The 225824-nt window shown below is 72.3% G+C and carries 196 protein-coding genes, 4 tRNA genes, 1 other RNA gene, 2 pseudogenes and 1 riboswitch (2 of these 204 cut by a window edge); of the genes and pseudogenes, 113 read left to right on the top strand and 90 right to left on the bottom strand.

Annotation, left to right across the window (positions count from 1 at the left end):
- Window positions 1–4 carry the 5' portion of a nuclear transport factor 2 family protein gene (locus ACGF3J_RS03725; protein WP_122620575.1) on the bottom strand. 323 nt of this gene lie to the left of the window's left edge, so 4 of the gene's 327 nt are visible here — the first part of the coding sequence; the start codon lies at window positions 2–4; its stop codon lies beyond the left edge, outside the window.
- Between the two features lie 141 nt (window positions 5–145).
- Here ACGF3J_RS03725 and ACGF3J_RS03720 point away from each other — a divergent pair, with 141 nt between their 5' ends.
- Window positions 146–688, top strand: coding sequence for a DoxX family protein (locus tag ACGF3J_RS03720; protein ID WP_393853444.1), 543 nt, complete (start codon window positions 146–148; stop codon window positions 686–688).
- A 45-nt stretch (window positions 689–733) separates the two neighbouring features.
- Window positions 734–1081, top strand: a complete 348-nt coding sequence (locus tag ACGF3J_RS03715; protein ID WP_161331304.1) for a MazG-like family protein — start codon at window positions 734–736, stop codon at window positions 1079–1081.
- An 84-nt stretch (window positions 1082–1165) separates the two neighbouring features.
- Here the strand turns inward: ACGF3J_RS03715 and ACGF3J_RS03710 are convergent, their stop codons facing one another.
- From ACGF3J_RS03710 to ACGF3J_RS03700, 3 genes are all read right to left on the bottom strand, one after another.
- Window positions 1166–2155 (bottom strand): polysaccharide deacetylase family protein, encoded by a 990-nt coding sequence (locus tag ACGF3J_RS03710; protein WP_161331305.1) that lies wholly within the window; start codon window positions 2153–2155, stop codon window positions 1166–1168.
- A 37-nt stretch (window positions 2156–2192) separates the two neighbouring features.
- Window positions 2193–3140: a glycoside hydrolase family 11 protein gene (locus tag ACGF3J_RS03705; protein ID WP_161331306.1), complete on the bottom strand. Its 948-nt coding sequence runs from the start codon at window positions 3138–3140 to the stop codon at window positions 2193–2195.
- Window positions 3141–3401: 261 nt separating this feature from the next.
- Window positions 3402–5009 (bottom strand): serine/threonine-protein kinase, encoded by a 1608-nt coding sequence (locus tag ACGF3J_RS03700; RefSeq protein WP_393853443.1) that lies wholly within the window; start codon window positions 5007–5009, stop codon window positions 3402–3404.
- A 164-nt stretch (window positions 5010–5173) separates the two neighbouring features.
- On the opposite strand from ACGF3J_RS03700, the gene ACGF3J_RS03695 reads away from it, so the two are divergent.
- Window positions 5174–5812: a LysE family translocator gene (locus ACGF3J_RS03695; RefSeq protein WP_161328335.1), complete on the top strand. Its 639-nt coding sequence runs from the start codon at window positions 5174–5176 to the stop codon at window positions 5810–5812.
- A gap of 19 nt (window positions 5813–5831) precedes the next feature.
- Here the strand turns inward: ACGF3J_RS03695 and rnpB are convergent.
- An RNA gene (gene rnpB / locus ACGF3J_RS03690) (RNase P RNA component class A) lies at window positions 5832–6235 on the bottom strand.
- 133 nt (window positions 6236–6368) lie between these two features.
- Here rnpB and ACGF3J_RS03685 point away from each other — a divergent pair.
- From ACGF3J_RS03685 to eda, 4 genes are all read left to right on the top strand, one after another.
- Window positions 6369–7130, top strand: a complete 762-nt coding sequence (locus ACGF3J_RS03685; RefSeq protein WP_393853442.1) for a MerR family transcriptional regulator — start codon at window positions 6369–6371, stop codon at window positions 7128–7130.
- Window positions 7127–7741 carry a hypothetical protein gene (locus ACGF3J_RS03680; RefSeq protein ID WP_161328326.1) on the top strand — a complete coding sequence of 205 codons (615 nt, stop codon included), beginning with the start codon at window positions 7127–7129 and terminating at the stop codon, window positions 7739–7741. Before ACGF3J_RS03685 ends, ACGF3J_RS03680 begins: the two co-directional genes overlap by 4 nt.
- A 27-nt stretch (window positions 7742–7768) precedes the next feature.
- The gene (gene yaaA, locus ACGF3J_RS03675; RefSeq protein WP_161328327.1) at window positions 7769–8551 is read left to right on the top strand and encodes a peroxide stress protein YaaA; all 783 of its coding nucleotides are present in this window, start codon (window positions 7769–7771) and stop codon (window positions 8549–8551) included.
- A gap of 84 nt (window positions 8552–8635) precedes the next feature.
- A complete protein-coding gene (gene eda / locus ACGF3J_RS03670; protein ID WP_161328328.1) occupies window positions 8636–9295 on the top strand; it encodes a bifunctional 4-hydroxy-2-oxoglutarate aldolase/2-dehydro-3-deoxy-phosphogluconate aldolase in 660 nt (219 codons plus the stop codon).
- Here the strand turns inward: eda and ACGF3J_RS03665 are convergent.
- From ACGF3J_RS03665 to ACGF3J_RS03655, 3 genes are read right to left on the bottom strand one after another with little or no spacing between them, the layout of a single operon-like run.
- Window positions 9270–10592, bottom strand: coding sequence for a bifunctional RNase H/acid phosphatase (locus ACGF3J_RS03665; RefSeq protein ID WP_346346082.1), 1323 nt, complete (start codon window positions 10590–10592; stop codon window positions 9270–9272). The two genes, eda and ACGF3J_RS03665, sit on opposite strands and share 26 nt — an antisense overlap.
- A gap of 11 nt (window positions 10593–10603) precedes the next feature.
- The gene (locus tag ACGF3J_RS03660) at window positions 10604–11347 is read right to left on the bottom strand and encodes a zinc ribbon domain-containing protein (protein ID WP_161328337.1); all 744 of its coding nucleotides are present in this window, start codon (window positions 11345–11347) and stop codon (window positions 10604–10606) included.
- Window positions 11344–12201: a Nif3-like dinuclear metal center hexameric protein gene (locus tag ACGF3J_RS03655; protein WP_161328329.1), complete on the bottom strand. Its 858-nt coding sequence runs from the start codon at window positions 12199–12201 to the stop codon at window positions 11344–11346. The genes ACGF3J_RS03660 and ACGF3J_RS03655 overlap by 4 nt, the downstream gene beginning before the upstream one ends.
- A gap of 210 nt (window positions 12202–12411) precedes the next feature.
- Here ACGF3J_RS03655 and ACGF3J_RS03650 point away from each other — a divergent pair, with 210 nt between their 5' ends.
- Complete coding sequence (locus ACGF3J_RS03650) at window positions 12412–13614, top strand: hypothetical protein (RefSeq protein WP_161328330.1); 1203 nt, start codon at window positions 12412–12414, stop codon at window positions 13612–13614.
- Between the two features lie 97 nt (window positions 13615–13711).
- Window positions 13712–13879, top strand: coding sequence for a hypothetical protein (locus ACGF3J_RS03645; protein ID WP_202557972.1), 168 nt, complete (start codon window positions 13712–13714; stop codon window positions 13877–13879).
- Window positions 13880–13995: 116 nt separating this feature from the next.
- On the opposite strand, the gene ACGF3J_RS03640 is transcribed toward ACGF3J_RS03645, so the two are convergent.
- Window positions 13996–14871, bottom strand: a complete 876-nt coding sequence (locus ACGF3J_RS03640; protein WP_161328331.1) for a MaoC/PaaZ C-terminal domain-containing protein — start codon at window positions 14869–14871, stop codon at window positions 13996–13998.
- A 152-nt stretch (window positions 14872–15023) separates the two neighbouring features.
- Here ACGF3J_RS03640 and ACGF3J_RS03635 point away from each other — a divergent pair.
- The 5 genes and pseudogenes from ACGF3J_RS03635 to ACGF3J_RS03615 all read left to right on the top strand — a co-directional run.
- Window positions 15024–15587: pseudogene (locus ACGF3J_RS03635) on the top strand (ABC transporter ATP-binding protein); the annotation flags it as partial.
- Between the two features lie 15 nt (window positions 15588–15602).
- A pseudogene (locus ACGF3J_RS03630) lies at window positions 15603–15701 on the top strand (ABC transporter ATP-binding protein); the annotation flags it as partial.
- A 275-nt stretch (window positions 15702–15976) separates the two neighbouring features.
- Complete coding sequence (locus tag ACGF3J_RS03625; protein ID WP_161328333.1) at window positions 15977–16696, top strand: ABC transporter permease; 720 nt, start codon at window positions 15977–15979, stop codon at window positions 16694–16696.
- 34 nt (window positions 16697–16730) lie between these two features.
- Window positions 16731–17957, top strand: a complete 1227-nt coding sequence (locus tag ACGF3J_RS03620; protein WP_161328334.1) for a sensor histidine kinase — start codon at window positions 16731–16733, stop codon at window positions 17955–17957.
- Window positions 17958–17987: 30 nt separating this feature from the next.
- Window positions 17988–18620, top strand: a complete 633-nt coding sequence (locus tag ACGF3J_RS03615; protein ID WP_161328338.1) for a response regulator transcription factor — start codon at window positions 17988–17990, stop codon at window positions 18618–18620.
- A 99-nt stretch (window positions 18621–18719) separates the two neighbouring features.
- On the opposite strand, the gene ACGF3J_RS03610 is transcribed toward ACGF3J_RS03615, so the two are convergent.
- On the bottom strand, window positions 18720–20177 hold the full coding sequence (locus ACGF3J_RS03610; RefSeq protein ID WP_393853441.1) for an MFS transporter: 1458 nt from the start codon (window positions 20175–20177) through the stop codon (window positions 18720–18722).
- Between the two features lie 283 nt (window positions 20178–20460).
- Between ACGF3J_RS03610 and ACGF3J_RS03605 the strand changes: the two genes are divergently transcribed.
- From ACGF3J_RS03605 to ACGF3J_RS03585, 5 genes are all read left to right on the top strand, one after another.
- Entirely contained in the window at window positions 20461–22227 is a 1767-nt protein-coding gene (locus tag ACGF3J_RS03605) for an MFS transporter (RefSeq protein ID WP_161328872.1), read from the top strand.
- 507 nt (window positions 22228–22734) lie between these two features.
- A complete protein-coding gene (locus ACGF3J_RS03600) occupies window positions 22735–23385 on the top strand; it encodes a class I SAM-dependent methyltransferase (RefSeq protein WP_161328008.1) in 651 nt (216 codons plus the stop codon).
- Between the two features lie 22 nt (window positions 23386–23407).
- Window positions 23408–24388, top strand: a complete 981-nt coding sequence (locus ACGF3J_RS03595; protein WP_161328007.1) for an N-acetylmuramoyl-L-alanine amidase — start codon at window positions 23408–23410, stop codon at window positions 24386–24388.
- 158 nt (window positions 24389–24546) lie between these two features.
- Window positions 24547–25410 (top strand): hypothetical protein, encoded by an 864-nt coding sequence (locus ACGF3J_RS03590; protein WP_393853440.1) that lies wholly within the window; start codon window positions 24547–24549, stop codon window positions 25408–25410.
- A 106-nt stretch (window positions 25411–25516) separates the two neighbouring features.
- Window positions 25517–25804, top strand: coding sequence for a hypothetical protein (locus tag ACGF3J_RS03585; protein ID WP_122620370.1), 288 nt, complete (start codon window positions 25517–25519; stop codon window positions 25802–25804).
- Between the two features lie 236 nt (window positions 25805–26040).
- Here ACGF3J_RS03585 and ACGF3J_RS03580 read toward each other — a convergent pair whose 3' ends face one another.
- From ACGF3J_RS03580 to ACGF3J_RS03570, 3 genes are read right to left on the bottom strand one after another with little or no spacing between them, the layout of a single operon-like run.
- Window positions 26041–27129 (bottom strand): prenyltransferase/squalene oxidase repeat-containing protein, encoded by a 1089-nt coding sequence (locus ACGF3J_RS03580; RefSeq protein ID WP_161328184.1) that lies wholly within the window; start codon window positions 27127–27129, stop codon window positions 26041–26043.
- On the bottom strand, window positions 27126–27860 hold the full coding sequence (locus ACGF3J_RS03575; protein ID WP_161328183.1) for a class I SAM-dependent methyltransferase: 735 nt from the start codon (window positions 27858–27860) through the stop codon (window positions 27126–27128). Before ACGF3J_RS03575 ends, ACGF3J_RS03580 begins: the two co-directional genes overlap by 4 nt.
- On the bottom strand, window positions 27854–29245 hold the full coding sequence (locus tag ACGF3J_RS03570; RefSeq protein ID WP_393853439.1) for a glycosyltransferase family 4 protein: 1392 nt from the start codon (window positions 29243–29245) through the stop codon (window positions 27854–27856). Before ACGF3J_RS03570 ends, ACGF3J_RS03575 begins: the two co-directional genes overlap by 7 nt.
- A 194-nt stretch (window positions 29246–29439) precedes the next feature.
- Between ACGF3J_RS03570 and ACGF3J_RS03565 the strand changes: the two genes are divergently transcribed.
- From ACGF3J_RS03565 to ACGF3J_RS03540, 6 genes are all read left to right on the top strand, one after another.
- Window positions 29440–30114, top strand: a complete 675-nt coding sequence (locus ACGF3J_RS03565) for a TetR family transcriptional regulator (protein ID WP_393853438.1) — start codon at window positions 29440–29442, stop codon at window positions 30112–30114.
- Between the two features lie 69 nt (window positions 30115–30183).
- Window positions 30184–30273, top strand: a riboswitch (cobalamin riboswitch).
- Window positions 30274–30402: 129 nt separating this feature from the next.
- Window positions 30403–31641: a prenyltransferase/squalene oxidase repeat-containing protein gene (locus ACGF3J_RS03560; protein WP_161332201.1), complete on the top strand. Its 1239-nt coding sequence runs from the start codon at window positions 30403–30405 to the stop codon at window positions 31639–31641.
- Window positions 31638–32297 carry an SCO2322 family protein gene (locus ACGF3J_RS03555; RefSeq protein WP_161332200.1) on the top strand — a complete coding sequence of 220 codons (660 nt, stop codon included), beginning with the start codon at window positions 31638–31640 and terminating at the stop codon, window positions 32295–32297. Before ACGF3J_RS03560 ends, ACGF3J_RS03555 begins: the two co-directional genes overlap by 4 nt.
- Complete coding sequence (locus ACGF3J_RS03550) at window positions 32287–33489, top strand: energy-coupling factor transporter transmembrane component T (protein WP_237552821.1); 1203 nt, start codon at window positions 32287–32289, stop codon at window positions 33487–33489. Before ACGF3J_RS03555 ends, ACGF3J_RS03550 begins: the two co-directional genes overlap by 11 nt.
- A complete protein-coding gene (locus tag ACGF3J_RS03545; RefSeq protein WP_161332199.1) occupies window positions 33486–35177 on the top strand; it encodes an ABC transporter ATP-binding protein in 1692 nt (563 codons plus the stop codon). The genes ACGF3J_RS03550 and ACGF3J_RS03545 overlap by 4 nt, the downstream gene beginning before the upstream one ends.
- Window positions 35174–36031, top strand: coding sequence for an ECF transporter S component (locus ACGF3J_RS03540; RefSeq protein ID WP_161332198.1), 858 nt, complete (start codon window positions 35174–35176; stop codon window positions 36029–36031). The genes ACGF3J_RS03545 and ACGF3J_RS03540 overlap by 4 nt, the downstream gene beginning before the upstream one ends.
- A 47-nt stretch (window positions 36032–36078) precedes the next feature.
- On the opposite strand, the gene ACGF3J_RS03535 is transcribed toward ACGF3J_RS03540, so the two are convergent.
- Window positions 36079–37083, bottom strand: a complete 1005-nt coding sequence (locus tag ACGF3J_RS03535) for a DJ-1/PfpI family protein (protein ID WP_161332197.1) — start codon at window positions 37081–37083, stop codon at window positions 36079–36081.
- 148 nt (window positions 37084–37231) lie between these two features.
- On the opposite strand from ACGF3J_RS03535, the gene ACGF3J_RS03530 reads away from it, so the two are divergent.
- From ACGF3J_RS03530 to ACGF3J_RS03515, 4 genes are all read left to right on the top strand, one after another.
- Window positions 37232–37822, top strand: coding sequence for a cysteine hydrolase family protein (locus ACGF3J_RS03530; protein WP_161332196.1), 591 nt, complete (start codon window positions 37232–37234; stop codon window positions 37820–37822).
- Complete coding sequence (locus ACGF3J_RS03525) at window positions 37822–38541, top strand: cysteine hydrolase family protein (protein ID WP_393853437.1); 720 nt, start codon at window positions 37822–37824, stop codon at window positions 38539–38541. Before ACGF3J_RS03530 ends, ACGF3J_RS03525 begins: the two co-directional genes overlap by 1 nt.
- Window positions 38542–38669: 128 nt before the next feature.
- A complete protein-coding gene (locus ACGF3J_RS03520; protein WP_237552820.1) occupies window positions 38670–39809 on the top strand; it encodes a hypothetical protein in 1140 nt (379 codons plus the stop codon).
- 130 nt (window positions 39810–39939) lie between these two features.
- Window positions 39940–41604, top strand: a complete 1665-nt coding sequence (locus ACGF3J_RS03515) for a hypothetical protein (protein WP_161332195.1) — start codon at window positions 39940–39942, stop codon at window positions 41602–41604.
- Here the strand turns inward: ACGF3J_RS03515 and ACGF3J_RS03510 are convergent.
- Window positions 41558–43657, bottom strand: a complete 2100-nt coding sequence (locus ACGF3J_RS03510) for a bifunctional glycosyltransferase 87/phosphatase PAP2 family protein (RefSeq protein ID WP_161332194.1) — start codon at window positions 43655–43657, stop codon at window positions 41558–41560. The two genes, ACGF3J_RS03515 and ACGF3J_RS03510, sit on opposite strands and share 47 nt — an antisense overlap.
- Window positions 43658–44066: 409 nt before the next feature.
- Here ACGF3J_RS03510 and proP point away from each other — a divergent pair, with 409 nt between their 5' ends.
- Both proP and ACGF3J_RS03500 read left to right on the top strand, forming a co-directional pair.
- Window positions 44067–45455 (top strand): glycine betaine/L-proline transporter ProP, encoded by a 1389-nt coding sequence (proP, locus tag ACGF3J_RS03505; protein ID WP_161332193.1) that lies wholly within the window; start codon window positions 44067–44069, stop codon window positions 45453–45455.
- Between the two features lie 276 nt (window positions 45456–45731).
- Window positions 45732–46403, top strand: a complete 672-nt coding sequence (locus ACGF3J_RS03500) for an O-methyltransferase (protein ID WP_161332192.1) — start codon at window positions 45732–45734, stop codon at window positions 46401–46403.
- A 16-nt stretch (window positions 46404–46419) separates the two neighbouring features.
- On the opposite strand, the gene ACGF3J_RS03495 is transcribed toward ACGF3J_RS03500, so the two are convergent.
- Complete coding sequence (locus tag ACGF3J_RS03495) at window positions 46420–46812, bottom strand: FHA domain-containing protein (RefSeq protein WP_161332191.1); 393 nt, start codon at window positions 46810–46812, stop codon at window positions 46420–46422.
- 95 nt (window positions 46813–46907) lie between these two features.
- Here ACGF3J_RS03495 and ACGF3J_RS03490 point away from each other — a divergent pair, with 95 nt between their 5' ends.
- The gene (locus tag ACGF3J_RS03490) at window positions 46908–47315 is read left to right on the top strand and encodes a DUF1992 domain-containing protein (protein ID WP_161332190.1); all 408 of its coding nucleotides are present in this window, start codon (window positions 46908–46910) and stop codon (window positions 47313–47315) included.
- Window positions 47316–47325: 10 nt separating this feature from the next.
- Here ACGF3J_RS03490 and ACGF3J_RS03485 read toward each other — a convergent pair whose 3' ends face one another.
- Window positions 47326–47949 (bottom strand): hypothetical protein, encoded by a 624-nt coding sequence (locus ACGF3J_RS03485; RefSeq protein WP_393853436.1) that lies wholly within the window; start codon window positions 47947–47949, stop codon window positions 47326–47328.
- A 3-nt stretch (window positions 47950–47952) separates the two neighbouring features.
- On the bottom strand, window positions 47953–48621 hold the full coding sequence (locus tag ACGF3J_RS03480; protein ID WP_161332189.1) for a hypothetical protein: 669 nt from the start codon (window positions 48619–48621) through the stop codon (window positions 47953–47955).
- Window positions 48622–48794: 173 nt separating this feature from the next.
- Here ACGF3J_RS03480 and ACGF3J_RS03475 point away from each other — a divergent pair, with 173 nt between their 5' ends.
- Window positions 48795–49295, top strand: a complete 501-nt coding sequence (locus ACGF3J_RS03475) for a GNAT family N-acetyltransferase (RefSeq protein WP_161332188.1) — start codon at window positions 48795–48797, stop codon at window positions 49293–49295.
- 684 nt (window positions 49296–49979) lie between these two features.
- On the top strand, window positions 49980–50792 hold the full coding sequence (locus ACGF3J_RS03470) for a peptidoglycan-binding protein (RefSeq protein ID WP_393853435.1): 813 nt from the start codon (window positions 49980–49982) through the stop codon (window positions 50790–50792).
- A gap of 15 nt (window positions 50793–50807) precedes the next feature.
- On the opposite strand, the gene ACGF3J_RS03465 is transcribed toward ACGF3J_RS03470, so the two are convergent.
- Together ACGF3J_RS03465 and ACGF3J_RS03460 are read right to left on the bottom strand one after the other, a co-directional pair.
- Window positions 50808–51473, bottom strand: coding sequence for an HAD-IA family hydrolase (locus ACGF3J_RS03465; RefSeq protein ID WP_161330717.1), 666 nt, complete (start codon window positions 51471–51473; stop codon window positions 50808–50810).
- A 202-nt stretch (window positions 51474–51675) separates the two neighbouring features.
- Window positions 51676–52257 carry a TMEM165/GDT1 family protein gene (locus ACGF3J_RS03460; RefSeq protein ID WP_161330718.1) on the bottom strand — a complete coding sequence of 194 codons (582 nt, stop codon included), beginning with the start codon at window positions 52255–52257 and terminating at the stop codon, window positions 51676–51678.
- A gap of 420 nt (window positions 52258–52677) precedes the next feature.
- Between ACGF3J_RS03460 and ACGF3J_RS03455 the strand changes: the two genes are divergently transcribed.
- The 4 genes from ACGF3J_RS03455 (at window position 52678) to ACGF3J_RS03440 (ending at window position 56606) form a co-directional block, all read left to right on the top strand.
- Complete coding sequence (locus tag ACGF3J_RS03455) at window positions 52678–53322, top strand: HNH endonuclease family protein (RefSeq protein WP_161330719.1); 645 nt, start codon at window positions 52678–52680, stop codon at window positions 53320–53322.
- A gap of 88 nt (window positions 53323–53410) precedes the next feature.
- Window positions 53411–55051, top strand: coding sequence for an alkaline phosphatase D family protein (locus ACGF3J_RS03450; protein ID WP_161330720.1), 1641 nt, complete (start codon window positions 53411–53413; stop codon window positions 55049–55051).
- A gap of 251 nt (window positions 55052–55302) precedes the next feature.
- Window positions 55303–55758, top strand: coding sequence for a DoxX family protein (locus tag ACGF3J_RS03445; RefSeq protein ID WP_161330721.1), 456 nt, complete (start codon window positions 55303–55305; stop codon window positions 55756–55758).
- Window positions 55759–55967: 209 nt separating this feature from the next.
- Window positions 55968–56606, top strand: coding sequence for a VTT domain-containing protein (locus ACGF3J_RS03440; protein ID WP_161330722.1), 639 nt, complete (start codon window positions 55968–55970; stop codon window positions 56604–56606).
- 310 nt (window positions 56607–56916) lie between these two features.
- On the opposite strand, the gene ACGF3J_RS03435 is transcribed toward ACGF3J_RS03440, so the two are convergent.
- Complete coding sequence (locus ACGF3J_RS03435) at window positions 56917–57150, bottom strand: DUF2277 domain-containing protein (protein ID WP_161327246.1); 234 nt, start codon at window positions 57148–57150, stop codon at window positions 56917–56919.
- Between the two features lie 4 nt (window positions 57151–57154).
- On the bottom strand, window positions 57155–57688 hold the full coding sequence (locus ACGF3J_RS03430; RefSeq protein ID WP_161327245.1) for a GNAT family N-acetyltransferase: 534 nt from the start codon (window positions 57686–57688) through the stop codon (window positions 57155–57157).
- Window positions 57689–57860: 172 nt separating this feature from the next.
- Between ACGF3J_RS03430 and ACGF3J_RS03425 the strand changes: the two genes are divergently transcribed.
- Window positions 57861–58217, top strand: coding sequence for a hypothetical protein (locus ACGF3J_RS03425; protein WP_161327244.1), 357 nt, complete (start codon window positions 57861–57863; stop codon window positions 58215–58217).
- Window positions 58218–58250: 33 nt separating this feature from the next.
- Here ACGF3J_RS03425 and ACGF3J_RS03420 read toward each other — a convergent pair whose 3' ends face one another.
- The 3 genes from ACGF3J_RS03420 to ACGF3J_RS03410 all read right to left on the bottom strand — a co-directional run bounded on the left by ACGF3J_RS03420 (window position 58251) and on the right by ACGF3J_RS03410 (window position 59584).
- Complete coding sequence (locus ACGF3J_RS03420) at window positions 58251–58925, bottom strand: DUF305 domain-containing protein (protein ID WP_161327243.1); 675 nt, start codon at window positions 58923–58925, stop codon at window positions 58251–58253.
- A gap of 84 nt (window positions 58926–59009) precedes the next feature.
- The gene (locus ACGF3J_RS03415; protein WP_161327241.1) at window positions 59010–59426 is read right to left on the bottom strand and encodes a DUF6153 family protein; all 417 of its coding nucleotides are present in this window, start codon (window positions 59424–59426) and stop codon (window positions 59010–59012) included.
- A gap of 83 nt (window positions 59427–59509) precedes the next feature.
- Window positions 59510–59584 (bottom strand) — tRNA-Val (locus ACGF3J_RS03410).
- A gap of 182 nt (window positions 59585–59766) precedes the next feature.
- Here ACGF3J_RS03410 and ACGF3J_RS03405 point away from each other — a divergent pair.
- The 3 genes from ACGF3J_RS03405 (at window position 59767) to ACGF3J_RS03395 (ending at window position 62306) form a co-directional block, all read left to right on the top strand.
- A complete protein-coding gene (locus ACGF3J_RS03405; protein WP_161327239.1) occupies window positions 59767–60537 on the top strand; it encodes a DUF4097 family beta strand repeat-containing protein in 771 nt (256 codons plus the stop codon).
- A 71-nt stretch (window positions 60538–60608) separates the two neighbouring features.
- Window positions 60609–62012, top strand: a complete 1404-nt coding sequence (locus tag ACGF3J_RS03400; protein WP_161327238.1) for a hypothetical protein — start codon at window positions 60609–60611, stop codon at window positions 62010–62012.
- Between the two features lie 72 nt (window positions 62013–62084).
- The gene (locus ACGF3J_RS03395) at window positions 62085–62306 is read left to right on the top strand and encodes a zinc ribbon domain-containing protein (RefSeq protein WP_161327237.1); all 222 of its coding nucleotides are present in this window, start codon (window positions 62085–62087) and stop codon (window positions 62304–62306) included.
- Between the two features lie 19 nt (window positions 62307–62325).
- Here ACGF3J_RS03395 and ACGF3J_RS03390 read toward each other — a convergent pair whose 3' ends face one another.
- Together ACGF3J_RS03390 and ACGF3J_RS03385 are read right to left on the bottom strand one after the other, a co-directional pair.
- Window positions 62326–62970, bottom strand: a complete 645-nt coding sequence (locus ACGF3J_RS03390; protein WP_161327235.1) for a response regulator transcription factor — start codon at window positions 62968–62970, stop codon at window positions 62326–62328.
- Complete coding sequence (locus ACGF3J_RS03385) at window positions 62961–64103, bottom strand: sensor histidine kinase (RefSeq protein WP_202557685.1); 1143 nt, start codon at window positions 64101–64103, stop codon at window positions 62961–62963. Before ACGF3J_RS03385 ends, ACGF3J_RS03390 begins: the two co-directional genes overlap by 10 nt.
- A 132-nt stretch (window positions 64104–64235) precedes the next feature.
- Between ACGF3J_RS03385 and ACGF3J_RS03380 the strand changes: the two genes are divergently transcribed.
- Window positions 64236–65042 carry a DedA family protein gene (locus ACGF3J_RS03380; RefSeq protein WP_393853434.1) on the top strand — a complete coding sequence of 269 codons (807 nt, stop codon included), beginning with the start codon at window positions 64236–64238 and terminating at the stop codon, window positions 65040–65042.
- Here ACGF3J_RS03380 and ACGF3J_RS03375 read toward each other — a convergent pair.
- The 3 genes from ACGF3J_RS03375 to ACGF3J_RS03365 form a co-directional block, all read right to left on the bottom strand.
- Entirely contained in the window at window positions 64960–65772 is an 813-nt protein-coding gene (locus ACGF3J_RS03375) for an HAD family hydrolase (RefSeq protein WP_122620336.1), read from the bottom strand. The genes ACGF3J_RS03380 and ACGF3J_RS03375 overlap by 83 nt on opposite strands.
- Entirely contained in the window at window positions 65772–68246 is a 2475-nt protein-coding gene (locus tag ACGF3J_RS03370) for a phosphoribosyltransferase (RefSeq protein ID WP_161327233.1), read from the bottom strand. The genes ACGF3J_RS03375 and ACGF3J_RS03370 overlap by 1 nt, the downstream gene beginning before the upstream one ends.
- A gap of 63 nt (window positions 68247–68309) precedes the next feature.
- A complete protein-coding gene (locus ACGF3J_RS03365; protein WP_161327231.1) occupies window positions 68310–69476 on the bottom strand; it encodes an HpcH/HpaI aldolase/citrate lyase family protein in 1167 nt (388 codons plus the stop codon).
- Between the two features lie 207 nt (window positions 69477–69683).
- Here ACGF3J_RS03365 and ACGF3J_RS03360 point away from each other — a divergent pair, with 207 nt between their 5' ends.
- Window positions 69684–70646 (top strand): TerD family protein, encoded by a 963-nt coding sequence (locus tag ACGF3J_RS03360; protein ID WP_161327230.1) that lies wholly within the window; start codon window positions 69684–69686, stop codon window positions 70644–70646.
- A 40-nt stretch (window positions 70647–70686) separates the two neighbouring features.
- On the opposite strand, the gene ACGF3J_RS03355 is transcribed toward ACGF3J_RS03360, so the two are convergent.
- The 6 genes from ACGF3J_RS03355 to ACGF3J_RS03330 all read right to left on the bottom strand — a co-directional run bounded on the left by ACGF3J_RS03355 (window position 70687) and on the right by ACGF3J_RS03330 (window position 75216).
- Window positions 70687–71424 carry a Tellurium resistance gene (locus tag ACGF3J_RS03355; protein ID WP_161327229.1) on the bottom strand — a complete coding sequence of 246 codons (738 nt, stop codon included), beginning with the start codon at window positions 71422–71424 and terminating at the stop codon, window positions 70687–70689.
- Window positions 71425–71576: 152 nt separating this feature from the next.
- On the bottom strand, window positions 71577–72716 hold the full coding sequence (locus ACGF3J_RS03350) for a DUF475 domain-containing protein (protein WP_393853433.1): 1140 nt from the start codon (window positions 72714–72716) through the stop codon (window positions 71577–71579).
- Window positions 72717–72792: 76 nt separating this feature from the next.
- Window positions 72793–73368 carry a TerD family protein gene (locus tag ACGF3J_RS03345; RefSeq protein ID WP_161325844.1) on the bottom strand — a complete coding sequence of 192 codons (576 nt, stop codon included), beginning with the start codon at window positions 73366–73368 and terminating at the stop codon, window positions 72793–72795.
- Between the two features lie 112 nt (window positions 73369–73480).
- Entirely contained in the window at window positions 73481–74056 is a 576-nt protein-coding gene (locus tag ACGF3J_RS03340; RefSeq protein WP_161325843.1) for a calcium homeostasis/redox stress adaptation protein, read from the bottom strand.
- A gap of 139 nt (window positions 74057–74195) precedes the next feature.
- Complete coding sequence (locus ACGF3J_RS03335; protein WP_161325842.1) at window positions 74196–74654, bottom strand: peroxiredoxin; 459 nt, start codon at window positions 74652–74654, stop codon at window positions 74196–74198.
- 124 nt (window positions 74655–74778) lie between these two features.
- Window positions 74779–75216 carry a DUF3052 domain-containing protein gene (locus ACGF3J_RS03330; protein ID WP_166661640.1) on the bottom strand — a complete coding sequence of 146 codons (438 nt, stop codon included), beginning with the start codon at window positions 75214–75216 and terminating at the stop codon, window positions 74779–74781.
- Window positions 75217–75602: 386 nt separating this feature from the next.
- Here ACGF3J_RS03330 and aceE point away from each other — a divergent pair, with 386 nt between their 5' ends.
- Window positions 75603–78350, top strand: coding sequence for a pyruvate dehydrogenase (acetyl-transferring), homodimeric type (gene aceE / locus ACGF3J_RS03325; protein WP_161325841.1), 2748 nt, complete (start codon window positions 75603–75605; stop codon window positions 78348–78350).
- A gap of 90 nt (window positions 78351–78440) precedes the next feature.
- Here the strand turns inward: aceE and ACGF3J_RS03320 are convergent, their stop codons facing one another.
- Window positions 78441–78749: a small hydrophobic protein gene (locus tag ACGF3J_RS03320; protein ID WP_161325840.1), complete on the bottom strand. Its 309-nt coding sequence runs from the start codon at window positions 78747–78749 to the stop codon at window positions 78441–78443.
- A gap of 207 nt (window positions 78750–78956) precedes the next feature.
- Window positions 78957–80567: an MFS transporter gene (locus ACGF3J_RS03315; protein WP_161325839.1), complete on the bottom strand. Its 1611-nt coding sequence runs from the start codon at window positions 80565–80567 to the stop codon at window positions 78957–78959.
- Between the two features lie 126 nt (window positions 80568–80693).
- Between ACGF3J_RS03315 and ACGF3J_RS03310 the strand changes: the two genes are divergently transcribed.
- From ACGF3J_RS03310 to ACGF3J_RS03300, 3 genes are all read left to right on the top strand, one after another.
- Window positions 80694–81365: a TetR family transcriptional regulator gene (locus ACGF3J_RS03310; protein ID WP_202557336.1), complete on the top strand. Its 672-nt coding sequence runs from the start codon at window positions 80694–80696 to the stop codon at window positions 81363–81365.
- A gap of 54 nt (window positions 81366–81419) precedes the next feature.
- Window positions 81420–82637 carry an alpha/beta hydrolase gene (locus ACGF3J_RS03305; protein ID WP_161325838.1) on the top strand — a complete coding sequence of 406 codons (1218 nt, stop codon included), beginning with the start codon at window positions 81420–81422 and terminating at the stop codon, window positions 82635–82637.
- Between the two features lie 66 nt (window positions 82638–82703).
- Window positions 82704–83567 (top strand): DUF4429 domain-containing protein, encoded by an 864-nt coding sequence (locus ACGF3J_RS03300; RefSeq protein WP_161325836.1) that lies wholly within the window; start codon window positions 82704–82706, stop codon window positions 83565–83567.
- A gap of 108 nt (window positions 83568–83675) precedes the next feature.
- On the opposite strand, the gene ACGF3J_RS03295 is transcribed toward ACGF3J_RS03300, so the two are convergent.
- Complete coding sequence (locus ACGF3J_RS03295; protein WP_161325834.1) at window positions 83676–84692, bottom strand: aldo/keto reductase; 1017 nt, start codon at window positions 84690–84692, stop codon at window positions 83676–83678.
- Entirely contained in the window at window positions 84689–85174 is a 486-nt protein-coding gene (locus ACGF3J_RS03290) for a MerR family transcriptional regulator (protein ID WP_161325832.1), read from the bottom strand. The genes ACGF3J_RS03295 and ACGF3J_RS03290 overlap by 4 nt, the downstream gene beginning before the upstream one ends.
- A gap of 105 nt (window positions 85175–85279) precedes the next feature.
- Here ACGF3J_RS03290 and ACGF3J_RS03285 point away from each other — a divergent pair, with 105 nt between their 5' ends.
- Together ACGF3J_RS03285 and ACGF3J_RS03280 are read left to right on the top strand one after the other, a co-directional pair.
- Complete coding sequence (locus ACGF3J_RS03285) at window positions 85280–85750, top strand: GNAT family N-acetyltransferase (protein ID WP_161325830.1); 471 nt, start codon at window positions 85280–85282, stop codon at window positions 85748–85750.
- Window positions 85751–85769: 19 nt separating this feature from the next.
- Window positions 85770–86585, top strand: a complete 816-nt coding sequence (locus tag ACGF3J_RS03280; RefSeq protein ID WP_122620317.1) for a serine hydrolase — start codon at window positions 85770–85772, stop codon at window positions 86583–86585.
- On the opposite strand, the gene ACGF3J_RS03275 is transcribed toward ACGF3J_RS03280, so the two are convergent.
- Entirely contained in the window at window positions 86582–87235 is a 654-nt protein-coding gene (locus tag ACGF3J_RS03275; RefSeq protein WP_161325828.1) for a pirin family protein, read from the bottom strand. The two genes, ACGF3J_RS03280 and ACGF3J_RS03275, sit on opposite strands and share 4 nt — an antisense overlap.
- 58 nt (window positions 87236–87293) lie before the next feature.
- Here ACGF3J_RS03275 and fasR point away from each other — a divergent pair, with 58 nt between their 5' ends.
- The 5 genes from fasR to ACGF3J_RS03250 all read left to right on the top strand — a co-directional run bounded on the left by fasR (window position 87294) and on the right by ACGF3J_RS03250 (window position 92295).
- Window positions 87294–88499, top strand: a complete 1206-nt coding sequence (gene fasR, locus ACGF3J_RS03270; RefSeq protein ID WP_161325826.1) for a fatty acid biosynthesis transcriptional regulator FasR — start codon at window positions 87294–87296, stop codon at window positions 88497–88499.
- Between the two features lie 89 nt (window positions 88500–88588).
- Complete coding sequence (locus tag ACGF3J_RS03265) at window positions 88589–89518, top strand: ACP S-malonyltransferase (RefSeq protein WP_161325824.1); 930 nt, start codon at window positions 88589–88591, stop codon at window positions 89516–89518.
- Window positions 89519–89534: 16 nt separating this feature from the next.
- Window positions 89535–90566, top strand: a complete 1032-nt coding sequence (locus tag ACGF3J_RS03260) for a ketoacyl-ACP synthase III (protein WP_161325823.1) — start codon at window positions 89535–89537, stop codon at window positions 90564–90566.
- 102 nt (window positions 90567–90668) lie between these two features.
- Window positions 90669–90917 (top strand): acyl carrier protein, encoded by a 249-nt coding sequence (locus tag ACGF3J_RS03255; protein ID WP_052842858.1) that lies wholly within the window; start codon window positions 90669–90671, stop codon window positions 90915–90917.
- Between the two features lie 100 nt (window positions 90918–91017).
- Window positions 91018–92295 carry a beta-ketoacyl-[acyl-carrier-protein] synthase II gene (locus ACGF3J_RS03250; protein WP_161325821.1) on the top strand — a complete coding sequence of 426 codons (1278 nt, stop codon included), beginning with the start codon at window positions 91018–91020 and terminating at the stop codon, window positions 92293–92295.
- 140 nt (window positions 92296–92435) lie between these two features.
- On the opposite strand, the gene ACGF3J_RS03245 is transcribed toward ACGF3J_RS03250, so the two are convergent.
- The gene (locus ACGF3J_RS03245; RefSeq protein WP_122620312.1) at window positions 92436–92930 is read right to left on the bottom strand and encodes a DUF3145 domain-containing protein; all 495 of its coding nucleotides are present in this window, start codon (window positions 92928–92930) and stop codon (window positions 92436–92438) included.
- Window positions 92931–93186: 256 nt separating this feature from the next.
- Here ACGF3J_RS03245 and ACGF3J_RS03240 point away from each other — a divergent pair, with 256 nt between their 5' ends.
- Together ACGF3J_RS03240 and ACGF3J_RS03235 are read left to right on the top strand one after the other, a co-directional pair.
- Window positions 93187–94098 carry an SGNH/GDSL hydrolase family protein gene (locus tag ACGF3J_RS03240; protein WP_161325819.1) on the top strand — a complete coding sequence of 304 codons (912 nt, stop codon included), beginning with the start codon at window positions 93187–93189 and terminating at the stop codon, window positions 94096–94098.
- 25 nt (window positions 94099–94123) lie between these two features.
- Window positions 94124–95104, top strand: coding sequence for an aldose epimerase family protein (locus ACGF3J_RS03235; protein WP_161325817.1), 981 nt, complete (start codon window positions 94124–94126; stop codon window positions 95102–95104).
- 90 nt (window positions 95105–95194) lie between these two features.
- On the opposite strand, the gene ACGF3J_RS03230 is transcribed toward ACGF3J_RS03235, so the two are convergent.
- Window positions 95195–97645 (bottom strand): glycoside hydrolase family 3 protein, encoded by a 2451-nt coding sequence (locus tag ACGF3J_RS03230; protein WP_161325815.1) that lies wholly within the window; start codon window positions 97643–97645, stop codon window positions 95195–95197.
- Window positions 97646–97804: 159 nt separating this feature from the next.
- Here ACGF3J_RS03230 and ACGF3J_RS03225 point away from each other — a divergent pair, with 159 nt between their 5' ends.
- Complete coding sequence (locus tag ACGF3J_RS03225) at window positions 97805–99097, top strand: pyroglutamyl peptidase (RefSeq protein ID WP_393853432.1); 1293 nt, start codon at window positions 97805–97807, stop codon at window positions 99095–99097.
- On the opposite strand, the gene ACGF3J_RS03220 is transcribed toward ACGF3J_RS03225, so the two are convergent.
- The gene (locus ACGF3J_RS03220) at window positions 99069–99893 is read right to left on the bottom strand and encodes an EI24 domain-containing protein (RefSeq protein ID WP_161329638.1); all 825 of its coding nucleotides are present in this window, start codon (window positions 99891–99893) and stop codon (window positions 99069–99071) included. The genes ACGF3J_RS03225 and ACGF3J_RS03220 overlap by 29 nt on opposite strands.
- Before the next feature lie 150 nt (window positions 99894–100043).
- On the opposite strand from ACGF3J_RS03220, the gene ACGF3J_RS03215 reads away from it, so the two are divergent.
- Window positions 100044–101192, top strand: coding sequence for a serine hydrolase domain-containing protein (locus ACGF3J_RS03215; RefSeq protein WP_393853431.1), 1149 nt, complete (start codon window positions 100044–100046; stop codon window positions 101190–101192).
- Between the two features lie 38 nt (window positions 101193–101230).
- On the opposite strand, the gene ACGF3J_RS03210 is transcribed toward ACGF3J_RS03215, so the two are convergent.
- The gene (locus ACGF3J_RS03210; RefSeq protein ID WP_161328161.1) at window positions 101231–101650 is read right to left on the bottom strand and encodes an organic hydroperoxide resistance protein; all 420 of its coding nucleotides are present in this window, start codon (window positions 101648–101650) and stop codon (window positions 101231–101233) included.
- 91 nt (window positions 101651–101741) lie between these two features.
- The gene (locus tag ACGF3J_RS03205; RefSeq protein ID WP_161328162.1) at window positions 101742–102764 is read right to left on the bottom strand and encodes an NADP-dependent oxidoreductase; all 1023 of its coding nucleotides are present in this window, start codon (window positions 102762–102764) and stop codon (window positions 101742–101744) included.
- 106 nt (window positions 102765–102870) lie between these two features.
- Here ACGF3J_RS03205 and ACGF3J_RS03200 point away from each other — a divergent pair, with 106 nt between their 5' ends.
- Window positions 102871–103311, top strand: coding sequence for a MarR family winged helix-turn-helix transcriptional regulator (locus ACGF3J_RS03200; RefSeq protein WP_064731734.1), 441 nt, complete (start codon window positions 102871–102873; stop codon window positions 103309–103311).
- Window positions 103312–103340: 29 nt separating this feature from the next.
- Here ACGF3J_RS03200 and ACGF3J_RS03195 read toward each other — a convergent pair whose 3' ends face one another.
- Entirely contained in the window at window positions 103341–104072 is a 732-nt protein-coding gene (locus ACGF3J_RS03195) for a hypothetical protein (RefSeq protein WP_393853430.1), read from the bottom strand.
- A gap of 213 nt (window positions 104073–104285) precedes the next feature.
- Here ACGF3J_RS03195 and ACGF3J_RS03190 point away from each other — a divergent pair, with 213 nt between their 5' ends.
- The 8 genes from ACGF3J_RS03190 to ACGF3J_RS03155 all read left to right on the top strand — a co-directional run bounded on the left by ACGF3J_RS03190 (window position 104286) and on the right by ACGF3J_RS03155 (window position 114646).
- Window positions 104286–105452, top strand: a complete 1167-nt coding sequence (locus tag ACGF3J_RS03190; protein WP_161331658.1) for a mandelate racemase/muconate lactonizing enzyme family protein — start codon at window positions 104286–104288, stop codon at window positions 105450–105452.
- Entirely contained in the window at window positions 105449–106459 is a 1011-nt protein-coding gene (locus ACGF3J_RS03185) for a zinc-binding dehydrogenase (protein WP_161331660.1), read from the top strand. The genes ACGF3J_RS03190 and ACGF3J_RS03185 overlap by 4 nt, the downstream gene beginning before the upstream one ends.
- 146 nt (window positions 106460–106605) lie before the next feature.
- Complete coding sequence (locus ACGF3J_RS03180) at window positions 106606–107577, top strand: hypothetical protein (protein WP_161331662.1); 972 nt, start codon at window positions 106606–106608, stop codon at window positions 107575–107577.
- Window positions 107578–107675: 98 nt separating this feature from the next.
- Window positions 107676–108785 (top strand): multiple monosaccharide ABC transporter substrate-binding protein, encoded by a 1110-nt coding sequence (gene chvE / locus ACGF3J_RS03175; RefSeq protein WP_161331663.1) that lies wholly within the window; start codon window positions 107676–107678, stop codon window positions 108783–108785.
- Between the two features lie 32 nt (window positions 108786–108817).
- Window positions 108818–110377: a multiple monosaccharide ABC transporter ATP-binding protein gene (gene mmsA, locus ACGF3J_RS03170; RefSeq protein ID WP_161331664.1), complete on the top strand. Its 1560-nt coding sequence runs from the start codon at window positions 108818–108820 to the stop codon at window positions 110375–110377.
- Window positions 110374–111618 carry a multiple monosaccharide ABC transporter permease gene (gene mmsB / locus ACGF3J_RS03165; RefSeq protein ID WP_161331666.1) on the top strand — a complete coding sequence of 415 codons (1245 nt, stop codon included), beginning with the start codon at window positions 110374–110376 and terminating at the stop codon, window positions 111616–111618. The genes mmsA and mmsB overlap by 4 nt, the downstream gene beginning before the upstream one ends.
- 136 nt (window positions 111619–111754) lie before the next feature.
- Entirely contained in the window at window positions 111755–112903 is a 1149-nt protein-coding gene (locus ACGF3J_RS03160; protein ID WP_161331667.1) for an aldose epimerase family protein, read from the top strand.
- A 102-nt stretch (window positions 112904–113005) separates the two neighbouring features.
- Window positions 113006–114646 carry a pyridoxal phosphate-dependent aminotransferase gene (locus ACGF3J_RS03155; protein ID WP_393853429.1) on the top strand — a complete coding sequence of 547 codons (1641 nt, stop codon included), beginning with the start codon at window positions 113006–113008 and terminating at the stop codon, window positions 114644–114646.
- 37 nt (window positions 114647–114683) lie between these two features.
- Here ACGF3J_RS03155 and ACGF3J_RS03150 read toward each other — a convergent pair whose 3' ends face one another.
- Genes ACGF3J_RS03150 through ACGF3J_RS03085 form a run of 14 tightly spaced genes read right to left on the bottom strand, consistent with a single transcriptional unit; the run spans window position 114684 to window position 127894 of the window.
- On the bottom strand, window positions 114684–115925 hold the full coding sequence (locus ACGF3J_RS03150) for a lytic transglycosylase domain-containing protein (protein ID WP_161332349.1): 1242 nt from the start codon (window positions 115923–115925) through the stop codon (window positions 114684–114686).
- A gap of 46 nt (window positions 115926–115971) precedes the next feature.
- On the bottom strand, window positions 115972–116751 hold the full coding sequence (locus tag ACGF3J_RS03145) for a hypothetical protein (protein WP_161332348.1): 780 nt from the start codon (window positions 116749–116751) through the stop codon (window positions 115972–115974).
- Window positions 116752–116799: 48 nt separating this feature from the next.
- Window positions 116800–117348: a nuclear transport factor 2 family protein gene (locus ACGF3J_RS03140; RefSeq protein WP_161332347.1), complete on the bottom strand. Its 549-nt coding sequence runs from the start codon at window positions 117346–117348 to the stop codon at window positions 116800–116802.
- Between the two features lie 23 nt (window positions 117349–117371).
- Window positions 117372–117971: a nuclear transport factor 2 family protein gene (locus ACGF3J_RS03135; protein WP_202559024.1), complete on the bottom strand. Its 600-nt coding sequence runs from the start codon at window positions 117969–117971 to the stop codon at window positions 117372–117374.
- On the bottom strand, window positions 117968–118483 hold the full coding sequence (locus ACGF3J_RS03130) for a hypothetical protein (RefSeq protein WP_161332345.1): 516 nt from the start codon (window positions 118481–118483) through the stop codon (window positions 117968–117970). Before ACGF3J_RS03130 ends, ACGF3J_RS03135 begins: the two co-directional genes overlap by 4 nt.
- Complete coding sequence (locus ACGF3J_RS03125) at window positions 118480–119760, bottom strand: MlaD family protein (RefSeq protein WP_161332344.1); 1281 nt, start codon at window positions 119758–119760, stop codon at window positions 118480–118482. Before ACGF3J_RS03125 ends, ACGF3J_RS03130 begins: the two co-directional genes overlap by 4 nt.
- Window positions 119757–120923, bottom strand: coding sequence for an MCE family protein (locus ACGF3J_RS03120; RefSeq protein ID WP_161332343.1), 1167 nt, complete (start codon window positions 120921–120923; stop codon window positions 119757–119759). The genes ACGF3J_RS03125 and ACGF3J_RS03120 overlap by 4 nt, the downstream gene beginning before the upstream one ends.
- The gene (locus tag ACGF3J_RS03115; protein WP_161332342.1) at window positions 120920–121957 is read right to left on the bottom strand and encodes an MCE family protein; all 1038 of its coding nucleotides are present in this window, start codon (window positions 121955–121957) and stop codon (window positions 120920–120922) included. The genes ACGF3J_RS03120 and ACGF3J_RS03115 overlap by 4 nt, the downstream gene beginning before the upstream one ends.
- A complete protein-coding gene (locus tag ACGF3J_RS03110; protein ID WP_161332341.1) occupies window positions 121957–122997 on the bottom strand; it encodes an MCE family protein in 1041 nt (346 codons plus the stop codon). Before ACGF3J_RS03110 ends, ACGF3J_RS03115 begins: the two co-directional genes overlap by 1 nt.
- Window positions 122994–124058, bottom strand: coding sequence for an MCE family protein (locus ACGF3J_RS03105; protein ID WP_161332340.1), 1065 nt, complete (start codon window positions 124056–124058; stop codon window positions 122994–122996). The genes ACGF3J_RS03110 and ACGF3J_RS03105 overlap by 4 nt, the downstream gene beginning before the upstream one ends.
- A complete protein-coding gene (locus tag ACGF3J_RS03100) occupies window positions 124055–125311 on the bottom strand; it encodes an MCE family protein (RefSeq protein ID WP_161332339.1) in 1257 nt (418 codons plus the stop codon). The genes ACGF3J_RS03105 and ACGF3J_RS03100 overlap by 4 nt, the downstream gene beginning before the upstream one ends.
- A 1-nt stretch (window position 125312) precedes the next feature.
- The gene (locus ACGF3J_RS03095) at window positions 125313–126119 is read right to left on the bottom strand and encodes an ABC transporter permease (RefSeq protein WP_161332338.1); all 807 of its coding nucleotides are present in this window, start codon (window positions 126117–126119) and stop codon (window positions 125313–125315) included.
- 3 nt (window positions 126120–126122) lie between these two features.
- The gene (locus ACGF3J_RS03090; RefSeq protein WP_064727728.1) at window positions 126123–126887 is read right to left on the bottom strand and encodes an ABC transporter permease; all 765 of its coding nucleotides are present in this window, start codon (window positions 126885–126887) and stop codon (window positions 126123–126125) included.
- Window positions 126884–127894: an ABC transporter ATP-binding protein gene (locus ACGF3J_RS03085; RefSeq protein WP_161332337.1), complete on the bottom strand. Its 1011-nt coding sequence runs from the start codon at window positions 127892–127894 to the stop codon at window positions 126884–126886. Before ACGF3J_RS03085 ends, ACGF3J_RS03090 begins: the two co-directional genes overlap by 4 nt.
- 652 nt (window positions 127895–128546) lie before the next feature.
- On the opposite strand from ACGF3J_RS03085, the gene ACGF3J_RS03080 reads away from it, so the two are divergent.
- The 6 genes from ACGF3J_RS03080 (at window position 128547) to ACGF3J_RS03055 (ending at window position 135773) form a co-directional block, all read left to right on the top strand.
- Complete coding sequence (locus ACGF3J_RS03080) at window positions 128547–129188, top strand: hypothetical protein (protein ID WP_161332336.1); 642 nt, start codon at window positions 128547–128549, stop codon at window positions 129186–129188.
- 126 nt (window positions 129189–129314) lie between these two features.
- Window positions 129315–130967: a DUF6801 domain-containing protein gene (locus ACGF3J_RS03075; protein ID WP_161332335.1), complete on the top strand. Its 1653-nt coding sequence runs from the start codon at window positions 129315–129317 to the stop codon at window positions 130965–130967.
- A 47-nt stretch (window positions 130968–131014) separates the two neighbouring features.
- Window positions 131015–131956 carry a hypothetical protein gene (locus tag ACGF3J_RS03070; protein WP_161332334.1) on the top strand — a complete coding sequence of 314 codons (942 nt, stop codon included), beginning with the start codon at window positions 131015–131017 and terminating at the stop codon, window positions 131954–131956.
- A 183-nt stretch (window positions 131957–132139) separates the two neighbouring features.
- Window positions 132140–133351 carry a helix-turn-helix domain-containing protein gene (locus ACGF3J_RS03065; RefSeq protein WP_161332333.1) on the top strand — a complete coding sequence of 404 codons (1212 nt, stop codon included), beginning with the start codon at window positions 132140–132142 and terminating at the stop codon, window positions 133349–133351.
- A gap of 140 nt (window positions 133352–133491) precedes the next feature.
- On the top strand, window positions 133492–135048 hold the full coding sequence (locus ACGF3J_RS03060; protein WP_161332332.1) for a substrate-binding domain-containing protein: 1557 nt from the start codon (window positions 133492–133494) through the stop codon (window positions 135046–135048).
- A gap of 56 nt (window positions 135049–135104) precedes the next feature.
- A complete protein-coding gene (locus tag ACGF3J_RS03055; RefSeq protein ID WP_393853428.1) occupies window positions 135105–135773 on the top strand; it encodes a histidine phosphatase family protein in 669 nt (222 codons plus the stop codon).
- A gap of 29 nt (window positions 135774–135802) precedes the next feature.
- Here the strand turns inward: ACGF3J_RS03055 and ACGF3J_RS03050 are convergent, their stop codons facing one another.
- Together ACGF3J_RS03050 and ACGF3J_RS03045 are read right to left on the bottom strand one after the other, a co-directional pair.
- Complete coding sequence (locus ACGF3J_RS03050; protein ID WP_161331244.1) at window positions 135803–136456, bottom strand: DUF4360 domain-containing protein; 654 nt, start codon at window positions 136454–136456, stop codon at window positions 135803–135805.
- Between the two features lie 171 nt (window positions 136457–136627).
- Window positions 136628–137086, bottom strand: coding sequence for an RrF2 family transcriptional regulator (locus ACGF3J_RS03045; RefSeq protein ID WP_393853427.1), 459 nt, complete (start codon window positions 137084–137086; stop codon window positions 136628–136630).
- Between the two features lie 94 nt (window positions 137087–137180).
- On the opposite strand from ACGF3J_RS03045, the gene ACGF3J_RS03040 reads away from it, so the two are divergent.
- Complete coding sequence (locus tag ACGF3J_RS03040) at window positions 137181–139925, top strand: beta-galactosidase (protein ID WP_161331242.1); 2745 nt, start codon at window positions 137181–137183, stop codon at window positions 139923–139925.
- An 11-nt stretch (window positions 139926–139936) separates the two neighbouring features.
- On the opposite strand, the gene ACGF3J_RS03035 is transcribed toward ACGF3J_RS03040, so the two are convergent.
- Genes ACGF3J_RS03035 through ACGF3J_RS03020 form a run of 4 tightly spaced genes read right to left on the bottom strand, consistent with a single transcriptional unit; the run spans window position 139937 to window position 144618 of the window.
- Entirely contained in the window at window positions 139937–141442 is a 1506-nt protein-coding gene (locus ACGF3J_RS03035) for an alpha-N-arabinofuranosidase (protein WP_393853426.1), read from the bottom strand.
- 25 nt (window positions 141443–141467) lie between these two features.
- Complete coding sequence (locus ACGF3J_RS03030) at window positions 141468–142331, bottom strand: carbohydrate ABC transporter permease (RefSeq protein WP_161331240.1); 864 nt, start codon at window positions 142329–142331, stop codon at window positions 141468–141470.
- On the bottom strand, window positions 142328–143269 hold the full coding sequence (locus tag ACGF3J_RS03025; RefSeq protein WP_161331239.1) for a carbohydrate ABC transporter permease: 942 nt from the start codon (window positions 143267–143269) through the stop codon (window positions 142328–142330). Before ACGF3J_RS03025 ends, ACGF3J_RS03030 begins: the two co-directional genes overlap by 4 nt.
- Window positions 143266–144618, bottom strand: a complete 1353-nt coding sequence (locus ACGF3J_RS03020; protein ID WP_161331238.1) for an extracellular solute-binding protein — start codon at window positions 144616–144618, stop codon at window positions 143266–143268. Before ACGF3J_RS03020 ends, ACGF3J_RS03025 begins: the two co-directional genes overlap by 4 nt.
- A gap of 243 nt (window positions 144619–144861) precedes the next feature.
- On the opposite strand from ACGF3J_RS03020, the gene ACGF3J_RS03015 reads away from it, so the two are divergent.
- The 5 genes from ACGF3J_RS03015 to ACGF3J_RS02995 all read left to right on the top strand — a co-directional run bounded on the left by ACGF3J_RS03015 (window position 144862) and on the right by ACGF3J_RS02995 (window position 150593).
- On the top strand, window positions 144862–146118 hold the full coding sequence (locus ACGF3J_RS03015) for an MAB_1171c family putative transporter (RefSeq protein WP_161331237.1): 1257 nt from the start codon (window positions 144862–144864) through the stop codon (window positions 146116–146118).
- A gap of 109 nt (window positions 146119–146227) precedes the next feature.
- Window positions 146228–146737 carry a toxin gene (locus tag ACGF3J_RS03010; RefSeq protein WP_202558755.1) on the top strand — a complete coding sequence of 170 codons (510 nt, stop codon included), beginning with the start codon at window positions 146228–146230 and terminating at the stop codon, window positions 146735–146737.
- Window positions 146734–147957 carry an MAB_1171c family putative transporter gene (locus ACGF3J_RS03005; RefSeq protein WP_393853425.1) on the top strand — a complete coding sequence of 408 codons (1224 nt, stop codon included), beginning with the start codon at window positions 146734–146736 and terminating at the stop codon, window positions 147955–147957. Before ACGF3J_RS03010 ends, ACGF3J_RS03005 begins: the two co-directional genes overlap by 4 nt.
- A gap of 31 nt (window positions 147958–147988) precedes the next feature.
- The gene (locus ACGF3J_RS03000; RefSeq protein WP_161330884.1) at window positions 147989–149200 is read left to right on the top strand and encodes an MAB_1171c family putative transporter; all 1212 of its coding nucleotides are present in this window, start codon (window positions 147989–147991) and stop codon (window positions 149198–149200) included.
- On the top strand, window positions 149190–150593 hold the full coding sequence (locus ACGF3J_RS02995) for an NAD(P)/FAD-dependent oxidoreductase (protein ID WP_161330885.1): 1404 nt from the start codon (window positions 149190–149192) through the stop codon (window positions 150591–150593). Before ACGF3J_RS03000 ends, ACGF3J_RS02995 begins: the two co-directional genes overlap by 11 nt.
- Window positions 150594–150626: 33 nt before the next feature.
- Here ACGF3J_RS02995 and ACGF3J_RS02990 read toward each other — a convergent pair whose 3' ends face one another.
- Together ACGF3J_RS02990 and ACGF3J_RS02985 are read right to left on the bottom strand one after the other, a co-directional pair.
- Window positions 150627–151490, bottom strand: coding sequence for an SMP-30/gluconolactonase/LRE family protein (locus ACGF3J_RS02990; protein ID WP_393853424.1), 864 nt, complete (start codon window positions 151488–151490; stop codon window positions 150627–150629).
- Entirely contained in the window at window positions 151487–152260 is a 774-nt protein-coding gene (locus ACGF3J_RS02985) for an IclR family transcriptional regulator (RefSeq protein WP_161326497.1), read from the bottom strand. The genes ACGF3J_RS02990 and ACGF3J_RS02985 overlap by 4 nt, the downstream gene beginning before the upstream one ends.
- Window positions 152261–152420: 160 nt before the next feature.
- Between ACGF3J_RS02985 and ACGF3J_RS02980 the strand changes: the two genes are divergently transcribed.
- Entirely contained in the window at window positions 152421–153026 is a 606-nt protein-coding gene (locus ACGF3J_RS02980; protein ID WP_202557522.1) for a hypothetical protein, read from the top strand.
- A 203-nt stretch (window positions 153027–153229) separates the two neighbouring features.
- Here the strand turns inward: ACGF3J_RS02980 and ACGF3J_RS02975 are convergent, their stop codons facing one another.
- Complete coding sequence (locus ACGF3J_RS02975; RefSeq protein ID WP_161326496.1) at window positions 153230–153937, bottom strand: FadR/GntR family transcriptional regulator; 708 nt, start codon at window positions 153935–153937, stop codon at window positions 153230–153232.
- 187 nt (window positions 153938–154124) lie between these two features.
- Between ACGF3J_RS02975 and ACGF3J_RS02970 the strand changes: the two genes are divergently transcribed.
- From ACGF3J_RS02970 to ACGF3J_RS02960, 3 genes are read left to right on the top strand one after another with little or no spacing between them, the layout of a single operon-like run.
- Complete coding sequence (locus ACGF3J_RS02970; protein ID WP_393853423.1) at window positions 154125–155501, top strand: SLC13 family permease; 1377 nt, start codon at window positions 154125–154127, stop codon at window positions 155499–155501.
- A gap of 49 nt (window positions 155502–155550) precedes the next feature.
- Window positions 155551–156996 (top strand): acyl-CoA synthetase, encoded by a 1446-nt coding sequence (locus ACGF3J_RS02965; RefSeq protein ID WP_161328160.1) that lies wholly within the window; start codon window positions 155551–155553, stop codon window positions 156994–156996.
- Complete coding sequence (locus ACGF3J_RS02960) at window positions 156989–158359, top strand: carboxyl transferase domain-containing protein (RefSeq protein ID WP_393853422.1); 1371 nt, start codon at window positions 156989–156991, stop codon at window positions 158357–158359. Before ACGF3J_RS02965 ends, ACGF3J_RS02960 begins: the two co-directional genes overlap by 8 nt.
- 230 nt (window positions 158360–158589) lie before the next feature.
- Here the strand turns inward: ACGF3J_RS02960 and ACGF3J_RS02955 are convergent, their stop codons facing one another.
- Entirely contained in the window at window positions 158590–162231 is a 3642-nt protein-coding gene (locus ACGF3J_RS02955; protein WP_161326684.1) for a S8 family serine peptidase, read from the bottom strand.
- A gap of 238 nt (window positions 162232–162469) precedes the next feature.
- Between ACGF3J_RS02955 and ACGF3J_RS02950 the strand changes: the two genes are divergently transcribed.
- The 7 genes from ACGF3J_RS02950 to ACGF3J_RS02920 all read left to right on the top strand — a co-directional run bounded on the left by ACGF3J_RS02950 (window position 162470) and on the right by ACGF3J_RS02920 (window position 174153).
- Window positions 162470–162829 (top strand): CU044_2847 family protein, encoded by a 360-nt coding sequence (locus tag ACGF3J_RS02950; protein WP_161326686.1) that lies wholly within the window; start codon window positions 162470–162472, stop codon window positions 162827–162829.
- Window positions 162826–164478: a trypsin-like peptidase domain-containing protein gene (locus tag ACGF3J_RS02945; protein ID WP_161326683.1), complete on the top strand. Its 1653-nt coding sequence runs from the start codon at window positions 162826–162828 to the stop codon at window positions 164476–164478. Before ACGF3J_RS02950 ends, ACGF3J_RS02945 begins: the two co-directional genes overlap by 4 nt.
- A 198-nt stretch (window positions 164479–164676) precedes the next feature.
- Window positions 164677–165702 carry a MoxR family ATPase gene (locus tag ACGF3J_RS02940; protein ID WP_161326685.1) on the top strand — a complete coding sequence of 342 codons (1026 nt, stop codon included), beginning with the start codon at window positions 164677–164679 and terminating at the stop codon, window positions 165700–165702.
- Entirely contained in the window at window positions 165702–170666 is a 4965-nt protein-coding gene (locus tag ACGF3J_RS02935; RefSeq protein WP_393853421.1) for an SAV_2336 N-terminal domain-related protein, read from the top strand. The genes ACGF3J_RS02940 and ACGF3J_RS02935 overlap by 1 nt, the downstream gene beginning before the upstream one ends.
- A gap of 149 nt (window positions 170667–170815) precedes the next feature.
- Entirely contained in the window at window positions 170816–171865 is a 1050-nt protein-coding gene (locus ACGF3J_RS02930; RefSeq protein WP_161327219.1) for a rod shape-determining protein, read from the top strand.
- Between the two features lie 43 nt (window positions 171866–171908).
- Window positions 171909–173345 carry a GAF domain-containing sensor histidine kinase gene (locus ACGF3J_RS02925; RefSeq protein WP_161327218.1) on the top strand — a complete coding sequence of 479 codons (1437 nt, stop codon included), beginning with the start codon at window positions 171909–171911 and terminating at the stop codon, window positions 173343–173345.
- A 175-nt stretch (window positions 173346–173520) separates the two neighbouring features.
- Window positions 173521–174153 carry an ANTAR domain-containing protein gene (locus ACGF3J_RS02920; protein ID WP_161327217.1) on the top strand — a complete coding sequence of 211 codons (633 nt, stop codon included), beginning with the start codon at window positions 173521–173523 and terminating at the stop codon, window positions 174151–174153.
- Between the two features lie 51 nt (window positions 174154–174204).
- Here the strand turns inward: ACGF3J_RS02920 and ACGF3J_RS02915 are convergent, their stop codons facing one another.
- Window positions 174205–175047, bottom strand: coding sequence for an RNA polymerase sigma factor SigF (locus ACGF3J_RS02915; RefSeq protein ID WP_161327216.1), 843 nt, complete (start codon window positions 175045–175047; stop codon window positions 174205–174207).
- Between the two features lie 231 nt (window positions 175048–175278).
- Between ACGF3J_RS02915 and ACGF3J_RS02910 the strand changes: the two genes are divergently transcribed.
- Entirely contained in the window at window positions 175279–175857 is a 579-nt protein-coding gene (locus ACGF3J_RS02910; RefSeq protein WP_237552365.1) for a DUF6328 family protein, read from the top strand.
- A 209-nt stretch (window positions 175858–176066) separates the two neighbouring features.
- Here ACGF3J_RS02910 and ACGF3J_RS02905 read toward each other — a convergent pair.
- From ACGF3J_RS02905 to ACGF3J_RS02895, 3 genes are all read right to left on the bottom strand, one after another.
- Window positions 176067–176140: transfer RNA gene (locus ACGF3J_RS02905), tRNA-Ile, on the bottom strand.
- 189 nt (window positions 176141–176329) lie between these two features.
- A tRNA-Asn gene (locus tag ACGF3J_RS02900) sits at window positions 176330–176402 on the bottom strand.
- A gap of 5 nt (window positions 176403–176407) precedes the next feature.
- A tRNA-Asn gene (locus tag ACGF3J_RS02895) sits at window positions 176408–176480 on the bottom strand.
- Window positions 176481–176629: 149 nt separating this feature from the next.
- Here ACGF3J_RS02895 and ACGF3J_RS02890 point away from each other — a divergent pair.
- The 6 genes from ACGF3J_RS02890 to ACGF3J_RS02865 all read left to right on the top strand — a co-directional run bounded on the left by ACGF3J_RS02890 (window position 176630) and on the right by ACGF3J_RS02865 (window position 184296).
- Entirely contained in the window at window positions 176630–176935 is a 306-nt protein-coding gene (locus ACGF3J_RS02890) for a YtxH domain-containing protein (protein ID WP_161327215.1), read from the top strand.
- Between the two features lie 55 nt (window positions 176936–176990).
- Window positions 176991–178445 carry an FGGY-family carbohydrate kinase gene (locus tag ACGF3J_RS02885; RefSeq protein WP_161327214.1) on the top strand — a complete coding sequence of 485 codons (1455 nt, stop codon included), beginning with the start codon at window positions 176991–176993 and terminating at the stop codon, window positions 178443–178445.
- A gap of 138 nt (window positions 178446–178583) precedes the next feature.
- Entirely contained in the window at window positions 178584–180317 is a 1734-nt protein-coding gene (locus tag ACGF3J_RS02880) for an ABC transporter ATP-binding protein (RefSeq protein ID WP_393853420.1), read from the top strand.
- Complete coding sequence (locus ACGF3J_RS02875; protein ID WP_161327212.1) at window positions 180317–182245, top strand: ABC transporter ATP-binding protein; 1929 nt, start codon at window positions 180317–180319, stop codon at window positions 182243–182245. The genes ACGF3J_RS02880 and ACGF3J_RS02875 overlap by 1 nt, the downstream gene beginning before the upstream one ends.
- A 127-nt stretch (window positions 182246–182372) precedes the next feature.
- Window positions 182373–183878, top strand: coding sequence for an APC family permease (locus ACGF3J_RS02870; protein ID WP_161327211.1), 1506 nt, complete (start codon window positions 182373–182375; stop codon window positions 183876–183878).
- 1 nt (window position 183879) lies between these two features.
- Complete coding sequence (locus tag ACGF3J_RS02865; protein WP_161327210.1) at window positions 183880–184296, top strand: universal stress protein; 417 nt, start codon at window positions 183880–183882, stop codon at window positions 184294–184296.
- 21 nt (window positions 184297–184317) lie between these two features.
- Here the strand turns inward: ACGF3J_RS02865 and ACGF3J_RS02860 are convergent, their stop codons facing one another.
- From ACGF3J_RS02860 to ACGF3J_RS02840, 5 genes are all read right to left on the bottom strand, one after another.
- Window positions 184318–185535, bottom strand: a complete 1218-nt coding sequence (locus tag ACGF3J_RS02860) for an RNA polymerase sigma factor (RefSeq protein ID WP_161327222.1) — start codon at window positions 185533–185535, stop codon at window positions 184318–184320.
- A gap of 122 nt (window positions 185536–185657) precedes the next feature.
- Window positions 185658–187583 carry a DNA primase gene (gene dnaG, locus ACGF3J_RS02855; protein WP_161327209.1) on the bottom strand — a complete coding sequence of 642 codons (1926 nt, stop codon included), beginning with the start codon at window positions 187581–187583 and terminating at the stop codon, window positions 185658–185660.
- A 163-nt stretch (window positions 187584–187746) separates the two neighbouring features.
- Window positions 187747–189012: an FAD-dependent oxidoreductase gene (locus ACGF3J_RS02850; protein WP_161327208.1), complete on the bottom strand. Its 1266-nt coding sequence runs from the start codon at window positions 189010–189012 to the stop codon at window positions 187747–187749.
- Between the two features lie 144 nt (window positions 189013–189156).
- The gene (locus ACGF3J_RS02845) at window positions 189157–190431 is read right to left on the bottom strand and encodes a deoxyguanosinetriphosphate triphosphohydrolase (RefSeq protein ID WP_161327207.1); all 1275 of its coding nucleotides are present in this window, start codon (window positions 190429–190431) and stop codon (window positions 189157–189159) included.
- 122 nt (window positions 190432–190553) lie between these two features.
- Window positions 190554–191333, bottom strand: a complete 780-nt coding sequence (locus ACGF3J_RS02840; protein ID WP_161327206.1) for a sirohydrochlorin chelatase — start codon at window positions 191331–191333, stop codon at window positions 190554–190556.
- 163 nt (window positions 191334–191496) lie between these two features.
- Here ACGF3J_RS02840 and ACGF3J_RS02835 point away from each other — a divergent pair, with 163 nt between their 5' ends.
- Both ACGF3J_RS02835 and ACGF3J_RS02830 read left to right on the top strand, forming a co-directional pair.
- On the top strand, window positions 191497–192198 hold the full coding sequence (locus tag ACGF3J_RS02835) for a vancomycin high temperature exclusion protein (RefSeq protein WP_161327205.1): 702 nt from the start codon (window positions 191497–191499) through the stop codon (window positions 192196–192198).
- Between the two features lie 118 nt (window positions 192199–192316).
- A complete protein-coding gene (locus ACGF3J_RS02830; RefSeq protein ID WP_161327204.1) occupies window positions 192317–194404 on the top strand; it encodes a molybdopterin oxidoreductase family protein in 2088 nt (695 codons plus the stop codon).
- A gap of 22 nt (window positions 194405–194426) precedes the next feature.
- Here ACGF3J_RS02830 and ACGF3J_RS02825 read toward each other — a convergent pair whose 3' ends face one another.
- Window positions 194427–194846: a gamma-glutamylcyclotransferase family protein gene (locus ACGF3J_RS02825; RefSeq protein ID WP_161327203.1), complete on the bottom strand. Its 420-nt coding sequence runs from the start codon at window positions 194844–194846 to the stop codon at window positions 194427–194429.
- Between the two features lie 173 nt (window positions 194847–195019).
- Between ACGF3J_RS02825 and ACGF3J_RS02820 the strand changes: the two genes are divergently transcribed.
- Window positions 195020–196663 carry a M4 family metallopeptidase gene (locus ACGF3J_RS02820; RefSeq protein ID WP_161327202.1) on the top strand — a complete coding sequence of 548 codons (1644 nt, stop codon included), beginning with the start codon at window positions 195020–195022 and terminating at the stop codon, window positions 196661–196663.
- A gap of 67 nt (window positions 196664–196730) precedes the next feature.
- Here the strand turns inward: ACGF3J_RS02820 and ACGF3J_RS02815 are convergent, their stop codons facing one another.
- Entirely contained in the window at window positions 196731–197318 is a 588-nt protein-coding gene (locus tag ACGF3J_RS02815; RefSeq protein WP_161327201.1) for an NADPH-dependent FMN reductase, read from the bottom strand.
- Window positions 197319–197611: 293 nt separating this feature from the next.
- Here ACGF3J_RS02815 and ACGF3J_RS02810 point away from each other — a divergent pair, with 293 nt between their 5' ends.
- Both ACGF3J_RS02810 and ACGF3J_RS02805 read left to right on the top strand, forming a co-directional pair.
- A complete protein-coding gene (locus tag ACGF3J_RS02810) occupies window positions 197612–198145 on the top strand; it encodes a hypothetical protein (RefSeq protein ID WP_161327200.1) in 534 nt (177 codons plus the stop codon).
- Between the two features lie 124 nt (window positions 198146–198269).
- Window positions 198270–198896, top strand: a complete 627-nt coding sequence (locus ACGF3J_RS02805; protein WP_161327199.1) for a class F sortase — start codon at window positions 198270–198272, stop codon at window positions 198894–198896.
- Here ACGF3J_RS02805 and ACGF3J_RS02800 read toward each other — a convergent pair.
- Complete coding sequence (locus ACGF3J_RS02800) at window positions 198834–199226, bottom strand: helix-turn-helix domain-containing protein (RefSeq protein ID WP_161327198.1); 393 nt, start codon at window positions 199224–199226, stop codon at window positions 198834–198836. The two genes, ACGF3J_RS02805 and ACGF3J_RS02800, sit on opposite strands and share 63 nt — an antisense overlap.
- A 105-nt stretch (window positions 199227–199331) precedes the next feature.
- Between ACGF3J_RS02800 and ACGF3J_RS02795 the strand changes: the two genes are divergently transcribed.
- From ACGF3J_RS02795 to ACGF3J_RS02785, 3 genes are all read left to right on the top strand, one after another.
- On the top strand, window positions 199332–200255 hold the full coding sequence (locus ACGF3J_RS02795) for an NAD(P)-dependent oxidoreductase (protein WP_161327197.1): 924 nt from the start codon (window positions 199332–199334) through the stop codon (window positions 200253–200255).
- Window positions 200256–200431: 176 nt separating this feature from the next.
- Window positions 200432–200605 carry a hypothetical protein gene (locus tag ACGF3J_RS02790; protein ID WP_237552364.1) on the top strand — a complete coding sequence of 58 codons (174 nt, stop codon included), beginning with the start codon at window positions 200432–200434 and terminating at the stop codon, window positions 200603–200605.
- A gap of 73 nt (window positions 200606–200678) precedes the next feature.
- Entirely contained in the window at window positions 200679–201536 is an 858-nt protein-coding gene (locus ACGF3J_RS02785; protein ID WP_237552363.1) for an XRE family transcriptional regulator, read from the top strand.
- 410 nt (window positions 201537–201946) lie between these two features.
- Here ACGF3J_RS02785 and ACGF3J_RS02780 read toward each other — a convergent pair whose 3' ends face one another.
- The 4 genes from ACGF3J_RS02780 to ACGF3J_RS02765 all read right to left on the bottom strand — a co-directional run bounded on the left by ACGF3J_RS02780 (window position 201947) and on the right by ACGF3J_RS02765 (window position 214735).
- Window positions 201947–202357: a hypothetical protein gene (locus ACGF3J_RS02780; RefSeq protein WP_161327196.1), complete on the bottom strand. Its 411-nt coding sequence runs from the start codon at window positions 202355–202357 to the stop codon at window positions 201947–201949.
- Between the two features lie 4 nt (window positions 202358–202361).
- The gene (locus ACGF3J_RS02775) at window positions 202362–209279 is read right to left on the bottom strand and encodes an RHS repeat-associated core domain-containing protein (RefSeq protein WP_237552366.1); all 6918 of its coding nucleotides are present in this window, start codon (window positions 209277–209279) and stop codon (window positions 202362–202364) included.
- Window positions 209280–209431: 152 nt separating this feature from the next.
- Window positions 209432–213649, bottom strand: a complete 4218-nt coding sequence (locus ACGF3J_RS02770; protein ID WP_161327194.1) for a LamG-like jellyroll fold domain-containing protein — start codon at window positions 213647–213649, stop codon at window positions 209432–209434.
- Between the two features lie 303 nt (window positions 213650–213952).
- The gene (locus ACGF3J_RS02765; RefSeq protein ID WP_064727774.1) at window positions 213953–214735 is read right to left on the bottom strand and encodes a sulfite exporter TauE/SafE family protein; all 783 of its coding nucleotides are present in this window, start codon (window positions 214733–214735) and stop codon (window positions 213953–213955) included.
- A 210-nt stretch (window positions 214736–214945) separates the two neighbouring features.
- Here ACGF3J_RS02765 and ACGF3J_RS02760 point away from each other — a divergent pair, with 210 nt between their 5' ends.
- The 6 genes from ACGF3J_RS02760 (at window position 214946) to ACGF3J_RS02735 (ending at window position 221979) form a co-directional block, all read left to right on the top strand.
- Window positions 214946–216229 (top strand): NAD(P)/FAD-dependent oxidoreductase, encoded by a 1284-nt coding sequence (locus ACGF3J_RS02760; RefSeq protein WP_161327193.1) that lies wholly within the window; start codon window positions 214946–214948, stop codon window positions 216227–216229.
- A complete protein-coding gene (gene nirB, locus ACGF3J_RS02755; protein ID WP_161327192.1) occupies window positions 216226–218835 on the top strand; it encodes a nitrite reductase large subunit NirB in 2610 nt (869 codons plus the stop codon). Before ACGF3J_RS02760 ends, nirB begins: the two co-directional genes overlap by 4 nt.
- Window positions 218832–219182, top strand: a complete 351-nt coding sequence (nirD, locus tag ACGF3J_RS02750; RefSeq protein ID WP_161327191.1) for a nitrite reductase small subunit NirD — start codon at window positions 218832–218834, stop codon at window positions 219180–219182. Before nirB ends, nirD begins: the two co-directional genes overlap by 4 nt.
- Before the next feature lie 57 nt (window positions 219183–219239).
- Window positions 219240–219824 carry a TetR/AcrR family transcriptional regulator gene (locus ACGF3J_RS02745; RefSeq protein WP_161327190.1) on the top strand — a complete coding sequence of 195 codons (585 nt, stop codon included), beginning with the start codon at window positions 219240–219242 and terminating at the stop codon, window positions 219822–219824.
- Between the two features lie 95 nt (window positions 219825–219919).
- A complete protein-coding gene (locus ACGF3J_RS02740) occupies window positions 219920–220696 on the top strand; it encodes an SDR family NAD(P)-dependent oxidoreductase (RefSeq protein ID WP_161327189.1) in 777 nt (258 codons plus the stop codon).
- 128 nt (window positions 220697–220824) lie between these two features.
- Window positions 220825–221979, top strand: a complete 1155-nt coding sequence (locus tag ACGF3J_RS02735) for an alkaline phosphatase PhoX (protein ID WP_161327188.1) — start codon at window positions 220825–220827, stop codon at window positions 221977–221979.
- Here ACGF3J_RS02735 and ACGF3J_RS02730 read toward each other — a convergent pair.
- A complete protein-coding gene (locus ACGF3J_RS02730; RefSeq protein WP_161327187.1) occupies window positions 221976–222914 on the bottom strand; it encodes an oxidoreductase in 939 nt (312 codons plus the stop codon). The genes ACGF3J_RS02735 and ACGF3J_RS02730 overlap by 4 nt on opposite strands.
- Before the next feature lie 211 nt (window positions 222915–223125).
- Between ACGF3J_RS02730 and ACGF3J_RS02725 the strand changes: the two genes are divergently transcribed.
- Window positions 223126–223593, top strand: a complete 468-nt coding sequence (locus ACGF3J_RS02725; RefSeq protein ID WP_161327186.1) for an excalibur calcium-binding domain-containing protein — start codon at window positions 223126–223128, stop codon at window positions 223591–223593.
- Window positions 223594–223624: 31 nt separating this feature from the next.
- Here the strand turns inward: ACGF3J_RS02725 and ACGF3J_RS02720 are convergent, their stop codons facing one another.
- Window positions 223625–224833: an acyltransferase gene (locus ACGF3J_RS02720; protein ID WP_161327185.1), complete on the bottom strand. Its 1209-nt coding sequence runs from the start codon at window positions 224831–224833 to the stop codon at window positions 223625–223627.
- Between the two features lie 337 nt (window positions 224834–225170).
- A protein-coding gene (ppdK, locus tag ACGF3J_RS02715; protein WP_161327184.1) for a pyruvate, phosphate dikinase crosses the window boundary here: on the bottom strand, window positions 225171–225824 show its 3' end. 2076 nt of this gene lie beyond the right edge of the window; 654 of the gene's 2730 nt are visible here — the last part of the coding sequence; its start codon lies beyond the right edge, outside the window; the stop codon is at window positions 225171–225173.

Raw genomic sequence — 225824 nt, 5'->3', positions numbered from 1 at the left:
TCATGCCGGCCAGCGTCACACCGGCCCGCCACCCCCGCCACCGGTCCGCCACCCGAACGGCGCCCGCGACGGGCCCGCGCGAGACACCCGGGAGACGGTGTCGGGGTGAGCCGCCGCCGTCTGCGAGGGATGCGAGGGAGTCGACGTGAACTGTTACGACCGGCGCGATCTGGGCCTGCTGCTGCTCCGACTGGGTACCGGCGGCGTACTGGCCGCACACGGGGCGCAGAAGCTGCTCGGCTGGTTCGGCGGTGGCGGCATCGAGGGGACCGGCCGGGCCATGGAGGCCATGGGCTACGAGCCCGGCACGACCAGCGCGGTCATGGCCGGCCTGGCGGAGGCGGGCGGCGGGACGCTGCTCGCGCTGGGCCTGGCCACCCCGGCCGCGGGTGCCGCGGCGGCCGGCGCGATGGTGGGCGCCGCGGCGGTGCACGCCCCGAACGGCTTCTTCGCCCAGGCCGGCGGCTACGAGTACGCCGCGTCCCTCGCCCTGACCGCCACCGGCCTCGCGGTCACCGGCCCCGGCCGCCTCTCCCTCGACCACGCGCTGGGCCACGCGGTCAACCGCAACTGGATGGTCCCGGCCGCCTTCGCGGCGACGGCGGCGGCCACGGCGGTGGTCGTCGGCGCCCGCAACAAGCGGGTACGGAAGGCGGCCGAGGGCGAGCAGGAACCCCTGTTCGACTGACGTCTCGTTGCGGGAGGCAGCGGAGTACGTGGCAGGCTGCCCCGCATGAGTGACGACCGCGGCGGCGCCCCCGCCGACCCCTGGGACACCATCGACGACCTGTGCAAGTGGCTGGAGGCGGACCAGCCCGTCGGCGGCCGGGAGGGCCTGCTGCTGCGCATGCTGAAGCTGTCGGAGGAGGTCGGGGAGGTCGCCGAGGCGGTGATCGGCGCGACCGGCCAGAACCCGCGCAAGGGCACCACCCACACCTGGCAGGACGTGGAGGCGGAGCTGTGTGACGTCGTGATCACGGCGATGGTGGCGCTGCGGACGCTGACCCCCGAGGCACGGGACGTGTTCGGCCGCCATCTGGCCCGGGTGGCGGGGCGGTCGCTGGGGACACCGGGCGCCTGAGCGTGGGACGCGCCCTGCGCCACCCGATCGCGCGACGGCCCCGCGGCACGGTGTCGAGCGCCCGCGCCGCGGGGTCGCGCCGGTTCAGCCCGCGGCGCAGGAGACCGACGGCCAGGTCCAGTTGCCGTTGGCCTGGATGGTGGCGCCCCAGTTGCTGCCGCTGCCGTTGGACTTGGCGGTCAGCACCTGAGCGCTCGGGTAGTTGGCGTTCACGTTCCAGGTGGTCAGGACCTTGGCCGGGGACGGCACGTTCATCGTCACCGTCCAGGCACTGCTCCCGCTGACGGACACGTTGAGGTTGTACCGGTCCCCCCACCGCTGCCCGGCGGACAGGGTGGCGGTGCACGTACCGCCGCCACCACCCCCGCCACCACCACCGCCGCTGCCGTCGGGGGCGACCGCCCGTCCGGTCTGCGGCGAGATCATGCCGGCGCACAGGCCCTTGGCGGCCAGGGTCTGCGCGATGCGCGGAATCGCCGCGAGGGTGTTGGCGGGCCAGTCGTGCATGAGGACGACCTGGCCGTTGCCCAGCCGTGAGACGGCCTGCACGATCGCGTCGGTGCTCGCGTTGTTCCAGTCCTGGGTGTCGACGTCCCAGATCACCTCGGTCAGACCGTACTTGGCCTCGACCGCCCGCAGCGTGGCGTTGGTCTCGCCGTACGGTGGACGGAACAGCTTCGGCGTCCCGCCACCCGCGTTGGCGATGGCCGCTTGGGTCCGGTAGATCTCGGAGTCCATCTGGGCCTGACTCAGCTGGGTCATGTGCGGGTGGGTGTAGCTGTGGTTGGCGACCCACATGCCGGCATCGACCTGGGCCCGGACCAGGGCCGGGTTCTGGGCCGCGTACTGGCCCTGGTTGAACATGGTGGCCCGCAGGCCGTTCTGCCTGAGCGCGTTGAGCAGGGCCTGAGTGGTGCCGGAGGGGCCGTCGTCGAAGGTGAGCCCGACGTAGCCGTTGCAGGCTGCGGCCCGCGCCGGGGCCGCGTCGGCGGCGGCGGTGCCCGCGACGGCCAGGGCGGTGACGGACACCGCGGTGACCAGGGAGCGCCATGAGGGGCGGGGTCTGCTGCGCATGGGAAGGGGGTCCTCCTCTCTCTCCTCGTCCCCGGGGTCAGCCCGCGGCGCAGGAGACGGACGGCCAGGTCCAGTTGCCGTTGGCCTGGATGGTGGCGCCCCAGTTGTTGCCGCTGCCGTTGGACTTGGCGGTCAGGGTCTGGGCGCTCGGGTAGCTGGCGCTGGTGTTCCAGGTGGACAGGACCTTCGCCGGGGACGGCACGTTCATGGTCACGGTCCAGTTGCTGGCCCCGCTGACCGAGACGTTGAGGTTGTACCGGTCGTCCCACTTCTGCCCGGCCGACACCGTCGCGGTGCAGCCGCCACCACCACCGCCACCGCCACCACCGCCGGAACCGGTGCCGCCGACCGTGATGTTGGAGCTGCCGCTGCTCTGGTAGCCCTCGGTGGCCATGATCATGTAGTAGTTGAAGCTGCCGAGCGGCATTCCGGCCCGCGACCACGCGTCGAAGTGGTTGCCGGTGGTGATGGTGCCGCCGGTCCGCTTCGACTGCCGCACGCTCCAGTACTGGTCGAAGGTGCGGGTTCCCTCGACGGAGGGGGCGTTGTAGCGGGTGGTCTTGTAGATGTCGTAGGTGCCCCCGTCGGTGGTCACGGTGCCCTTGAACTCGCCCGTGGGCCGGTAGGTGCCCCAGTTGTCGACGATGTAGTACTCGACGAGCGGGTTCGCCGTCCACCCGTAGAGGGTCAGGTACGCGTTGCCGGACGGGTTGAAGGTGCCCGAGTACTGCACGGTCCGCCGCCCGCCGTTGCTCCAGCCCTTGCCCGCGACGAAGTTGCCGGTGTTGCGCCACGAGGTGCTGTACTGACCGCCCGACCCCATGTTCATGGAGACGGTGCCCTGGCTGTCGGTCCAGAACGAGTAGTAGTAGCCGTTGTTGGTGCCCTCCTGGTTGGTGGTGACGACCGTGTCGGCCCGGGCGGTGCCCGGCAGCAACACCGCGACCAGCGCGACCAGCGCGACGACCCACGCTCTTCTCTGCATGACGGTGCTTCCTCTCCTGGAGTTCCTGGTCCTGGAGGTTCCACGACGGCGCCAGTGTTGGCCTGCACGCGTCAAGCGTCAATAGTTTCGGTAATTATTTCGAAAGCTTCGAGAGCCGGATTGGCTCGATCCAAGGGACGTATGAGCAGCTCAACCGCGACCGGAACCCCACATCGGACAGCAGCCGATTACTGAAGCACCGGCTCCGTCAGCATCCGAGTCGAAACTTTCGAACCGCCGTCCCGCGCGAGCCTCGGACGGTCAGGGCTCGTGACTCACCTCCACGACCACAGCGACCTCCCCCGCGTTGTCGTCCACACACCCCTCGCCGTCGTTGATCCGGAGCTGGACGACGCCGTCCCCGCCCGCCCGGAAGGTCTTCGCCTCCCCGATCGCGAGGACCGGCGCGTCGTCCGTGTCCGACAGGCGGGTCACCAGCGTGCCGAAGGGGGCGTCCGGTACGACTTTGCAGTCGTCGGCGAAGTCCAGGTCCCGGTCGCTGTCCGGGGCGTATCCGGCCGGGCCGGTCATCGGCATGCGCGCGCGGTCGACCGTCCACTCACCCTGCCGGGACCGCACCGTCACGGTGTCGCCCGCGCGGACCACCGCGTCGACGACCGGCTGCCAGCCCCCGTCGGCGCTCACGACCCCTTCGTACGAGGTGACCTGGGGTGCCCCGACCGGCGAGGCGCGGGAGGTCGGCGCCGGAACGGGCACTTCGGCCGCGCCCCGGTCCGCGCCCGGGTCGTCGTCCTGGAAGGGCGCAACCCCCGCGAGGAGCAGCCCGCCGCTCACGACCGCGACGAGCGCGGCAGCTCCGGCGAGTGTCCCCGCCAGCCAGCGGCCGGCGCCGCCCGTGCGTGCCGGAAGCGGTGCGGAGGTGGTTCCGGCGGTGCGTCCCGCCGTACCGCCGAGAGTCAACGGGGGCGCCGTCAGGGTGTCCCCCGCCCGTGCCGAGAACGCGGGGACGGGGCTGACGGGCACGGTGACGGCCTCGGACGGGACCGTGCCGCCCGCCGCCTCCCCCTCCGCGACGCTCCGCAGCGCCACCGCCAGCTCGTCGGCGGTGGGGCGCTCGCGCGGGTCCCTGTGCAGCAGGGCCTCGACGACGGGGCGGAGCGGGCCGAGCCTCTCGGGCAGCCGCGGCTTCCCGTACACGACGGCGTGCAGAGTCGCGGCGTGCGCGGGTCTGCGGAAGGGGGACTCCCCACCGCAGACGGTGACCAGCGTCGCCCCGAGCGACCACAGGTCGGACGCGGGGCCCGCCTCCTGCGCCGTGGCCCGCTCCGGCGCCATGTACTCGACGGAGCCCATGAGTTGAACGGCCGACGTGACGGGCTCGCCGTCCTCGTCGAGCGCGGCGATGCCGAAGTCGGTCAGCACCGCGCTCCCGTCGGGGCGCAGCAGCACGTTGGCGGGCTTGACGTCGCGGTGCAGCGCGCCGGCCAGATGGACCGCCCGGAGGGCGTCCAGCAGCTGGAGCCCGAGGCGGGCGGTGTGCTCCGGGGTGAGCGGCCCGGAACGGCTCAGGTGGGCCGCGAGCGACGGGCCGCGCACCAGCTCCATCACGATCCAGAGCCGGTCCTCGAACTCGACCAGGTCGTGCACCCCGACCACGTGGGGATGCGGCACCCGCGCGACGGCCCGCGCCTCACGGACGGCCCGGCGCATCCGGGTCCGGCGGTCCTCGTCGCCGCCGGCGGCGATGTGCAGTTCCTTTGCGGCCACCGGCCGGTCCAGCAGCTGGTCGTGGGCGCGCCAGACAACGCCCATGCCGCCCCTGCCCAGGACTTCGTGCAGCAGATAGCGGCCGGCGATCAGTCGCCCGGGCCCCCCGCCCACCTGCTGATCAGGAACGCCGGTCAGCACCGGTCCTCACATCCCTCTCGCTGAGAACGGGGGCAACAATACCGACCCCAGGGGACGGCTTTTCCTCAACCGCCCTTGTTCCACGCGCCGTTGCCCGGACATCCGCCGCCGAGGGGGCGAAAAGAGGCTGAGGGGCCCCGGCCGACCGTGCTTCGATGGGCGGCATGATGTCCGCCGACCGTCTGTCCGCCTTCGCGGCCGTGTCGTTCCTGCTGATCGTGGTCCCCGGGCCCAGCGTCCTGTTCGTGATCGGCCGGGCGCTGGCCCAGGGCCGCCGCGCCGCGCTGACCACGGTCGTGGGCAACACGCTGGGCGCGTATCTGCTCGTCGTGGCCGTCGCCCTGGGAGTCGGGTCGGTCGTGGAGCGCTCCGTCCTCGTCTTCACCGCCCTGAAGCTGGCAGGCGCCGCCTACCTGGTGTACCTGGGGGTCAGGGCGTGGCGGCAACGCGGTGCCCTGCGGGCGGCGTTCGCGGGGGACGAGCCTGCGCGGGGCGGGCTGCGCACGCTGTGGGAGGGGTTCGCGGTGGGGGTCGCCAACCCCAAGACCATCGTCTTCTTCGCCGCCGTGCTGCCGCAGTTCGTCGACCGCGCGCAGGGACACGTCGTGGTCCAGATGCTGCTGCTCGGGCTGGTCTTCAACGTCCTCGCGCTGGCCTGCGACAGCCTGTGGGGCCTCGCCGCGTCGACCGGCCGCGACTGGTTCGCCCGCTCACCCCGGCGGCTCTCCCTGGTGGGCGGAGCCGGGGGGCTCACGATGATCGGCCTCGGCGTGAGCGTGGCGGCGACGGGGCGGGAGGGCTGATCCCGCGACGCGGGGGCGGCAGACGAGTCGGGCTGTACGCCGGGTTCTGTTCCGGAGGCTCCTCGCGGGGCCTCCGGCGACGGCCATCCATCTAGGGCCGGTGTTGCCACCGGCCTCCAGCGGTCTACCCGCGGACTCGGGCGGGCAGCCCTCGAACGTCCGCGCAGAGCGCTTTTCACGGCGCTCCTCTTGACCTTGCTCCGGGTGGGGTTTACCTAGCTGCCCAGGTCGCCCTGGGCACTGGTGGTCTCTTACACCACCGTTTCACCCTTACCGGGGGCCGAAGCCTCCGGCGGTCTGCTTTCTGTGGCACTGTCCCGCGGGTCACCCCGGGTGGCCGTTAGCCATCACCCTGCCCTGTGGAGCCCGGACGTTCCTCGGGAAGTCCCGTGAGGGACTCCACGCGGCCGCCCGCCCGGCTCGTCTGCCGTGTCGACCATGGTACCGGGCGGCTGCGGCGGCTCGCTCCAGTGGTCGTCGCGGCCAGGACCGGTCCGGCGCGGCCGTTCGCGCCGCCGCTTGACCCTGTCGCAACGTCAACGTTTCTACTGGGGGCATGCGGATCGGAGAACTCGCCGACGCCGTCGGCGTCACCACGCGGACCGTGCGGCACTACCACCACCAGGGGCTGCTGCCCGAGCCGGACCGGCTGGCCAACGGGTACCGGTCGTACACGCTGCGGCACGTCGTCGTGCTGGCCCGGATCCGGCGGCTGACCGAGCTGGGGCTCGGGCTCGCCGAGGTGCGGGACGTGCTCGCGGACGAGGCCGGGAAGGAGCTGGCCGAGGTGCTGGCGGAACTGGACGCGGACCTGGCGCGGCAGGAGGCCGCGATCCGGGAACGCCGGGCGCGGCTGCGGGCCCTGCTGGAGTCGGAGGGCGGGCTGCCGCCCGAGGGGCCGGTCTCGCCGGAGCTGGCCGAGCTGTTCGCGGGGATGGGGGACGTCTCCGGTTCCCCCATGGCCGTACGGGAGCGCGAGATGCTGGCGACCCTGGAGAGCACGGTGCCCCCGGAGGAGCGGGCCGGGCTGCTGGCCTCGCTGCGCGGCGCGCTGGGCTCGCCGGATGCGGTGGCGCGGGCCCACAGGGCGTACGCGCTGCTCGACGAGCTGGTGGACGCCGGCGCCGACGATCCGCGGGTGGCGGAGGCGGCCGGGGTGCTCGCCGAGTCCATGCCGGCGGACCTGGTGCCCGAGGATGGCGTCGGCATCGACTTCGACCACGGCATCCTGCGCGCCCTGTACGCGGACTTCGCGCCGGGGCAGGCGGAGGCGATCCGGCAGGCCATGGAGATCGTGGCGAGCGGGCGGCGGCCATGACGGGCTCCTCCCTCACCTCGGTCCCGTACCTGCTGGTCCGGCACGAGCTGCGGCTGCTGGCGAGCCTGTGGCTGTGGGCGGCCCGGCGGACCCACGGGACGGCGGACGGCTCGGCCGCCTTCGGGTACGCGCGGGGGCAGGGCGCGATGATGTTCGGCTTCGCGTTCGTCTGCGTGGTCGAGTCCGTGGGGATGTCCGTGCTGCTGCGCGACTGGCCCACCGTGCACCACGTGGTGCTCGTCCTGGACGTGTACACCGTCGTCTTCGTCATCGGGCTGCACGCCGCGTCCGTGGTCCGCCCGCACGTCCTGGACCCGGGCGCCGGCACGCTGCGGATCCGCCGGGCCGTGCACGTCGACGTACGGATACCGCTGGAGCGGATCGCGTCGGTCCGCCGCGAACTGCGCGCGACGCACGAGCCGAGGGACGGCGAGCTGAACCTCGCCGTGGGCGCGCAGACGTCGGTGACCGTCGAACTCGCCGAGCCCGTCACCCACGTCACCTTCTTCGGGCGGCGGCACGAGGTCCGCGTGGTGCGCTGTCACGCCGACGACGCCGGCGGCCTCGTACGGGCCGTCAACCGGGCGCGGGAGGGGCACGCCGTACCCTGACCGGGAGCTTGGATCGAAGGAGTGCCTGTGCTTGTCCTGCTGCCGCCGTCCGAGGGGAAGGCCGCGTCCGGCCGGGGCGCCCCGCTGAAGACCGACGCGTTGTCCCTGCCGGGGCTGACCCCGGCCCGCGAGACCGTCCTCGGCGAACTCGTCGACCTGTGCGCCGGCGACGAGGAGAAGGCGCGCGAGGTGCTGGGACTGAGCGAGGGGCTGCGCGGCGAGGTCGCCAAGAACGTGGAGCTGCTGACGGCGGGGGCCCGGCCGGCCGGGGAGATCTACACCGGTGTGCTGTACGACGCGCTGGACCTGGCCTCGCTCGACGCGGCGGCCAAGCGGCGGGCGGCCCGTTCGCTGATGGTGTTCTCCGGGTTGTGGGGTGCCGTGCGGGTGACCGACCGGATCCCCTCCTACCGGTGCTCGATGGGCGTCAAGCTGCCGGGGATCGGCGCGCTGGGCGCGTACTGGCGGGCGCCGATGGCCGAGGTGCTGCCCGAGGCGGCCGGGGAGCGGCTGGTCCTGGACCTGCGCTCGTCGGCGTACACGGCGGCCTGGAAGCCGAAGGGCGAGGTCGCCGGACGGACGGCGACCGTACGGGTGCTGCACGCGCCGACCCGGAAGGTGGTCAGCCACTTCAACAAGGCGACCAAGGGGCGGATCGTCCGGAGCCTGCTGACCGCCGGGATCGCGCCGGGCGGCCCGGCGGAGCTGGTGGAGGCGCTGCGGGACCTGGGGTACGAGGTGGAGGCCGAGGCGCCCGCGAAGGCGGGGCGGCCGTGGTCGCTGGACGTGCTGGTGGACGAGATCCACTGACGTTCCGGTGGCACGACCTCCGCCTGCGTTGCGCATACCGCAACGCGCGTTGCGTGTCTTGCGTTGCGGCGGCACGATGAGCGCATGAGTTCTCCGTTGCCCTCCTCCCCCGCCACCTCGGTGCTGGACCTCGCCCCCGTCGTGCCCGTCGTGGTCGTCGACGATCTCGCCGACGCCGTACCGCTCGCCCGGGCGCTCGTCGCGGGCGGGCTGCCCGCGGTCGAGGTGACGCTGCGGACGCCGGTGGCGGTGGACGCAATCCGCGCCATCGCCGACGAGGTGCCGGGTGCCGTGGTCGGCGCGGGCACCGTCATCACGCCGGACCAGGTCGGCGACGTCGTCGCGGCGGGGGCGCGGTTCCTGGTCAGCCCCGGGTGGACGGACCTCCTGCTGGACGCGATGCGGGCGTCCGGGGTGCCCTTCCTGCCGGGGGTGTCGACCACGTCCGAGGTGGTGGCGCTGCTGGAGCGCGGGGTGCGGGAGATGAAGTTCTTCCCGGCCGAGGCCGCGGGCGGCACCGCCTACCTGAAGGCGCTCGCCGCGCCCCTGCCGCAGGCCCGTTTCTGCCCGACCGGCGGCATCGGCCCCGACTCCGCCCCGGAGTACCTGGCGCTCCCCAACGTCGGCTGTGTCGGGGGCAGTTGGATGCTACCGAAGGACGCCGTTTCCGGCCGTGACTGGGGGCGCGTGGAGGCGCTGGCCCGTGCGGCGGCGGCGCTCAGCGCAGGTGGGACGTCTCGTTGAACAGGCGGACGCTCGCGCCGCCGTCGGCGTAGTACGCGACCGCCGACAGCGAGGCCGCGGACAGCTCCATCCGGAACAGCGACTCCGGCGGGGCGCCCAGGGCGAGCCGGAGGAACGTCTTGATCGGCGTCACGTGCGAGACCAGCAGCACGGTGCGGCCCGCGTACGCCGCGACCAGCCTGTCGCGGGTGGCGGCGACGCGCTCGCCGGTCGCCGCGAAGCTCTCGCCGCCGCCGGTCGGCCGGGCGTCCGGGGAGGACAGCCAGGCGTCCAGGTCGGCGGGGTACCGCTCGCGCACCTCGCCGAAGGTGAGCCCTTCCCAGGCGCCGAAGTCGGTCTCCCGCAGGCCCTCCTCGATGGTCACGTCCAGGCCGAGGCGGTCGGCCACGATGCCGGCGGTCTCGCGGGTGCGGGCCAGCGGCGAGGCGACGATCGCCTGGACCGTGCCGCGCCGGGCCAGGCTCGCGGCCACCCTCTCGGCCTGCTCCCGGCCGACGGACGACAGGGAGGGGTCGCTGCCACCACTGCCGGAGAACCGCTTCTGCGGGGTCAGGGGCGTCTCGCCGTGCCGCAGCAGTACGAAGGTGGCGGGGGCGCCCATGTCGGGCGGTCCCCAGCCGGGGGACGCGACCGTCTTGGCCGCGCGCACGTCGGCGGCTGCGCCGGTTTCGGTGTCGGCATCGGTATCGGTGTCGGTATCGGTATCGGTATCGGCCTCGCCACCGGTGCGGGCGGCCTGGGCGACCCGCTCGCCGACGGCGGCACCGGCCGTACGGGCGGCCCCCGACCGGCGTCCGGCGGCGCCTCCCGCGTCCAGTTCCGCCGTCGACCCGGCCGGTGACCACTGCTCGCCGCGCGCGCCCGCGTCCATCGCCTCGTTGGCCAGGCGGTCGGCGTGCTTGTTGTCCGCGCGCGGGATCCACTCGTACGTCACGCGGCCCGGCGGGAAGACCCGCGCCGCCTCGGCCGCCAGCGGCTTCATGTCCGGGTGCTTGATCTTCCAGCGGCCCGACATCTGCTCCACGACGAGCTTGGAGTCCATCCGTACGTGCACGCGCGCGTCGGGGTCCAGCTCCCTCGCCGCGCGCAGTCCGGCCAGCAGCCCCCGGTACTCGGCCACGTTGTTCGTGACGACGCCCAGGTACTCGGCGGCCTCCGAGAGGGACTCCCCGGTCGCCGCGTCCAGCACCACTGCCCCGTAGCCCGCGGGCCCCGGGTTGCCCCGCGACCCGCCGTCGGCCTCGACGACGAACTCCCGCCCCCGGCCGACCGCCGGAGCATCCACCGAAGCCGCCACCGAACCGGCCCCTACAGCCCGGAGTCGGCCGTGCGCACCAGGATGCGACGGCAGTTCTCGCAGCGTACGACGGTGTCGGGCGCCGTCGAGCGGATCTCGCTCAGCTCGGTGATCGCCAGCTCCTGGCGGCACCCCTGGCAGCTGCGCTGGTACAGCTTGGCCGCGCCGACGCCGCCCTGCTGCTCGCGCAGCTTGTCGTAGAGCTTCAGCAGGTCGTCGGGGACCGAGCCGGCGATGACCTCGCGCTCCTTGGTGACCGAGGCCGCCTCGCCGTCCAGTTCCTCGACGGCCGCGTCCCGGCGCGCGGTGGCGTCGTCGATCTTCCCCTGGACCGCGCCGACCCGCTCGGTCAGCTCGGCGACCCGCTCCTGCGCGGACTCGCGGCGCTCCATCACCTCCAGGACGACGTCCTCCAGGTCGCCCTGGCGCTTGGCGAGCGAGGCGATCTCACGCTGGAGGTTCTCCAGGTCCTTCGGGGAGGTGACGGCGCCGGAGTCCAGGCGCTGCTGGTCGCGGGAGGCGCGCTGGCGCACCTGGTCCACGTCCTGCTCGGCCTTGGTCTGCTCGCGGGCGCAGTCGCTCTCCTCGGTCTGCGCGGCGACGAGCAGGTCGCGCAGCTGGGTGAGGTCCTTGGTCAGCGACTCGATCTCGGCGTGCTCGGGCAGCGACCGGCGCTTGTGCGCGAGCTGCTGGAGCCGGACGTCGAGGCCCTGGACGTCGAGGAGTCGGATCTGGTCGGCGGGCTCGGCTTTCAGTTGGGGGCTCCCATTGTGTTGGAGGTCGGGGCGGACGCCGCGTGGGCGGTCCAGGGGTCGGTGACCGTCTTCGAGACGTGGACCCTGAGGTCCCAGCCGTTGCGGTCGGAGATCTCGTCGAGCTGGGCCGCGCCCAGCTCGCACCAGGGCCACTCGGTGGCCCAGTGCGCCGCGTCGAGCAGCGCGAGGGGACTTTGGGCGCGGGCCTCGGACACGGGGTGGTGGCGGAGGTCCGCGGTGAGGAAGGCGTCGACGCCGGCCGCCCGGACGTGGTCGAAGAGGCTGTCGCCGGAGCCGCCGCTGACGGCGACCGTGCGGACGGTCGCCTCCGGGTCACCGGCGACGCGCAGGCCCTGCGCGGTGGCGGGCAGCCGCTCGGCGGCGCGGGCGGCGAACTCGCGCACGGTCAGCGGATGCTCCAGCTCGCACACCCTGCCCAGGCCGCGGCGCCCCTCGGGGTCGGCCGGGTCCGGCACCAGGGGCCGTACGACGCGCAGGTCGAGCGCGCCGGCCAGCGCGTCGGAGACGCCCGGGTCGGCGGTGTCGGCGTTGGTGTGGGCGACGTGCAGGGCGATGTCGTTCTTGATGAGCGTGTGCACCACGCGGCCCTTGAAGGTGGAGGCGGCGACCGTCGTCGTCCCCCGCAGATAGAGCGGGTGGTGGGTGACGAGCAGGTCGGCGCCGAGCTTCACGGCCTCGTCGACGATCTCCTGGACCGGGTCGACAGCGAACAGGACCCGGGAGACCTCCTGGCCGGGCTCGCCCACGACGGTCCCGACCGCGTCCCAGGACTCGGCCCGCTCGGCGGGCCACAGGTTCTCCAGCGCGGCGATGACTTCTGACAGACGGGGCACGAAGCCAAGGCTACCTGGAGGTTCTGCGCCCTTGTACCCGTCGCCGGTACCCGCCGAGGCCCCTGCCGCCGGCCCGGTCCGGCACAGCACACACGCCTCCCTCCCCTCAGGCGAATCGTTCCTGTGACACACGTACGTGTGATGGGGACGGCGGCCGGTCCCCCGCCCGCGCGTGCGAAAACTAGCTTCGTCGCCGGAGGTGACCGAACGATGACGGCCTGTGCGATCGAGCCTTCGGCGGAGTCCGGGAACAGCGGTGCCCCGCCGGCGGGCTGCACCATCACCGCGGAGGGCGCCTACGCCGCGCGCCTCGCCCGGCGCGGGGACTCCTGGTACCCGGAGCGCTGGACCCTGGACGGCCCCGAGCCGTACGCGGTGCCGCTGCCCGGCAACCAGCCCGAGGAGGCCGGCACGGAGGTGCAGCCGATGGCCGACGGGCGGGTCCTGGTGCACCGCGTCGCGGCCGGACGGCACCTCTTCTCGCTGCTGTACCCGACCGGCCCGGGCACCGGTGAGCTGCCGCTCGGCGCGGTGGAGTGCCCGCCGGACACCACCGGGCTGCGGCTGCTCCCTCCGGTGCCGGGCGGCGAGCGGGCCTACGCGCTCGCCGTCGGTCCGCGGGCGACGGTGCTGTGGCAGGTCGTGGGCGGCGCCTTCGGGCCGGAGCGGCTGGCCGAGATCCCGGGCCGCTGCTCGGGCGGGGCCTGGCTGGACCGCGCGGGCCGGATACTCGCCCTGGACCGGGAGACCGGCGGGCGGGTGAAGGCGGTCGCGGTGGACCTGGAGCGGGACGCGGAGGTGTCGCCGCTGCTGCAGATCGCCCCCGAGAGCGACGACCGCATACTGCTGGCCGACCCCGACAGCGGGCTGGTGCTGATCCGCTCGGACGCGCCCTCGCCGGGGCGGGACCGGCTCGGCTGGGGAGTGCTCGGCAGCACGCTGCCGGTGCGCTTCCCGGAGTGCCTGCGGCTGCCGGACTGCGTGGTGACGCCGGTCGCGATCCAGCCGGGGCAGGCGCTGACGCCGGAGCGGTGCGCGGTGGCGCTGCGTGTGGACGGCCCGTTCGGCAGCTGGGTCGGCGTGTGGCGGCCCGCCGAGCGGCGGGTGCGTCATCTTCCGGCGCCCGAGGGGTGGTTGACGGGGGCCGGACTGTGGACGCCGGACGGGGAGCTGCGGCTCCCGTACTCCACCCCGGAACTGCCGTGCGGGGTGGCGCGGCTGGCCCCGGGGGAAGCAGGGGACGCCGGCGACGCGGGAGGCGCCGACGATACGGAGGACACGGCTCCGGACCGGCCCGCCGAGCCGGACGGAAGGCCGGGCGGAAAGCCGGACGAAAAGGGCGAAGAGGCACCCCCTCCACCCCGCCCCGTACCCCTTCAACAGGCCCCGCTGGCGCGGCTTGTAACGAAGTAGTGCCGGTTGGCGTGGCCGCCTGGATTCGGGTCGAGGGGGGCCGGTTACACTCGCCCGGCTGTAAGAAAGATCATGTTGACGGGGTGAGTTCCTTCCGATGAACGACGCCAGCACGACCCAGCCGATGCAGGCCGACGGTGCCGACGTTTCCGAGACCGACACCGGCCACGGCAAGCACCGCGGACCGGTCGCCAGCCAGGAGGCCGCGGCGACCCCGCGGGGCCGTCACCGCAAGCCGTCCGAGGAGTCCGGGACGGCGGCCTGACGGCACGCCGAGGCACGACACACACGCATCACACGCATCACTCGCATCACACGCAGTAAGAAGCAGGCAAGCGGCCACGGCCCCGTACGTCACTCCGACGGACGGGGCCGTCGTCGTCACCCGTACCGGACGACGGTGTCGGCGAGGACCGGGGCGTCGTCCCGCTCGTCGGCGCTCACCGCCACGCGCACCGAGCCGCCGCCGTCCGGCACCACCGGCCGCCACATCCGCACCCGCAGCGTCTCCCCCGGGTACGCCACCCCGGCGAACCGCGTCCGGTACTCGCGCACCCGGGTCACGTCACCGTCCAGCAGCGTGTCGACCACCGACTTGAGCGTGGCGCCGTAGGTGCACAGCCCGTGCAGGACGGGCCGTTCGAAGCCGGCGCGCGCGGCGAACTCCGGGTCGGCGTGCAGCGGGTTCCAGTCGCCGCAGAGGCGGTAGAGCAGGGCCTGGTCCTCGCGGACCGGCAGTTCGGCGACCCGATCGGGTTCCGTGTCCGGCGGCGGTGCGGGGCGCCCGGACGGCCCCCGCTCACCGCCCCAGCCGCCTTCCCCGCGTACGAAGATCTCGGCCTCGTCGGTCCACAGCGGCCCGTCCGCGTCGGTGACGTCGGTGCGCAGCACGAGGACGGCCGCCGTGCCCTTGTCGTACACGGCGACGACGCGCGAGGCCGCGCTCGCCCGGCCGCGCACCGGGACGGGCCGGTGGGTCAGCAGGCGCTGCCCGCCGTGCAGGACGCGGGCGAGGTCGACGTCGACACCGGGCCTGGACAGCGCGCCGATCACGCCAGGGGCTCCGCCGCCCGCCACCGTCGCGAAGCTCGGCAGCACGTGCAGCCGGGACTCCAGGGTGTAGCGCAGCTCGCGGGGGTCGGTGGCGGGCAGGCCCGCTCCGATCCCGAGGTGGTAGAGCTGGACGTCCTTGTGGTCCCAGGCCAGTTCGCGGACGTGGGGCGGTGCGGCGAGTGCCGTGGCCGCGTCGATGGGCATGGCTGTCCCCTTCTCCCAGGTCCCCCCAGGCACGTGGACGGTGACCGGCAGCCACGACCGTACGGGACGCCGGCGGCCGGGACATTTGTCCTCCCGGACTCCGGACAACCGCATCTGCCGCCCACCGCCGCCGGCTCCGTAGCGTCACCGGCATGAGAACGACAGAAGGCACCGCTTCCGCCGTCTCCTTCACGCGAGCGGGCAAGGCGTACGGCGATGTGCGCGCGGTGGACGGCGTGGACCTGGAGATCACGCGCGGTGAGACGGTCGCCCTGCTCGGCCGCAACGGTGCGGGCAAGTCCACGGCGATCGCGCTGCTGCTGGGCCTGTGCCCGCCCGACGCGGGCACGGTGACGCTGTTCGGCGGGGAGCCGGAGCGGGCGGTGCGCGCGGGCCGGGTGGGGGCCATGCTCCAGGAGGCGCGGGCGGTACCCCGGGTCACCGTAGGCGAGCTCGTCGCCTTCGTGGCCGGCCGCTACCCGGCGCCGATGCCGGTCGGGCAGGCCTTGGAGCTGGCCGGGATCGAGCGGCTGGCCGGGCGTCGCGTGGACCGGCTGTCCGGCGGGCAGACCCAGCGGGTGCGGTTCGCGGTCGCGCTGGCCGGCAACCCCGACCTGCTGGTCCTCGACGAACCCACGGCGGCCCTGGACGTGGAGGCCCGGCACGCCTTCTGGCAGTCGATGCGGGCCTACGCGCGGCGCGGCAGCACCGTCCTCTTCTCCACCCACTACCTGGAGGAGGCCGAGGCGCACGCCGACCGCATCCTGGTCCTCGACCGGGGGCGGATCGTCGCGGACGGCACCGGTGACGAACTGCGCCGGGCGGCGGGCGGCAGCCGCGTCTCCTTCGACCTGGCCGGCCGGGCTACCGGCGACCTGGCGCTGCTGCCCGGCGTGCGCGCGCTGGAGATCCGCGGGGACCGGGCGCTGCTGCGCACGGAGGACTCCGACGCGACCGTGATCGCCCTCGCCGAGCGGGGCGCCATCCGCGGCCTGGAGGTCGCCCCGGCGTCCCTGGACGACGCCTTCCTGGCCCTGACGACGACGGCCGCGGAGTCCGCTGCGAAGACCTCCGCGCAGACCACCAAGGAGACGGAGCCGGTGCGATGAGGGACTACCTGCGGCTGGAGACGCGCCGCACGCTGCGCGACCCCGGCTTCGTGATCGGCGGCATCGCCATGCCGGTCCTCATGTACCTCCTCTTCACCAACCTCGGAGGCGGCGACGCGGGCGGCTGGAAGACCGGGGCGATGGTCGGCATGGCGGCGTACGGTGCGGTCGGCTCGGCCCTGAACACCGGCGGCGGGGTCGCCGAGGACCGTGCGATCGGCTGGCTGCGGCAGCTGCGGGTGACGCCGATGCCGCCGCACCAGGTGGTGGTGGGGCGCGCGCTGACGGCCTCGGTCACGGTGCTGCCCGCGATCACGGCCGTCCTCGCCGCGGGCGGCCTGGTCAACGGCGTACGGCTGGAGGCGTGGCAGTGGGCGGCGCTGGCGCTGCTGCTGTGGCTGGGGTCGGTCCCCTTCACGCTGCTGGGCCTCGGCAACGGCTACCGGCTGACCGGGCAGACCACCGGCGTGGCGAACATGGTGGCCAACCTGGGGCTCGCGGTCCTCGGCGGGCTGTGGTTCCCGTTGGCGCTGTTCCCGGAGTGGCTGCGCTCGGTGTCGGCGTACACCCCGACCAACCGCTTCGCCGAGCTGGGCACCTCGGTCGCCACGGGGCAGGCGCCCCCGGCGGGTGCGATTCTCGTACTGACGGCATGGCTGCTGGCGTTCGGGGCGTACGCCGTCCTGTCCTACCGGCGCGGCGCGGAACGCGGCTGAGCACGTGAACGACCGAGGAGAGGAGCCGAGGGCGATGAGCGGGTCCGGAAGGTGGCTGCGCAGGGTCTCGTGCCGTCTGGACGCGTGGCAGCTGGCGCGGCAGTCCGAGCCGGTGGAGGCGGCGAAGGCGGGCGAGCTGCCGGAGCGGGTCGGTCCGCCGCCCACCGGTTTCGCGCTCCTGCCCTGGCTGCTGATGGGCCTGGGCAGCCTGGCCAACATCTTCCAGGGACGGACGTCGAACCCCTGGATCGGCGGCCTGGGACTGCTGGTCTTCAACTCCCTCTACATCTACGTGGCCTTCCGCTCCTTCGACAAGGAGCGGCGCGAGTCGCCGTCGACCCGGCTGGCCCTGGCCGGCATGGCGCTGGTGACCTGCGCCCTGTCCCTGGCCTACGGCGGCAGCTGGCTGCTGTTCTTCCCGCTGCTCGGCCTCGCGGCGGGCGCGGCGCTGCGCGGCCGGTGGCTGGGCCGGTGGGGCTGGACGCTGGCCGCCGTGGCCGGGATCGTGGCGGGCGTCAAGGACGGCTGGACCGGCCTGAACATCGCCTACGGGACCTTCCTGTCCACGATGGTGACGGCCGCGATCCTGGGCCTGTCCGACGCCGTACGGGAACTGCGCGCGGCCCGGGAGGAACTGGCGACGCGGGCGGTGGCGGAGGAGCGGCTGCGGTTCTCCCGGGACCTGCACGATCTGCTCGGGCACACCCTGTCCGTGATCGTGGTCAAGTCGGAGGCGGCCCGGCGGCTGGCACACCGCGACCTGGACGCCGCGCTGACCCAGATCGGCGACATCGAGGCGGTCGGGCGTCAGGCGCTGACGGAGGTCCGGGAGGCGGTCACCGGATACCGGGAGGGCAGCCTGGGGACCGAGCTGGACCGGGCCCGTTCGGCGCTGGCCGCGGCGGACGTGGAGCCGGTGGTCCTCCGCTCGGGACCGCCGCTGCCTCCGCAGGCCGAGGCGCTGCTGGGGTGGGTGGTGCGGGAGGCGGTCACCAACGTCGTACGGCACAGCGGGGCGAGCCGGTGCGAGATCGCGGTGTCGGGCGGCGCGGACCGGGTCCGGCTCACCGTCACGGACAACGGCACGGGCGCCGCCGGCCCCACCCAGGGTCCGGGCACCGGTCTGACGGGCCTGACGGAACGCCTCCACACGGCCGGCGGCTCGCTGACCGCGGGCGTGGAGCCGCGGGGCGGCTTCGCGGTGACGGCGGAACTTCCGGTTCCGCAGAAGGAGAGGCCGGTGGGGGCGTCGGCGCCCTAACCTGGCCCTGTGACCGACGAGTCTTCCCCCGTGACCGACACTCCTCCCCGCCCCCGCCCCATCCGCGTCCTCCTCGCCGAGGACCAGGGCATGATGCGCGGCGCGCTCGCGCTGCTGCTCGGGATGGAGGAGGACATCGAGGTGGTCGCGCAGGTGTCGGCCGGCGATGAGATCGTCTCCGCCGCGCTCGCGCACCGGCCGGACGTCGCCCTGCTCGACATCGAACTGCCGGGCCGCAGCGGCCTGGACGCCGCCGCCGAACTGAGGGAGCGGGTGCCCGGCTGCCGGGTGCTGATCCTGACCACGTTCGGCCGTCCCGGGTACCTGCGGCGGGCCATGGAGGCGGGCGCCGCCGGTTTCCTGGTGAAGGACGGCCCGGTGGAGGAACTGGCCGGTGCCGTCCGCCGGGTGCTGGGCGGTGAGACGGTCGTGGACCCCGTACTCGCCGCCGCCGCGCTCAGCGCGGGGCCCAGTCCGCTCACGGCCCGGGAGTGCGACGTGCTGCGGGCCTCGGCGGACGGGGCGACCGTCGCCGACGTGGCCGGGGTGCTGCATCTCTCCGAGTCGACGGTGCGCAACTATCTCTCGGCGGCCATCGGCAAGACGGCTACGCGCAACCGGGCGGAGGCGCTGCGCGAGGCTCGGCGGCAGGGGTGGGTCTGAGGAGGCCTCGTGGGTGGTGGGCCGGCTCTTCGGGTGCGGGCCGGTGGGGGTTGTTCGCGCAGTTCCCCGCGCCCCTTCGGGGCGCTCACTCCGAGGCGCTCATGCCGTGGTGGGCTTTGGCTTTCCGGCCGGTAGCCAGGCCCACATGAGGAGGGCGGCGGCGGTCAGGACCGCCGTTCCCGTGCGGAAGACCAGGGCGTAGCCGTCGGTCAGGGCCACCGGGCCGGCGTGCTCTCCGCCGGACCTCGCCGCCGCGATCGTGGACATCACCGCGAGGCCCAGTGAACCGCCCATCGTGCGGGAGGTGTTGACCAGGCCGGAGACCAGCCCCGCGTCGCCGGGTGCCGCGCCGGAGATGGCCAGGGAGGCCAACGGCGTCGCCGCCATGCCCGCGCCCAGCATCATCAGCACGCCGGGGATCATGATCGCCGTGAGGAAGCCCCCGTCCGCGGTCATCGTCGACTGCCAGCCGAAGCCCGCCGCCGCCACGAGCGTGCCCAGCACGGCCACGTTCCGCGCCCCGAGCACCGGCATGAAACGCGGCGCCGCCTTGGACCCGAGGATCACCGCCAGCGAGCTGGGCACCAGCGCCAGACCGGCCTCCAGCGGGGTGTAGCCCAGCACGTTCTGCGCGTACAGGGTCATGAAGAACCACATCGAGAACATCGACGAGCCGGACACCAGCATCGCCACGTTCGCCGACGCCACCGACCGCAGCCGCAGCAGCCCGAGCGGCATCAGCGGCGCCGCCGTCCGCGCCTCGACGAGGAGGAACAGCCCGAGCAGCGCGAGCCCGGCGAGCAGGGGCACCAGCGTCGCCGTCGCCGTCCAGCCCTCGGACTCGGTCTGCGAGATGCCGTAGGCGAGCGTGGCCAGGCCGACGGTCACCAGCAGCGCGCCCGGCAGGTCGAGGCGCCGCCGCGCCGCGCCCCGGCTCTCGGTCAGCCACAGCACGGCGCCGGCCAGCACGACCGCGCCCACCGGCACGTTGATCAGCAGCACCCAGCGCCAGGACAGCCCGTCCACCAGGGCGCCGCCCACCAGTCCGCCCGCGGCGCCGCCCCCGGCGCCCACGGCGGTCCAGGTCGCGATCGCGCGGGCCCGCGCGGCGCCCTCCGGCACCGCCGCCGTCAGGATCGTCAGCGTCGAGGGCGCGAGCACCGCCGCGCCCAGGCCCTGCACGGCCCGCGCGGCCAGCAACTGCCAGCCCTCCTGCGCCAGGCCGCCGCCCAGTGAGGCCAGGGTGAACAGCCCGAGCCCGACGAGGAACATCCGCTTGCGCCCGTACAGGTCACCGGCCCGTCCACCGAGCAGCATGAACCCGGCGAAGGCGATGGCGTAGGCGTTGACCACCCACTGGAGGCCCTGCGCGCTCAGCCCGAGGTCGGTGCGCATGGACGGCAGGGCGACGTTGACGACGGACACGTCGAGCACGACCAGGAACTGTCCGGCACAGGCCAGGGCGACGACCAGCCAGGTCGGGGGCGTGCGGCGGGTGGAGGTCCGGGCGGTGGCGGCGGAGACGGGGGAACTGGTTGCTTCGGGCATGGGTGTCATGGTCTCAACGGCAGCCCGGTCCGTACATCGGAATTTGGTCCCGGACCGGCCGGGGTGCCGGGCCTAGGTCCTCGGACCCAGGCGCCGCGGACCCGGACGAGACCAAGAGAAGGTCAAGAATTCATTAGGGACCCGAAGCAACGGAATAGTTGCCCCGGCTGACGAGGTTCATCCTGCAGTCATCCCGCACGCACCGGCATCACGCACAGTCGTACGGCACCGCCATCACGCACACCCGTACCGAACCGCATTTCGACGCCCCCCGGCCTGGAGGCCCCACCCCATGTCCCACACGACGACCGACGAACCCACCCGGAGTGCGAGCGGGGCCACCGTCCCGGTACTCGCCTTCGCGGGCATCGTCGTCGCGGTGATGCAGACCCTGCTCGTCCCCGTCATCAAGGACCTGCCCGCGCTCCTGGACACCAGCCCCAGCAACGCCACCTGGGTCCTGACCTCGACGCTCCTGTCCGGCGCCGTGGCCACGCCGATCATGGGACGTCTCGGCGACCTGTTCGGCAAGCGCCGGATGCTGATCGTCAGCCTCTCGGTGATGGTGGTGGGCGCGCTGATCAGCGCGTTCACCGACGCGCTGATCCCGATGATCGTCGGCCGCACGCTCCAGGGCGTCGCGATGGGCGCGATACCCCTCGGCATCGGCCTGATGCGCGACATCCTGCCCCGCGAGCGGCTCGGCTCGGCGATGGCGCTGATGAGCTCCTCGATCGGCGTCGGCGGCGGTCTCGCGCTGCCCGCCGCGGCCCTGGTCGCCCAGCACACCGACTGGCACACCCTGTTCTACGGCGCCGCCGGCCTCGGAGTGCTCTCCATCGCCCTGACCCTGCTGGTCGTACCGGAGTCCCCGCTGCGCGCCAAGGGCTCCTTCGACCTGCCGGGCGCGGCCGGTCTGACCGCCGGTCTGATCCTCTTCCTCCTGCCGATCACCAAGGGCAGCGACTGGGGCTGGTCGTCGCCCACCACGCTCGGCCTGTTCGCCGCCGCCGTCGTGGTCCTGTTGCTCTGGGGCCTGATGGAGCTGCGCGTCGCCGCCCCGCTGGTCGACCTGCGCACCACGGCCCGCCGCGAGGTCCTGCTCACCAACCTCGCCTCGATCATGGTCGGCGTCTCCTTCTTCGTCATCTCCCTGGTCCTGCCGCAGCTCCTCCAGCTGCCCGCCGAGACGGGCTACGGCCTCGGGCAGTCGATGGTCGTCGCGGGCCTGTGCGTGGCGCCGCTGGGCCTGACGATGATGTTCACGGCGCCGGTGTACGCCCGGCTGTCCGCCCGCTACGGCCCCCGGACCACCCTGATCATCGGCCTGCTGATCATCGGGATCGGCTACGCCGGCGGCCTCGGTCTGATGAACGCCGCCTGGCAGACCGTCATCACCTCGGTGCTGATCGGCGCTGGCATCGGCCTCGCCTACTCCTCGCTGCCGGCGCTGATCATCGGCGCGGTCCCGGCCTCGGAGACGGGCGCGGCCAACGGCCTCAACACCCTGATGCGGTCCATCGGTACGTCGGTGTCGAGCGCCGTGATCGGCATGGTGCTCGCCAACAGCTCGAACGACGTGGGCGGCGTCGCCGTCCCCACCATGCACGGCTTCCGGGTCTCCTTCCTGATCGCGACCGCCGCGGTCGCCGTCGGCCTGGCACTGGCCTTCTTCCTCCCCCGCCGCCGCCCGTCCACGGCCACGCAGCTGCGCGCGAGCAGCGAGGAGGACGCGAACCTGGCCCGCGCCGAGCAGGCGCTCGCCGGAGAGGCCGTCGCCGGTGAGTCGCCGCGCGGCTTCCGGGGCCGGGTGCTGGCCGCCGACGGCGCTCCCGTCGCCCGCGCCAAGGTCACGCTGATCGACCGGCACGGCCGGCAGGCGGGCGCGACCCTCTCCGCCGGGGACGGCAGCTACGCCTTGGCCGTCCCCGCGCGCGGCCCGTACGTACTGGCCGCCCGCGCCGCCGGACACGGCCCGCTCGCCCACGCGGCGACCCACGGCGGCGACCACGAGGTCGACCTGGACCTGTCCCTGCCGGGCGAGACGGTCCCCGCCTGACCCGCACGCCGTCACCCCCTCACCGCACCCCCTGCCGCACGCCCGGCAGGGGGTGCGGGCCGACGGGGCGCCGCACCCGCACCGGCCGGGCGGGACTCTCCCCACCGGGCCCACAGAAAACGCGTCCCCTTCCCCGCTGGTCCGGCAGGCGCACACGCCCCCTTCCCCGCCGAGCCCACAGGCGCACGCGCCCCCCTTCCCCGCCGAGCCCACAGGCGCACGCGTCCCCCGTTCCCGCCGCACCCCCGGCCCGCCACCCGGCAGACGCTGCACGCAGCAGGGCGCCCCGCACCGGCTTGGCGGGACGCCCCGCGCCCGCCCCACCGGCTCACGCTCCCCCCACCCCCCCCACCCCGGCGGCTCGGCGGCTCGGCGGAGTCCTCCCGGCCCGGCCCGCACACCCCGCTCCCCGCCCGCACCCCCCGCCCGGCCCCCGGCACGGAGTACGGCAGCATGGGCGCCGAACCGCGCCGCCGCCCGGCGCCCCGTGCCACCGAGAGGACCCGCATGTCCGCGCCGCCCGCCCCCGACGCCCTGGCCGCCTTCGAGGCCGCCAAGGGGTTCATGCCCGTGCACGAGGGCCGCGCGCTGTACGCCGCCGCCGTGGAGGCGGGCGGGCTCGGGCTGCCGCTGCTGGAGGTCGGCACGTACTGCGGGCGCTCCACCGTCCTGCTCGCCGACGCGGCCCGTCGGGCCGGGGTCACCGCGCTCACCGTCGACCACCACCGGGGCAGCGAGGAGCAGCAGCCGGGCTGGGACTACCACGACCCGGAGACGGTCGATCCCGAGCTGGGCGTCATGGACACCCTCCCCACCTTCCGCCGCACCCTGCACCGGGCCGGTCTGGAGGAGCACGTGGTCGCCCTCGTCGGCCGCTCGCTCCAGGTCGCGGCCCTCTGGAACTCCCCCCTCGGCCTCGTCTTCGTCGACGGCGGCCACACCGACGAGCACGCGAACGCGGACTACGAGGGCTGGGCACCGCACGTGGCCGACGGCGGCCTCCTCGTCATCCACGACGTCTTCCCGCACCCGGCCGACGAGTTCACCGGGCAGGCCCCGTACCGCGTCTACCTCAGGGCCCTCGCCTCCGGCGCCTTCACGGAGGTCTCCGCGACCGACTCGCTGCGCGTCCTGCGGCGAACGGGCGCGGGGATCTGAGGGCACGGTTAGAGTCGCTGACGTGTCGTACACAGGCCCCGATTTCGAACCTCCCCGGCCCCGTCGCTCCCCGCTGCGCCGCCCGCTCACCGTGGCGGTCGCCGCGCTGGTGCCCGGGGCGCTGCTCGGCTGGGGGGTGTACGCGGCGGTCGGCGGCTCCGACGGCGGCGGGGACGCGGCCGGCGCGCGGACATCCTCGGCGGCACCCTCCGAAGGCGCGGCCTCCGCGAGCGACGACGCCAAGAAGCCCGCGGACTCCTCCCCCTCCGCCACCGGGAAGCCGACCGCGTCCTCCTCCCCCTCCAAATCTGCGCCCGCCGGGGCCTCCGGGCCGCTCAAGGGGAAGGTCGTCGTCATCGACCCCGGCCACAATCCGGGCAACTTCCAGCACACGTCCGAGATCAACCGGAAGGTGAACGTCGGCACGCACTGGAAGGAATGCGACACGACGGGCACCGCGACCAACGCGGGCTACCCGGAGGCGAAGTTCACCCTCGACGTCGCCCACCGGCTGCGCACGCTGCTGGAGGAGCAGGGCGCCACGGTGAAACTGACGCAGGACGGCGACCGTTCGTACGGCCCCTGTGTGGACGAGCGGGCCCGGATCGGCAACGAGGCGGACGCGGACGCCGCGATCTCGATCCACGCCGACGGGTCGGGGACCGGCAACCGCGGCTTCCACGTGATCCTGCCGGGCGCGGTGCACGACGGCGACGCGGACACCCGCCCCATCGTCGCGCCCTCCGCCGAACTCGGCGAACGCGTCGCGGGCAACTTCGTGCGCGCCACGGGAAGCGCGCCGTCCAACTACGTGGGTGACGGCACCGGTCTGGTCACGCGCACGGACCTGGGCGGTCTCAATCTGTCAACGGTTCCCAAGGTGTTCATCGAGTGCGGCAACATGCGTGACGACAGGGACGTGGCCCTGCTGACCAGCGGCACGTGGCGGCAGAAGGCGGCGCAAGGGATGTCTGAGGGAATCGTGAGTTTCCTGCGCGGGTAGTGATCAGCGTTCCCATCCCTGCGGACAGCCCCAACGTGCGGACGATAGTGTCGTCCGTACGATGAGGGGCCACCCCCGCGCTTCACACCGGAACCTTTCGGCGCCATCGTGACAGCGACGCCTCTATTGACGACGAGACGACCTACGAAGGACCTGAAGTGAATATCCGCTCCCTCACTCGAGGCGACGGCGTGGTGATCGGAGCAGCGGTTCTGCTGTTGATCGCGTCGTTCCTCGACATCTACTCGTTCGACGATGCCCCGGACAGCGCCGACATCCCCAGCCTGTGGGGCAGTGGGCCGGTCGTGCTCGGTGTCGTCCTGGCGGGCGTCATCGGCGCCGCGCTCATCGTGGTGGCCCGCGCGATGCCGCAGCCCAAGAAGGTGGCCGGTCTCGACCTCGGCCAGTTCGGCATCGCCTTCACGGTCTTCGCGGCCTGGAGCGCACTCGGCAACATCTTCGACCCGGCGGGCGCGTTCGACGGCGAGGGTGGCGTCATCGACGAGTTCGGGGCGGGCCTGGGCCTGATCCTCGCCCTCATCGCCACGCTGGTCATGGCCGCCGCCGCGGTGGCCACGCCGCTGGTCCCCGCCCTCAAGGGCGCCCTGATCCCGGCCGCGCGTCCGGCGGCGCCGCAGCCCTACGGCGGCCAGCCGCAGGGCGGTTACGGCTACCCCGGCGCGCAGCAGCAGCCGTACGGCGGCCAGCCGGGCCAGCCCGGTCAGCCGGGTCAGCCCTTCGGCGGTCAGCCGCAGCCGGGTCAGGCCCCCCAGCCGCAGCCGCAGGCCCCGCAGCAGGCCCAGGCGCAGGCGCAGCCGGCCGGGGACTTCTCCCCGTTCTGGTTCGCCGTGCCGGTGCCGCGTCCGCTGTTCGCGGAGGACGGCTCGCCCACGCCGATCGCCGAGCTGGCGCCGGGCACCTGGTACCTGGCCGTCGAGCAGCGCGGTGCCAACCTGGTCGCGCAGACGCAGGACGGCCGCCGCGGCGTCCTCCAGGACACCTCGGGCATCCAGCGCGGCTGACCCGCCCGCCCCTCAGGCACCTCAACGGCCCTCCGCCCGGACCCGCTTCCGGACGGAGGGCCGTCGCCGTAGGTTTCCGCCGGGCTTCCGGGGCCATACGCAAGGCATGTCTAGATCTCACGGTTCCAGTTCCGCGGGCAGGGCCATAGCCGTCGTCGCCGACATCATGGCCTTCATCCTCGGCCTGTGGATTCTGATGTACCTGTTGGACGCCAACCGGGCCAACGACCTGGTCCAGTTCGTCCATGACGCGGCCAACTGGCTGGCCGGCTGGTCGCGTGACCTCTTCACCTTCGACGAGGACTGGGCCCGCGTGGTCGCCGGTTACGGCCTGGCCGCGGTGGTCTACCTCTTCATCGGCCACGCCATCGCCAACCGCGTCGGCCGCCGCTGAGCCCTCGGACGCAGACGTCCCGGTCCAGACCCCGGCTGGTCGCGAGACCCGGGGGTCTGGGGGGCACCCCCAGAAAACACAGCACCTTCGACGAGGACTGGGCCCGCGTGGTCGCCGGCTACGGCCTGGCCGCGGTGGTCTACCTCTTCATCGGCCACGCCATCGCCAACCGCGTCGGCCGCCGCTGAGCCCTCGTCTTCGACGAGAACCCGACCGGGTGTGGCGCCGCGGCGTGCTCAGACGCAGCAGTCCGGGTCCAGGCCCCTCGGCAGGTGGTCGCCGGAGAAGACCTGGCAGGTGGCCTCGTGGCCGCCGAGGGCGGCGACGGCCAGGAGCAGGGAGCCGGCCGTCCAGGTGGTGAGCTCGCGGGGCCAGATGGCCTGGTCCTCGAAGACGTAGCCCGTCCAGTACAGGCCGCTGTCGGGGTCGCGCAGGTGCTGGATGGACTGGAGGATCTCCAGGGCGTGGTCGGACTCGCCCACCGCCCACAGGGCGAGGGCGAGTTCGGCCGACTCGCCGCCCGTGACCCAGGGGTTGGGGACGACGCAGCGCACGCCGAGGCCGGGGACGACGAAGCGGTCCCAGCTCTCCTGGATGCGGGACCTGGCCTCCGTGCCGGTCAGCGCGCCGCCCAGCACCGGGTAGTACCAGTCCATCGAGTACCGGCCCTTGTCCAGGAACCGCTCCGGGTGACGCCGGATGGCGTGCCGCAGCGCGCCCGCCGCCAACTCCCAGTCGGGCTGCGGCTCCTCACGCTGCTCGGCGATCGCGAGGGCGCAGCGCAGCGCGTGGTGGATGGAGGAACTGCCGGTCAGCAGCGCATCCTTGGTGTCCGTGCCGTCCTCGTCGCGGCGCCAGCCGATCTGCCCGCCGGGCTGCTGGAGCCGCAGCACGAACTCGACCGCCGCATGGACGACGGGCCACATCCGCTCCAGGAACGTGTCGTCGCCGGTGGCGAGGTAGTGGTGCCAGACGCCTACGGCGATGTAGGCGACGAAGTTGGTCTCCCGGCCCCGGTCGGTGACGTCGGCGAAGTCCCCGTCGGCGTAGGCGGCGTACCAGGAGCCGTCCGCGTTCTGGTGCCGGGCCAGCCACGCGTACGCCCGCTCGGCGGCCTCGTGCTCGTCGGCCGCGTCCAGGGCCATCGCCGCCTCGACGTGGTCCCAGGGGTCGAGATGGTGCCCGCGGAACCACGGGATCGCCCCGTCCTCGCGCTGCACGGCGAGGATGCCGCGGACGGTCCCGGCGGCCTCGGCGTCGGTGAGGACGCCAGGCAGGACGAGGTGCTCGGTGCGGGGCGTGCGAGGGCTGCGGGGCGATGTCACGCGGCGTCCACCGGCGGCAGGTGCGGCTTGGTCGCGTACGCCACGAAGCTCTTGCCGATCAGCGGGTTCAGCGCCTGCTCGGCGACCCGCGTCGCCAGCGGCTTCTTCATGATGTCCCAGACCAACAGCTTGTGGTACGCCCGCACCGGCAGCGCCTTGTCGTTGTCGACGCCGAACGCGCACTTCAGCCACCAGTACGGCGAGTGCAGCGCGTGCGCGTGATGGCTGCCGTACGGCCGCAGCCCCGCCTCGCGGATCCGGGCGAGCAGCTGGTCGGCCTTGTAGATGCGGATGTGGCCGCCCTCGACCTCGTGGTACGCGTCGGAGAGGGTCCAGCAGACCTTCTCGGGGCCGTAGCGCGGGACGGTGACCGCGATGCGGCCGCCGGGCCTGAGCACCCGGACCATCTCGGCGAGGACGCCCTTGTCGTCGTGGATGTGCTCCATCACCTCGGAGATGATGACCACGTCGAAGGACTCGTCGGGGAAGGGCAGGGCCAGCGCGTCGCCCTCCATCGCGGTGGCGGTGGCGCCGGCCGGGACCTCGCCGGCCTCCTCCATCGCCGCGAACCACTTGGCGACCTCGCGGATTTCCTCCGCGTTCCGGTCCAGCGCGACGACCCGGGCCCCGCGCCGGTAGCACTCGAACGCGTGCCGGCCGGCGCCGCAGCCGAGGTCCAGTACGCGGTCGCCGGGGGCGAGCGGGAACCGGGAGAAGTCGACGGTCAGCACGTGGCCCTGCTTTCGGGGTAGACGCCGGTGTCACTGGTGGTGGTCGGGGTCGCGGGGGCGGGCCTCGGGGTGGCCCGGTCGGGGCCGACGGCCTCGCGGTAGCGGGCGACCGTGCCCTCGGCGGCGCGGGCCCAGGTGAAGTGCCGCAGCACGCGCTCGCGTCCGGCCGCGCCGAGCCGCACCCGCAGTTCCCGGTCGCCGAGCAGCCGGTTCAGGCCGGCGGCCAGCGCGTCGGCGTCGCCCGGCGGCACCGCGAGGCAGGTCTCCCCGTCGGGTCCGGCGACCTCGGGGACGGCCCCGCCGGTGGTGGCCAGCAGCGCCGTGCCCGTCGCCATCGCCTCGGCGGCCGGCAGCGAGAACCCCTCGTACAGCGACGGCACGCACGCCACCTCCGCCGACCGCACCAGGTCGACGAGTTCGGCGTCGGAGATGCCCTTGACGAACTCGACGGCGCCTTCGAGGCCGTACCGCGTGATCGCCTGCGCGACGGGCCCCTCCGCGGGCCGCTTGCCGACGACGACGAGGTGCGCCCGCGGGTGCTCGGTGCGGGCCTTGGCCAGCGCCTCGACCAGGAAGACCAGGCCCTTGAGCGGCACGTCCGCGCTGGACGTGGTCACGATCCGGCCCGGCACCCGGGGCACCGACGGGTCGGGCGAGAACAGGTCGGTGTCGGCGCCGATGTGGACGACGTGGATCCGGTCGTCCCGTACGCCGAGGTGGTCGACGATCTCCTGGCGGGAGGTGCCGGAGACGGTGAGCACGGAGGGCAGGCGGCGCGCGACGCGCTTCTGCATGCGGGTGAAGGCGTACCAGCGGCGCACGGAGTACCGGCGCTTCCAGCCGTCGGCGGCGTCGAGTTCCAGTTGCCGGTCGACGGTGATGGGGTGGTGGATGGTGGTGACGAGGGGCGCGCCGACGTCGCCGAGCAGTCCGTACCCGAGCGTCTGGTTGTCGTGCACGACGTCGAAGTCGCCGCGTCGGGCGCGCAGATGGCGGCGGGCGCGCAGCGAGAACGTCAGCGGCTCCGGGAACCCGCCGGTCCACATCGTGCCGACCTCGAGCGCGTCGATCCAGTCGCGGTACTCGCCGCGGCCCGGGGTGCGGAAGGGGTCGGGCTGGCGGTACAGGTCGAGGCTGGGCAGCTCGGTGAGGGAGAGCCGGTCGCCGGCCGTGGGGTGCTCGTCCAGGACCGGATAGGGCTGGGCGCCGACGACCTCGACCCGGTGGCCGAGGCGGGCCAGTTCGCGCGAGAGGTGGCGGACGTAGACGCCCTGGCCGCCGCAGAACGGGTTCCCCTTGTAGGTGAGGAGGGCGATGCGGAGCGGTCGCAAGCCGTCGGCGGCGGGCTCCGGACGGGGACCCGTCCCACTGGCCTCAGCGGTCACTCCCGGGCCCCCTTCTCACTGCACTGTCCCGCGACACTACGCCGGGACGTTAATCTAGAACAAGTTTCAGACTTGATCGTCAGAGGCTCCGAATCTACCGGCAGGTAGCGGAGCTGGGACGAGTGGATCAGGTGATTCACGCCACGGCGCGGCACTCCGCCGGGCTACCGTGCCGGACGGACTGCGGGGAGAAGGTGACCAAGGTGGACAACCCGGAAGTGGAAGCAACTGCTCCGCGGCACCCCTCCCCCTCTCTCGCCTCTTCCCCTCCGCTCACCGAGCGGCAGCGGGAGCGCCGTCGCCGCATCCTGCACGCGACCGCCCAGCTGGCCTGCCGGGGCGGCTTCGAGGCCGTGCAGATGCGCGAGGTCGCGGAGTCGTCGCAGGTGGCCCTCGGCACGCTGTACCGGTACTTCCCGTCCAAGGTGCATCTCCTGGTCGCCACCATGCACGACCAGTTGGAGCGGCTGCACGCCACCCTGCGCAAGAGCCCGCCGGCCGGCGACACGGCCGGTGACCGGGTGGCCCAGACCCTGATGCGGGCCTTCGGCGCGCTGCAGCGCGAACCCCGGCTGGCCGAGGCGATGGCCCGCGCCCTGACCTTCGCCGACCGCAGCGTCTCCCCCGAGGTCGACCAGGTCTCCCGGCAGACCACCGCGATCATCCTGGACGCGATCGGCGGCATGGAGGACGCGACGCCCGCCCAGCTCTCCGCGGTCCGCGTCATCGAACACACCTGGCTCTCCACCCTGATCACCTGGCTCGCCGGCCGCGCCTCCCTCGCCCAGGTCCGGGCCGACATCGAGACGGTGTGCCGCCTGATCGACCTGACGGAGGCGGAGCCCGGGCGGACGGCGGCGCCCGTGTGAGAGGGCGCACCGCCCCTCGGCCCGCCGGGGGCGCCGGGTAAAGTGGCGGCGTCGTCATCACCCGTACGGGGGGAAGCCGGTGCAATTCCGGCGCTGACCCGCAACCGTGAACCGCCCGCGCCCGCCCAGGGACCTCCGCGGACGGCAGCCGGAATGCCCCGCGCGGACGTGACCGGCTCACGTGCCCGGCGCCCGCCGGAGCACGGGCACCGTCGAGGCATACGGGGCCGAGCCGCCGGGGGTGCCCCGTGCTGCCCGGTCCCGCACAGGGAAAGGCACCCGCCGATCATGAACGTCCGCCGTCGAGGCAGCGCCGCGGTCCTGGCCGCCGCAGCAGTGATCGGCGCCGCCGCCGCGCCCGCGGTCGCCGCCGACCCCTCACCGTCCGCCTCCGCGTCCAAGCCGGCGGCCCTGTTCGGCACCGGCGACCCCCAGTTCGACGGCGTCTGGCGCCAGTCGTTCGCGCTGCTCGCGCAGGACACCGTGGGCGTGATCCCGTCGCCGAAGGCCGTGGAGTGGCTCACCGGCCAGCAGTGCGCGAACGGCTCCTTCGCCCCCTTCCGCGCCGATCCCGCCAAGGCGTGCGACGCCAAGACCATGGTCGACACCAACCAGACCGCCGCCGCGGTCCAGGCGCTGTGGGCCGTCGGCGGACACGGCGACGTCGTCGAGGACGCCCTCGACTGGCTGAAGTCCGTGCAGAACAAGGACGGCGGCTGGGGCTACTCCCCCGGCGGACCCAGCGACGCGAACTCCACCTCCCTCGTCATCGGCGCCCTGACCGCCACGGAGACCGACCCCACGAAGGTCACCAAGGACGGCAAGTCCCCGTACGACGCCCTGCTGACCTTCGCCCTCCCCTGCGCCAAGGACGACGGCGCCTTCGCCTTCCAGCCCGACAAGGACGGCAAGCTGCTCCCCAACGCCGACGCCACGGCCGCCAGCGTCCTCGGCTCGCTCGGCAAGGGCCTGGTCACCGGGCCCGGCAAGAAGGTGGCCGCCGCCACCTGCGGTGACGAGCCCGACCGTGCGCAGGCCGCCGCGAACGGCGCGGCGTACCTCGCCGGCGCCGTCGACAAGGACGGCCACCTCAAGTCCGCCCTCGGCGGCTCCCCCGACCAGCCCGACTACGGCAACACCGCCGACGCGGTCGTCGCGCTCGCCGCGCAGGGCGGCGCGGACCAGGCGGCCGAGCCGCTGGCCTGGCTGGAGAAGAACGCCGCGAAGTGGGCGAAGGAGAGCGGCCCGTCCGCCTACGCCCAGCTGATCTTCGCCGCCCACGCCACGGGCACCGATCCGCGCGACTTCGGCGGCACGGACCTGGTGGCGGGGCTCAACGCGACGGGGCCGGCACCCCAGGGAGCGAGGACGGGCGACTCCGCCACGGCGAGCGACCAGGCCGCGGACGAGAACGAGAACAACGACGACTCCGGCTTCGGCGTCTGGTGGTTCGTCGGCGTCTGCCTGGTCTTCGGCATCGGCATCGGCTTCCTGCTCAGCGGCCGCAACAAGAAGCGGCAGCCGTGACCCGCCGCGTCGTCCTCCTCTTCCTGGCCGCGTTCCTGCTGATCGGGAGCGCGGGCCAGGCGCAGGCCGCCGGGTACCGCTACTGGTCCTTCTGGGACCGCGACGGCGACCAGTGGGTCTACGCCACCCAGGGCCCGTCCCTCGTCCGTCCCTCGGACGGCGACGTCCAGGGCTTCCGCTTCGCGGTGAGCGCGGACTCGGACGACGCGGCCAAGCCGCGCGGCGCCGCGGACTTCGCGTCGATCTGCGCGAAGACCCCGGCCGAGGACGGCAGCAAGCGCGTCGCCCTCGTCCTCGACTTCGGTACGGCGGCCGACGCGCCGTCCGGCGAGACCCCGCCGCCCCGGCGCACGGCCTGCGCGCAGGTCGCTCCGGACGCCACGACGGCCGACGCCCTGGCCGACGTCGCCGGCCCGCTCCGCTACAACACCAGCGCGCTGCTGTGCGCGATCGGCGGATACCCGAAGGCGGGCTGCGGCGAGCAGGTGTCGCAGGAGGCCGACCCGACGGCCACCGGATCCCCGGACCAGCAGGCCACCCAGGACGACGGCACCGACGACGGCCCGTCCGTCGGCCTGATCGCGGGCATCGCGGTGGTGGCGGCCCTGGCCGGGGCAACGGCCTGGCAGGCGAGGCGGCGCAGGAATGCCCCGTAACGGGCAACCTGCCGAGCCGTCCGCGGACAGTCGTGCCGTTGAGGCGGCGCCCGTCCCGCAGAGAGGCGGCACCCGGCAAGCGCCGGCAGGCGCACCCACCCACCGCCACCGGCGCACCGCACCCCTCCACCCCGGCGCCTGGTGGCTCTGGGCCCTCTCCCTCGGTACCGCCGCCACCCGCACCACCAACCCCCTGCTCCTCGGCCTCCTCGTCGCCGTCTCCGCCTACGTCGTGATCTCCCGCCGCCCCCACGCCCCCTGGTCCCGTTCCTACGGCGCCTTCGTCAAGCTGGCCCTGGCCGTCCTCGTCATCCGCCTCCTCTTCACGACGGTCCTCGGCTCCCCCATCCCCGGCACCCACACCCTCGTCACGCTCCCCGAAGTCCCCCTCCCCGACTGGGCGCAGGGCATCCGTCTGGGCGGCCGGGTCACCGCGGAGGGCCTCGCCTTCGCCCTGTACGACGCGATGAAGCTCGCCACGCTCCTCATCTGCGTCGGCGCCGCCAACGCCCTCGCCAACCCCTCCCGCCTTCTCAAGTCCCTCCCCGGCGCCCTGTACGAGATGGGCGTCGCCGTCGTCGTCGCCCTCACCTTCGCGCCGAACCTCATCGCCGACGTCCAGCGCCTGCGCGCCGCCCGGCGCCTCCGGGGCCGCCCCGACACCGGCGTACGCGGCCTGCTCCAGGTCGGGCTCCCGGTCCTCGAGGGCGCCCTGGAGCGCTCCGTCGCCCTCGCCGCCGCGATGGACGCCCGCGGCTACGGCCGTACCGCCCAGGTCCCCACCGCCGTCCGCCGCACCACCGCCGCCCTCACCCTGGGCGGCCTGCTCGGCGTCTGCGCGGGGACGTACGGGCTGCTGACCGCCGCGGGCGGCACGTACGGCATCCCCGTCCTGGCCGTCGGCCTCGCCGCCGCGCTCGCGGGCCTGTGGCTCGGCGGACGGCGCACGGTCCGCACCCGGTACCGCCCGGACCGCTGGGACGCCCGCGCCTGGCTGGTGACCGGCTCCGGCGCGGCGGTCGCGGCGGCGCTGTTCCTCGCCGCCGCCCGCGACCCGGCGGCGCTGCACCCGGGCGTGGTCCCGCTGGTCGCGCCGTCGCTCCCGCTGTGGCCGGCCGCCGCGATCCTCGTCGGCCTGCTCCCGGCGTTCGTCACCCCCGCACCCGAGACCGCCGCGAAGGAGCCGTCGTGATCCGCTTCGAGAACGTGTCGGTCACGTACGACGGAACGACCCGACCAGCCGTCCAGGGAGTGGACTTCGAGGTCCCGGAGGGCGAACTGGTCCTCCTCGCGGGCCCGTCCGGCGTCGGCAAGTCCACCGTCCTCGGCGCGGTCGGCGGCCTCGTCCCGCACTTCACCGGCGGCACGCTGCGCGGCCGGGTCACGGTGGCCGGCCGCGACACCCGCACCCACAAGCCGCGTGAACTGGCCGACGTGGTCGGCACGGTGGGCCAGGACCCGCTCTCCCACTTCGTGACGGACACCGTCGAGGACGAGCTGGCCTACGGCATGGAGTCGCTGGGCCTGGCCCCCGACGTGATGCGCCGCCGGGTCGAGGAGACCCTCGACCTCCTGGGCCTCTCCGACCTCCGCGCCCGCCCCATCGCCACGCTCTCCGGCGGCCAGCAGCAGCGGGTCGCCATCGGCTCGGTGCTCACCCCGCATCCCGACGTGCTGGTCCTGGACGAGCCCACGTCCGCCCTGGACCCCGCCGCCGCCGAGGAGGTGCTGGCCGTCCTCCAGCGCCTCGTGCACGACCTCGGTACGACGGTCCTGATGGCCGAGCACCGGCTGGAGCGGGTCATCCAGTACGCCGACCAGGTCGTGCTGCTCCCGGGGCCGGGTGCCGCGCCGGTGATCGGCGCTCCCGCGGACGTGATGGCCGTGTCCCCGGTCTGTCCGCCGGTGGTGGGTCTCGGCAGGCTGGCCGGCTGGTCCCCGCTGCCGCTGACGGTCCGCGACGCCCGTCGCCGCGCGGCCCCGCTGCGGGAACGGCTCGCCGACCGCCGGATCCCGGAGCGCACCCCGCCGACGGCCGTACTGCCCGTACCGCCCGCCCGCGACGCCGCCCCCCGCCGCTGGCGGCTCCGCGCGAGGACCGCCCCCGGGCCCACCGCGCCCCCCACCCCGTACGCCGCCGAGGTCCGCTCCCTCGCCGTGCGCCGCGACCGCGTCCAGGCCCTGCGCCACATCGACCTGACCGTCTCCCCCGGCGAGACCGTCGCCCTGATGGGCCGCAACGGCGCGGGCAAGTCGACGCTCCTCTCCGCGCTCGTCGGCCTCGTCGCACCGTCCTCCGGTACGGTCCGGGCGGGCGGCGCCGTGCCGCACCGCACAGCCCCCCGCGACCTGGTGCGCCGCGTCGGCCTGGTCCCCCAGGAGCCGCGGGACCTGCTGTACGCGGACACGGTCGCCGGCGAGTGCGCGGCCGCCGACCGGGACGCGGACGCGACCCCCGGCACCTGCCGCGCCCTGCTCACCGAACTGCTCCCCGGCGTCACGGACGACACCCACCCCAGGGACCTCTCGGAGGGCCAGCGCCTGACCCTCGCCCTGGCCGTCGTCCTGACCGCCCGCCCGCCACTCCTCCTCCTGGACGAGCCGACGCGCGGCCTGGACTACGCGGCGAAGGCCCGGCTGGCCGGCATCCTGCGCGGCCTGGCGGCCGAGGGGCACGCCATCGTGCTGGCCACACACGACGTGGAGCTGGCCGCCGAGCTGGCCCACCGGGTGGTGCTGCTCGCCGAGGGCGAGGTGATCGCCGACGGCCCGGCGGCGGACGTGGTGGTGGCCTCCCCGTCCTTCGCGCCGCAGGTGGCGAAGGTGCTGGCCCCCCGCAAGTGGCTCACGGTCGCACAGGTACGGGAGGCCCTGGCATGACCGCGTCCCCCGTCACGCCTCCCGACCGCCAGGCCCGCGCCGTCCGCCTCGGCCCTCGCTCGGTCGCCGCGCTGATCCTGGTCAGCGCGGTGGGCGTGGCCGGCTTCGGCTGGCCCTTCCTGGCCCCGCCGGACGCCTCCCTCAACGCGCACGCCCAGGACGCGCCGTGGCTGTTCGCGGGCCTGCTGGTGCTGCTGGTGGCCGTGGTGGCGGCGACGATCTCGGAGTCGGGCCTGGGCCCGAAGGCCGTGGCGATGCTCGGCGTCCTGGCGGCGGCGGGCGCGGCCCTGCGCCCCATCGGCGCGGGGACGGCGGGCCTGGAACCGATGTTCTTCCTCATGGTCCTCAGCGGCCGGGTCCTCGGCCCCGGCTTCGGCTTCGTCCTCGGCTCGGTCACGATGTTCGCGTCCGCGCTGCTCACCGGTGGGGTGGGGCCGTGGATGCCGTTCCAGATGCTGGCGATGGGCTGGTTCACGATGGGCGCGGGCCTGCTCCCCGGCCCCGACCGCCTGCGCGGCCGCGCCGAACTCCTCCTGCTGGCCGCCTACGGCTTCCTGGCGGCCTTCGCCTACGGCACGGTGATGAACCTGGCGGGCTGGACCTTCATGAACACCCTCGCCTCGAACATCGCCTTCGACCCGGACGCGTCGGTCGCCTCCAACCTGGCCCGCTTCCTCGCCTACTGCCTGGCCACGTCGCTGGGCTGGGACGGCGGCCGCGCCGCGATGACGGTCGTCCTCACCCTCACCCTGGGCACCCCGATCCTCAGAGCCCTGCGCCGCGCGACCCGCAGAGCGGCCTTCGAGGCCCCGGTCGCCTTCGAGGACCCCGACCAGGGGAACAGCTCCGCGTAAGAGGTGGCGCCTGGCCCTTGCCGGACGGTCGAGGTCGACCGTGTGCATCAGGTCCGGTTGTCGGACGTGTTCGTCCGGAACCTGCGCCGGTACTCCGTCGGGGTCGTGTCGAGGCGGCGGCGGAAGGCTCGGACCAGCGTGTCGACGGTGCCGAAGCCGCAGGTCGTGGCGAGGCGTTCCAGGGTCGCGTCGGTGGATTCGAGCTGGTGGCGGGCCGCCTCGACGCGGGCGGACTCGATGTAGGCGTGCGGGGTGGTGCCGAGTTCGGTCTTGAAGATGCGGGTGAGCTGGCGGTCGCTGACGTGGAGGCGGGCGGCGAGGTCGGCGACGGTGAGCGGTTCGGCGAGGTTGCGCATGATGTGGTGGCGCAGCTCCTCGACGCGCCGGGTCGTGGAGACCTGCTCCAGCGGGACGCTGAACTGGCTCTGCCCGCTCGGCCGCTTCAGGTACATCACCAACTGCCGGGCCACGCGCAGGGCGACGTCCTCGCCGAGGTCGTCGGCGATCAGAGCGAGTGAGAGGTCGAGGCAGGCGCTGATGCCCGCGCCGGTCCAGACGTCGCCCTCGCGGATGAAGATCGGGTCGGCGTCGACCTCGATGGCCGGATGCTCCTCGGCGAGCTGCCGCGCGGTCGACCAGTGGGTGGTGGCGCGCTTGCCGTCGAGCAGCCCGGCCGCCGCCAGGATGTGCGCCCCGACGCAGACGGATGTCACCCGCCGGGTACGGGCGGCCAGTTGCCGCACCCGCTCCACCACGCCGGGGTCGGTGAGCGGGTGCACATGGCGCTGGTCGTCCACCTCGACGGCGCCGGGCACGATCAGGGTGTCGACGGCCCTGGTGCGCAGGTCGCCGAAGGTGGCGTCGGGCAGGACCCGGACCCCCGCGCCGGTGGTGACCGGGTCCATGGACTCGGCGGCGAGGACGACGTCGTAGCCCGCCGCCTCGTCCGTCTCCCGCCGGGCCAGGGAGAACACCTCCGGCGGCCCGGTGACGTCGAGCAGGTCGACGCCCTCGAAGAGGACGATGACGATCAGGCGGCTGACGGTGTGCACGAGACCCCCCCACGCTCGGCGACAGCGATGTCGTTTTCTGCATGTTAGACGACATTGCCGACACCACCGGTGGGGCCATAGCGTCATGAGTGCAGGTCACCGCGTCGGTGAACTGCCCATCCCGACACATGACTTCAGGCGGTCCACCATGCCCAGAACCACGCTGCGCCGGCTCAACGGCTTCGACGACACCCCCGCGAAGCTCGCCGGCTCGACCCTGGTCCTGATCGACTACCAGAACACCTACACGACCGGCGTCATGGAACTGGACGGCTGGCAGGACGCGCTCGACGCCGGTGCCCGGCTCCTGGCGCGGGCCCGTCAGGAGGGCACGAGGATCGTCCACGTCGTCAACGACGGCGGCGAGGGCACCCCCTACGACATCCGTGCCGAGATCGGCGCCATCCACCCGAGCGTGGCGCCGCTCGACGATGAGCGCGTGGTCGTCAAGAAGGCACCGAACGCGTTCGTCGGTACGGACCTCGAGCAGCACGTCGACGCCGCCGGCAACACCGACCTCGTCCTCGCCGGCTTCATGACGCACATGTGCGTGGCCTTCACCGCCCAGGGCGCCTTCCTGCGCGGCAACCGCCCCACCGTCGTCGCCGACGCGTGCGCCACCCGTGCGCTGCCGGTCGGGGGCGCCGAACTGGACGCCCGCCAGGTGCACGACAGCGCCCTCGCCACCATCGCCGACCTGTACGGGGTCGTCGTTCCGTCCCAGAAGGAGATCTCCTGATGAAGCTGCTCCGTCCGGCCGTCGCGCTCGCCGCCGCCGTCCTCTCGGTCACCGCCACGGGATGCGGCGGTGAATCCGAGGCCGCCACCGCCAAGGACGAGCAGTCGGCCTCCGCCACCAAAGCGACGAACGTCGCGAAGGACACGACGACGCTGCGCGAGCTGAACAAGCTCGGCGAGACCCCGGCCACGCTCTCCGACGCGACCCTCATCCTCGTCGACTACCAGAACACCTACACCTCCGGTGTGATGGAACTCGACGGCTGGAAGCCGGCGGTGGAGAACGCCGAAGCGCTGCTGAAGCGGGCCCGAAAGGCCGGCACCCCGGTCATCCACATCGTCGACAAGGGCTACGACCTGAAGTCGGAGGCGGGCCGGATCATTCCGGCGCTCGAGCCGGCCAAGGGCGAGCCCGTCGTCGAGAAGAGCGTGCCGAACGCGTTCCACGGCACGGATCTCGCCGAACAGGTCAAGAGGGCCGGCCACAAGAACGTCATCGTCGCCGGGTTCATGACGAACATGTGCACCCTGTTCACCGCCCAGGGCGCGTTCCTCAACGGCAACGCCCCGACGGTGGTCGCCGACGCCTCCGCGACCCGGCCGCTGCCGCTGAAGGGCAAGCCGAACGGCGTTCCCGCGGAGCAGTTCCACGAGGCGGCCCTCGCCACGGTCCAGGACCTCTACGGAGTCGTCGTGCCGTCGCAGAAGTCCCTGACCTGAGGTTTCACCCCCACCCCACCCTGCAATACCCCACCTTGAGATCCCCCCACCCTGAACTCCCCCCACGCTGTTCCCCCCACATCGCCAAAAGGCACTTTCACTCACTGAAGAAAGCAGAACAACGGGGCATGGCAACACGTAGAGGTTTTCTGGGTACCGCGTCGGCCGTCGGGGCGGCAACGCTGTTCACCGGCCAATCGGCCTCCACCGCCTCGGCGGCCACCGCGGGAGTCACCGCGACCGACGAGAAGGCGGCACGCGACGCGATACGCGCCGTCAACGCGAAGATGCGCGCCAACTACGCGACGCTCAAGAGCGAACTGACGACGCAGCTCAGTCCCGTCATCGTCGTTTCCAACAACGCGGTCGGCGGACGCTTCACCCTCATCAACAACGGCAAGCAGGTCGAGACCGTCGACCCGGTGCCGGAGTACTTCGAACTGGCCAAGTCGATCGCCCACGTCCCCCTGGGCGTCTTCTCGGTGCTCGCCGCCTACCTCAGCGACCAGGTCCCCAACATCCCCAACGCGGACCGCATCGACCCGCACGACCTCGGCATGGTCGTCACCAAGGCTCCCGGCGACAAGGGCTGGATCACCCCGCTGAACGCCTTCAAGACCGCACTCCAGACGGCACACACCAGGCTCGGCACCGCGAACCTCCCCGTGGACCTGGAGAACTCCTGCGACAAGATCCTCAGTGAGGCCGTCAAGTTCATCGACGCCTCCGTCACGGCCAAGTCGTTCGACATGGTGTCGTTCAACCGGTTCGCCGCCGCGGTCTACCCGTCCATCCGCGTCAACATGACCTTCGCCGCCACCGCGCAGATCACCGGCATCGAAGGTCTCATGAAGCGGTGGCGCACGCTGATCGGCGAGAAGGCGTGGAGCGACCTCTACGTCACCGTCCTGTCGATCTGGACCACGGCGGAGCTGAACCAGGCGTCCATCATCATCCGCCGCACCATGAACCAGGCGAAGGTGGGCACCCACCTCATCGACCTGCCGACCGTGAAGACCCCCTCGGACCCGATCCTCGTCGCGCTCGACAACCTGGCCCGCATCGTCCAGGACAACGTCGCCGCCGAGATGGTCTTCAACACCGACCTCAAGGTCGCGGACGCCCTCAAGGGCAAGGAGGACCTGCTCTCCGACGAGATCCTCCAGCAGATCGGCGGCACGGCGCCCACCGCCAGGACCGCCGCCCTCGGTACGTCGACGGCGACGGCAGGCGCCTGCCCGATCACGGGACGCACCGCGGCAGTGTGATCACCGGGGGGCGGGGACGACAGGGCTTCCGCGTGATCTGATCAGACCCGGTCAACTTTTCTGTTCGAATTACCGTCTTCGCACGTGCACCAGCCGTGCACCCCGATGACGCCGAACGGAAACCCCGACCGTGGTCCCTGCCGAACTCACCCTCCCCAGGCCCGATCGGCGTCAGGAGAGACGCACGAGCGATGCCCTGCGTGCCTTCGGGCACCGGCATCGCGTGCCGTTGCTCGCCACGGTGCCCACCATCCCGCTGTACGCGGTGTGGTGGGTGTTCCTCGCCACGGGCGGCGGCGACCTCGCCGCCCAGCAGGCGTGGGCGGACTTCGCCTCGCGGCACGGGGGTTCGGCGTACGGGCTGTTCTGGTACGGCGGGATGCACACCGCCAACTACAGCGTCGTCTCGCCGTACTTGATGGCCCTGTTCGGGGTGCGCACGGTCACCCTGGTCTCCGGCCTGGCCGCCTCCTGGCTGGCGGCCGTGCTGATCGTGCGGTGCGGGGTGCGCCGGCCGCTGGGGCCCGCACTGCTCGCGTCGCTCGCGCTGTGGTGCAACGTCGCCTCGGGCCGGACCACCTTCGCGCTGGGCGTCGCCTTCGCCGTGGCCGCCTGCGTGCCGCTGGTCCGGGAGCGGAGGCCGTACCTCGCCGCCGGGTACGCGGCGCTGGCCACCCTGGCCTCGCCGGTGGCCGGGCTGTTCCTCGCCGTGGTGGGGGCCGGGTACCTGATGGTGCGGGACTGGGGGCGCGCTCTCGCGCTCCTCATACCCCCGGCCGCCGTCGTCGGGCTGACGACGGTGCTGTTCCCCTTCAGCGGGGAGCAGCCGATGCCGGCGGGCCGCATATGGCCTCCGGTCGTGCTCGGCCTCGCCGTCACCGTGCTGGCCCCGCGTACCTGGCGGGTCGCCCGGTGGGGCGGGGCCGTCTACGCGACCGGCACCGTACTGACGTACCTCGTCGCCTCGCCGGTCGGGACGAACGTCGAACGGTTCGCGGAACTGTTCGCGCCCGCCGTGCTGCTGGCGGCCCTGCTCTCCGTGTCGCCCACGGTCACCGCTGCGACCGCGCCCCGGCTGCGGCGGCTCGCGCACGGGCTGCTCGCCGTCACGCTGGTCTTCTCCGTCGGCTGGGTGGGGAAGAAGACCGCCGACGACCTCAGGGAGTACACCGTGGTGCCCGCCTGGGCGGCCGAGACGCACGGTGTCGTACGGGCGCTGCAAGGGCTGGGCGCCGACCGTACGCGGGTGGAGGTGGTGCCCGCCCGCGACCACCGCGAGGCAGCCCGGCTCGCCCCGCACGTCAATCTGGCCCGGGGCTGGAACCGGCAGCTCGACGTGGAGCGCGCCCGCCTCTTCTACGACGGCAGCTTCTCCGCGGCCACCTACCGGGCCTGGCTGGACCACTGGGCGGTCGGTTTCGTCGTCCTCCCCCTCGGCAAGCCGGACGGCCCGGCCAGGGCCGAGGCGGCACTGGTGCGCGACCCGGAGCTGCGGCCCGACTGGCTGGTGCCCGTCTGGCAGGACGCCCACTGGAGGGTCTACCGGGTGCGCGACGCCGTACCGCTCGTCTCCGCCCCCGGCACCGTCGTGACCAGCACCGCCGTCGACCTCGTGCTGCGCGTGGACCGGCCCGGCGCCGTGACCGTGCGGGTCGCCTGGTCGCCGTGGCTGCGGTCCGACGGCGGCTGCCTCGCACGGGACGGGGACTTCACCCGGCTGACCGTGGAGGCGCCGGGTGAGTACCGGCTCAGCTCCCGGTACGGTCCTTCGCCGGGCTCGGCGGATCGCTGCTGACGCCTTCCGAAGCGGCCCGGGACTCGGGTGTGTTCGCGGTGACCGCCGCCGCCGTGAGGGTCCTGGCCCGCGGGCCCTGGAAGAGGTACGTCAGGCCGAAGCCCGCGGCGACCACGGCCGCGCCGCCCACCGCGTCCAGGAGCCAGTGGTTGCCGGTCGCCACGATGGCGGAGGCGGTGAAGAGGGGGTGGAGCAGGCCCAGCGCCTTCATCCACATCCTCGGCGCGATGATCGCGATCGCCACGCCGCACCACAGCGACCAGCCGAAGTGCAGCGACGGCATCGCCGCGTACTGGTTGGTCAGGTGCGTCAGGGTGCCGTAGTCAGGCTTCGTGAAGTCCTGCACGCCGTGCACCGTGTCGATGATGCCGAGCCCCGGCATCAGCCGCGGCGGGGCCAGCGGGTACAGCCAGAAGCCGACCAGGGCCAGCAGGGTCGCGAAGCCCAGGGAGGCGCGGGCCCAGCGGTAGTCGACCGGACGGCGCCAGTACAGGACGCCCAGGACCGCCAGCGGGACGACGAAGTGGAACGACGTGTAGTAGAAGTCGAAGAAGTCCCGCAGCCAGCCGACCTTCACCACCGCGTGGTTGACGGCGTGCTCGACGTCGATGTGCAGGAAGCGCTCGATGTCGAGGATCTGCCACCCGTGCTCCTCGGCGCGGGCCCGGCCCGCCGAGTTGCTGCCGCCGGTCGCCGCGAGGCGGACCTGGGAGTAGGCGGCGTACGTGACCCGGATGAGGAGCAGCTCCAGGAGCAGGTTCGGGCGGGTGAGGACCCGGCGCAGGAACGGGAGCAGGGGGACGTGCTTGAAGCGGGTCGGCACCGCCGGCGCGTGGCTCGTGGGGACCGGCGTGTCGAAGTACGGCGACGTGCGGGGCAGGAAGGGCACGGCGACGGCGGCGGCCAGCGCCGCGAGCAGGACCACGTTGTCGCGCAGCGGGTAGAGCGCGGCCATGTTCGGCAGCATCATCTTCGCGGGCAGCGTCATGACCAGGACGACGGCGACCGGCCACACGTACCGGTCGGAGGCGCGCTTGCCGACCCGGCCGACCAGGGCGGGCAGCACCCACAGCAGCTGGTGCTGCCAGGTGGCCGGGGACACCACGACGGCCGCGCAGCCGGTCACGGCGACCGCGAGCAGCAGCTGGCCGTCGCGGGCGTAGCGCACGGCGCGGCGCAGGGCGAGGACGGCGACCGCCGCGCCGAGCAGGATGAAGAGGACGATCTCCAGGGGGCCGGAGAGGCCGAGCCGCAGCAGGGCGCCGTGCAGTGACTGGTTGGCGAGGTCGTCGGCCTCGCCGCCCAGGCCCACGCCGGCCATGTGGTGCACCCAGTAGGTGTACGAGTCCTGCGCCATGGCCGCCCAGGCGACGGCGGTGCAGGCGGCGAAGGTGATCCCCGTGGACACGGCGGCGCGTCTGCGGTCGGTGAACCACAGCAGGGGGACGAAGAGCAGAACGGTCGGCTGGAAGGCCGCGGCGACGCCGATGAGGACGCCGCCGATCCGGTCGCCGTGCGCGCCGCGTACCGCGAAGCAGCCGACCAGGACGAGCAGCACGGGGATGATGCTGGTCTGGCCGAGCCACAGCGCGTTGCGCACCGGCAGGGACAGCATCAGCAGGCTGACGGCCACGGGCGCCGCCAGCAGCGCCGTACGGCGGCCGACGGGCTGCGGCAGGGCGCGGGCGGCGACCAGGCCGAGGGCCACGACCAGCAGCAGCGAGCCGAAGGTCCAGCCCCAGCCGAGGGCCTGCTCGGCGGCGCGGGTGAAGGGCTTGAGGACGAGCCCCACGAAAGGGGTACCGGTGAACTGCGTGGACTCGTACAGCGACCCCTTCACATGCAGGACGCCGTGCTCACCCACCCAGGTCTCCAGGTCCGTCAGGCGTTCGCCGCGCGGTGTGCCCAGCACCGCGGCCAGCTGTCGTGCGGCGAGGACGGCGGCGATCAGCCACAGGCCCAGGCGCGCGGCGCGCAGCCTTGCTCTGGTCGCGTCGGCGGCCGACGCTCCGAAGGACTCCGCCGGTCGCCCACTGTGCTCCGCATTCGCCACGCCTCGTCGGCCTCCCGCCCCGTAGAACCGCCCGTACCGCGCTCGTGTACGCAGTGTGTCTTTCCTGCGAACCCTATGAGGCTCGCACCACCCCCGGGAGAAGACGCAGGCAGCCCCCGATCAACCTGACCGCCGTCCGCGTTTCGTTCCGCGTTTCCGGGACGTTTTTCGCGAGAAGGATCACAGGTCGCGGCGTACACGGTGGTCCGCGGCGCGCGGACGTCCCTGCATGTACGCCGTTTTGGTGCACAGTGCAACGAAAAGCATACCGGGCGTAAGCGGCGGATCAGCGCCTATGGTCGCTTTTCCGCCCGTGGCCGAGTGCCGCGGGCTCTTTCCGGCCCGGCGACAGCGCCGCCGTGCGGGTCGTGGCGTCCCTGTCCCCGTCGAAAGGTAGGCGAGCGAAGTCTTGTCGGCCGCCCACGTCGCCACCGCGTCGTCCCCCTCGGTCTCCTCGTCCGCGTCCGCGCCTCCTTCCGGCGCCGAGCCCACCGTCACCGATCCCGCGCTGGTCAGGCGTGCCGTCAAGGCGGCGGCGCTCGGCAACGCGATGGAGTGGTTCGACTTCGGCGTCTACAGCTACATCGCCGTGACGCTCGGCAAGGTGTTCTTCCCCTCGGGCAACCCGACGGCACAGCTCCTGTCCACCTTCGGCGCCTTCGCGGCCGCCTTCCTGGTCCGGCCGCTCGGCGGCATGGTCTTCGGACCGCTCGGGGACCGGGTGGGGCGGCAGAAGGTGCTCGCCCTGACGATGATCCTGATGGCGGCGGGTACGTTCGCGATCGGGCTGATCCCGTCGTACGCGACGATCGGGGTGTGGGCTCCGGTGCTGCTGCTGGCCGCGCGGCTCGTGCAGGGGTTCTCGACCGGCGGTGAGTACGCGGGCGCGTCCACCTTCATCGCGGAGTACGCCCCGGACAAGCGGCGCGGGTTCCTCGGGAGCTGGCTGGAGTTCGGCACGCTGGCCGGGTACATCGGCGGTGCGGGTCTGGTGACCCTCATGACGGCGCTGCTCTCCGACGGCGACCTCACGTCGTGGGGGTGGCGGATCCCGTTCCTGATCGCCGGGCCGATGGGCATCGTCGGGCTGTATCTGCGGATGCGGCTGGAGGAGACGCCGGCGTTCGCGGCCGAGGTGGCGAAGGCGGAGAAGGAGCGGCCGAAGGTGCCGCTGCGGGAGATGGTCACCGGGCAGTGGCGGGCGCTGCTGCTCTGCGTCGGCCTGGTGCTGGTCTTCAACGTCACCGACTACATGCTGCTGTCGTACATGCCGAGCTATCTGACGAGCGAGCTGAAGTACGACGAGACGCACGGGCTGCTCGTGGTGCTGGCCGTGATGGCGCTGATGATGGTCGTCCAGCCGTTCGCGGGGGCGCTGACCGACCGGGTCGGGCGACGGCCGGTGATCGCCGCGGGCTGCGCGGGGTTCCTGCTGCTGTCCGTCCCGGCGCTGCTGCTGATCCGCCAGGGCAGCCTGGTGGCCGTCGGGCTGGGGATGGCCGCGCTGGGGCTGCTGCTGGTGTGCTTCACGGCGTCGATGCCGTCCGCACTGCCGGCGCTGTTCCCCACGCGGGTGCGGTACGGCTCGCTGTCGATCGGGTTCAACGTGTCCGTGTCCCTGTTCGGCGGGACGACGCCGCTGGTGGTGACGGCGCTGATCGGGGCCACGGGCGACATGATGATGCCCGCGTACTACATGATGGCGGCGGCCGTGGTCGGTGGCGTCGCGGTGTGGTTCATGTCGGAGTCGGCGGGGCGGCCGTTGCCGGGGTCGGCACCGGCGAGGGCACCCCGTTGACGGCGGCCTGCGGCTGCTTTGGTGGGGGCGCCCCCTAGCTGCGGGCAGTCGTGCCGCTGGGGCGGCACGGGTGGGCGATGGGGGTCCCCCGCTCGATCGAAGCCGAGAGTGGGGCATCCGGCAAGCGCCGGTCCGCGACGCCCACCCCGCGCCCACACCCACGCCGGGCGCGACCGAAACACGCCCACCGGAACGCCCGGCACGCCCCCACCCCACGGCATATCTTCGTCAGCGCATCTACTTAGGAAGACTAACGACGCACACGAGAGGCCCGTCATGAGCGAGTCGCAGCTTTGGGAAGACGTCGACGCCTACTTCATCAGCCATCTCACCCCCGCCGACCCCGCACTGGAGGCCGCCCTGCGGGAGAGCGAGACCGCCCGGCTGCCGCCGGTCAACGTCACCGCCACCCAGGGCAAACTCCTCCAGCTCCTCGCCCAGATCCAAGGCGCCCGCACCATCCTGGAGATCGGCACCCTCGGCGGCTACAGCACCATCTGGATGGCCCGCGCCCTTCCCGCCGACGGCCGCCTCGTCACGCTGGAGTACAGCGCCCGGCACGCCGAGGTCGCCACCCGCAACCTCGCCCGGGCCGGTCTCGACGCCCTCGTCGACGTACGCGTGGGCCCCGCGCTGGAATCGCTGCCGAAGCTCGCCGACGAGAACCCCGCCCCCTTCGACCTGGTCTTCATCGACGCCGACAAGGGCAACAACCCGCACTACCTGGAGTGGGCGCTCAAGCTCACCAGCACCGGCAGCCTCATCGTCATCGACAACGTGGTCCGCGAAGGGCGGGTCGCCGACCCCGACGACACCGGCGACGACGTGCGCGGCACCCGCGCCGCCATCGAAATGATCGGCGCCCATCCCAGACTCAGCGGCACCGCGGTCCAGACCGTCGGCGGCAAGGGCTACGACGGCTTCGCACTGGCCCGCGTGCTGGCCTGAACGACCGCTTCCGGTCCTACACCTCGTGGTAGAAGCCGACGTTGACGCTGCGCGGCTCCGATCGATCCTGGACCACGATCTCGCCGCTGCCGCCCCTCGGCAGCGGCACGGTGCCGCCGTACGCCACGGGCTGCACGTGCGGACCCACGGTCAGCCGGACCTCGGAGGACGGATCCGGCTGGGAGCCGCGCAGCCAGGTCAGCCGCCACGTGCCGTCGGGACCGCACCGGAACTCCAGGTGGACCCGGGAGACGAACAGCCAGTCCTCCGGCGTCGACAGCCGGCACACGGACTTGTCCCGGCCCACCCTCAGTACCGCGTCCGGCTCGCTGGGCGCCTCGGCCATCTGCATGCCGGCCGTGGCGCCCGCGTCCGCCGCGGTGACCGTGGCCATGGTCAGTTCGAGCACGTGCGCTCCTTCGAAGACCTCAGGACGTCCGCCGTTGGATTGTCGCCGCCGAATGATAGATCGGCCGGTGGCACGGTGTCCGGCACAATGGGGTCATGACCGAGCGAAAGCCACCCGGCGTCGACTTCGAGTCCTGGGTCGACCGACAGATTCGCGAAGCGGAGGCGCGCGGCGAGTTCGCCGGCCTGTCCGGCGCGGGCAAGCCCCTCGCGAGCGAGATGGACAGCACCTACGACGAACTGTGGTGGGTGAAGAGGAAGATGGCCCGCGAGGGCTTCTCCGTGCTGCCGCCCGCCCTCGCCGTGCGCAAGGAGGCGGAGGACGCCCTGGAGGCGGCCCTGAAGGCGCCGTCGGAGCGGGTGGTCCGCCGGATCATCGAGGCGGTCAACGTCAAGATCCGCGACATCCTGCTCAAGCCGCCGCCCGGCCCCCCGCTGGGTAGGAAGCCCTACGACGTCGACGAGGTCGTACGGCAGTGGCGGGAGCGCCGGGCGGAGCGGTGACGCCCGCGCGTCACAGGCGCATGAGGCGGTCCGCCAGCTCGCGGTAGTCCCGCAGGGCCAGGCGGAGTTGTTCGGTGTCGGTGCTCGGCGCGCGGCCGTCCTCACCGGAGTCCTGCCAGGACGTGCGCAGGGTTCGGTGGCGGTGTGTCACCGCGTCCGCCAAGCGCGCGGCGAGCTCCTCCAGGACCCGGTCCGCCTCCTCGACGGAGGCGCGCGGCGCGTCCACGAACCCGGCCACCGCGTGGTGCAGCCGCTGGCCGAGCTTGTCACCCTCCCCGTGCGGGAGGAGCGGACCCGCGGCGTCGTGAGCGGGGGTGGTGGGGGTGGTGGCGGTGGTGGGGGTGGTGCGGGCCTCGGGTGCCACTGCGGCGTCGGGGTGGGCAGGGGCGGCTGGAGTGGCGGGAGTTACGGGGGTGACTGCTGTGACCGGGGCTTCCTTGGGCTGGGTACCGGTCTTCGGGGCGGGCCTGGCCTCGGGCCTGGCCTCGGGCGTGGCCTCGGGCGTGGCCTCGGGGGCAGGGACGCCCGGGGCGCCCTCGGAGACCGGGGTGCCCTTGGAGACCGGGGACGCCTTGGGCAGCGGAGTGGCCTTGGGGTCGGGGGTGTCGCCGGGGTTTCGGGTCACGTCGGGCATGAGTCAGCTCTCCTTAGGCCGGCGCTTGCCGAGCGACCACGCGTGCGGGGCGCGGGCCGCGGGGGCGGGTTCGCCGGTGTCCTTGGCGGTGCGGGAGTGGGCGGTCTCGTGCCGGCCCGGGCGGACCAGCTCCTCGAACAGGGCGCGGGCCGCGACCATGGACTCGCGCAGCTCCTCCGTGTCCGCGCCACTCTCCTGGGCGCCGTCCGCGCGCGTGTGCGTCACGCGGTGCACGCGCCGGTAGCCGTCCACCTGGTGGGCGTGGTGCACGGACAGCGCCGCGAGCTGCTCCTCGTACTGGTCGCCACCCGGGAAGCCCCGGACACCGGCCAGTTCCGCGAGCAGCCGGTCGGCCTCGCCGACCGCCTCGCGCGGGGAGTCGACGAAGCGCTCCTGGGCGGCGGTCCAGCGCGCCTCGAAGCTCTCGCGCTCGGCGGACTCCAGCGGCCGCGTGCGCAACGACCCGTGCCGCTCGACCCGTTCGCCCAGTTCACGCTCGGCGGCCTTGGTGTCGCCGTCGTGCCGGGCAACCGCCCGGTCGTACTCCGGCCCGAAGCGGCGCTTCAGGCTTCCGCCGTGCTGGGGACCCCGTGCTCGCTGAGCGACGACGGCCGCGACGACGAGCACGGCCGCCACGATCACGATCAACGCGATGATCACGCCTGTGGACATGAGTGCCTTCCGAGTTTCGGCCCTACCGGCTCTCCGAACTGGCCGGTTCGCCGTTCGTGTTGCCCCGGACCGCGCGCTCAAACGGTCGTCGGGACGCGCCGCCCGCACACCGCCGGGAGCCGGTGGGGAAATACGCTTGCCCGGCGCGCCGGTCCTCTCCCGACAATGTGCCCATGACCTGGACCATCTCCCCGGAACCGTACGACTCCCCCGTCGCCGCGGCCCTCTGGCGTGCCTACTACACGGAGGTCAGCGACCGCTGGTACCTGCTGCACGAGGGGCGGCGCACCGACCCCGGCGAGCTGGAACGCGAGATCGCGGCGGAGTCCGGCGCCGAACTGGTCCCGCCCCGGGGGCGGTTGCTGGTCGCGCGGTACGACGGTGAACCGGCCGGCACCTCGGGCGTACGGCTGCTGGACGCCACCACGGCCGAACTGACCCGGGTCTTCGTGTACGAGGGGATGCGGGGCCGGGGCGGGGCGGCGCTGCTCGTGCGGGCCGCCGAGGACGCGGCCCGGGCGCTCGGGGCGGCCCGCATGATCCTCGACACGCGCACCGATCTCGTCGAGGCCCGCACCCTCTACGCACACCTCGGATACACCGAGACCGAGGCCCACAACGAGAGCCCGTACGCCCAGCACTGGTTCGCGAAAGGACTCCACGCCGCCGCCTGAACGGCCTGTTCCCCTCTGCGGAAGCCGACATTCCGGGGGCTCGCGCGCGGAAGTGTGGAGAATATCTGCATAATCTCTGGAGTTCGCGAGGGGAGTCGCGAGGGGAGGGACGGACGCGTGGAACAGGAACGGCCCACGGGGGCCTCGTGCCCGGAGTGCGGCACACCCAGAGAGGCGGACAACACGCCTTCCTGCGGCTGCGGATCGCGGGCGTCCGACGCCCTGCGCGACGCGCGCACGGCTCAGGCGGCAGCGGCCGAGGACTTCAACCCGCTGCGGATCCGGCCGTATGTCGAACTGGACGGCGGAGCCGCTTCGGGGGGCGGAGGCCTTTCGGGAGGCGGCAGCCCCTCGGGAGGCGGCAGCCCCTCGGGAGGCGGGAGCCCTTCGGGGGCCGCCGACCCCGCGGGGGCTACGGATGCGGGGGCCGTGGCTCCGGGGGCCGTGGCTCCGGATGCTGCGGCGCCGGGGGCTTCGCCGGGGAGCGGATCCGCTGCGGGTTCGGCGCCGGAGGGCGCGTCCCCGGGGGCCACGTCGTCGGCGGGTCCGGCACCGGGGAGCGGATCGTCGAGGGCTTCGGCAGCGGAGGGCTCACCCTCGGAGGCCGCCCCGTCCGGGGCCACGTCGCCGGGGGCCACGCCCGCCGGGGACGCGGCTTCGCACGGCACGGACCCGGACGCCACCATGACGCTGCGCGCCGTCGACGCCGGGCCGCCCGGCGTCGCCGCCGAGGCGACCTCCGCGCTGCCCACCCCGCTGGCACCCTCGGCCGCCCCACCCCGCGCCCACGACCTGCGCCTGTTCGAGACCGCGGCCACCGCGCCCGTACCGTCCGGCGAGGGACCCTCGGACGGCTCCGGCGGGCGCCGGCCGCGCAGGCGGCGCAAGGGCATGCTGCTGAGCGCCGCCTCAGCGGTGGTGGTCGTGGTGGGTGCCGCCGGGTACGCGAGCGGGCTGTTCTCCTACGAGGCACCGTCACGGGACGGAGCGCTGCCGGACGAGGTCCGGGCCGGCGTGCCGGACCCGTCGCCCAGTGAGGACACCCCGACCGCGGGAACGAGTGCCACCCCCGTCCCGCAGGCCGGCTCCGCGTCGCCGTCCCCGTCGGCCTCCGCGTCCGCCTCCGCGAGCCCGTCGGCCTCCCCGTCCCCGTCGGCGTCGAGCGCGTCGCCCTCGCCGTCCCGGTCGGCCGAACCGACGCCGAGCGCGACGTCCACGGCGACCGAGAAGGCCCCGCAGGAGTCGGAGGACGACGACCGCGACTTCTACGGCGGCCCGGGACTGCGGCGCGGCGACCGGGGGCCGGAGGTCGTGGAACTCCAGCAGCGGCTGGCCCAGTTGTACCTGTACACCGGCGACATCGACGGCAGCTACGACCGCCGCGTCGAGGACTCGGTCCGCACCTACCAGTGGGCCCGCGGCATCCGCTCCGACGACCTCGGTGTCTACGGACCGGACACCCGGCGCCAACTGGAGTCGGAGACGCGCGAGCCCTGAGGCCCGACCGGGAGGTCAGCCGATGTGCAGCCGCAGGCCGCCGTCGGCGCCGGCCTCCACGCGCACCGCCGTCAGGTCCTCCACGACCACGTCCGGACCGTGGAAGCCGGCCCGCGGGCCCACGCCCACGACCCGCATCCCGGCGGCCCGGGCGGCCGCGATGCCGGCGCCGGAGTCCTCGAAGGCGACGCAGTCCGCAGGGGCGATGCCCAGTTCGGCGGCGCCCTTGAGGAAACCCTCCGGGTCGGGCTTGCTGGCGCCGACCGACTCGGCGGTGACCCGGACGTCCGGCTGCTCGAGCCCGGCGGCGGCCATCCGTGCGGTGGACAGCGCCACATCGGCGGAGGTCACCAGGGCATGCGGGAGGCCGCGCAGTGAGGCGAGGAAGTCCGGCGCGCCGGGGATCGCGACGACGCCCTCGGTGTCGGCGGTCTCCTCGGCGAGCATGCGCGCGTTGTCGGCGTGGTTCTGCTCCATGGGCCGGTCCGGCAGCAGCAGCGCCATCGAGGCGTAGCCCTGCCGTCCGTGGACGACCTTCATGACCTCGTCGCCGTCCAGCCCGTTGCGGTCGGCCCAGCGCCGCCAGACGCGCTCGACGGCGGCGTCCGAGTTGACGAGGGTGCCGTCCATGTCGAGCAGCAGGGCGCGGGCGGGCAGAACGGTGGTGGCGGTGGCCGTCATCGGCAGTCTCCAGGGTGCGGGGAGGAAACAAGGCGGCCCCGCCCGCCGGTCAGGGAGAACGGGCGGGAGCCACTTTGTTCATCCACGGTACAAAAGAGACGGGGGATCGCGCCACCGGGCCGCCGAAACGGCCCGAAGGTCCACGCGCCAGGTTCACTCGGCGTTCAGTTCGCACGCCCGCCGGGCGGGGCCGGCGCCGCGCTCAGCCGGCGACCGCCTCCCACAGGCTCCACACCCCGAGCCCCAGCATGAGCAGCGCCGCGACCTTCGTGATCAGCCGCAGCGGAACCCGCTTCATCAGGGCCTTGCCGCCGACGATGCCGAGCCCGGCCACCGCCCACAGCGCCAGCACCGCGCCGAGGCCGACGGAGAGCGGGTCGTCGTAGCGGGCCGCCAGGTTGGCGGTCATGATCTGCGTGAGGTCACCGAACTCGGCGACCAGGATGAGCATGAAGCCCGCCCCGGAGACCTTCCAGAAGGACTGGTCCTCCGGCTTGCGGATCTCCTCGTCCTCCTCGTCCTTCTTCATCAGCAGCACGGCGGCGCCGCCAAGGAACAGCACACCGGTCAGCGCGTGCACGAGCTGCTGCGGCAGCAGGGTCAGCACACTGCCGGCCGCGACCGCGAGCACGACGTGCAGCGCGAAGGCGGCGGCCACGCCCGCGAAGACGTAGGAGGCGCGGTAGCGGGTGCCGAGGACGAGGCCGGCGAGCGCGGTCTTGTCGGGCAGTTCGGCGAGGAAGACGACGCCGAAGACGAGCGCCGTCACGGTCAGGCTGATCAAGATTCCTCAATCGGTCGGGGCCGCCCCACCGAGAGTGCTGGTTCCCGCGGACTTCATCATGTCCGCGTCGCGCGACACCTCGGCACGGCAGCGCACTGGTCGCCCCCGCCGTACGGCACGGGCGTGCACTGCTTGCCGAAGGTCTCGCTGGCCGGCCCCGCTTACGAGGCCTGCCTCCGGGCGCCGGCTCAGACGAGCTGAGCAGTATGTCGACGGTCCGGCGAAGAGCTACTCCCCTTCTGCGCCGTCCATCGTACGCGAACTCCCGTGCGGCTCCGAGGGCCGAAAGTCCCGTCGGGCATATAGACGTGCCATGCACACGTCACTAACTTCTTACCGACCGCACATCTGTGCGCCATGCGGCGTCGCGAGCATTCCCCTGCCCGCGTCCCAACACCCCCACACCCCAAGGGAGTTCGCATGCCGAAGTTCTACGCGCGTCGACGGCTCGGTTTCCTCGCCGCGTTCACCGGCCTCATAGCCTCGGCCGGGCTGCTCAACGGCCCGGCCGCCTCCGCCGCCCTCCCCACCCCGGTCAGCGCCGCCACCGCCCGCTCCTACCTCGCCTCCCTCACCGTGGCCACCGAGAACCGCACCGGCTACGACCGCGACCTCTTCCCGCACTGGATCACCCAGTCCGGCTCCTGCAACACCCGCGAGACCGTCCTCAAGCGCGACGGCTCGGGCGTCGTCACCGACTCCTCCTGCGCCGCCACCAGCGGCAGCTGGTACTCCCCCTACGACGGCGCCACCTGGTCCGCCTCCGGCGACGTCGACATCGACCACCTGGTCCCGCTCGCCGAGGCCTGGGACTCGGGTGCGGGCTCCTGGACCACCTCGCGGCGCCAGTCCTTCGCCAACGACCTGACCCGCCCCCAGCTCCTCGCGGTCACCGACAACGTCAACCAGGCCAAGGGCGACCAGGACCCGGCCACCTGGATGCCCTCGCGCTCCGCCTACCACTGCACCTACGTCCGCGCCTGGGTCCAGGTGAAGTACTACTACGGCCTCTCGGTCGACTCCGCCGAGAAGTCGGCCCTGCAGAGCCGGCTCGCGAACTGCTGACGCACCGTCCACCAACTGTTCGTCGGCGGATCCTCCCCACCGGCCTCCGTCGTTCCGTACCGTACGGTGCGACGGAGGAGGGATCACCATGACCGGACTCCACCTGGGGCCACTGCTGAGGTACACCGACGGTTCGCGCGCGACCGTCTGGGTCGAGACGGACCGACCCCGCACCGCCGAGGTGCGCTGCGCCGACGGGGCAGGGGGCACGGCCCGCACCTTCCAGGTCTCGGGCCACCACTACGCCCTGGTCACGGTCGACGGCCTGACGTCCGGCACGTCGACGGAGTACGAGGTGCTCCTCGACGGCGAGCGGGCGTGGCCGCCGCCGGACTCGCCGTTCCCGCCGTCCGTGATCAGCACGCCCACCGAGGAGGACGGCCTGCGCGTCGCCTTCGGCTCCTGCCGCTGGGCCGCACCACCCTCCGGCGGCAAGGACAAGGTGGGCGGCCCCGACGCGCTGGACACCCTCTCCGCCCGCATCGCGGCGAACCCCGGCGGCGAACGCCCCGACGTGCTGCTGCTCCTCGGCGACCAGGTGTACGCCGACGAGACCTCCGACGCGACGCGCCAGTGGATCGCCGGACGCCGCGACCTGAAGGAGGAACCGGGCGACCAGGTCGCGGACTACGAGGAGTACACCCACCTCTACTACGAGTCCTGGCGCGACCCCGAGGTGCGGTGGCTGCTGTCCACCGTCCCCAGCTGCATGATCTTCGACGACCACGACGTGATCGACGACTGGAACACCTCCGCCGCCTGGCTCGCCGACATGCGGGCCACCGACTGGTGGAACGAACGCCTGCTCAGCGGGCTGATGTCCTACTGGGTGTACCAGCAACTGGGCAACCTCTCCCCCGACGAACTGGACGCCGACCCCCTCTACGCGGCCGTCCGCGAGACCCCCGACGGCACCGACGCCGTGCGCGCCTTCGCCGCCCGCGCCGACGCCGACCCCACCTCCGTTCGCTGGAGCTACCGGCGTGACTTCGGCCGCACCCGGCTGGTCATGGTGGACTCCCGCGCGGCCCGCGTTCTGGAGGAGGACCGCCGCGCGATGCTCGACCCGGGCGAGGAGGCCTGGCTGCGCGAACAGGTCCTTGACGGGCGGGACTCCTACGACCACCTGCTGATCGGCACCTCCCTGCCCTGGCTGCTGCCCCACCTGGTGCACGACGCGGAGGCGTGGAACGCCGCGATGTGCGCCGGCGAACGCGGCGAGAGATGGGCACAGCGAGGCGAGCGGATCCGGCGCGGGGCCGACCTGGAGCACTGGTCCGCCTTCCCGGCGTCCTTCGACTCCCTCGCCGGCCTGATCGCCGAAGCCGGTGCGGGCCCGGGGGCGCCCGCGACGATCAGCGTGCTCTCGGGCGACGTGCACCACGCCTACGTGGCCGAACCCTCCTGGGCGGGCGGTCGGACGCCCGACGCCCACGTGGCCCAGCTGACCTGCTCCCCCGTGCACAACTCCGTACCGCTCTCGATCCGGCTCGGCTTCCGCTTCGGCTGGAGCGCCCTCGCCCGGGCCCTCGGGCGGCGCATCGCCCGGCACGGACGGTGTGCGCCGGCCGCGGTCAGCTGGCGCAAGACCGGCGGGCCCTGGTTCGGCAACCAGCTCATGACGCTGACCCTGCGGGGGCGTTCGGCACGGCTGCGGCTGGAGCAGGCCCGGACGGATCGGGGCGGCGGCATCACCCTGCGGACGGCCATGGAGCGGGATCTGACGTAGGGAGCGCGGTCGGCATTTACGGGCCGGGGCCCGCCGGGTATGAATTGAGTCACGTCGGCGGGCCTCGGCCCGGGCGTGGGAGCGCTCCCACCTGCACAGGCGGCCGGGCCCTCGGCGTGATCCCACGTCAACCTGTGGCCAAATGTTGAACTTGCAAGCACTAGTTAGGTCGACCTAACGTGGGCACCTCACTCGGTTCCGTCCCCCACCGGTCCCTCCCGGACCGGCTCGACCGAAGGAGCACCCCCCACATGTCCGGACGCCTCGACAGCGCCCAGCCCTACGCTCTCGGCCTGTTCCGCATGGTCGTCGGCCTCCTCTTCGCCTGCCACGGAGCCGCCTCCCTCTTCGGCGTCCTCGGCGGCGCGGGAGGCACCGGCGGGACGATCGACTCGGGCACCTGGCCCGGCTGGTACGCGGCCGTGATCCAGCTGGTCGGCGGCGGCCTCGTCCTGCTCGGCCTCGGCACCCGCGCCGCCGCGATCGTGTCCTCGGGCTCGATGGCCTACGCCTACTTCAAGGTGCACCAGCCGGGCGCCCTGTGGCCGATGGAGAACGGCGGTGAGGCCGCCGCCATGTTCTGCTGGGCCTTCCTCCTGCTCGCCTTCACCGGCTCCGGCGCCTTCGGTCTCGACCGGCTCTTCGCGCGACGCGGCGCGGAGCGGGAGGAGGCCGCCGCGGAGCGGCAGACGCCGGTCGCGGCCTGACCCCGGCACCCCCGGCTCGCCGGCGGCCCGTCGCGCTCTGGACGGCGTGAACGTCCCGTCCGAGGTGAACGTCCCGCGCCGAACACACGAGCCCCCTGTGAACCCTCTGTCACACCCCAGGCGTACGCTGTATGGCTGTGATGGGCCGCTCCGAAGCCCCCGCGTCTCGCGGAACGGTCCGGCCCACGGGGGAGTAACGGGGAGTTGTGGTGGTCGAGAGTCTGGGAAGTATCGGGTCGCTGGTCAGCAGCCCATGGATCTACGCGCTGGTGGCCGTCTCGGTGCTCCTCGACATCTTCCTCCCGGTGCTGCCGAGCGGTGTCCTGGTGATCACGGCGGCGACGGCGGCGGCCGCGGGTTCCGGCGCGGCGGCTGCCGGTCGGGGGCCGGAGGACGTTCCCGACATCCTCGTCCTGACCCTGTGCGCGGCGACCGCCTCCGTCCTCGGCGACCTGGCGGTCTACCGCCTCGCCTGGCGCGGAGGGCCGCGCCTGAACCGCGCCATCGCCCGTTCCCGCCGGCTGACCACGGCGCAGGAACGTCTCGGCGGCGCCCTCGCACGCGGCGGCGGCGCCCTGGTCGTCCTGGCCCGGTTCGCCCCGGCGGGCCGCTCGGTCGTCTCGCTCGTCGCCGGCACCGCGCACCGCCGGATCCGCGAATTCCTCCCGTGGTCCGCCCTCGCCGGGCTGGCCTGGGCCGCCTACAGCGTCGCGCTCGGCTACTTCGGCGGCCAGTGGCTCGGCGCGTCCTGGCTGGCGGCGGCGGTGTCGGTGGCGGCGCTGTTCGGCGCGGGGGCGGGAGCGGCGTACCTGATGCGGCGCCAGCCTCGGGCGTCGGAGGCGTCGTAGGCGGGGTGCGTCGACCGGGTGCCGCGGGCGGCGGGCCGCCGTGGAGGCGTCCTGAGGCGGACTTCGCATCTCGAAGGCACCCCGCACTTCGCACCTCAGGGGCACCCCGGGCAGCAGGTCTCTGCCCAGGGGCACCCCGGGCAGCAGGTCTCTGCCTCAGGAGCCCCTGGACCACGGCCGTCGTGCCGCGGAGACATCGCCGGTAAGGGCCGCCTCGCCGGCGTACGCGAGCGCCGAGTGCGGCCGCCCGCCAGCCGACGGGCGGCCCCCGGCGGGCGGCCCGTCGGCGGGCGGCCTGCTCTCGGCGGTGTCAGGAAGCGCGTCGGGCGCCGGAGGCGCCCCGTATCTCCAGGCCGGCCAGCAGGTCGGCCGTGGCTCGGGTGACGGCCTCCACCGCCCGGTCGAAGACCTCCTGGTTGTGCGCGGCGGGCGCGCGGAAACCGGACACCTTGCGCACGTACTGGAGGGCCGCGGCCCTCATCTCGTCCTCCGTGGCCTCCTCGGGCATCGCGGGCGGACGCAGGGTCTTGATGCTGCGGCACATGGCCTCAGTCTCCTCTCTCCAGGTCGACCCGCCAGTCGTTCGACCTGATCCAGTGGCCCTTCGGGTACTCGAAGTCGGCCTGCCCGAGCAGGGTGAACCCGGCTCTGCGGCAGACCGCGTTGGAGGCGGCGTGATCGACGCTGGGGAACGCGTGCAGATACCGGAGCGACCCGTCCGCGCGGGCCTCCTCACGGACCGCCCTGGCCGCTCGCACCGCCAGCCCCCGCCCCTGGAACTCCGGCAGCACCGCCCACCCGGTCTCCCAGACCTCCGCGTCCTGCCAGGTCCGCCGCCAGAACCCGATCGAGCCGAAGGTCTCGGCACCGTCCGCCGACGTCACCCGGTACATCCGCCCCGATGGCAGGCCGGTGTACCGCCGGTGCCGGGCCGCGAGCTGCTCCTCGGTCTCCGGGCCGCCGAGGTGCGCGGTCATCTCGGCGCTGTTGGTCCTGCGCAGCAGCCACAGATCCCCCTCCGCCCAGGGCACCAGGCGCACCCGCTCCCCACTCCGGCCGACCCGCTCGTCCACGCCATCCATGTGTTTCACGGTAGGGCAGGGGTCTGACATTGATGCTGGTACTCAGGCTCCGGCGGCCGTGGCTCCGGGCCTGACAGCCGGCCCGGATCCGATGTGCTCCCGGGCCACCCTTTCGCGTGAACCACTGAAGGGAACGCGCGCCTCAAAATCGAACAGGCGTATCATTGAGGATGTGGCAACGACCTATGATTTCCCCAGTGACCTCCTCGCCGGTCAGGAGGAACTGCATCAGGTCCGGGCCGAGCTGACGGCCCTGTTGAAGAGACTCCCCTGGTCCGTGGAGCCCCTGGACGGATTCAGCGACGACAATGGCTGGCGCAAGGTCGAGCGCCCGGCCTCGCCCGGCTGGTCGGCGGACGAACAGGCCGAGGTCGAGAAGCTCCGGCAGCGCGAGCGCGAGCTGGCCGTCTTCGTCAGCACGCACCGCTACTGGTCGGAGATAACCGGCCCCGACCAGGTGAACGCCCGGTCGGAGCTCAAACGCGCCCACGACACCCCGCTCCCGCAGACCCCGCCCGAGGACGCCTGAGCGACGTCACCCGGGCAGGACCCGTGCGGGCGTTCAGTCCTTGCCGAGAAGCCTGTTCATCTCCGTGATCTCGGCCTGCTGTGCCGTGACGACGTCGTCGGCGAGGGCCTTGGCGGGGGCGTAGCGGCCCTCGGCCTTCTCGGTCCCGGCCATCTCGACGGCGCCCTGATGGTGCGCGACCATCATGGTCAGGAACTTGGCGTCGAAGGTCCGCCCCGAGGCCTTCGCCAGCTCCGCCATGTCCTGTCCGTCCATCATCCCGGGCATGCCCGGGTGCGCCGAGTGATCCATGCCGGGCCTCGACCCCGTCGACTCCGGCACCTCCTCGCCCCAGGTCTTCAACCAGCCGGTCATGGTCGTGATCTCGGGGTCCTGCGCCTTCTCGATGCGTGCGGCGAGGCCGACGACCTCGGGCGTCGCGGACCGGTCGACCGCCAGCCGCGCCATCTCCAGCGCCTGCCGGTGGTGCGGGATCATGCCCTGCGCGAAGGCGACGTCCTGGGCGTTGTGCGCCTGCTCGCCGGCCTCGTTCCCGGCGGGACCCGCGGGATCGGTGGCGGAGGCCGAGGCGGCCCCGTGCGAGCCCTCGTGTCCACCGCCGCTGTCGCCCCCGCAGGCGGCGAGGACGAACGTGGCGACGGCCGTCGCCACGACGGGTGCGATACGGCGCGTGCGGGTCGTACGGGTAATGCGGCTGATGCTGGTCATGCGTGAACTCCTGCTGTGTGAAGGGGGACGGACATGCCTGTGCTCCGCACCGCGCACGGGTGGCGCGGTCCGGGGAGGCGGTGCCTATATCCGCAGGAGTTGGAGTTCGGCCAGGGAGGGCGGCGCCCGCGCACCGTCCGGCCCGTCGGCCGCGTACGCGTGCACGACCCCGGTGCAGGGGGCCACGGGCGCCGGATCGGGGACGAGCCCGGGCAGCGTCGGCCCGTGACTGACCGCGCCGGACGCGCACACCGAATCGGCGTGCCCCAGATGCCCACCGCCGCAGGAACCGTGGTCCTCGGCGCATCCGGCGTGGGCCGCCCCGGCCTGCGGCGCGGAACTCGGGAGAGGGTGCCGGACGGAGTGCTCCGGGAGACCTCCGCCGGGCGCCAGCCCGTGCATGCCGAACAGCCCGGCCAGCAGTCCGAGCACACACACGGCCCGCCACCACCGCACGGGCGGTCGCGGGACGTGCAGCTCGGGGCTCCTCACGGACCTCATCCTAGAGAGATCACCGGCGCACACGCATGAGGCCCCCGGAGGATCTCCGGGGGCCTCATCACCGGCGACAGGGGCGCCGGTCCTGGTGGGCGCGGACGGTTTCGAACCGCCGACATCCTGCTTGTAAGGCAGGCGCTCTACCCCTGAGCTACGCACCCAGGACGAGTCGACAGCCTACATGGCCCGGGCCGGGGGTTATCCCCACCCCGGATCCGGTAGTGACCCGGATCCCCCTGCGGGCCCGTGCTCCGTACGGTCGAAGAGCCTCGTCGGCAGGGCCGCCTCCACTCCGGAAGGCCCCGGCGCGGCACTTCACCGTCCGTCCCAGGGGGAGACCGTCATGCCAGCCCGTACCGTTCACGCTCGCGCCTTCGCCGCCGCGAGCGCCGTCGCCGTTCTCGTCGCGGGTCTCAGTGCCTGCGCCTCCGCCTCGGACGACAAGGAACCCGAACACCGGTCCTTCGGTCTGCGGGGCAGCACCCTCACCGTCGACTCCGACGACTCCGCCCTGGAGATCGTCGCCTCGGACGACCACGAGTCCGGGAAGGTCGAGGTCACCCGCTGGTTCTCCGGGTCGGTCGCCGTCGGCTCCGATCCCGAGGTGACCTGGAAGATGGACGGCGACCGGCTGGAACTGCGGATGCACTGCTCCGGCGTGATCGCCGACTGCGAGGCCAAGCACCGCATCGAGGTGCCGCGGGGCATCGCAGTCAAGGTCGAGGACGGGGACGGCAGCGTCCGGGCACGAGGGTTCCGGGACGCCTTGAACATCCGTACCGGCGACGGATCCGTGCACGTCACCGACTCCTCGGGACCGCTGGAACTGCGCACCGGCGACGGTTCCGTCCGCGCGGAGGTCTCCTCCCGCCGGGTGAGCGCACACACCGGGGACGGCTCCGTCCGCCTCGAACTCGGCACCGTCCCGGACCTGGTGGAGTCCCGCAGCGGCGACGGCTCCGTGTCGATCACCCTGCCCCGGGACACGTACAAGGTGTCGACGAAGTCCGAAGACGGCGGGGTCGACGTCTCCGTGCCGCGGGACGAGACCAGCAGCCACGTGGTGAACGCCCGGACCGAGGACGGCAAAGTCACGGTCCGAACCGCGAACTGACCGGCCCGTGTGTTCGTCCTTGTCGGGTGGGAGAATGGACCCGGGCAGGACGGACGACACGGGAGAGGGATGTGACGGCGACACCATCGCAGCCGTACTCGCCGATGGTGGCGCGCGCGTCGCGCCCGCCGCAGCGCTCGCGTCGCCGCCCCCCGAGCGCGGTCCGTGACACGCTCACTCTGATTGGCCTGCCGGTCCTCGCCGTACTCGCGCTGCCCGCCGCGTTCACCGGCGGCGGCACCCGGCGCTGGTTCGGCGGGCGGGCCGAGAACCAGCGGGCGGAGGCCCAGGCCGCGAAGGACGACGCGGCGGCCGCCTTCTACGAGCTGGACAGCGCCCAGCGGGACCTGCGGATCTCGATAGAGACCATCGCGGCCGTCGACTCCTCCCCCGCCGCCCGGCGCGCGGTCACCGACTTCGAGGCGCTCGGCCGGCGCATCGACGAGGTCAGCCATCAGTACATCGGCGCCGTCGACGCCCACGACCTGGACCGGGACGACCTGGAGGCCTCGGCCGCCTCCCGCGCCCGCGGCGAACTGACCGCGGCCAAGAACGAGCTGGGCCGGGTCAAGCAGGAACTGGACCGCTTCGCCGACGGTCTCGGTCCTCTGCTCGGCAAGGCCGAGACCCAGCTGGCCCGGCTGGCACCCGCCGTCGAACGCGCCCGGCAGGCCCTGCTCGCCGCCTCCAACGCCCTGGACTCCGCCCGCGGCTCCGGGCTGAAGGCGGACGACCTCGCCACTCGTCTCGCCACCCTCGGCCCGGAGCTGACCCGGCTCAACCAGGGCGCGGGACAGCACGGCGTACCCCAGACCCTGGAGCGGGCCGAGCGGGTCATCCGCGAGGCCGAGGCGGTCCGCGCCGAGGCGGAGCGGCTGCCCGAGCGCGCCGACGAGATCAGCCACCGGCTGGTCTCCCTGCGCACCCGCGCCCAGGCCCTGACCACCCGCACCGAGCAGGTCGAGCCGGTGCTGAGCGAACTGCGCCGCCGGTTCACCGCCGCCTGCTGGCAGGACCTCCAGCAGGTGCCGGACCAGGCCACCGAATCGGTCCGGCAGGCCGAGCGGAAGCTCACCGAGGCGCAGACCGCCCGCGACGAACAGCGCTGGCCCGACGCCACCGCACTGCTCTCGACGGTCCGGGCGCTGCTGAACACGACCGACGAGGCGGTCTCGGCGGCCGGTGACCGGCTGCGGCAGCTCAACGCCGTGCAGAAGGACCCGCAGCAGGAGATCGAGCGCACCCGCTTCGCCATCCGCGACGCACAGCGCCTGGCCATGGCGGGCCGCAACACTCCCGACCCGCGTCACGCGCGCCCTCTGGACGAGGCCGTGGCCCGACTGGAACGGGCGATCACCACGCTGGAGGGCCGCCACCCCGACTACTGGCACTTCCTGACCGAGACGGAAGCGGTCCGGCAGTCGGCGAGCCAGGTGGTCTCCCACATCCGTGAGGAGCGCGGGGCCGGCCACTGACCGCGGGCCGGCACGTCGGCCGCTTCTCCGCCGCCGGGTCCGGTCGCGGGCCGGTCCGGCTAACCTGTGCGCATGCCTCGCTACGAGTACCGCTGCCGGAGCTGCGGCGACACCTTCGAACTGAGCCGTCCCATGGCTGAGTCCTCCGCCCCCGCCGCCTGCCCGGCGGGCCACGACGACACGGTGAAGCTGCTGTCGACGGTCGCGGTCGGCGGCTCGGCGGGCTCGTCCGCCCCCGCGCCGTCGCCGGGCGGTGGCGGCGGCGGTTGCTGCGGTGGGGGCTGCTGCGGCTGAGCCCGACGGGCGGCCGCCGTCAGCTGCCCAGATAGCGCAGCACCGCCAGCACTCTGCGTGAATAGCCCTCACCCCCCGTCAGCTCCAGCTTGTCGAAGATCGCATTGGTGTGTTTCTCCACTGCGCTCTGCGAGATGTGCAGCCGCGCCGCGATCGCCGCGTTGGTGTGCCCCTGCGCCATCTCCCCCAGCACGTCCCGCTCCCGTCCGGTGAGCCGGGCGAGCAGATCGCCGTGCGTCGTACGGCCGAGGAGCTGGCGGACGACCTCGGGGTCGAAGGCCGCGCGCCCGGCGGCCACCCGCTCCAGCGCGTCCAGGAACTCGTCGATCTGGACCACCCGGTCCTTGAGCAGGTACCCGACTCCTTCCGTCTCCCCGGTCAGCAGCTCCGTCGCATACCGCTTCTCGACGTACTGCGACAGCACCAGCACCCCGACCTGTGGCCACCGCTCGCGTATCTCCAGGGCCGCGCGCAGGCCCTCGTCGGTGTGCGTGGGCGGCATCCGGACATCGGCGACGACCACGTCCGGAGGGTCCTCTGCGACGGCCTTCAGCAGCAGCTCCGCATTGCCGACGGCCGCGAGCACCTCGTGCCCCTCCTCCGTCAGCAGCCGCACCAGCCCCTCCCGCAGCAGGGTCGAGTCCTCGGCGAGGATCAGCCGCATGGCAGCTCCGCGGAGACCAGGGTGGGCCCACCCGGTGGGCTCACCACGCTGAGGCTGCCGTCGAGGGCGGCGACACGGCGGGCGAGCCCGAACAGTCCGCTGCCGGCGGCGTCGGCCCCACCGCAGCCGTCGTCCTGGACGCTCACGTACATCCGTTCCTCCTCTGCTCGGACGGCGACGCTTATCCGGGTCGGCGCCGCGTGCTTGACCGCGTTCGTGACGGCCTCGCAGACGACGAAGTAGGCGACGGTCGCCACCGCCCGCTCGGGTTCTCCGGCGAGGTCGTACTCCACCCCCACCGGCACGGACGCCCGCTCGGCGACCGTCTCCAGCGCCGCCCGCAGCCCCGCCTCGTCCAGCGTCGTCGGATAGATCCGCCAGGCCACCTCGCGCAGCTCGTCCAGGGCGCGGCGGCTCTCGTCGTGGGCCTGGGCCAGCAGTCGGTCACGGCGGCCGGCCTCCTGGCTGCGGCGGGCCCGGCCGAGCAGCATGCCGAGGGCGACGAGACGCTGCTGCACGCCGTCGTGCAGGTCCCGCTCGATCCGGCGCCGTTCGTCGTGCACCGCGTCCACCACGGCGGCACGGCTGGCGGCCAGCTCCGCGATCCGCCGCTCCAGCTCCTCCTGGTGCCGCGGGCCGAGGAAGTGACGTGCGAGCTGCCCCTCCAGGCCGGCCACCCCGAATATTCCCTGCACGGCGAGGAACACGAGGAAGAGGCCGCCCAGACTGCCGAGGACGAACGAACCGGGGTTGCGTATGCCGTCCAGCAGGAACCAGCCGTACAGCCCGAAGGTGCCGTACCCGAGGCCGACGGCGGCCGTCAGCATCACCACCCCGCCCAGGGCGCCCAGCGCCCAGTGGCAGGCCACGTACCGCAGGGCGCGGGCGTCCTCGTACGCGGGGGTGATCCGGAGGTCCAGCCACATCCGCAGCCGGGCCCGCTCCAGCTCCGCCAGTGTCCGCGCGCCCGCGAGGACCGGGCGCAGGACGGCACGGCGGGCGGCCGGCCAGGCCGCGACGGGCAGCAGGGCCACCCCGGCCAGCAGGGCGAAGAGCAGCTCGACTGCGGCCGTGGCGGTCCCCATGATCAGGCCCACCCCGCACCGCACCACACGTCGCGCCGTGATTTGCATGATCGCGAGGCTAGCCGGGCGCGGCAGTGGCGCACACTGCGGAAAACCGCAATTCCCGCTTGCGGTACACCGCAGTCGATCTTGCGGTCTTCCTCAGGGTCTCTTCAGCCGCCATTTTCTAGCGTGGTCGTCATGACAGCCATCGCAGCGCAGTCGGCCGCCGAAAGCGGCGCGGCACCGCAGTGGATCAACGACCTCATGGACGCGCTCGGCGCACCGGGCGCCGGGCTCGCCATCGCTCTGGAGAACCTCTTTCCTCCACTGCCGAGCGAGGTGATCCTGCCGCTCGCCGGATTCGCGGCGAGCTCCGGCCGGATGAACCTGATAGCCGTCCTGCTGTGGACGACAGCGGGTTCGGTGATCGGCGCGCTCGCCCTGTACGGGATCGGCGCGCTGCTCGGCCGGGATCGCACGGTGGCGATAGCGGGGAAGCTGCCGCTGGTGAAGGTCTCCGACATCGAGAAGACGGAGGCCTGGTTCCTCAAGCACGGGACCAAGGCCGTGTTCTTCGGCCGGATGATCCCGATCTTCCGCAGCCTGATCTCGGTACCGGCGGGCGTCGAGCGGATGCGGCTGCCCGTCTTCCTCGCCCTGACCACGCTGGGCAGCGCGATATGGAACACGGTCTTCGTCCTCGCGGGCTACGCGCTGGGCGACAACTGGTCCGAGGTCTCGGGCATCGCCTCCACGTACTCGAAGGTGATCCTCGCGATCGCCGCAGTGGCGCTCCTGGTCTTCATAGGCATGCGTCTGCTGCGGCCGGGAGCCGGCAACCGCAGGCGTGGCCGCCGCACCGGCACCGGCACCGGCACCGGCACCGGCACCGAGGACGGTGCCGGTGACACGGACGGCGAAGTCAGCGAGCCGGACTCACGGCGCGCAGGAACTCCCGGAGGATCCGCTCACCCGCCAGGACACCGCGCTCGGGCAAGGCGCTGATCGCCGGAGCCGTCCAGTCGGAGTCCGCCAGCTCGCCGTGGCCGGGGCGCCAGCCGCGGTCGGCGGCGAGCAGCAGGTCGGCGTCGAGGAGTGAGTCCCCGGCGGCGAGGGTGAGTTCGGCGCCCGTGCGGCGGGCGATCTCGTGGACGGCGGCGCTCTTGGTCAGCGGCTTGGGGACGGCATAGATCTTGCGGCCCTGGAGGGACACGGTCCAGCCACGGTTCTCGGCCCACACGGCGAGTTCCTTCACCCACTCCTCCGGCAGCAGTTCACGCTCGACGACGAGGTAGGCGAAGAGGTCCTCGGCGACCCGGTGCTTGCGCACCCACAGCGGGTCGGCGGTGTTCATCAGGTGGTCGCGGACCTCGGCCAGCGAGGCGCACTCATCGGCCAGCCGGGCGGTCACGCGTGCGTGCCAGTCGGGGTCCGAGACTCCGTCCACCAGCAGGTGACCCCCGTTGGCACAGATCGCGTACTTCGGCACGGGGCCGGGGAGGTTGATGCGCTGGTACTGCTTGCGGGTGCGGGTGGTGGTCGGCACGAAGACGGCCGTGTCGCCGAGGTCGGTCAGCAGTTGGGCGGCGGTCTCGGTCATGTAGGAGAGGGGTTTGCTCTCGTAGACCTCCACGCACAGCAGCCGGGGTGCACGTAGGTCGGGCATGGTCAGTCCGAGCGCGGCCGCGGAGTAGATGAGTGTGCGGTCGAGGTCGCTGGCGACGAGGACGGACATCAGAGCGCCACCGCCTTGCCGTCGGCGCCGGTAGCGCCCCGCGTGTACCTGGGGTGGATCAGCCCGACACAGGTGTAGGGCAGGTCGTCGACCTCCTCGACGGGCACGCCCCGCTGCTCGGCCAGCAGGCGTACGTGGTCCAGGTCCGCGCCGGCGCCGGCCCGGGCGAGGACCTTCCAGGGCACACGGCGCAGCATCACGCGGGTGGTCTCGCCGACGCCGGGCTTGACGAGGTTCACGTCGTCGATGCCGTACTCCTCGCTGATCCGCTCGACGGCGGCCCAGCCCTCCCAGGTGGGGGTGCGGTCGGCGGCCAGCAGTTCCTTGGCCTGGGCGTGGACCGTGTCGGTGACGTCCGGGTAGTGGGCGGAGACGGCGTCGAGGAAGGCGGGTGACAGGTCGGCGCCGGCGAGTTCGCGGTAGAACTTCGCGCCGTGGAAGTCGTGCGGGCCGACCAGGTCGGCGCGGAGCACGGTGCGGGATATCAGGCCGGAGACGGTGGAGTTGAGACAGGCGGAAGGGATGAGGAAGTCGTCGCGTGTGCCGTAGGTGCGTACGCAGGAGCCGGGGTCGGCCAGCACGGCGATCTCCGGGTTGAAGCCGGTGACGCCGTCCGAGAGCTCGAAGTCGCGCAGAGCGGCGGCGAGTTCGCGGGTGATGGCACCCTTGCCGGTCCAGCCGTCGACGAAGACGACGTCGGCGGGGTCGTGGTGGGCGGCCAGCCAGCGCAGTGCGTTGGCGTCGATGCCCCGGCCCCGGACGATCGACACGGCGTAGTGAGGGAGGTCGAGACCATGGCGGTACTGCGCCCAGCGGCGCATCAGGATGCCCACGGGGGTGCCCGCGCGGGCGAGGGAGACCAGAACGGGGCGGGGCGACCGCTCCGCGAGCACGATCTCGGTGACGGCACCGACGGCGCGCGCCACCCGGGCGGCCGACGCGTCCAGGGCCGCGTGGAACAGCTCTTGATACTGCTCGCTGGGCTGGTACTCCACGGGCAGCGACTCCGCGTAGTGGGCGCCGCCGCTCTGGATGGCCTCCTCGCGCTCCTCGGTCGGCGCCTCCAGCGTCACGTCCGAGAAGTCCTGGAGCAGCCAGCCGACCTCGTCGGACGCGTACGAGGAGAAGTCGGGGCCGCGCAGGGGCTCGGGCAGCATGGAGGGCCTTTCGGGAGCGTGCGGGACGTACGACGGGACGACCGCGAGCAGGACGTGCGGGGCATGGGCGGCGAGCCGGGCCAGCAGCCCGTCCGGCGCGTGCAGCGCGGGAGTGTCGGCGGCCGAGTCGACGACGGCGACGACGGCGTCGAAGCCAGCGCCGGCGACGTTGTAGGCGTAGCGCTCGCCGGGGCCGTCGGCCGGGTCGTCGTGTGCGGGGAAGACGAGCCGGGTGCGTATGGCGTAGCCGGGGTCGTCGACCGCGAGGACGGGAGAGCGGGTGGTGGTGGAGTAGCGCACGTCGGCGTCGGTGGTCCGCTCGAGCGCGTCGGCCAGGCGGAGGGGTGCGTACATCAGTTCCTCGAAGCCGAGGACGAGCACGCGTCGGGCGCCGGCGGGCAGTGCGTCGGCGATCCGGGCCGCCATGCCGGGCAGCGCGTTCTCCAGCCGCTCACGGTGCCCGGCCGTGAACCCGTGTCGTCCGCCGTCGGGGACCCCGTCGGGCCAGCGCAGGTCGACGCGGGCCACGCGGTCGACGGCTCCCCCGGCGCCGGATCCCGCTCCCGCACCGGTGTCCGCAGTTCCGGCCTCGTAGCGCGCGACCAGTTCCTGCCCCTTCTCGAGAACACCCGGGGGCAGCCGCACCGTGCCCGAGGCGGCCGTCACCAGATCCACGCGGGCGCCGATCTCCCGGGCGAAGTCCTCCAGTCGGCCGGCGTCGGCGGGCGAGCGCATGTCGACCAGCGCGACCACGACGTACCGCTTGCGGGGGTAGCGCTCGTGCAGGGCGCGGACGGTGTTGAGCACCGTGTTGCCGGTGGAGAACTCGTCGTCGACGAGGACGAGCGGCCCGTCGCCGGCGAGCAGTGCCGGGTCCTCGGGCAGCAGGAGGTGGGAGGTCGCGTGCGAGTGGGACTCCTCGAAGCCGCCCGCGCTGCCGACCCCGGCGACCGGGCGGCGGGTGGAGTGCAGATAGGGGGCGGCGCCCAAGCCGTCGGCGACGGAGTGGCCGAGTCCGGTGGCGGTCTCCGCGTAGCCGAGGACGACCGCGTGTCCGGCCGTCTCCGCGCCGAGCAGGTCGCGGACGCGGCGGCCGAGGGCGACACCGTGGCCGTGGACGACGGAGGGCGACTGGGGGACGTGTTTGCCGAGCACGTTGGAGACGAGCAGGTGCGCCCGTTTGGGGTTGCGGCGCAGGGCAAGGCCCAGCAGGCCGGTCAGGCTGTCGTCACCGGCGAGTTCGACGCCGAGCCGCTCCGCGACCCAGCTGCCGGACCAGTCTCCGGCGCGCCCCTCGGCGCGCGCCCTCTCGGTCATGTAGTCGTGCCTCCCGTTGTCCATCTCGGTCTGGGCCCTTGCGTCGGTCGTGGATCGTTGCGGTCAGTCGGACAGTCCGGCGGCGAGCAGTTCCACGAAGCCGATGTCCTCGTTCGCCACCCCGAAGACCTCGGCGCGCAGCAGGGTCCGCTCGGCCCAGGCGCGGTGGGGCTTCACCTCGTTCATCTTGTTCGTGTAGGCGGACCTCATCACACCCCCGCCGCAGCGTTCCGGCCGCAGGATGTCCTGGGCGTCGCTGAACTCCTCGTGGCTGACGACGGACAGCGCGTGGACGGGGAGCACGTGCGAGGGGTGGATGCAGGTCTTGCCCAGCAGGCCGTTGGCGCGGTCCAGGGAGATCTCCCGCAGCAGGCCGTCCATGGAGTGCTCGATCAGTTTCTGGCGCAGTCCGACGGCCTGGCCCTCCAGGAAGGGGCTCTGCCTCAGCTGCGGTTTGAACATCCTCTCCGGGACGCGGAAGTACTCCCACACGGGCCCGGTCACGGTGAAGCCGGTGCCGTCGGCGCGGGCGAGCATGTTCACCACGTCGGCGATCACGGAGGCGACGATCTGGACGTCGTACGCCGTCATGTCGGGGCCGCGGCGCAGCCCGTAGGAGGAGCAGAAGTCGGTCACACCGAGCCGCAGGGCGAGCACGCGGTCGCGGTACTTGTCGACCGCGCGGAAGATCCCCTCCAGCGTCTGCACCCGGGACTCCCGGTACAGCAGGTCAGGGGATTCCAGGACCGGCATGGCGAAGAGCCTGCGGCCACTGGCGGCCTCCGCGGCGGCGAGTGCCTCCAGGAAGGGCACGCCGCGTTCCTCGGTGAACTTCGGCAGCACGAATCCGGACAGCAGCCGCACGGCAGGGCCGAGGCGGCGCACGAGGTCGGGTATCTGCTCGGGGGTGCGGACCCGGACGAACAGGAGGGGGACATCGGCGTCGGAACGTTTCGCCAGATCATTGAGGTGACGGACGAGATTGGCCTCACCGACCGGTACGTCGGCGTCGTCGATCGAGTCCTCCAGGCACAGCACCATCGACACCACACCGCGCGCGCCCTGCTTGAGGACGTCCTCGGCGAGGTTCGGCCGGGTGGCGGGGCTGTAGAGCGTGGCGCCCAGGGCCGCGGAGAGCAGCCGGGCCGGAGAGTCGGCCGAGAAGGCGCAGGGCTCCTGGTGGAACAGACGCTTCCGCACTTCAGGGGCAATCTGTCCGAAATGACGCATTTAAACTCCCCCGCAGTGTCTGGGCAACCTGTGAATCGTCGAAAGGTGGCCGGTAATAGTACGTACGTATCCATGTCGGAGGTTCCCACCGGGCATGAATTCCAGGTAACCCGGCCATGTCTTCGATGGCCACCCGGGAGGGCGGACACGGGCCGAGTACCCGCCCCCGCGTTGTCGTGACCAGGACCGAGAGGGCAGGATGACCGCATGACGCACGCGATGCTGAAGGGATCGAACGTCCCGCTGCAAGCCACCACGGTACGCGCCGTGCTGCGCTGGACACCCGGGTCCGGAGCCCCCGACATCGACGCCTCCGCGTTGCTGCTGGGTCCGGACGGCCGCGTGCGCTCCGACGAGGACTTCGTCTTCTACAACCAGCCCCGGCATCCCTCCGGCCAGGTCTGGCGGCTCGGCAAGAAGCGGGTCGCCGAGGGCCTGACCGACACGATCCAGACAGACCTCTCCCGGGTCGAGCCCTCGGTCGGGCGGATCCTGCTGGTGGCGTCCGCGGACGGGGTCGCCTTCGACCGTGTGCGGTCCCTGCGCATCCTGGTGCACGACGCCGCCTCGGCCGACGCGGAACCGCTGGCGTACTTCGACGTGAAGCCGGAGACGGGCCAGGAGACGGCGCTGATCTGCGGCGAGCTGTACCGGCGCGGGGAGGGCTGGAAGTTCCGGGCACTGGGCGAGGGGTACTCCAACGGGCTCAAGGGCCTGGCGACCGACTTCGGCATCTCGGTGGACGAGTCGGAGGGCGCGGAGGACCCCCTGTCGGCCCCTCGCTCCGAGCCGACGTTCCCGCCCGCGCAGCCCGGCCCCGCGCAGACCCCCGCCGCCACGGCCGCCCAGACCGCGCCCGCGCAGCCCGTGGTCGGTCCCGAGCAGCCGACGACCGTCCAGCCCCTCCCGGGGGCCTCGCGGCCGCTGCCGCCGGAGCAGCCCGCGGGCGTCCCGGCACAGCCCGCGTACGGCTTTCCGCAGCAGCCGCCGGCCACCCAGCCCGCCTACGGTTACCCGCAGCCGGCCGGAGCGCCGGGGTACGGATATCCGCAGGCCCCGGCCGCGGCCGCCGACGCGCAGTCCGGCTACGGCTACCCGCAGCCGGTCACCGCGGCGCCCGACCCGGATTTCCGGATGCCGCCGCAGGGACCGCAGTTCGTCGGGCGCTAGCCCACCGACGACCCGACGACACGGCCGTGAAGGGCGGACCCTAGCGGTCCGCCTTGCTCTTGTGGCCGCGGCCCCACTGCAGGCCCCAGCCGTAGAGCCGGTCCAGTTCGCCCTGGAAGCCGTACACGAACTTCACCTCGCGGCGGACGAAGATCTCGCCCTTGATGTTCTCGATCATCACCACGGCGCAGGAGCGGGCCTGGGGATGGCGTTCGTCGAGGCCTATCTCGATGCGGGGGCCGTTGCTCGGGTAGAGCGTGACGATGGCGTGCGTCCGGTCGAATGCCGGGGTCTGGTCGTAGATGTAGGCGAAGAGCAGGAGGCGCTTGATGGCGTCCTTGTGGTCGAGGTTGACGTATATCGTCTCGCCGGACGCCGAGCCGAAGCGGTCGTCGCCGCTGAGCTTGACGTAGGGCGGGGCGTTGACGTCGCCCAGGAAGCCGCCGAGCGGCTGGACGACTCCGCGGGTGCCGTCCATGAGTTCGTAGAGGCAGCCGAGATCGAGGTCCACGTTGACCATGCTCTGGCTGTGGCCGACGACCTCGGGCGGCTTGAGCGCCTTGAAGGGGTGCCGCAGCAGGCTCTCCCGCTGGGCGCCCATGATGTCCGACGTGCGCATGCGCCAGGCCAGGTTGACGCGCAGGTGGCCGGTGGCCGCGCCCTGCTTGGTCAGGGAGACCTGGCTGTGCCGTTTGGTCAGCTGGATGGAGTTGGTCGCCGCGCTGCCCGAGTCGAACTCGGACTCGCGGCCGCGCCACAGTCCGTCCAAGAAGCCCATTACCGCCCCCACCTTGTTTCGACCGCCGACGGGGCGGCCCCGAGGAGTCGTCCTCGTCGGCCGCCCCGCTCAGAGCGTTCCTCGTCCGGGCCGGGTTCACACCAGTGGTGCGGGCGCACCGGGGGCGAACCCGGCCCGGGGACGGAGCGGTTTCACACCCCGGAGGAGACCTCCGCCTTCTCCTGATCGCCGCCGCCTGCCGCCGCGATCGCGCGGTTGCGGCGCACCGAGGACCAGAAGGAGGCGCCGATCAGGACCACGCCGATGAGGCCGGTGATGATCTCGTTGATCTCGTACTGGATGGTCACCAGCAGGATGACGGCCAGGGCGCCGATGGCGTAGTGGGCGCCGTGCTCCAGGTAGACGTAGTCGTCGAGGGTGCCCTGGCGGACCAGGTAGACGGTCAGCGACCGGACGTACATGGCGCCGATGCCGAGGCCGAGGGCCATCAGGACGATGTCGTTGGTGATGGCGAAGGCGCCGATGACGCCGTCGAAGGAGAACGACGCGTCCAGGACCTCCAGGTAGAGGAACATGAAGAACGCGGCCTTGCCGGCCAGCTTGACGGCCGACTTGGGCTTGCCCTCGCGCTCGGCCTTCTCCTCGGCCTCGTGCTCCCGCTCCTCCTCCTCTTCGAGCTTCTCCTCGAAGAAGCTGGAGAGGCCGCCCACGACGAGGTAGGTGATCAGACCCGCGATGCCGGAGAGCAGGACCGTCTCCGCCTTGTCGGCGTGGGTGCCGCCGTGCTGGTGGGCGTGGGCGCCGAAGGTGATCGCGGAGACCAGCAGCACGACCAGGGCGATGCAGACCGACAGCATGTCGACCTTGCCGAGCTTGGCCAGCGGGCGCTCCAGCCAGCCCAGCCACTTGATGTCCCGGTCCTCGAAGATGAAGTCGAGGAAGATCATCAGGAGGAACATGCCACCGAAGGCGGCGATCGACGGATGGGCGTCCGTCACCAGCTCCTGGTAGCGGTCCTTGTCGGTCAGGGCGAGGTCGACGGCCTCGATCGGGCCGAGGGACGCGCTCACCGCGACGATGACGACCGGGAAGATCAGGCGCATGCCGAAGACGGCGATCAGGATGCCGATGGTGAGGAAGATCTTCTGCCAGAAGGCATTCATCTTCTTCAGGATCCCGGCGTTGACCACCGCGTTGTCGAAGGACAGCGAGATCTCCAGGACGGACAGGATCGCCACGACGCCGAAGGCGGTCCACCCCCCGTAGAAGACCGCGGCCACCAGGCCGAGCGCGGTGACCGCGAACGACCACCCGAAGGTTTTCAGAACCACTGGCTACCCAATCGTGTGTTGGGGGTCCCTCCCAGACGAAGTCTGGGGGAGGGGCTCCCCCGCGCCGTACGCGGCTTTACGAAACGTTGACTCCGAAGTCTAGAGCGATGCCGCGGAGCCCCGACGCGTACCCCTGCCCCACCGCGCGGAACTTCCATTCGCCCTGGTAGCGATAGAGCTCGCCGAAGATCATCGCGGTCTCCGTGGAGGCGTCCTCGCTGAGGTCGTAGCGGGCGAGTTCCTGACCGTCGGCCTGGTTGACGACCCGGATGAAGGCGTTGCTGACCTGGCCGAAGGCCTGGCCGCGCTCGTCGGCCTGGTGGATCGAGACCGGGAAGACGATCTTGTCGCAGTGGGCCGGCACCGCGGAGAGGTCGACCAGGATCGACTCGTCGTCGCCGTCGCCCTCGCCGGTGAGATTGTCGCCGGTGTGCTCGACCGAGCCGTCCGGGCTCTTGAGCTGGTTGTAGAACACGAACCACTCGTCGCCGAGCACCCGGCCGCTGCCGCACACGAGGGCGCTGGCGTCGAGGTCGAAGGGTGCTCCGGTGGTGGAACGCGCGTCCCAGCCGAGTCCGACCAGAACCTGAGTGAGGTTCGGTGCGGCCTTGGACAGGGAGACGTTGCCGCCCTTGGCAAGCGTGACGCCCATGGTGATGGTCCCTCCCCGGGTGATGATTCCTGGAGTTCCTGCGCGTCCGGCGCCGCACGTAAACCGTGCGGCGCCGGACGATCGAGGCGGGTGCCCCGGTGGTTCTGGTCGCTCAGACGTTCACGCCGAAGTCCTGGGCGATGCCGCGCAGGCCCGAGGCGTAGCCCTGGCCGATGGCGCGGAACTTCCACTCCGCGCCGTGCCGGTACAGCTCGCCGAAGACCATCGCGGTCTCCGTGGAGGCGTCCTCCGACAGGTCGTAGCGGGCGATCTCGGCGCCGCCGGCCTGGTTGACGACGCGGATGAACGCGTTGCGCACCTGGCCGAAGGACTGCTGGCGGTTCTCGGCGTCGTAGATGGACACCGGGAAGGTGATCTTCTCGACGTCGGCCGGGACGGTGGCCAGGTCGATCTTGATCTGCTCGTCGTCGCCCTCGCCCTCACCGGTGAGGTTGTCACCGGTGTGCTCGACGGACCCGTCCGGGCTCTTGAGGTTGTTGAAGAAGACGAAGTGCGCGTCACTGGCGACCTTGCCGCCGCTGTTCAGCAGCATCGCGCTGGCGTCGAGGTCGAAGTCGGTGCCGGTCGTGGTGCGGATGTCCCACCCCAGACCGACGATGACCGCGGTCAGGCCCGGGGCCTCCTTGGTCAGCGATACGTTGCCGCCCTTGCTGAGGCTGACTCCCACGAGTCCTCCATTGGTGTCCGGGGGCGGGGTGCCCCGTAGTGCGTGGATATCGGATCAACGATTCGATCCTAGTGACGGGTTCCCGCCCCCCGCAGGCCCTGCGGCCGACAAATCGCGGTGTCGGGTCACGGGTGCCGGGTCACAGGGTGTCGAGCGCCTTCACGTACTCGTTCAGGTCACGGGCGTCCGGCAGACCGTTGACGACGGTCCAGCGCACGACGCCCTCCCGGTCGATGATGAAGGTGCCGCGGACGGCGCAGCCCTTGTCCTCGTCGAAGACGCCGTAGGAGCGCGAGACGTTGCCGTGCGGCCAGAAGTCGGACAGCAGCGGGTACTCCAGGCCCTCCTGCTCGGCGAAGACGCGCAGGGTGTGGATGGAGTCGTTGGAGACGGCGAGCACCTGGGTGTCGCGGTCGGAGAACTGCGGCAGGTTGTCGCGCACCTCGCAGAGCTCGCCGGTGCACACGCCGGTGAAGGCGAACGGGTAGAAGAGCAGCACCACGTTCTTCTGGCCGCGGAAGTCGGACAGCCGGACGGTCGCGCCGTGGTTGTCCTTGAGCTCGAAGTCGGGGGCCTTGTCGCCGACCTGGATCGCCATGTCCTGTTCGTCCCTTCCGGAGGTGTTCGCTGGAAACACCCTACGCAGGGATCATCGCGAACCCGCGGACGGGCCGACCGAGGCCGGCCCGTCCGGAGTCCGGGATCGTGCGGAGGCCGTGGGGCTACCGCTTGGACTTGGCGGCCTTGGGCGTCGCCAGCCGGCTGCCGCTCCAGTCCTTGCCTACGCTGACGCTCTTGGACGCCGTCAGTCCGGCGGTCGTCGCGGCTTCCGAGATGTCGCTGGCCTCGACGTATCCATCACGGCCGGTCTTCGGCGTGAGAAGGAGGATCGACCCGCCCTCTTCGATGTACGTGGTGGCATCCACCAGCGCATCCGTCAGGTCGCCGTCGTCGTCACGGAACCACAGCACGACGGCGTCGGCCACGTCCTCGTAGTCCTCGTCCACCAGCTCGCCCTCGACGGCGCCCTCAATGGCCTCGCGGAGCTCCTGGTCGACGTCGTCGTCGTAGCCGATCTCCTGGACCACCTGCCCGGGCTGGAACCCCAGCCTGGCGGCAGGGTTCGTCCGCTCCTCCGCGTGGTCCGCGGTCGCGCTCACGGGTTGCCTCCTGATCATGTTTCGGTAGATGTCTTCGGCCTCGCGCGTGCGCGAAGCTTGGCCGTAGTCCACACGGGCGGGACCGATCGCGCAAGTACCCGGCGTCTGGGACCGCCGAAACGGTGACGATCCCGGCCGTGTCGCCGCAACTCCAGCCATGCCGTCCAGACCAAAGGTGACGTACACCACACCTATCTGCCCCGTTTGCGTATTTGGGAACCATGCGTGGGTACGAGACTCGAATGAACGTGCCCCCGATCCCCGCGAAGGAACCGGTTACCCCACGGTACAGATGACGATTGCCCCCGTGAGGTACACGATGGGGAACCGGCGGGTAATCGGCGCAGACACCCGGCCAAGTAGCCCTCTGAGAGCGAAGGAACAGCGTGGCTTCCGCATCCGATCGCAATCCGATCATCATTGGCGGCCTTCCGAGTCAGGTTCCTGACTTCGACCCCGAGGAAACCCAGGAGTGGCTCGACTCCCTCGACGCCGCCGTCGACGAGCGCGGCCGGGAGCGGGCCCGCTTCCTGATGCTGCGACTGATCGAGCGCGCCCGCGAGAAGCGCGTGGCCGTGCCCGAGATGCGCAGCACGGACTACGTCAACACCATCCCGACCAAGAGCGAGCCGTTCTTCCCCGGCAACGAGGAGATCGAGCGCAAGATCCTCAACGCCACCCGCTGGAACGCCGCGGTGATGGTCTCCCGCGCGCAGCGGCCCGGTATCGGCGTCGGCGGCCACATCGCGACGTTCGCCTCCTCGGCCTCCCTGTACGACGTGGGCTTCAACCACTTCTTCCGTGGCAAGGAGGACGGCGACGGCGGTGACCAGGTCTTCTTCCAGGGGCACGCCTCGCCGGGCATCTACGCCCGCGCGTTCCTGCTGGACCGGCTCAGCGAGCAGCACCTGGACGGGTTCCGGCAAGAGAAGTCGGCGGCGCCGCACGCCCTGTCGTCGTATCCGCACCCGCGGTCGATGCCGGACTTCTGGGAGTTCCCGACCGTCTCGATGGGCCTCGGCCCGATCGGCGCGATCTACCAGGCGCGGATGAACCGCTACATGCACGCGCGTGGGATCGCGGACACCTCGCGTTCGCACGTGTGGGCGTACCTCGGCGACGGCGAGATGGACGAGCCGGAGTCGCTGGGCCAGCTCTCCATCGCCGCCCGCGAGGGCCTGGACAACCTGACCTTCGTGGTCAACTGCAACCTCCAGCGCCTGGACGGCCCGGTGCGCGGCAACGGCAAGATCATCCAGGAGCTGGAGTCGGTCTTCCGCGGCGCCGGCTGGAACGTGATCAAGCTGGTGTGGGACCGCACCTGGGACCCGCTGCTCGCCCAGGACCGCGACGGCGTGCTGGTCAACCGGATGAACACCACGCCGGACGGGCAGTTCCAGACGTACGCCACCGAGTCCGGTGCGTACATCCGCGACCACTTCTTCGGCGACGACCACCGGCTGCGCGCGATGGTCGAGAACATGACCGACGACCAGATCCTGCACCTGGGGCGCGGCGGGCACGACCACCGGAAGATCTACGCGGCCTACAAGGCGGCGCTGGAGCACAAGGGCCAGCCGACGGTCATCCTGGCCAAGACGATCAAGGGCTGGACGCTCGGCCCGAACTTCGAGGGCCGCAACGCCACCCACCAGATGAAGAAGCTGACGGTCGACGACCTGAAGCGCTTCCGCGACCGGCTGCACCTGCCGATCTCCGACCAGGAGCTGGAGTCCGGCCCGCCGCCGTACTACCACCCGGGCCGGGACACGGAGGAGATGCAGTACATGCACGACCGTCGGCTCGGTCTGGGCGGGTACGTCCCGACACGCGTCGTGCGGTCGAAGCCGCTCGCCCTGCCGGAGGACAAGACGTACGCGACCGTGAAGAAGGGGTCGGGCCAGCAGTCCATCGCGACGACGATGGCCTTTGTGCGGCTACTGAAGGACCTCATGCGGGACAAGGAGATCGGCAAGCGGTTCGTGCTGATCGCGCCGGACGAGTACCGCACCTTCGGGATGGACTCGTTCTTCCCGAGTGCGAAGATCTACAACCCGCTCGGGCAGCAGTACGAGTCCGTGGACCGGGATCTGCTGCTCGCCTACAAGGAGGCGCCGACCGGGCAGATGCTGCACGACGGCATCTCGGAGGCGGGCTGCACGGCCTCGCTGATCGCGGCGGGTTCGGCGTACGCGACACACGGCGAACCGCTCATCCCGGTCTACGTCTTCTACTCGATGTTCGGTTTCCAGCGCACCGGCGACCAGTTCTGGCAGATGGGCGACCAGCTGTCGCGCGGTTTCGTACTGGGCGCGACCGCGGGACGCACGACGCTGACCGGTGAGGGACTCCAGCACGCGGACGGCCACTCGCAGCTGCTGGCCTCGACCAACCCGGCGTGCGTGGCGTACGACCCGGCGTTCGGCTTCGAGATCGCGCACATCGTCAAGGACGGCCTGCGCCGGATGTACGGCGGGGACGAACAGCACCCGCACGGCGAGGACGTCTTCTACTACCTCACGGTCTACAACGAGCCGATCCAGCACCCGGCCGAACCGGAGGGCGTGGACGTCGAGGGCATCCTCAAGGGCGTCTACCGCTTCAGCGAGGGCACGGACGGCTCGATCCCGGCGCAGATCATGGCCTCCGGGGTCGCGGTGCCGTGGGCTGTCCAGGCCCAGCGGATCCTCGCCGAGGAGTGGAACGTACGCGCCGACGTCTGGTCGGCGACCTCCTGGAACGAGCTGCGGCGCGAGGCGGTGGCGTGCGAGGAGCACAATCTGCTGCACCCCGAGGAGGAGCAGCAGGTGCCCTGGGTGACCCGGAAGCTGGCGGGTGCGCAGGGGCCGTTCGTGGCCGTGTCCGACTGGATGCGGTCGGTGCCGGACCAGATCGCCCGGTGGGTGCCGGGGACGTACCAGTCGCTGGGCGCGGACGGGTGGGGCTTCGCCGACACGCGCGGGGCCGCACGGCGGTTCTTCCACATCGACGCGGAGTCGATCGTGGTGGCCGTGCTGAGCGAGCTGGCCCGGGAGGGGAAGGTCGACCGGTCGGTGCTGAAGCAGGCGATCGACCGGTACCGGCTGCTCGACGTCGCCGCGGCCGACCCGGGGGTGGCCGGCGGGGACGCGTGACCCGAACGCGGACGAGCGCACGATGAGGGGCGCCCCGGCCGGATGGCCGGGGCGCCCCTCATCACTCCTGCGCCGTGGGTGCGCGGCCCGTCAGAACATGCCGTTGTTCATGCCCGCCGAACCGGCGAGCCAGACGATCGCCAGCAGCGTGTCGATCGCGCCCAGCACGAAGGCGACCACCGCGGGCACCGGGCGGGAGCCCGACCAGCTGCGTCCCATGGCGAGCCAGCCGCAGGCCATCGCGGCGGGGCCCAGGACGATGCCCAGCTGGAAGAAGCCCGCCACCGCGCACACGACTCCGATGATCCCGAGCGTCGCACGGTCCGGCCCGCTCCGTGCGCCTGTCCGGCCACGTGAACGGGGGTACCCGCGCGATCCCTGTCCGAAGCTCGCCATCATCAACTCCCTCGATTCCTCGTGGAGTTCGGGTACCCCCGTACGGCGCCTTATGCCCGCCGCGCGCGCTGCCCCCCTCCAGCAGCGCGCCGCGGCATGCCGTCCTCCATGTCCTGCGGAGGACTTGACCCACTGTGACCTGCGCGGCCCGCCGGAGGCGAGGGTTCGCCGGTCCCGTCACCCTGATGGGCGAACGGGGCCGACGGCCCGTCAGATGTGCCCCATGCCGGCGCCGCCGTCCGCGTTCACCCCGCGCTTGGTGAGGAAGGCGACCCCCACGGCCACGACCGCGACGCCGGCGGCCACCAGCGAGGCCAGGCTCATGCCGTCGATGAAGGTGTTGTGGGCGACGTCGGCGATCTTCGCGGCGATCTGCTCCGGGGTGCCCGGGGCCACCGGCGGGACGCCGACCTGGACCGCCTCGGAGGCCTGATGGGCCTGTTCCGGCGTCAGTTCGGGAAGCCCCGCGTCCGCCCAGTTGCCCGCCAGGTCGCTGTCGACCTTGGAGGCCATGACCGCGCCGAGGACCGCGGTGCCGAGGCTGCCGCCGATCTGCATCGCCGCCTGCTGGAGGCCGCCGGCCACACCGGACAGCTCCATCGGCGCGTTGCCGACGATGACCTCGGTGGCGCCGACCATGACGGGCGCGAGGCCGAGGCCCAGCAGGGCGAACCAGATCGACATGACGGTGCTGCCGGTGTCCGTCTCCAGTGTGGAGATGCCGTACATGGCGATCGCGGTGCAGGCCATGCCGCCGGCCAGCGGGATGCGCGGACCGACCTTGGTGATCATCGCACCGGCCAGCGGCGAGGCGACGATCATCATGGCGGTCAGCGGCAGCAGGTGGAGACCGGCGTCGACCGGGCTCATGCCGTGCACGTTCTGCAGGTAGAAGGTGACGAAGAACAGGCCGCCCATGAAGGCGATGGCCATCAGGACCATCAGGACCACACCGGCCGACAGCGGCACCGAGCGGAACATCGCCAGCGGGATCAGCGGCTCCTTCACCTTGGTCTCCCACAGGGAGAACAGGACGAAGCCCACCACCGAACCGCCGATGTACAGCCAGGTCTCGCCGGAACCCCATCCCCACTCGGGAGCCTTGATGAGTGCCCAGACGAGGGCGAACATCGAGGCCGACAGCAGCGCGATGCCGAGGAGATCGAAGGAGCGCGGCGCGTTCTCGGCCCGGTGGTCCAGCAGGATCATGACGCCGAGGACGACGGCGACGATGCCCACCGGCACGTTGATGAAGAACACGGACTGCCAGTTGACGTGCTCGACCAGCACGCCGCCGAGGATCGGGCCGCCCGCGGTGGAGGCGCCGATCACCATGCCCCAGATGCCGATGGCCATGTTGAGCTTCTCGGCCGGGAAGGTGGCCCGGAGCAGGCCGAGCGCGGCCGGCATCAGCAGGGCGCCGAACAGGCCCTGGAAGACACGGAAGACGATGACCGCGGCGATGCTGCCGGACAGTCCGATCGCTCCCGAGGAGGCGGCGAAGCCCGCCACGCCTATGAGGAAGGTCTGCCGGTGCCCGAAGCGGTCACCGAGCTTGCCCGCGGTGATCAGGGCGACCGCGAGGGCGAGGAAGTAGGCGTTGGTGATCCACTGGACGTCGGCGAGGCTGGCGTCCAGGTCGTCCTGGATGGCCGGGTTGGCGATCGCCACGATGGTGCCGTCCAGGGCCACCATCATGACCCCGACCGCGACGGTGACGAGGGTGACCCACGGATGGCCGCGCAGCCCCTTGGCGGGCGCGGAACCCGACGGGACGCCGTCCCCCGGTCCGGTCTTGTCGATGGTGGTCTGACTAGTCATACGGTGAGGCTAATGACAGCCACTGACAGTTGACAAACCAATTCACGTGTCAGTAACTGACATGTCATCTGCGTATAGCCTGAACTGCGGAAACAGACCGCGGCACCCTGGTTGAGGAGCGAACTTTTGGGCCTGCGCGAACTCAAGAAGCAGCGCACCCGGGACCTCCTGCTGCGCTCCGCCCTCGAGCTGTTCACCGAGCGCGGGTACGAGGAGACGACCGTCGACGACATCGCCGACGCGGCCGACGTCTCGCAGCGCACCTTCTTCCGCTACTTCGCCTCCAAGGAGGACGCGGCGTTCTTCGTGTCGCGGCTCGCGGAGTCGCACTTCGTCGACGCCGTGCGCGCGCGCCCGCCCGGGGAGGCACCGCTGGACGCGCTGCGCCTCGCCCTCGTGGAGAGCTGGAGCACCATCGGCGAGGCCGTGGAGCGGGTGATCCCGATGGAGCTGCACCTGCGCTTCTACCGGGTGATCGAGTCGACGCCCGCGCTCCTCGCCGCGCATCTGCGGCGCGCGACGGAGCTGGAGGAGGAGATCGCCCGCCTCGTCGCCGACCGCGAGGGCCTGGACGTGGACGAGGATCCGCGGCCGCGGGTGGTCGTGGCCGTCTTCGGGGCGGTGATGCGGGTGACCGAACGGATCTGGTCGGCCCGGGACGACGCCGGTCTCGCGGCGCTGCGCGACCTGACGGCCTCCTATCTGGACCAGGTGGCACCGGCGCTCACCGGCGACTGGCGGGAGCGCCCGCTCGCCGAGCGTGCCGGGGCAACCCCGCACCGCAGCAGCGAAACGTGATCCGTGTCACTGGATTCACGCGAGACCGTCCCGTTCTCCTAGTGTGTCCTCCCAGTGACTTCCTTCGACACCTCCCCGCAGCTGAACGTCTGGCGCGCACTGCTCGCCCTGGCCGTGGTGTTCGTGATGCTGGCGACCACCGGCTGGACCGCTCTGCGCAACCAGCGGGGCCCCACGGCGCTCGAGGCGTCCGTCTCGGCCTGGGAGCACGGCCGGATCGGCGGACGCCCGCTGCCCGACGCGCACACGGCACCCACGCGGCTCGCCCGCTTCTTCGCCTCACTCGGCGAATGGCAGCGCGAGAGCCTGGCCCGCCGCTATCCGCTGGCCGTCGGCAACATGAACGGCGCCCCCGTCCAACTGCGCTACCTCGCCAACCGGACGGCGCTCGAGAAGGCGCGGTCGGTGGAGCGCGCGCGCGTGCACGACAAACGCCTGTCCCTGTCCGGCCAGCGCGAGGCCGCGAAGCGCATGAACCACTACGACTCGCTGCTCGCACCGGGCCGGCACATCCTCGCCTTCGACCCGGCGGGCGCGGGCAAGGTCGCCGAGGTGTTCGGGAACCTCGACCGCGCTGAACGCGTGTCCGTGGTGGTGCCGGGTGTCGACACCGAGCTGGTCACCTTCGAGCGCACCGCACGCAAGTACTCGGCACCCGTCGGCATGGCCGAGTCGCTGTACGAGGCCGAGCGCGCCGCGAGCCCCGACACGCGGACGGCCGTGATCGCGTGGGCCGACTACACCACCCCCAGCGGCCTTGGCATGGAGGCGGCCACGGCGACCCGCGCCGAGCAGGGCGCCCTCCGGCTGAACGGACTGCTGCGGGCGCTGCCCGGCCGGGCCCCGGTCTCGCTGTTCTGCCACAGCTACGGCTCGGTGGTGTGCGGCCTCGCCGCCGACACGCTGCCCCTGCGGGTGACCGACATAGCGGTGGCCGGCAGCCCCGGCATGCGCGCCGACAACGCCTCCCACCTGCACACCTCCGCCCGCGTATGGGCGATGCGCGACACCGACGACTGGATCGGCGACGTGCCCTACCTGGAGGTCGGCGGGCTCGGACACGGCGCCGACCCGGTCTCCGCCGCGTTCGGGGCGCGGGTGCTGTCGGCGCGCGGTGCACAGGGACACAGCGGCTACTTCGTGCCGGGCACGGAGAGCCTGCGCAACTTCGCGGAGATCGGCGTTGGCGCATACCGCACGGTCGCCTGTGCGGGAGAAGGTGACACATGCCGGGCGGGTTTGTCCGCGGCGACGGCGGCCGGACGCGCGTAGAGGCGGATAAATTCCGGTTTGCACGGGGAGGGGACGGAGAGGCTCGTGCCGCATACGATGAGCCGCATGGGTGACGTACTGGCCGGATTTCATGCCGCCTGGGAGTTCGAGTCCGACTCCGTGCTCATCCGCTACGAACGGGGGATTCGAACACCCAAGCTCTTTCAGGCCCTGGGGGAACGCCGGGTGCCCCTGGAGGCCATCGCCGGCGTGACGCTCACGCCGGGCCGGCGCGGCAGCGTCGTGCTGCGCCTCGAGCCGCGCGCGGGCGCCGATCCGCTGATCGAGGCGGCGGCAGGACAGCTGAAGGAGGGCTGCGACCCGTACCGGCTGGTGCTGCCCGCCGAGCGGGAGACGCTGGCGGAGTACTACGCCGACGAGCTGCGCGGACTGCTGAGCGGCTCCGGAGCGTCCGAACCGGCGGACCGGTACCTGGTGGCCGCGCCCGACGCGCCGCTGAACTTCAAGGCGTACGACGGGAAGGCGTCCTTCGACGGGAAGGCGGTGTCCTTCCGCTGGTCCTGGACCGGCGCGTCCTCGGCGAAGTGGAAGGCCGGCGACCAGAGCTTCCCGGTCGCCGACCTGGGCGGGGTGGAGTGGCGGTCCCCCGAGGTGTTCGAGGGGTATCTGCGGCTGCTGCCGCGCGACGCCGCGGGGGCCGCTCCGCAGGCCGACCAGGACCCGGCGTCCGTCGTGTTCGGGCTCGGGTACGGGCCCGTGCACGAGTCGCTGCCGTTCGCCGCGGCGGTGTTGGCGGCGGTGCGGGAGCGGGGCGCCGGCGCCCCTGTTCCGGTTCCGGTGCCGGCGCCCCGGCGGGATCCCGCGGACATCGCCGAGCGGATCCGGCATCTCGGGGAGTTGCATCAGCAGGGGCTGGTGACGGACGAGGAGTTCTCCTCGAAGAAGGCGGAGTTGCTGGCGGAGCTGTGAGGCGTCTGCCGGGTTCGGTTCGTCGCAGGGTGCGGGTCGTGGACGGCTGGTCGCGCAGTTCCCCGCGCCCCTGGGGGGTGCGCTCACCGGCGCCCGGAGAGCGGCCGCCTATTCGCGGCCCGCCGACGTGAACGTCATGTCCGCGTAGCGGTCGCCCGACACCTTCTCCGCGATCGGCTCCAGGGACGACAGCTCGTCCTGGGTCAGGACGATCCTCGTCGCCGCCGTGTTCTCCGCCACCCGCGTCGGCTTCCGGGTGCCCGGGATCGGGACGACCGGCAGGCCGTGCGCCTGGGCGCGCTGCTGGGTCCAGGCCAGGGCGATCTGGCCGAGGGTGGCGTCGTGGGCCTTGGCGATGGTGCGGACCGGGTCGAGGAGGGCCGCGTTGGCCGCCGCGTTGTCGCCGGTGAAGCGGGGCTGCCGGCGGCGGAAGTCGTCGGCGGTGAGGTCCTGGTCGGCGTTGGCGAAGGAGCCCGTGAGGAAGCCCCGGCCGAGCGGCGAGTACGGGACGAGGGCCACGCCCAGTTCGCGGGCGGCCGGCACCACGCCCGCCTCGATGTCGCGGCTGAACAGCGACCACTCCGACTGCACGGCGGCGATCGGATGCACCGCCCGCGCGGCCCGCAGCTCGTCGCCCGTCACCTCGCTCAGGCCCAGGTGCTTGACCTTGCCCTCGCGGACCAGGTCGGCCATGACGGCGACGGTCTCCTCGATCGGCACGTTCACGTCGCGCCGGTGCATGTAGTAGAGGTCGATCACGTCGACGCCCAGGCGGTCCAGGCTCGCCTCGACCGACCGGCGGATGTACGGCGGGTCGTTGCGGATGATCCGCTTCGCCGGGTCGTCCGGCGGGATCGACAGGGCGAACTTGGTCGCGATCACGATCTCGTCGCGGTGCGCCGCGAAGAACGGCGCCAGGAAGCGCTCGTTGTCGCCGGCGCCGTACGCGTCGGCCGTGTCGTACAGCGTGACGCCCAGCTCGAGCGCCCGCTCCAGGGTGGCCCGCGACGCGTCGGCGTCCGACGGGCCGTATCCGAAGCTCATGCCCATGCAGCCGAGGCCCTGGACGCCCACCTCCGGGCCGTCGTCGCCGAGCCGCGTCGTGGGGATCCTGCCGTCCGTCATCGGGTCCTCTCCCCTTCACGGGAACGTCCGGCGTCCCCGTAGAAGCTGATCTTCCGGTCGAGCACGGCGAGGGTGTCCTGGAGTTCGGTGATCCGCGTCAGTACGTCGCGGCGCGTCGACTCGAGGAGTTCCCGCCGCTCCAGGTAGGTGCTCTCGCCCTCGCGCACCAGCTCCGCGTACCTGACCATGTCGGCGACCGGCATGCCGGTCATGCGCAGCTTGCCGACGAAGGCGAGCCAGTCCAGGTCGCGGTTGCTGTAGCGGCGCTGGCCGGTGTGCGAGCGGTCGATGTGGGACATCAGACCGATCCGCTCGTACCAGCGCAGGGTGTGTGCCGTCAGCCCGGTGAAGGCGACGACCTCGCTGATGGTGTAGCGGTCCTCTCCGTCGGGGCGCGGGGGGCGCGGGGGCGGAGCGGAGCAGATGTCAGTGCTGGTGGCGTTCGGCGCGATCGGCTCGGCCGTGGTCTGCATCACCGTCATGCCCTCCACGCTATGACCTTGGAGTGCACTCCAGGCAAGCGGCGGCGTCGGGAGGGGGAGGAAAACCGCGGGACACGTGGCGGGCGGGGTCACTAGCGTGCGGGCATGAGTCCCGTACGCCGTGCCGCCGCCGAGGACGCGGAGGAAGTGCTCCGTCTGCGCCAGGTGATGATCGACGCGATGCACTCCGCGTCGCCCACCGACTGGCAGGCCCGTTCCCTGCCCGCCCTGCGGTCCCGGCTGGCCGACCCGGACGGGGAGTTCGCGGCGTTCGTCGTCGACCACCCGGAGCGGCCCGGCACGCTGGCGGCGCTGGTGGTGGGGACCCTGGAGTACCGGATCGGCGGACCGGGCCGGCCGCCCGGCGGACTGATCGGTTACGTGTTCAGCGTCGCGACCGCCCCGGACGCCCGGCGTCGCGGCTACGCGCGTGCGTGCATGGACGAGCTGCTGGACTGGTTCCGCGAACGGGGCGCGGGCCACGTCATGCTCACCGCGTCCGAGGACGCCGAGCCCCTGTACGCGTCGATGGGCTTCACGCGGGACACCACCCCCTCGATGAGGCTGCACCTCTGAGCCGCTTAGGCTCGGTGGCATGTCCTTGAAGAGCCTCGCGTTGATCGAGAACTGGCCGGTCCCCACCGCCGCGGCGGGCGTCGTCCGGGCCGACGGTACGACCCTGGGCACCCACGGCCCGGTCGCGCACCGCTTCCCCCTCGCCTCGGTCACCAAGCCGCTCGCGGCCTACGCGGCGCTGGTGGCGTACGAGGAGGGCGCGATCGAGCTGGACGAGGCCGCGGGCCCGGCCGGGTCGACCGTCCGGCACCTGCTCGCGCACACCTCGGGGCTGGCCTTCGACGAGCACCGGGTGACCGCCCCGCCCGGCGAGCGCCGGCTCTACTCCAACGCCGGCTTCGAGCAGCTCGGCGACCACATCGCGAAGGCGGCGGACATGCCGTTCGCCGAGTACGCGCGGCAGGCGGTGCTCGAGCCGCTGGGCATGACGTCCACGGCCCTGGACGGCTCCCCGGCGAAGGACGGCGTCTCCACCGTCGAGGACCTGCTGCGGTTCGCCGCCGAGGTGCAGGCACCGCGGCTCCTCGACCCGCGCACGGTCGCCGAGGCGATGACGGTGCAGTACCCGGGCACGAAGGGCGTGCTGCCGGGCTACGGCCATCAGAACCCCAACGACTGGGGCCTCGGCTTCGAGATCCGGGACGGGAAGTCCCCCCACTGGACGGGCGCCTCGTCCTCCCCGCGCACCTTCGGCCACTTCGGCCAGTCGGGCACCTTCCTGTGGATCGACCCGGACGCCGGCCTCGCCTGCGTCGCCCTGGCCGACCGCGCCTTCGGCCCCTGGGCGGCCGAGGCGTGGCCGCCCTTCACGGACGCGGTGCTCGCCGAGGTCTAGGCCATCTCCCACAGGAGCAGTTCGGCCGCCGTCGCCGCCACCGCGTCCATCCCCTCGGCGTCCGTGATCCGGGCCGCGTCCCCCGGCCCCAGCACCTGGCCGCTCAGCGTCACCTCGCCCCGCACCACGTGGACGTACACGTACGCCCCGTCAGGCACCGCCGTCCGCTCCCCCGCCACCAGGCGGCGTACGTGGAGCATGGCGGCGGCCTCGGGGACCGCGTACGGGGTGGAGTCGGCGATGCCGCGGACGATCTCGTAGGCGGGGTCGCCGCCGGGGTCGCGGGGGGCCAGCCACATCTGGACGAAGGTCAGGGGGACCCCGGCGTCGTTGCGTTCGACGTGGCGGACGCCGCCCGCGGAGCTGAGGCGCTGCACGTCCCCGGCGCGGACGACCGTCTCGTGGCCCGCGGAGTCCCGGTGGGTCAGCTCGCCCTCGACCACCCACGTGACGATCTCCGTGTGGCTGTGCGGGTGCTCGTCGAAGCCCGCGCCGGGCGCGAGGCGCTCCTCGTTGCAGGCGATCAGAGCCCCGAAGCGGAGGTTGCCGGGGTCGTAGTGGGGGCCGAAGGAGAAGGCGTGGCGGGAGGCGATGCCCGCCGCCTCGTCACCCCCGGGATAGCGCTCGTCGGCGCGCCGTACGTCCGTCACGACGTCCACGGTAGACCCGGCGGCGCGTGCTCCCGTCCTGATAAGGCAGTCTTGTCCCGTGCCCGAACCCGAAACCAGCAAGCCCGAGCCCGCGGCGCACGCCGTCCATTCGCACACCGCGACGCTGAAGCGGCTGGAGCAGTCCGCCGGATCGCTCGCCGCGCAGGCCATCGCGCGCATGGACGAGAGCCTGCCGTGGTACCGGGCGATGCCACCGGAGAACCGATCCTGGATCGGGCTGGTCGCCCAGGCCGGCATCGCCGCCTTCACCGAGTGGTTCCGGCGGCCGGACGCGCCCCAGGCCATCTCCACCGACGTGTTCGGCACCGCGCCGCGCGAGCTGACCCGCGCGATCACACTGCGGCAGACCGTGGAGATGGTGCGGACGACCATCGAGGTCATGGAGTCCGCCATCGACGAGGTCGCCGCGCCCGGCGACGAGTCGGTGCTGCGCGAGGCGCTGCTGGTGTACGCCCGGGAGATCGCCTTCGCGACCGCCCAGGTGTACGCGCAGGCCGCCGAGGCACGCGGTGCCTGGGACGCGCGGCTGGAGTCGCTGGTGGTCAACGCCGTGCTCAGCGGGGAGGCGGACGAGGGGGCGGTGTCCCGGGCCGCCGCCCTCGGCTGGAACTCGCCCGACCACGTCTGCGTCGTGCTCGGCACCGCGCCGGACGGCGACTCCGAGCTGACCGTCGAGGCCATCCGGCGCGCGGCCCGGCACGCCAAGCTCCAGGTGCTGACCGGGGTGCTCGGGGACCGGCTGGTGGTGATCGCCGGGGGCCGCGACGACCCGCTGGCGGTGGCCAAGTCACTGATCGGGCCGTTCGCTCAGGGGGCGGTCGTGGCCGGTCCCGTGGTGCCGGACCTGCTGGCGGCGACGCGGTCCGCGCACGCCGCCGCCGCCGGGCTCAAGGCCTGCGCCGCCTGGGAGGACGCCCCCCGCCCGGTGCTGGCGGACGATCTGCTGCCGGAGCGCGCGATCGCCTCCGACCCTGCGGCCCGTGAGCAGTTGGTGGAGGAGATCTACAGACCGCTGGAGGAGGCCGGGGCCGCGCTGCTGGAGACGCTCAGCGTCTATCTGGAGCAGGCGAGCAGCCTGGAGGGCGCTGCCCGGATGCTCTTCGTTCACCCGAACACCGTGCGCTACCGGCTCCGACGTGTGACTGACGTCACCGGATGGTCACCCTCTGATGTACGGTCTGCGTTCACACTGCGGATCGCGCTCATCCTGGGGCGTCTGGCCGATGGAGATCCGCAACTCTAAGCTTTTGTGGGGGGTCCACAAAACCCCCTGCTGTTCTTCGTCCTTGTCCCCACGGGCGGTCCCGGCCGTCCTCAAGAGAGAGTGTGAGAGTGCTCGTACTCGTCGCTCCCGGCCAGGGCGCCCAGACGCCCGGCTTCCTGACTGACTGGCTCGCCCTCCCCGGCGCCGCAGACCGCGTCGCCGCGTGGTCCGACGCCATTGGACTCGATCTCGCCCACTACGGCACCAAGGCCGACGCGGACGAGATCCGGGACACGGCCGTCGCCCAGCCGCTGCTGGTCGCCGCCGGCCTGCTGTCCGCCGCGGCACTCGGTGACATCGCTGAGATCGCGCCCGGCGCGGTCGCGGGCCACAGTGTCGGCGAGATCACCGCCGCCGCCTTCGCGGGCGTCCTCGACGACACCGCCGCGCTGACCCTCGTGCGCCGCCGGGGCCTGGCCATGGCCGAGGCCGCCGCGGTCACCGAGACCGGCATGTCGGCGCTGCTCGGCGGCGACCCCGAGGTGAGCGTCGCGCACCTGGAGAAGCTCGGCCTGACCCCGGCGAACGTGAACGGCGCCGGTCAGATCGTGGCCGCCGGCACCATGGAGCAGCTGGCCGCGCTGAACGAGGACAAGCCCGAGGGCGTGCGCAAGGTCGTCCCGCTGAAGGTGGCCGGCGCCTTCCACACGCGCCACATGGCGCCCGCGGTGGACAAGCTCGCCGAGGCCGCCTCCGCGCTCACGCCGGCCGACCCGAAGGTGACCTACGTGTCCAACAAGGACGGGCAGGCCGTCGCCACCGGCGCCGAGGTGCTGGACCGCCTGGTCGGGCAGGTCGCCAACCCGGTCCGCTGGGACCTGTGCATGGAGACGTTCGGCAAGCTGGGCGTCACCGCGATCGTCGAGGTGTGCCCGGGCGGCACGCTGACCGGTCTCGCCAAGCGCGCGCTGCCGGGCGTGAAGACGCTGGCCCTGAAGACCCCCGCCGATCTCGACGCGGCCCGCGAGCTCGTCGCCGACCACGCCCAGCAGGCCTGACAAGGAGCGCGACAGCATGTCGAAGATCAAGCCCAGCAAGGGCGCCCCGTACGCGCGCATCCTCGGGGTCGGCGGCTACCGTCCGACCCGGGTCGTGCCGAACGAGGTGATCCTCGAGACGATCGACTCGTCCGACGAGTGGATCCGCTCGCGCTCCGGCATCGAGACGCGGCACTGGGCCTCCCCCGAGGAGACCGTCGCGGCCATGTCGATCGAGGCGTCCGGCAAGGCCATCGCCGCCGCCGGGATCTCCGCCGACCAGATCGGCGCCGTGGTCGTCTCGACCGTCTCGCACTTCAGCCAGACCCCGGCCGTCGCCACCGAGATCGCCGACCGGCTCGGCACGGACAAGGCCGCCGCCTTCGACATCTCGGCGGGCTGCGCGGGCTTCGGCTACGGACTGACCCTCGCCAAGGGCATGGTCGTCGAGGGTTCGGCGGAGTACGTCCTGGTCATCGGCGTGGAGCGGCTCTCCGACCTGACCGACCTGGAGGACCGGGCCACGGCCTTCCTGTTCGGCGACGGGGCCGGCGCGGTCGTGGTCGGCCCGTCGCAGGAGCCGGAGATCGGCCCGACGGTCTGGGGTTCGGAGGGCGACAAGTCCGAGACCATCAAGCAGACCATCCCGTGGGACCGCTTCCGGATCGGCGACACCTCCGAACTGCCCCTCGACTCCGAGGGCAACGTCAAGTTTCCTGCGATCACGCAGGAGGGCCAGGCGGTGTTCCGCTGGGCCGTGTTCGAGATGGCGAAGGTCGCGCAGCAGGCGCTGGACGCGGCCGGGATCAGCCCGGACGACCTCGACGTCTTCATCCCGCACCAGGCCAACGTGCGGATCATCGACTCGATGGTGAAGACACTGAAGCTGCCGGAGCACGTCACGGTCGCCCGTGACATCCGCACCACCGGCAACACCTCGGCCGCCTCGATCCCGCTCGCGATGGAGCGGCTCCTGGCGACCGGCGAGGCCAAGAGCGGCGACACCGCGCTCGTCATCGGCTTCGGGGCGGGTCTCGTGTACGCCGCGACGGTCGTTACCCTCCCCTAGGCACTCCGTGCCGGATCATGCGGTCCGGAACGGAGAGCAGCAACACTCGCCGCGACGCGGCGGGCCGCCACACCCTCTGGACAACAAAGAAGGAGCGCCATCATGGCCGCCACTCAGGAAGAGATCGTCGCCGGTCTCGCGGAGATCGTGAACGAGATCGCCGGCATCCCGGTTGAGGACGTCCAGCTGGACAAGTCCTTCACCGACGACCTGGACGTCGACTCGCTGTCCATGGTCGAGGTCGTCGTCGCCGCCGAAGAGCGCTTCGACGTCAAGATCCCGGACGAGGACGTCAAGAACCTCAAGACGGTCGGCGACGCGACCAAGTACATCCTCGACCACCAGGCCTGATCCGCCGATACTCGGGCATGTCCCGAGTATCCGGGCAGACTGCCCCGCCACCCGGCGGTGGCGCCGTACGAATCCGTATCCCGTTGGAGAAAGAATTCCCGTGAGCTCGACCAATCGCACCGTGGTCGTCACCGGTATCGGCGCAACCACACCGCTGGGTGGCGACGCAGCCTCGACCTGGGAGGGCCTGGTCGCCGGCAAGTCCGGCGTCAAGCCCCTGGAGCAGGAGTGGGCCGCCGACCAGGCGGTCCGTATCGCCGCGCCGGCCGCCGTGGACCCCTCCGAGGTCATCCCGCGGCCGCAGGCCCGCCGTCTGGACCGTTCGGCGCAGTTCGCGCTGATCGCGGCCCAGGAGGCATGGAAGGACGCCGGCTACACCGGCAAGGCCGGGGAGACCGGGGGCGACGGCGTCGACCCCGACCGGCTCGGTGCGGTCATCGCCTCCGGCATCGGCGGTGTGACGACCCTGCTCGACCAGTACGACGTGCTCAAGGAGAAGGGCGTCCGCCGCGTCTCCCCGCACACCGTCCCCATGCTGATGCCGAACGGCCCCTCGGCCAACGTGGGTCTGGCCGTGGGCGCCCGCGCGGGCGTGCACACGCCGGTCTCCGCCTGCGCGTCGGGCGCCGAGGCCATCGGCTACGCCATCGAGATGATCCGCACCGGCCGTGCCGACGTGGTCGTCGCGGGCGGCACGGAGGCGGCGATCCACCCGCTGCCCATCGCCGCGTTCGGCAACATGATGGCGATGTCCAAGAACAACGACGACCCGCAGGGTGCCTCGCGCCCCTTCGACACGGGCCGTGACGGCTTCGTCCTCGGTGAGGGTGCCGGCGTCCTCGTCCTGGAGTCCGCCGAGCACGCCGCCGCGCGCGGTGCCCGCGTCTACGCGGAGGCGGTCGGTCAGGGCATCTCCGCCGACAGCCACGACATCGTGCAGCCGGAGCCCGGGGGCCGCGGCATCTCCAACGCCCTGCAGAACCTGCTGGACGGCACCGACCTGGACCCGGCCGAGGTCGTGCACGTCAACGCGCACGCCACCTCGACGCCGGCCGGTGACATCGCCGAGCTGAAGGCGCTGCGCAAGGTCCTCGGCGACGACATGGACCACACGGCGGTCTCCAGCACCAAGTCGATGACCGGTCACCTCCTCGGTGGCGCGGGCGGCGTGGAGTCCGTCGCGACGGTGCTCGCCCTGTACCACCGGGTGGCGCCGCCGACCATCAACGTCGAGAACCTCGACCCCGAGGCCGAGGCCAACGCGGACATCGTGCGCGGGGAGGCCCGCAAGCTGCCCGTCGAGGGGCGGATCGCCGCGCTGAACGACTCGTTCGGGTTCGGTGGGCACAATGTCGTTCTGGCGTTTCGTTCGGTCTGATCTGGCTCGCTGAACGTATTGATGGCCCGAGCCCCGGTGGGGGTTTCGGGCCATCGCCGTTCGTGGTGGAGTGGTTTGCCGGGTGCGGGTCCGTTGTGGCTGGTCGCGCAGTTCCCCGCGCCCCTACGGGGCGCGTCTCCTTATACGACCTGGTGGAGCCAGCGGACCGGGGCTCCCTCGCCCGCGTGGCGGAAGGTCTCCAGTTCGTCGTCCCAGGGCTTGCCGAGGAGTCTCGCGATGTCGGACTCCAGGTCGGTCTCGCCGCGCTGGGAGCGGACCAGCGCGGCGCGCAGCCGGTCCTCCGGGATCAGGATGTCGCCGTGGATGCCGGTGACGGCGTGGAAGATGCCGAGGTCGGGGGTGCAGCTGTAGCGCTCGCCCTCGGCGCCCGCGGACGGTTCCGCGGTGACCTCGAAGCGCAGCAGCTGCCAGCCGCGCAGCGCGGAGGCGAGCTTGGAGGCGGTGCCCGCCTGGCCCTGCCAGGAGAACTCGGAGCGCCAGGTGCCGGGCGCCGCGGGCTGCCGGATCCAGTCCAGGCCGACGCGCGTGCCGAGCACCCCTGCGACGGCCCACTCGACGTGCGGGCAGAGCGCGCGCGGCGCGGAGTGCACGTACAGGACTCCACGTGTCGTCACCGGAACCTCCGGGCTGAGCGGGACATCTCGGAACGGGCGGACGGCCGTGACCGGGCGGGTCACGGTGAGGCCGAGGCTACCGTGCGACGGGGCAAGGAGTGTGACGTACCGTCGGTCCCGGTGCCGACAAAGCCGCGCCATTCACCCGGCAGGACGCTTGTACGGGTGTGAGCCGTCGCATCGCCGCCCTCGGGAACCCTCGCGCGGTGTCATGGGTTGAGGACACTGGAGGCACGAGGCGAGGGGTGGGACGTGTATGCGCCAGGGGAAGGACCGGGAGACGCGCCGTGTTCGGCGCCGGGCGCGTGCCGCGCTCGCCGTCCTGACCGCCGCCGTGCTGGGCGTGGCGGGCTGCGACGCCGTGGGCGGTGACTCCCCCGCCCCGTCCGGCAGCGCGTCGAAGCGTCCGAAGCCCGCCCCGGTCTGGGACCGCAGCCCGGACTCGGTCGCCGCGGTGGGCGACTCCATCACGCGCGGCTTCGACGCCTGCTCGGTGCTGTCGGACTGCCCGGACGTGTCCTGGGCGACCGGCTCCAGCGCCGAGGTCGACAGTCTGGCCGTACGGCTGATGGGGCAGGCGGAGGCGGCCGAGCGGAGCTGGAACTACGCGGTCACCGGGTCCCGGATGGCCGACCTGACCGGGCAGGTGACCCGGGCGGCGGCACGGAAGCCCGAGCTGGTCGCGGTGATGGTCGGGGCCAACGACGCCTGCCGGGAGACGCCCTCGGCGATGACCCCGGTGGCCGACTTCCGGGACCAGTTCGAGAAGGCCATGAGCGCCCTGCGCCGCGAGCTGCCCAAGGCGCAGGTGTACGTGGCGAGCATCCCGGACCTGAAGCGGCTGTGGTCCCAGGGGCGCACCAATCCGCTGGGCAAGCAGGTGTGGAAGCTGGGCCTCTGCCCGTCGATGCTGGCCGACGCGGACTCCCTGGACTCGGCGGCGACCCTGCGGCGGAACACCGTGCGGGACCGGGTGACGGACTACAACGAGGTGCTGCGGGAGGTCTGCGCGAAGGACCGGCGCTGCCGCACCGACGACGGCGCGGTGCACGCGTACCGCTTCGGCACGGACCAGCTGAGCCACTGGGACTGGTTCCACCCCAGCGTGGACGGTCAGGCCAGGCTGGCCGAGATCGCGTACCGGGCGGTCACCGCCGAGCGGCCCTGACCTGGGCGTGTCCTAGAGTTCGCACATGAACGAACTCTTCGGCACACTTTCCGACGGCACGCCGGTACACCGCTGGACCCTGGAGCGGTCGGGCGTACGGGTTCGGGTTCTGTCGTACGGCGGGATCGTCCAGTCGGTCGAGGCCCCGGACCGGGACGGGAACACCGCGGGCGTGGTGCTGGGGTTCGCGGACCTGGACGGCTATGTGCGGCATCCGGAGCCGTACTTCGGGGCGCTCGTCGGCCGGTACGCCAACCGGATCGCGGGCGGCCGTTTCCCGCTGGACGGGCGTACGTACACGCTGGCACGGAACAACGGGCCGAACTCGCTGCACGGCGGTGAGCGGGGCTTCGACAAGCGGGTGTGGGACGTGGAGCCGGTCGCGGACGACGGGCACGGCATCCGGCTGAGCCTGGTCAGCCCGGACGGCGAGGAGGGCTACCCGGGCCGGGTGGCGATCTCGGTGACGTACACGCTGGAGGAGCCGGGGGCGCTGCGGATCGACTACGAGGCGGTCACCGACGCACCGACCGTGCTGAATCCGACCAACCACAGCTACTTCAACCTCGGCGGCTCCGGGCACGCGGGCGGCCACGAGCTGCGGCTGGCGGCCTCCCGGATGACGCCGGTCGACGCGGGTCTGATCCCGGTGGGCGAACCGGCGGACGTGACGGGCACGCGGTTCGACTTCCGGCGGGCGCGCAAGGTCGGTTCGGGCTACGACCACAACTTCTGCCTGGACAAGGGTGTGACGGAGACCGCCGAGGAGGTCGCGGAGCTGTACGACCCGGCGTCGGGGCGGGTGCTGACGGTGGCGACGACCGAGCCGGGTCTCCAGGTGTACACCGCCGACCAGCTGGGCGAGCCGCACGCGCCCGGTGACGGCATCGCGCTGGAGACGCAGCACTTCCCCGACTCGCCGAACCGGCCGGACTTCCCGGGCACCGTGCTGCGGCCGGGCGAGGTGTTCCGCTCGCGGACGGTGTACGGGTTCTCCGCGCGGTAGCGGGGCGAGTGGACCCGGCGAGCCCCGGCCCGGCCGTCAGGTCCCGGGCCGGGGCTGTTCGCGGGGGAAGGCCCTCGCGGGCGTCCCGCTTCAGACGGTAATCGCCGATGTGATCCGGCGGTCGGCGATCGAGCGTCCGATGCCGAGTTCGTACGAACCCTTCACAAACGCCCACGAGCCGGTCGCCTCGTCCCAGACCTCGAAGGCGCGGCGCGGCAGCTCGACGGTGACCTCGGCCCGCTCGCCGGGCCCGGCCTCGGCCCCGGCGAATCCGGCGAGGACGCGTGCGGGGCGGTTGGGGTCGGGTTCGACCGGGGCGAGGTAGACCTGGACGATCTCGCGGCCGGGGCGGTCGCCGGTGTTGCGCAGGCGGACCGTGACCGTGGTGCCGTCGACCCGGGCCGACTCGTAGGTCCACTCGGTGTAGCCGAGGCCGTGGCCGAAGGGGTACGCCGGGGTGCGGGCGGACCGGTCCCAGGCGCGGTAGCCGATGAACAGGTCCTCCTCGTACGGGAGTGCGCCGTCGGCCGGGGTGACCCGGGTGACCGGGGCGTCGGCGAGGTCGCCCCAGGTGGTGGGCAGCCGGCCGCCGGGCTCGTGGGCGCCGGTCAAGACGTCCGCGAGGGCCGCGCCGCCCTCCTGGCCGGGGAACCAGCCGAGCAGCACGGCGGCGACGTCCTCGCGCCAGGGCAGTTCCACCGGGGAGCCGGAGTTGACGACGACGACCGTGTGCGGGTTGGCGGCGGCGACCGCGCGGACCAGGTCGTCCTGGCGGCCGGGGAGCCGCAGGTCGGTGCGGTCGAAGCCCTCGGACTCGACGCGCTCGGTGGTGGCGACGACGACCACGGCGGTGTCGGCGGCGGCCGCGGCGCGGGCCGCCTCGGCGATCAGCTCGTCCGGGTCCCGGCGCGGCCCGGCGTGCGCGAGGGCGAAGGTGACGACCTTCATCCGGTCGCCGTCGGCAAGGTCGACGACGTACCTGAGGGACACGTCGACGGGCGCGCCGGCGGTGAGCCGCACCTCGGCGCGCGGTTCGGGGGCGCCGAAGAAGGACAGGAACGGGTCGTCCTTGGCGGGGCGCTGGACGTCGTCGTAGTACGTGGCGCCGTCGACGGTGAGGGTGAAGTGGCCCAGGCCCTTGATGCCGAAGGTGTGCGGGCCGGTCTCGTCGGGGGTGAAGATGCCGGTCAGCTCGACGGTGTGCAGCCGGTCGTGGGTGACGCCCTCGGGGAGGTCGGAGCCCATCCACTGGATGTGCCCGCTCGGGGCCGACCCGGTGCCGGTGACCTCGCCGTCGGCGTCGCGGCAGACGGCGCGCAGCGCGAAGCCCCGTCCCGCGACGGCGAGTTCGGTGTTCGGGTCGGCGCCGACGGAGTAGCTCAGGCCCCCGTCGGGGAGGGCCGCGGTGAGGCCGTCGAGCGGGGAGACGACGTGGGCGGGGAAGACGGTCGCGGAGCCGCCGCCGAGGACGCGGGCGTCGCGGGCGGCGGCTCCGGACAGGGCGACGGTGCCGGGCCGCAGGGGCAGTGCGGGGCCCGTGCCGCCGACGGGCTCGTTGCGGACCAGGACGAAGGAGCGGCGGGCGATCTCGCGGGCGAGGGCCGGGCCGTCGACGGCGGCGGGCGGGTCGGTGACGGCCGGTTCGGCGCCTTCGAGGGCTCCGACGCGGGCGGCGAGCCGCAGCACGTTGCGCACCGCGGCGTCGACCTCGGCCTCCGTCACCTCGCCGTCGCGCACCGCCCGTGCGAGGGCCGGGCCGTACACCGTCCTCGGGCCCGGCATGGCCACGTCGAGGCCGCCCCTCAGGGCGCCGGCGGTGGAGCGGGCGGCCTGCCAGTCGGAGACGTTGAAGCCGTCGAAGCCCCAGGCCCCGCGCAGCACCTCCTGGACCAGGTGGCGGTGCTCGGTCATCGTCGGGCCGTTGACCGAGTTGTAGGCGGTCATGACGCCCCAGGGGCGGGCGTCCGCGACGATGGCCTCGAAGGGGGCCAGGTACAGCTCGCGCATGGCGCGTTCGGAGACCAGGTTGTTCACGGTGAAGCGGTCGGTCTCGGCGTCGTTGGCGACGAAGTGCTTGACGGTGGTGCCGACGCCGCCGGACTGCACGCCGGTGACGTAGCCGGTGCCGATCCGCCCGGTCAGGTACGGGTCCTCGCTGTACGCCTCGAAGTGCCGGCCGCCGAGCGGGGAGCGGTGCAGGTTGACCGTGGGGGCGAGCAGCACGTGGACGCCCTTGCGGCGGGCCTCCTGGGCGAGGAGCACGCCGGCCCGGTGGGCGAGGCCGGGGTCCCAGGAGGCGGCGAGCGCGGTCGGCGAGGGCAGGGCGACGGACGGGTCGTCGGCGGTCCAGCGGACGCCGCGCACGCCGACCGGGCCGTCGGACATCACGAGGGATTCCAGGCCGATCTCGGGCAGCGCGGGCAGGCTCCACATGTCCTGCCCGGACAACAGGCGGGTCTTCGCGTCCAGGTCGAGCGCGGCGAGCGCCGCCCCGACCACCGCCTCCCGGGCCGCGTCCCGGTCGTCCCGTACGTCCGCCATCGCGGGCCTCCTCGTCGAATGCGTGAACGTGTGCATCCTTCCTCGCCCGGCCGCGTTCGAACCGGGACCGCCGCCGCGCCGTAGCGCGCGTCCCTCCCGTCACGCGATACTGCGGCCGTCCGCAGCGCACCCCACGGCGACGGAAGGACCTGGACTCCCTTGAGACCCATACGTGTTCGGATCGGCGTACTCGCACTGGCCCTGGCGGCGGGGCTCGCCGCCCCGGGGACGGCCGCGGCGGCACCTCCGGGGGCCGCGGCCACCGCCTCCGCTCCCACGGTCGAGGAGCGGCGGCTCGACGGGGACGTACCCCGGGAGATCCTGCGCGGCTCCGGGTTCGCCCCCGTGGCACCGGCGTTCGCGCGCGGGCTCGGGCGGGCGGACTCCTACCGCGAGGCCCGGCGCCTGGTCGAGCGGGAGGGCTCCGCGCTGTGGCGGCGGGCCGTGGACCGGGCGCAGGGGCGCGGCCCGTCGCACGGGGCCATCAGCCGCGACGACGACCGGCCGCTGTACTGGGCGCGGCTCTCGATGACCAGGGAACTGCGCACCTGGGAGCCCCGGTTCGGGCTCGGCGAAGGGCAGCGGGAGGCGCTCCTCGACGCGTTGGAGCGCACCTCGCGGGGGCAGTCCGACCTCCGCCTGCCGCAGCGGCACGACGGCGACCGGGGCAAGGGTCCGAAGCGCGTTCTGCTCACCGGCTTCGACCCCTTCACCCTGGACCGCGACATCCGCATCTCCAACCCGTCCGGCGCCACCGCGCTCGCCCTGGACGGCACGGTGATCGACACCCCGGACGGGCCCGCACGGGTGGAGACGGCCGTGTTCCCGGTGCGCTGGCGGGACTTCGCGGAAGGGACCGTGGAACGGGCGCTGCGGCCGCATCTGCCGGGGGTGGACCTGTTCACCACGGTGAGCCAGGGCCGGGTCGGGAAGTTCGACGTGGAGCGGACCAACGGGGCCTGGCGGGGCGGCTTCCCCGACAACGAGAACGTGTCCCGCACGGAGACGGTGCCCGTCGCCGACCCGGCCTCGCAGCCGCAGTGGACGACGACCACGCTGCCGTACGCGGCGATCACGGCGGCGGAGACCGGCCGCTTCCCGGTGTACGACAACACGAGCGTGACGGAGATCCCGGCGGGCTCCACCCAGGCGGTCGTACGGCCGGACGGGCCCACGCCCGGTTCGACGGCCCGGGAGGGCGGCGGCGGCAACTACCTGTCCAACGAGATCGCCTACCGGGCGACGCTGCTGCGGGACCGGCTCGGGCTGCGCGGCACGCTGCCGGGCGGGCACGTGCACACGCCGGTGCTCCAGTTCGGGGCCGGGAACACCGATCCGGCGACGGGCACGGTCACCGACCCCGAGTTCGTGCGGAACCGGCTGGACATCGTTGCGCAGGTGCGGGCGATCGTGGCCGTGGCGGTCAGTGCGCCGGGGCCGGACCGGGGCTGACCGCGGGGTCGGCGGGGCCGCCGCCGGAGCGGTCGTCGCGGCCGTCGCGGGTCTCCTCGCCCAGCAGCTCGCGGGCGAGGAGCGTGGCGCCGGCGACCGCGCCCGGCATCAGGAACACGGCGACGAAGGGCACCAGGAAGGACACGGCCAGCGGGGTGCCGAAGCCCCAGACCAGCGTCTTGCGCGAGCGCAGCAGGGCGAGGCGCTCGCGCAGCTCGACCCCGCGGCGCTGGAGGGCGACGGAGGTCAGCTCCTCGGTGAGGAAGAAGCCGGTGACGAAGAGGCCGATCACCGGGACCACGGTCTGCCCGACGAACGGGATGAAACCGAGGGCGAAGAGCAGCACGCCCCACAGGGCGGCGCGGACGAGGATCCGCAGGCTGTCGCGGCCGGAGAGCCACACCTCGCGCCAGAGCGGCAGGTCGGACTCGGGGGCGGTGCCGTCCGGGGAGACGTCGCGGTCGACGCGCTCGGACAGGGCCTCGTAGAAGGGCTGCCCGATCAGCAGGGTGACCGCGGTGAAGGTGAGGACCGCAAGCAGCAGGGCGAGGGCGAAGAGGACGACGGTCAGGAAACCGCGGAAGAGCCCGAGCCAGGGGCTCGACCAGTCGTCGGCGAAGGGGGTCGTCCAGGCGACGAAGTCCGTGCCCCACATCGCGAGCGCGACCAGCGCGGCCGCGTACAGGACCAGTGTGATCAGGCCCGGGACGAGCCCGAAGCCGTAGCTCTTGCCGTGCCGGGCCACCCAGCGCTGGCCCTTCAGGAGATGGCCGAATCCCGCCCCAAGATCGCGCATGGGCGGAACTCTACCGGTCGCCGCCGCCACCGCCGCGCCCCGATTGAGTCGAACCCGCTCGTCCCGCCGTACCGATCGGTGGAAGCCCGGTGGCCGCACCGACCGGTGGGGTGCCACGGGCGGGTACGGCGAGTGGGTGAGGAGAAGCGGATGACTCAGGAGATCCACGGCACCGTCGCCGACGGCTTCGAACGTGTGCGTGAGGAGTTCACGGCCGTCGTGACCGGGGAACCGGCGGACCACGAGGGCCAGTTGTGCGTGTACGTGCACGGGCGCCGGGTCGTCGACCTGTGGACCGGCGACGGCGCGGGGGCGGGTTCGCTGTACGGGGTGCACACCGCGACTCTGGGCGCCGCGCACCTGGTGGCCGCCCTGCTGGTCCAGGAGGGCACGCTGGAGCTGGACCGCAGGGTGACCTACTACTGGCCGGAGTTCGCGGCCGAGGGCAAGGGATCGCTGACCCTGCGGGACCTGCTGGCGCACCGCGCGGGGGTGATCGGCACGGACACCGGGTTCAGCACCGCCGAGCTGGCCGACGACCGGGTGATCGCGGAGCGCCTCGCGGACCAGCGTCCGTACTGGCGGCCCGGCACGGCCTTCGGGTCCCACGCGCTGGTGCTCGGGGCCCTCGCGGGCGAGGTGGTGCGCCGGGCCACGGGCCACACGCTGCAGGAGGTCTACGAGGACCGGGTCCGCGCCCCGCACCAGCTGGACTTCCACCTGGGCCTGCCGGACTCGCTCGACCACCGCTTCCGCGCCGCGCGGCCGATGGTCCTCACGCCGGTGCAGCGGGCCGAGGCGGCGTGCCCGGACGGTCCGCGCTCCCTCGCTGCGATCGCGTTCAACCGGAACGCGGCGCACCGCACCTGCCTGGAGACCCTCCCCAACGAGCCCGCGGTCCGTGCCGGGGGCCCCGCGTCCGTGGGCGGGGTGGCCTCGGCGCGCGGTCTCGCGGGGCTGTACGCGGCGGCGATCGGCGAGGTGGAGGGCAGGGCGCCGCTGCTGAAGCCGGACACGCTGGCGGAGTTCGGCCAGTTCCACTCGGTGGGCTACGACCTGGTGACCCGGACGCACGGGTCGTACGGCATCGGCTTCGAGGCGACGGCGGACCTCTGGCACCCGTTCCTGGGGGCCGGGACGATCGGGCACGGCGGTGCGGGCGGCAGCCAGGGCTTCGCGGACCCGTCGGGCGATCTGGCCTACGGGTACACGCGGCGCCGGTCGGCCTGTCCGGGCGGGGCGGCGCCGGAGAACCAGCGGCTGGTGGCGGCGGTGCACGCGGCGGCGTCGGCCTGCTGACCGCCGCGCGCCGCCGCGTACCCCGGGGCCGTCCCCGGTCAGACGAGCGTCACGGTGATGTTGCCGCGCGTCGCCTTCGAGTAGGGGCACACCTGGTGGGCCTTCTCCACCAGGGACCGCGCGGTGGCGGCGTCCACCGCCGGGATCTCGGCGGAGATCTCGACGATGATGCCGAACCCGTCGTCGTTCTTGCCGATGCCGACCTTGGCGGTGACGGTCGAACCGGAGATGTCGGCGCCCTCCTGGCGGGCGACGACGCCGAGCGCGCCCTGGAAGCAGGCGCTGTACCCGGCGGCGAACAGCTGCTCGGGGTTGGTGCCGGCGCTGTTGCCGCCCATCTCCTTGGGCGGGTTCACGACCAGGTCGAGCTTGCCGTCATCGGTGGCCACTCGCCCGTCGCGGCCGTTCTCGGCGGTGGCGACGGCGGTGTACAGGACCTCGGACTGCTGGATGGGCATGCGGTGTCTCCTCCTCGGTCCGCCGTGACTCGCGCCCACGACCACGACGGATTTCGGAATGACGCTACCGCATGCCGGAAGAGCCGGGAAGTCAGAGCTTGACGATCATCTTCCCGGTGTTGTCGCCGCGCAGGACGCCGAGGAAGGCCTCCAGGTTGTTCCCGATGCCCTCGACGACCGTCTCGCGGTACTTCAGCGCGCCCGAGGCGACCCAGGGGCCGACCTCCTCGACGAACTTCGGCTGGAGGTCGTAGTGGTCGCCGACCAGGAAGCCCTCGATGCGGCCGCGGGTCTGGATCAGGCGGGCGAGGTTCTTCGGGCCGGGGGCGGGCTCGGTGTTGTTGTAGACGGAGATCGCGCCGCAGATGGCGATGCGGCCGTTCAGGTTGAGGGAGCCGATGGCCGCCTCCAGGTGGTCGCCGCCGACGTTGTCGAAGTAGACGTCGATGCCGTCCGGGGCTGCGGCGCGCAGCTGCTCGCTCACCGGGGCGTCCTTGTAGTTGAAGGCCGCGTCGAAGCCGTACTCGTCGACGAGCAGCCGGACCTTCTCGTCCGAGCCGGCCGAGCCGATCACCCGGGCGGCGCCCTTGAGCTTCGCGAGCTGACCCACCTGGCTGCCGACGGCACCGGCCGCGCCGGAGACGAAGACCGTGTCGCCCTCCTTGAAGCCGGCGGTGCGCAGCAGGCCGGCGTAGGCGGTGAGGCCGGTCATGCCGAGTACGCCGAGGTACGTCGACAGGGGCGCGGCGTCCGGGTCCACCTTGACGGCGCTCTTCGCGTTCACGGCGGCGTACTCGCGCCAGCCGAGGAAGTGCAGGACGTGGTCGCCGACGGCGAAGCCCTCGGCGTTGGAGGCGACGACCTCGCCGACCGCGCCGCCCTGCATGGCCTTGCCCAGCTCGTAGGGCTCGGCGTAGGACTTGGCGGCGCTCATCCGGCCGCGCATGTAGGGGTCGACGGAGACGTACAGGTTGCGCACCAGGACCTGGCCCTCGCCCGGGGTGGGGACCTCGGTCTCGACCAGGGCGAAGTCCTCCGGCTTGGGCCAGCCGACCGGGCGGGTGACCAGGTGCCATTCGCGGTTGACGGCGGGGAGGGAGGGGGAGTCGGTCATGGGGGCGCCTTTCGTCGTGGCCGGGATGGGCGAGATGCTTCAGGTTATGAAACAACCATGCGGCTGAACATTTCACCTTGTCAAACAAATGGGTACCCTGGATCGCATGGCCACACCACGCGACACCACGCGCCGACCCGACGCACTCACCCTCGAAGTCGTCGAGCTGATCGGAGAGGTCGTGGCCCGCTTCCACGCCGACTACGAGGAGGCGGCCGCCGAGCGCGCGCTGACCGGGGCGCAGGCCAAGCTGCTCAGCCTGTTGTCACTGGAGCCGCTGCCGATGCGGAAGCTGGCGCAGAAACTGAAGTGCGAGCCGTCCAACGTCACCGGGATCGTGGACCGGCTGGAGGCGCGAGGGCTCGTCGAGCGGCGGCCCGACCCGGCCGACCGGCGCGTGAAGGTCGCGGCGGCGACGGAGGAGGGCCGGCGGGTGGCACGGGGGCTGCGGGATTCCCTGCGGTTCGCACGGGAGCCGCTGGCGGGGTTGTCGGAGGGGGAACGGGTGGCTCTGCGGGACGCGTTGCGGAGGATGCTCCAGGACTGAACCGGCGCCTCGGGCCCGCCCGGGAGGGCCTACGTGCACCACCACAGGAAGCGGTCGCACGTCTCCGTCGGGGTCGGGGTCGGCTCGTCCGGCGGTGTGGGGGTGGTGGTCGCGGGTGGGTCGTCGGGCTGGGGGGACGACGGGGCCGGGTCCTGGTCGCGGGTCGGGGTGCCGCCCTGGGCCGGGGGGCGGGACGCGGCGGGGGCGTCGGATTCCGCGGGTGTGCCGGAGGCGTCCGCGTCGGGGGACTTCGACGGGGACGCCGACGCCGAGGTGGAGGCGTCCGGGGACGGACTGTCCGAGGCGATGGCCCGGTCCGAGGTCGCGTCGGCCGGGAGTGCCGAGCCCTCCCCCGCCTCCTTCGTCGCCCCGCCGTCCGGTGACTCTCCCCCGGCGGCGGCCGGCCGGGGTGGTGAGTGCGGGGCGTCCGTGCCGAGTTCGGCGAGGCTCAGTCCGCCGGCCGCCAGGACGAAGCCCGCGGTGACGAAGAGGGTCCGGCGGCGGCGCCGCCGGTGCGCGGCGGCCTTGCGGTCGCGGCGGCTGGAGCGGGCGCCGGGCGGGGGCTCGTCCGAGGGCTCGTCCGACGTCTCGTCCGGGGCCTCGTCGCGCGCGTCCGTCTCCTCGGCGGGGCGGGGCGGGGGGACCGCCCCGGTCGCCGTCAGGGGCGGTTCGGCGGCGCGGAGTTGTTCGACGGGCGTACCGCACCCGGGGCAGGCGAGGGCGCCATTGAGGTGCCTTCGGCACGGGTGGCAGTAGTCCATGACGCGGGAAGGTTAAGTTCCGGGACGGCCGTGTTCCTAGAGGCGGCTGTGAAGGTTGTGTGGGGAATGGTCCGGACCTCGCCGCCGGACCTGTCGAAACTGCCGAAACCGTTATGTGTGCGACCCATTGACACTCCCACCACCCCGTCCTTACTGTCACGCCAGCATTTCGAACGAGTGACGAAATATCGAACAGAGCGAGGGGCAGCCGCCGTGCGCATCACCGGAATCAGCACACACGTGGTCGGGACGCCGTGGCGGAACCTGACCTACGTCCAGGTGCACACCGACGAGGGCGTCACCGGCGTCGGCGAGACCCGGATGCTGGGGCACACCGACGCGCTCGTCGGCTATCTGCGGGAGGCGGAGGCCAACCACATCCTGGGCTCCGACCCGTTCGCCGTCGAGGACCTGGTGCGCCGCATGAAGTACGGCGACTACGGCCGCGCCGGCGAGATCGTGATGTCCGGCATCGCCGTCGTCGAGATGGCCTGTTGGGACATCAAGGGCAAGGCTCTCGGGGTCCCCGTGTGGCAGCTGCTGGGCGGCAAGGTGACCGACAAGGTCAAGGCGTACGCCAACGGGTGGTACACGACCGAGCGGACGCCGGAGGCGTACCACAAGGCCGCGCAGGGCGTCATGGAGCGCGGGTACCGGGCGCTGAAGATCGACCCGTTCGGCACCGGGCACTTCGAACTGGACCAGCGGCAGACGAACTACGCCGTGTCGCTGATCGAGGCCGTGCGGGACGCCATCGGGCCCGACGCCGAGCTGATGCTGGAGATGCACGGACGGTTCTCGCCCTCCACCGCCGTCCGGCTCGCCCGCGAACTCGCGCCGTTCAAGCCGGCCTGGCTTGAGGAGCCGGTCCCGCCGGAGAACCTCAAGGCGCTGCGGAAGGTCGCCGAGAAGGTGGACATCCCCGTCGCCACCGGTGAGCGCATCCACGACCGGATCGAGTTCCGCGAGCTGTTCGAGGACCAGTCGGTGGACGTCATCCAGCCCGACGTCGGCCACATCGGCGGCATCTGGGAGACCCGGAAGCTGGCCGCCACCGCCGAGACGCACTACACGCTCGTCGCCCCGCACAACGTGGGCGGGCCCGTCCTCACCGCCGCCAGCCTCCAGGTCGGCTTCACCTCGCCGAACTTCAAGATCCTGGAGCACTTCAACGACTTCGCGGACGCGGAGATCAAGAAGGTCGTGAAGGGCGCCCCGCAGGTGGACCCGGAGGACGGGTGCTTCCACCTGTCCGACGCGCCCGGCCTCGGCGTCGAACTGGACACCGACGCGGCGGCCGAGTTCCCGCAGCAGCAGGCCCGGTTCGACCTGTGGGCCGAGGGCTGGGAGCAGCGCAAGCCCAAGGGGACGCAGGGATGAGCGGCGCGGTCGCGGTCGTCGTCGAGGCGCCGGGGGCGCACCGGCTGGAGGAGCACGAGCCCGCCGAACCCGGCCCCGGCGAGGCGCTGGTGCGGGTGCACGCCGTCGGGATCTGCGGCAGCGACCGCGAGGTCTACCAGGGCAACCGCCCCGAGGGGTACGTGCGTTACCCGCTCACCCCCGGCCACGAGTGGTCCGGGACCGTGGAGCGGACCGGCGCCGGGGTGCCCGCGTCGCTGGCCGGCCGGAAGGTGGTGGGCGAGGGGTTCCGCAACTGCCAGGTGTGCGACCGCTGTCACGCGGGTGAGACGACGCTGTGCACGGCGGGGTACGAGGAGACGGGGTTCACCCGGCCGGGCGCGATGGCGCCCACGCTGACGCTGCCCGCGCGGCTGCTGCACGTGCTGCCCGACGACGCCGACCTCACCGCCGCCGCGCTGCTTGAGCCCGCGGCCTGCGTCGCCGCCGCCGCGCTGAAGGCCGGCGCCCGGCCCGGCGAGCGGGTCGCCGTCGTCGGCACCGGCACGCTCGGCATGTTCGCCGTACAGTTCCTGCGCGCCGCCTCCCCGGCCGAGCTGCTGGTCGTCGGCACGCGCGGCGACCGGGAGGCGCTGGCGCGGCGGTTCGGCGCGAGCGACTTCCGCACCAGGGACCGCCCGCTTCCGGACGACTTCGACCTCGTGATCGAGACCGCCGGGTCGGCGGACGCCGCCCGTACGGCCGCCGCGCTGCTGCGCAGGGGCGGGCGGCTGGTGCTGACCGGCATGCCCGCGCCGGGCGCCGACGGTCTCGACCCGACCGACCTGGTGGTGCGGCAGCTGGAGGTGCAGACCGTCTTCGGCGCGCCGCCGGACGCCTGGGCGCACACGGTGCGGGTCTTCGCGGCCGGCCTGCTCGATCCGCTTCCGCTGGTGACGCACGAACTGCCGCTCGACGGGTTCCCGGAGGCCATCGAGCTGGTGGGGTCCGGCGACCCGAAGGTCGGCAAAGTGCTGCTGCGGCCATGACCGCGTCCCCCGGCTCCGGCGCCTGAGCCGTACGCCGGTGCGGGGGCGACCTGACGGCCTCCGTACCGGCGTACACCCACCGGACCGCGCCGCTCGCGCCCGGAGCCGCGAACTTCGTCCGACATATCGAACACTAAGGACAGCTTGTGACCGACGCTTCCGCCCCGGCCTCCGTACGCAGGCCAGGTGAGCCGGCGCTCACCGCTCTCGGGCTGGCCGCGCCCGCCCCCGATCCCGCCGACGCCTCGCCGCACTCCTTCCCGGACGGCGGCCGCTGGCGCACCGAGATCCCTTCCTGCGAGGGGCCGGAGGCGCTGGCGGTGGTACTGAAGGAGTCCTCGCGGCTGGACGTGCCGATCCACCGGATCAGCCAGGGCAGCGGTGTGTGGATGCTGACCGACGCCGAGATCACCGAGATGGTCGAGGCCACCGCCGAACGCGACATCGAGCTCTGCCTGTTCACCGGCCCGCGCGGCACCTGGGACATCGGCGGCTCCACCCGCACCGACTCGGGCGGGGCGGGGCTCAGGGCGCGCGGCCACGACGCGGTCGCCGGCTGCGTCGAGGACGCCGTCCGGGCCACGGAGCTGGGCGTGAAGTGTCTTCTGGTCGCCGACGAGGGCGTGTTGTGGACGCTGCACCGGGCGCGGACGGCCGGTCTCGTGCCCGCCGACACCACGCTCAAGCTCTCCGCGCTGGTCGGCCCGGTCAACCCGGCCTCGTACGCGGTCTACGAGCGGCTCGGTGCCGACTCCATCAACGTGCCCAGTGATCTGACGCCGGATCACCTGACCGAAATACGGCGGGTTTCGGCCGCGCCGATGGACATGTACATCGAGGCCCCGGACGACCTGGGCGGCTATGTGCGCATGTACGAGATCGCCGAGCTGATCCGGCGCGGCGCCCCGCTGTATCTGAAGTTCGGCCTCGCCAAGGCGCCCGGCATCTACCCCTACGGCCACCACCTGCGCGAACTGACGCTGGCCACCGCCAAGGAACGGGTGCGGCGCGGACGGCTCGCGCTCGACCTGCTCGCCCGGCACGGGGCGGACGGGGACATGGCACCACCTGGCACGCGGCTGCCCGGGCCGCTCAACCGGTTCGAGATCTCGTCATAACGTTCCGGAAACTCCCTTCACAAAAGAAGACACAGCCGCGCACAATCCCACACACCTGCTCTCGGACCGAGCCCTGACCCACATCAAGGATGATGACCATGCGCAACCGCAGAGCCGCTCTCGCCGCCATAGCCTCCGCCGCCTCCCTCGCCCTGACACTGACCGCCTGCGGCCAGAACAGCGAGGGTGGCAGCGAGGAGGACAAGGGCGGCGCCGACGGCGCCACCGTCGGCATCGCGATGCCGACCAAGTCCTCCGAGCGCTGGATCACCGACGGCGCCAACGTCGAGAAGGAGCTGAAGGCCAAGGGGTTCAAGACCAAGCTCGTCTTCGGCGAGGACGACCCGGACCAGCAGGTCTCCCAGCTCGAGAACATGATCACGCAGGGCGTGGACGCGCTGATCGTGGCCGCGATCGACAACAAGTCCCTGGGCAACGTCATGCAGCAGGCCAAGGACGCGGACATCCCCGTCATCTCCTACGACCGGCTGATCCTCGGCACGGAGAACGTCGACTACTACGCCTCGTTCGACAACGAGAAGGTCGGCGAGCTGCAGGGCGGCTACATCGTCGACAAGCTCGGCCTGAAGGAGGGCAAGAAGGGCCCCTTCAACATCGAGCTGTTCGCCGGCTCCAACGACGACAACAACACCCGGTACTTCTTCCAGGGCGCGATGAACGCCCTGAAGCCCTACATGGACAAGGGCCAGCTGGTCGTGCGGTCCAAGCAGACCGACCTCAACCAGGTCACCACCCTGCGCTGGGACGGCGGCACCGCGCAGAAGCGCATGGACGACCTGCTCACCTCCAGCTACCGCAGCGCCCGGGTCGACGCGGTGCTCTCGCCGTACGACGGCATCTCCATCGGCATCCTGTCCGCCCTGAAGTCGGACGGCTACGGCTCCGGCAGCAAGCCCATGCCCGTCGTCACCGGCCAGGACGCCGAGATCGCCTCGGTGAAGTCGATCAAGTCGGGCCAGCAGACCCAGACCGTCTTCAAGGACCTTCGCGAGCTCGCCAAGGTCGCCTCGAACATGGTCGACGCGGTGCTGAACGACAAGAAGCCCGAGGTCAACGACACCAAGTCCTACGACAACGGCTCCAAGGTCGTCCCCGCCTACCTGCTCGAGCCGGTCAGCGTCGACAAGACCAACTACGAGAAGGTCCTCGTCGACGGCGGCTACTACAGCGCGGACGACCTCAAGTAACCGGGCCCCCTCAAGGATTGGAAGGCACGACCATGGCGGGACCCGTCCTGGAAATGCGCTCGATCGTCAAGACCTTTCCCGGCGTCAAAGCGCTGTCGGACGTCACGCTCACCGTTCGCCAGGGCGAGGTCCACGCCATCTGCGGGGAGAACGGCGCCGGCAAGTCGACCCTGATGAAGGTGCTCTCCGGCGTCCATCCGCACGGCAGTTACGAGGGGGACGTCCTCTTCGAGGGCGACACCTGCCGGTTCAAGGACATCCGGGCGAGTGAACAGCACGGCATCGTGATCATCCACCAGGAGCTGGCGCTGGTGCCGTATCTGTCCATCGCCGAGAACATCTTCCTCGGCAACGAGCACGCCAAGCGCGGCCTGATCAACTGGAACGACACCCTCAGGCACGCCGCCGAGCTGCTGCGCCGGGTCGGTCTGGACGAGCACCCGGAGACCCGGGTGGCCGACATCGGCGTGGGCAAGCAGCAGCTCGTGGAGATCGCCAAGGCGCTCTCCAAGAAGGTGAAGCTGCTCATCCTCGACGAGCCGACGGCGGCGCTCAACGACGAGGACAGCGGCAAACTCCTGGAACTGATCCTTCAGTTGAAGGAGCAGGGCATCACCTCGATCATCATCTCGCACAAGCTGAACGAGATCCGCCGGGTGGCCGACTCGGTCACGATCCTGCGCGACGGGCGCTCCATCGAGACGCTCGACGTGAAGGCGGCGGAGACGACCGAGGACCGGATCATCTCGGGGATGGTCGGCCGCGACCTGGAGAACCGCTTCCCCGACCGGACGCCGCACCACCCCGAGGAGGGGGCCGCGCCCGCCCTGGAGATCCGCAACTGGACCGTGCACCACCCCATCGACCAGCAGCGCAAGGTGGTCGACGACGTCTCGATCGAGGTCCGGCGCGGCGAGATCGTCGGCATCGCCGGGCTGATGGGCGCCGGCCGCACCGAGCTGGCGATGAGCGTCTTCGGCCGGACCTACGGCCGGCACGCGGCCGGCACCGTCCTCAGGGACGGCACCGAGATCCGCACGAAGACCGTCCCCGAGGCGGTCCGGCACGGCATCGCCTACGTCACCGAGGACCGCAAGCACTACGGCCTCAACCTCATCGACACCATCAACCGGAACATCTCGCTGACCGCGCTCGGCAAGGTCTCCAAGCGGGGTGTCGTCGACGAGCACGGCGAGCGGCAGGTGGCCGAGGACTACCGCAAGTCCATGAACATCAAGGCGCCGACCGTCTTCGAGCCGGTGGGCAAGCTGTCCGGCGGCAACCAGCAGAAGGTCGTCCTCAGCAAGTGGATCTTCGCCGGTCCCGAGGTGCTGATCCTGGACGAGCCCACGCGCGGCATCGACGTGGGCGCCAAGTACGAGATCTACACGGTCATCGACCGGCTGGCCGCCGAGGGCAAGGCGGTCGTCTTCATCTCCTCCGAGCTGCCGGAGCTGCTCGGCATGTGCGACCGCATCTACACCATGGCCGCGGGGCGGCTGACGGGTGAGTTCTCGCGGGCCGAGGCATCGCAGGAAGCGCTGATGCGTCGGATGACGAAGGACAAGACGGACAAAGAGGTAACGCGATGAGCACGGACGTGACCGCCAAGACCCCGGCCCCCGCGCCGCCCGGCAGAGGGGGGTCCGCCACCGGCGACGGGCTGCTGCGGCTGATGCTCGACGGCATGCGCCGCAACATGCGGCAGTACGGCATGCTGATGGCGCTCGGCCTGATCGTCGCGCTGTTCGCCGTGTGGTCCGACGGCGACCTGCTGCTGCCGCGCAACGTGTCCAACCTGGTGCTGCAGAACAGCTACATCCTGATCCTCGCGATCGGCATGATGCTCGTCATCATCGCGGGCCACATCGACCTGTCGGTCGGCTCGCTGACGGCGTTCATCGGCGCGATGGCCGCGGTGCTCATGGTCGACAACGATCTGCCGTGGCCGCTCGCGGTGGTGCTCTGCCTCGCCATCGGCGCGGCGGCGGGGGCGACGCAAGGGTTCTTCATCGCCTATCTCGGCATACCGTCCTTCATCGTGACCCTCGCGGGCATGCTGCTCTTCCGCGGTCTGACGGAGATCTTCCTGAAGGGCCAGACGCTCGGCCCGTTCCCGAAGGACCTCCAGAAGATCGCCAACGGGTTCCTGCCCGAGGTCGGCCCGAACACCAACTACCACAACCTGACGCTGCTCCTGGGCTTCGTCCTGATCGCCTTCGTCATCTACCAGGAGGTCCGCGACCGCCGGCGGCAGCAGGAGTTCTCCCTCGACGTGCCGCCGGTCAAGCTGTTCCTGCTCAAGCTGGTCGCGCTGGTCGCCGCCGTCCTCGTCGTCACGCTGCTGCTCGCCAGCTACAAGGGCGCGCCGGTGGTGCTGCTCATCCTGGGCGTGCTGGTCGTCGGCTTCGGCTATCTGATGCGCAACGCGATCCTCGGCCGCCACATCTACGCCATCGGCGGCAACCTGCCCGCGGCCAAGCTGTCCGGCGTGAAGGACAAGAAGGTCACCTTCCTGGTCTTCCTGAACATGGGCATGCTCGCGGCGCTGGCCGGCCTGGTCTTCGCCGCCCGGTTCAACGCGGCCTCCCCCAAGGCGGGCCTCAACTTCGAGCTGGAGGCCATCGCCGCCTCGTTCATCGGCGGCGCGTCGATGAGCGGCGGCGTCGGCACGGTCCTCGGCGCGATCATCGGCGGTCTGGTCCTGGGCGTGCTGAACAACGGCATGAACCTCGTCGGGATCGGCACCGACTGGCAGCAGGTCATCAAGGGCGCGGTGCTGCTGGCCGCGGTCGGGTTCGACGTGTGGAACAAGCGGCGGGTCGGTTCCTAGAGACGCGGTCCGTTCGGGCCGTACGGAGACCGCGGGCCGGTGGCGGCTGGTCGTGCCCACGCGGCGGAGCCGCACATCGGCACAGCCCCGCGTCCCTGAAGGGGCGCGTCCATCAACCCACTCGAGGAGTTGCCGGATGGAATTGAACAGGCGCACGGTCATCACCGGCGCGGCCGCAGCCGGTCTCACCGCCGCCGCCCTCGGCGGCACCGCACACGCCACGGGAGGCACGAGGCCGGTGAAGGAACTCTTCGGCAGGCTCGCCGACGGGACCAAGGTGTACCGCTGGTCGCTGGAGAACGGCGGCACGCGGATGAAGGTGCTCTCCTACGGCGGCGCCGTCCAGTCGCTGGAGATCCCCGACCGCAGGGGCCGCCACGCGAACGTCTCCCTCGGCTTCGACAACCTCGACGACTACGTGGCTTCCAGCCCCTACTTCGGTGCCCTGATCGGCCGTTACGGCAACCGCATCGGCAAGGGCCGCTTCACCCTGGACGGCAAGGAGTACCAGCTCTCCGTCAACGACGGCGAGCACAGCCTGCACGGCGGCGCGCGCGGCTTCGACAAGCGGGTGTGGGACGTCGAGCCGTTCACCGACGGCCCCGACGTCGGCCTGGTCCTGCACTACACCGGCGTCGACGGCGAGATGGGCTACCCGGGCACGCTCCGGGCGCGGGTGACGTACACGCTCACCCGGCGCGGGGACTGGCGCGTCGACTACGCGGCCACCACCGACCGGGCCACCGTCGTCAACCTCACCAGCCACGTCTACTGGAACCTGGCCGGTGAGGGCAGCGGCACGGTCGAGAACCACGAGCTGTCGATCGCCGCCTCCCGCTTCACGCCCACCGACGCGGGCCTGATCCCGACCGGCGAACTGGCGCGGGTGTCCGGGACGCCCTTCGACTTCCGCCGGGCCAAGCCCGTGGGCCGGGACATCCGGGACGACCATCCGCAGCTGGTCACCGCCAAGGGCTTCGACCACAACTGGGTGCTGGACAAGGGTGTCACCGACCGCCCCGAACACGTCGCCACCCTGCGCGACCCGGCCTCGGGCCGGACCCTGCGCATCGCCACCGACCAGCCGGGCCTCCAGTTCTACTCGGGCAACTTCCTGGACGGCACCCTGACCGGGACCGGCGGCGCGCTCTACCGCCAGGGCGACGCCCTGTGCCTGGAGACGCAGCACTTCCCGGACTCGCCGAACCAGCCGTCGTTCCCGTCGACGGTGCTGCGGCCCGGACAGACGTACCGGACCTCGACGGTGCACTCGTTCGACGCGTGAGGGCACACTTTCTTCACACGCGTTGAACGACGCCCCTCCCGCCTCCGTATGTAAGGGCGGCCCGCACCTCCCCGCGCGGGCCGCCCACCTACGGAGGTCCATTTGTCCGGCAACGTCACCTCGCTGTTCCGCAGCACCGCGGCGCACAGCCCGTCGATGGCTGCGCTGGCGCGGGAGAGCGGGGACGAGACGGGTGCCGGCCCGGTGGACTTCTGCATTCCGTGCAATCCGTACTTCCCCACCCCGGCGATGTTCGACGAGATGGCCGTCCGGCTGCGGGACATCATCACGTACTACCCGAGCAGCGCCGACACCATCACCGCCGAACTGTGCAGTCTGCTCCAGCTTCCGCCGCAGTGCGTGGCGATGGGCAACGGCTCCACGGAGCTGATCACCTGGATCGACCACCTGCTGGTGCGGGAGTCCCTCGCCGTCCCCGTCCCCACCTTCGGCCGCTGGACCGACCAGCCCATGGAGACCGGCAAGCGGGTCGACATGTTCCCGCTCCAGGAGTCCAGCGGCTTCGCCCTCGACCTCGCCCGGTACGCCGAGTTCATCCGGGCCCGCGGCACCCGGGTCGCCGTCGTCTGCAACCCCAACAACCCCGACGGCGGCTATCTGCACAAGCAGGCGCTGGTGCAGTTCATGGACGCGATGGCGGACCGGGACCTGGTCGTCGTCGACGAGTCCTTCCTGGAGTTCGCCGACGCGGAGGCGGAACCCAGTGTCGTCCAGGAGGCGATGCTGCGCCCCAACGTCGTCGTGCTGCGCAGCCTCGGCAAGAACTTCGGGCTGCACGGCATCCGCTTCGGCTACCTGGTCGCGAACCCGGCGCTCGCGGGCCGGGTGCGCGCCATGCTCCCCAAGTGGAACCTGAACTCCTTCGCGGAGCACGTGGTGTTCATGCTCCGCGACCACGGCGGCGAATACGCGCAGAGCCTGCACCAGGTCCGCCGCGACCGGCTGGAGATGGCCGGTCAGCTGTCCGCGCTGCCCGGTCTGACCGTCTACCCCTCCCAGGGCAACTTCCTCTTCGTGCGCCTCCCGGTGGGCGCGGAGGGCACCGTCGTCCGGGACCGCATGCTCACCGAGCACCGGGTGCTGGTCCGTGAGTGCGGCAACAAGATCGGTTCGTCCAGCCGCTTCCTGCGTCTCGTGGTGCGCCCCCAGGTGGACGTACGTCGCCTGGTGTCCGGCCTGGAACAGGTGCTCTACGGGTCCAGGAGGGGAGCCGCCGTGCCCGAGCCGGCCACCGGGACCGGCTACAGCTCGGGCACGGCGGCGGTGGACCGCCTGATGACCCAGACCAACGGGGCCGGGATGCGGGCGATCGCCGCCCAGGCCGCCGGTGCCGGTGTCCCGGGGATCGCCGCCGCTCCGGCCGCCGGCACCGGCATGCCGCTCCCCGCCGCGGTCCCCCCGCAGGCCCCGCCCCCGGCGCCGCTCCCCCAGCAGGCGCCGTACCCCGGGCCGGTGCCGGTCCCCCAGCCGGCACCGGTCCCCCAGCCCATGCCCGCACCGGCTCCGGCGCCCGCACCCATGCCGGCGCCCGCACCCATGCCGATGCCCGCGCCCGCCCCGGCGGCAGCGGCCGCGGCGCCCTACCCGCCCATGGGTCCCACCCCGCCCGGCGTCCCCGCCCACGGTGGCCTCACGGCCGCCCAGGTCAGGGGCACCAACGGACTGGAGTCGGTCCCGGCGACGGGCTGGCCGAACGCCGCCGGGATGGGCCGGGCGGGCTGAGCGCCGGGCTCCGGGGTCGCGGCGGCCGTGGCCCTGCCTACTCCGTCGCGGTCGGCGAAGGGCTCGGGCAGGCCGTGCCGTCCGGGGAGGCGCTGGGGTCGGGTGTCGGGGTTCCCGTTTCCGGAGAGCAGTCGTCCGTCGGGGTGGGCGACGGGCCCGGGTCGGTCGGGTCCGGCGACGGTGACCCGGTGGGGCTCTCGGTGGGCGGCTCCGTGGGCGGGTCGGAGGGCTCCTGGCTCGTCGAGGGCGCCGTCGGGGTGGAGGGGTCCGGGCTCTTCGTCGGTACCGGGCGCGAGGGCGAGGGGGCCGGCCTCGACGGTGTGGTCGTCGGGTCCGGGCCGATGTCGATGCCGTCCTCCCGGCCCACGGGATCCTTGCCCCCGCCGTCGACGGGCTCGGTCGCGGGGGTGTCGCCTCCCGCGCCGGGGCTCTTCGGGACGACGCCCTTGCCGTCCGGCACGGTGTGGACGCCCCGGCTGTAGAACTCCAGCCAGTACCGCACCAGTTCGACGTAGGCCCGGGAGTTGTTGTAGCTCAGGATCGCCCGGTCCAGGTCCGCCGCCCGGCCCAGGTCGCGGTCGCCCGCGCACAGGTAGTGTCCCGCCGCGAGGGCCGCGTCGAAGACGTTGTTCGGGTCGGCGCGGCCGTCTCGGTTGCCGTCCGCGCCCCAACGGGCCCAGGTGGAGGGCAGGAACTGCATCGGGCCCACCGCCCGGTCGTAGACCGTGTCGCCGTCGTGGGAGCCCCCGTCCGTGTCCCGGATCAGGGCGAAGCCCCGGCCGTTCAGCGGCGGCCCGGTGATGCGGCTCAGCGTCGTGCCCTTCCGGTCGACCGCGCCGCCGCGCGCCTGGCCCGACTCGACCTTGCCGATCGCCGCGAGCAGTTCCCAGGGCAGCCGGCAGCCGGGGTCCGTCCTGCCGACGGCGGCCTCGGCGGCGCGGTAGGCGCGCAGCACGGTGGCGGGGATGCCGGACTGGGCGCGGATCTCCCGCCCGAGGACCGGCGCGAGGGCGGGTGTGCCGTTCCGTGCCGCCAGGGGCGGGAGTTCGGTGTGGTAGGAGCCGTCACCGGGTGGCGCGAGGGCGGCGAACGGGCCGCCCGGCGGCGAGAGGGGCAGGTCGTCGGCGGCCGGTCCCGCGTGGGTGTCCTTCGCGTCCCCGGTGAGTCCGGGGGCCTGGGAGGCGGTGAGGGCCGCCATGGCCGCAACGGCGAGGGCGGTGGTGCGCAGCCTCCTGCGGCTCCGGCCGGCGTACCGGTGCCGGGCACGGCGTACGGACATGGTCGTCACTCCTGTCGGATCCGTCGGAGACGATGTGGGGGTGGCCTCAGCGGCCGAAGGTGTCGAGGGCGGAGACCAGCCAGCGTCCGTCGCGGTGCACGACGTCGACGGCGAGCATGGCCGCCGCGTACACGCCCTGGTCCTCGGCGGCGTCCTTCCTCTGGCCGGCCTTCTCGCCCGCCTTCGTGCCGGCGGTGGCGACACTGCTCTGGTCGGCGTAGACGAGGACCCGGGCACGGTCGCCGTCGATCCGTTCGACCGCGCTCTCGGTGACCGTCGTGGTGATCACCGCCTTCTGCCGGTCGGCCCGCTCCCGGACGTCGGCGAGCAGTTCCCGGTGCTGGGTGAGGGCCTTGCCCGTCAGGAGCTCCCGGGCCGCCTTGTCGAGGGCGCCGGGGTCGGCGTGGTCGTAGGAGAAGAGCCGGTCGACGGCCTTGGTCGTCTGTCCCTTGATCTCGCTGGTGCGGGCGAGGTCGGTCAGCGCGGTGTTGCCGCGCGCGGGCTCGTCCCGGAGCGCCCCGGCCTCCGCGTGCGCCCAGCCCGCGAAGACGCCGAGCAGGATCGTCAGCGCGCAGAGCAGCACGAGGCCCAGTGGCCGGCGCCGTCCGGCGGGGGTGGGCTTCGCCCGCTCGGTCTCGGCGACGGCCGGACCCGGCCTCGGTTTCGGCTTCGGTTCCGGCTTCGGCTTCGGCTTCCGTGCGGAGGACGGCGGCGGCGCTTCGGCGGCCTCCGGGGACGTCAGGACGGCCGTGCCACCGGAGGTGGGCCGGGTCTCGCGGGCCTGGCGGCGCCGCTGGCGGTTGATGTGGTGACGGGTCGTCGACATGTGCGGTGTCCTCCTCGCTGCGGCCGGCTGCTGCGGGTACGGGACCGGTCAGCCGGCCGGTGCGCCGCCCACGGGTGCCTGGCCCAGGGCGCTCAGCTTCCAGCGGCCGTCGGTCCGGGTGAGTTCGCCGAGCATGCGGCTGTCCTTGTCCGACTTCGATCCGTCGGACGCCTTGACGGTGACGCGCAGGGCGACCAGCACACGCGCGCGGCCGGCGCGGTCGTCGAGTTCGGTGACGGCGCCCGAGAGCACCCGGGCCGTGCTGACCGTCTTCGCCTCCTTCACCTGGTCGGCGAAGGCCGCCCGGCCGGAGGCCAGTTGTTCGTGCAGCTCGCCGGTCGTCGACGACTCCCAGAGATCCAGGCCCCGCTGCAGCTCGCGGTGATCGAGCGTGTTGAGGTTCTGCACGGCCTGCTCCCCGGCGCTGAGCGCCGCGTCCCGCTGCTCGGCGTAGGCGGCCTGCTCGTCGTGGGCCGCCCCGTACCAGTCCTGGCCCGCCCACGCCGCGAAGCCGCCCGCGACGAGGGTGAGCGCGAGCGCCAGGGCGGGCAGCGGCCGGAGCCGGAGTGCGGTGCGGACACGGGCCGCGCGTTTCATGGGTACTCCCGTCTGCCGCATGTTCAGCGGGCCTTGAGGTCGACGATCCGCCAGCGGTCGTCCTGGAGCCTTGCCGTGACCGTGAGTTGGGCCGCGGCGGTGGTGGTGGTCGCGTTCTCGCCCTTGCCCTTGCCCTTGTCGCTTCCGCGGTGGGAGGTCTGGTCGAGGAAGACCAGCAGGCGGGCCTCGTCGCCGTCGAGTTCGATCACTCCGGTGCGGACGGCCCGGGTGCTCAGGGTGACGCGCTGTTCGGTGAGGTCGTCGCGGACCCGGGCGAAGAGGGTCTCGTACTGGCGGGCGGCGCGGCCGTCGAGAACGGTGCGTGCGGAGCGCTCGGCGGCCTCCGTGCCGTCCGGTGTGTAGGAGAAGATCCGGGCGAGGGCGTTGCCCACCTCGCCGGCGACGCGGGAGGTGGCCTCGGTGTCGGTGAGCGCTTGGTTGCGGGCGGGTGCGGCCGATCTCTCCTGGTGGGCCGCGTAGAAGAAGCCGCAGCCGGCGAGGACGAGGACGGCGGCTGCCGCGGCCGGCAGGGCGCGCCGGAGGCGCCCGCCCGGCGGGCGGCCGTCGGGGGCGTCGCCGGGCGCGTCCGCGGGGGCGGTCTCGAGGACGGGCTCCGTGGTCATCGCTCCTCGCCCTCCTGCTCCGCCTCGACCGGTACGGCGCTCAGCGCTCGCACCTTCCACTCCCCCTCGCCGGTGCGGGCCAGGACCGCCTCCAGGCGCTTGCGGTCGGTGGCCGGCTTCTTCGTCGTGGCGGGCGTGACCTCGACGCGGACCGTGGCGATGAGCTTGGCCGTGCCGGACCGGGTGTCGAGCGCGGTGACGGCGGCCCCGGTGACCGTGGCGCGCGCCGAGGAGCCCGCGGCGGGCTCGGTGTCGCCGAGTTCCTCGCGCAGCGGGCCGGTGGAGACGGCGCGCCAGTCCCGGATGCTCCGCTCCGCCCGCTGCCGGGTGGAGGCGTCGAGCGTGGTGAGTACGGCGATGCCCTCGCGGCCGTCGGCGAGCGCCTCGTCCCGCTCCCTGCCGTACGCGAGCGAGTCGTCGGTGCGCGCCTGGGCGTACGTCCAGGCACCGGTGGAGCAGACGCCGAGGGCGAGGGCGAGCGCCGCTCCGGTGAGGATCCGCGCCCGCCTCACCGCGCACCGCCGGTGGCCGGGTCGAGGAGCGCCGTCAGGTCGGACGGCGCCTCGCCGCTCTGTCCGGGCAGCGCGAGGGCGCCGGGGAGTGCCGCGTCGCCGCCGCTGCCCGTGGGTCCTGCGCCGCCCGAGGGCAGGGAGCCGGGCCGGGCCGGTTCGGGTACCGCACCGCCCTTCGGGGCGTTCCCCGAGCCGCGCACGTTCGAGCCGGTGGAGGCCGGGGCGGTGCAGGCCGCGTCGGTGTTGAGGGCAGGAGCGGTGCCGAGGTCGAGGCCGTTGCGGTAGCGCGTGCCGCCGTAGCCGTCGGTGCAGGGCAAGGGGGTGAAGAAGGTGACGGCCATGCCGAGGTTCAGCTTCCCTCCGTCGACGGCGGTGGCACCGGCGGAGACGGCCGCCGGGTACTTCACGAGGAGTTCCTCGATGCCGCGCTGCCGGGTGACGGCGACCTCGGAGGTGGTGAGGAGGTTGGCGAGGACGACGCCCAGGCTCGGGTCGAGGTCCCGCAGCAGGCCGCTGACCTGGGTGGCGGCCTCGGGGGTGACCGCGAGGAGGCGGCGCAGGTCGGCGTCCGAGCCCTTGAGGGCGGCGGCCAGCTCCTCGGCCCCGACGGCGAAGCCGCGGATGGCCTCGGCCTCCTCGGCCTGGGTGCGCAGGACGGTCTCGCCGTCGTTGATGAGCAGCGTGGTGGACGGCAGGGCCCGGTCGGCGGCCTCCACGAAGTCGCTGCCGCTGTCGAGCAGCACCTGGAGGTCGTCGCCGTGCCCCTCGAACGCCTTGCCGAACTCGTCGACGACCGTGCGCAGATCCTCAAGCGGGACAGAGCCCACGAGGTCGTCGACGCTGGTGAGGACGTCCGTGACGGGTGCGGGCACCTGGGTGTCGGCCTGTTCGACGCGGGCGCCGTCGGCCAGGTAGGGGGAGCCGTCGCTCTCGGGCCGCAGGTCGATGTACTGCTCGCCCACGGCGGAGAGCCCGGCGACCACGGCCTTGGTGTCGGCGGGGATGCGCGGGGCGGACTTCTTGATGCGCAGTTCGGCGACGACGCCCTCGGCGGTGAGGTCGATCGGTCCGACACGGCCCACCGAGACGCCCCGGTAGGTGACGTCGGAGTGGGTGAAAAGCCCCCCGGTGCGCGGCAGTTGTACGTCGACGGTGTAGTAGTCGGCGACGCCCACGTACCGGCCGAGGTCGGCGTAGCGGATGCCGAGGTAGGACAGGGCGAGGACGGCTACGAGCAGGAAGGCGAGGTTCTTCAGCCGTACTGCGAGGGTGATCACCCGCGGTCACCTCCGGGCTCGGACACGGAGGGCAGCGGCAGGGGCGAGGCGGACCGCTGCTCCGCCGGCGCGGAGGAGCGCTTCCTCTCCTTCGCCGGTGTGCCCTCGGGCACGATGGGCGGGATCACCTGGGTCCCTGGCACGGCGACCATGCTCAGGTACGTGTTGAGGTAGTCGCCCTTCACCCCGCGCAGCACCTCGTCGGTGAACGGGTAGGTCAGCAGCACCTGGAGCGAGTCGGGCAGGTCCGTGCCCGCGTCGGCGAGCGCCTTCAGCGTCGGCGCGACGGCCTTGAGGTCGGCGATCATGTCGTCCTTGCTCGCGTTGATCGTGGAGACGGCGACGCCGGAGAGCGTGTCGAGGGAGCGCAGCATGGTCAGCAGGGAGCCGCGCTGCTTCTCCAGGGTCTTCAGGCCGGGCGAGAGGCCGGTGAGGACGGTGCCGACGTCCTCCTTGCGGGTGGCGAGGGTGGAGGAGAGCCGGTTGACGGCGTCGAGGGCGTCGGTGATGTCACCCCGGTGGTCGTCGAGGTCGCCGACCAGGGTGTTGACCCGCTTGAGCATGGAGCGGACCTCGGGTTCGCGGCCGCCGAGCGCCGCGCCCAGTTCCCGGGTGATGGTCTTGAGCTGGCTGACGCCGCCGCCGTTGAGGAGCAGGGACAGCGCGCCGAACACCTCCTCGACCTCGGTGTTGCGCCCGGTGCGGGCCAGCGGGATGACGCTTCCGTCCTCGAGGGGGCCGGCTCCGGTCTCCTTGGCGGGGGCGACGAGCTGGATGTACTTCTCCCCCAGCAGGCTGGACTGTTCGAGCCGTGCGGTGGTGTCGGCGGGCAGCCGCACCTCGCCGTTGATCTCCATGGTGACGCGGGCCGACCAGTCGTCCTCGCCGAGTTCGATGCCGGTGACCCGGCCGACGGCGACGTCGTTGACGCGCACCGCGGAGTGCGGGACCAGACTGAGCACGTCCTGGAGTTCCGCGGTGACGGTGCGGGGGTGGTCGCCGAGGTCGGCGCCGCCGGGCAGCGGCAGGTCGTCAAGGCCGCCGAAGCCGCGGGGCACGACGGTGATCCCGCCGATGGCCAGGGCGAAGCCGAGACCGAGGGCGATCACTCCGCCCGCGGTCAGTCCGGCGGCCCGGCCGGCGGTGAGGGTGCCGCGCTTCATCGGCCGTCTCCCTTCGTCCCGTCGCCCTCCGGCTCACCGGTCGCGCCCGTCACGGGCAGCGGCAGCAGGGGACCCCCGATGCTGATCTCGTTGAGGTTGGCGCGGCCGTCGAGGGTGCGGGTGTCGGGGTTGTAGGCGTTCACGACGTTGCCCGCGGCCAGGGGGGCCACGTCCAGCGCCTCGGCCAGCGAGGCCCGTTGCTCGACCAGGGTCCGGGTGATGGGGACGAGCCGGTCGACGTTCTTCTTCAGCTCGCCCCGGTTGTCCTCGATGAAGGTCTTGACCTGGCCGAGGGCCTTGCCGAGTTCCTCCAGCGCGCCGGTGAGATCGTCCTTGTTGTCGGCGAAGAAGCCGACGACCTCGTCCAGGCGTTCCTGGGCGGTGCGCACGTCGGTGTCCTTGTCCTTCAGCATGGTGGTGAAGGTCTGGAGACTGCTGAGCGTCTTGAACAGGTCGCCGCTGCTGCCGTCGAGGGTCTTGGCCGCCTTGCCGAACTCCTCGACGCCGGTGCCGATGGCCTCGCCGTTGCCGTCGAGGTTGGCGGCGCCGGTGCGCAGCAGGTCGGACAGGGCGCCCTCGGAGTTGGCGCCGTCCGGGCCGAGGGCGTCGCCGAGTTCGGTGATGGAGTCGTAGATCTGGTCGATCTCGACGGGGACGTGGTTGCGGGAGGCGGGCAGTACGGCGCCGTCGGCGAGGGCGGGGCCCGTGGCGTAGGCGGGGGTGAGCTGGACGTAGCGGTCGGAGACGACGCTCGGTGCGACGACGACGGCCCGCGCGCCCTTCGGGACCCGCACCCCCTCGTCCAGGCGGAGGCCGACGCGGACCGTCGTGCCCTGCGGCCGCACCGACTCCACCTCGCCGACCCGGACGCCGAGGACGCGCAGGTCGGATCCGGCGTAGACGCCGATGGCGCGGTCGAAGTAGGCGGTGAGGCGGGTGCCGTCGGCTTCGAGGGCGCGGGCGGTGACCAGTCCGGCGGCCGCGAGCACCGCGAGGGCGAGCAGACCGGTGAGGATCTTCCGGCGTCGGTTCATCACTCACCGCTCCCCTGGGCCGCGGCCGGCTGTTTCGGCGGCAGGCATCCGGTCTCGGGCTGGGAGGTCTCGGGCAGGTAGGCGCGGGGCACCACGCCGCACAGGTAGCTGTCGAACCAGCGGCCGTTGCCGAGGGTGTTGCCGACCATGCGGTAGTACGGTCCGACCAGTGCGAGGGTCTTGCCGAGCTGCGTGTTGTTCTTCTCCAGGACACCGGTGACGCGGCCGAGCGCCTTGAGGGTCGGGCCGAGCTGCTTCTCGTTGTCCTTGACGAGGCCGCCGAGTTCGATGCCGAGGTCCTGGCTGCCCTTGAGCAGGGCGCTGATGGCGGCGCGGCGGTCCCGCAGTTCGCCGAGGAGTGGGCCGCCGTCGTCGATGAGGGTCTCGAAGCTGGACTTCTTGTTCTCCAGGGTCTCGGTGAACCTGGCGCTGCCCTTGAGGAGTTCGGACAGTTCCGAGTCGCGCTTGGAGACGGAGCGGGACAGGTCGGACAGGCCGGTGGCGGCCTTGCGGACGTGGGGCGGGGAGTCGGCGAAGGTGTCGGAGATGGTCTCGAAGCTCTCCGCGAGCTTGCGGGTGTCGATGTCGTCGACGGTGCCGCTGAGGTCCTGGAACGCCTGGGTCACGTCGTACGGGGAGGTGGTGCGGGTCAGCGGGATGCGGCTGCCGGGATCCTGGCGGGCGGCGCCGAGCGGGTCGAGGGCCAGGTACTTGTCGCCGAGGACGGTCTTGATGGCGATGGCGGCCGTGGTCCGGTCGCCGAGCCAGGCGTCCTCGACCTCGAAGGAGACCTTCACCTTGGGCCCGTCGAGGGCGACGCCGGTGACCTTGCCGACCTTGACGCCGGCGATGCGCACCTCGTCGCCCTCGTCCAGGCCCGCGGCCTCGGAGAAGTCGGCGCTGTAGGAGGTGGAGCCGCCGAGCGGCAGGCGCTCCACGTTGTAGACGAGGACGGCGATCACGGCGAGGACGAGCAGTCCGACGATGCCGACTCCGACGGGGTCGCGTTCCTTGACGGGCTTGAGGTGCGGGCGCCTCATCCGCGGCACCTCGATTCGGTGATCGCGATACCGGTCGGTGGTTCGGAGCCGTCGGAGGTGGTCACTCCGCTCACCCGGGCCTCGCAGAGGTAGAGGTTGAACCACGATCCGTAGGAGGACAGGCGCGTCAGGGCGGTCATCTTGGCGGGGGTCCGTTCGAGGAAGTCCTCGATCTGCGGGGTGTGCTCGCCGAGGTTGTCCGAGAGCCGGCCCAGTTCGCGGATGTCCTTCTTGAGCGGCTCCCGGCCGTCCTCGAGGAGGCCGGCGGTGACCGTGGTGAGTTCGCCCATGGCCGTGACGGCCTTGCCCAGGGGTTTGCGGTCCTCGTTGAAGCCGGTGACGAGTTGCTGGAGGGTGACGACGAGGTCGTCGAAGCTGTCCTCGCGGTCGTTGAGGGTGTCCAGGACGGTGGTGAGGTTCGTGACGACCTGGCCGATCACCTTGTCCTTGGCGGCGACGGTCGTCCCGAGCGAGCCGATGTGGCGGATCAGGCTGTCGACGGTGGCGCCCTCGCCCTGGAGCACCTGCACGATCGACCCGGCGAGTTCGTTGACGTCCTTTGGGGAGAGTCCCTCGAACAGCGGCTTGAAGCCGTTGAAGAGCAGGGTCAGGTCGAGCGCGGGTGTGGTGCGGTCGAGCGGGACCGTGCCGCCCTCCGGGAGCGTGCCGGTGAGGTCGCCGCTGCCGCGGCCGAGGGCGACGTAGCGCTGGCCGACCATGTTGAGGTACTTCACGGCGGCGGTGGTCGAGCGGGGCAGCGTGCGGTCCTCGCGGACGGTGAAGGTGACCTGCGCGGTGCGCCGGTGCACCACGCGTACGTCGGTCACCTCGCCGACCGGCACGCCGGAGATGCGCACGCTGTCCCCGTCCATGAGCCCGGTGACGTCGGTGAACAGGGCCTTGTAGGTCCGGGCGCCTGAGTCGGAGCCGGCACCGCCGCCGGCGACGCCGAGGCCGAGCACGGTCGTGGCGAGGGCGGTGACCACCACGAAGACGAGGGACTTGAGCAGCGGCCCGGTCAGCGGGCGGCGCCGGGTGTGCGCGCTGTCGCGATCGGTCATCGGAGCGTCACCTCCGTACCGCGGTAGACGGGGCCGACGAGCAGGCTGCTCCAGTCGGGCAGGCCTTCGGGGCTCTCGCCGGCGGCGGGGGCGAGGAGTTCGTTGACGAGGTCGTTCTCGGACGGGGAGTTGGCGGGCCCGAGGTCCTGGTCCGCCGCCGTGGACGCGGTCCGCGCGGTGGGCCGGGGCAGTGCGCCGACGTACGGCACGGAGGGGCAGCGGGGGCCGCCGCCGGAGTCGTACACCGGGGTGTCGCGGCCGGGGCGGTAGGCGCCGCGCGAGGGGACGGTGGTGACGTCGACGTGGATGCCGGGCCGGTCGGTGCCCTTGCCGAGCGCCTTGTCCATGGCCGGGACGAACTCGGCGAGGGTGCGCAGGGTGCAGGGGAACGCCGAGGAGTACTCGGCGAGCAGTTCCAGGGTCGGCCTGCTCGTGGCACTCAGCCGGATGATGTTGTCCTGGTTCTTGCGCAGGAAGGCGGTCACGTCCTCGGAGGTCCGGGTGGTGGCGCCGAGGGTGGCGGCGAGTTCGGCCTCCTGCTCGGCGAGGGTGCCGCTGGTGGTGGTGAAGTCGGTGAGCGCCGTGATGATGTCGGGCGCGGCGTCCGCGTAGACGTGGCTGACCTTCACGAGTTCCTTGAGGTCGCGGTTGAGGGCGGGCAGGTTGGGGTTGAACTCCTCCAGGTGCTCGTCCAGCAGGCTCAGCGTCTCGCCGAGCCGCTCGCCACGCCCTTCCAGGGCCTGGGAGACGGCCGACAGGGTGGCGGCGAGCTTCTGCGGCTGGACGGCGGTGAGCATCGGCAGGACGTCGTCGAGCACCTGCTGGAGCTCGATGGCGTTGGCGGAGCGGTCCTGGGGGACGACGGCTCCGGCGGCCAGCGGCTCGGCCGAGGGGTTCGCGGGCGGTACGAGGGCCACGAACCGCTCGCCGAACAGGGTGGTCGGCAGCATCTGCGCGCGCACGTCGGACGGTACGTGGTCCAGCGAGCCGGGCTTCATGGCGAGGGTGAGCCGGGCCCCGGCACCGTCGGCGTCGATGTCGCGGACCTCGCCGACGACGACGCCGCGCAGTTTCACCTCGGCGCCCGGGTGCATCTGGTTGCCGGCGCTGCCGGTCTCCACGACCACCGGGTCGGACTCGGTGAACTCCTTGTCGTAGACGGCGACGGCCAGCCAGATCAGCAGGGCGGGCACCAGCAGGAACACCACCCCGGCGAACCGGTGGCCCAGCGTCTTTCCCCGCGGTCCGCTCATCTCACCCCGCCACCTTCACGGTCGTGGTCGCGCCCCACAGGGCCAGCGACAGGAAGAAGTCGGTGACGCTGATCAGCACGATGGCGTTGCGCACGGACCGGCCGACGGCGACGCCGACGCCGGCGGGGCCGCCCGAGGCGCGGTAGCCGTAGTAGCAGTGGGCGACGATCACCATCACGCTGAAGATCAGCACCTTCAGTACGGAGAGCAGCACGTCCGTCGGCGAGAGGAAGAGGTTGAAGTAGTGGTCGTACGTCCCGCGCGACTGCCCGTTGAACAGGACGGTCACGTAGCGGGAGGCGACGTACGAGGAGAGCAGCCCGATCGCGTAGAGCGGGACGATGGCGACCACGCCGGCGATGATGCGGGTGGTGACCAGGTAGGGCATGGAGCGGATGCCCATGCCCTCCAGGGCGTCGACCTCCTCGTTGATGCGCATGGCGCCGAGCTGGGCGGTGAACCCGGCCCCGACAGTCGCGGAGAGGGCGAGTCCGGCGACGAGGGGGGCGATCTCGCGGGTGTTGAAGTAGGCGGAGACGAAGCCGGTGAAGGCGGCGGTGCCGATCTGGTCGAGGGCCGCGTAGCCCTGGAGTCCGACGACGGTTCCGGTGAAGAGCGTCATCGCGATCATCACGCCGATGGTGCCGCCGATGACGCCGAGGCCGCCGGAGCCGAAGGCCACCTCGGCGAGGAGGCGCTGCACCTCCTTGAGGTAGCGGCGCAGGGTCCGCGGTATCCACAGCAGGGCCCGTACGTAGAACAGCAGTTGGTCGCCGGACCGGTCGAGCCAGACGAGCGGGGAGGCCATCGGTCAGCCTCCCTTCGGCGGGACGATCTGGAGGTAGACGGCCGTCATCACCATGTTGACGAAGAAGAGCAGGAGGAAGGTGATGACGACGGACTGGTTGACGGCGTCGCCGACGCCCTTGGGGCCGCCGCGCGGGTTGAGGCCGCGGTAGGCGGCGACGATGCCCGCGATGAACCCGAAGACCAGCGCCTTGAGTTCGCTGACGTACAGGTCGGGCAGCTGGGCGAGGGCGGAGAAGCTGGAGAGGTAGGCGCCGGGGGTGCCGCCCTGCATGACGACGTTGAAGAAGTAGCCGCCGAGGATGCCGACGACGGAGACCAGGCCGTTGAGCAGGACCGCCACGCCCATGGCGGCCAGGACCCGGGGCACCACGAGTCGCTGCACCGGCGAGACGCCCATGACCTCCATGGCGTCGAGTTCCTCGCGGATCTTGCGGGAGCCGAGGTCGGCGCAGATGGCCGAGCCGCCGGCGCCGGCGATCAGCAGGGCCACGATGAGCGGGCTCGCCTGCTGGACGACGGCGAGGACGCTGGCACCCCCGGTGAAGGACTGGGCTCCCAGCTGCTCGGTCAGCGAGCCGACCTGGAGGGCGATGACGGCGCCGAAGGGGATCGACACGAGGGCGGCGGGCAGGATGGTCACACTCGCGACGAACCAGAACTGCTCGACGAACTCGCGGAACTGGAAGGGTCGTCGGAAGACGGCCCGGACGACCTCGGCGGCGAGCGCGAAGAGCCGGCCGGTCTGCCGCAGCGCGCCGGTGATCACGCGCCGCTCCCGGCGGCGGGCATCGGCAGGGTGGCCGCCTCGGAGTCCTTCGCGTAGGTCTCCCGGATGGCGGACCGCGCGGCGGGCGGCAGCGTGTCGATCATGCCCATGACACGCTGACGTCGTCGGGCGACGGCCTTGCGCGGCGGCAGGCCGGGCGACGGTTCCAGCTGCGGGACGATCACCCGGGGCGCGGCGGGGACGGCGGAGGCGGCGCCCGCCTCGGCGGCGAGCGTGGCCGCGTCCTTCTCCTCGGACATCCCGATGGGTCCCTCGCGCCGGCCGCCGAGGAACTGGGACACGACCGGCTCGTCGCTGGTGAGCAGCACCTCGCGCGGGCCGAAGGTGACCAGCTCGCGCAGGAAGAGCATCCCCATGTTGTCGGGGACGGTGGCGGCGATGTCGAGGTTGTGGGTGACGATCAGCATCGTCGCGTCGAGCTGCGCGTTCAGGTCGATGAGCAGTTGGGAGACGTAGGCGGTGCGGACCGGGTCGAGCCCGGAGTCCGGTTCGTCGCAGAGGATGATCTGCGGGTCGAGGACGAGCGCGCGGGCCAGTCCGGCGCGCTTGCGCATGCCTCCGCTGATCTCCCCGGGAAGCTTTCCCTCCGCGCCGAGGAGTCCGACGACCTCGATCCGCTCCATGACGATGCGACGGATCTCGGACTCCTTCTTGCGGGTGTGTTCCCGCAGCGGGAAGGCGATGTTGTCGAAAAGGGACATGGACCCGAAGAGGGCGCCGTCCTGGAACATGAGACCGAAGAGTTTCCGGGTCTCGTAGACGTCTCTCTCCGGACTGTTCACCATGTCCACTCCGTTGATGAGGACACGGCCCTTCTCGGGTTTGAGCAGCCCTATGAGCGACTTCAGGAAAACGGTCTTACCAGTTCCGGACGGGCCCAGCATCACACTGACCTCGCCGGCCGGAAGAGTGAGTGATACGTCCCGCCAGATGCTCTGCTTACCGAAGGACTTGGTCAGACCCTCGACCACTACTTCGATTCCCATATCACCTCCAGCGGACGTCAATCGGATACGCGCTGCGGGCGCACGTTAATTCGGCGCGGAGCGCACTGACAACGGGTCGGCACCGGATCTCCGGCGGCCCGGGCGAACTTGTCACCGCGCAGACAACACGGCGGCCCCGGACTTGTCTCCGGGGAGACAGGGCAGGGTCGCGCGGTTCCGGGGGGTGTGGCCCCGCGGGACCCTGCCGACGGACACCCGGACCGATGGAGGGAGGGCCGAAAAGTGTCCGTCATGGCTCCGGCCGACGGGGGTCACCGACCTGGAACCGAGCACCACACCGGCACGTTACGGCCGAGTAACCTCGGCGGGCAACACCGGAATCGGAGTTTTCCGGGATGCCGACTTCGGCCATCCGGAACCTGTCAGGCAGGGCACAAAAACCGCTCGGAAACTTGTCGGCCGGTGAGCATCGGGACCGGATGGGAGCGACACCGCTGTGAACAGCCCGGACGCCGTTCACATTTCCCGGACTTGGCGCCACGTGAGCAAGGAGAAGCGCGGATCACTCACCCCGGAAACAGGTGGTCCGACTTTTAAAAGAATCATGGACTACCGCATTGTTCGGCTAAGTTTCCCGCGAGTAACGTCAGGCCCGTCTTCGCCGGTCAACCCTCAAGGAGAGTCCCGAGCCATGAAGAAGAACACGAGAAGGTCGGCCATCGTGGTCTGCGCGGCCGCGTCGGCGCTGGGCCTCGCCGTCGGCCCGTCCTCGGCGGTGCCCTCCACGGTGTGGACCGTCACCCCCTCGCCGGCCGCGTTCAAGGCCACTAACGTCGGCAACATCGTGCTGACCGCCACGATCCCGATGACCTGCACGGTCTCGGGAGCGGAGGGCTCGATGAACAGCACCACCGGCAACCCCGGGGACGTCGCCGACATCACCACCATGACCTTCGGCTCGTCCGGTGCACCGTGTACCAGTGTCCTGGGCAACGTCACCACCACCTCGGTCACCCCCTGGGACGTCGTCGCGCAGGACTACAACGCCGCGACGGGCGTCACCAAGGGCTACGTCGGCAACGTCAAGGCGCAGGTCACCGCCGGCGCCTGCAAGTTCACGGTGGTGGGCAAGGCCTCGGCCACCTACACCAACTCCACCGGCGTCCTGGCGGTCAACAGCGTCGTGGGCGACCTGTCGGTGAGCAGCAGCCCGGCTCCGGTCAACTGCGGCTCCGTGGTCACCACGGCCACCAAGCCGACCTTCAAGGGCAACTACGCCGTCAAGGTCAAGACCACCAACGCCATCCCGACGATCGTCGGCTCCAACCCGTAGGCCACCGCCGCCCCGCACGTCCGCCCGGCCGGCACCCCGGCCGGGCGTTCGCGGGCCCGAGCCGTCCTGCGGCCGCCCGACCCTGCCCGACCGCCCACGCTGCCCGAGCCATCCGAGCGGAGACGCATGAAAGCCCAACGAGCAGCCGCACCCCGGCCGCCCCGGGTCCGTGCCCGGACCACGTCGATCGCCGCGTTCGTCGTGCTCGCCGCCCTGATCCCGACCACGGCCTCCGCCTCCGGCACCCAGGAGATCGAGGTCGCACTCCCCTACGTCTGCACCCTCCCGTCGGGGCAACTGCCCACGACGGTGCGGATCTCGGCGGAGTTCCCGGAACGGGCCGACGCGGGCGAGACCTTCTCGCCGTCCGGCGTCACCACCACCGTCGAACTCCCGGCGGAGGCCGTCGCGGACCTCACCGAGCGCGGCGCGGCGCAGGTGCGGGCGGCGACCCGGCTGGAGGTGGGCGTCGCCCAGAACGAGGCGACGGCGAAGGCGACCTGGCGGGGCGGCGCCGAGCCCGTCGCGCTGCCCGGGTCGGGGCCGTTGACGCTGGTCTCGAAGGGCGACGTCCCCTCGGTGGCCGGCCGGGGCGACGGAGACCTGACGTTCACGGCGGGCACCCTCGCCATCGATCTGGCCCTCGACCCGGCGGACCCGGCCGGCACGGACCCTGCCGCCACGGACCCGGCCGCCCCACGGTCCGCTGCCACCGGCCCCGACTCCGACTCCGGACCCGACTCGCTCACCGTCGGCTGCGCCCTCGCCGAGGACGCGCCCGACCAGGGGCTGCTGGCCACCGTGCGGGTCGGCGCGGACGGTTCTCCGAGCCCGGGCGGTTCACCGTCCGGGCCGGACGGGGCCTCCCCCAGCCCGGACCGGGAGGCGCAGGGGCACGGACGGGAGGAGCGGCAGGGGGACCGGTCGCCCGAGGTGCTGGAGACCGCGCCCGGCGCCGCCCCGGACCGCGACGACGTACCGCCGTGCCGCTACGACGAGCAGCACCCGCCCACGGACGTGTCGCTCAACGCCTACGTCACCGGCTACGCCAACGTGAACAAGATGAAGGGCGCCGCCTACCTCCCGCCCTCCTGCCTGCTGATCGAGCAGGGCATCCCCGTGGACGGTCCACCCGACCCGGAGCACATCATCTTCGACACGGTGTCGTGGGCGAACTTCCACTACCAGGGGCGCAAGGAGACACCGCCGTTCCCGAGCACCTTCCTGTCCTTCGACTTCGCGCCGGTCAAGGCCACGATGGTGCTGGAACAGACCGGGCCCATCCGGATCGACTCGCGGATCAAGCTGCGCCTGTCCGACTTCACCACGGTCACGGACACCTACGTCCGGGCGCCGCTCGTCGCGCACGTGACCGACCTGGAGGTCAACGGGACGCCCCTGGACGTCGGCCCCGACTGCCGGACCGAGACGTCCCTCACCTCCGTGGACCCGGATCCGGCCAATCACCCCGGTGACCACCTGGTGCTCTACGGCCGCGGCGAGCAGCTCATCGGCCAGGAGGCCACCGGCTACCTGCTGCTGAGCGGCGGCACGCTGTCCGGCGAGACGAGCATCCCGGCCTTCACCGGCTGCGGCACGGCGGACGGCGAGGACCTCGACCGCCTGCTGACCGCCTCCGTCTCCGGACCCGGCAACCACATCAAGCAGGTCCAGGGCCAGACGTGCGCGATCGCCGCCCCCGTCTTCCCGACCCCGGAGACTCCCGGCCAGTGCACGGAAGACCTCCAGCCCTACGAGATCCCCGTCGCCGAGCGCTGAGCGCTCCTGCCCCGCCCACCTGCCCACTTCCAAGGAAGGCCACCACCATGCGTCCGACCTCCACCCGCACCCGGCTCGCCACCGTCTCCGCGCTGACCGCCCTCGGCGCCTTCGCGTCCCTGGGCACGGCGACGGCCGCCGACCCCTCGCTGAACGGCGAGTGGGCCCCGTTCACCCGATGCCCCGTCGACGCCCCGGCGATGCTGGCCGCCGACGGCGTCGAGAAGACCCCGCAGTGTGTGGTGTCCACCTCCGCCAGCGGCTCCATCAAACTGGGCAACACCACGGTGGTCACGGGCCGGACCAACCTGCAGATCGGCGTCGTGCAGAACGCGGACGGCACCAGCGCGGTCGTCGCCCCGGCCTCCGGCGCGCTCGTCGCCGAGCCCGCCTCCGTGCCCGGGGGACTGCTCGGCCTGATGTGCCCGAGCGACATCTTCGTGATCACGGGCATCTGCCAGTCGCTGGAGAACTCCAGCCTCAACAAGATCACCGCGACCATGGAGTCCGTCGGCGCGCCCTACGCGTTCGACCAGACCGCGGGTGTCCTCACCGACATGCCGATCGTCGCCCTGCCGGTCCGCATCCACCTGGAGAACCCGCTGCTCGGCGACAAGTGCTACATCGGGTCCGCCGCCAAACCGATCGTCCTGCGGCCGGAGAACCGCAACTTCCCGGACTTCGGGATGTCCTTCTTCCAGGGCGACGGCACCGTGGACGAGGCCGGCGAGATGAGCCGGATCAACCTCACCGGCGCCACCCAGAACGACAGCACCTTCGCGGTGCCCGGCGCCACCGGCTGCGGCCTGAACGTCGGCCTGATCAACGCGGCCGTCAACGCGAAGACCGGACTGCCCTCCGCCGCCGGGAACAACAGCCTGACCCTCAACAACACGCAGACCCACCTCACCGGCCTCAACGCGCCCGGAACCGTCGTCCCCGACGCCGGCCGGGTGCTGGCCGAGAACTGGCACTCCGCCGTCAAGTAACGGCCAAAGTCCCACACACCAAGGGCACGATTGCTCCCCAAGAGATGTACATCACAACGAAGTTGATTTACCGTCGGCTAGCCAAGCCGGTGAACGCCTGGTGGACCGGCCAGGTTCCACCCCACGCGCAACGGAGCCCGGCCGGCCACCCCACCGGACATGTCGCAGAGCAAGGGAATACTCATGCCCTCCATCGCGCGTCCTTCGGTGCTCGGTGAACCGCTCGACCCCCTGCCCAAGAAGTTCGCGGCCTTCATGCGGCCGCTGCTCCCGGGGCTGCTGAACGAGATACGCATCGAGGTCACCCGCAGCTATCCGGTGTACGGCAGGCTGCTCAACGGCCCGGACGGGGACGCGATCCGGCAGGGGGTCGAGCAGGCGCTGACCGCCTTCGTGGACCGGATCGACAACCCCGGCAGCAGCTCGGAGGTGCGGAACGAACTGCTGCGCAGGTTCGGCAGGGTGGAGGCGTACGAGGGCCGCGACCTGGAGGTCCTGCAGGGCGCCTACCGGCTCGGCGCCCGCATCGCACTGCGCCGGGCCAAGACCCTGGGACGGCAGTACAGCCTCTCCCCCGCGCTGATCCTCGCCTTCGCCGACGCCCTCTTCGCCTACGTCGAGGAGCTGGAGGCGATCACCCGCGAGGGGTACGCGGAGGTGCGGGAGCGGGCGGCCACGGAGGAGTCCGCGTTACGAAGACAGTTACTGCACTTCCTGCTGACCGCCTCGCCGCTGCCCCGGACGACCATCTCGGAACTGTGCAAGGCCGCGGCCTGGGAGCTGCCCCGGTCGTGCTTCCTCGTCGCCCTGCACCATCCGGCGCCGGAACACCTCCAGACGGCACTCGACCGGGACGTCCTCACCGACCTGGACATCCCGCAGCCGCACCTGCTCGTCCCCGGGGACCTGACCCCCGCCCGCCTCGACATGCTCCGTACGGCGCTGGCCGGCACCCGCGCCGTGCTCGGCCTGACCGTCCCGGTCGCGCAGGCCGCCGACTCCGTCCGCTGGGCCCGCCGTGTGCTGCAGCTCGTTGACGACGATGTCATCCCCGACACTCCGCTGATCCGCTGCGAGGATCACCTGACGACGCTGTGGCTGCTGTCCGACTCCGCCCTCGTCGACCGGATCGCCGCGCGTGAACTGGCCCCGCTCGACGAGCTGCCCGCCAGACGGCGCGACCGGCTCGTGGAGACCCTCCGCGTCCACGTCTCCACCCGGGCGCCGGCCGAGCAGGTCGGCGAGGTGCTGGGCGTGCACGCCCAGACCGTCCGCTACCGCCTGCGGACACTGGACGCCTACCTCGGCGACCGGCTCGCCGACCCCGACCACCGGTTCGCCATCGAGGTCGCCCTCCGCTCACTGCACCTGCGCGGCCACGACGGCACGGACTGACCCCGCGTCAGGCGAACACCGGGTGTCGCAGATGGCCTCCGGGTGAATTCGAACGGCGGACTCACCGAATCCGCGGGCCACTTGCCCCCTCCGCCGCCACCATGGCCTCCCATGTCACCGTCCTGAGGGGGGAGGCGGACGTGAGTCTGTCGTGGGAGTCCGTGGCCGCCGTCCTGGGTCTGACGGTGCCCGTCGTGGCGGCCCTGTGGGAGTTCGTGCTGGCGGGCCGCAAAAGGCTCGGGTACCGCGTCCAGTTGGACACCACCATCCGGGACTCGGCCGCCTCGGGACCGGAGACGACGGTGCTCCAGCGCATGCAGTGGGACGGGACGAACCTGCGCGACCCCTCGGTCGTCCTGCTGCGGATCGAGAACGCCGGCTGGAGCCCCGTGGTCGCCGGTGACTACGTCGCCCCCGCCAACGACCCCGTGGGCATCAGCATCGCCTTCCCCGGCCGCCGGGTGGTCGGCATGACGGTGACGGAGCGCAGTCCCCAGGTGCCGCCCACCTTCTTCGTCCCGGGCGCCGAGGGGTTCGAGACCACGGGCCGGGTCATCAAGCTGCCCAAGGTGATACTGAACCGCAGGGCGCACTACAAGGTCCTGGCGGTCCTGGACCGTGAAGAGGGCTTCACCGAGCCCGAGTTCCCCGAGCCGGAGGTCACCGCGGGGGTCGTCGGCGGGGTGCGCGGCGGGAACATCAAGAAGACCGCGTACTACCCGTTCGCCTCCCGGCAGGTCCGCTGGCTGCTCGCCTCGCTCATCCTGGTGAGCGCCACCCAGTCCGCGCTCACCTTCGCCGGGGGCGACGACACGGCCGCGCCGCTGGACTGCGCCGCCGGGACGCTGCACCTGTCGGGTTCCACGGCCTTCGCGCCGGTGCTGCGGGAGGCCGCGGAGCAGTACGAGCGGACCTGCCCGGACGCCCGTATCCCGCTGACCGCCAACTCCTTCAAGGGCAGCGTCGACGGCCTCGACACGCTCGCGGCCGCGGGCGCCGACGCCGGACCCACCGACGGGCGGGGCCTGGGGAACAGGCTGTCGTTCAGCGACGGGCCGAAGTCCGACGGCCGTCCGCAGCTGCTCCCCAGACCCGTCGCCCTGTCGCTGTTCACGCTGGTCGTGCACGAGGACGCCGGGGTCCGGGACCTCTCCCTGAAGCAGGTCCGGGACATCTACGCCGGGCGCGTCACCGACTGGAGCCAGGTCGGGGGCAAGGACGTACCGGTCCGCCTGGTCAGCCGGAACCCCGGCTCGGGCACCCGGACCACGCTCGAACGGCAGGTCCTGGACGGCAGGGCCCTCCCGGCGGTCACCACGGCCGACTGCGCGGGGCTGGCCCCGGACCGGCCGGGCCGCTGCGAGGTGGGCGGCACCGCGACCCTGCTCGACACGGTGGCCTCCACCCCGGGCGCCCTCGGCCACAGCGAGGTCGGCGCCGCCTCGGCACGCGACGACCTCCGGCAGGTCCGCATCGACGGCTACCCGGCCACCCTGGAGGGCGCCGACGAGGGGGCGTACCCGTACTGGCAGACGGAGATCGCCTACACCTGGGGCGAACCGCCGGCCGACTCGATCGCCGCGGGCTTCCTGCGCTACCTGTCCGACGAGGTCGGCAAGGACGTCATCCGCTCCAAGGGCCACCGCCCCTGCTCCGAACTGGACAAGCCCCTGCTCTGCCGCCCGGACGGGGCGTGAGGCGGGGTGGCACAGTGGAGAGTCCCCGTCCCGGCTCAAGGGAGACTGATCCGTCGATGCGACTGCTGCTCATTCGGCACGGCCAGACCCCGTCCAACCTCAAGCACCTGCTGGACACGGCCGCACCCGGTCCCGCGCTGACCCCGCTGGGGCAGGAGCAGGCAGACGCCCTCCCGGAGGCGCTGGCGGCCGAGCGGATCGACGCCCTCTACGCGTCGACGCTGCTGCGCACCCGGCTCACCGCGGCGCCGCTGGCGGCCCGGACGGGCCTGGAGATCGTGGTGCGGGACGGCATCCGGGAGCTGTCCGCCGGTGATCTGGAGATGCGGGGCGACCGGGAGGCCGTCGAGACGTACCTGACCACCGCGCTCGCCTGGTCGGCGGGGGACACCGCGCGCCGCGTGCCGGGCGGGGAGAACGGCGTGGAGGCGCTGGCGCGCTTCGACGCCGTGGTCGAGGAGGCCGCGGCCACCGGGGCCGGGACCGTGGCCATGGTCAGTCACGGGGCCGTGATCCGTACGTGGGCGGCGGCCCGGGCGGAGAACATCGACGCCGGCTTCGCCGCCGCCCACGGGCTGGGGAACACCGGTGTCGTGGTCCTGTCCGGGGCTCCGGACGCGGGGTGGCGCGTCCTGCACTGGGAGGGCCGGCCCGTGGGACCCGAGGACGGCGGCCCGCGCGAGGGCGGTCCCGCCGGGGAGAGCGTCGAGGACGCCGCCGGCTGACCGCCGGGGGCCCGCGGGCCGGCCGCCGGTCAGGACTCCGGGCACTCCTTCCACGCCAGGTGGTACACGGTGCTGATGTCGCCGTCCGTCGAGTCCATCGTCATGAAGCTCACCTTGGCGGGGTCGGACGTGCCCGTGCTCACCCGCAGCTCCGTGTTGATATTGAAGTTGCGCTGCACCCCGCAGGGCGCCCAGACCAGCTGGGCCCAGTCGGTGGTGTCGGTGGCCTGCCAGTTGTCGTTGAGCGGGCCGCCGAAGGGGTGGGTGCGGAACTCCGTGTTCGGGGAGCCCTGGAAGTAGTACGAGGCGCGCTGGGTGCCCTTGGCGCCGGACTGGAGGGCCGCGAAGCCGCGGTAGTCCGCGCTGGCGACGGCGTAGGTGAAGCCCTGCGGGACGTGGACGAGCAGGTTGAGCTGGCAGTTCTTGCGGAAGTCGGTGGGCGCGGAGTTGCCGCCCGCCTTGGCGAGGTAGTCGCTGTAGGTGACGGTGAACGCGGTGTTGTCGTCGGAGACGGCGACGGCCGCCGTGCCCTGCGGACAGCCGGAGCCGTTCACCGTGGCGACCTTGATGACGATCTTGTCCGGCGGCGGGTCCTCGAACCCGTCGGAGGGCTGGTGCTGCGCGGGCAGCGCGGAGGTGAGCAGTGCGGCGATGGTGCCGCTCAGGAGCAGGCCCGTGGCCATGCGTCTCCCATCCCGGTCAGTGGGGGGTGAATGTTTAATGCGTTCGCCATCTACACGTGTTCTGCACATGACATTCACGCAACGTCCGCATCGTAGGGACCCCCACAGGGCGCGGACAGATGCCTCCCCGGCCATTCACACCGGCCGGTTCCCACCCCGTACGCCTGTGACCTAGGGGTTCTCCCAGGCGGCCGGCTCCGCCGCCAGCTCCCGGACCGGGTTCGGCAGCACGCCCGCCGCGAGGTCGGCGATCGTCACGCCCTCCAGGATCCGGCGCACATTGGCACGCAGCGCCACCCACAGCGGCAGCAGGGGCCCCGCCGTGCCCGTGTACACCAGCCCCGTCGGCCGCTCCCCGCGCACGGAGACGATCGGGCCGTCCACCGCCCGGATCACGTCGGCCACCGTGATGGCCGTCGCCTCGCGCGCCAGCCGGTACCCGCCGCCCCCTCCGCGCCGGCTCTCCACGATGCCGCCACGCCGGAGATCGCCGAGGATCCCCTCCAGAAATTTGTGCGGAATGTCCTGGACGGTGGCCACGTCCTCCGCCTTGACCGGCCGGTCGTCCTGCTGGACGGCCAGTTCCAGTACCGCCCGCACCGCGTAGTCCGCACGCGCCGAGATCCTCATACCGACCATTGTGGGGTCCGCTGGAACAATGGCCGGGCACAGGAGGTCCCGCTCACGCGGCAGCACCGGAAGCACGGCAACAGGAGAGGCTCCCTTGGAGCTCAGCAGTCTCAGCAGACGAGCGTTCAGCGCCCTCGCGGGCACCACCGTCCTCGGGCTCGCGCTCGGCGGCAGCGTGAGCGGCGCGGCGCCCGCCGGTCCCCCCGGCCCCGTGCCCACCGGCCCGCCGCCGGGGCCGCCCGGCGCCGACGGGCTGCGCCACCGGGTCGCCCTGGACCGGTACTCCCTGCTGGTGGACGGCAGACGGCTGTCGCTGTGGTCCGGTGAGCTGCACCCCTTCCGGCTGCCCAGCCCGTCCCTGTGGCGGGACGTGCTCCAGAAGATGCGGGCGTACGGCCACAACGCGGTCAGCGTCCGCCTCGCCTGGAACCAGCACTCCCCCGCCCCGGGCACGTACGACTTCACCGGGGTCCGCGACCTCGACCTGTTCCTGCGGACGGCCGCGGAGAGCAGCCTGTACGTCGTGGTCCACCCCGGCCCGTACATCGGCGCCGACGTGGACGCGGGCGGCCTGCCCGGCTGGCTGGCGGCCACCGGGGCGCGGCCCAGGACCACCGACCCCGCGTACCTGCGCCACGCCGACGAGTGGCTGAGCCGGGTCAACGCGGTCGTCGCCCGGCACCAGTTCACCCGGGGCACCGGCACCGTGCTGCTCTACCGGGCCGACGCCCCCGGGCGCGCCGACCTGACCCACCTGCACGAGCGGATCCGCGCCGACGGCATCGACGTACCCCTGCTGCACGCCGGCACCACCCTCGCCTGGGACGAGGCCGAGCGGACCCGGGACGCGGCCGAGGCGCGGCGGGTGCACCTCGACGGCCTGGCACGCGGGACCACCCTGCACAACGTCCACATGGCGTACGGCGGCACCTCGTGGGGCTGGCTGCCCGCGCCGTCGGCGCCCGCCCCCACCTACGACCCGGCCGCCGCCATCGACGAGGCACGCCGGCCCACCGCCGAACTGGCCCCGCTCCACCAGCTCGGGCACCTGCTGCGCCACGTCCCCGACTTCACGCGGCTCGACGAGGCGGCGGAGGTCCGGGCCGCGGACGCCCGCCTCCGGGTGCGCCACCTGGCCAACCCGGACACCGGCGCCCACGCCTACGTGCTGCGCAACGACTCCGCCGCCGCCGTCACCTCCACCGTCCCGATGGACGGGACCGACGTCGAGGTCACCGTCCCCGCCCGCGACGCCAGGCTGCTCGCCACCGGCCTCCACCTGGGGGCGGGACGGAAACTGGCGTACGCCACCGTGCAGCCCATGCTGTCCCTGAGCGTGGGGCGGGTGGACATCGCCGCGTTCGTGGGGCGGGCCGGGGAGATGGCGCACCTGGTGCTGGACTGCCCCTCGGAGCCCTGGCCGACCCGGCTGGACGAGGAGGCCGCCTGGGCGTTCGACCACGGAAAGCTGCACGTGACCGTCCCGCTCAAGGAGGACCGGCTGACCCGGGTGCGAGTGCGCGGCGCCGATTCCGACCGCACCCTGCTGCTGCTCCTCGCCGACGACGCCGCCTCCCTGCGGCTGTGGCCGTTCGAGACGCCGTCGGGCCGGATCCTGGTCCGCGGCCCGGAGCTGCTGCGCGAGGCCGTGCTGGACGGGGACACGATCCGGCTGACCGGTGACACCGTCGACGAGCGCGAGCTGGAGGTGTGGGCGCCGCGCGGCATCGGCCGGGTCACCTGGAACGGCACGGCGGTGCAGGCATCCTTCGGCCGCGCCCAGAGCCTGATGACGGTGTGGCCGCTGCCCGGCGTGCCCGAGGTGGCGCTGCCCGAACTCGACGGCTGGCGGCGCCGGACCGAGAACCCCGAGTCCGCGCCGGAGTACGGCGACTCGGGGTGGACGGTCGCCGACCGGCGGACCTCGCACAGCACCACCCCGGTGCCCGGCGGGCAGCCCGTGCTCTTCGCCGACGACTACGGCTACCACTACGGCGACGTCTGGTACCGCGCCCGTCTGACCGGGGCCGCCGGCCTGGAGTCGGTGGCGCTGTCCTACGCCACCGGCGCGCGCGGCCTGCTGATGGCGTGGCTGGACGGTGAGCCGCTGGGCGTCCACCGTCCGGACGGCGGACCGGACACCTGGACCGGCACGGCCGGACTGGGCGTGCCGGCGGGCCTGCGCGCGGCCCGGCGGGAGCGCGCCGACGGCGGCGACTCGGCCGTCCTGTCGGTCCTGGTCCGGCGCACCCAGCACGGCCAGGACGACCCGCGGGCGGCCCGCGGACTGACGTCGGCCGCCTTCGAGGGGGCCTCGCCGGACGTGCGCTGGCGGATCCGGGGCGCGGTCGCGCCCGACCCCGTGCGCGGGCCGCTCAACCACGGCGGGCTGTACGGGGAACGGCACGGCTGGTACCTGCCGGGGTACGACGACGGCGACTGGGAGAAGGCGTCCCCGGCGGACCTCCCGCGCGAGGACCGGCGCCAGGGCGTGACCTGGTACCGGACCACGTTCCGGCTGGACGTGCCGCCGGAGGTGGACGCCTCCGTCGGCCTCGTCCTGGACGACGCCCCGGACGGCGACCACCGGGTCCAGGTCTTCCTGAACGGCTGGAACATGGGCGAGTACGCGGCCGGCCGCACCGGCGCGGCCCACACCTTCGTCCTGCCGAACGGCATCCTGCGCACCCGGGCCGCCGCCAACACCCTGGCCCTGGCGGTACTGGCCGACGGCGAGTCGGCGCCGGGGCCCGGGACAGTGCGGCTGGAGCTGCTGGGCAGCGCGGCCGGAGGGGTACCGGTGAAGCCGGTCGCCTCCCCCGGCCGGCGCCGCGACTGACCGGCCGGGGCTCAGCGCAGCCGGATCACGTTCCAGGACAGCGGCTCCAGTACGGCGGTCAGGGTGCCGTCCCGCAGCGCGGTGCCGTCCACCCGGTGCGGGACGACCCGTTCGGGTTCGGCGAGCGTGTTGCGGGCGTCCGGGTCGGCGTCCGCGAGGGCGCTGTGCTCCACGACGTCCGTCAGCTCCAGGGTGCCGAGGGCGACGTCCAGCGGCAGCGGCTCGGTGCGGGAGCGGTTGACGGCGAAGACGGTGACCGAGCCGTCCTCGGCGCGCACGGCCGTCGCGTGCAGCAGGTCGGCCTCGCCGTACTTCGCCGTCCCGTACGTCGGTGAGTCCACCCGCACGTCGAGGACCTCGCCGCGGCCGTACCGCGAGGCCTGCGCGAACGGGAAGAACGTGGTCTGGCGCCAGGCCGGGCCGCCCGGCTCGGTCATGATCGGGGCGATGACGTTGACGAGCTGGGCGAGGCAGGCGACGGCGACGCGGTCGGCGTGCCGGAGCAGGGCGATGAGGAGCGAGCCGAAGACGACCGCGTCCATGACGCTGTAGTTGTCCTCCAGCAGGCGGGGCGCCTCGGGCCAGTCGAGGGCGCTCACCTCGGCCTGCGACTTCGACATGTACCAGACGTTCCACTCGTCGAAGGAGAGGTTGATCCGCTTCTTCGACTTCAGCCGGGCACCGACGTGGTCGCAGGTGGCGACGACGTTCTCGATGAACGACTCCATGTCCACGGCGGAGGCGAGGAAGGAGTCGACGTCACCGTCGAGCGGCTCGTAGTAGGCGTGCAGGGAGATGTGGTCGACGAGGTCGTACGTCTCCTCGAGGACCGTCGCCTCCCAGGCGGCGAAGGTCTCCATGGACTGGCCGGACGAACCGCAGGCGACGAGTTCGACGTCCGGGTCGATCTGGCGCATGGCCCGCGCGGTCTCGGCGGCGAGCCGCCCGTACTCCTCGGCGGTCTTGTGGCCGGTCTGCCAGGGGCCGTCCATCTCGTTGCCGAGGCACCAGAGCCGGATGCCGAAGGGGTCCTTGTCCCCGTGCTCGGCCCGCAGGTCCGACAGCGTGGTGCCGGCGGGGTGGTTGGCGTACTCCTGGAGTTCGAGCGCCTCGGCCACACCGCGGGTGCCGAGGTTGACCGCCATCATGGGCTCGGCCTGCGGGCCGACCTTCCTCAGGAAGGCGATGTACTCGGACAGGCCGAAGCTGTTGGTCTCCGTGGAGCGCCAGGCCAGGTCGAGGCGGCGGGGGCGGTCCTCGGCCGGGCCGACCGAGTCCTCCCACTTGTATCCGGAGACGAAGTTGCCGCCGGGGTAGCGGACGGCGGTGACGCCGAGTTCCCGGACCAGGTCCAGTACGTCCCGGCGCAGCCCGTCGGCGTCGGCGGAGGGGTGTCCGGGTTCGAAGATGCCGGTGTACACGCAGCGGCCGAGGTGCTCGACGAAGGAGCCGAAGAGGCGGGGGTCGACCTCACCGACGGTGAAGGCGGGGTCGAGGGTGAAGCGGGCGGTTCGCATGGTGTCCTTTCGAAAGAGGCTCCGGCTACTGGCCGGCGAGGCCGGTGTGGGCCACGCCCGCGACGATCTGGCGCTGGAAGAAGACGAAGACGACGATCAGGGGGAGGCCCGCCATCAGGCCGCCGGCCATGAGCTGGGCCCACTGGATGCCGTAGGAGTTCATGACGGTCGCGATGCCGTTGGGCATGGTCATCAGGTCGGGGTTGTTGGTGACCATGTACGGCCACAGGAAGTTGTTCCACGAGCTGATGAAGGTGAAGATGCCGACCGCCGCCAGCGAGGGGCGGGACAGCGGCACGATGACGGTGAAGAAGACCCGCCAGCGGCCCGCGCCGTCGATGAAGGCGGCCTCCTCCAGTTCGCGCGGGACGCCCTGGAAGAACTTGTAGAGGATGTAGACCATCGCGGCGGGCGCGCACTGCGGCAGGATCATCCCCCAGTAGGTGTCGACCATCCCCATCTGCTGGACGCTGGTGAACAGCGGGACGCCGAGGACGGCCGGGGAGATCATGAGGCCCGCCATCACCGTCCCCATCAGGACGCCCTTGCCCCGGAACTCGGTGCGGGCGAAGCCGTAGCCGGCGAGTGCGGAGACCAGCAGCACGACGGTCGTCACGCACACCGACACCACCAGGGAGTTGACGAACCAGTCGGTGATGTTGCCGGTCTCGAAGAGGGCCCGCCACGCCTGGCCCGTCCAGTCCTCGGGCAGCCAGTGGGTCGGCACCTCGACGGCCTCGGTCTCCGACTTCAGCGAGGTGAACAGGGCCCAAGCGAGCGGGGCGAGGAACACCGCGGAGACGGCGGTGCCGAGCAGGGTGAGCACGATCTGGCCGGGCGTCCAGGACCTGCGGGGTCCGGTCGGGGTCTGCGTCGCCGCGGTGGTCATCGGCCGCCCTCCTCACGGTTGCGCAGCAGCCACATCCGGGCGAGGGCGACGGCCGCGATGAGCACGAAGAAGATGATGGAGATCGCGGAGGCGTAGCCCACGCGGTAGCTGGTGAAGCCCTGTTCGAGCGTGTACTGCACGAAGGTGCGGGTCGAGTCCTCGGGGCCCGGCCCGAAGTCCTGCATCACGACGGCCTGGTCGAAGACCTGGAGCGAGGCGAGGATCTGGAGGGCGACGACGAGGCCGGTGATGTTGCGCAGCATCGGCAGCGTGATGTGGACCGTGCGGTGCCAGGCGTTGGCGCCGTCCAGCCTGGCGGCCTCGTAGAGGTGCGCGGGGATGCCCTGGAGCGCGGCGAGGTAGAGCAGGAAGCTGAAGCCGACGGTCCACCACAGGGTGGTGATGACGACGGCGAGCATCGCGTACGACTTGTCGGTCAGCCAGGGCGTCTCGAGGCCGAAGACGTGGTTGACCATGCCGGTGCCGGGGTTGAACAGCCACTGCCAGAGGTTGGCGGCGACGGTGGAAGGCAGCAGGAACGGCAGGAAGAAGCAGAGCCGCCACAGCCACTTGCCGCGCTCGATGTGGTGGGCGAGCATCGCGAGGAGGAAGGCGAGGACGGTGATGCAGGGCACGACGAGCAGCGTGAAGTACGCGCTGTGGCCGAGCGCGTCCCACATCAGCGGGTCCTGGAGGGCCTCGCGGTAGTTGTCCAGGCCGACGAAGCTCGCCTCGTCACCGGAGATGTTGGCGTCGGTGAAGCTGAGGTAGAGACCGCGCAGCAGCGGCCAGACGACGAAGAGCGCGAACAGCGCGAGGAACGGGGCGACGAACCAGCCGCCGTGCTGGAAGCCCTGGCGGCGGCGGAGCGTGGCGCCGGCGACGGCGGTCCTCGCGCGCGCCGGGCGGACGATCGTCTCGGCGCCGGCGGCGGTCATGCGGCACCTCCCCGCGCGGCGGTTCCGTCCATGGGGTTCTTCATGGCGAGCAGTTCGGCGAGCGTGCTCCGCATCCGGCGGGCGGCGGTCTCGGGTTTCGCCGAGCCCGTGGAGGAGGAAACGACGACCGGGCCGACGCGCTGGGCGAGGATGCCGGTGGACCCGGCGAACCACACCTTCGGCTCGGTGGCCTGGTGGTCCATCGCGGAGACGTACTCGTTCTGCGGGCGCAGCGCGCGGTAGGCGGCCGTGGACAGGGTCGGGGTGTACGCGGGGATGTGGCCGCCGGCCGCCCACTGCCGGGCGTGCTGGACGACGTAGGCGGCGAGGCGGTGCGCGCCCTCGTTGGCGGCGCCCCCGCGGTCCGACTGGTGGGGCAGGACGAAGGCGTGGGACTCGGCGTGGGTGGCCCGCCTGCCGAAGACGGGCGGCAACGGGGCCGCCCCGTAGTCGAGTTCCGCGGCGTCGAAGACCGGCACGGACCAGTTGCCCTCCCAGGCGAACGGGGAGCCGTTGACGAACTGCTCGGCGCCCGCGGTGCCGCCGAAGGCGGGGTTGGCGTAGCCGTCGGCGACGTGCTTGCGCAGGAACTCCAGGACCCGGGTGGCCTTGTCGGTGTCGAAGGTGACCTCGGTGCGGGCGTCGTCGAACCAGGTGCCGCCGAGCTGGGTGTAGAAGGCGACGAAGAACCACCACTGGAAGTTCTGGTCGCTGTGCCACAGGCCGATGGTCTGCAGGCCCTTCGCCGTGGCCTTCCTGGCCTCCTTCAGCACGTCGAACCACGCCTCGGTGGAGGTGACGGGCACCATCCGGCCGTCCGCGCCGAGCAGGCCCGCCTTCTTCAGCACGTCCCTGCGGTAGAAGCAGAGCTGGACGTGGATGTCGAGCGGCAGGGCGTAGAGCCTGCCGTCGATGACGGCGCGCTTCCACAGCTCGGGGTTGAAGTCCTCCTCCCGCACGCCGTACTTGGCGAGCAGCGCGGGGTCCCAGGGGTCCAGGAGGCGGCCGGGCGAGAAGCCGGTGACGCGGCCCAGGTGCATGACGCCGAGGTCCGGCGCGCGGTTGCCGGCCGCCGCCATGGCGAGCTTGGTGTAGAAGGGGCTGCCCCACTGGAGGGTCGAGTCCTTCACGTCGATGCCGGGATTGTCCCTGCGGAACGCGTCCAGCATGGCGATCATGTTGTAGCCGTCGCCGCCGCTGAAGAGGTTCCAGTAGCGCACGCGGGTGTCCGCTCCGGAGGCCAGTGCGTCGGCCCCGGTGCCGAGCGCCGCGAAGCCGAAGCTGCCCGCGACCGTGAGGCCGCCCGCCGCGGCCAGGAAGTGCCTGCGATCCAGGCCAGGTCGTCCCATGCCCTGCCCCATCTGTTCGACATCTGTCCGACATTGGATTGTTCGATATTTCGGATGGCGCTCGTAACTTCGAACGGGACCGTAGGTGGGAAGCGCTTGCGCGTCAATGGTTCGGGCAGGAACTCGGGCCGGCGCTCCGGAATCAAGCACTCCGGACAACGCGACTCGCCTGACGCGGACACGTCCGGCCGCGTAGGCTCGTACGGCCTTGGATGCGGCTGCGAGCGAGAGCGGAGGGACGCGATGGAGTCCGCGGGCGCGGCCACCGGTCCGGCCTCGTTCCTCAGCGCCTTCTACACGTCCTACTGGTGGATCCCCGCCGCGGTCCTGGCCACCGCCCTGGCGATCAAGCTGCCGACGATCATCCGGCTCTGGAGGGACCCGTTGCTGCGCGCGGTCGGCGGTCTGCTGCTGCTGGCCTGCGCGGTGTTCGTGTTCGTCGCCCCCTCGACCATCGTCTGGGTCAACCGCGTCACCGGCGTGCCGAACATCTCGGCTCCCTGGGTCTACTCGCTGCTCACCGCGTTCTGCGGCGCCTGCCTGGTGCTGATCATCGCCTGGCGCGACGGGCTGTCCCAAGGCTCGGCGCCGACCCGCCGGGCCACCCGCTGGGTCGTCTCCGTCTACGGCGGGGTGATCGTCGCGCTCTGGGTGCTGTTCGCCCTCGCCGAGGTACCCGTGGAACGCACCCGGGACCTGGACACCTACTACGCCAACACGCCCTTCATGCGCGAGGAGATCCTGCTCTACCTCCTCGCGCACACCACCGCCGTCCTCATCACCTCACGGCTGATCTGGAACTGGATCCGCACCGGCGGATTCGACGCCTGGCTGCGCCGGGGTCTGCGGTTCCTGGGCGTCGGCTACGCGCTCAACCTGGCCTTCGACGCCGCCAAGCTCACGGCCGTCGTGGCCCGCTGGACCGGCAACGACCTGGACTGGCTCAGTCTGGACGTGGCCCCGGCCCTGGCCTGCCTGTCCGCGGTATCGATCGCGGTCGGCTTCATCCTGCCGCACGCCGGCCAGTACCTGCGCGAGCGGCGGCGGATCCGGCTGGCCCACCGCGAACTGCGGCCGCTGTACCGGCTGATGCGCTCCGTGCACGGCTCCGGGGTGCCGTTCGTCCTGCGGGCCAGTCCCGAACTGCGCCTGACCCGCCGCGAGACCTTCATCCGCGACGTCCTGCTGCCGCTGGCCCGCCGCACCGACGAACGGCTGGGCGCGCGCTCGTACCGCGCCGCCCTCGGCCTCGGGTACGCCCCGGAGCGGGCGAAGGCGCTCGCCGCGGCCGTGGTGGTCCTCGACGCGGTCGACGCCCGTCCCGGCACGGACGGAGACAGCAGCGGCGGGGGCGGCGAGGACAGCGGTGGCGAACCCGACACCACGGACCTCCTGAGCGGGATCGGGGCCGTCTCCCGCGCCCTCGCCCACCCCGAGGTGCTCCGCGAGGTCCGGGCGCGCGCGATGGCACCCGGGGACACCATGGCGGTCACCGAGTGACCGAGAAGGACCTGGAACTGGCCCGGACGGCCCCCGTCTTGGCATATTGCACTGGTGACCGAGCAGCAGCCGGGGAAACGGGGAGACAGCGGTGCGTACCAGGAAGGAGATGCGTCGCCTCGCTGACGCCCTCATCGACCCCATCCGGGTTCCCGTGCCGGCGGATCCCGAGGTGCTGTTCGAGGCGCTCGTCGCGTCCGTGAGCGCGTGGCGGGGCCGCGAGGTGGTCGTGCACCGGGCGGCGTTCCCGCCGCACACCGCGAGCGGGCTCTGGCTGGAGCGGGAGCACCACGACGACATCGTGGTGGACGAACGCGCCGCGGTGTGGCACCAGATCGTCATCCTCTGCCACGAGGTGTGGCACATGAGCCGGAGGCGGGCGGAGGCGGACGGCGCCCCGGACGGACTGCCCCGGCCGGTCGCCGCGCGCACCGACTTCTCCCTGGCCGAGGAGCAGGAGGCGGACCGCTTCGGCATGCTGATGGGCGGCCGGCTGCGCACCTGGCTGGAGGCCTCCACCGACTCGGTGTTCGCGGCGGAGGGCGACGGACCGGAAGACCCGCCCGACCTCGCCGGACGCATCGGCGCCGCGCTCAACTACCGCGGGACGACCAGATGAACGGGCTGATCAACTACGTCAGCTGCGGAGTGCTGTGGCTCTGCCTGGTGGTCAAGGCGCCCGACCTGCTGCGGCACCGGCGCGATCCCTACCTGGGCGCGATCTGCGCGGTACTGGGGCTCGCCGGGCTCTGCTTCCTGCTCGGCGCACCGCCGACGGTCGGCGCCGTCAACCGGCTCAGCGGGGTGCCCAACCTCGCGGCACCGCTCACCTACGCGGCCATCACCGGGTACTGCGCCGCCTCCCAGGTCCTCATCGTGCGCTGGCGGGGCGGGCCCCGGGTGGACAGGACGGTGCGCCGGTGGACGCTCGCCTACGCCGCCGTGGTCCTCGGCATCGGGGTGCTGTTCGCGCTGGGCGACGCGCCCGTGGAGCGCCGTACCGACCTGGACACCTACTACGCGACGACCCCGTTCATCGCCCAGATGATCGTGCTGTACCTGGTCGCGCACCTCACCGCGGTCACCGTCACGACCTTCTCGGCACTGCGCTGGGCACGGCGGGTGCGGGGCGGGCTGCGCGCGGGCCTGACCCTCCTCGGCGCCGGTGCGCTGTGCGGCGCCGGGTACAGCACGGCCAAGCTCGTCGCGGTGGGCGCGCGCTGGTCCGGGCGGGACTGGTCGGCGCTCGGCACCGCCGTCTCCCCGGCCGCCGCCGGGCTCGGCGCCCTGCTGACGGTCGTCGGCGTGCTCGTCCCGCTGGTGGCGCCCCGGGTGACCGAGTGGCGGCGGGCGGGGCGGACGTACGCCCGGCTCGGGCCGCTGGAGCGGGTGCTGGACGACCTGCTCACCCGGCGGGCGCTGCGGCTGCCCCGGCCCCGGTTCGCCTCGCCCGCCACCCGCCTGATGTGGCGCCAGACCAGCATCCACAACGCGCTCGGCCACCTGGACGCCTATCTCGACCGGGACCTGTACGACCGGACCCGCGCCCGGGTACTGGCCGCGACGGACGACCCGGAACGGGCCGAGGCCGCCGCCTGGGCCGCGGTGATCACCGAGGCGGTACGGCGCGAGTCGGATCCGGCGCAGGCCGTCGCGGCGGCCGCGGGCGGCGGCTCTCCCCCCGGCACGTCCTCCCCCGGCTCCCCCGTCGGCCCTCACCTCGGTCCGGCGCCGGGCCCGGCCGCCCTCGGCCGGATCGCCGACGTGCTGGCCACCGCCCCGCCGGCGCCGGTCCTCGCCGCCGTGCCGAGCGGTACGACCACGGCGGGAACCGCGTGAACGACACCCCGCAGCAGAGGAGTTGTCCGGCATGAGTCTCGTCGTGTACCTGGCGGCGCTGGTGTTCGGCCTGACCTCCGTGCTGCTGTTCCGGCGGCCACGCACCGCCATGCGCAACCCGCTGACGCTGTCCACCTGCGTGGCGATCGTCCTCGGCGCCCTGGTCTTCGTGTGCGCGGCACCGGCCACCCTCGCCACCGTCAACGAACTCACCGGGGTGCCCAACTTCGGGGCCCCGCTGACCTACGGGATGCTCTCCGCGTACAGCTGCGCCGTGCTGGTGCTGCTGATCAACTGGCGGGGCGGGCCCCGGGCGCGCGTGCGGCGCATGGTGCTGCGCAGCATGGCCGCCTACGGGCTGCTGGTGGTCGCCATCGTCGTGCTGTTCCTGCTCGCCGACGCGGACACCGAGCGGCTGACCGACCTCGACACGTACTACGCGGGTACGCCCTTCATGCGGGAGATGATCCTGCTGTACCTGCTGGGGCACAGCGCGGCGATGCTGGTGATGTGCGCGGTCTGCGTCAAGTGGGGCCGCGAGGTCGGCGGCCTGCTGCGGGCCGGGCTGCGGCTGATCCTGCTGGGCGCGGCGCTGGACGTGGTGGGGTTCCAGCTGACCAAGTACACGGCGGTGGTGGCCCGGTGGACGGGTCACGACCTCGACTTCCTCTCCACCTCGGTGGCCCCGCCGATGGCCTCGCTGGCCGCGCTGCTGTGCTCGGCCGGGTTCGTGCTGCCCCGGCTGCTGCCGCCCGTGGTCGCCCACTGGCGGGGACTGGACGACTACCGGCGGCTGGATCCGCTGTGGTCGCTGGTGCGTTCGGTGTCCACCGCCCCCAAGCCTCCGGCGACCTGGTGGCAGCTCCCGCAGGCCCGGCTCCAGTGGCGCGAGGTGTCCATCCACGACGCCCTGCTCACACTGGCGCCGTACTTCGACCACCGGGTCCGTGAGCGGGTGCGGGACACCGCCCTGCGCGCGGGCCGCTCCCCCCACCAGGCCCGGCTGGCGGCGGAGGCCGCCATGCTCACCGACGCGGCGCGCCGGGCCGCCGCGCGCGAGGAACCTCCGCAGGGCGCCGCCACCTACCGGCTGCACGCCACCGAAGTGCCCGGCCCGAGCGGGCTGGTGGAGCTGGCGCAGGCCCTGCCCCACCCGCCCGGGCGGGCCACCGCGCCCGACGGCACGGCATCGTCCGCCACGTCCCGAACCCTGACCGAACCCGAGGAGCCCCATGTCGCGTAGAGCTGTCGTCGTCGGTGCCGGTCTGGCCGGCATGCTGGCCGCGGCCGTGCTGTCCGCCGCCGGCGTGGACGAGGTGATCGTGCTGGACCGCGACGAGCTGCCCGAGGGGCCGCACCAGCGCCGGGGGCTGCCGCAGGGGCGGCACGCGCATCTGCTGATGACCGGCGGGCTCGCGGCCATGGAGGAGATCGTGCCGGGGGTGAGCCTGCGCAAGCGGCTGCTGGCCGCCGGAGCCCACGAGATATCCCTCAGCTCGGGCATGCTGGCCCTCACGCCTGAGGGCTGGCTGCGCCGGTGGCGGCGCGAGGGGCCGGTCATGCTCACCTGCACCCGGGCGCTGGTGGACTGGACGGTGCGGGCCGCGGTGCTGGAGCAGGCGCGGGTCGAGGTCCGCAGGGCCGCGGTGGTCGGGCTGACCGGGTCCGCGGAACGGGTGCGCGGGGTGCGGATCGCGGCGCCCGGCGGGGACACGGACCTCGACGCCGACCTGGTCGTCGACGCGAGCGGACGCGGCACCCGGGTGCTCGGCTGGCTGGAGGGCCTCGGGCTGTCCGGCGTCCGGACGCGGACCGTGGACTCGGGGCTGGTCAACGCCTCACGCGTGTACCGGATGCCGGCCGGGGCGGAGCGGTTCCCGCTGACCATCGTGCAGGCCAACCCGTACGTGGGCCGGCCGGCCCGGAGCGCGATGGTCATGCCGGTGGAGGGCGACCGCTGGCTGGTGAGCTGCGGCGGCTCGCGCGGCGGTGAACCGCCGGCCGACCCGGAGGGGTTCCTGCGGTACACGCTCGATCTGCCGGACCCCGTCGTGGGGCGGCTGATCTCCGGCGCGGAACCGCTCACGGACATCCATCTGAGCCGGTCCACCAGCAACGTGCGCCGCTACCTGGAGAAGGCGCCGGTCTGGCCCGAGGGCTTCGTGGTCCTCGGTGACGCGCTCGGCACCTTCAACCCGGCCTACGGGCAGGGCATGTCGGTCGCCGCGTTCGGCGCGCGCGTCCTCGGCCGCGAGCTGCACCGGACCGGCGGCGTCGACGCGCCCGGTCTCGCCCGGCGGGTGCTGCGGGGCGCGGCCCGCTCGGTGGACGCGGCGTGGTCGATGGCCGTCGGCCAGGACGTCCTCTACCCCGGGGTGCGCGGCGGGCGGCCCGGCGCCACCGACCGGGTGGTGACGGCGTACACCCGGCGCATGACGAGGGCGGCCACCGGCTCCTTCGCGGCGGCCTCGGCGATCTGGGACGTCACGAGCATGCGCACCCCGCCGACCCGCATGTTCCGCCCCGACGCCGCCCTGGCCGCCCTGACGGGCTCGCCCCTGCCCCCGCTGTCCGGCCCGCCCCTTACCCCGGAGGAACGCGGGATACTGGGTGCGCTGGACCGCACGGGGGCCTGACGGCCCCTCATCCGGCTCCGGCGGGTGCCGGGTTCAGCCCGCGAACGCCGGCTGCGGCAGACCCCGGCCCGCGTCCGGGATCACCAGGAGGGAACCCGCGAGCGGGGGCGGCGCCGACAGGCCCACGCGGGCCGTGGTGACGTACAGGTCGGTCAGGCCGGGGCCGCCGAAGGCGCAGGCGGTGACGCGCGGGACGGGCAGCGGGAGCACGCGGTCGAGGGCGCCGGACGGGGTGTAGCGGCGTACCGCGCCGCCGTCCCACAGGGCGACCCAGACGCAGCCGTCGGCGTCGACGCACAGGCCGTCGGGGAAGCCCGCGCCGTCCTCGATCACGGCCAGCGGACGGCGGCCCGTGATCCGGCCGTCGGCGGGGTCGGTGTCGAAGACGTCGATGCGCCGGGTCGGGGTGTCGACGTAGTACATCAGCCGGCCGTCGGGGCTCCAGCCGGTGCCGTTGCTCACCGTCACGTCGTCGAAGACGGTCTCGGCCGTGCCGTCCCCGGTGAACCGGGTCAGCGTGCCGCCGCCGGCCGCCTCGTCGTAGCGCATGGTGCCCGCCCAGAGGCTGCCGTCGGGGGCGACGGCGGCGTCGTTGGCGCGGCGGCCGGGAACGGGCTCGCGGTGCAGCCAGCGGAAGGCGCCGTCGGGATCGAGCAGTCCGATCCCGTCGCGCAGGTTGAGGACGAGCCCGCCGCCCGCGCGCGGTTTGACGGCGCCCACGTGCTGGTCGGTGCGGCGCACCGTGCGCCGCCCGGTGGCCGGGTCCCAGGTGTGGACGCGGGAGTTCAGGATGTCGATCCACAGGAGCCGGCCGGTGGCCGGGTCCCAGGTGGGTCCCTCGCCGAGGGCCGCCTCCGCCCGGACGGCCACCTCGTAGGCCGTACCGCCGGCCGTCACGCCGCCCCCCGGTGGCCGAGCCGCTCGGACAGCTCGGCGGCGCCCTTGACGGCCAGCTCCTCCAGCTCGCCGAGGCGCTCCTCGCTCCAGCGGATCATGGGAACGGAGATCGACAGCGCGGCGACGACCCGGCCCGTGCGGTCGCGCACCGGGGCGGCCACGCAGGAGACGTCCGGGTTGGACTCGCGGCTCTCCACCGCCGTGCCGCGCTCGCGGACGCCGGCCAGGGCCTCGCGCAGGGCGGCCGGGTCGGTGATGCTGTTCGGGGTCATCGCGGTCAGCTCGGTGCCGTCGGGGAAGCGCGCGGCGACCTCCGGCTCGGGCAGCGAGGCCAGCAGCATCTTGCCGACGGACGTGCAGTGGGCGGGCAGCCGGCGTCCGGCCGCGGACACCATGCGCACCGCGTGCGTGGAGTCGACCTTGGCGATGTAGATGACGTCGGTGTCCTCCAGGATCGCCACGTGCACGGTCTCGTCGCAGGTCTCGGCGACGCTGCGGGCGACCTGCTGGCCCTCGGCGGCGAGGTCGAGGTGCTCGGCGTAGCGGGCGCCGAGCTGGTACGGGCGCACGCCCAGCCGGTACCGTCCGGGCTGCCCGGCGACCGGGACGATGTACTTGCGGGCGGAGAGCGTGGTGACCAGCTCGTGCACGGTGGTCCGGGGCAGCTGGAGCCGGCGCACGATGTCGGGGGCGGAGAGCGTGCCGTCCCCGTCGAGGAAGAGCTCCAGAATGTCGAGAGCCCGGGTCACGGCGGGTACGAGACGTCCCATGTCCGGCCCCCTCCCTGAGTAGGTTCACGTACGTTCGATATTTCAACAAGCGATCGGAATCGCGAACACAGGCTACTCATATCGCGTTTGCCGGGGCAATGGCCCTGCGTCGCCACTCATGATCCGCGACGGGCGCCGCGCATGGTCCACGATGGTCCCCATGCCCACCGGAAAGCAGCCCGCCGGCCCCTTCACCCCGCGCGACTTCCAGCTGGTGCTGCTGCGCCGCATGGCCGACCACAACCCCGGCCCGGTGGAGGACGCCCGGCGCGAGCTGGGTGCCTCGCTCGCCGAGATGCGGGAGGCCAACAGACGCTGGCAGGCGATGCTCCGCTCACCGCGCTCCCGCTCGGCCGCGGCGCGCTACCGCTCGGTCCTCGGCGCCCCCGAGTCGACGGCCCCCCGCCGGATCGGCGACCTGGAGTGCGAGGCCCGGCAGTGGGCGCTGCCCCTCTGGCCCGGCCTGCGCTTCGAGGTACTCGTCGCGGACAAGGGCGTGGTCTGGAACGAGTGGCTGGTGCGCGCCCCCGGTGCCGAGGCGCCCGAGCTGCGCACCCTGGACGACCTGACACCGTGGTCCTGCACGGTCGACGAGGCGGCCCGCGCCTTCGCCCCCGCCCGCCCGCTCCAGGGCTCGGCACCCACCCGCTGGGGCCTCGCGTTCACCGCCCCGGACCGGGACGGCGTGCGCCACGAGGTGGTCGCGGAGTTCACGTGGGGGCTGCTCCAACGCACGGCGGTGGGCGGCCGGACACCGATCGGCTAGGGCCTGTCCGGCGGATCAGGTCGCAGAAAGCCGCGGTGCCTCATGGCACCGGTGAGCGGGGTCCGGTGCGTCCAGCTGCAAGGCGGAGGAGGGCGACAGGGCGGAGCCCCGGCAGCCGACGACATCGCCGCGGATGGGCGTGCCAGTCCCCGCGGCTGCGGCATGATCCGCCGGACAGGCCCCATGCCTTCCACGGGCCGCGGTCAGCGCTCGTCCTCCGGGTCCCAGTCCAGGAGGCGGACCTTGGCGACGGTGCGGACGTGGCGGCGCATCGCGGTGGCCGCGTGCCGGGGCTCCCCGGCGGCGATCGCGTCGAGGATGGCCTGGTGCTGGGCCAGCGAGCGGCCGGGACGGCCGGGCTGGCGCAGCGACTCGGTGCGGCTCTCGGCGATCTGGTGGGCGATGGAGCGCATGAACTCCGCGAGCAGACTGCTGTGCGCCGCCGCCGTGACCGCCGCGTGGAACAGGCGGTCCCCCTCGACCCCGTCCTCGCCCCGCTCGATCTCCTCGGCCATCACGGTCAGCGCGGCCCGCATCGCGGCCACGTCGTCCTCCGTGCGGCGCTCCGCGGCCAGTTCGGCCAGTTTCGTCTCCAGCGCCTCGCGGGCCTCCAGGACGTCCGGCAGGCGCCGTCGGCGCTCGACCATCTTCTCGACGGGTTCCACGTCGAGGCTGTCCCGGACCAGGTACGTCCCGCCGCCGTGCCGCGCCTCCACCAGGCCCTGGACCTCCAGGACCACGATGGCCTGCTTCACGGAGGCCCGGCTGACGCCGAGCCGCTGGGCGAGGTCCCGTTCGGGCGGAAGCCGGTCGCCGGCCCGCAGGCCGCCGTCGGTGACGTACTGGCGCAGCCGCTCCAGCACCTGTTCGTAGAGGCGCTGCTTGGTCATCGGGCGCAGGGCGTCGGTCACGGAGATCCCCCTCTCGTCGGGAGCCTAGCACCGGGCCCTCGGTGGCCGAGTGGCTGAGCCAATTCGTGCGCGACCCCTTGACGGCGCTCCGACAGGGGCCCACGCTGACCTGCCAACCGCACCTTCCAAGTGGCTCAGCCACTCAGCCAGTCAGGTTTCCATCAGGACAGCACCCGGGAGCCCCCGCATGTCCCCCGAACTCGTCTCGATCCTCGTCCTGGTCGTGGTGTTCGTCATCGCCACCACCCGCTCCGTCAACATGGGCGCCCTCGCCTTCGCCGCCGCCTTCGGGGTGGGCACGCTCGTCGCCGACCTCGACGCGGACGGCATCTTCGCCGGATTCCCCGGTGACCTCTTCGTCGTCCTCGTCGGCGTCACCTACCTGTTCGCGATCGCCCGCGCCAACGGCACCACGGACTGGCTGGTGCACGCGGCCGTCCGGCTGGTCAGGGGGCGGATCGCGCTGATCCCCTGGGTGATGTTCGCGCTCACCGGGGTGCTCACGGCGATCGGCGCGGTCAGCCCGGCCGCGGTGGCCATCGTCGCGCCGATCGCGCTGAGCTTCGCCACCCGGTACGCCATCAGCCCGCTGCTCATGGGCACGATGGTGGTGCACGGCGCGCAGGCCGGCGGGTTCTCGCCGATCAGCATCTACGGCTCGATCGTCAACGGCATCGTCGAGCGCGAGGACCTGCCGGGCAGCGAGGTCGGCCTCTTCCTCGCCTCCCTGATCGCCAACCTCCTCATCGCGTCCGTGCTGTTCGCGGTGCTCGGCGGGCGGAAGCTGTGGGCCCGGGGGTCGGTCCCGGTGGACGGCGCGACCGGCGCGACCGAGGCGACCGGCGCGGGTGCCGGCGGGGGCCCCGGCGGCGGCGCGGAGAAGGGCACCGGCACCGCGGGAACCGCCCCCACGGCCGTCGCCGTGCGCCCCGACCAGGACACCGAAGGCACCGGCGGCGCCACCCGCCTCACGCCCGCCCGGATCGCCACCCTGGTCGCCCTGGTCGCCCTGGTCGTGGCCGTCCTCGGGTTCGATCTGGACGCCGGTCTGACCGCGGTCAGCCTCGCCGTGGTGCTGAGCACCGCCTGGCCGGACGACAGCCGCCGTGCGGTCGGTGAGATCGCCTGGTCCACCGTCCTGCTGATCTGCGGCGTCCTCACCTACGTCGGCGTGCTGGAGGAGATGGGCACCATCACCTGGGCCGGTGAGGGCGTCGGCGGCATCGGCGTCCCGCTGCTGGCCGCGGTGCTGCTCTGCTACATCGGCGCGATCGTGTCGGCCTTCGCCTCCTCCGTGGGCATCATGGGCGCGCTGATCCCGCTGGCGGTGCCCTTCCTCGCACAGGGGGAGATCGGCGCGGTCGGCATGGTGGCGGCGCTCGCGGTGTCGGCGACGGTCGTGGACGTCAGCCCCTTCTCGACCAACGGCGCGCTGGTGCTGGCCGCGGCGCCGGACGTCGACCGGGACCGCTTCTTCCGGCAGTTGATGGTGTACGGCGGGATCGTGGTGGCGGCCGTGCCCGCGCTGGCGTGGCTCGTACTGGTCGTGCCCGGCTTCGGGTAGGCCCCCTTCGAAGACCGGCAATCGTGAGCAACAGTAAGGAGCACGAAGCGTGTCCTCTCTCTTCCCGGCCCTCGCCCCGACCCCGGCCGGCGGGCCCGCCCTGCGGTTCGGCGAGCGTTCACTGACGTACGCGGAACTCGCCGCCGCCGCGGGCGCCACGGCCGGGCGGATCGGGGCCGCCGGCCGGGTCGCCGTCTGGGCGACACCGGCGATGGAGACCGCGGTCGCCGTGGTGGCGGCGCTGCTGGCCGGAGTCCCCGCCGTACCGCTCAACCCGAAGTCCGGCGACAAGGAACTGGCGCACATCCTCTCCGACAGCGAGCCGTCGCTGGTCCTGGCCGCCCCGGACGCCGAACTCCCGCCGGCCCTGGGCGCCCTGGAGCGCGTCGACGTCGACGTGCACGCCACCGGGCCGGTGCCCGAGGACCGCTCCGGCGACGGGGACCCCGCGCTCGTCGTCTACACCTCCGGCACCACCGGCCCGCCCAAGGGCGCCGTCATCCCCCGGCGCGCGCTCTCGACGACCCTCGACGCGCTCGCCGACGCGTGGCAGTGGACCGGCGACGACGTGCTGGTGCACGGGCTGCCCCTGTTCCACGTGCACGGCCTTGTGCTGGGCGTCCTCGGGCCGCTGCGGCGCGGCGGCTCCGTGCGGCACCTGGGCAGGTTCTCCGCCGAGGGCGCGGCGCGGGAGCTGAACGACGGCGCGACCATGCTGTTCGGGGTGCCGACGATGTACCACCGGATCGCCGAGTCGCTGCCCGGCGACCCGGAGCTGGCGAAGGCCCTGTCCGGGGCCCGGCTGCTGGTCTCGGGGTCGGCCGCGCTGCCCGTGCACGACCACGAGCGGATCGCCGCCGCGACCGGCCGGCGGGTGATCGAGCGGTACGGCATGACGGAGACCCTGATGAACACCAGCGTCCGGGCGGACGGCGAGCCGCGCGCCGGCACCGTGGGCGTGCCGCTGCCCGGGGTGGAGCTGCGGCTGGTGGAGGAGGACGGCACTCCGATCGCGGAGCCGGACGGGGAGAGCGTCGGCGAGATCCAGGTGCGCGGCGCGAACCTGTTCACCGAGTACCTCAACCGCCCCGACGCCACCGCCGCCGCCTTCACCGGCGACGGTTTCTTCCGCACCGGCGACATGGCGGTGCGCGACCCCGACGGCTACGTGCGGATCGTCGGCCGCAAGGCCACCGACCTGATCAAGAGCGGTGGGTACAAGATCGGAGCCGGTGAGATCGAGAACGCGCTCCTCGAACACCCGGCGGTGCGGGAGGCGGCCGTCACCGGCGAGCCCGACCCCGACCTCGGCGAGCGGATCGTGGCGTGGATCGTGCCCGCCGACCCCGGTGCGCCGCCCGCGCTGGAGACGCTGGCCGACCACGTGGCCGCCCGGCTCGCCCCGCACAAGCGGCCCCGCGTGGTCCGCCACCTCGACGCGCTGCCCCGCAACGACATGGGGAAGATCATGAAGCGGGCGCTGAACCGTGACTGACCGCCGGTCCGCGCGGGAGTTCCTCGCCCTCGTCACCGACGACTTCGCCGAACTCCCCACCCCCGAGGACCGGTCGGCGCCCGACGGCCCGCTGGGCTGGCCCGGCTACGACGCCGCCAGCGCCCGCGCCGCCGAGCGCACCGGTGAGGAGGAGTCGGTGGTCTGCGGCACCGGGCACGTGGCGGGCGTGCGGGCCGTGCTCGTCGCGTTCGAGTTCGGGTTCCTCGGCGGTTCGCTGGGCCGGCGCACCGGCGACCGGCTGGAGGCCGCGTACGCGTACGCCCGTGCGCACCGGCTGCCGGTCGTGCCGCTGGTCGCCACCGGCGGCAGCAGGATGCAGGAGGGGATGCTCGCGCTGACCCAGCTCCAGCGGGTGGCGCGGGAGTCGGCGCTCACCCGGGAGGCGGGGCTGGCGCAGATCGCGGTGGTGCGGGACCCGGCCACCGGCGGCGGCTGGGCGACCCTGGGCGCGGGCGCCGACGTGGTCCTCGCGCTGCCCGGCGCCCAGGTCGGCTTCGCCGGTTCCCGGGTCCGGCCGCCGGACGCCGATCCGGCGGCGTACACGGCCGAGGCCCAGGTGGCGGCGGGCAGCGCGGACGCGGTCGTACCGGCCGACGAGCTGCGGGGCACGCTGGGCCGGTGGCTGCGGCTGCTGACGGCGCCGTCCGGCGATCCGGCGCCGGTGCCGGTACCGCTGGGGGCGCGGGACCTCCCGGCCACCGGCTGGGACGCGGTCCGCCGGGCCCGGGCACCCGGCCGTCCGCGTGCCGGGGCGTATCTGGACGCCTACTTCACCCAGCGCGTCGCCCTCCTCGGGGACCGCTGCGGCGGCACCGACCCGGACGGCATGCTGTGCGGGTTCGGCGAGCACGCCGGGCGGACGGTCGCGTACGCCGCCCAGACGGGGACGGCGACCGGGCCCGCCGGGTACCGCACCGCCACCCGGCTGATCCGTCTCGCGGAGCGGCTCGGCATCCCGGTGCTGACCCTGGTGGACACGCCGGGCGCGGCCAACGACGCGGCGGCGGAACGGCAGGGCGTGGGCGCGGCGATCGCCGAGCTGTTCGGGGTGATGGCCTCGGTGCGCACACCGGTGACCACGCTGGTGATCGGCGAGGGCGGCTCGGGCGGGGCGCTGGCGCTCGCGGCACCCGGCCGTACCTGGGCCACCCCGGACAGCTACTTCTCCGTCATCGCGCCGGAGCTCGCGGCGGCGATCCTGAAGCGAGGGCCCGAGGAGGTGGAGGCGACGGCGAACCAACTGCGGTTGCGTCCACAGGACTTGGCCGAGCTGGGCGTGATCCGAACAGGCGATCAGTTGTTCCCTGGAACAGGTGATCGTCGCTCTGGAGAGCCTATGTGACTGCAGGGACCAACGATACTGACGGTGTGCAAGCAACGGGCTGCAGACCGTAGTTGACGCGCATGTCCCAAGTAGGTCCCACACATGCACAGCGCAAGGAGCTGCACGATCATGAACCTTCTCACCGACATCCTCGCCGGCATCGTCCACTTCGTCGGCTGGCTGGTCTGACGGTCCGAGAACCCGACGGCGCCGCCTCCCCGTCCCAGGGAGGCGGCGCCGTCCGCGTGTCACCGCACGGCCGCGGCCCGCACGATCTCCTGCGTGACCGAGCCGCCCCGGTCATCGCGCGCCGAGGCCCGCAGCGAGAGGTGCCCGGCGTCGCGGGGCACGTTCAGCGTCCCCTGCCAGGACCCCTGACCGTGGTCGCCGCGCAGCCCGACCCGCTGCCAGGACCTGCCCTCGTCGTACGACACCTCCAGCTCCGCGCCGCCGATCCGCCCGGTGCCCTCGGCCCCCGCCACGTACTCCGCGCCGAGCCCCACCTTGAGCTTCCTGCCGCCGCGCACCTCGCCGGCCAGGTCGGTGTCGACGTCGAAGGAGAGGTTGATCAGCGGCAGGAAGGTCCACCGGTCGTCCGGGGTCGCGGCCGAGCGGAAGGTCCACTCCGCGTGGCCCTCAGTGGCCACCGGCCAGCGCGCCGCGTCGAGCGCGGTGTCGGTGACGAGCCTGTACGTGTGCTCCTCGGCCGGCGCGTCGTACACGTAGCCGGCCGAACTCGGCCCCTCGTCGACCAGTTCGCCGTCCAGGTACACGGACGTGGTCTGCGTCATCCCGCTCCCCTCGCTCCACACGTCGCCGAAGCCGGTGTGGTCGGGACCGGAGTCGCCCCACCCGGGGGCGTTGAACTGGAGCATGTCGCCCGAGCGCTGCTGCCCCCAGCCGAGCCCGGTGCCGAGGTACGGATGCCAGACGGGCTTGAACCAGTTCAGCTCCGTGCGGTCACCGCCCCGGTACCGGACCAGTCCGCTCCGCTCCTCCAGCGCGTCCCCGGCGCTCGTCACGGACTCGTGCCACAGCTGGCCGGGACCGGTGGACACGTACTCGGTGCGCTCGGCCGGGTAGGCGATCCGCTCCTTGAAGCCGAGGCCGATCGGGAACGTGTCGGTGATCGAGTACCGGAACTCGCCGCCGCTCGCGGGCTCGGGGGCGTGGTACTTGGTCCGCAGCTCGGCGAGGCCGCGGCGCCCGGGCTCGTAGGTGAGGTCCCGGTCGGGCACCCGGCCCGCGTGCCCCTCGGAGAGGTCGTACACGTAGGGCGTGTTGGGCGTGGCGGTCATGTCGACCCGTCCCGCCTTCCGCAGCCGCTCGGCGTCGGCGGTGTTCACCGTGGCGATCTGGAGCGGCCGGTCGGCGTTGTCGTCCGTGCCCCACCACTCCATCAGCCGTCCGGGCGCGTCGTCCGTCACGAACAGCGCCTTCACGCCCGCGTCCTGCGCGGCCTGGGCGAGGGCGGCCGGTTCGGTGCCCTCGGTGAGCGTGGCGAGGGCCGCCTTGCCCCGGACGCGGGCCGGGAAGGGCCCGTCGCCGACGTCGACGAGCGACAGGCTGCCGCGCCCCTCGCTCAGGGTGCCGCCCGACTGGACGGTGGCCTCACCGACGCCCTTGACCTCCAGCAGCGGCTTGCCGAGCCGCCACACGGTGCGGTACTCGAATCCGCCCTCGGTGACGTTGGCGGTGGGCGCTGCGAAGACGCTGTCGTACGTCAGCGGCACCTGCACCGCGCCGAACAGGTCGGCGCCGTTCGCGCTGCGGTCGTACTCCATGAGGAGCTGCCGCGTCTCGGTGCGCCTGTCCACGTCGGCGTCGATCTCACGCAGCTTCCGGCCGTCGAGGGTGATCTCCCGGTCCCGGTCGAGGACGACCTCCGGCGCGGCGAGGAAGCCGAGTCCGAGCGAGTCGGCGCCGTGGCTGCCCCGCACGTCGAGGAACGAGCTCAGGCTGTACGTCCCCGGCGCGAGACGCAGCTCCAGGGTGCCGGAGTCGCCGACGTGCGCGGGGACGGGGTCGACGCCCTCGGCAAGGTGCTGGACGACCAGGTCGGCCGGGGAGGCGGCACCGGAACGGTCCTTGACGCGCACTGTCAGCGTGTACCGCTCGTCCTCCTTGACCAGCCCGAACGCCGTGTGCGCGACGGGCTTTCCGTCCGCGCCGGACGCCACGATCCGGCCGCTCGTCGTCCCGGCCGGGGCCTTGGACGCGTCGCCGGTGACGGTGGTGGAGGCGGTGCCGTGCGCGGGCACCGTGAGGGCGGTGTCGGCGAGGGTGACGACGCTCTCCGGGGCGCCCTGCGCGGAGAGCTTCAACTCGACAGCGTTGTCCGAGGAGTTGGCGTAGGTGACGGTCCGCGTGACCGGTTCGTCGTCGTCGTGGGGCCAGGAGTGGAAGCCGAGGTCGGCGCTGCCCGTCGCGGTGACGTCGGCCGCGATGGCGTCCGGCACGCTCACCCGGCCCGCGCCCAACTGGTACGCGGAGGCGTCGAGCCCCTTCGACGTGGACATCAGCGCGTCCTTGAGCCGCGCGCCGGTCCAGTCCGGGTGCTGCTCGGCGAGCAGGGCGGCCACTCCCGAGACGTGCGGCGTCGCCATCGACGTACCGTCCATGGCGGTGTAGTCACCACTGCCCTCGGCGAGCCGGGACCGGGCCGCGAGGATGCCGACGCCCGGCGCGGACAGGTCGGGCTTGAGCGCCTGATCGCCGTGGCGGGGACCGGCGCTGGTGAACCAGGCCGCCTCGTCCGCCGAGTCCACGGCCCCGACGGTCAGCGCGGCGTCGGCCGCGCCGGGTGAGCCGATGGAGGACGGGGCGCCGGTGTTGCCAGCCGCGACGACGAACAGGGCGCCGGTCTCGCGGGACAGGCTGTTGACCGCCTCGGCCATCGGGTCGGTGCCGTCGCTGGGCTCGGTCGAGCCGAGGCTCATGGAGACGATGTCGGCGTCCACGTCCCGGGCGGCCCACTCCATGCCGGCGATGATCTGCGACTCGCTGCCCGAACCGGAGTCGTTCAGAACCTTGCCGATCGCGAGCGCGGCGCCGGGCGCGACGCCCTTCTCCTTGCCGTCGGAGGCGGCGCCGCTGCCGCCGACGGTGGAGGCGACGTGCGTGCCGTGCCCGTTGCGGTCGGCGACCTCCTCCCCCGCGATGAAGCTCCGGCTCTCCGCGACGCGTCCGGCCAGGTCGGGGTGGCCGGCGTCCACACCGCTGTCCAGCACGGCGACGGTGACGCCCTTGCCGGTCAGCCCGGCCTGCCAAGCCTGAGGGGTGCCGATCTGGGCGTTGGACTCGGCCATGGCCGCGGTGACCCTGCCGTCGAGCCACACCCCGTCGATGCCGGCGCCACGGGTGAATTCCCGCCAGAAATCACGCCCCTTGCCGGCCGCCACCGCGGCCCCGCGCACGCTGGGCAGCGCCCGGGTCCGCTCGGTGCCCTTCGGGGTGGCCGACCGGGCGCCCTTCTCGTAGGTCACGATCAGCGGCAGCGTGCCGGTCTCGGTGTCGGCCAGGCCCTGCTCCAGCAACTCCCCGACGTCGAAGAGCCGTTCGTCGAGGCTGCCGTCGCGCAGGTACGGCAGGGCCTCGTCGGGTACGACGGTGGTCCGGCCGCCCGAACTGCGGGTGTGCACGGCGCCGTCGGCGCCCTCGGGCCGCTCGACCGTGACGGTCCGGCGTCCGCCGCCGAGTTCCGTGACGGTCACCCGGTCGCCGGTGACGAGGGTGACGGTGCGGGCCGCGGTGTCCCGGGCCACGGCGGCCGGGGGGTGCGCCGGCTCCGCGGGCGGATCCTGTGCCGCCGCCGTCCCGGACGGCAGCAACGCGATCACGAGCCCCGCCGACAGGAGGGTCGCCCCGCGTCCGACTGGTCCTCTGCTCATCCACGCCTCACTTCGCGTCGTCGTATGGTGCTGTGAAGAGTGCTGTGAGCAGTCTCAGGGGGCTTCTGGTGCACGGCAGTTGACGGAGGGTGGCGGATTGGCGCCCTGGCGGGTTTCCGCCAGTGGGCCGGCGGACCGGCACATTGAGCCGCGACACGGCCGAGTACCGTCCGTCACAATGGTGCCGCGCACGGTGCTGCGCAGGGACACGTACGGCACACGGGGAGCGAGCGGCGGCATGGACGGGTTGGTCGAGTTCAAGACCGGGGACGGCGTGCGGGTGGTCGTCGAGGGCGTCGAGGACGAGGACGGCGCGCGGCTGGTCTCGCGCGGCGACGGACCCGCCCGGGCGGCCCGCACCTTCGAGGAGTCCCTGGAGGGCGTCCGGGCGGCGGCCGCGTCCGCGCTGCGGGTCTTCAGGGACGGCACGCTCAGACCCGACGCGGTGGAGCTGGAGTTCGGGGTCAAGCTGAGCGCGGAGGCGGGCGCGGTCATCGCGAAGGGCACGGCGGAAGGCCATCTGGTGGTGAAGCTGAGCTGGACTCCGGAGCCCGGCCCCGCGCGCCCCGAGGGCCCGGACGCCGCCGCACGGTCATGAGCGGTGCCGCGTGGCACGCCCGCGTCGAGTGCGGTCCCGAGGTCGGCGCCGGATTCCTGGTCTCCGCCCGCCGGTTGCTCACCTGTGCCCATGTCGTCAGGTGGGCCGACCGCGCACCCGTCACGGTGAGCTTCCCGGGCCGCCGGGACCTCGGCGGGCTGTCGGCCGCGGTGGCCGTGCACGGCGGCTGGCAGGGCGGCGCCGCCGACCCCGGCGACCTGGCCGTACTGGAACTGGACCGCGACGTGCCGCTCACCCCGGCCGCCTTCGCCCCGCCCCGCGCCGAACGGACCGCGCCCGCCCCCGAGCTGATCGCCTACGGCTTCCCCAAGGGGTACGACGAGGGCATGCTCGCCTCCTACCGCGCCCTGCCGGGACCGCTCATCTCGGGCGAGTGGGTCCAGTTGGAGGCGGTCACGGCGCACGGGCAGCCGCTGGCGGCCGGGTTCAGCGGGGCGGCGCTGGCCCTGGCCGACGGCACCGTCGTCGGCATGGTCACCGCGGTCGCCGGCGGCAAGGACGTACGCGTGGGCCGGATGCTGCCCGTCGAGGTCATGGCCCGCCACTGGCCCGACCTGGGCGAGCTGGTACCCACCCCGGGGCACCGTTCGGAGGCGCGCAGACGGCTGTACGCGCTGCTGCGCCGCGCCGAGGAGACCGGGCTGGACTGCGACCCGAAGCGGCTGTACATCTCCGCCACGGACGGCTTCGACCCGCCGCCCCCGGACGAGGGCTTCACCTCCCTGCGGGACGCCGCCGCCTACGTCCAGTGGGAGGTGCCGGAACCGGACCTGGTGACCCGCTTCGCCGACCGGCTGGAGGCACTGCTGCACGCACCGCCGTCCCGGCCCGCGGCCTGGTCGCCGATCGTCGTGGAGATCGACCACAGCGGCGCCGGCGCCGACCAGGTCACCGTCGAGGTGTCCGCCTACCGGGACGGCCGGCGCCACCCGGTGGGCTCGCGCCGGCTGGCCCGGAGTGCGGTGCGCGCCTTCGTCCAGGAGCACATCGACGAGGCGTGCACCCAGCTCGATCCGGGCGCCGACGAGCTGCTCACCTTCGTGCTGCCGCGCGAGTGGCTCAACGAACCGGTGGCGCACTGGGAGTGCGGCGAGGACGACTCCACGCCGCTCGGCTGCGCCTACCCGCTGGTCGTCACCGACCGGCACCGCCATCGCAGCGGACGCCTCCGCCACCAGCTGCGCAAGAAGTGGGGCAAGCTCGGGTCCAGTCAGGGCGTACCGCTGCGGCGCGTCGACTGCGGTACCCCGGAGCGGCCGGCCGGCCTGCGCAAGCGGCTGCGGGACGAGGCGGAGCTGGCCGGTTTCGGCACCCCGCCGTCGACGGCGCGGGAGCACTTCGAGGTGGGTCTCACCGTCCCCGTGCCCGTACTGCTGTGGCCGCGCCGGGGGTGCTCGGGCGACGGACACGACGATCCCTGTCCGGGGACGGCGTTCCTCGACGAGCTGGCGGAGTCGGTGGCGGACGTACCGCCGTCCCAACTCCCCCGCCTGGTCATGGAGCTGCGCGAGACGGCGGAGGCGGCCGACGACCCCGACGGTCACTGGGCGCGCGACGTCCAGCTCCTGTGGGACGACCCCCGCTGCTTCAGCGAGCCCGCGGCCCTGCTGCACTCACCCGTCGGCTGACGGGGCGACGCCACGATGAACCGCCCCCGACCGGACGAGCACCCGACGCCGCTGCGCCCGCCCGACGTGTCGACGCCCGCCCGCCGCACCGAGGACCGCCCACCCGCCGTACCCGACGACCAGGGCGCCCCCCACTCACCCGAACGGGCCGCCGGCCCACGACCACCCGCCACCCCGATCGCCCGGAGAGAAGAACCCATGCCCCTGTGGCCCGTCTACACCGGCGCCCCGGCCCCCCACGACGGCATCGCCGCGCTGCCCCCGCCGCCGCCCTGGCGGGCCTTCGCCGGCGGGCCGGTGCTCGACGCACCCGTCGAGGACGGCGACGACCCGGCCGCCTCGCCGGACCGCGCGCACCGTGCCGTGACGTACCAGGCCACGGAGCAGACGGTGCAACTGGTCAACGCGGCGCTGTACCTGCGGCGCCCGCTGCTGGTCACCGGCCCGCCAGGCACCGGCAAGTCGTCCCTCGCCTACGCGGTCGCCCGTGAGCTGCGGCTCGGCCCGGTCCTGCGGTGGAACATCACCAGCCGCAGCACGCTGCACGACGGCCTCTACACGTACGACCCGCTCTCCCGGCTGTACGCGGCGCGCCACGCCACGCCGGGCCCCGACGCCCCGGTGGCGGCCACGGGCATCGAGGACCACCTGCGCCTGGGCCCGCTCGGCACCGCCCTGCTCCCCTACGCCCGCCCCCGCGCCCTGCTGATCGACGAGATCGACAAGAGCGACCTCGATCTGCCCAACGACCTGCTGCACGTCCTGGAGGAGGGCCAGTACGAGATCCCCGAACTGGTGCGGGCCTCGCGGGACGCCCCGGACGGACGGGCCGAGGTGCTGATCGACGGCACCGACCGGCGGGTGCCGGTGGAGCGTGGCCGGGTCCGCTGCAAGGAGTTCCCCTTCGTCGTCCTCACCAGCAACGGCGAGCGCGAGTTCCCGCCCGCCTTCCTGCGCCGCTGCGTCTCGCTGCGCCTGCGGCAGCCGGACGACGACCACCTCGCCGAGATCGTCCGCGCCCACCTGGGCGAGCCCGACGGGTACGCGCAGCAGCTCATCCACCGGTTCCTGTCCCGGGTGGGCGGCGGTGAACTGGCCACGGACCAGCTGCTCAACGCCATCTACCTGGCCCGTTCCTCCGGTCTCGGCGCCGACTCCCTGGACGAGCTGGCCGAGCAGCTGATGCCCTACCTGGGCAGGTCCCCGCAGCCCGACGCCTTCTGATGCCGGCCGACCGCCCCGGCTCACCGGAGCCCCTGCCCCGCCTGGCCGACCTCCTCGGCCGGGTCTCCTCGGGTGTCCGCCCGACCCCGCTGGAGCTGGCGGAACTGCTCTGGCTGGCCCGGCACATGGACCCGGCGCCCGCCGGGCCGGCGGACGACGCAGCGACCGGCCCGGCGGCCGGGGAGCCCGTACCGCCCGTTCCCGCGCCGAGGCCGGAAACGAGCGGCCCGCGGAGCGGGCCGGGACGGAAGCCCGCCGGTGATCCGCCCGAGGCGCGGCCCGACACCCCCGACGCCTCCCGCGCCCCGCTGCGCCTGCCCTCCCCCGCCCCCGCGCCGGGAACGTCGGCGGCCGAACCGCACAGCGCCCTGCTCGCGCCCGCCCCGCCGATGCTGCGCCACACGCTGGCGCTGCAGCGTTCGCTGCGCCCACTGAAGCGCCGTACCGACGCGCCCGTGGGCCACGAGGTGGACGAGGCCGCGACCGCCGACCGCATCGCCCGGCTGGGCGGCGGGCCCGACGGATGGCTGCCGGTGCTGCGCCCGGTGCGGGAGCGCTGGCTGCGGCTGAACCTGGTGCACGACGCGGGCCCGACGATGCCCGTCTGGCAGCCGCTGGTACGCGAACTGCACGCCACGCTCGCCCAGTCGGGCGTCTTCCGCACGGTCGTCCTGCACCGCGCGGAGGCCGACGGCACCGTCCGCGGCGAGGGAGCCGAGGCCCCCTCCGACGGCCGCACGGTCACCCTGCTGATCAGCGACTGCATGGGACCGCAGTGGCGGGAGGGCCCGGCGGGCACCCGCTGGTTCGAGACACTGCGCCGCTGGGCGCACCGCACCCCGCTGGCCGTTCTCCAGCCGCTTCCCGAGCAGTTGTGGCGGGACACCGCCCTGCCGCCGGTTCCGGGCCGGCTGTCGGCCCCGCACCGGGCCGCGCCCAGCTCCTCGCTCGCCTTCACCCCGTACGACGACGCCGCGCCCCCGGCCCCCGGCGGCACCGTGCACCTCCCCGTGCTGGAACCGGGGCCCCAGTGGCTGGCGAACTGGGCCCTGCTGGTCGCGAGTCCGGGCGGCACCCGCCACCCGGGCGCGGCCGCCGTGCTGCACCGCCCGCTGCCCGCCGACGCCGACGACCGCGCCGACGTCACGCGCCTGTCCGCCGAGGAACTGGTGCTGCGCTTTCGCGCGACCGCGTCCCCCCAGGCCTTCCGGCTGGCCGGGCACCTCGCGCTCGGGCGGCCGGACCTGCCGGTGATGCGGCTGGTGCAGGCGGCGGTCGAGCCGGAACCCCGGCCCCAGCACCTGGCCGAGATCATCCTCAGCGGCATGCTCACCACGGTCGCCGGGCCGCCCGGTTCGTACGCCTTCCGCCCCGGCGTACGCGACCTCCTGCTGCGCGGGCTGCCCCGCACCGCACGCAGCCGCACCCACGAACTGCTGCTGCGCACCGGCGGTCTGATCGACGAGCGGGCGGGGCGGTCGCCGGGCGAGTTCCGCGCGCTGCTCCCCTCCCGGGACGGCACCGAACGGGCCGACGGCGGCGAGACGTTCGCCGCGATCAGCCAGGAGAGCGCCCGGCAGCTGGCCGCACCGGTGCGGTCCGAGGGCCCCTCGCCCTTCCCGCCCGCGCTGGGCGCCCGCTACCGGCCGGCCCGGCGGCTCGCGCCGACCGGGAGGATGTGGCTGGCGGAGGACACCGAGACGAACCGGACGGTGGCGGTCCGGCTGCACGACCCGGACCGCGACCCCGCCTCGCGCCGCGCGTTCCTGCGGGACGCGCGCCGCCTGACGGAGATCGCCCACCCGAACCTGGTGACCGTCCTCGACGCCGGCATCGAGGACGACGTTCCCTACGTCGTCATGGAGCACCTGGACGGTGTCGCCCTGCACACGCTGGCCCGGTCGAGCGGCCGACGGCTGCCCGCGCCCCTGGTGGTGTCGGTCGGCGCGCAGCTGGCGCGCGCTCTCACCGCCCTGCACCGGGCGGGCGTCACGCACGGCGGCCTGGAGGCGTCCCGGGTGGTCCTGCTGCCGGACGGCACGGCCCGGCTCAGCCTCTTCGAACCGGGCAGGTCCTCGGGGCCGTCCGGACGCTCCGAGGACCTCCGGGCCCTGTGCGACATCCTGTTGCTGCTCACTTCGGGCACCGCACGGCTGACCGTCCCGATCGACTCCCGCCACCTGGACCGGCTGCCCGCCGCCCTGCGCATCCACTACGCGCACGCCTTCGACCAGTTGATGTCGGCCTCGTCGGCGACGCAGGCCCAGGGCGTGGACCTGCTCACGGACCCCCGGTCACTCGCCCGGGCCCGCGAGGCGTACGAGCCGCGCCGCTACCGCGCCCTGGGCGCACTGGGCGTCACCTCGCCGGACGGGTCCCCGGCCCTCGGTCCGGGGGTGCGCGCGCTGCTCGCCATGCTGCTGCTCAAGCACGGCCGCACGGTGACGCACGAGGAGCTGCGGTGGGGGCTGTGGGACCCGGGCGAGGAACCGCGCAACCCGCGGGGCGACGTGAACGGGCTGGCGACGCGACTGGCCCAGGCCCTCGGCCCGGGTGCCCTGGTGACGTCCGCCCACGGCCTCGCCCTGCACACCAGCGCCGACGACGTGGACCTGGTGCGCTGCGACGAGTTGGTGCGGCAGGCCGACGCGGCCCGGCTGGAGGGGGCGCCCACCGAGGCCCGCGCCCTGATCACCGAGGCGTTGTCGCTCTGGCACGGCGACGAGTCCCTCGCGCACGTGCCCGGCCCCGCCGCCCGTACCGCCCGCGCCCGGCTGCTGCGGCTCCGCCTCGCCCTGCACACCAAGCGCGCCGAACTCGACCTGGCCCTCGGCGACTACGACCGGGCCTCGGCCGAACTGTCCCGCCTGCTCGACGCCCACCCGCACCGGGAGGACTTCCGCCGCCTCTACCTGATCGCGCTGCGCCGCCAGGGCCGGGGCGCGGAGGCCCTGGAGGCGTACGAGGAGTACGAGCTGTCCGGCGGCCGGAGTCCGGCCCTGGCGGCGCTGGGCCGCGAACTGCGCGAGGAGTACGCCGAGCCGGTGGACGACGCTCCGTGGTCGGAGTTCGAGGGCACCTCGTCGGACCGGGACGACGGGCCGCACCGGGCGCTGTCCGCACCGGACGAACTGCCGGAGGGCCCGTTTCCCACGGAGGACGACGCCTGGGAGCCGCGGCTGGAGGAGGCGGCGGAGTCCGCGGAGGAGCCCGAGGAGCCGGAGCGGCCGGAGGAACCCGAGGAGTCCGCGGAGCCCGGCCCGCCCTTCGAGGCGGACGAACACGCGCGGGACGACTTCGACACCGACTTCCGCGACTGCGCCCGCTTCTCGTTCACCGACGGCCCGCCGGTCCGGGAGGAGGCCCGCGCGGGGCTGCGCACCGTGGTCACGAACCTGCTGGCGGACAGCGGACTCGACGACACCGCGTACGAACGCGTGGACGACGGGGAGGGCCTGCTCGTCCTGGTGCGGCCACGGGTGGAGGCCACCCCGCTGCTGCGGGCGGCCGTGGACGGCCTGTCCGGCCAGTTGGCGCACGTCGGCGGCGAGAGGCTGCTCGTCGAGTTCTGGCAGGTGGAGTTCCGGCTGGACGGAACCGAGGAGCAGTCCTTCCGCGCCGACGCCGGGTCGGTCGGCGCGCTCCTGGACGCGTCCGACGCGCAGGCGCTCGTCGTCCTCTCCGACTCCCTCTACCACGACGAGGTGTACGAGGCACCGTTCGACGGCCCCGCCCTCGCTCCGGACCTGTTCCGGCCGCTGGACGACGACACCGGCTGGTACCGCCCGGTGGAGGGTCCCGGGGGCCCGAGGGTGGAGGCGTCGGGCGGCCGGGCCGTGAGCGGCCCGTACCCCATGCCGCCCGGTGGCAGTCTGCCCGTCCCCCCGCGCGACGGTTCCGTGGCCTTCGTCCTGCGGCTGCCCGACGGCACGCTCGCCCTCCCGGACTCCGACGCGTACCGGTCGGCGTCTTCGGCCCGCCGAGCTGCCGGGCAGTACTTCGAGGTCGAGCTGACGCAACGCCCCGTCGGCACGGGCGTGGCCACCGTCGAGGTGAAGTGGCAGGTCGAGGACCCGGTCGAGGCGGTCCGCAACCGGGCGACCGACCTGCGCGAGGTGGTCGCCGAGCTGGTCGGCCAGTTCTTCGCCGCGCTGCGGGAGGGCAGAGAGTTCGCTCTCACGGGTACCGAGGCGCCCGGCTACCGGCTCGTCTGGACCTTCCGGCCGGCCGGCCGCAGCGGCACCCCGCACGGCAGGGCGCCACGCTCGCCCGGGGACCTGATCGCGGACGCGGACTGCGTCCTCCTCGGCTTCGACGACGTACTGGCCCGGCTGTACCGGCCGGCCGCCGAGCGGGAGGTGCTGCTGGACATCGCCCGGCTCTTCGTCGAGGAGCGCGATCCCGAGCATGCGCTGGCCGGCGTACCGCTCCCCCGGGTCGCGTCGGACGGGTACGCCGGCACGCTCGACTTCGTCCGGGCCCTGGCCGGGCACCGGCTCGCCCCCGCCGTACGGCTCCGCCTCGACCGGCACGAGGCGCGGGCGGCCCGCACCGCACGGCCGGTGCCCCTGGCCGACCGGCTGGTCCAGGCGCTGGACGCCCGGCGGGTGCGCACCGCCGTGGTCACCGACCGGGCCCCCGCGCCGGTCACCGACCACCTGCGGCGACGCGGCCTGCTGGGCGCCTTCGCCGGGGACGTGCACGGCAGGGGCACCGACCTCACCCGTCTGATGCCCGACCCGGACGTCCTCCTGCGGGCCCTGGAGCGGCTCGACACGACCGTCGACAGGTGCGTGTTGATCGGTTCGTCCGTCGCCGAGCAGTCCGCCGCCCGTGCGCTCGGCCTGCCGTTCATCGGACACTGCGACCGCGAACGGGTCCGGCGGGACCTGAGCGCGGCGGACGACGACGCGCTCCTCGTACCGGACCTGCGTCCGCTGCTGACGGCGGCCGAGAACGGCTGACCGGCGGCGTCCGGCTCCGCCGGAGACCGCCCGTTCGGCGGCCCCCCGCCCGGCCCCCTCCAACGGGCGGCCGCCCCCGCTCCCGCGCACGATGCCAGCAAGGCCGCCCACCGGGCTGCCGCACGGTCGCGCTCTCGGGAGGATCCGCCATGACCGCCAGTACCGCCAGTCTGGAGCAGCTGCGCCGCTGCCATTTCGCCGTCGACCTGGGCGCGGCACGGACCCGCGTGTACGTGAAGGGTGCCGGGCTCGTCGTCGACCAGCCCTCCGCCGCCGCGGTCAACACGCGCACCGGCGCGCTCATCGCGGTCGGCGAGTTCGCGGAGAAGATGACCGGCCGCACCCCCGGCTACATCCGGGTCGTGCGGCCCGTGTCCGGCGGCACGGTCGTCGACATCGAGATGGCCCAGCGCATGCTGCGGCACCTGCTCGGCGACAAGATCCGCCGCGCCCTGCGCCGCAAGCCCCGGCTGCGCGCGGCCGCCTGCACCCCGCACGACGCGGATCCGCTGGCGCAGCGGGCGGCGATCGAGACGCTGGTCGGACTCGGCGCGCGTCGCGTGGAGCTGGTCGACACGCTGATCGCCGCGGCCGTGGGGTGCGGGCTGCCCGTGGAGCAGCCCGAGGCGACCATGATCATGGTGTGCGGGGCGCACGCCACCCAGGTCGCGGTGCTCTCCCTCGGCTCGATCGTGACCGCCGCCCGCATCCCGGTCGGCGGCGAGGCCGTGGACCACGCGATCGTGCAGCTCCTGCGCCACCAGCACGAGCTGGTGCTGCCCAGCCAGTCCGTACGTCCGCTGCAACTGACCCTGTCCGGCAACGGGCTGACCCCGCAGGGTCCGGCGTCCACCGAGATCCACGGCCGGGACGTGGCGACCGGCCTCGCGCGCTCGGTGCAGGTCGACACCGCGTCGGTGCGCAACGCCATCCAGACGCCGCTGACGGCCGTGCTAGACGGGATCGGACGGGTGCTGCGGGACTGCCCGCCGGACCTGGTCGCGGACCTCGCCGACCGGGGGATCATGATGGTCGGCGGCAGCGCGCTGCTGCCGGGCTTCGACCAGATGCTGCGTCAGGCCACGGGCATGCCGGTGCACATCGCGGAGCGGCCCGACGTGTGCGCGGTCCAGGGGCTCGGCAGCATGCTGGAGGGCCGGGTGGAGCCGATCTCGCTCCAGCCGGCCGCGTCCGACTGACCCGCCGCCGAGGGAGCCGAGCACGCCGAGGAACCCGGACGGTATGAGCGCGCGGCCCGCGCCCCGGCTGACCCGCCTCCTCGACGCCGTCCTGGAGGTCGGCACCGACCTCGACCTGCGCGGCATCCTCCAGCACCTCGTGGACGGCGCCGCCGAACTGACCGGCGCCGACCGCGCGGCCCTGGTGATGCTCGACCCGGGCCGGGACGGTCTGGCCGAGATCCGCACCCCGGGCCCGGAACCCGTGGCGGCGACCGCGCCCCGGCTGCGGGTGCCGGTCCACGTGCACGACGAGGAGTTCGGCGAGCTGCGGCTGGCCGGCCCGCCGGGCACCGGACCCTTCACGGCCGAGGACGAGCAACTGGTGCGGGTGCTGGCGACCCAGGCCGGCATCTCGATCGGCAACGCCCGGCTGTACGAGACGGCACGGCAGCGCGAGCGCTGGATCGAGGGCGCGGCGGCCGTCACCACGGCGCTGCTCACCGAGGAGGGCGCCGACGACGCGCTGACGACGGTCGCCGAGCGGGCCCGGCTGCTCGCCGACGCCTCCGCGGGGGTCATCCTCCACCCGACCGCCGAGGGCGGCATGGAGATCGTGACCGCGTCGACGCCGGACGACCCGGGCGGCATCGTCGGCGCCACCATCGCGCCCGGCAGCCCCGTCCTGGAGCAACTGCTCGGCGGCGAGCCGGTCTTCCTCACCGACTCGGCGACCGATCCGCGGATGACGACACGCGTACGGCACCGGTTCGGGCCGAGCATGATGCTGCCGCTGCAGGCGAACGGCCGGCTGATCGGCACTCTCGCCCTGCCCCGCAGGCGCGGCGAACGCCAGTACACGGACCTGGAGCGGCGGCTCGCCACCCAGTTCGCCTCGCAGGCCGCGCTCGCCCTGGTACTGGCCGACGCACGGCGCGGGCGGGAACGGCTGGCGGTCTTCGAGGACCGCGACCGCATCGCGCGGGACCTGCACGACCTGGTGGTGCAGCGGCTGTTCGCCACCGGGATGATGCTGGAGTCGACGCAGCGCCGGGGTGGCGCGGACGACGTGCGGGACATCCTCGTGCGGGCGGTGGACGACCTGCGGTCCACGGTCCAGGAGGTCCGTACGGCGATCTTCGCGCTCCAGCAGCCGCCGGCCGATCCGCCGGCGGGGCTGCGCGGACGGGTCCTGCGCGAGACCGCGTCCGCCGCCGCCCGGCTCGGCTTCGCCCCGTCCACCCACTTCAGGGGCGCCGTCGACACCCGCGTACCCGAGCGGGTGGCCGGAGACCTGCTCACCGCCCTGCGCCGCGCCCTGACCGACGCGACGGCCCGCGCGGGCGTCTCCCGGGTCGAGGTCACCGTGGACGCGACCGGCGCGGCGGCGGACGGGGGCCGGGACGGCGTACGGCTGACGGTCTTCGACGACGGCGAGCGCGAGGAGGGCGCCGGGCGCCCGGCGGACGGCACGACGGTGACCTGGTGGTCGCCGCTGTGACCGCGTGGCCCCGGGGCGCGCCGGCACTGCCTTTACCCTCTCTTCGGCCGCTCATTCCCCGGCGTCGGGTGTAGTCGGCCGTACGGCGGGCAGGCGCCAGGTCGAAGGGACCGAGCGACGTCGCGAGCGTCCGCCAGGGCTGTCGGGGACCGACATGGACGGGCAAGGCGGTGACATGACCTCAACGGCACCGCCGCGTCTGGCGGGACAGCCGGCCTTCCTGGTCATCGACGGCAGGGTGACCGCCGGGCGGGCGCTGCTCGTCGCGCGCGGCCGGCTGGTCCACGGGTGCACGGACATCCTGGCCGAGGCCCTGGCCGCGCTGCCGGCCGACGTCTCCCGGCTCGACCTGGACATGGGCGACGTGGAGTTCATGGACCCGGGCGGGCTGCGCTTCCTCGACCTGCTGGGCGGCTACAGCCACCGGGAGGCGGTGCCGGCGACCACGGCGAACTGGCGGGGCCAGCCGCTACGGGTCCTGGAACTGGCCGGCCTGGACACCACCGACCCCCTGCGCACCACCACCGCCGCCGAACGGCTGCACGTCCTGGAGGAGGAGGTCGACCAGCTGCGCCGGGCGATCGCCTCCCGTCCGGTCATCGACCAGGCGCGGGGCGTCCTGATGGCCCTGCACGCCTGTACCTCGGACGAGGCCTGGGACATCCTCCGGGAGGCCTCCCAGCTCTCCAACACCAAGCTGCGCGACGTCGCCGCCGCGGTCACGGCGGGCACCGAGAACGACGGCCCGCCGCCACCCCCGGCGGTCCGCGCGGCCCTGCGCACGGCCCTGACCCGGCTCGGCCGCTGACACCGGCCGCCCGCTCGGCGAGCTGCTCCTCCGCCCGGGCCGGCCCCGGGATCAGTTCTCGGTGAGCATGCCCTCGCGCAGCCGCGCCAGCAGGCGCGAGATGAGACGGGAGACGTGCATCTGGGACACACCCAGGCGCTCGCCGATCTCCTTCTGCGTCAGCTCGTCGACGAACCGCCAGTGGATGATCTGCCGGTCGCGTTCGTCCAGCTCGGAGATCATCGGCGCGAGCGCGTGGAAGTCCTCGACCAGGCTGAGCGCGCTGTCATCGGCGCCGATGAAGTCCGCGAGCGCGGACTCGCCGTCCTCGCTGCCGTTGATGGCCGCGTCCAGGGACGACGAGTTGTAGCCGTTGGACGCCAGACGCGCCTCCACGACCTCGTCCTCCGGGAGGCTCATCAGCTCGGACAGTTCCTTGGTGGTGGGGGTTCGGCCCAGCCGGCTGCTCAGCTCCTCGGTGGCCCGGGCCAGTTGCATGCGCGCTTCCTGCAGGCGCCGGGGCACGTGCACGGCCCATGACGTGTCCCGGAAGAACCGCTTCATCTCACCGACGATGTACGGCACCGAGAAGGAGGTGAACTCGACCTCGCGGGTCAGCTCGAACCGGTCGATGGCCTTGATCAGACCGATCATGCCGACCTGGACGATGTCCTCCGTCTCCTCCGGCCCGCGGCTGCGGAAGCGGGCAGCCGCGAAACGGACGAGGGACATGTTCATCTCGATCAGCGTGTTACGTGCGTACTGGTACTCGGGCGTGCCCTCCTCCAGCTTCGCGAGCCGGTCGAAGAAGAGCCGTGACAACTCCCGTGCGTCCTTGGGCGCCACCTTCGACGGGTCGGCGATCACCGGCAGTCCGGTGGAGCACTCAACAGTCTCTACGGTCGTCGTTGTCACGTCTTCCCTCCCGATGAACCGCCCCTGTGGCCGTCGGCTCGCGCCGACGCACCTGCGTTTGCCCTGTTCGTCGCCCCGCATGCCTCCGCCCTCCGGATTCGCCGGCGGCGTCACGCATGCGCCGGTGCGGAGGACGAGACGGCCGCCGGGGCGTACGCGTGCGGTGGTCCGGCGTGACGTGAAATCGCCGGTGGGGCGGGCAGACGGGGATCCTCTGACGAGGAGGATGCCATGACCATGACCGACCAGTCGCCGTCTGACGCGCCGCAGCCCGGCTGTCCCTCCTGCCACGGGCCGGGACATCACACAGCCGCGCAACGGCAGGAGCCGGAACGAGAACGCCTGAACCGCAGATGGAACGAGATCCTGCAGGAGACGCGGGTCGCGCAGACCGGTGTGCAGATCCTCTTCGGATTCCTGCTCAGCGTGGCCTTCACACCGTACTTCCAGAAGCTGGAGACCTTCGATCACGTGGTGTACGTGATCACCGTGATACTCGGGGCCTCCGGTACCGGGGCACTGATCGCGCCGGTGTCCATACACCGGCTCCTGTCCGGGCAGCGCATGAAGGACCACATCGTCGAGGTCGCGGGCCGGCTGATGGTCTGCGGACTGGTGCTTCTCGCCTTGACGATCGGCGGCACGCTGCTGCTCCTCCTCCACGTCGTCGTGCCGGGTCTGCTCGCCGAACTGCTGGTCGGCGGCGTCATGTTGTGGTTCGCCCTGTGCTGGTACGTCCTGCCTGTCTGGCTTCGCCGCCGCTCCGCCCGCGACGATCCGGCCCGCGGACCCGACCGCGTCGGCGCGTAGCCGACGGCGGCCCGCTCGGAACGCCGCCGCGCAGGAGCGGCAGGCCGGGGCCGGCGGGTGGTGCGGGAGACTCCGTCCGGGCGACCTTCCGGCGCGGCATGACCGCTCCGCGCCCCCTCCGCGGAAGAATCGGCCGCGGACCCGGTAGCCGCGTCCGACGGCGAACGCGCCGACGCAGGCCAGAACGATTTTGCCCGAGAGGGCAGGAGTGGGGCGGGTGGGACTCGAACCCACGGCCGACGGATTATGAGTCCGCTGCTCTAACCGGCTGAGCTACCGCCCCAAAGCGGCGTGTCGCGTACAGGTGTGCGCGCCGTCTGCCGCAGCATAGCCGCTCATACGATCTCCTGCCTCGGATGGTCGGCTGCCGCGACGCCTTCATGACCTTGAGGACTCCGCGGCGTGCCGCGTGGTTCCCGGGACATGGAAGGAGACATGAAAAAGGACCCCTGAGGGGCCCTCGTTCACCGTGCTCCCCCGACTGGACTCGAACCAGTAACCTGCCGGTTAACAGCCGGCTGCTCTGCCAATTGAGCTACGGAGGACCGAGCTCCCCGGACTGGACTCGAACCAGTAACCTGCCGGTTAACAGCCGGCTGCTCTGCCAATTGAGCTACCGAGGAAAGTCTCGTGTCGCATCGAACGCGTCGACCTGGGTATTCGCCAGGGGGCGCGCGCTCGCTGCGACACATACATTAGCGCAAGCAGGGGGGTGCTCCGCCAATCGGTACTCTCCGGCACCACGGAGCCAGCGAAGAGAAGGGTGGCAGCCATGCGTTACCGGCTCACGTTCGTCGTCGGACTGGCGGCGGGATACGTGCTCGGCACGAAGGCCGGGCGGGAGCGTTACGAGCAGATGCGGAAGTCCGCGCGGCAGGTCGCGCAGAACCCGGCGGTGCGCAACACCGCCGAGTCGGCGGCCCAGCAGGGCAGGCACTTCGCGGACAAGGCGTACCACGTGGTGAGCGACAAGGTGGGTGACCGGATGCCCGACTCGGTGGCCCAGCGGGTCCGCTCCCTGCGGGAACGCGGCACGAACGGCACCGGCCCGGACGACTGGGGCACCAGCAACACCTGAGACGCAAGCCCCCACCGGGTACGGCCACGCTTCCCGGTGCGGCAGAATTTCGGGCATGGGGATAGTCGCCGGGTTGGACAGTTCGCCCGATTTCACTCGTATCGTCGTCTGCGATTCGGACACGGGCGCCGTACTGCGCCAGGGCTACGCGCCGCACCCGCTGGAGAGCCCCGAGGGCGGGGGCCGGCCCGCAGACGTCGATCCGCAGGCCTGGCTGCTGTCCCTCGGGGAGGCGGCCGGCGGCGGACTGCTGGAAGGCGTGCAGGCCATCGGCGTGTCGGCGCAGGCCAACTCCGTGGTGCCGCTGGACGCGCAGGGCAACACCGTGCGCCCGGCCATGGTGGGCGGCGACAAGCGTGCCCAGGTGGCCGCGGCCGATCTGATCGACGGGCTCGGCGGCCGTGAGGCGTGGGCGCAGGCCGTGGGGTCGGTGCCGCAGGCCGCGCAGCCGGTGACGAAGCTGCGCTGGCTGGCGCGGAACGAGCCGGAGGCCGCCGCGCGCACCGCCGTCCTGCTCCAGGCACACGACTGGCTGGTGTGGCAGCTGCTCGGACGGCCGGTCCGGCGGACCACCGACCGGGGCGGGGCCTCCGGGACCGGCTACTGGTCGGCGGCGACCGGCGGTTACCGGCCCGACCTGGTCGAGCTGGCGCTCGGCCACCAGGTGATGCTGCCGGAGGTGATCGGCCCGGCCGAGGCCGCCGGCACGACACCGGAGGGGCTGCTGATCTCCGCCGGTACCGGCGAGACCCAGGCCGCCGCCTTCGGGCTCGGGATCGGGCTGGGCGACGCGGTGGTGTCGCTGGGCGCGTCCGGGTCCGTGATGGCCGTGCACACCGAGCCGCTCGTCGACCAGTCCGGGATGATCACCGCCCTCGCCGACGCCACCGGCATGCACCTGCCGGTCGTCACCACCCTGAACGCCGTACGGACGCTGCGCGGCGCCGCCGAGCTGCTCGGCGTGCCGGACCTGGAGAGCCTGTCCGAGCTGGCGATGAAGTCGACGCCCGGCGCGCACGGGCTGGTGCTGCTCCCCTACCTGGAGGGTGAGCGGACGCCGAACCTGCCGCACACCGCCGGCACCCTCGCCGGCCTCAGGCGCGAGTCGATGCGGCCGGAGCACCTGGCGCGGGCCGCGTTCGAGGGGATGCTGTGCGGTCTCGGCGACGCCCTCGACGTGCTGCGCGGCCGGGGCGTGGACGTGCGCCGGGTCTTCCTGCTGGGCGCGGCGGCCGAGCTGCCGGCCGTGCAGGCGGCGGCCCCCGCGCTGTTCGGGACGCAGGTCGTCGTGCCGCAGCCCGCGGACTACGCGGCGATCGGCTCGGCCCGGCAGGCGGCCTGGGCGCTGGGCGCGTCCCAGGGCACGCTGGACCCGCGCACCCCGCCCGTCTGGCAGGGTGCGGTGGCCCAGGTGCTGGAGCCGGGCGAGGAGCTGGCGGTGGGCCAGGCCGTGCGGCAGCAGTTCGTCTCGGTGCGCGAGCAGACCCACCCGGGGGCGCTGCGTACCTGACGCGGGACGCGGTGGCGCTCGTAGGCCGGAATTTGCCGCGCTCTTGGGTTAATCGGTTGAGGTAACGCAGGTCGAGTGTCCGACGATAGGGGCCAGGGGCAACCACCTGCCTCCGTCGCCGACCCCGAGAGACTCAGCGTGCTCATACGACTATTGCGGACCCATCTCAGGCCCTACAGAAAATCCATCGCCCTGCTGGTGGCGCTGCAGTTCCTGCAGACCTGCGCGTCGCTGTACCTGCCGACCCTGAACGCGGACATCATCGACAACGGTGTCGTGCAGGGGGACTCGGGCTACATCCTGGGCTACGGCGCCCTGATGATCGGCATCTCCCTGGCCCAGGTGGTGTGCAACATCGGCGCCGTCTACTACGGCGCGCGCACGGCCGCCGCACTCGGCCGGGACGTGCGCGGTGCGGTCTTCGACCGGGTGCAGTCCTTCTCGGCGCGCGAGCTGGGCGGCTTCGGCGCGCCCTCGCTGATCACCCGGACGACCAACGACGTGCAGCAGGTCCAGATGCTGGCCCTGATGACGTTCACGCTGATGGTGTCGGCGCCCATCATGTGCGTCGGCGGCATCGTGATGGCGCTCGGTCTGGACGTGCCGCTGTCCGGGGTGCTGGTCGCGGTCGTGCCGGTGCTGGCGGTCTGCGTCACGCTGATCGTGCGGCGGCTGCGTCCGCTGTTCCGGGCGATGCAGGTGCGGCTGGACACGGTCAACCGGGTGCTGCGCGAGCAGATCACCGGCAACCGCGTGATCCGCGCCTTCGTGCGGGACGAGTACGAGCAGCAGCGCTTCCGGAAGGCCAACACCGACCTGACCGAAGTGGCGCTGGGCACCGGCAACCTGCTCGCCCTGATGTTCCCGGTGGTGATGACGGTGGTGAACCTGTCGTCGATCGCCGTGGTGTGGTTCGGCGCCCACCGGATCGACAGCGGCGGGATGCAGATCGGCGACCTGACCGCGTTCCTCGCCTATCTGATGCAGATCGTCATGTCCGTGATGATGGCCACCTTCATGTTCATGATGGTGCCGCGCGCGGAGGTGTGCGCCGAGCGCATCCAGGAGGTCCTGGACACCGAGAGCAGCGTGGTGCCGCCGGTGGCGCCGGTCACCGAGCTGCGCCGGCACGGGCATCTGGAGATCCGCGGGGCGGGCTTCCGCTATCCGGGGGCCGAGGAGCCGGTGCTCAGGCACATCGAGCTGACGGCGAGGCCGGGCGAGACGACCGCCGTCATCGGCTCGACCGGCAGCGGCAAGTCGACCCTGCTCGGGCTGGTCCCCCGGCTCTTCGACGCCACCGACGGGGAGGTGCTGGTCGACGGGGTGGACGTTCGGACCGTCGATCCGAAGGTGCTGGCCAGGATCGTGGGTCTGGTGCCGCAGAAGCCGTACCTCTTCGCGGGCACCGTGGCGACCAATCTGCGCTACGGGAATCCGGACGCCACGGACGAGGAGCTGTGGCACGCCCTGGAGGTGGCGCAGGCCAGGGAGTTCGTCTCCGAGCTGGAGGGCGGTCTCGACGCGCCGGTCGCGCAGGGCGGCACCAATGTGTCGGGCGGTCAGCGGCAGCGGCTCGCCATCGCCCGGACGCTGGTCCAGCGTCCGGAGATCTACCTCTTCGACGACTCCTTCTCCGCGCTCGACTACGCCACCGACGCGGCGCTGCGGGCCGAGCTGGGCCGGGAGACGGCCGAGGCGACCGTGGTGATCGTCGCCCAGCGGGTGGCCACCATCCGGGACGCGGACCGGATCGTGGTGCTGGACGAGGGCCGGGTGGTCGGCGTGGGCCGGCACCACGAGCTGATGGCGGACAACGAGACCTACCGGGAGATCGTGCTCTCCCAGCTGACGGAAGCGGAGGCCGCCTGATGGCCGGGCCAGCGGGTCGCATGATGGCCGGGGGCGGCCCCGACCAGCGTTCGATGGACTTCAAGGGGTCGGGCAAGCGGCTCGTCGCCCGGTTCCGGCCGGAGCGGGCGACCCTGTTCACCCTGGTGGGCTGCATCGTCCTCAGCGTCGGCCTGAGCGTGGTCGGGCCGAAGATCCTCGGCCGGGCCACCGACCTGGTCTTCGCGGGCATCGTCGGGCGGGACATGCCGTCCGGGGCCACGAAGGAGCAGGTCCTGCAGTCCATGCGGGAGCGCGGGGACGGCCAGGTCGCCGACATGCTCCGCAGCACGGACTTCACCCCGGGCCGGGGCATCGACTTCGACGCGGTGGGCCGGGTGCTGCTGGTGGCGCTGGCCGTGTTCGCGGTGGCCGGGCTGCTGATGGCGGTGGCCACCCGGCTGGTGAACCGGGCGGTCAACCGCACCATGTTCCGGCTGCGCGAGGACGTGCAGACGAAGCTGTCGCGGCTGCCGCTGTCGTACTTCGACAAGCGGCAGCGCGGCGAGGTGCTGAGCCGCGCGACCAACGACATCGACAACATCGGGCAGACGCTCCAGCAGTCGATGGGCCAGCTGATCAACTCGCTGCTCACGATCATCGGCGTGCTGGCGATGATGTTCTACGTCTCCTGGATCCTCGCGCTGGTCGCGCTGGTGACCGTGCCGCTGTCGTTCGTGGTGGCCACCCGGGTGGGCAAGCGGTCGCAGCCGCAGTTCGTGCGGCAGTGGCGTACGACGGGGCAGCTCAACGCCCACATCGAGGAGATGTACACCGGGCACGCGCTCGTCAAGGTGTTCGGGCGGCAGGAGGAGTCGGCGAAGCAGTTCGCCGAGCAGAACGACGAGCTGTACGAGGCCGGGTTCAGGGCGCAGTTCAACAGCGGCGTCATGCAGCCGCTGATGATGTTCGTGTCCAACCTGAACTACGTGCTGGTCGCGGTGGTCGGCGGTCTGCGGGTGGCGTCGGGTTCGCTGTCCATCGGTGACGTGCAGGCCTTCATCCAGTACTCCCGGCAGTTCTCCATGCCGCTGACGCAGGTGGCGTCGATGGCGAACCTGGTGCAGTCGGGTGTGGCCTCGGCGGAGCGGGTCTTCGAACTGCTGGACGCCGAGGAGCAGTCGGCGGACCCGATCCCGGGCACCCGGCCCGAGGACCTGCGCGGGCGGGTCGCCCTGGAACACGTGTCCTTCCGGTACGACCCGGAGAAGCCGCTGATCGAGGACCTGTCGCTGAAGGTGGAGCCGGGTCACACCGTCGCCATCGTCGGACCGACGGGGGCCGGCAAGACGACCCTGGTCAACCTGCTGATGCGCTTCTACGAGGTGTCCGGCGGCCGGATCACGCTGGACGGCGTGGACATCGCGAAGATGTCCCGGGACGAGCTGCGGGCCGCGATCGGCATGGTGCTCCAGGACACCTGGCTGTTCGGCGGCACCATCGCCGAGAACATCGCGTACGGGGCGTCGCGGAAGGTCACGCGCGGGGAGATCGAGGAGGCGGCGCGGGCCGCGCACGCCGACCGGTTCGTGCGGACGCTGCCCGACGGCTACGACACGGTGATCGACGACGAGGGCTCCGGGGTGAGCGCCGGTGAGAAGCAGCTCATCACCATCGCGCGGGCGTTCCTGTCCGACCCGGTGATCCTGGTCCTCGACGAGGCGACGTCCTCCGTGGACACCCGTACCGAGGTGCTGATCCAGAAGGGGATGGCCAAGCTGGCGCACGGGCGGACCTCGTTCGTGATCGCGCACCGGCTGTCGACGATCCGGGACGCGGACACGATCCTGGTGATGGAGAACGGGTCGATCGTCGAGCAGGGCACACACACGGTGCTGCTCGCGGCGGGCGGGGCGTACGCACGGCTGTACCGGGCGCAGTTCGCGCAGGCGGTGGCCGAGGTGGAGTAGCCCGTCCGGCCCCCTCGGCGCTCCTTGGGCGTCGTCCGGATGAGATCTGCCCTCAACCGCCTCATATTGGTAGAGGGCAGGACAATTCCCTTGTCCGGCCGACGCCCGCAGACCGGAGCGAGGGGCCATGGCCACCACCACCGAGGGAACCGAGGGAGACGCCGGACGACCGCCCGGCCTGAAGGCCAACGCGATCGGCTTCGTCGACGCGCTGGTCATCGGACTCAACGCGACCTCGCCGGCGTATTCGCTGGCGGCGGTCATCGGCCCGGTCGTCGCGCTGGTCGGGATCTACGCGCCCGGCGTGATGTTCGCGTCCTTCGTGCCGATGCTGCTGATCGCCTCCGCGTTCTACTACCTCAACAAGGTGGACCAGGACTGCGGGACGACCTTCTCGTGGGTCACCCGGGCCATGGGTCCGTGGTCCGGGTGGCTCGGCGGCTGGGCCATCGCCATGACCGGCGTGCTGGTCGTCGGCTCGCTCGCGGACGTCGCCGTCACCTTCGGACTGCTGACCGTTGGGCTGGACAGCTGGGCCGAGAACGAGTTCGTGCGGCAGTTGCTGACCGTGCTGCTCATCCTGGTGATGACCGGGGTGTGCGTGATCGGCACCGAGCTGTCGGCGCGGGTGCAGAACGTGCTGATCCTGGCGCAGGTCGCCTGTCTGCTCGCCTTCGCGGTGGTCGCGCTGTACCGGGTCTACGCCGGCACCGGCACCCTCGACTCGGTCAAACCCGCGGCCGACTGGATGAACCCCTTCGGTTCGGGCGGCGCGTCCCTGACGGCGGCACTCCTGCTGGGGGTGTTCATCTACTGGGGCTGGGAGTCGGCGGTCAACCTCACCGAGGAGATCAGGGACTCCGCGTCCGCGCCCGGCCGGGCGGCCGTCTGGTCGACGGTCGTGCTGCTGGTGACGTACGTGGCGGTCGGCTTCGCGGTGGTGGCGTACGCCGGGCCGCTGTTCCTGTCCGAGAACGCGGGCGAGGAGGAGTTCGTCTTCGCCCTGCTGGCCGGGGAGGCCATGGGCGGCTGGGACTGGGTGGTACTGCTCGCGGTGTCCACGTCCGCGCTGGCCTCGACCCAGACGACGATCATCCCCGCCTCGCGCACGGCGCTGTCCATGGCCCGCCGCCAGGCGCTGCCCGCCACGTTCGGCCGCATCCACCCGCGCTACCGGACACCCGACGTGAGCACCTGGTGGGTGGCCGGGATCGCCATCGTCTGGTACCTCGTGGTCCGGCAGATCAGCGAGAACGCCCTCTTCGACTCGCTCACCGCGCTGTCGCTGCTGATCGCGTTCTACTACGCCCTGACGGGCATCGCCTGCGCGGTGTACTACCGGCGCCGGCTCACCGAGAGCCTGCGCAACCTGGTGCTGATCGGGGTGGGGCCGCTGATCGGGGCGGGGCTGCTGATCTGGCTGCTGGTGGAGTCCGTGATCGACATGGCCGACCCCGCCAACTCCTACAGCGGCGTGTCCTGGCTGGGGCTCGGTCCCCCGCTGGTCATCGGCATCGGCATCGCCCTGGTCGGGGTGGTCGTGATGCTCGTGTGGCGGTTCGTGTCACCGGCCTTCTGGTCGGAGCGGCCCGGTGTGGCGGGCCCGGAGCCCCTGACGGACAAGGAGAGCTGAGATGTCGGTCGTCCTCGGGTACGACGAGTCGGCCGGCGCGGTGCGCGCGCTGCGGGTCGCGGTGGAGGTGTCGGCCGCGTTCGGCGAGCCACTGGTGCTCGTCTACGGTGCCGCGGCCCCCGGGGCCATGGGTGAGGAGTACGGCTCCCACCACGACGCGCTGGTGGAGAAGGGGCGGACGGCGCTGAGCCATGCCGTGGAGGCGGCCGACGAGGCGGGGGTGCCGACCACGGTCGAGATCATCGACGAGAAGCCCGCCCAGGCCCTGCTCACGGCGGCCGCCCGGCACGCGGCGCGGGTGATCGTGGTGGGCAGCTGGGGCGAGAGCCCGATGCGCGGGGCCCTGCTGGGCTCCACCCCGCACAAGCTGCTGCACCTGTCGACGGTGCCGGTGCTGTGCGTGCCGACGGAGGAGTGAGGGCTGCCGCGGCGGTCCGGCTCAGTCCAGGTAGCCGCGGAGCTGGTCCGCGTACGCGTGGTCGCGGAGTTTGTTGAGGGTCTTGGACTCGATCTGGCGTATCCGCTCCCGGGTCACGCCGAAGATGCGGCCTATCTCCTCCAGCGTGCGGGGGCGGCCGTCGACCAGGCCGTAGCGGAGCTGGACGACCTTGCGCTCGCGCTCGCCGAGGGTGGAGAGGACCGCCTCCAGGTGCTGGCGCAGCAGCAGGAAGGCGGCCGACTCGACGGGGCTGGCGGCGTCGCCGTCCTCGATCAGGTCGCCGAGGGCGACGTCGTCCTCCTCGCCGACCGGGGCGTGCAGCGAAACCGGCTCCTGGGCGAGGCGCAGCACCTCGCCGACCCGCTCGGGGGCGAGGTCCAGGTGGTCGGCGACCTCCTGCGGCGTGGGCTCGTAGCCGCGTTCCTGGAGCATGCGGCGCTGGACGCGGACGACCCGGTTGATCAGCTCCACGACGTGGACCGGGACGCGGATGGTGCGGGCCTGGTCGGCCAGGGCGCGGGACATGGCCTGCCGGATCCACCAGGTGGCGTAGGTGGAGAACTTGTAGCCGCGGGCGTAGTCGAACTTCTCCACGGCCCGGATCAGCCCGAGGTTCCCCTCCTGCACCAGGTCGAGCATGGTCAGCCCGCGTCCGACGTACCGCTTCGCCACCGACACCACGAGCCGCAGGTTCGCCTCGATCAGGCGGCGCTTGGCGACCCGGCCCAGGACGACGATCCGGTCCAGGTCGAGGGCGAGGCTGCTGTCCAGGTCGGGGGTGAGGCGCAGCTTCTCCTCGGCGAACAGCCCGGCCTCCACGCGCCGCGCCAGGTCGACCTCCTCGGCCGCGCTGAGCAGCGGGATCCTCCCGATCTCGCGGAGGTACTGCCGGAACAGGTCGGAGGAGGGGCCACCGGACTCGGTACGGGTGGGCGGCGGCGGTTCGGCGGGCTCGGGCTCGGCGGGCTCCGGCTCGGCGGTCTCGTTCTCCGGGGGCATGGCCACGAGGACCCCGCGCTCGGCGTCCGGCTCCGCGCCGTCGGTACGTGCGTCGGTCTGGGTGAGGGTCTGGGTCTGCACGGGGGCGACCTCCAGGATGGACGCGGCCGGCGGGGGCCGGCGGCGGTACTTCGGGGGGCGGAGTCGGCTCGCTCGCCGCCGTCCGTCCCGTACGCCGTGAAACGGAACCGCGGGAACCGGGGACCCGCCGGAACGGATCGGCCACACTCCGAGGACTCAGGCACCGCCCCCAGTGTGGGGTACGACACATCACCGCCACGAGGGGCGTGCGGTGACTTTTTGCGTCCGGGGGGTGACCGCCTGGTTACCCGGGGTCGGGACTAGAGGGCGGCGGCGCCGTGGACGCGGAGGTTCTGGTCGTACTGCTGGAGGATCCAGAGTTCGTTCTGGACGGCCGCCAGTTCGGCCGGGTCGCCGTGGCCGGAGAGGCGGGTGAGGCGGCCGGTGATGTCGCGGATGCGGCGTTCGACGGCGCGGCGGCGGACCGTGACCAGTTGGGCGCCGGCGTAGACCTCGTCGACGTCCTTGACGCCGCGGTGCAGCATGATCGCCTCGACGGCGAGTTCGGTGACCATGGCGCGGACGGTGTCGTCCGGGGCCGCCTCGCGCACCCGGACCAGGTAGTCCTGCGGGTCCTGGACGCCGAACTCGGCGCCGCCCGCCTCAAGGATCGCCTCGCGCACGGCGGCGTAGGGCGGGGCGGTGAACTCGTCGACGCCGTACGCGTCGAAGGCCGGGGAGACCAGGTCCGGGCGCTGGAGGGCGAGCTTGAGCAGTTCGCGTTCGGTGGCGAAGACCGGGTTGCGGAGGTTGAGGGCCGGGCCGCGCGGGCCGGGGCGGGCGGGCGCGGACTGGTGCTGGGCGCCGCCGTGCTGCTGCCGGTCAGGGCCGGGAGCGCCCCTGCCGCCCCGGTCGCGGGCCCAGCGGGCCAGCTGGGCGATGCGCTTGACGACGAACTGGGTGTCCAGGATGCCGAGCATGCCGGCGAGCTGGACCGCGACCTCGTGCTGGGCGCCGCTGTTCTTGATGCGGGCGACGACCGGGGCGGCCTCGTCCAGCGCGGACGCGCGGCCGGCGGGGGTGTCCAGGTCGTAGCGGGAGACGATCTGGCGCAACGCGAACTCGAAGAGCGGGGTGCGCGGTTCGACCAGGTCGGCCACGGCGTCGTCGCCCTTGGCGAGGCGCAGGTCGCAGGGGTCCATGCCGTCGGGCGCGATGGCGATGTAGGTCTCGGCGGCGAACTTCTGGTCGTCCTCGAAGGCGCGCAGGGCGGCCTTCTGACCGGCCGCGTCGCCGTCGAAGGTGAAGATCACGCGGGCCGAGCCGTTGTCCATGAGGAGCCGGCGGAGGATCTTGATGTGGTCGCCGCCGAAGGCCGTGCCGCAGGTCGCGATGGCGGTGGTCACGCCGGCGAGGTGGCAGGCCATGACGTCCGTGTAGCCCTCGACGACGACCGCCCGGGACGCCTTCGCGATGTCCTTCTTCGCCAGGTCGATGCCGTAGAGGACCTGGGACTTCTTGTAGATCGCGGTCTCGGGGGTGTTCAGGTACTTCGGGCCGTTGTCCGCCTCGTAGAGCTTGCGGGCGCCGAAGCCGACGACGTCGCCGCCGATGTCGCGGATGGGCCACATCAGCCGGCCGCGGAACCGGTCGATGGGGCCGCGGCGGCCCTCCTGGGAGATGCCGGAGAGGACCAGCTCCTTGTCGCTGAAGCCCTTGCCCCGCAGGAAGCGGGTGAGGTGGTCCCAGCCCTGGGGGCTGTAGCCGACGCCGAAGTGCTGGGCGGCGGCCTGGTCGAAGCCGCGGTCGGCGAGGAAGGCGCGGCCGGTGTCCGCCTCGGGGCTGGTCGCCAGCTGCTCCGCGTACCACTGCGCGGCGATCTTGTGGGCCTCGACCAGGCGGATGCGCTCGCCGCGCTGGTGGGTGGGGTTGTACCCGCCCTCCTCGTAGCGCAGGGTGATGCCGGCCTGGCCGGCCAGGCGCTCGACCGCCTCGGAGAAGGTGAGGTGGTCGATCTTCATCACGAACGTGATGGTGTCGCCGCCCTCCTGGCAGCCGAAGCAGTGGAAGAACCCCTTGCTCGGACTGACCTGGAAGGACGGGGACTTCTCGTCGTGGAAGGGGCACAGCCCCTTCAGATTGCCGCCGCCCGCGTTGCGCAGCTGGAGGTACTCCGAGACGACGGCGTCGATCGGGACCGCGTCCCGTACCGCCTTCACGTCCTCGTCGTTGATCCGTCCTGCCACGCGTGAAGTCTACGGGTCGGCACCGACATGCTCCGGCACGGTGACCGGCGCCGGCTGCGGCCACGGCCCGCCGCGAAGCGGCTGCCGGACGTGAGGTCGGCGGGGCCCGGCCGGGGGTCCGGGGGTTGCCCCCAGGGAATCGCGGCCGGGGACGGTACGACAGCTAGGCGACGAGGCTTTCCAGCGATACGTGCGGGTTCGCCAGGGCCTCCGTGTCCACCCGGGCCTTCGAGCGGATCAGCTGCTGGATCGGCTCCGTGACGTCCCACACGTTGACGTTCATCCCGGCCAGCACGCGGCCCTCCTTCACCCAGAAGGCGATGAACTCGCGCTTCGCCGCGTCCCCGCGGATCACCACCTCGTCGTACGACCCCGCGGGCGCCCAGCCGGAGTACTCCATCCCCAGGTCGTACTGGTCGGTGAAGAAGTAGGGGACGCGGTCGTGCGCCGTGCCCTTGCCGAGCATCGCGCGGGCCGCCGCCGGGCCGCCGTTCAGCGCGTTGGCCCAGTGCTCCACGCGCAGGCTGGTGTCGAAGAGGGCGTGGTGGAAGGAGGCCACGTCGCCGGCCGCGTAGATGTCGGGGTCGGAGGTGCGCAGGTGCTCGTCGACGACGACGCCGCCGCCGTGCGCCCGGTCGGCGATCTCCAGCCCGGCCGCCTGCGCGAGCGCGGCGCGCGGGGCGGCGCCGATCGCGGCGAGCACGTCGTGCGCCGGGTGCTCCTCGCCGTCGTCGGTACGGGCGGCCAGCACCATGCCGTCCTGGCCGACGATCTCGGTCAGCTCCACGCCGAAGCGGAAGCGCACCCCGTGCGACTCGTGCAGCTCGGCGAAGACGGCGCCCAGCTCGGGGCCGAGGACGCCGTGCAGCGGGGTCGGGCCGGGCTCGACGACGGTGACCTCGGCCCCGTACTCGCGGGCCGCCGCCGCGACCTCCAGGCCGATCCAGCCGGCGCCGGCGATCACGAGGTGGCCGTTGTCCCGGCCGAGGGAGGCGAGGACGCCCTTGAGGCGCTCTGCGTGGGCGAGGCGGCGCAGGTGGTGGACGCCCGCGAGGTCGGTGCCGGGGACGTCGAGGCGGCGGGGCTCGGCGCCGGTCGCGAGGAGCAGCTTGTCGTAGCTGACGTGGGTGCCGTCGTCGCCGTAGTGGACGGTCTTGGCGGCGCGGTCGATCGCGACCACGGTCTGGCCGAGGTGCAGCTCGATGTCGTGGCTCGCGTACCAGGCGGGCTCGTGCACGAAGACGCTGTCGCGCTCCTCCTTGCCGAGGAGGTAGCCCTTGGACAGCGGGGGGCGCTCGTAAGGGTGGTCGCGTTCGTCGCAGATGAGGATCACCCGGCCGGTGAAGCCCTCCGTGCGGAGTGTCTCGGCCGCCTTCGCGCCCGCCAGGCCGCCTCCGACGATGACGAATGTCTGATCCGCGTCGACCACTTGTTTGCCTCCTCGTCAGGGTGCCGCCACATGCGAGCGTCCCGCACGTGGCGTGGTGCGGGAAGAGGAGCGACCCGATCAGGCCACGGAGCGTCCGGTTTCCGGAGCTTCGCGGTCCGTCGGGTCACGCCTGTCACACCAGTCTCATGGATGCCCCGTCAGCCGGGCGTGAAGCGAGCGGGCCGAGGCGTCGGTGAGGGAGGCGATCTGGTCGACGATCACCCGTTTGCGAGCCCGGTCGTCGGGGGCCGCGTCGAACAGGGCGCGGAACTGCGGATCGAGGCCGTCCGGGGCGCGGGCGGTGAGCGCCTCGGCCAGTTCGGCGACGACGATCCGCTGGTCGGCGCGGAGCGCCTCCTGTTCGGTGCGCTGCATGACGTACCGGACGGCGACCGCCTTGAGGACGGCGCACTCCAGCTGGGTCTCCCTCGGGACGACCAGCTCGGCGGTGTACCGGGTGAGCCGGCCGCCGCCGTACGCGGCCCGGGTGGCGGTCTCGGCGGCCAGGCAGAACCGGCCGATGAGCTGGCTGGTGGCGTCCTTCAGGCGGGCCTGGGCACCGGCCGTGCCGTCGTAGCCGTGCGGCCACCAGTCCTGGGCGAGGAGGCGGTCGAGGGCGGCGGCGAGTTCGGCGTGGTCGGTGCCGACGGGGACGTAGCGGCCGACGGCGGCCTCGAAGACGGCCTCGCGCTCGGGGTCGGCGAGCAGGCAGTTCGGGTCGATGTGGCCGGCGTGCAGGCCGTCCTCGACGTCGTGCACGGAGTACGCCACGTCGTCCGCCCAGTCCATGACCTGGGCCTCGAAGCAGGTTCGGGCGCCGGGGGCGTCCTTGCGGAGCCACTCGAAGACGGGCCGGTCGTCGTCGTAGACGCCGAACTTGCGCGAGGCCGGGTCGGTGGGGTGGGCGCCGCGGTGCCAGGGGTACTTGGTGGCGGCGTCGAGGGTGGCACGGGTGAGGTTGAGGCCGACGGAGCCGTCCTCGGTGAACCGCTTGGGCTCGATGCGGGTGAGGAGCCTGAGGGACTGGGCGTTGCCCTCGAAGCCGCCGCAGTCCTCGGCGAAGGTGTTGAGCGCCAGTTCGCCGTTGTGCCCGAAGGGCGGGTGGCCCAGGTCGTGGGAGAGGCAGGCGGCCTCCACGAGGTCGGGGTCGCAGCCGAGGGCGGCGCCGAGTTCGCGGCCGACCTGGGCGCACTCCAGGGAGTGGGTGAGGCGGGTGCGGGGGCTGGCGTCCCACATGGGGCTGCCCTCGCCCGGGGTGACGACCTGGGTCTTGCCGGCGAGGCGGCGCAGCGCGGCGGAGTGGAGGATGCGGGCGCGGTCGCGTTGGAAGGCTGTGCGGCCGGGGCGTTTGTCCGGCTCGGGGGCCCAGCGGGCGACTGACGTCGGGTCGTAGGGGGGTGGGGTGTCTGTGCCTTCCATGTGATGAACATTAAGCGGAAGGGATGACCGATGGAGCGCCTACCCGTGTGCCGGGGTGGGGTGGTGGGGCGAGTGCGGGCCCGTCGTGGCTGGTCGCGCAGTTCCCCGCGCCCCTGGGTCGGTCAGGTGCGCGCCGGCCGGTTCGCGCCCGGCGTCATGGCCGGTGCCGCCACCGCCTCGTCGTAGCGGCGCAGGAGCAGGCGGGCCATCGACGGGTGGGTGCCCAGGGGGGCGGACGCGATGCACGGGGCCGCCGCCGCGGTCTCCGTCGCGAAGCGGCCCGGGGCCGTGAAGCAGGCGGCGACGGCCACCCGGCGGTGGCCGCGGGCGGTCAGGGCGCGGACGGCCTCCGGGACCGTGGGGGACGCCGCCGAGGCGTAGGCGGGGAGGACCGGGACGCCGAGGCGGGCGGCGAGGAGGGACGCGGTGCGGGTCGTGTCCGTGCGGGAGTCGGGGGCGCGGGAGCCCGCGGCGGCGAGGACGACGGCGGCGTCCCTGGGGGCCCGGGTGGGCCAGCCGGCCTCCAGCAGGCGGGCGTGGAGGGCGTCCACGAGCAGGGGGTGCGGGCCGAGCGGGGCGGCCACGCGGGTGCGGGCCGGGGAGACCGCGGCCATCTCGGGGATGTCGCGCTTGACGTGGTGGCCGCGGCTGAGCAGGAGCGGGACGAGGACCGCGGGCCCGTCGCCGAGGGCGGCCAGCGTGTCGGGCAGCAGGGGTTCGTTCAGCTCGATGTGGCCGAGGTGCACCGGCAGGCCGGGGCGCAGGGCGCGGACCCGGTCGAGGAGGGCGCTCACGGTGCTCAGGGCGCGCGGGTCGCGGCTGCCGTGGGCGACGGCCACCAGGGCGGGTGCTCCGCCGGTGGCCCGCGTGCTCGTGCTGCCCGTCACTGTCATCACCGTCATGCACCGATCGTGGCCGGGTGACGTTGCCTTCCCGTTGCGTGGGCGTCACGACAATTTTCCGCCGGTTCACACGCCGCCGCCCACCGCGTGTGAGCGGCCGGCGAACCGGACGGCGCTCCGGTACGTCCCTGACGGCAGGAACCACCGGGGAGGGGACCGTCCGATGCGCCGCCCGACACTTCGCAGACCGCGCCTGCCGCGCACCCGCACGGGGCAGCGGCGGCTGATCCGGGCGGTGGTGGCGGCGTGCGTGCTGGCGCTGCTGCCCGCGACGTGGATGCGCCTGGTCACCGGCGACCGGCTGCGCACCACGGCCGACGTGCCGCGCACCGAGGTCGCCGTCGTCTTCGGCGCCGGGCTGTGGGAGGGCGAGCCGTCGCCGTACCTGGCGCACCGGCTGGACGCGGCGGCCGAGCTGTACCGCGCGGGGCGGATCGAGGTGGTGCTCGTCACCGGGGACAACAGCCGGGAGGAGTACGACGAGCCGGACGCCATGCGCGCCTACCTCGTGCGGCACGGCGTGCCCGACGGGCGCATCGTCAGCGACTACGCGGGCTTCGACACCTGGGACTCCTGCGTCCGCGCGAAGAAGATCTTCGGGGTGGACCGGGCCGTACTGATCAGCCAGGGCTTCCACATCCGGCGGGCGGTCGCGCTCTGCCAGGAGGCGGGGGTGACGTCGTACGGCGTGGGGGTGGACGAGCGCCACGACGTGACCTGGTACTACGGGGGTGCCCGGGAGGTCCTCGCGGCGGGCAAGGCGGCGCTGGACGCGGCGCTCGAGCCGGACCCGCGCTTCCTCGGGCCGAAGGAGCCGGGGGTGGCGCGGGCCCTGGCCGACGCCGGACGAGCCGAGGGCGGATGAGCCGCCGCCGGAGGGGCCGCCCCTCACCGTGGCCCGAGGGCGGCGGGGAGGTCGCCGTCCCGGCGGTGTAACAGAGCGCCGTCCGGCCGCGTAACACGGAAGCCGCAGGCTGGACGGCATGCAGAACACCGCCACGGCCACGCACTGCCCGTACTGCGCCCTGCAGTGCGGGATGAATCTGACGCCCGCCGCCGACGGGACCGTCGAGGTGAGCGAGCGCGCCGACTTCCCGGTGAACCGGGGCGCGCTGTGCGGCAAGGGGCGTACGGCGCCAAAGGTGCTCGCGTCGGGGGCGCGGCTGACCTCGCCGCTGGTGCGTTCCGACGGTGGTGCGCTGGTGCCGGCCGGCTGGGACGAGGCGCTGGACCGGATCGCCGGGAACCTGGCCCGCACCCGGGCGGAGCGCGGCGCGGACGCGGTGGGGGTGTTCGGCGGGGGCGGGCTGACCAACGAGAAGGCGTACACGCTGGGCAAGTTCGCCCGGGTGGTGCTGGGCACCTCGCAGATCGACTACAACGGCCGGTTCTGCATGTCGTCTGCGGCGGCGGCCGGGACGAAGGCGTTCGGGCTCGACCGGGGGCTGCCGTTCCCGCTGGAGGACATCCCGAAGACCGGCTGCGTGATTCTCGTGGGGTCGAACCCGGCGGAGACGATGCCGCCGTCCCTGCGGTACTTCACCGAGCTGCGGGAGAACGGCGGCACCCTGATCGTCGTCGACCCGCGCCGCACGAAGACCGCCGAGCAGGCCGACCTGCACCTGGCGCCGAGGCCCGGCACCGACCTGGCGCTGGCGCTGGGCATGCTGCACCTGGTGGTCGCCGAGGGGCGGGTGGACGAGCGGTACGTCGAGGAGCGCACGGCCGGCTGGGAGGAGGCGCGGGCGGCGGCGATGGCGCACTGGCCGGAGTACGTGGAGCGGATCACGGGGGTGTCCGTTCCGGAGCTGCGGGAGGCGGTGCGGCTGTTCTGCGCGCCGGAGGCGGCCATGGTGCTCACCGCGCGCGGGCCGGAGCAGCAGGCCAAGGGCACGGACACGGTGGGCGCGTGGATCAACCTGTGCCTGGCGACCGGGCGGGCCGGGCGGCCGCTGTCCGGGTACGGCTGTCTGACCGGGCAGGGCAACGGGCAGGGCGGGCGCGAACACGGGCAGAAGGCCGACCAGTTGCCGGGCTACCGCAAGCTGACGGACCCGGCGGCGCGGCGCCACGTGGCCGAGGTGTGGGGCGTGGACCCGGACTCGCTGCCCGGCCCTGGGCGCAGTGCGTACGAGTTGCTGGACGCGCTGGGGACGGACATCGGGTCGCTGCTGGTGATGGGGTCCAACCCGGTGGTGTCGGCGCCCCGGGCCGCGCACGTCGAGGGGCGGCTGCGGTCGCTGGACTTCCTGGCGGTGTGCGACGTGGTGCTCTCCGAGACGGCGGCGCTGGCGGACGTGGTGCTGCCGGTGACGCAGTGGGCCGAGGAGACGGGGACGACGACGAGTCTGGAGGGGCGGGTGCTGCTGCGGCGGCGTGCGATCACGCCGCCGGACGGGGTCCGCAGCGACCTGGAGGTGCTGCACGGCCTGGCCGGGCGGCTGGGTGTGGAGAAGGGGTTCCCGACCGGACCCGAGGAGGTCTTCGAGGAGCTGCGCCGGGCCAGCGCAGGCGGCCCGGCGGACTATTCGGGGATCGACTACCGGCGGCTCGCGGAGGAGAACGGCGTGTTCTGGCCGTGCCCGGCGCCGGCGGAGGACACTCCCCCGCACCCGGGGACCCCGCGTCTCTTCCTGGACCGCTTCGCCACCGACGACGGCCGGGCCAGGTTCGTGCCCGTCGCGCACCGGCCGAGCGCCGAGGAGCCGGACGACGCGTATCCGGTGCTGCTGACCACGGGGCGGGTCGTGGCGCAGTACCAGTCCGGGGCGCAGACCCGGCGGGTGGCCGAGCTGAACGCCGCCGCGCCCGGCCCGTTCGTGGAGCTGCACCCGCGGCTGGCGGCGCGGCTCGGGGCGGCGGAGGGGGACCCGCTGGCGGTGGTGTCCCGGCGGGGGCGGGCGGTGGCGCCGGCCCGGATCACCACCGGCATCCGGCCGGACACCGTGTTCATGCCCTTCCACTGGCCGGGCGAGGGCCGCGCCAACACCCTGACCAACCCGGCCCTCGACCCGACCTCGCGGATGCCGGAGTTCAAGGTGTGCGCGGTGCGGGTGGAGGTGGCGCGGTAGGCGACGGCCGGGCCCGCTGCCGTCATCGCACGGACCAGTTCCCGTCCGCGATCGGCCTGGCGGTGGCCCGCAGCCGGGCCGCGACCGCGGGGGCGGCGACGTACACCCAGGCCCGCAGGGTCGTCCCGTCGACGTCCCGTACGACGGTCCTGGCCACCCGGTCGTACAGGTTGCGCGGGTCGCCCGGCACGTACTCCTCCAGCCGGTCCAGTTCGGCGAGCAGCGCCTCGTACTCCCCGGGCAGCGCGGTGACGACCTCCCCGCGCACGCTCCCCCCGGGCGCCTCCACGGCGTAGGGGTAGCCGGGGCCCGGGTAGAGCAACGCTCCGTGCAGGCGGGCGGGTTCCTCGGCGCGGGTGCGTCCGCGCAGGAAGGCATCGTGATTCACGCCGCCGGGGCGCAGGGTCCCGTAGACGAAGAACGGCAGTCGCGTGGTGTCCACGACAGGTCATTCTCTCGCCTCATGCCCCTCATGATCTTCACCGGTGGGCTATGGACATGACATGCCGGGGGTCCCTTAAATCTGAGTCAACACCCCCGCACTCCCCACTCCCCCGCTCTCCCCACGCCTCCGCACCCCCACGCGCCCCGTAGCGCTCCTCCCCAAGGAGTCCGATGAGCCGAATACGGCACGTCCGAGGTTCCCGTCTCGCCACGGCCGGCATCGCCGCCGCCACCGCCGCGCTGCTCGGCACCGTCCTCTCCCCCACCTCCCGAGCCGACGACGGACCCACCTCCGCCGACGCCCTCGGACACGCGGCCGCCGTCCTCGCCGACCGGGCCGACGCCCTCGGCCTGACCGCGGCGCAGGACACCGAGGTCCGCGACGTCATCGTCGACGAGGACGGCACCCAGCACGTCCGCTACGACCGCACCTACCGCGAACTCCCCGTCCTGGGCGGCGACTTCGTCCTCCACCTCGCCCCCGACGGCGACTTCCGGGGCGCCGACCGCGCGACGGAGGCCCGGGTCTCCCTGCCGACCGTCACCCCGAAACTGTCGGCTCCCAAGGCCGCCGACCTGGCCGCGAACGCGCTGCGCGCCGCCAACCCGGGTGAGCTGCTGAAGAAGCTCACCGCCAAGCCGCAGTTGGTGGTCGACGCCCTGCACGGGACCCCGAAGCTGGCCTGGCGGACGAACGCGGCGGCGATGGACCCCGCCGGCAACCCGGTCGCGCGCACCGTGCTGACCGACGCCGGGACCGGCGCCCGCATCGACGCCTGGGACACCATCGAGACGGCCGCGGGCGACGGCGAGTCGCTGTACGGCGGCAGGGTTCCGCTGGAGACGACGTCCTCGGGGTCGTCGTACCAGCTCAAGGACCCGACGCGCGGCTCCACCTACACCGGTGACGCGGAGAACCAGACCGACCTGTGCCTCCTCGGCATCTGCCTGGTCCGGGCCCCCTCGACGCCGTTCACCGACGCCGACAACCACTGGGGCACGGGCAGCGGCGGCGACCGCGCCTCGGCCGCCGTGGACGCGCAGTACGGCACCGACGTCACGTGGGACTACTACAAGGACGTGCACGGGCGCAGCGGCATCGCGGGCGACGGCAAGGGGTCGTACAACCGGGTGCACTACGGCAACAAGTACAACAACGCCTTCTGGGACGACAGTTGCTTCTGCATGACGTACGGCGACGGTGACGGGAGCACCTTCGGGCCGCTGGTCTCACTGGACGTCGCCGGGCACGAGATGACGCACGGGGTGACCTCCTCGACGGCGGCGCTGACGTACTCGGGCGAGTCCGGCGGCCTCAACGAGGCGACCTCCGACATCTTCGGCACCCTGGTGGAGTGGCACGCGGGCAACTCGACCGACGCCGGGGACTACCTGATCGGCGAGAAGGTCGTCCGGGACGGGTTCGGCCGGGACGCCCTGCGCTACATGGACAAGCCCAGCAGGGACGGCAGTTCGGCCGACTGCTGGAGCACCGCGGTGGGCGACCTGGACGTCCACTACTCCTCCGGGATCGCCAACCACTTCGCCTACCTGCTGGCCGAGGGCAGCGGCGCGCGGACCGTGGGCGGGGTGCGCTACTCCTCCCCCACCTGCGACGGTTCCTCGGTCTCCGGGATCGGCCGGGACAAGCTCGGGGACGTCTGGTATCGGGCGCTGACGGTGTACATGACCTCGTCCACGGACTACGCGGGCGCCCGCACCGCCACCCTGAGCGCGGCCGGTGACCTGTACGGCACCGACAGCGCCGAGTACGCCGCGGTCGGCGCGGCGTGGAGCGCGGTGAGCGTGGGCTGAGCCCGCCGCGCACACGACGGGGCCGCCCCGGATTCCGCAACGGAACCCGGGGCGGCCCCGCGCGTTCTCAGATGTCGTCGTAGGGCCGCTTCTCCTTCGCCTCGCGCAGGGCGCGCCCCCACCACACCAGCTGGTCGAGCATCGTCTTCGCCGCGGCGTCCGGCCCCGACGGGTCCCTGAGCGCGCCCTCGTCGTCGAAGGACGCGCCCGCGTTGTGGAAGGAGACGGTGTCGCGGACGGTGACGGCGTGCAGTTCGGCGAAGACCTGGCGCAGGTGCTCCGCGGCGCGCAGGCCGCCGGCCAGGCCGCCGTACGAGACCAGGCCGACGGGCTTGGCCCGCCACTCGGTGAAGTGCCAGTCGATGACGTTCTTCAGGCCCGCCGGGAACGAGTGGTTGTACTCGGGCGTGAGCACGACGAACGCGTCGGCACCGGCGAGCCTGGGCGTGACCCCGGCCAGCGCGGCGGTCGCCTCCGGGGTCGGGGCGAACGACGTGGGGAGGTCGGCCTCGGCCACGTCGACCACCTCCGGGACGAGGTCGTCGTGGGCCCGGAGGTGGTCGAGGAGCCAGTCGGCGACGACCGGGCCGAAGCGGCCGTGGCGGTTGCTGCCGACAAGGAGGGTCACCCGCAGGGGGGCGGTCGTGGTGTCCATGCGGAACAGCCTGATACCTCGACCAAACTTGAGGTCAAGCAGTGGTGGCGGCGGGCCCGTTCGGCGGCGCCGGTCACCCGTTCACACCCGCGTCCCGCACCCTTCGGGATCTTTTCCGCCGCCCGCCCGGCACGCCCCCGTGACCTGCTGAAACGCAGTCACATCGACTCCCGTCCGGCGCACCGGCGACACCCGTTCATCCCAATCCGCGCCGCGCGCTCGGGGAGCGGGCCGGGTCCGCTGCCACTTTCCTCGGTAGGGCAGGGGCCACCGAAGAGCTCAAAGGAGCACCGATGCGACGTACCGCCCGCCTGCTGACCGGTACCGCGCTCGCCGTCGCGGCCGTCGGCCTCGCCTCCCCGGCGACCGTGTACGCCGGGGACGCCGCATCGACCGGCGGCCTGGAGGTGTACCCGTCCTCGGTCGTGCCGGGCGAGCGGGCCATGGTGACCACGGCGTGGTGCGGGGAGGGCGGTTCGGCGGCCGGTGACGCCAGCGCGGTCGGCGCCGGCACGTTCCCGCTGGCGCCGGGGACGGGCGACGGGGATACGGCCGGCCACTTCGAGGTGCCGCCGAGCGCGCAGCCGGGCACGTACGAGATCGTCGCGACCTGCGGGGACGACGAGCAGCGGGTGACGGGCGACCTGGTGGTGACGCTGACCGCGGCCGAGGCGCCGGTGTATCCGAGAGGAAGCGTGAAGACGGGGGTCGGCGGCGCTCTTGGCCCCGACCCCGTGCAGACCGCGGCCGGTGTGGCGGCTCTCGCCGTCGCCGCCGCGGGCGGTACCTGGCTCCTGCATCGCCGGGCGAGAGGCGACGGGATCTGACGGGCACCCTCCGCTGCCCGTCCGCCGGTACCGCACTTCCCCTCCCCCTCCGGGTCCGACGCCCCTCGCGGCCCGGAGGGGGCAGGGGAGACCACGAGCGCCCGTCTGGAGAGGGGATACGTCAATGCCCAGGGTCGGCAACACGGCGATAGCGGCGGTCACCGCGGTCGCCCTCTGCTCCGGGGCGTGGCTGCTGGTCGGCGGGACGGAGTCCGATGCCCCGCCGCAGCCGTCGGCCGCGCAAGCCGCCTCCGGCACCGGGCGGGCCGACCTGGCGCCCGCCGCGCCGGCCCTTCCCCCCTCCCCACCCGACCGGATCCGCGTCCCGGCGATCAAGGTGGACGCGCCCCTGACCGGCCTCGGTCTGACGTCCTCCGGCAGCCTGGACGTGCCGCCCGCCGAGAAGAAGAACCTCGCCGGCTGGTACGAGGCGGGCACCACCCCCGGCGACACCGGCACCGCGATCGTCGCCGGACACGTCGACAACGCCGAGGGCCCCGCCGTCTTCTACCGGCTCGGCGCGCTGGAGAAGGGCGCCGAGATCGAGGTCGACCGGCGGGACGGAGGCGTCGCGGTCTTCACGGTGGACGCGGTGGAGGTCTACGCCGCCGACGACTTCCCCGACGCCAAGGTGTACGGCGCGGCGCCCCGGCCCGAGCTGCGGGTCATCACCTGCGGCGGCGACTACTCACGCAGTACCGGCTACCAGGGGAACGTGGTCGTCTTCGCGCACCTGACCGGCAGCCGGTGAGCCGTCGCCCAGGACGTGCGCCTTGCCCCACAGGCTGAGCGGCGCCAGCGCCTCGTTGAGGGCGACGCCCCGCGCGGTGAGCGAGTACTCGACGCGCGGCGGCACCTCGCGGTACTCCTCGCGGTGCACGATGCCGTCGGCCTCCAGCTCCCGCAGCTGTGCGGCGAGGACCTTCTCCGTGACACCCGGCAGTTCCCGGCGCAGGGCCCCGAAGCGGCGGACGCGCTCGCCGAGCGCCCAGAGGATCAGCACCTTCCACTTCCCGCCGATCACGTCCATCGCCGCGTCGACCCCGCACACGTACGCCCCCGGCCGCCGTGCCGTACCCATCCCCGTCACCCCGTTCGTCCACCGCCCGCGTACTTCCCCCGGGGTAACCACCCACTCTCAAGTACGTACTTGAGCGGCCCCGTCCCCCGGAAGAGGCTTGTCCCCATGACCGACAACCCGACCACTCCCCCTATTCCCCTCACCGTCCTCGGGACCGGCGCGATGGGCACCGCCCTCGTCCGCGCCTGGCTGGCCGCCGGGCACCCCGTGACCGTCTGGAACCGCACTCCCGCCCGCGCCGAGGCCCTGGCCGCCGAGGGCGCCACGGTCGCCCGCACCGCCGCCGAGGCGGTATCGGCGAACCGCCTGGTGATCGTCTGCCTCCTGGACGACGCCTCGGTCGGCGCGGCCCTGGCCGACGTCGACCTGACCGGCCGCGACCTGGTCGACCTGACCACCGGCACCCCCGCCGACGGCCGCACCCGCGCCGCGTGGGCGTCGGCACGCGGGGCCCGCTTCCTGGACGGCGGCGTCATGGCCGTACCGCCGATGATCGGGGCCGCCGACTCCGGCGCCTACGTCTTCTACAGCGGCTCCTCCGCCCTCTTCGCCGAGCACCGCGACACCCTCGCCGTCCCCGCCGGCACCCGCTACGTCGGCGAGGACCCGGGCTTCGCGGCCCTGCACGACGTGGCGCTGCTGAGCGCGATGACCGGGATGTTCGCGGGCGTCTCCCACGCCTTCGCGCTGATCCGGCGGGAGAACATCGCGCCGAGCGACTTCGCACCGCTGCTGGCGTCCTGGCTCACCGCGATGGCCCCGGCCGTCCACCAGGCCGCCGACCAACTGGAGAGCGGCGACTACGGCAAGGGCGTCGTCTCCAACCTCGCGATGCAGGTGGCCGGCAACGCGACCCTGCTGCGCACGGCGGAGGAGCAGGGGGTGAGCGCGGAGCTGCTGACGCCGTACATGGGGTTGATGGAGCGGTGGCTGGCGGAGGGGCACGGGGAGGAGGACGGGACGGGGGTGGTGGAGCTGCTGGAGGTGGGGAGGGGGCTGGGCGAGTGCCTGGGCAGTGTTCGACGCTGAAGAGTGGCGAAGCCGTCGTCGGTTCTGCGGGCAGCCGGGTTGATCGTTGATCGGCTGGTCCAGGGCGCTGTTGCAAGGTTAGTGTCTGAGTGTTGCAGCAGAACCGAGGTCGCCGTGTCGCAGAGCATCGAGGAGCACACCGGCAATCGGATAGCCCGGATACGAAGCAGCGCGGTATGACGCAGCAGGGGCTGGCGATGCGGGCGCACCTGTCGAAGGCCGAGTGCGGCCAGAAGCCCGCCTCCCCGGCTCTTGTCGCCGCCTGTGCCCGTGCACTGGGTGTTTCCCATCCGACCAGCTGGGACAGCCATACGCCGACGAACTACGGCTCGACCGCATGGGCGCCCTGATCCGGCCATCCGTGAGGGCCCGGAGAACTGGGACATCGCTCTGGACTGGCAGTCGGCTCCGCGCCCGGCCGCGTTGATCTGGGCGGATGTCCATCGAGCTCTGGAACGGCGCCGTCAGGCGCGGTACACGGACCTGGTACGCGACCTGCCCGCGCTGATCGACGAGTCGGCGCAGGCCGTACACACCAGTACTGGGGAGGAGCAACGGCTGGCCTACGAGTGCCTGGCGGAGACGCTCCGGCGTGTGTTCACCGTTGCGTTGAAGCTCGGCTTCCTCGACCTGGCGACCGTCGCGCTGGACCGGCTGGCGTGGACCGCACCCCGCGCCGATGAGCCGGGGCTGGCCGCGATGCACGCCTTTCTGCGTGCGCAGACCACGTTGTCGTCGGGTCGGTACGACGTGGGCCTGTGGGTGGTTGACCGAGCGCTGCGGGACCTTGATGGCCAGGAGCCACGCAGTCCGGAGGGTATTAAGGCAATGCGGGGCATGCTGCACTTGCGTGCTGCGACCATCGCGGGCCGCATGAAGGACCGGGACCACGCCGACGCTCTACTGGCCGAGGCCCGTGCCCGCCACCAGGCAACTGGCGGGGTGCCGGACTTCGGCGTCACCTGGGGGCCGGTAAACGTCGGGGTGCATGCCGTAGCCATCGCCTCGGAGGCTGACAACTTCGGGCGGGTGATCGAACTCGCGGATAAATGTGCGCATCCCGCGCGGCTGGACCCGTTCCCGGGCCGGGCACCACTGGATGGACCTCGGCCGGCCAACGCGTGGGCGGGCCATCCGGACGAGGCGCTGGACTGCCTGAACCAGGCTCGGCGCGTCGCTCCGCAGCAGACCCGCCACCACCCGACCGTGCTGGCGCTGAAGCGGCGGGAGCGGGCTCGTAGCAGTTCTTTGGCACAGTACGCGGAGTGGGTCGGGATATAGCGGACTTCTCGCAGCAGGAGTTGCACCTACGGTGCGACTGCGCCGCTTCGCCGATCGGCAGGCTGACGCCTCGTCAGGACCTCCGCGACCGCTCGAACGGCCCGGGGACATGACCTACGCCGACGAGGAATGTCGACATGCCGCACCATATCGCTCACATCTTCGAACTACCCCTATGGCTGCTGCGGCCTGCACCAGGCCGCCACCGCGTACCGACTCGCCGTTCCACCGGTCTCGATGCGGAGGCGTCGACTCAATGCCCAGCTAGTGAACAACCATCGTCCGCTGAAGATGCCGTCAACTCTTGCCGTCAGAAACGACGCGGCCTCACCAGATTAAAGTCTGCCGAGGCCGCGTTTTGCTGGTTCGGGTATCTACGTTATTTCGGGCCCCCCAGGTTCGGTGACTAGCTATGGCCGAATGAAGCTAGGGTCAATACCCATCCCTGCAATATCTCGCTGAACACGCGCAACAAATTCTTCGACGCTCACCGAAAGGGTAGGCCAATCAATCGGCTCGCTTTTGACTGTCGGCGTAAACATCGATCCCACTTCCCACCCGTCCGGACTTCGACTGATGACTACGGCGCCAGGCTCTTCGAAGGAAATCGAAGAAAAGGAAAAATCCGAAGCATCAGATTCACCCACAGAAATCCAAAGAGTCAGCTCACGAGCCAACTCTGCCACGGGGAAATCTAGCTCCGAATAAATCACCTCGCCCTCATCGACTACCTCAAAATGAGCCTCGATATTGACTAGATAGTCCGCCACGGTCGACCCACGCAGGTCCCGCGCATTGACTCCTTGGTAGAGCATCCTCATCAGATCACCCTACATTGAATGGGAAGGCATTAATTACCCGACCATCATTAGAGACAACCATCCGGATCCCGGTTTGCCCCTTGGTCCCGATGGTCCGGCGCATGTCCACCTCTACCTTGAAAGTGTCGTCAAGACCATTAGGCTTGAAGACGGCGCGTTCAGACTTGAGCCCCTCGGCAACCCATCCTTGCACAAGCGCCTTGTTGTCCGTATCAAACTTTGCATAGCGCCCCTGAAAGGACGAAAGATGCTTGTCCTTGATGAAAATGTTGGCAGGATTTTCAGCCGCCTTGAAGGCGGCCTCCGAGGCCGAACCCAAGGAACAGTTGCTGTTGTGAACGAGAACCGGCGTCTCGCCCGCCAGCACATAGTACGTGTGGATCCCGCTAATAGTGAGGTCGAACGTCTGCTGACGCTGCTGGAACGGCCGAGCGGCGGCCACGGGTACAGCGGAGCCGTCTGCCGTTCTGATGGTCATGCCGGGCCTCAGATCTCCGGCATCCACCCAGCCGCCTTCGGAGCTGGACCAGAAGGGATGGGTGGAGGTGGTAACCAGTGAGCGGATGCCATCCTGTGTATCCAGAGCGAGATCGACGAAGTGCTTGTCGTCCTCAGTCATGATCGTGGCTACGACGTCCTGGATCGTCGTTTCACCCATCGCCGGGTCGGTGACGATGACCTTCTCTCCGACTTCGACGTCCTCGATGGGCTTGGTAGTGCCGTCCGCCATGAGGACTTCCGTGCCCACCGTGAAGCTGTGTGCGGCGTTGACCAAGCAGTCAATGGCAACACTGTCGCTTCGCTTCAGTGTTTGCTTGAAAAGCTTAGCCGCGACAGAAACTATCTTGCCGAAGCCAGCACTGGCGCCAGCAACCGCTGCGTCGACTGCGGCGCCCTTGCAGCCGTTGCCCTTGGCGCACTCGACGTAGTTGCGAATGCCGAGGACCTCGAGGACGTCAACTTCGGGGCTACCGCCGAACCAGGCAAGCTTATTCAGTGCTGTACAGAAATCGCTGGACGAAGTGGATAGCATGCTGCAGTCTGGGCGCGCCCAGTTTTGCAGGTTGTGCTGGTAGTCAAGATTCTCACTGTAGTAAGGAAAGGTTGCCGCGAGTTCTTCTTGCGTCGGAATGTAGACGCCTTCGATGGTGATCGATTCGCCGTAGGGCCTGATCGTCACCGGATTTCCTGACCCTTGTGAACTGCCGCTTCCGCCACCGGTGTCGTAGATGTTCCCGCCACCGGTGCGCTTACCATCCTTGGAAAGGCTTCCGTCGGCGTGGGTCTGTACGCCAGTTCCGCAGCCGAGGTCGAATCCCTCGCCGCATGCCAGGCCCAGCCCGGTGGGGTCAAGGAAGGCGAGCGGGTTTTGTGCTGCGTAGGTGTAGCCATTCAGGGTCTGGGGCCTGTCGATCTCGAGAAGAGGGTCGACGCTGATGAACCGCCCGGTGGCCGGGTCATATTCGCGTGCCCCGAGGTGGGTGAGTCCCGTCGTTCTCGTGTCGTCAGTACCGCCGACGAAGCCCTTGGTCCCGGGCCAGCCCGACGGTTCGTTGCCGCGGGTGCCCCCGAAGGGAAGCGAGCGGCGTTGAGTGAGCTTCTGGGTGGCCGTGTCGATGGCCAGCTGAGCGGTGCCATGGTGGTCGGCCAGGGTGATGGAGATGGCGCCGTCGTTGTTCTGGACGGCTTGGTGACCGCCGCCGAGGTCGTAGTAGCGGGTGGCCTTGGGCGTGGACGAGCCCTTGGCCAGCGTGATCTCGGTAGCGCCGAGGTAAAGCGTGGTCTCGGTGGGAGTACGGGCGATTAGGCGGCTGCCGGCGGTGTCGTAGAGGTAGTCGGTGACCTTGTCGGTGCCTCCTTCGACCGGCTCGGTGACCTTCGCCAGGTGGCCCTCCGCATCCCAGGTGAGTTTCTGGGTGTCTCCGGCGAGGGTGCGAGTGGCCGTGTTTCCTGTCTCGTCGTAGGTGAACGTGTCCCTCGACGTTCCCGTCGGGCCCGTAGTGGTGACCGATGTCAGGGTGTGTGGCTGGCTGTTGGAGGCCCCTGGGTAGGTGTAAGTACGTGTCGTGTCCTTGCCCGGGTTGCCAGCGGCGTCGTGCAGGGTCTCGGTCTGACGGTTGCCGGCCTTGTCGTAGGTGTAGGAGTGCCAATACGGGGCCGGACCGCCAAGTACACCTCCGCTGGGTTCGGTGGCGCAGCTGGTGGTGTTCTGGGTCCATGCGTGGGTGAGACGGCGCAGACCGTCGTAGGTGAAGCATTGGTTGTCAGTGCCGGCGCGCGACGTGTCCGACACCGAGAGTACGTTCCCGATTTCGTCGTACCGGTATGAGTTGTACTGGTCGACGCCGTCGACGTCCTGGCGGTCAACGCGCGAGGTTGCCAGACGCTGGGTGCCCCACTCGTAAGTGTTGGTTGCCTTTACCCTTTTGCTGCTGCCGTTGCTGAGTTCGTAGGTGAACGGCTTACCAGTGAGGCTGTAGCTGGTGGTGGCGTTGAGTCCCTGGCTGCTGCTGAGGGCGATCGGTCGCAGGGTGCCGTCCTCGTAGGTGGGAGTGACGGTGGTCGCCGGCAGGGCGCCTGCCTGCGGGTAACCGATGCCCTGCACGGTCCCGGAGACGTTGTAAGAGGTGACGTTGAGGTAGGTGCCTGCCAGAGCCCCTTCAGCGGATGGGATGGTGACGGAGGTGCGCTGGGGGCGGTAGAGGCGGTCGTAGGCCACGACCTTCGTGGTGTAAGCGTTGCCTGCGTCGTAGCGGGTGGACTCGGCGAGGTGCCCCTTGGCGCCCGTGACGGTGTCGTACACCCACTGGGCGCGCAGTGTGCCGGTGGAAGAGCCGTCGCGGAGCTGCGTCTGGCGACCGAGGTTGTCGTAGCCGTACCACAGTGCAGGTGTGGCCGCGCGGGCGTCGTCGGTCTTGGTCAGCTGGCCCCGGGCGTCGTACTCGCTGACCGTAGTGCCCTTGTCTGGGTCGACAGACTTGATCTGCTGGCCGAGAAGGTCGTACGTGTAAGTCCAACTGCTGCCCGCCGGGTCGGTGACTTTCGCCAGTTCACCGCGAGGCGTATAGCTGTACTTGGTGGTGTCGTAGGCAGCGGTGGCGCTGCGCGTGTGGTGCTGCCGCAGTTCGGTCGTTTGTCCTCGTGCGTCGGTTACGGCCGTGGTTGCTGTGCCCCCGATGGGTGGAATGGTGGTGACACGGTCGCCGCCGTAGATCGTCTTAGTTGTGCCAAGGACAGTGCCGCCGTCGCCGTTGCCCGCGATTTGCTTGGTTTCGACAGGTCGCCCGAGGCCGTCAAAGGTGGCCCGGCTCTGTGTCTCAACACTTAGAGCGTCCGCCGGCTTGAACAGTCCGGTGGATGGGGCATCTTCGATGTAGTAGGCAGCGAACTGCGTCGATGTCAGACCACGCTCGTCATAGAAGGTGTCGGAGAGCAGACTGCCGCCATTTGGCCCGGGATCCTGTGTCTGGCGTGGACGCAGGAATCCGTCGTAGAGGGCATAGGACGTACTTTGTGCCCCGTTGTTTCCAATCGTTTTGGTGCCGATGGCGACAGGCTTGTCTTCAGTGGTGGTGTAGGTGAACTCGTAGGTAGGGGGCTGGCCGGTGTTGCGGTCGGCAAGCCAGACTTTGGTCGAGCGTCCCAGTGCGTCGTAGGCGAAGTTGGTGACCTTGCCGTTTGTATCGGTCTGGGTCAGCGGCAGACCACGCAAGATCTCATGGGTGGTCGTTGACGTCTGGGCGGTGCTCGGCTCTGCGGCGTTGGCCGGCGGAGTCGTCGTCTTTGTCGTGGTGGGGAAACCTGCGGCGGGAGTGCGAACGGTCGTTGTAGTACGGCCATCAGTGCGAACGCTGCGGGTAAGGGCCCCGGCCGCAGTGACCTTCACATCAGCAGTCAGGTCAGTGCTGGTCAGAGTACGGCCGTAGGCATCGTAACTCGCACCCGATTCGACATAGATGGCTGTGGTGCCGTCGTACTTCTTGAGGAGCGCTGTCGACGTGGCGTCGCCCTTGGTGGGGGCCGCGTCATAAGCCCCACCGTCATAGGCCGATCGGACGTCGGAGATGACGTCGGCGGGTCGGCTGGGTGTGCTGGCGCACGCTTCGGCGACGGACTCGACACGAGAGGGGAGGGTGAGGATGTTCGCTGCAGTGTTGGAGGCGTAGGTGGTACGCGTGCATGTGTTGTCGGAGACGCTGTCGTTGTCGCCGTGGTCGTCGACCGCGACCACCCGTCCTGCAATCATGTCGTAGGTGGTGGCGGAAGACGTGGAGCGCCACTGGGAGCCCGCGCCGTCGTCGAGGGACGTCCAGGTACGGCTGTGGGCGGTCCCGGTGAAGTTGGCTGACACCGTGCCCCAGGAACGCTCCCTCTTCGCGGTCTCATGGTGCCAGGGACGGTTGACGGTCTTCGCCAGAACCTTGCCGCCGGGGCCGGAGTAACTGACGGACTTGTAGGCGAAGCCGGCCGCCGACTCGTGATCGGTGATGGGGTCGCCTTCGCCATCCCCGAGTGCGATGGTTGCGCTCTTCGTACCCCCGGTGGAGTCCCTGCGGTCGCCGTCCATCCCGCGCAGGAAATAGGTGTCCTGCTGGGACTTCATGGCCGACGCCCCTCCCTGGCCGCCGGTCTGGACGCGGACCTGCCCGTAGCCGCGCCACTGAGACCAGGTCTTGAACTTCTCCTTGGTCAACCCGTCGTCATCGTCGTAGTGCCAAGCTGCACCGCCCAGGTAGGAGTACGCGGTGACCTGGTCGGGGGATCCTCCGGTGCGGTCGGTGGCAGTGACGGAGGTGACGACGTACTTGTTGAACCAGTGCTGGTCGGGATCGTCGGTGGCACTGCCCCCGCTGTACTGGGGGAAGCAGCGGCTGGTGTTGGTATTCGGCGTGGGCAGCGCGTTCCAGGAGCAAGCGGGAGCCGAGTAGTTGACGTCGATCTGACCGCCGGACTCGTCGGCGATGGTGGACAGCCGATTCTTGATGAAGGGGGCGAGTCCGTCGCCGGTCTTGTCGAGGCGGTTGGCGAGCTGCGTGTAGGCGAAGGTGGTCTTCGGCAGAGTGAGGGCCGAGCTCGCGGAGTGACCGGTGTGCTGGACGGCGTCGAGCAGCAACTGGTAATCGGTGTCGGCCTTGCCCCAGCGGTGCGTCAGCTTCCAGGAGTCGACGTCCTTGTAGGTGCTGCCACTGTAGACCTGGGTGGTGACCTGTGTCAGAAGCTTGCGGGTGAAGAAGGCGGGAGAGAGGCGGCCCTGGTCGCATTCTTCATTGGGGTCACAGTTCAGATCCCAGGGAGTGTCGTACCAATATGCTGTATCGGTGCTGATGTCGGAGCAATTGGTGTGGGAATCCTTCAAGCAGCGTTCATCGCTGGTGAAGGTGGCCTTGGCCAGCGCCTTGGTGCTGTAGACGTTGGCGTTCTTCAAGCCGTACTCGATGCGGTCCAGGGTGCCGCCGCGAGTGTAGGGGGTGTTGTCCTCGGCTTTGAGATTGCGGCCGTAGGCGTTGGCTTCCTTGTCGTAGTAGTAGGCAATGGCATTGCCGTGTACGTCGACGGCGTAGTCGAGATTCCACCTCCAGCCTTGCTGGCACCAGGAGTCCGCGAACTTCGCAGCGTGGCAGTGCTCTCCCGTGTCGTCGCCGAAGACTGGGGCGGTCCAGGCAGAGTCGGTCGTTTCCTTGCCGTCTGTGTAGCCGGGCAGTCGGTTGTATCCGAAGTAGTACCGCGTGCCGTCAGGAGTGGTGATTCGCCAGTACTCGTCATTGCGGGCCCCATTGCCCCGTACGTTGGTGCTTGATCCGTAGATTCGGGCGATCTTCGTGCCGTCGTCGTTCTTCAGTTTCCAGGCATTGGTGCCGTTGGGTACGAGCTCTCCTGCCTTGCCGTTGAAGGAGAGGAAAGCGTTGTCGTAAGCCCAGCACAAGTCACCCGGCTTGATGCCGTCGGCGTTCTCCACGCCGTCCTCGGCACACGGCTTGTAGCGTCGCTCGATGTACCCGGGCCACATCTCGAACCCGTCGCCGGCCCAGGACGCCTGATTGTTGGTGTTACCGGTGCGGCCGTCAACCGATCCGGACGAATAGGCCAGACCAACGTTGGGTGTCAGGCCGCCTGGGACATCGGGGACGGGCATGTTGTACGACCATGCGAAGTCGCCAGTGTTGAGGTTGGTGTTCCACGACGCCGACGGCGACAGCGGCGTCGCCTTGTAGTCTCCGCTGCTGCTATCACTCTCGGCCACCGCGGCAAGCACCGTCGGCGACGAGGTGCTGAGGGCTACGCTCTGTGCGGTGAGAGATTGCTTCTCTAGGTCGTTGGCTGTCTCAAGAGGCTCACCCACACGGCATGCTGGCTCCTGCGGCGTGGTCAGGGCGCAGGGCGGTAGTTCGACAATTGTGAGCCGCTCAGCGTACTGGCCCCCATAGGCCTGGGCGAACGACGAGTAGTCGAGCTTCGCCCGGATGCGGCCGGGCGGGATGTTCGCCTGTGCGTTCGTGGAGCGGAGCGTGAAGATCAGGCCGTCGACCCCGACCTTGGCCGCAGCCTTGCGGCTAAGGATGCGTGTCTCGACAGCGCCTTGTGCCGGTTGGGTGGCGGCCTTGCCGCCGGTGTCCAGGGTGAGAGGCGTGCCTGTGGCTCGGGCGGAAGAGCCGGCGCTGCCCTTGGCCTTGGGGTTGGACAGTTCCACGACCGTAGTTGAAGCTCCAGGCCACGTCACCATCGCTGCGACTGCGGGAGTGCGGGGGCCCTTGGTCAGAGTTCGCGCTTTGATCTTGCTGGTGGAGCCGGCAACGGCCCTTTCCAAACCAGCCGATGCGAGTGGTCCTTCGCTCTGACCAGCTGCGACCGCAGGTTGCGTCACCGCTTGCAGAAGGGTGCCGACCATTACCGCGGCAGAGGCCAGGGCTATGCGCCGCCGCATCCTCCGCAGCCGTTGGGTGGGTCTGCCGTTCATCCTCTTCGCATCCTTCTCTACGGGTCGGGCCGAACGGCCGTCGTCACAGGCGGGGGAACCCCGGGAGCAGTGCGTGGGCGGCGGGTGGGGCCCGGGGCCACCGGATCCGCCGCGACGAGTCACACGTTGTTGGGTACTTCCGTGGGCATTCCGGGGTTGCCAACGGCCAGCAGCCTGATCTGGGCTTCGGTCAACGTGCCTTGGAAGGTCCAAAGGTCCGACACGGTGCCGGGCCAGTACTCGTCACCGGCACTTGTCCCGATCTGGCTGCGGCCGAGTTGCATGGGCTGCGTAGCTTTGAAGGAGAGCACGTCCTCCGTGAAGGACAACCGTCCGGTGCAGGAGGGGTCGTCCGCATCACCGTCGCCGTCCGCGTCTGCGCAGGCGACCTCCTCCAGTTCTCCGTTGACGTACAACGAGAGTTGCTTTGCGAAGCCGTCGTAGACCAGAGCGAGGTGCGTCCAGTCGGTCGGCGCGAAGAACTGTCCGTTGTCCACGTCGGTGACAGCGGCGTTGGACGTGTCGGAGGCCGCCATGGCAATGCGCCATCGTCCCGGATCTGACTCGGGCGTCGCACTGGGCTGGTAGCGGACGGCGAGGGCGTCCTGTGCCGTACCGGGGATGCTGAGCAGCGTTACGTCGTGATCGGGGACAGCAGCTGTCTGCGCCCAGGACGTAACAGTGAAGCTGGAGCTTGTGTCGATCGGCACGCTGGATGTCTGGCCATAGTCGTCGATTCCGTCGAAGCTCAATCCGCCGTCGACATATCCGGAACCGATCTGAGCCTCCCCCTTGAGGGTCATCTCATTGCCCGAGGCAGATGCATCAGGCGTTGTCCGAGGCGTTCCGGAGGCTTGCGCGAACGTCCACCGGCCCGAGACCAGAGGGCGCTGCCGGAAGAGCTGATGAATTTCTTCTTCGGAGACGGGACGGTCGAATACGCGTACGTCGTCGATCTGTCCGGGGAAGAACGTGTCGGGCGCTCCTCCGTAAGAGCCCGCCCCGATCTGGAATGGGCCACCGGCGCTCCAGCCCGCCTGGAGGACGGCCTCTCCTGCCTTGGTTCCGTTGACGTAGAGAATGAGTTTGTTTGCGACGGTGTCATGGACTCCGACCAGATGGGTCCATGTGTTCGCGTATGACTTGGTGCCCTCGGGCTGCATGGCGCGGGTGACGGCGGCGCCGGCGGCGTCCGAAGCGTACTGGTTGACCACCCACCGGTCGTAGGACGGGGAGTAGTACAGCTCCATGCCGGGCCGTTGCGCACCAGCCTGTGTGGCCACGATGGCGGCCTGGCCCGGCTTGGTCGCGGGCAGCTTGGCCCAGGCTGAGATCGCGAAGCTGCGACGGCTGTCCAGTACAGGGCGGCTGGTACTGGCAAACCCATCGGCGCCGTTCAGCGTAAGGGCCTTGCCTGCGATGCCGGGCTGCCCGGTCGTCACGCCGCCAGACAGGCGGGCGTCCAGGACATCGGCTCGGCCGGTCAGTTGCGTCGCGGTTGCTGGCTCGTCCATGGGGAAGACGGCCCGGGCGGGCCGTCCGGTAGTGGACGTCTCCTTGCGGTGCAGACGGGTCACTTCGGTGTATGTCAGGGGCCTGTCGAAGACCTGGACCTCGTCGATCGTGCCGGGAAAGAAGCAGTCGGGTGCTCCGTGGTAGGAGCCCGCACCGATCTGCAGGCCACGGCGGGCGTCCCAAGGCGTGTCGTACGCCGTGGTGCCGGCCAAGGAGCCGTTGACATAGAGCTGTAGCTGGTCCGTGTCGGCGTTGTAAGTGCCGACCAGGTGTGTCCACTGCCCGGCTTGAGCCCCGCCTGCGGCGGGCTGCATGACCCGGACCAGGCCCGCGCTCTGGGTATCGGACTTGTACTGATTGAAGGCCCAGCGGTCGTATGCCTGCGAGTAGTACAGCTCGAACCCGGGTGACTCGTTGCCGGGCTGAGCAGCGACGATTGCCGCCTGGCCGGGCAGTTCCGACAGCTTCGCCCATGCCGAGACCGCGAAGCCGGTCGAGGTGTCGACGGTGGGTATGTCCGTGACCGCGTAGTCATCGACACCGTCGAAGGACACCGCGCTGCCTTTGGTCCCCTCTGTACCGGCCATGGCTCCGCCACGCAGTTCGGCGGTGCGGTCTGGTGCTGTCCCCTTCGCCGCCGTACTTCCCGTGGCATCGTCCATCTGCCACATGCCTCGTTCCGGTTGACCGGCTTTGACGCGGAACTGGTAAGTACGTATCTCACTTCCGTTGCCGGCCTGGTCGAACGCTTGGGCAGTGACAAAGTTCAGCCCCGGCTTGGCCGGCAGCATTTTCATGACCCTGGCCGCACCGCCGCTTGTTGTGACCGCATGCTTTGATGTCGGGTTCTGATTTATACCGAACCAGTACCTGGTCACGTCCGTATCAGCGGCTTTGAGCTCAAAGTCACCGTACTTGCCCACCCCGTCGTACCAAGGATCGGACGGGTTCTCCGGATTGGAGGCCGGATACTCACCAGATGAAATTGCGGGGGCCTTGGGCACCTTGGTGTCGTACGTGAAGTAGCAGCCTGTCGGACTACCGTCAGTGGACCAAGGCGAATACTGCGCGCCGTCCCAGGTCCGGGCATACCAGTGCACGGTTCTGTTCTGCGGAATGGAGGTGGGGAGGCTGATGGCGAAGTCGGATCCCGACCTCTTGGCAGAGGACAGGGCCGGCTTCCAGCGAGCGATCAGGCCCTTGCCGTCGCCGGAGTCCCACTTTGCCTGGAACTGCACAGCGACGCTGTCGCCATCAGGATCGGTGACATTGTTGGCATAGACCTTACCCAGGGAGCGGATACGCGGTGCGGGGCTGTATTTGCACGTGCCTCCGTACTCCATGGTCAGCTGCGACATCTTGATCTGTGACGGGGCACGATTGAACTTCACACGTAGGTAAGCCTTATCGGAAAACCGCTTCCAGCCATACCCATCCGACTCGCTGCCCGCCCGAAGCCCAAACGTCATGGTGGACTTCCTGCTGTTCGCTGCCGCCTGCACAGCCGTTTTCACGTTGAACTCTGCGTCCGCGGCGGCACAACCCGTGTAGCCGTAGGCGAAGGAATCCGACGCCGCCTCCTTGACCCAGAAGCCGGATGCGTTCTGGCTGTTCCAGGTCGTGGAAGAGGAGATGTCCTTCGTCTGCCACAGCTCCACCGTGCGGGCCGAGCAGGACGCCGACCAAGTGTTCCGCACGACAAACTCTGCCGACAAGATGGTCTTGCCCGCGAACTTGGACACCGGAAGCCGGTAGAAGAGCCGCTTGGTGTCATGGGGCTTGCAGTAGCTCCAGTTGCAGTAGCCGAGGCCGGAGTCCGAGTCACCGTTGAACTTCCATTGCGGTGAAGAAGCCCAGTACTTCGAAGCCATCGTCCACGCCGAAGCCTGCGGCGTGTACCACTGCGGGTCGATGAACACGGGGTAGGTCGTGTCTTCCCCCTTGAGGACCTCTGCGTCGGGCCGCAGGACGAGTTCGTCCTGCCCTGCGGCTACCTCCACATCCACCGGCGCAAGCTGTCCCGACTCCCCCGCTCCCGGTTCAGCTGCGCCCTCCGCCGTCTGGGCCGCAACAGTGGCACCCCGTCCCGCCGCCGTGGTCGGCGAACTCTTTGCACCGGCGGAGGCCGCGCCTGAGCTGGAGTCCCACATCATCGGCTTCGGTGCCTCGAAGACGGCACCGCCGGCCCCTTCGTCGAGGGCCTGCAGTCCGCCTTCTGCGGACTCCTTCACGTCGAGTCCGTCTGCCGCCAGCTTCAACCGCAGTTCTGCCAATTGGTCACTTGCGGCCGCCTCGGCTGTCTTCACCACCAATAGTTGAGTGAAGCCGTCCTCTTGAGCGGTCATCCGCAGATCGACGTCAGGCAGGACCGACGGATATGTCGCCACTGCGCCGTTCAGTTGCGGCTCAGGCAACGACGTGGGCCAGGACAGGCTCAGCTCCCGGCCGGCACGCTGCATGCGCACCAAAGGCTCTGTTCCTCCACCGGAGAATGCGAGGTCCACCGTTGCAGCCTTCGGGGCAACTCCTCCGTCCGCGGTAGGTGCCAGAGCCGTATCGACACGCTGCCAGCCATTCTGGCTACGCGCCCAGACAGGCCGCAGATACTCCCGCGCCTCCAGATCGCCCTCTGGGGTGGCGAACACCTCCCGGCTCTCGCCTCGCTGACCGAGAACCTCCACGGGCTTCCCGATCCGCTCGGCCTCGGCCACCGCTTCGGACTCCGTCAAGCTGCGCCCCTCGGCCGCCGAACTGGGCGGCGAAGCAGTCGGTTCAGCCGCCGCAACATCACCCGGCAACGCGGAAACCAGTCCAACGGCCATTGCTCCACAGAGCAGCGCCGAGACAGCTCTGCTCCCGCTCCGCAATCGGTTCCACATCCCCGCCACACCCCGCCCACAAGATTTGCAAAGTAGCCAGGGGTAACTAACGCCTCAACAGAACGTCAGGTCAAGGGGAAGTAAACGGGCAACAACGGGCAAAGCCCTGGAAGGTCATGTGAGAAACTCGATGTTTAGCCATGGTTGTGTGGCTCAAGATCACAGTTCCGCATCCTTATGGACGCCGGGATCAACCACAGCACAGGCCGAGCTGGCACCCTGCGGCGACCCGATCCACCGCAAGCGCTAGGCAACCCACTGCTCGTACGCCAGATTCGCCACCAACGCGAACACCACGGTCAGCAACACGACCCGCACGAAGCCGCTCCCCTTCTTCAGCGCCGTGTGCGCGCCGAACATGCCGCCCGCCAGGTTGAAGACCGCCATGAGCGCGGCCAGCTGCCACAGGACCGCGCCCTGCCAGGCGAAGGTCGCGAGGGCGCCCGCGTTGGTGCAGCAGTTGACGATCTTGGCGGTGGCCGAGGCGGTGACCAGGTCCAGGTGGAGCAGGGCGGTGAGGGCCAGGACCAGGAACGTGCCGGTGCCGGGGCCGACCAGGCCGTCGTAGAAGCCGATGCCGACGCCCGCGAGGCCGATCGCGGCGAGGATCTGGCGGCGGGTGGCCGGGCCGGTCGCGGGGGCGGTGCCGAAGGCCGGGCGGAAGATGACGAAGGCGGCGACGGCGAGCAGCACCACCATGATGACCGGCTTCAGCACCTCCGTGCTCATGCCGGCCGCGAAGAAGGCCCCGCCGGACGAGCCCGCCAGCGCCGCCAGCCCGATGCGGACGGCCGTGCGGACGTCCACCGGGGCCTTGCGGGCGTACGTCACCGCCGCGCCCGTGGTGCCGACGATGGCGACCGCCTTGTTGGTGCCCAGCGCGTGCGCGGCGGGGGTGCCGGCGGGCAGGCCGAGCAGCAGGGCCGGCAGGAGCAGCAGGCCCCCGCCGCCGACCACCGCGTCGATCCAGCCGGCCGCGAGTGCGGCGAGGCAGAGCAGGACGAGCGTGGTCAGCGATATGTCGGGCATGATCGCGACCCTATGGACGGGATGGATGTGCCGTCCATCGAGATGAGCGTCTTCTGAGGTACGCCGAGGGTCCTCCGAGGTACGCCGATCGGCCCGGGCCGGCCGCCCGCACGCCCTCACACCCACCCCCCGCACCCGCTGAGGGCAGCGTTCCCCGCGAGAAACAGACGCGATGCGACCGGGTAACACCGGCGCCGCACGCTCGATGCCATGACCTCGAATCAGCGTGTGGTGGTGATCGGCGCCGGACTGGCGGGCGTGACGCTCGCCCGGCTCCTCGGTGAGCTGGGCACGCCCGCGCTGCTGGTCGGCGACGAGGAGCACCGCCCGTACAACCGGGTTCTGCTCGCCGACGTGCTGGCCGGACGGTACGGCCCCGACGTGATCAGCCTGCCGGCGCCCGCCGGGCTGCTGCGCGGCCGGGTCACCGGCATCGACCGGGCCGGGCGGACCGTGCGGTGCGCCGACGGGTCGGCGATCGCGTACGACACGCTGGTCCTGGCCACCGGCTCCAACGCCGTGCTGCCGCCGCTGCGCGGTCTGTTCACCCCGGACCGCGCGCTGCCCGAGGGCGTGCACGCGTTCCGCACGATGGACGACTGCCTGGGGCTGTCGAAGGCGGTACGGGCGGGGGTGCGCGCGGTCGTCATCGGGGGCGGGCTGCTCGGGGTCTCCGCGGCCCGCGCGCTGGCCGTGCGCGGCGCCCAGGTCGTCCTCGCCCAGCAGGCGGAACGGCTCATGGAGCGCCAGCTCGACCCGGCGGCCTCCGTGCTCGTGCGGCGGCATCTCGAGGACCTCGGCGTCGAGGTGCACACCGAGTGCCGGGTGCGCGACGTGCGCAGCGTCGGCGGGGCGGTGCGGTCGGTGGAGCTGGCCGACGGGTACGCGCTGGGCGCCGATCTCGTGGTGCTCGCCTGCGGTGTCCGGCCCCGCGTCGGACTCGCGCAGGAGGCCGGCCTCGACGTCGGCAAGGGGATCCTCGTCGACGACGAGCTGCGCACCTCCGACCCGCACATCCGCGCCGTCGGCGACTGCGCCCAGCACGACGGGCGCGTGTACGGGCTGGCCGCGCCCGCCCTCGAACAGGCCGGCGTGCTGGCCGAACTGCTCGCCGGGAACGGCACCGCCCGCTACACCGGCACCCGCTCCCTGACCCGCCTCACCCTCACCGGGCCCCACAGCCCCCTCACCGGGCCCAACAGCCCTCTCGGCGGGACCGACAGCCCTCTCGGCGGGCCGGACGGCTCCTTCGACCTCGCCGCGTTCGGCGAGACCGACCCCCTCCCCGGCGACGACGTCGTGCAGCTCGCCGACGCCACCCGGGGCACCTACCGCAAGGTCGTCGTCCGCGACGACCGGCTGGTCGGCGGGGTCCTGGTCGGCGAACTCGGCACCGTCGGCGCGCTCGCGCGCGCCTGGGAGGGAGCAGAGCCGCTCCCCTCCGACGGCGGCCCCCTGCTCCACCTGCTCACCCATGACGGAGGCACCCGATGACCGCCACCCCGGCGCACACCCCGACGATCGTGCTCGTCGGCCACGGCATGGTCGGCCAGCGCTTCCTCGAAGCGCTCGCCGAGCGCGGGCTGACCGGCACGCACCGGGTGGTCGTGCTGTGCGAGGAGCCGCGCCCCGCCTACGACCGCGTCCAGCTCACCTCGTACTTCTCGGGCAAGACCCCCGAGGACCTGTCGATGACCGACCTCGCCTTCATCGAGGAGCACGGCATCGAGCTGCGCGTCGGTGATCCGGCGGAGACCGTCGACCGGGACGCCCGCACGGTGACGGCCCGTTCCGGGCTCGTCGTCGGCTACGACATCCTCGTCCTGGCCACCGGCTCCTACCCGTTCGTCCCGCCGGTCCCCGGCAAGGACGCCGAGGGCTGTTTCGTCTACCGGACGATCGAGGACCTGCTCGCCATCGAGGAGTACGCGAAGACCGCGACGACCGGCGCGGTGGTGGGCGGCGGACTGCTCGGGCTGGAGGCGGCGGGCGCGCTCAAGGGGCTCGGTCTCACCTCGCACATCGTGGAGTTCGCGCCCCGCCTGATGCCCGTCCAGGTCGACGAGGGCGGCGGCGCGGCGCTGCTGCGCACCATCGAGGGCATGGGCCTGTCCGTCCACACCGGCGTCGGCACGCAGGAGATCCTGACGGGCGCGGACGGCGCCGTCACCGGCATGAAGCTCTCCGACGGCTCCGAACTCGCCACCGACCTGGTGGTGTTCAGCGCCGGTGTCCGCCCCCGCGACCAGCTGGCCCGGGACTGCGGGCTGGCCGTCGGTGAGCGCGGCGGCATCGCGGTCGACGAACGGTGCCGCACGGTCACCGACGAGCACGTGTTCGCGATCGGCGAGTGCGCGCTGGCGTCCGACGGGCGGGTGTACGGGCTGGTGGCGCCCGGTTACGAGCAGGCCGAGACCGTCGCCGCGACGATCGCGGCCCAGGAGGCGTCCTTCACCGGCGCCGACCTGTCCACCAAGCTGAAGCTGCTCGGCGTGGACGTGGCCTCCTTCGGCGACGCGCACGGCACCGCCGAGGACTGCCTGGACGTCGTCTACTCCGACTCCCGCGCGGGGCTGTACAAGAAGCTGGTCGTCGGCCGCGACGGCACGCTGCTCGGCGGCATCCTGGTCGGCGACGCGGAGGCGTACGGCACGCTGCGCGCCTTCACCGGCTCGGTCCCGCCGGTCTCCCCCGAGTCGCTGGTGCTGCCCGCCGGTGCCGGGGCCCCGGCCCAGCTCGGCCCGTCCGCGCTCCCCGACGACGCGGTGATCTGCTCCTGCCACAACGTCACCAAGGGCAGCATCCGCGGCGCGGTCACCGACCACCGGTGCACGACCGTGCCCGAGGTGAAGAAGTGCACCAAGGCGGGCACCGGCTGCGGCTCCTGCGTCAAGGTGCTCGGCCAGCTGGTCACCGCCGAGCTGGAGGCGAGCGGCGTCGAGGTCGACAAGGGCCTGTGCGGCTGCTTCGCGCAGACCCGCGAGGAGCTGTACGAGATCGTCCGCGCCCTGCGGGTCACCTCCTACCGGGAGCTGCTGGACCGGCACGGCCGTGAGGGTGCGCGGGGCGGCGACGGCTGCGAGGTCTGCAAGCCGGCGGTCGGCTCGATCATCGCCTCCCTGGCCCCGGCGATCGGCGCGAGCGGCTACGTCCTGGAGGGCGAGCAGGCCGCGCTCCAGGACACCAACGACCACTTCCTGGCCAACCTCCAGAAGAACGGCTCGTACTCCGTCGTCCCGCGCATCCCCGGCGGCGAGATCGCCCCGGAGAAGCTGATCGTCATCGGCGAGATCGCCCGGGACTTCGGGCTCTACACGAAGATCACCGGCGGTCAGCGCATCGACATGTTCGGCGCCCGCGTCGAGCAGCTGCCGGTGATCTGGGCGCGGCTGGTGGACGCCGGCTTCGAGTCGGGGCACGCGTACGGGAAGTCGCTGCGCACCGTGAAGTCCTGCGTGGGGCAGACCTGGTGCCGGTACGGCGTCCAGGACTCGGTGCGGATGGCGATCGACCTGGAGCTGCGCTACCGGGGGCTCAGGTCCCCGCACAAGCTGAAGTCGGCGGTCTCCGGGTGCGCCCGCGAGTGCGCCGAGGCCCAGTCCAAGGACTTCGGCGTGATCGCCACGTCCAACGGCTGGAACCTCTACGTCGGCGGCAACGGCGGCGCCACCCCGCGCCACGCGGACCTGCTGGCGCAGGACCTCTCGGACGCCGAACTGGTCCGGCTCATCGACCGGTTCCTGATGTTCTACATCCGCACCGCCGACAAGCTGGAGCGCACCTCCACCTGGCTGGAGCGCATCCCCGGCGGCCTGGACCACGTACGGGACGTCGTCGTGCACGACTCGCTCGGCATCTGCGACGAGCTGGAGTCCCTGATGCGCGCCCACGTCTCGCACTACCGCGACGAGTGGGCCGAGACCATCAACGACCCCGAGAAGCTGGCCCGGTTCGTGTCCTTCGTGAACGCGCCCGACACCCCCGACCCGGTCGTGGGCTTCGTGCCCGAGCGCGACCAGATGAAGCCCGACCTGCCGCTGCTGAACATCGGCATGCGGCGCACCGAGGAAGACCTCCTGGAAGGAAGCACCCGGCGATGACCCTGGCACCCGAGACGACCGACCTCAAGGTCCTGCTGCGGCTGACCGACGACTGGTTCACGGCGTGCGACCTCGGCGCCCTGCTCCCCGGGCGGGGCGTGGCGGCCCTGCTCCCGGACGGCGGCCAGGTGGCCCTCTTCCGGGACCGGGAGGGCGGGCTGTACGCCATCGACAACCGGGACCCGTTCACCGGCGCCGCGGTCCTCTCCCGCGGCCTGACCGGCACCCACCAGGGCCGCCCGTTCGTCGCCTCCCCGCTGCTCAAGCAGCGCTTCGACCTCGGCACCGGGGAGTGCCTGGACGACGAGGCGGTACGGGTGGCGGTGTACGAGGTGAAGGCGGCCTGACGACCCCGGCACGATCTTTCTTGACCGTGCGTTCCACCAACACTTAAGCTGCGACGCGTGGCCAGGACCAAGGAGTTCGATCCGGACGCCGCGCTGCGGGCAGCCCTGGAGCTGTTCTGGGAGCGCGGCTACGAGGGGACGTCGATGTCCGACCTCGTGGAGCGCCTCGGCGTCGGACGCGCCAGCATCTACGCGACCTTCGGCAACAAGCACGAGCTGTACCTGAAGGCGCTGGCGCGGTACGAGGAGGGACTGCTGCCGGACCTGCTGGCGGACCTGTCCCGGCCGGGCGCCGCCCTGCCGGGCGTCCGGTCCCTGGTGCGGCGCTACGCCGCCGAGGCGACCGCCGGCGAACTGCGCCTGCGCGGCTGCTTCGTCACCAACACCGCCGCCGAGCTGGCCCCGCACGACCCGGTCGCCGCGCGGCGGGTCGAGCGCAACTGGGACCAGCTGGAGACCGTGCTGCACGCGACGCTGACCCGGGCCGCGGCCCAGGGCGAACTGGCCGCGGGCCGCGATCCGCTCACCCTCGCCCGCATGCTGCTGGTGCTGCTCCAGGGGATGCGGGTGGTGGGGAAGGCGTCGGCGGACCCGGCCAGGCTGCGGGACGCGGCGGAACAGGCACTCGCCCTGCTCGACTGAGAACCCGCGAGAGCGCCCTCTCCGCGAAGGGGCCGTTCCACGCCCTCTCTCACGCCTTCATACTGAACCGAACGGTCAAGAAAAAGGGGAGATTCATGACCACCCAGCACACCCGGCGCTTCATCGACAGGACCGCCCTCGTCACCGGCGCGGGCTCGGGCATCGGCCGGGCCGTCGCCCTCGCCCTCGCCGCCGAGGGCGCGAACGTCGTCGTCGCCGGACGCGGGCAGGAGCCGCTCGACGAGACGGTGACCCTGATCGAGGCGGCGGGCGGCAAGGCGCTGGCCGTCACCGCCGACGTCTCCCGCCCCGACGACGTACGGGCCGTCGCGGACGCCGCCGTCCAGCACTTCGGCTCCCTGGACGTGGCGGTCAACAACGCCGGCGTCTTCCGCGGCGGAGTCCCCCTGGCCGACCTGGCCGAGGCCGACTGGCACGCGCAGCTCGACATCAACGTCACCGGCGTCTTCCTCGCCCTCGCGGCCGAGGTGCGGCAGATGCGCGCCCAGCCGCGCGGCGGGGCGATCGTGAACATCGCCTCCACCTTCGGCGCGCACAAGCGCAGCCCGGGTGCCACGGCCTACGCCGCCACGAAGGCGGCCGTCTCGGCGCTGACCCGGGGCGCCGCCATCGACCACATCGCGGACGGCGTCCGCATCAACGCCGTCAGCCCCGGGGCCACGGCGACCTCGATGTCCCTGCGCCCCGGGGAGACGGACGAGGGCCGGGCCGAGCGCATGCGGGGCGAGACACCGCTCGGCCGGGTCTCGTCGGTGGCGGAGGTCGCGGCCGCCGTGCTGTACCTGGCGTCGGACGACGCGGCGTCGGTGGTGGGCACGGACCTGGTGGTGGACGGCGGCCAGACGGCCTGAGCCGCCCGCGTGCCGCCGGCACGTCATGAGTTGTCCATGGCCCGTCAATCAGGCCGCCCTAGGGTCCGTGACCGCACGCTCCCGTCGCCGTCCGGCGGCGGGAGAGGCCATGACACCCGGAGGCAGCAGTGGATCGTCGTACCCTCCTGCGCACGGCCGTCGTCGGCGGATCGGCCGTCCTCGGCGGAACCCTGTGGCGCGGTGCCGCGTACGCCGCCCCCGCCCAGCCCGGCAGCGGACCGTACGGGGCGCTCGGCTCGCCCGACGCCAACGGCCTCCGCCTGCCCACCGGCTTCACGAGCAGGGTGATCGCCCGTTCCGGCCAGAAGGTCGCGGGCACCTCGTACACCTGGCACAGCGCACCGGACGGCGGCGCCTGCTACCCGGACGGATCCGGCTGGATCTACGTCTCCAACTCGGAGGTCAACCCCTCCGGCGGGGCGAGCGCGGTGCGGTTCTCCGCCTCGGGGACCGTCACCTCGGCGTACCGCGTGCTCTCCGGGACCCGCCAGAACTGCGCGGGCGGCCGGACGCCGTGGAACACCTGGCTGTCCTGCGAGGAGGTGGACCGCGGCTACGTCTACGAGACCGATCCGTGGGGTGTGAAGGCCGCGGTGCGGCGGGACGCCATGGGCCGCTTCAAGCACGAGGCGGCGGCGGCCGACCCGGTCCGCAAGGTGGTGTACCTGACGGAGGACGTCACCGACGGCTGCTTCTACCGCTTCCGCCCGGCCACCTGGGGCGACCTGTCCTCCGGCACGCTGGAGGTGCTGGTGGCGGGCTCGGCCACCAGCGGACCGGTGACCTGGGCGCGGGTCCCCGACCCCTCCGGCGCGACCGCGACCCGCAACCAGGTCTCCGGCGCCAAGCGCTTCAACGGCGGCGAGGGGTGCTACTACGCGGACGACACCTGCTGGTTCACCACCAAGGGCGACAACCGCGTCTGGCAGTACGACGCGGCCGCGCAGACCGTCGAACTCGCCTACGACGACTCCCTGGTGACGTCCGGCGGGGCCCCGCTGACCGGCGTCGACAACGTCACCGGCAGTTCCTCCGGCGACCTGTTCGTCGCGGAGGACGGCGGCAACATGGAGATCTGCGTGATCACGCCGAACGACGTCGTCGCCCCCTTCCTGCGCATCGACGGGCAGTCCGGCTCGGAGATCACCGGCCCGGCGTTCTCACCCGACGGCACCCGGCTGTACTTCTCCAGCCAGCGGGGCACGAGCGGGAGTTCGTCCGGCGGGATCACCTACGAGGTGCGCGGGCCGTTCCGGAGCTAGTCCAAGCCCCGCAGTGCCTCGTAGGTGACCCCCGTCAGCCGCTCGGAGGCGGCCCACAGCCGCTCCCCCATCGCGTCGTCGAGGGTCCAGGGCGCCCGCCGGGACGGTGCGGGCGCCCCGCGCCACATCGCGAAGGACGGGCCGGTGAAGGAGTCGGAGGGGACGCCGGGCGCGGTCGCCGCGTACAGGACGGGCAGCGCGCCCGCCTCCGCGGGCTGGGCGACGACCCGGGCGGCCAGCCCCATCATCCGGGCCGCCAGCCGGCGCCCCTCGGCGCGCGGTCCGGCGGCGTGGAGATCGGTGCGCGCGTACCCCGGGTGGGCGGCGACCGCGCGCACGTCCCAGGCGTCGTCGCGGGCCGCGAGGCGGCGGGCCAGTTCGTGGGTGAAGAGCAGGTTGGCCGATTTCGAGCGGCCGTAGGCGGTCCAACGCCCGTACCGCCGCACGCTGTTCAGGTCGCGCGGGTCGACGTTGCCCAGCGCGTGCAGGAAGCTGGAGACGGTCACGACCCGCGCGCCCGGGGTGGCGAGCAGGGTGGGCAGCAGCAGCCCGGTCAGGGCGAAGTGGCCCAGGTGGTTGACGCCGAACTGGGTCTCGAAGCCGTCCGCCGTCGTCCCGTGCGGCAGCGCCATCACCCCGGCGTTGTTGACGAGCAGGTCGAGCCGCTCGTACGGCAGCCCGTAGGCGAACTCGCGGATGCCCGCCAGGTCTCCGAGGTCCAGCCGCCCGGGCTCCACCGCGGCGCCCGGCACCTCCGTGAGCAGGCGCTCCACGGCCGTGCTCCCCCGCTCCTCGCTGCGGCAGGCGAGCACCACGCGCGCCCCCTTGCGCGCCAGTTCCCGGGCGATCACGTAGCCGAGGCCGCTGTTGGCTCCGGTGACGACGGCGACCCGCCCGTCCAGGCCGGGGATGTCGCTCGTGTTCCAGCCGGTCATCAGCGGCTCCTTCCCTGCTCCGGGCCCGTCTCACCGTACGCGCCCCACCACCTTGAACGGAGAGCTACCGTCCGGTCACGTCACGTTCGCGTCACGAGTCCTTCATATCGCCACCACATCTCCGGTACCTCAATAGCTTCGTCACCTCATATCCGCTCATCCACACCAATCCTCATCCGCACACGCGTCACACACCATCCCGGGACTCTCGATGAACCTGCTCCGCAAGCCCGCCGCCGTGGCCGTCGCCGCGCTGGCCCTGGCCGCCCTGCCGGCCGCCGCCCAGGCGCACGACGGCAGCCACCCGTTCAAGAACTGCACCGAGGCGTACGACAACGGGTACTCCAACATCAAGAAGGGCGACCGGCACTACGGCGAGCACCTCGACCGCGACAAGGACGGCGTCGGCTGCGACCGGCCGCCCGCCGGCTTCGAGCCCGCCGACGACTCGGCTGACTCCGGCGACTCGGGTGAGAAGGCGACCGACGACAACGCGGGCACCGGCAGCGGCAAGGACTCCGGCGGCGACCAGGCCGCAGGGCAGCAGGGCACCGACCTGGCCGAGACCGGCGGCGACGACAGCACGCCCTACATCGCGGCGGGCGGCGCGATCGTCGTGCTGGCCGGCGGCGGACTGCTGCTGGCCGTCGGCAAGCGGCGCGGCAACGGCGCCGCCTGACCCGCGTACCGGAGCCGGAGCCCCCGCCCGTTCAGCGGCGGGGCTCCGGCGTCTTCAGACTGAAGGCGGCGCTGCTCAGCCAGCGCCGCGCAGCCCGGGCCACCGGGCGCTCCACGAACCGCTGCACGACGTACGACAGCGCCACCAGGGCGACGACGGTGACCGCGACCACGACCCACGGGTCGGCCCGGTCGCCGAAGCGGTGCAGGATGTTCACGCCGATGGCGTCGTGCAGCAGGTAGAGCGGGAAGGTCAGCGTGCCCGCGACGGTCAGCCCGCGCCAGCGGATCCACCGGGTCCAGCCGAGCGCGACGGCGGCGATCAGCAGGAAGAAGACCGTGATGACCAGGACCAGCCAGCCGCGCCACGGCGACCAGGAGTCCCAGTTCAGGCGACCCCCGTCGGGTGTCAGCAGGTAGTGCAGCGCCACCAGCCACGACATGGCGACGATGCCCCAGAGCAACGGCGTCGGCCGGTAGCGGTACATGAGGTAGAAGGCCATGCCGGCGATGAAGTACGGCGCGGAGGGCGGGTTGACCAGCAGCGTCAGCAACCGGATGTCGGCACTGGGCGCCAGCACGGCGGCGACCGTCCAGAGCCCGCAGTAGATCACCACGCGCTGGTAGGTCAGGCCCTTCCACACCACGACCGCGAAGGTGAGGTAGAAGCACATCTCCGGCCAGAGCGTCCAATAGACCGAGTCGAGGTGCTCCACCCCGAGCGGGGTCTGGAGCATCGTCAGGTTGGCGAAGAGCACGCGCGGTGACGGGTGCCCGAACGGGTTGTCGGCGAAGAAGATCACGCACGCGGTGATCGCGACGGCCGCCCAGTACATCGGGTACAGCCGGGTGACGCGGGAGATGAAGAAGTCACGCGGGGTGCGGCCCCACGCGCTCATGCAGATGACGAACCCGCTGATCAGGAAGAACAGCTCGACCCCGAGCCGGCCGAAGGCGAAGTAGCCGTGCGCCACCGGGAACACGTCCTCGACGGGGCGGCCCCAGATGGTCTGCATCGTGGAGGGCGCCTGGCCGACGAAGTGGAAGAAGACCACGGCCAGTGCGGCCAGGAACCGCAGTCCGTCCAGCGCGGCGAGCCGGTCCCTGCGGACGGGGGGACCGGCCTCGGGCACTCTCGCCCCGGCGGCGGTCCGGGGCCCCGGTACGCCGGAGGCGGTATCGCCCCCACCGCCTCGCGTGGCGGTCGTGCCGGCCGGTTCCCTGTGATCCGTCGAGGTCATCCAACCACCGTTCCGGTGTGGGCCGCTGTCCGCTGCCGGGGATCTCAAACTTCGCTGACAGCTTGCTGCTGCTCAACTCACAGGGATTCACACCATGGAACGCGTCACAAACAGCGAGTGAACGCCAAGAGGCGGCACCCTCCGCACAGGGTGCCGCCTCCTCGCGTGGACCGGAGCCGCCGCCGATCGGTGAGGGTGGTCGGGTGACAGACGGCGGCTCCGGGGTCTTCGGGCCGTGCAGGCCGATGCGGTGGGCCCGTGCCCCGAAGGGGCGCGGGGAACTGCGCGACCAGCCACAGCGGTCCCGCAGCGACGCACCGGCCTCCCGGCGGAGCGGTCAGCGGTGGTCGCTGCCCTTCGAGCGCGACGCCGCGCGGCCGGCCTCCAGGCGGGCGACCGGGATCCGGAACGGGGAGCAGGAGACGTAGTCCAGACCCACCTCGTGGAAGAAGTGGACCGACTCCGGGTCGCCGCCGTGCTCGCCGCAGACGCCGAGCTTCAGGTCGGGGCGGGTGGCGCGGCCGGCCTTCGCGGCGGCGGCGACCAGGGAGCCGACGCCGTCCTTGTCGATGGTCTCGAACGGGGAGACGCCGAAGATGCCCTTCTCCAGGTAGGCCGTGAAGAAGCTGGCCTCGACGTCGTCGCGGCTGAAGCCCCACACGGTCTGGGTCAGGTCGTTGGTGCCGAAGGAGAAGAACTGGGCGGCCTCGGCGATCTGACCGGCGGTCAGCGCGGCGCGCGGCAGCTCGATCATCGTGCCGATGGACAGCTTGAGCTTCGCGCCGGTCGCCGCCTCGACCTCGGCGATGACCTGGTCGGCCTCGTCGCGGACGATCTCCAGCTCCTGGACGGTGCCGACCAGCGGGATCATGATCTCGGCGCGCGGGTCGCCCTTGGCCGCCTTGCGCTCGGCCGCGGCCTCGGCGATAGCCCGGACCTGCATGGTGAACAGGCCGGGGATGACCAGGCCGAGGCGGACGCCGCGCAGACC

Source organism: Streptomyces sp. NPDC048171, from assembly GCF_043202655.1.
GTDB lineage: Bacteria > Actinomycetota > Actinomycetes > Streptomycetales > Streptomycetaceae > Streptomyces.
The sequence above is the reverse complement of the archived record's forward strand: the minus strand, read 5'-3'. Positions and strand labels throughout refer to the sequence as shown.

Bases quoted from the DNA above. Each gene is read 5' to 3' on its own strand.
- ACGF3J_RS02920 (WP_161327217.1), top strand. From the start codon at position 173,521: ATGACCTCAACGGCACCGCCGCGTCTGGCGGGACAGCCGGCCTTCCTG.
- ACGF3J_RS03550 (WP_237552821.1), top strand. From the start codon at position 32,287: ATGCCCCGTAACGGGCAACCTGCCGAGCCGTCCGCGGACAGTCGTGCC.
- ACGF3J_RS03120 (WP_161332343.1), bottom strand. From the start codon at position 120,923: ATGAAGCGCGGCACCCTCACCGCCGGCCGGGCCGCCGGACTGACCGCG.
- ACGF3J_RS03300 (WP_161325836.1), top strand. From the start codon at position 82,704: ATGGGTGACGTACTGGCCGGATTTCATGCCGCCTGGGAGTTCGAGTCC.
- ACGF3J_RS03715 (WP_161331304.1), top strand. From the start codon at position 734: ATGAGTGACGACCGCGGCGGCGCCCCCGCCGACCCCTGGGACACCATC.
- ACGF3J_RS03450 (WP_161330720.1), top strand. From the start codon at position 53,411: ATGACCGGACTCCACCTGGGGCCACTGCTGAGGTACACCGACGGTTCG.
- ACGF3J_RS03705 (WP_161331306.1), bottom strand. From the start codon at position 3,140: ATGCAGAGAAGAGCGTGGGTCGTCGCGCTGGTCGCGCTGGTCGCGGTG.
- ACGF3J_RS03335 (WP_161325842.1), bottom strand. From the start codon at position 74,654: ATGGCGATCCAGGTCGGCGACAAGGCCCCCGACTTCGAGCTCAAGGAC.
- ACGF3J_RS02820 (WP_161327202.1), top strand. From the start codon at position 195,020: ATGAGCCGAATACGGCACGTCCGAGGTTCCCGTCTCGCCACGGCCGGC.
- ACGF3J_RS03485 (WP_393853436.1), bottom strand. From the start codon at position 47,949: ATGCCCGACGTGACCCGAAACCCCGGCGACACCCCCGACCCCAAGGCC.
- chvE (WP_161331663.1), top strand. From the start codon at position 107,676: ATGCGCAACCGCAGAGCCGCTCTCGCCGCCATAGCCTCCGCCGCCTCC.
- ACGF3J_RS03095 (WP_161332338.1), bottom strand. From the start codon at position 126,119: ATGGCCTCCCCGCTCGTCTGGCTCGACCGGTCCGGCGACCAACTGCTG.
- ACGF3J_RS03610 (WP_393853441.1), bottom strand. From the start codon at position 20,177: ATGACACCCATGCCCGAAGCAACCAGTTCCCCCGTCTCCGCCGCCACC.
- ACGF3J_RS03100 (WP_161332339.1), bottom strand. From the start codon at position 125,311: ATGAGCGGACCGCGGGGAAAGACGCTGGGCCACCGGTTCGCCGGGGTG.
- ACGF3J_RS03500 (WP_161332192.1), top strand. From the start codon at position 45,732: ATGAGCGAGTCGCAGCTTTGGGAAGACGTCGACGCCTACTTCATCAGC.
- ACGF3J_RS03650 (WP_161328330.1), top strand. From the start codon at position 12,412: ATGACGGCCTGTGCGATCGAGCCTTCGGCGGAGTCCGGGAACAGCGGT.
- ACGF3J_RS02870 (WP_161327211.1), top strand. From the start codon at position 182,373: ATGGCCACCACCACCGAGGGAACCGAGGGAGACGCCGGACGACCGCCC.
- ACGF3J_RS03430 (WP_161327245.1), bottom strand. From the start codon at position 57,688: ATGGATGGCGTGGACGAGCGGGTCGGCCGGAGTGGGGAGCGGGTGCGC.
- ACGF3J_RS03395 (WP_161327237.1), top strand. From the start codon at position 62,085: ATGCCTCGCTACGAGTACCGCTGCCGGAGCTGCGGCGACACCTTCGAA.
- ACGF3J_RS03365 (WP_161327231.1), bottom strand. From the start codon at position 69,476: ATGCGTCATTTCGGACAGATTGCCCCTGAAGTGCGGAAGCGTCTGTTC.
- ACGF3J_RS02810 (WP_161327200.1), top strand. From the start codon at position 197,612: ATGCGACGTACCGCCCGCCTGCTGACCGGTACCGCGCTCGCCGTCGCG.
- ACGF3J_RS03105 (WP_161332340.1), bottom strand. From the start codon at position 124,058: ATGACCGATCGCGACAGCGCGCACACCCGGCGCCGCCCGCTGACCGGG.
- eda (WP_161328328.1), top strand. From the start codon at position 8,636: ATGAGTTCTCCGTTGCCCTCCTCCCCCGCCACCTCGGTGCTGGACCTC.
- ACGF3J_RS03530 (WP_161332196.1), top strand. From the start codon at position 37,232: ATGCCCAGAACCACGCTGCGCCGGCTCAACGGCTTCGACGACACCCCC.
- ACGF3J_RS02985 (WP_161326497.1), bottom strand. From the start codon at position 152,260: ATGGGACGTCTCGTACCCGCCGTGACCCGGGCTCTCGACATTCTGGAG.
- nirD (WP_161327191.1), top strand. From the start codon at position 218,832: ATGACCCTGGCACCCGAGACGACCGACCTCAAGGTCCTGCTGCGGCTG.
- ACGF3J_RS03625 (WP_161328333.1), top strand. From the start codon at position 15,977: ATGAGGGACTACCTGCGGCTGGAGACGCGCCGCACGCTGCGCGACCCC.
- ACGF3J_RS03710 (WP_161331305.1), bottom strand. From the start codon at position 2,155: ATGCGCAGCAGACCCCGCCCCTCATGGCGCTCCCTGGTCACCGCGGTG.
- ACGF3J_RS02875 (WP_161327212.1), top strand. From the start codon at position 180,317: ATGGCCGGGCCAGCGGGTCGCATGATGGCCGGGGGCGGCCCCGACCAG.
- ACGF3J_RS03045 (WP_393853427.1), bottom strand. From the start codon at position 137,086: ATGAGGATCTCGGCGCGTGCGGACTACGCGGTGCGGGCGGTACTGGAA.
- ACGF3J_RS02980 (WP_202557522.1), top strand. From the start codon at position 152,421: ATGCCCACCGGAAAGCAGCCCGCCGGCCCCTTCACCCCGCGCGACTTC.
- ACGF3J_RS03685 (WP_393853442.1), top strand. From the start codon at position 6,369: ATGCGGATCGGAGAACTCGCCGACGCCGTCGGCGTCACCACGCGGACC.
- ACGF3J_RS03600 (WP_161328008.1), top strand. From the start codon at position 22,735: ATGTCCGCGCCGCCCGCCCCCGACGCCCTGGCCGCCTTCGAGGCCGCC.
- ACGF3J_RS02775 (WP_237552366.1), bottom strand. From the start codon at position 209,279: ATGCGGCGGCGCATAGCCCTGGCCTCTGCCGCGGTAATGGTCGGCACC.
- ACGF3J_RS03390 (WP_161327235.1), bottom strand. From the start codon at position 62,970: ATGCGGCTGATCCTCGCCGAGGACTCGACCCTGCTGCGGGAGGGGCTG.
- ACGF3J_RS03195 (WP_393853430.1), bottom strand. From the start codon at position 104,072: ATGGACTACTGCCACCCGTGCCGAAGGCACCTCAATGGCGCCCTCGCC.
- ACGF3J_RS03520 (WP_237552820.1), top strand. From the start codon at position 38,670: ATGGCAACACGTAGAGGTTTTCTGGGTACCGCGTCGGCCGTCGGGGCG.
- ACGF3J_RS02805 (WP_161327199.1), top strand. From the start codon at position 198,270: ATGCCCAGGGTCGGCAACACGGCGATAGCGGCGGTCACCGCGGTCGCC.
- ACGF3J_RS03345 (WP_161325844.1), bottom strand. From the start codon at position 73,368: ATGGGCGTCACGCTTGCCAAGGGCGGCAACGTCTCCCTGTCCAAGGCC.
- ACGF3J_RS03240 (WP_161325819.1), top strand. From the start codon at position 93,187: ATGCGCCAGGGGAAGGACCGGGAGACGCGCCGTGTTCGGCGCCGGGCG.
- ACGF3J_RS02950 (WP_161326686.1), top strand. From the start codon at position 162,470: ATGGACGGGTTGGTCGAGTTCAAGACCGGGGACGGCGTGCGGGTGGTC.
- ACGF3J_RS02770 (WP_161327194.1), bottom strand. From the start codon at position 213,649: ATGGCCGTTGGACTGGTTTCCGCGTTGCCGGGTGATGTTGCGGCGGCT.
- ACGF3J_RS03525 (WP_393853437.1), top strand. From the start codon at position 37,822: ATGAAGCTGCTCCGTCCGGCCGTCGCGCTCGCCGCCGCCGTCCTCTCG.
- ACGF3J_RS02815 (WP_161327201.1), bottom strand. From the start codon at position 197,318: ATGGACACCACGACCGCCCCCCTGCGGGTGACCCTCCTTGTCGGCAGC.
- ACGF3J_RS03015 (WP_161331237.1), top strand. From the start codon at position 144,862: ATGGAGTCCGCGGGCGCGGCCACCGGTCCGGCCTCGTTCCTCAGCGCC.
- ACGF3J_RS03020 (WP_161331238.1), bottom strand. From the start codon at position 144,618: ATGGGACGACCTGGCCTGGATCGCAGGCACTTCCTGGCCGCGGCGGGC.
- ACGF3J_RS03465 (WP_161330717.1), bottom strand. From the start codon at position 51,473: ATGACGGCCACCGCCACCACCGTTCTGCCCGCCCGCGCCCTGCTGCTC.
- ACGF3J_RS03255 (WP_052842858.1), top strand. From the start codon at position 90,669: ATGGCCGCCACTCAGGAAGAGATCGTCGCCGGTCTCGCGGAGATCGTG.
- ACGF3J_RS03620 (WP_161328334.1), top strand. From the start codon at position 16,731: ATGAGCGGGTCCGGAAGGTGGCTGCGCAGGGTCTCGTGCCGTCTGGAC.
- ACGF3J_RS02970 (WP_393853423.1), top strand. From the start codon at position 154,125: ATGTCCCCCGAACTCGTCTCGATCCTCGTCCTGGTCGTGGTGTTCGTC.
- ACGF3J_RS02720 (WP_161327185.1), bottom strand. From the start codon at position 224,833: ATGACCTCGACGGATCACAGGGAACCGGCCGGCACGACCGCCACGCGA.
- ACGF3J_RS03380 (WP_393853434.1), top strand. From the start codon at position 64,236: ATGACAGCCATCGCAGCGCAGTCGGCCGCCGAAAGCGGCGCGGCACCG.
- ACGF3J_RS03445 (WP_161330721.1), top strand. From the start codon at position 55,303: ATGTCCGGACGCCTCGACAGCGCCCAGCCCTACGCTCTCGGCCTGTTC.
- ACGF3J_RS03115 (WP_161332342.1), bottom strand. From the start codon at position 121,957: ATGAACCGACGCCGGAAGATCCTCACCGGTCTGCTCGCCCTCGCGGTG.
- ACGF3J_RS03215 (WP_393853431.1), top strand. From the start codon at position 100,044: ATGACTCAGGAGATCCACGGCACCGTCGCCGACGGCTTCGAACGTGTG.
- ACGF3J_RS02830 (WP_161327204.1), top strand. From the start codon at position 192,317: ATGCAGAACACCGCCACGGCCACGCACTGCCCGTACTGCGCCCTGCAG.
- ACGF3J_RS03370 (WP_161327233.1), bottom strand. From the start codon at position 68,246: ATGACCGAGAGGGCGCGCGCCGAGGGGCGCGCCGGAGACTGGTCCGGC.
- ACGF3J_RS02995 (WP_161330885.1), top strand. From the start codon at position 149,190: ATGTCGCGTAGAGCTGTCGTCGTCGGTGCCGGTCTGGCCGGCATGCTG.
- ACGF3J_RS03050 (WP_161331244.1), bottom strand. From the start codon at position 136,456: ATGGCCACGGGCCTGCTCCTGAGCGGCACCATCGCCGCACTGCTCACC.
- nirB (WP_161327192.1), top strand. From the start codon at position 216,226: ATGACCGCCACCCCGGCGCACACCCCGACGATCGTGCTCGTCGGCCAC.
- ACGF3J_RS03110 (WP_161332341.1), bottom strand. From the start codon at position 122,997: ATGAGGCGCCCGCACCTCAAGCCCGTCAAGGAACGCGACCCCGTCGGA.
- ACGF3J_RS02740 (WP_161327189.1), top strand. From the start codon at position 219,920: ATGACCACCCAGCACACCCGGCGCTTCATCGACAGGACCGCCCTCGTC.
- ACGF3J_RS02800 (WP_161327198.1), bottom strand. From the start codon at position 199,226: ATGGGTACGGCACGGCGGCCGGGGGCGTACGTGTGCGGGGTCGACGCG.
- ACGF3J_RS03085 (WP_161332337.1), bottom strand. From the start codon at position 127,894: ATGGGAATCGAAGTAGTGGTCGAGGGTCTGACCAAGTCCTTCGGTAAG.
- ACGF3J_RS03035 (WP_393853426.1), bottom strand. From the start codon at position 141,442: ATGCGAACCGCCCGCTTCACCCTCGACCCCGCCTTCACCGTCGGTGAG.
- ACGF3J_RS02935 (WP_393853421.1), top strand. From the start codon at position 165,702: ATGCCGGCCGACCGCCCCGGCTCACCGGAGCCCCTGCCCCGCCTGGCC.
- ACGF3J_RS02885 (WP_161327214.1), top strand. From the start codon at position 176,991: ATGGGGATAGTCGCCGGGTTGGACAGTTCGCCCGATTTCACTCGTATC.
- ACGF3J_RS03560 (WP_161332201.1), top strand. From the start codon at position 30,403: ATGAACGTCCGCCGTCGAGGCAGCGCCGCGGTCCTGGCCGCCGCAGCA.
- ACGF3J_RS03420 (WP_161327243.1), bottom strand. From the start codon at position 58,925: ATGACCAGCATCAGCCGCATTACCCGTACGACCCGCACGCGCCGTATC.
- ACGF3J_RS03680 (WP_161328326.1), top strand. From the start codon at position 7,127: ATGACGGGCTCCTCCCTCACCTCGGTCCCGTACCTGCTGGTCCGGCAC.
- ACGF3J_RS03205 (WP_161328162.1), bottom strand. From the start codon at position 102,764: ATGACCGACTCCCCCTCCCTCCCCGCCGTCAACCGCGAATGGCACCTG.
- ACGF3J_RS03010 (WP_202558755.1), top strand. From the start codon at position 146,228: ATGCGTCGCCTCGCTGACGCCCTCATCGACCCCATCCGGGTTCCCGTG.
- ACGF3J_RS03290 (WP_161325832.1), bottom strand. From the start codon at position 85,174: ATGACGGTGATGCAGACCACGGCCGAGCCGATCGCGCCGAACGCCACC.
- ACGF3J_RS03055 (WP_393853428.1), top strand. From the start codon at position 135,105: ATGCGACTGCTGCTCATTCGGCACGGCCAGACCCCGTCCAACCTCAAG.
- ACGF3J_RS02845 (WP_161327207.1), bottom strand. From the start codon at position 190,431: ATGGAAGGCACAGACACCCCACCCCCCTACGACCCGACGTCAGTCGCC.
- ACGF3J_RS03285 (WP_161325830.1), top strand. From the start codon at position 85,280: ATGAGTCCCGTACGCCGTGCCGCCGCCGAGGACGCGGAGGAAGTGCTC.
- ACGF3J_RS03210 (WP_161328161.1), bottom strand. From the start codon at position 101,650: ATGCCCATCCAGCAGTCCGAGGTCCTGTACACCGCCGTCGCCACCGCC.
- ACGF3J_RS03585 (WP_122620370.1), top strand. From the start codon at position 25,517: ATGTCTAGATCTCACGGTTCCAGTTCCGCGGGCAGGGCCATAGCCGTC.
- ACGF3J_RS03200 (WP_064731734.1), top strand. From the start codon at position 102,871: ATGGCCACACCACGCGACACCACGCGCCGACCCGACGCACTCACCCTC.
- ACGF3J_RS02930 (WP_161327219.1), top strand. From the start codon at position 170,816: ATGACCGCCAGTACCGCCAGTCTGGAGCAGCTGCGCCGCTGCCATTTC.
- ACGF3J_RS03065 (WP_161332333.1), top strand. From the start codon at position 132,140: ATGCCCTCCATCGCGCGTCCTTCGGTGCTCGGTGAACCGCTCGACCCC.
- ACGF3J_RS03475 (WP_161332188.1), top strand. From the start codon at position 48,795: ATGACCTGGACCATCTCCCCGGAACCGTACGACTCCCCCGTCGCCGCG.
- ACGF3J_RS02760 (WP_161327193.1), top strand. From the start codon at position 214,946: ATGACCTCGAATCAGCGTGTGGTGGTGATCGGCGCCGGACTGGCGGGC.
- ACGF3J_RS03030 (WP_161331240.1), bottom strand. From the start codon at position 142,331: ATGACCACCGCGGCGACGCAGACCCCGACCGGACCCCGCAGGTCCTGG.
- ACGF3J_RS03605 (WP_161328872.1), top strand. From the start codon at position 20,461: ATGTCCCACACGACGACCGACGAACCCACCCGGAGTGCGAGCGGGGCC.
- ACGF3J_RS03385 (WP_202557685.1), bottom strand. From the start codon at position 64,103: ATGCAAATCACGGCGCGACGTGTGGTGCGGTGCGGGGTGGGCCTGATC.
- mmsB (WP_161331666.1), top strand. From the start codon at position 110,374: ATGAGCACGGACGTGACCGCCAAGACCCCGGCCCCCGCGCCGCCCGGC.
- ACGF3J_RS03150 (WP_161332349.1), bottom strand. From the start codon at position 115,925: ATGTCCGTACGCCGTGCCCGGCACCGGTACGCCGGCCGGAGCCGCAGG.
- ACGF3J_RS03455 (WP_161330719.1), top strand. From the start codon at position 52,678: ATGCCGAAGTTCTACGCGCGTCGACGGCTCGGTTTCCTCGCCGCGTTC.
- ACGF3J_RS03005 (WP_393853425.1), top strand. From the start codon at position 146,734: ATGAACGGGCTGATCAACTACGTCAGCTGCGGAGTGCTGTGGCTCTGC.
- ACGF3J_RS03645 (WP_202557972.1), top strand. From the start codon at position 13,712: ATGAACGACGCCAGCACGACCCAGCCGATGCAGGCCGACGGTGCCGAC.
- ACGF3J_RS03355 (WP_161327229.1), bottom strand. From the start codon at position 71,424: ATGGGCTTCTTGGACGGACTGTGGCGCGGCCGCGAGTCCGAGTTCGAC.
- ACGF3J_RS03220 (WP_161329638.1), bottom strand. From the start codon at position 99,893: ATGCGCGATCTTGGGGCGGGATTCGGCCATCTCCTGAAGGGCCAGCGC.
- ACGF3J_RS03230 (WP_161325815.1), bottom strand. From the start codon at position 97,645: ATGGCGGACGTACGGGACGACCGGGACGCGGCCCGGGAGGCGGTGGTC.
- ACGF3J_RS02940 (WP_161326685.1), top strand. From the start codon at position 164,677: ATGCCCCTGTGGCCCGTCTACACCGGCGCCCCGGCCCCCCACGACGGC.
- ACGF3J_RS03235 (WP_161325817.1), top strand. From the start codon at position 94,124: ATGAACGAACTCTTCGGCACACTTTCCGACGGCACGCCGGTACACCGC.
- ACGF3J_RS03640 (WP_161328331.1), bottom strand. From the start codon at position 14,871: ATGCCCATCGACGCGGCCACGGCACTCGCCGCACCGCCCCACGTCCGC.
- ACGF3J_RS03415 (WP_161327241.1), bottom strand. From the start codon at position 59,426: ATGAGGTCCGTGAGGAGCCCCGAGCTGCACGTCCCGCGACCGCCCGTG.
- ACGF3J_RS03145 (WP_161332348.1), bottom strand. From the start codon at position 116,751: ATGTCGACGACCCGTCACCACATCAACCGCCAGCGGCGCCGCCAGGCC.
- ACGF3J_RS03695 (WP_161328335.1), top strand. From the start codon at position 5,174: ATGATGTCCGCCGACCGTCTGTCCGCCTTCGCGGCCGTGTCGTTCCTG.
- ACGF3J_RS03260 (WP_161325823.1), top strand. From the start codon at position 89,535: ATGTCGAAGATCAAGCCCAGCAAGGGCGCCCCGTACGCGCGCATCCTC.
- ACGF3J_RS03540 (WP_161332198.1), top strand. From the start codon at position 35,174: ATGACCGCGTCCCCCGTCACGCCTCCCGACCGCCAGGCCCGCGCCGTC.
- ACGF3J_RS03280 (WP_122620317.1), top strand. From the start codon at position 85,770: ATGTCCTTGAAGAGCCTCGCGTTGATCGAGAACTGGCCGGTCCCCACC.
- ACGF3J_RS02725 (WP_161327186.1), top strand. From the start codon at position 223,126: ATGAACCTGCTCCGCAAGCCCGCCGCCGTGGCCGTCGCCGCGCTGGCC.
- ACGF3J_RS03070 (WP_161332334.1), top strand. From the start codon at position 131,015: ATGCGTCCGACCTCCACCCGCACCCGGCTCGCCACCGTCTCCGCGCTG.
- ACGF3J_RS03295 (WP_161325834.1), bottom strand. From the start codon at position 84,692: ATGACGGACGGCAGGATCCCCACGACGCGGCTCGGCGACGACGGCCCG.
- ACGF3J_RS03435 (WP_161327246.1), bottom strand. From the start codon at position 57,150: ATGTGCCGCAGCATCAAGACCCTGCGTCCGCCCGCGATGCCCGAGGAG.
- ACGF3J_RS02890 (WP_161327215.1), top strand. From the start codon at position 176,630: ATGCGTTACCGGCTCACGTTCGTCGTCGGACTGGCGGCGGGATACGTG.
- ACGF3J_RS03075 (WP_161332335.1), top strand. From the start codon at position 129,315: ATGAAAGCCCAACGAGCAGCCGCACCCCGGCCGCCCCGGGTCCGTGCC.
- ACGF3J_RS03320 (WP_161325840.1), bottom strand. From the start codon at position 78,749: ATGATGGCGAGCTTCGGACAGGGATCGCGCGGGTACCCCCGTTCACGT.
- ACGF3J_RS03315 (WP_161325839.1), bottom strand. From the start codon at position 80,567: ATGACTAGTCAGACCACCATCGACAAGACCGGACCGGGGGACGGCGTC.
- ACGF3J_RS03470 (WP_393853435.1), top strand. From the start codon at position 49,980: ATGACGCTGCGCGCCGTCGACGCCGGGCCGCCCGGCGTCGCCGCCGAG.
- ACGF3J_RS03405 (WP_161327239.1), top strand. From the start codon at position 59,767: ATGCCAGCCCGTACCGTTCACGCTCGCGCCTTCGCCGCCGCGAGCGCC.
- ACGF3J_RS02910 (WP_237552365.1), top strand. From the start codon at position 175,279: ATGACCATGACCGACCAGTCGCCGTCTGACGCGCCGCAGCCCGGCTGT.
- ACGF3J_RS03080 (WP_161332336.1), top strand. From the start codon at position 128,547: ATGAAGAAGAACACGAGAAGGTCGGCCATCGTGGTCTGCGCGGCCGCG.
- ACGF3J_RS02925 (WP_161327218.1), top strand. From the start codon at position 171,909: ATGAGCGCGCGGCCCGCGCCCCGGCTGACCCGCCTCCTCGACGCCGTC.
- ACGF3J_RS03025 (WP_161331239.1), bottom strand. From the start codon at position 143,269: ATGACCGCCGCCGGCGCCGAGACGATCGTCCGCCCGGCGCGCGCGAGG.
- ACGF3J_RS03160 (WP_161331667.1), top strand. From the start codon at position 111,755: ATGGAATTGAACAGGCGCACGGTCATCACCGGCGCGGCCGCAGCCGGT.
- ACGF3J_RS02790 (WP_237552364.1), top strand. From the start codon at position 200,432: ATGACGCAGCAGGGGCTGGCGATGCGGGCGCACCTGTCGAAGGCCGAG.
- ACGF3J_RS03135 (WP_202559024.1), bottom strand. From the start codon at position 117,971: ATGACCACGGAGCCCGTCCTCGAGACCGCCCCCGCGGACGCGCCCGGC.
- ACGF3J_RS03000 (WP_161330884.1), top strand. From the start codon at position 147,989: ATGAGTCTCGTCGTGTACCTGGCGGCGCTGGTGTTCGGCCTGACCTCC.
- ACGF3J_RS03480 (WP_161332189.1), bottom strand. From the start codon at position 48,621: ATGTCCACAGGCGTGATCATCGCGTTGATCGTGATCGTGGCGGCCGTG.
- ACGF3J_RS02795 (WP_161327197.1), top strand. From the start codon at position 199,332: ATGACCGACAACCCGACCACTCCCCCTATTCCCCTCACCGTCCTCGGG.
- ACGF3J_RS03140 (WP_161332347.1), bottom strand. From the start codon at position 117,348: ATGAAACGCGCGGCCCGTGTCCGCACCGCACTCCGGCTCCGGCCGCTG.
- ACGF3J_RS02780 (WP_161327196.1), bottom strand. From the start codon at position 202,357: ATGAGGATGCTCTACCAAGGAGTCAATGCGCGGGACCTGCGTGGGTCG.
- ACGF3J_RS02865 (WP_161327210.1), top strand. From the start codon at position 183,880: ATGTCGGTCGTCCTCGGGTACGACGAGTCGGCCGGCGCGGTGCGCGCG.
- ACGF3J_RS02730 (WP_161327187.1), bottom strand. From the start codon at position 222,914: ATGACCGGCTGGAACACGAGCGACATCCCCGGCCTGGACGGGCGGGTC.
- ACGF3J_RS03490 (WP_161332190.1), top strand. From the start codon at position 46,908: ATGACCGAGCGAAAGCCACCCGGCGTCGACTTCGAGTCCTGGGTCGAC.
- ACGF3J_RS02840 (WP_161327206.1), bottom strand. From the start codon at position 191,333: ATGACGGTGATGACAGTGACGGGCAGCACGAGCACGCGGGCCACCGGC.
- ACGF3J_RS02955 (WP_161326684.1), bottom strand. From the start codon at position 162,231: ATGAGCAGAGGACCAGTCGGACGCGGGGCGACCCTCCTGTCGGCGGGG.
- ACGF3J_RS02835 (WP_161327205.1), top strand. From the start codon at position 191,497: ATGCGCCGCCCGACACTTCGCAGACCGCGCCTGCCGCGCACCCGCACG.
- ACGF3J_RS03185 (WP_161331660.1), top strand. From the start codon at position 105,449: ATGAGCGGCGCGGTCGCGGTCGTCGTCGAGGCGCCGGGGGCGCACCGG.
- mmsA (WP_161331664.1), top strand. From the start codon at position 108,818: ATGGCGGGACCCGTCCTGGAAATGCGCTCGATCGTCAAGACCTTTCCC.
- ACGF3J_RS02765 (WP_064727774.1), bottom strand. From the start codon at position 214,735: ATGCCCGACATATCGCTGACCACGCTCGTCCTGCTCTGCCTCGCCGCA.
- ACGF3J_RS02945 (WP_161326683.1), top strand. From the start codon at position 162,826: ATGAGCGGTGCCGCGTGGCACGCCCGCGTCGAGTGCGGTCCCGAGGTC.
- ACGF3J_RS03375 (WP_122620336.1), bottom strand. From the start codon at position 65,772: ATGTCCGTCCTCGTCGCCAGCGACCTCGACCGCACACTCATCTACTCC.
- ACGF3J_RS03360 (WP_161327230.1), top strand. From the start codon at position 69,684: ATGACGCACGCGATGCTGAAGGGATCGAACGTCCCGCTGCAAGCCACC.